General features: G+C 69.5%; 192 protein-coding genes, 1 tRNA gene, 1 pseudogene and 1 CRISPR repeat array (2 of these 195 cut by a window edge). Of the genes and pseudogenes, 79 read left to right on the top strand and 115 right to left on the bottom strand.

Annotated features, from left to right (window positions below; translation table 11 throughout):
* Positions 1-1,293, bottom strand: the 5' portion of a protein-coding gene (gene der, locus FBT69_04275) for a ribosome biogenesis GTPase Der (protein MDL1904017.1). Its footprint begins 441 nt before the window's first position; only the first 1,293 of its 1,734 coding nucleotides appear in the window; its start codon is at positions 1,291-1,293; its stop codon lies beyond the left edge, outside the window.
* A gap of 11 nt (positions 1,294-1,304) precedes the next feature.
* Between der and FBT69_04270 the strand changes: the two genes are divergently transcribed.
* From FBT69_04270 to topA, 3 genes are all read left to right on the top strand, one after another.
* Positions 1,305-2,633: an erythromycin esterase family protein gene (locus FBT69_04270; GenBank protein ID MDL1904016.1), complete on the top strand. Its 1,329-nt coding sequence runs from the start codon at positions 1,305-1,307 to the stop codon at positions 2,631-2,633.
* Positions 2,483-3,700 carry a tRNA (adenosine(37)-N6)-dimethylallyltransferase MiaA gene (miaA, locus tag FBT69_04265; GenBank protein MDL1904015.1) on the top strand — a complete coding sequence of 406 codons (1,218 nt, stop codon included), beginning with the start codon at positions 2,483-2,485 and terminating at the stop codon, positions 3,698-3,700. The genes FBT69_04270 and miaA overlap by 151 nt, the downstream gene beginning before the upstream one ends.
* A 201-nt stretch (positions 3,701-3,901) precedes the next feature.
* Positions 3,902-6,643, top strand: a complete 2,742-nt coding sequence (gene topA / locus FBT69_04260; protein ID MDL1904014.1) for a type I DNA topoisomerase — start codon at positions 3,902-3,904, stop codon at positions 6,641-6,643.
* 169 nt (positions 6,644-6,812) lie between these two features.
* Here topA and FBT69_04255 read toward each other — a convergent pair whose 3' ends face one another.
* A complete protein-coding gene (locus FBT69_04255; GenBank protein MDL1904013.1) occupies positions 6,813-7,010 on the bottom strand; it encodes a hypothetical protein in 198 nt (65 codons plus the stop codon).
* Between the two features lie 462 nt (positions 7,011-7,472).
* Here FBT69_04255 and FBT69_04250 point away from each other — a divergent pair, with 462 nt between their 5' ends.
* Both FBT69_04250 and FBT69_04245 read left to right on the top strand, forming a co-directional pair.
* The gene (locus FBT69_04250) at positions 7,473-8,867 is read left to right on the top strand and encodes a hypothetical protein (GenBank protein ID MDL1904012.1); all 1,395 of its coding nucleotides are present in this window, start codon (positions 7,473-7,475) and stop codon (positions 8,865-8,867) included.
* Between the two features lie 105 nt (positions 8,868-8,972).
* Positions 8,973-10,820 carry a hypothetical protein gene (locus FBT69_04245; GenBank protein MDL1904011.1) on the top strand — a complete coding sequence of 616 codons (1,848 nt, stop codon included), beginning with the start codon at positions 8,973-8,975 and terminating at the stop codon, positions 10,818-10,820.
* On the opposite strand, the gene FBT69_04240 is transcribed toward FBT69_04245, so the two are convergent.
* The gene (locus tag FBT69_04240; protein MDL1904010.1) at positions 10,813-11,358 is read right to left on the bottom strand and encodes a TIGR00730 family Rossman fold protein; all 546 of its coding nucleotides are present in this window, start codon (positions 11,356-11,358) and stop codon (positions 10,813-10,815) included. The genes FBT69_04245 and FBT69_04240 overlap by 8 nt on opposite strands.
* Positions 11,359-11,405: 47 nt before the next feature.
* Entirely contained in the window at positions 11,406-13,061 is a 1,656-nt protein-coding gene (locus tag FBT69_04235; GenBank protein MDL1904009.1) for an MmgE/PrpD family protein, read from the bottom strand.
* 97 nt (positions 13,062-13,158) lie between these two features.
* Here FBT69_04235 and FBT69_04230 point away from each other — a divergent pair, with 97 nt between their 5' ends.
* Positions 13,159-15,606: a hypothetical protein gene (locus FBT69_04230; GenBank protein MDL1904008.1), complete on the top strand. Its 2,448-nt coding sequence runs from the start codon at positions 13,159-13,161 to the stop codon at positions 15,604-15,606.
* Positions 15,607-15,839: 233 nt separating this feature from the next.
* Positions 15,840-16,466: direct repeats of the CRISPR family, unit length 36 nt; unit sequence GGTGCGCCTGATCCCAGAATCGCGGCTTCAGACACC.
* Between the two features lie 93 nt (positions 16,467-16,559).
* Here the strand turns inward: FBT69_04230 and FBT69_04225 are convergent.
* Positions 16,560-17,159, bottom strand: a complete 600-nt coding sequence (locus FBT69_04225; protein ID MDL1904007.1) for a CPBP family intramembrane metalloprotease — start codon at positions 17,157-17,159, stop codon at positions 16,560-16,562.
* Positions 17,160-17,359: 200 nt separating this feature from the next.
* Here FBT69_04225 and FBT69_04220 point away from each other — a divergent pair, with 200 nt between their 5' ends.
* Positions 17,360-18,550, top strand: coding sequence for a thiolase family protein (locus tag FBT69_04220; GenBank protein ID MDL1904006.1), 1,191 nt, complete (start codon positions 17,360-17,362; stop codon positions 18,548-18,550).
* A gap of 7 nt (positions 18,551-18,557) precedes the next feature.
* Here the strand turns inward: FBT69_04220 and FBT69_04215 are convergent, their stop codons facing one another.
* Positions 18,558-20,120 (bottom strand): dicarboxylate/amino acid:cation symporter, encoded by a 1,563-nt coding sequence (locus FBT69_04215; protein ID MDL1904005.1) that lies wholly within the window; start codon positions 20,118-20,120, stop codon positions 18,558-18,560.
* 186 nt (positions 20,121-20,306) lie between these two features.
* Between FBT69_04215 and FBT69_04210 the strand changes: the two genes are divergently transcribed.
* The 5 genes from FBT69_04210 to FBT69_04190 all read left to right on the top strand — a co-directional run bounded on the left by FBT69_04210 (position 20,307) and on the right by FBT69_04190 (position 27,175).
* Positions 20,307-22,292, top strand: coding sequence for an ABC transporter ATP-binding protein (locus tag FBT69_04210; protein ID MDL1904004.1), 1,986 nt, complete (start codon positions 20,307-20,309; stop codon positions 22,290-22,292).
* Positions 22,293-22,455: 163 nt separating this feature from the next.
* Positions 22,456-23,625 (top strand): hypothetical protein, encoded by a 1,170-nt coding sequence (locus FBT69_04205; GenBank protein MDL1904003.1) that lies wholly within the window; start codon positions 22,456-22,458, stop codon positions 23,623-23,625.
* Positions 23,626-23,640: 15 nt separating this feature from the next.
* Positions 23,641-24,261 carry a sigma-70 family RNA polymerase sigma factor gene (locus FBT69_04200; protein ID MDL1904002.1) on the top strand — a complete coding sequence of 207 codons (621 nt, stop codon included), beginning with the start codon at positions 23,641-23,643 and terminating at the stop codon, positions 24,259-24,261.
* A gap of 27 nt (positions 24,262-24,288) precedes the next feature.
* Positions 24,289-24,753 (top strand): cupin domain-containing protein, encoded by a 465-nt coding sequence (locus FBT69_04195; protein ID MDL1904001.1) that lies wholly within the window; start codon positions 24,289-24,291, stop codon positions 24,751-24,753.
* Between the two features lie 118 nt (positions 24,754-24,871).
* Entirely contained in the window at positions 24,872-27,175 is a 2,304-nt protein-coding gene (locus tag FBT69_04190) for a serine/threonine protein kinase (GenBank protein ID MDL1904000.1), read from the top strand.
* Between the two features lie 39 nt (positions 27,176-27,214).
* On the opposite strand, the gene FBT69_04185 is transcribed toward FBT69_04190, so the two are convergent.
* From FBT69_04185 to FBT69_04175, 3 genes are all read right to left on the bottom strand, one after another.
* On the bottom strand, positions 27,215-27,949 hold the full coding sequence (locus tag FBT69_04185) for a hypothetical protein (protein MDL1903999.1): 735 nt from the start codon (positions 27,947-27,949) through the stop codon (positions 27,215-27,217).
* A 255-nt stretch (positions 27,950-28,204) separates the two neighbouring features.
* A tRNA-Gln gene (locus FBT69_04180) sits at positions 28,205-28,275 on the bottom strand.
* Positions 28,276-28,335: 60 nt separating this feature from the next.
* Entirely contained in the window at positions 28,336-28,674 is a 339-nt protein-coding gene (locus FBT69_04175; protein ID MDL1903998.1) for a hypothetical protein, read from the bottom strand.
* A 195-nt stretch (positions 28,675-28,869) separates the two neighbouring features.
* Here FBT69_04175 and ugpC point away from each other — a divergent pair, with 195 nt between their 5' ends.
* The 6 genes from ugpC to argS all read left to right on the top strand — a co-directional run bounded on the left by ugpC (position 28,870) and on the right by argS (position 35,704).
* On the top strand, positions 28,870-29,991 hold the full coding sequence (ugpC, locus tag FBT69_04170; GenBank protein MDL1903997.1) for a sn-glycerol-3-phosphate ABC transporter ATP-binding protein UgpC: 1,122 nt from the start codon (positions 28,870-28,872) through the stop codon (positions 29,989-29,991).
* Positions 29,991-30,671 (top strand): hypothetical protein, encoded by a 681-nt coding sequence (locus FBT69_04165; GenBank protein MDL1903996.1) that lies wholly within the window; start codon positions 29,991-29,993, stop codon positions 30,669-30,671. The genes ugpC and FBT69_04165 overlap by 1 nt, the downstream gene beginning before the upstream one ends.
* 85 nt (positions 30,672-30,756) lie before the next feature.
* Positions 30,757-31,524, top strand: coding sequence for a glycosyltransferase family 2 protein (locus tag FBT69_04160; GenBank protein ID MDL1903995.1), 768 nt, complete (start codon positions 30,757-30,759; stop codon positions 31,522-31,524).
* On the top strand, positions 31,521-32,885 hold the full coding sequence (locus tag FBT69_04155) for a hypothetical protein (protein ID MDL1903994.1): 1,365 nt from the start codon (positions 31,521-31,523) through the stop codon (positions 32,883-32,885). The genes FBT69_04160 and FBT69_04155 overlap by 4 nt, the downstream gene beginning before the upstream one ends.
* Positions 32,886-32,894: 9 nt before the next feature.
* Positions 32,895-33,788 (top strand): hypothetical protein, encoded by an 894-nt coding sequence (locus FBT69_04150; protein ID MDL1903993.1) that lies wholly within the window; start codon positions 32,895-32,897, stop codon positions 33,786-33,788.
* A 35-nt stretch (positions 33,789-33,823) separates the two neighbouring features.
* Complete coding sequence (gene argS, locus FBT69_04145) at positions 33,824-35,704, top strand: arginine--tRNA ligase (protein ID MDL1903992.1); 1,881 nt, start codon at positions 33,824-33,826, stop codon at positions 35,702-35,704.
* A gap of 47 nt (positions 35,705-35,751) precedes the next feature.
* On the opposite strand, the gene FBT69_04140 is transcribed toward argS, so the two are convergent.
* Complete coding sequence (locus FBT69_04140) at positions 35,752-37,002, bottom strand: hypothetical protein (protein MDL1903991.1); 1,251 nt, start codon at positions 37,000-37,002, stop codon at positions 35,752-35,754.
* A 166-nt stretch (positions 37,003-37,168) separates the two neighbouring features.
* Positions 37,169-38,473, bottom strand: coding sequence for a hypothetical protein (locus tag FBT69_04135; protein ID MDL1903990.1), 1,305 nt, complete (start codon positions 38,471-38,473; stop codon positions 37,169-37,171).
* A 519-nt stretch (positions 38,474-38,992) separates the two neighbouring features.
* Here FBT69_04135 and FBT69_04130 point away from each other — a divergent pair.
* Together FBT69_04130 and FBT69_04125 are read left to right on the top strand one after the other, a co-directional pair.
* Positions 38,993-39,733, top strand: a complete 741-nt coding sequence (locus FBT69_04130; GenBank protein MDL1903989.1) for a response regulator — start codon at positions 38,993-38,995, stop codon at positions 39,731-39,733.
* 4 nt (positions 39,734-39,737) lie between these two features.
* A complete protein-coding gene (locus FBT69_04125) occupies positions 39,738-41,129 on the top strand; it encodes a hypothetical protein (GenBank protein MDL1903988.1) in 1,392 nt (463 codons plus the stop codon).
* Here the strand turns inward: FBT69_04125 and FBT69_04120 are convergent.
* Positions 41,095-41,442 carry a hypothetical protein gene (locus FBT69_04120; GenBank protein ID MDL1903987.1) on the bottom strand — a complete coding sequence of 116 codons (348 nt, stop codon included), beginning with the start codon at positions 41,440-41,442 and terminating at the stop codon, positions 41,095-41,097. The two genes, FBT69_04125 and FBT69_04120, sit on opposite strands and share 35 nt — an antisense overlap.
* Before the next feature lie 217 nt (positions 41,443-41,659).
* Between FBT69_04120 and FBT69_04115 the strand changes: the two genes are divergently transcribed.
* Complete coding sequence (locus FBT69_04115; GenBank protein ID MDL1903986.1) at positions 41,660-42,637, top strand: PhoH family protein; 978 nt, start codon at positions 41,660-41,662, stop codon at positions 42,635-42,637.
* Between the two features lie 18 nt (positions 42,638-42,655).
* Positions 42,656-44,998 carry an HDIG domain-containing protein gene (locus FBT69_04110; GenBank protein MDL1903985.1) on the top strand — a complete coding sequence of 781 codons (2,343 nt, stop codon included), beginning with the start codon at positions 42,656-42,658 and terminating at the stop codon, positions 44,996-44,998.
* A gap of 45 nt (positions 44,999-45,043) precedes the next feature.
* Here the strand turns inward: FBT69_04110 and FBT69_04105 are convergent, their stop codons facing one another.
* Together FBT69_04105 and FBT69_04100 are read right to left on the bottom strand one after the other, a co-directional pair.
* Positions 45,044-45,727 carry a hypothetical protein gene (locus FBT69_04105; GenBank protein MDL1903984.1) on the bottom strand — a complete coding sequence of 228 codons (684 nt, stop codon included), beginning with the start codon at positions 45,725-45,727 and terminating at the stop codon, positions 45,044-45,046.
* 66 nt (positions 45,728-45,793) lie between these two features.
* Positions 45,794-46,750 (bottom strand): ParB/RepB/Spo0J family partition protein, encoded by a 957-nt coding sequence (locus FBT69_04100; protein MDL1903983.1) that lies wholly within the window; start codon positions 46,748-46,750, stop codon positions 45,794-45,796.
* Between FBT69_04100 and FBT69_04095 the strand changes: the two genes are divergently transcribed.
* Positions 46,642-47,253 (top strand): NUDIX domain-containing protein, encoded by a 612-nt coding sequence (locus FBT69_04095; GenBank protein MDL1903982.1) that lies wholly within the window; start codon positions 46,642-46,644, stop codon positions 47,251-47,253. The two genes, FBT69_04100 and FBT69_04095, sit on opposite strands and share 109 nt — an antisense overlap.
* Before the next feature lie 70 nt (positions 47,254-47,323).
* Positions 47,324-48,136, top strand: a complete 813-nt coding sequence (locus tag FBT69_04090; GenBank protein ID MDL1903981.1) for a HAMP domain-containing histidine kinase — start codon at positions 47,324-47,326, stop codon at positions 48,134-48,136.
* Here FBT69_04090 and FBT69_04085 read toward each other — a convergent pair.
* From FBT69_04085 to FBT69_04075, 3 genes are all read right to left on the bottom strand, one after another.
* A complete protein-coding gene (locus tag FBT69_04085) occupies positions 48,133-48,708 on the bottom strand; it encodes a TetR/AcrR family transcriptional regulator (GenBank protein ID MDL1903980.1) in 576 nt (191 codons plus the stop codon). The genes FBT69_04090 and FBT69_04085 overlap by 4 nt on opposite strands.
* A 151-nt stretch (positions 48,709-48,859) precedes the next feature.
* Positions 48,860-49,942, bottom strand: coding sequence for a hypothetical protein (locus FBT69_04080; protein ID MDL1903979.1), 1,083 nt, complete (start codon positions 49,940-49,942; stop codon positions 48,860-48,862).
* A gap of 71 nt (positions 49,943-50,013) precedes the next feature.
* Positions 50,014-50,988 carry an Mrp/NBP35 family ATP-binding protein gene (locus tag FBT69_04075; protein ID MDL1903978.1) on the bottom strand — a complete coding sequence of 325 codons (975 nt, stop codon included), beginning with the start codon at positions 50,986-50,988 and terminating at the stop codon, positions 50,014-50,016.
* Here FBT69_04075 and FBT69_04070 point away from each other — a divergent pair.
* The 4 genes from FBT69_04070 to FBT69_04055 all read left to right on the top strand — a co-directional run bounded on the left by FBT69_04070 (position 50,987) and on the right by FBT69_04055 (position 55,348).
* Complete coding sequence (locus tag FBT69_04070; GenBank protein MDL1903977.1) at positions 50,987-52,111, top strand: hypothetical protein; 1,125 nt, start codon at positions 50,987-50,989, stop codon at positions 52,109-52,111. The genes FBT69_04075 and FBT69_04070 overlap by 2 nt on opposite strands.
* 373 nt (positions 52,112-52,484) lie before the next feature.
* Positions 52,485-53,462: an NAD-dependent epimerase/dehydratase family protein gene (locus FBT69_04065; GenBank protein MDL1903976.1), complete on the top strand. Its 978-nt coding sequence runs from the start codon at positions 52,485-52,487 to the stop codon at positions 53,460-53,462.
* Between the two features lie 79 nt (positions 53,463-53,541).
* On the top strand, positions 53,542-54,366 hold the full coding sequence (locus tag FBT69_04060) for a hypothetical protein (protein MDL1903975.1): 825 nt from the start codon (positions 53,542-53,544) through the stop codon (positions 54,364-54,366).
* Between the two features lie 493 nt (positions 54,367-54,859).
* Positions 54,860-55,348, top strand: a complete 489-nt coding sequence (locus FBT69_04055) for a hypothetical protein (protein MDL1903974.1) — start codon at positions 54,860-54,862, stop codon at positions 55,346-55,348.
* 36 nt (positions 55,349-55,384) lie between these two features.
* Here FBT69_04055 and FBT69_04050 read toward each other — a convergent pair whose 3' ends face one another.
* Positions 55,385-58,120: an AAA family ATPase gene (locus FBT69_04050; GenBank protein ID MDL1903973.1), complete on the bottom strand. Its 2,736-nt coding sequence runs from the start codon at positions 58,118-58,120 to the stop codon at positions 55,385-55,387.
* A 311-nt stretch (positions 58,121-58,431) separates the two neighbouring features.
* On the opposite strand from FBT69_04050, the gene FBT69_04045 reads away from it, so the two are divergent.
* Complete coding sequence (locus FBT69_04045; protein ID MDL1903972.1) at positions 58,432-58,713, top strand: hypothetical protein; 282 nt, start codon at positions 58,432-58,434, stop codon at positions 58,711-58,713.
* A gap of 116 nt (positions 58,714-58,829) precedes the next feature.
* Here the strand turns inward: FBT69_04045 and FBT69_04040 are convergent, their stop codons facing one another.
* Complete coding sequence (locus FBT69_04040; GenBank protein ID MDL1903971.1) at positions 58,830-59,336, bottom strand: hypothetical protein; 507 nt, start codon at positions 59,334-59,336, stop codon at positions 58,830-58,832.
* A 241-nt stretch (positions 59,337-59,577) separates the two neighbouring features.
* Positions 59,578-60,486: a hypothetical protein gene (locus FBT69_04035; protein MDL1903970.1), complete on the bottom strand. Its 909-nt coding sequence runs from the start codon at positions 60,484-60,486 to the stop codon at positions 59,578-59,580.
* Positions 60,487-60,717: 231 nt separating this feature from the next.
* Between FBT69_04035 and FBT69_04030 the strand changes: the two genes are divergently transcribed.
* Together FBT69_04030 and FBT69_04025 are read left to right on the top strand one after the other, a co-directional pair.
* Positions 60,718-61,563 (top strand): hypothetical protein, encoded by an 846-nt coding sequence (locus FBT69_04030; protein MDL1903969.1) that lies wholly within the window; start codon positions 60,718-60,720, stop codon positions 61,561-61,563.
* Complete coding sequence (locus tag FBT69_04025) at positions 61,564-61,782, top strand: hypothetical protein (protein MDL1903968.1); 219 nt, start codon at positions 61,564-61,566, stop codon at positions 61,780-61,782. It abuts the gene before it with no gap.
* A 15-nt stretch (positions 61,783-61,797) separates the two neighbouring features.
* On the opposite strand, the gene ggt is transcribed toward FBT69_04025, so the two are convergent.
* A complete protein-coding gene (gene ggt, locus FBT69_04020; protein ID MDL1903967.1) occupies positions 61,798-63,531 on the bottom strand; it encodes a gamma-glutamyltransferase in 1,734 nt (577 codons plus the stop codon).
* 69 nt (positions 63,532-63,600) lie between these two features.
* The gene (locus FBT69_04015; GenBank protein MDL1903966.1) at positions 63,601-64,536 is read right to left on the bottom strand and encodes an endonuclease/exonuclease/phosphatase family protein; all 936 of its coding nucleotides are present in this window, start codon (positions 64,534-64,536) and stop codon (positions 63,601-63,603) included.
* 33 nt (positions 64,537-64,569) lie between these two features.
* Between FBT69_04015 and FBT69_04010 the strand changes: the two genes are divergently transcribed.
* Both FBT69_04010 and FBT69_04005 read left to right on the top strand, forming a co-directional pair.
* Positions 64,570-66,372 (top strand): SLC13 family permease, encoded by a 1,803-nt coding sequence (locus tag FBT69_04010; protein MDL1903965.1) that lies wholly within the window; start codon positions 64,570-64,572, stop codon positions 66,370-66,372.
* A gap of 345 nt (positions 66,373-66,717) precedes the next feature.
* Entirely contained in the window at positions 66,718-67,743 is a 1,026-nt protein-coding gene (locus tag FBT69_04005; GenBank protein MDL1903964.1) for an NAD-dependent epimerase/dehydratase family protein, read from the top strand.
* Between the two features lie 6 nt (positions 67,744-67,749).
* Here the strand turns inward: FBT69_04005 and FBT69_04000 are convergent, their stop codons facing one another.
* Positions 67,750-68,586 carry a sulfotransferase domain-containing protein gene (locus FBT69_04000; protein MDL1903963.1) on the bottom strand — a complete coding sequence of 279 codons (837 nt, stop codon included), beginning with the start codon at positions 68,584-68,586 and terminating at the stop codon, positions 67,750-67,752.
* A 162-nt stretch (positions 68,587-68,748) separates the two neighbouring features.
* On the opposite strand from FBT69_04000, the gene FBT69_03995 reads away from it, so the two are divergent.
* Positions 68,749-69,840, top strand: coding sequence for an NAD(P)-dependent oxidoreductase (locus FBT69_03995; protein MDL1903962.1), 1,092 nt, complete (start codon positions 68,749-68,751; stop codon positions 69,838-69,840).
* Positions 69,841-70,144: 304 nt separating this feature from the next.
* Positions 70,145-71,698 carry a glycosyltransferase gene (locus tag FBT69_03990; GenBank protein MDL1903961.1) on the top strand — a complete coding sequence of 518 codons (1,554 nt, stop codon included), beginning with the start codon at positions 70,145-70,147 and terminating at the stop codon, positions 71,696-71,698.
* On the opposite strand, the gene FBT69_03985 is transcribed toward FBT69_03990, so the two are convergent.
* Entirely contained in the window at positions 71,647-73,755 is a 2,109-nt protein-coding gene (locus FBT69_03985) for a hypothetical protein (GenBank protein MDL1903960.1), read from the bottom strand. The genes FBT69_03990 and FBT69_03985 overlap by 52 nt on opposite strands.
* Before the next feature lie 89 nt (positions 73,756-73,844).
* Between FBT69_03985 and FBT69_03980 the strand changes: the two genes are divergently transcribed.
* Positions 73,845-74,582: a glycosyltransferase family 2 protein gene (locus tag FBT69_03980; GenBank protein ID MDL1903959.1), complete on the top strand. Its 738-nt coding sequence runs from the start codon at positions 73,845-73,847 to the stop codon at positions 74,580-74,582.
* A 65-nt stretch (positions 74,583-74,647) separates the two neighbouring features.
* On the opposite strand, the gene FBT69_03975 is transcribed toward FBT69_03980, so the two are convergent.
* Complete coding sequence (locus FBT69_03975) at positions 74,648-75,139, bottom strand: peptidyl-prolyl cis-trans isomerase (protein MDL1903958.1); 492 nt, start codon at positions 75,137-75,139, stop codon at positions 74,648-74,650.
* Positions 75,140-75,269: 130 nt separating this feature from the next.
* On the bottom strand, positions 75,270-77,066 hold the full coding sequence (gene aspS / locus FBT69_03970) for an aspartate--tRNA ligase (protein MDL1903957.1): 1,797 nt from the start codon (positions 77,064-77,066) through the stop codon (positions 75,270-75,272).
* 259 nt (positions 77,067-77,325) lie between these two features.
* Here aspS and FBT69_03965 point away from each other — a divergent pair, with 259 nt between their 5' ends.
* Positions 77,326-78,924 carry a hypothetical protein gene (locus tag FBT69_03965; GenBank protein MDL1903956.1) on the top strand — a complete coding sequence of 533 codons (1,599 nt, stop codon included), beginning with the start codon at positions 77,326-77,328 and terminating at the stop codon, positions 78,922-78,924.
* A 66-nt stretch (positions 78,925-78,990) separates the two neighbouring features.
* Here the strand turns inward: FBT69_03965 and FBT69_03960 are convergent, their stop codons facing one another.
* From FBT69_03960 to FBT69_03945, 4 genes are all read right to left on the bottom strand, one after another.
* The gene (locus tag FBT69_03960) at positions 78,991-80,706 is read right to left on the bottom strand and encodes a TolC family protein (protein ID MDL1903955.1); all 1,716 of its coding nucleotides are present in this window, start codon (positions 80,704-80,706) and stop codon (positions 78,991-78,993) included.
* A gap of 88 nt (positions 80,707-80,794) precedes the next feature.
* On the bottom strand, positions 80,795-82,036 hold the full coding sequence (locus FBT69_03955; GenBank protein MDL1903954.1) for an FtsX-like permease family protein: 1,242 nt from the start codon (positions 82,034-82,036) through the stop codon (positions 80,795-80,797).
* Complete coding sequence (locus FBT69_03950; protein ID MDL1903953.1) at positions 82,033-82,782, bottom strand: ABC transporter ATP-binding protein; 750 nt, start codon at positions 82,780-82,782, stop codon at positions 82,033-82,035. Before FBT69_03950 ends, FBT69_03955 begins: the two co-directional genes overlap by 4 nt.
* A gap of 79 nt (positions 82,783-82,861) precedes the next feature.
* The gene (locus FBT69_03945; GenBank protein MDL1903952.1) at positions 82,862-84,169 is read right to left on the bottom strand and encodes an efflux RND transporter periplasmic adaptor subunit; all 1,308 of its coding nucleotides are present in this window, start codon (positions 84,167-84,169) and stop codon (positions 82,862-82,864) included.
* A 242-nt stretch (positions 84,170-84,411) separates the two neighbouring features.
* Between FBT69_03945 and FBT69_03940 the strand changes: the two genes are divergently transcribed.
* The gene (locus FBT69_03940; GenBank protein ID MDL1903951.1) at positions 84,412-84,891 is read left to right on the top strand and encodes a CHRD domain-containing protein; all 480 of its coding nucleotides are present in this window, start codon (positions 84,412-84,414) and stop codon (positions 84,889-84,891) included.
* A 170-nt stretch (positions 84,892-85,061) separates the two neighbouring features.
* Positions 85,062-85,424, top strand: a complete 363-nt coding sequence (locus FBT69_03935) for a hypothetical protein (protein ID MDL1903950.1) — start codon at positions 85,062-85,064, stop codon at positions 85,422-85,424.
* Positions 85,425-85,484: 60 nt separating this feature from the next.
* Here FBT69_03935 and FBT69_03930 read toward each other — a convergent pair whose 3' ends face one another.
* The 5 genes from FBT69_03930 to FBT69_03910 all read right to left on the bottom strand — a co-directional run bounded on the left by FBT69_03930 (position 85,485) and on the right by FBT69_03910 (position 91,255).
* Positions 85,485-87,035, bottom strand: coding sequence for a glycine--tRNA ligase (locus FBT69_03930; protein ID MDL1903949.1), 1,551 nt, complete (start codon positions 87,033-87,035; stop codon positions 85,485-85,487).
* Between the two features lie 62 nt (positions 87,036-87,097).
* The gene (locus FBT69_03925) at positions 87,098-87,742 is read right to left on the bottom strand and encodes a hypothetical protein (GenBank protein ID MDL1903948.1); all 645 of its coding nucleotides are present in this window, start codon (positions 87,740-87,742) and stop codon (positions 87,098-87,100) included.
* Positions 87,743-87,810: 68 nt separating this feature from the next.
* Positions 87,811-89,172, bottom strand: a complete 1,362-nt coding sequence (locus tag FBT69_03920) for a beta-ketoacyl-[acyl-carrier-protein] synthase family protein (protein ID MDL1903947.1) — start codon at positions 89,170-89,172, stop codon at positions 87,811-87,813.
* Positions 89,173-89,268: 96 nt separating this feature from the next.
* On the bottom strand, positions 89,269-89,802 hold the full coding sequence (locus FBT69_03915) for a GxxExxY protein (GenBank protein MDL1903946.1): 534 nt from the start codon (positions 89,800-89,802) through the stop codon (positions 89,269-89,271).
* A 70-nt stretch (positions 89,803-89,872) separates the two neighbouring features.
* Entirely contained in the window at positions 89,873-91,255 is a 1,383-nt protein-coding gene (locus tag FBT69_03910) for a hypothetical protein (protein ID MDL1903945.1), read from the bottom strand.
* A 118-nt stretch (positions 91,256-91,373) separates the two neighbouring features.
* Here FBT69_03910 and FBT69_03905 point away from each other — a divergent pair, with 118 nt between their 5' ends.
* Genes FBT69_03905 through FBT69_03890 form a run of 4 tightly spaced genes read left to right on the top strand, consistent with a single transcriptional unit; the run spans position 91,374 to position 93,246 of the window.
* Positions 91,374-91,853: a hypothetical protein gene (locus tag FBT69_03905; GenBank protein MDL1903944.1), complete on the top strand. Its 480-nt coding sequence runs from the start codon at positions 91,374-91,376 to the stop codon at positions 91,851-91,853.
* A 21-nt stretch (positions 91,854-91,874) separates the two neighbouring features.
* On the top strand, positions 91,875-92,297 hold the full coding sequence (rnpA, locus tag FBT69_03900) for a ribonuclease P protein component (GenBank protein ID MDL1903943.1): 423 nt from the start codon (positions 91,875-91,877) through the stop codon (positions 92,295-92,297).
* Positions 92,297-92,626, top strand: a complete 330-nt coding sequence (yidD, locus tag FBT69_03895; protein ID MDL1903942.1) for a membrane protein insertion efficiency factor YidD — start codon at positions 92,297-92,299, stop codon at positions 92,624-92,626. The genes rnpA and yidD overlap by 1 nt, the downstream gene beginning before the upstream one ends.
* Positions 92,623-93,246, top strand: a complete 624-nt coding sequence (locus tag FBT69_03890) for a TetR/AcrR family transcriptional regulator (protein MDL1903941.1) — start codon at positions 92,623-92,625, stop codon at positions 93,244-93,246. The genes yidD and FBT69_03890 overlap by 4 nt, the downstream gene beginning before the upstream one ends.
* A gap of 153 nt (positions 93,247-93,399) precedes the next feature.
* Here the strand turns inward: FBT69_03890 and FBT69_03885 are convergent, their stop codons facing one another.
* The 3 genes from FBT69_03885 to FBT69_03875 all read right to left on the bottom strand — a co-directional run bounded on the left by FBT69_03885 (position 93,400) and on the right by FBT69_03875 (position 95,030).
* Positions 93,400-93,726 (bottom strand): hypothetical protein, encoded by a 327-nt coding sequence (locus FBT69_03885; protein ID MDL1903940.1) that lies wholly within the window; start codon positions 93,724-93,726, stop codon positions 93,400-93,402.
* Between the two features lie 234 nt (positions 93,727-93,960).
* Entirely contained in the window at positions 93,961-94,419 is a 459-nt protein-coding gene (locus FBT69_03880) for a hypothetical protein (protein MDL1903939.1), read from the bottom strand.
* 5 nt (positions 94,420-94,424) lie between these two features.
* Positions 94,425-95,030, bottom strand: a complete 606-nt coding sequence (locus FBT69_03875; protein MDL1903938.1) for an ArsR family transcriptional regulator — start codon at positions 95,028-95,030, stop codon at positions 94,425-94,427.
* 229 nt (positions 95,031-95,259) lie between these two features.
* Between FBT69_03875 and pyrE the strand changes: the two genes are divergently transcribed.
* The 6 genes from pyrE to FBT69_03845 are packed head-to-tail and all read left to right on the top strand — an operon-like array spanning position 95,260 to position 101,601.
* Positions 95,260-95,808 carry an orotate phosphoribosyltransferase gene (gene pyrE, locus FBT69_03870; protein MDL1903937.1) on the top strand — a complete coding sequence of 183 codons (549 nt, stop codon included), beginning with the start codon at positions 95,260-95,262 and terminating at the stop codon, positions 95,806-95,808.
* A gap of 32 nt (positions 95,809-95,840) precedes the next feature.
* Positions 95,841-98,468 carry a histidinol dehydrogenase gene (gene hisD, locus FBT69_03865; protein ID MDL1903936.1) on the top strand — a complete coding sequence of 876 codons (2,628 nt, stop codon included), beginning with the start codon at positions 95,841-95,843 and terminating at the stop codon, positions 98,466-98,468.
* Between the two features lie 53 nt (positions 98,469-98,521).
* Entirely contained in the window at positions 98,522-98,710 is a 189-nt protein-coding gene (locus FBT69_03860) for a hypothetical protein (GenBank protein MDL1903935.1), read from the top strand.
* A 27-nt stretch (positions 98,711-98,737) separates the two neighbouring features.
* Positions 98,738-99,397 carry a ferrous iron transport protein A gene (locus tag FBT69_03855; protein MDL1903934.1) on the top strand — a complete coding sequence of 220 codons (660 nt, stop codon included), beginning with the start codon at positions 98,738-98,740 and terminating at the stop codon, positions 99,395-99,397.
* A 24-nt stretch (positions 99,398-99,421) separates the two neighbouring features.
* Positions 99,422-101,410 (top strand): ferrous iron transporter B, encoded by a 1,989-nt coding sequence (locus FBT69_03850; protein ID MDL1903933.1) that lies wholly within the window; start codon positions 99,422-99,424, stop codon positions 101,408-101,410.
* Between the two features lie 8 nt (positions 101,411-101,418).
* A complete protein-coding gene (locus tag FBT69_03845; GenBank protein MDL1903932.1) occupies positions 101,419-101,601 on the top strand; it encodes a hypothetical protein in 183 nt (60 codons plus the stop codon).
* Positions 101,602-101,700: 99 nt separating this feature from the next.
* On the opposite strand, the gene FBT69_03840 is transcribed toward FBT69_03845, so the two are convergent.
* From FBT69_03840 to FBT69_03810, 7 genes are all read right to left on the bottom strand, one after another.
* Positions 101,701-102,141: a hypothetical protein gene (locus FBT69_03840; protein ID MDL1903931.1), complete on the bottom strand. Its 441-nt coding sequence runs from the start codon at positions 102,139-102,141 to the stop codon at positions 101,701-101,703.
* Positions 102,142-102,360: 219 nt separating this feature from the next.
* Complete coding sequence (locus FBT69_03835) at positions 102,361-103,920, bottom strand: hypothetical protein (GenBank protein ID MDL1903930.1); 1,560 nt, start codon at positions 103,918-103,920, stop codon at positions 102,361-102,363.
* A 53-nt stretch (positions 103,921-103,973) separates the two neighbouring features.
* Positions 103,974-104,414, bottom strand: a complete 441-nt coding sequence (gene mntR / locus FBT69_03830) for a manganese-binding transcriptional regulator MntR (GenBank protein MDL1903929.1) — start codon at positions 104,412-104,414, stop codon at positions 103,974-103,976.
* A gap of 108 nt (positions 104,415-104,522) precedes the next feature.
* Positions 104,523-104,819, bottom strand: a complete 297-nt coding sequence (locus FBT69_03825) for a DUF167 domain-containing protein (GenBank protein ID MDL1903928.1) — start codon at positions 104,817-104,819, stop codon at positions 104,523-104,525.
* The gene (locus FBT69_03820) at positions 104,816-105,751 is read right to left on the bottom strand and encodes a site-specific DNA-methyltransferase (GenBank protein MDL1903927.1); all 936 of its coding nucleotides are present in this window, start codon (positions 105,749-105,751) and stop codon (positions 104,816-104,818) included. Before FBT69_03820 ends, FBT69_03825 begins: the two co-directional genes overlap by 4 nt.
* Positions 105,752-105,806: 55 nt before the next feature.
* On the bottom strand, positions 105,807-106,628 hold the full coding sequence (locus tag FBT69_03815) for a hypothetical protein (GenBank protein ID MDL1903926.1): 822 nt from the start codon (positions 106,626-106,628) through the stop codon (positions 105,807-105,809).
* Between the two features lie 50 nt (positions 106,629-106,678).
* Positions 106,679-107,479 (bottom strand): hypothetical protein, encoded by an 801-nt coding sequence (locus tag FBT69_03810; GenBank protein ID MDL1903925.1) that lies wholly within the window; start codon positions 107,477-107,479, stop codon positions 106,679-106,681.
* An 83-nt stretch (positions 107,480-107,562) separates the two neighbouring features.
* Here FBT69_03810 and FBT69_03805 point away from each other — a divergent pair, with 83 nt between their 5' ends.
* Both FBT69_03805 and FBT69_03800 read left to right on the top strand, forming a co-directional pair.
* Positions 107,563-108,366, top strand: a complete 804-nt coding sequence (locus FBT69_03805; GenBank protein ID MDL1903924.1) for a glycosyltransferase family 2 protein — start codon at positions 107,563-107,565, stop codon at positions 108,364-108,366.
* A 29-nt stretch (positions 108,367-108,395) separates the two neighbouring features.
* Positions 108,396-110,180 carry a DEAD/DEAH box helicase gene (locus tag FBT69_03800; protein MDL1903923.1) on the top strand — a complete coding sequence of 595 codons (1,785 nt, stop codon included), beginning with the start codon at positions 108,396-108,398 and terminating at the stop codon, positions 110,178-110,180.
* A gap of 9 nt (positions 110,181-110,189) precedes the next feature.
* Here FBT69_03800 and lptD read toward each other — a convergent pair whose 3' ends face one another.
* From lptD to FBT69_03705, 19 genes are all read right to left on the bottom strand, one after another.
* The gene (gene lptD, locus FBT69_03795; protein ID MDL1903922.1) at positions 110,190-113,426 is read right to left on the bottom strand and encodes an LPS assembly protein LptD; all 3,237 of its coding nucleotides are present in this window, start codon (positions 113,424-113,426) and stop codon (positions 110,190-110,192) included.
* Between the two features lie 110 nt (positions 113,427-113,536).
* Positions 113,537-115,381 (bottom strand): type II/IV secretion system protein, encoded by a 1,845-nt coding sequence (locus FBT69_03790; protein ID MDL1903921.1) that lies wholly within the window; start codon positions 115,379-115,381, stop codon positions 113,537-113,539.
* 24 nt (positions 115,382-115,405) lie between these two features.
* Positions 115,406-116,140, bottom strand: a complete 735-nt coding sequence (locus FBT69_03785; protein MDL1903920.1) for a hypothetical protein — start codon at positions 116,138-116,140, stop codon at positions 115,406-115,408.
* Complete coding sequence (locus FBT69_03780) at positions 116,137-116,673, bottom strand: hypothetical protein (protein MDL1903919.1); 537 nt, start codon at positions 116,671-116,673, stop codon at positions 116,137-116,139. Before FBT69_03780 ends, FBT69_03785 begins: the two co-directional genes overlap by 4 nt.
* 3 nt (positions 116,674-116,676) lie before the next feature.
* Positions 116,677-117,483: a PilN domain-containing protein gene (locus tag FBT69_03775; protein MDL1903918.1), complete on the bottom strand. Its 807-nt coding sequence runs from the start codon at positions 117,481-117,483 to the stop codon at positions 116,677-116,679.
* An 11-nt stretch (positions 117,484-117,494) separates the two neighbouring features.
* Positions 117,495-118,727: a hypothetical protein gene (locus FBT69_03770; protein MDL1903917.1), complete on the bottom strand. Its 1,233-nt coding sequence runs from the start codon at positions 118,725-118,727 to the stop codon at positions 117,495-117,497.
* Between the two features lie 203 nt (positions 118,728-118,930).
* Positions 118,931-119,605 (bottom strand): MBL fold metallo-hydrolase, encoded by a 675-nt coding sequence (locus FBT69_03765; GenBank protein MDL1903916.1) that lies wholly within the window; start codon positions 119,603-119,605, stop codon positions 118,931-118,933.
* Positions 119,606-119,623: 18 nt separating this feature from the next.
* Positions 119,624-120,184 (bottom strand): pantetheine-phosphate adenylyltransferase, encoded by a 561-nt coding sequence (gene coaD / locus FBT69_03760; GenBank protein MDL1903915.1) that lies wholly within the window; start codon positions 120,182-120,184, stop codon positions 119,624-119,626.
* A gap of 266 nt (positions 120,185-120,450) precedes the next feature.
* Positions 120,451-121,017 (bottom strand): hypothetical protein, encoded by a 567-nt coding sequence (locus FBT69_03755; GenBank protein ID MDL1903914.1) that lies wholly within the window; start codon positions 121,015-121,017, stop codon positions 120,451-120,453.
* The gene (locus FBT69_03750; GenBank protein MDL1903913.1) at positions 121,014-121,337 is read right to left on the bottom strand and encodes a hypothetical protein; all 324 of its coding nucleotides are present in this window, start codon (positions 121,335-121,337) and stop codon (positions 121,014-121,016) included. Before FBT69_03750 ends, FBT69_03755 begins: the two co-directional genes overlap by 4 nt.
* A gap of 33 nt (positions 121,338-121,370) precedes the next feature.
* Positions 121,371-121,754, bottom strand: coding sequence for a hypothetical protein (locus FBT69_03745; protein ID MDL1903912.1), 384 nt, complete (start codon positions 121,752-121,754; stop codon positions 121,371-121,373).
* A gap of 129 nt (positions 121,755-121,883) precedes the next feature.
* Positions 121,884-122,369, bottom strand: coding sequence for a hypothetical protein (locus tag FBT69_03740; GenBank protein ID MDL1903911.1), 486 nt, complete (start codon positions 122,367-122,369; stop codon positions 121,884-121,886).
* Between the two features lie 14 nt (positions 122,370-122,383).
* A complete protein-coding gene (locus tag FBT69_03735) occupies positions 122,384-123,019 on the bottom strand; it encodes a hypothetical protein (GenBank protein ID MDL1903910.1) in 636 nt (211 codons plus the stop codon).
* A 100-nt stretch (positions 123,020-123,119) separates the two neighbouring features.
* The gene (locus FBT69_03730) at positions 123,120-124,298 is read right to left on the bottom strand and encodes a hypothetical protein (GenBank protein MDL1903909.1); all 1,179 of its coding nucleotides are present in this window, start codon (positions 124,296-124,298) and stop codon (positions 123,120-123,122) included.
* Between the two features lie 116 nt (positions 124,299-124,414).
* A complete protein-coding gene (locus FBT69_03725) occupies positions 124,415-124,894 on the bottom strand; it encodes a hypothetical protein (GenBank protein ID MDL1903908.1) in 480 nt (159 codons plus the stop codon).
* 19 nt (positions 124,895-124,913) lie between these two features.
* The gene (locus FBT69_03720) at positions 124,914-126,374 is read right to left on the bottom strand and encodes a phage portal protein (GenBank protein MDL1903907.1); all 1,461 of its coding nucleotides are present in this window, start codon (positions 126,372-126,374) and stop codon (positions 124,914-124,916) included.
* Positions 126,375-126,567: 193 nt separating this feature from the next.
* Positions 126,568-127,647, bottom strand: coding sequence for an aspartate-semialdehyde dehydrogenase (locus tag FBT69_03715; GenBank protein ID MDL1903906.1), 1,080 nt, complete (start codon positions 127,645-127,647; stop codon positions 126,568-126,570).
* Positions 127,629-128,444 (bottom strand): hypothetical protein, encoded by an 816-nt coding sequence (locus FBT69_03710; protein ID MDL1903905.1) that lies wholly within the window; start codon positions 128,442-128,444, stop codon positions 127,629-127,631. The genes FBT69_03715 and FBT69_03710 overlap by 19 nt, the downstream gene beginning before the upstream one ends.
* Positions 128,429-129,697, bottom strand: coding sequence for an aminotransferase class I/II-fold pyridoxal phosphate-dependent enzyme (locus tag FBT69_03705; protein ID MDL1903904.1), 1,269 nt, complete (start codon positions 129,695-129,697; stop codon positions 128,429-128,431). Before FBT69_03705 ends, FBT69_03710 begins: the two co-directional genes overlap by 16 nt.
* Positions 129,698-130,116: 419 nt before the next feature.
* Here FBT69_03705 and FBT69_03700 point away from each other — a divergent pair, with 419 nt between their 5' ends.
* Positions 130,117-131,688, top strand: a complete 1,572-nt coding sequence (locus FBT69_03700) for a hypothetical protein (protein ID MDL1903903.1) — start codon at positions 130,117-130,119, stop codon at positions 131,686-131,688.
* A 117-nt stretch (positions 131,689-131,805) separates the two neighbouring features.
* On the opposite strand, the gene FBT69_03695 is transcribed toward FBT69_03700, so the two are convergent.
* From FBT69_03695 to FBT69_03645, 11 genes are all read right to left on the bottom strand, one after another.
* Complete coding sequence (locus FBT69_03695) at positions 131,806-134,229, bottom strand: hypothetical protein (GenBank protein ID MDL1903902.1); 2,424 nt, start codon at positions 134,227-134,229, stop codon at positions 131,806-131,808.
* 175 nt (positions 134,230-134,404) lie between these two features.
* Positions 134,405-135,232: a hypothetical protein gene (locus tag FBT69_03690; protein MDL1903901.1), complete on the bottom strand. Its 828-nt coding sequence runs from the start codon at positions 135,230-135,232 to the stop codon at positions 134,405-134,407.
* Between the two features lie 32 nt (positions 135,233-135,264).
* A complete protein-coding gene (locus tag FBT69_03685) occupies positions 135,265-138,069 on the bottom strand; it encodes a hypothetical protein (protein ID MDL1903900.1) in 2,805 nt (934 codons plus the stop codon).
* Positions 138,070-138,228: 159 nt separating this feature from the next.
* Positions 138,229-140,409 (bottom strand): hypothetical protein, encoded by a 2,181-nt coding sequence (locus FBT69_03680; GenBank protein ID MDL1903899.1) that lies wholly within the window; start codon positions 140,407-140,409, stop codon positions 138,229-138,231.
* A 129-nt stretch (positions 140,410-140,538) separates the two neighbouring features.
* Positions 140,539-143,619 (bottom strand): hypothetical protein, encoded by a 3,081-nt coding sequence (locus FBT69_03675; GenBank protein ID MDL1903898.1) that lies wholly within the window; start codon positions 143,617-143,619, stop codon positions 140,539-140,541.
* 464 nt (positions 143,620-144,083) lie between these two features.
* Complete coding sequence (locus FBT69_03670; protein MDL1903897.1) at positions 144,084-145,379, bottom strand: hypothetical protein; 1,296 nt, start codon at positions 145,377-145,379, stop codon at positions 144,084-144,086.
* A 121-nt stretch (positions 145,380-145,500) separates the two neighbouring features.
* A complete protein-coding gene (locus FBT69_03665; protein MDL1903896.1) occupies positions 145,501-148,269 on the bottom strand; it encodes a hypothetical protein in 2,769 nt (922 codons plus the stop codon).
* 278 nt (positions 148,270-148,547) lie between these two features.
* Complete coding sequence (locus FBT69_03660; protein ID MDL1903895.1) at positions 148,548-151,043, bottom strand: hypothetical protein; 2,496 nt, start codon at positions 151,041-151,043, stop codon at positions 148,548-148,550.
* 186 nt (positions 151,044-151,229) lie between these two features.
* Positions 151,230-152,498 (bottom strand): hypothetical protein, encoded by a 1,269-nt coding sequence (locus tag FBT69_03655; GenBank protein ID MDL1903894.1) that lies wholly within the window; start codon positions 152,496-152,498, stop codon positions 151,230-151,232.
* A 103-nt stretch (positions 152,499-152,601) separates the two neighbouring features.
* Positions 152,602-154,839 (bottom strand): hypothetical protein, encoded by a 2,238-nt coding sequence (locus FBT69_03650; protein ID MDL1903893.1) that lies wholly within the window; start codon positions 154,837-154,839, stop codon positions 152,602-152,604.
* Entirely contained in the window at positions 154,836-155,672 is an 837-nt protein-coding gene (locus FBT69_03645) for a DUF4198 domain-containing protein (GenBank protein MDL1903892.1), read from the bottom strand. Before FBT69_03645 ends, FBT69_03650 begins: the two co-directional genes overlap by 4 nt.
* A gap of 98 nt (positions 155,673-155,770) precedes the next feature.
* On the opposite strand from FBT69_03645, the gene lpdA reads away from it, so the two are divergent.
* On the top strand, positions 155,771-157,390 hold the full coding sequence (lpdA, locus tag FBT69_03640) for a dihydrolipoyl dehydrogenase (protein ID MDL1903891.1): 1,620 nt from the start codon (positions 155,771-155,773) through the stop codon (positions 157,388-157,390).
* 37 nt (positions 157,391-157,427) lie between these two features.
* Here lpdA and FBT69_03635 read toward each other — a convergent pair whose 3' ends face one another.
* Complete coding sequence (locus tag FBT69_03635) at positions 157,428-158,336, bottom strand: FkbM family methyltransferase (protein ID MDL1903890.1); 909 nt, start codon at positions 158,334-158,336, stop codon at positions 157,428-157,430.
* Between the two features lie 38 nt (positions 158,337-158,374).
* Here FBT69_03635 and FBT69_03630 point away from each other — a divergent pair, with 38 nt between their 5' ends.
* On the top strand, positions 158,375-159,409 hold the full coding sequence (locus FBT69_03630) for a serine/threonine-protein phosphatase (GenBank protein ID MDL1903889.1): 1,035 nt from the start codon (positions 158,375-158,377) through the stop codon (positions 159,407-159,409).
* A gap of 516 nt (positions 159,410-159,925) precedes the next feature.
* Here the strand turns inward: FBT69_03630 and FBT69_03625 are convergent.
* A complete protein-coding gene (locus FBT69_03625) occupies positions 159,926-161,380 on the bottom strand; it encodes a hypothetical protein (GenBank protein MDL1903888.1) in 1,455 nt (484 codons plus the stop codon).
* A 68-nt stretch (positions 161,381-161,448) separates the two neighbouring features.
* On the opposite strand from FBT69_03625, the gene FBT69_03620 reads away from it, so the two are divergent.
* Complete coding sequence (locus FBT69_03620; protein ID MDL1903887.1) at positions 161,449-163,221, top strand: 2Fe-2S iron-sulfur cluster binding domain-containing protein; 1,773 nt, start codon at positions 161,449-161,451, stop codon at positions 163,219-163,221.
* An 11-nt stretch (positions 163,222-163,232) separates the two neighbouring features.
* Here the strand turns inward: FBT69_03620 and FBT69_03615 are convergent, their stop codons facing one another.
* On the bottom strand, positions 163,233-163,595 hold the full coding sequence (locus FBT69_03615) for a hypothetical protein (GenBank protein MDL1903886.1): 363 nt from the start codon (positions 163,593-163,595) through the stop codon (positions 163,233-163,235).
* A 114-nt stretch (positions 163,596-163,709) separates the two neighbouring features.
* Between FBT69_03615 and FBT69_03610 the strand changes: the two genes are divergently transcribed.
* The gene (locus tag FBT69_03610; GenBank protein ID MDL1903885.1) at positions 163,710-163,988 is read left to right on the top strand and encodes a hypothetical protein; all 279 of its coding nucleotides are present in this window, start codon (positions 163,710-163,712) and stop codon (positions 163,986-163,988) included.
* A 90-nt stretch (positions 163,989-164,078) separates the two neighbouring features.
* Entirely contained in the window at positions 164,079-165,911 is a 1,833-nt protein-coding gene (locus FBT69_03605) for a chloride channel protein (GenBank protein MDL1903884.1), read from the top strand.
* A 118-nt stretch (positions 165,912-166,029) separates the two neighbouring features.
* On the opposite strand, the gene FBT69_03600 is transcribed toward FBT69_03605, so the two are convergent.
* The 5 genes from FBT69_03600 to FBT69_03580 form a co-directional block, all read right to left on the bottom strand.
* Positions 166,030-167,073 carry a redoxin domain-containing protein gene (locus FBT69_03600; protein ID MDL1903883.1) on the bottom strand — a complete coding sequence of 348 codons (1,044 nt, stop codon included), beginning with the start codon at positions 167,071-167,073 and terminating at the stop codon, positions 166,030-166,032.
* A 229-nt stretch (positions 167,074-167,302) separates the two neighbouring features.
* Entirely contained in the window at positions 167,303-168,484 is a 1,182-nt protein-coding gene (gene sat / locus FBT69_03595) for a sulfate adenylyltransferase (protein ID MDL1903882.1), read from the bottom strand.
* Positions 168,485-168,595: 111 nt separating this feature from the next.
* Complete coding sequence (locus FBT69_03590; protein MDL1903881.1) at positions 168,596-169,171, bottom strand: methylated-DNA--[protein]-cysteine S-methyltransferase; 576 nt, start codon at positions 169,169-169,171, stop codon at positions 168,596-168,598.
* 29 nt (positions 169,172-169,200) lie between these two features.
* The gene (locus tag FBT69_03585; protein MDL1903880.1) at positions 169,201-170,094 is read right to left on the bottom strand and encodes a 4-hydroxybenzoate octaprenyltransferase; all 894 of its coding nucleotides are present in this window, start codon (positions 170,092-170,094) and stop codon (positions 169,201-169,203) included.
* Positions 170,095-170,265: 171 nt separating this feature from the next.
* Positions 170,266-172,548 carry a hypothetical protein gene (locus FBT69_03580; GenBank protein ID MDL1903879.1) on the bottom strand — a complete coding sequence of 761 codons (2,283 nt, stop codon included), beginning with the start codon at positions 172,546-172,548 and terminating at the stop codon, positions 170,266-170,268.
* Here FBT69_03580 and FBT69_03575 point away from each other — a divergent pair.
* Positions 172,485-174,413, top strand: coding sequence for an AAA family ATPase (locus tag FBT69_03575; GenBank protein MDL1903878.1), 1,929 nt, complete (start codon positions 172,485-172,487; stop codon positions 174,411-174,413). The genes FBT69_03580 and FBT69_03575 overlap by 64 nt on opposite strands.
* Before the next feature lie 57 nt (positions 174,414-174,470).
* Here FBT69_03575 and FBT69_03570 read toward each other — a convergent pair whose 3' ends face one another.
* The 3 genes from FBT69_03570 to FBT69_03560 form a co-directional block, all read right to left on the bottom strand.
* Positions 174,471-176,837, bottom strand: coding sequence for a DUF1028 domain-containing protein (locus tag FBT69_03570; GenBank protein ID MDL1903877.1), 2,367 nt, complete (start codon positions 176,835-176,837; stop codon positions 174,471-174,473).
* 130 nt (positions 176,838-176,967) lie between these two features.
* A complete protein-coding gene (locus FBT69_03565; protein MDL1903876.1) occupies positions 176,968-177,978 on the bottom strand; it encodes a hypothetical protein in 1,011 nt (336 codons plus the stop codon).
* A gap of 3 nt (positions 177,979-177,981) precedes the next feature.
* Positions 177,982-179,880 carry a S9 family peptidase gene (locus FBT69_03560; protein ID MDL1903875.1) on the bottom strand — a complete coding sequence of 633 codons (1,899 nt, stop codon included), beginning with the start codon at positions 179,878-179,880 and terminating at the stop codon, positions 177,982-177,984.
* Positions 179,881-179,954: 74 nt separating this feature from the next.
* Here FBT69_03560 and FBT69_03555 point away from each other — a divergent pair, with 74 nt between their 5' ends.
* From FBT69_03555 to FBT69_03545, 3 genes are all read left to right on the top strand, one after another.
* Positions 179,955-180,938 carry a GDP-L-fucose synthase gene (locus FBT69_03555; protein MDL1903874.1) on the top strand — a complete coding sequence of 328 codons (984 nt, stop codon included), beginning with the start codon at positions 179,955-179,957 and terminating at the stop codon, positions 180,936-180,938.
* A gap of 117 nt (positions 180,939-181,055) precedes the next feature.
* Positions 181,056-181,322, top strand: a complete 267-nt coding sequence (locus FBT69_03550; protein ID MDL1903873.1) for a hypothetical protein — start codon at positions 181,056-181,058, stop codon at positions 181,320-181,322.
* Positions 181,323-181,397: 75 nt separating this feature from the next.
* The gene (locus FBT69_03545; GenBank protein ID MDL1903872.1) at positions 181,398-182,066 is read left to right on the top strand and encodes a hypothetical protein; all 669 of its coding nucleotides are present in this window, start codon (positions 181,398-181,400) and stop codon (positions 182,064-182,066) included.
* 19 nt (positions 182,067-182,085) lie between these two features.
* On the opposite strand, the gene FBT69_03540 is transcribed toward FBT69_03545, so the two are convergent.
* The 9 genes from FBT69_03540 to FBT69_03500 form a co-directional block, all read right to left on the bottom strand.
* Positions 182,086-182,397 carry a hypothetical protein gene (locus FBT69_03540; protein MDL1903871.1) on the bottom strand — a complete coding sequence of 104 codons (312 nt, stop codon included), beginning with the start codon at positions 182,395-182,397 and terminating at the stop codon, positions 182,086-182,088.
* An 842-nt stretch (positions 182,398-183,239) separates the two neighbouring features.
* On the bottom strand, positions 183,240-183,566 hold the full coding sequence (locus FBT69_03535; GenBank protein ID MDL1903870.1) for a Na+/H+ antiporter subunit G: 327 nt from the start codon (positions 183,564-183,566) through the stop codon (positions 183,240-183,242).
* A 20-nt stretch (positions 183,567-183,586) separates the two neighbouring features.
* Positions 183,587-183,874, bottom strand: a complete 288-nt coding sequence (locus tag FBT69_03530) for a cation:proton antiporter (GenBank protein ID MDL1903869.1) — start codon at positions 183,872-183,874, stop codon at positions 183,587-183,589.
* Positions 183,871-184,356: a Na+/H+ antiporter subunit E gene (locus FBT69_03525; protein MDL1903868.1), complete on the bottom strand. Its 486-nt coding sequence runs from the start codon at positions 184,354-184,356 to the stop codon at positions 183,871-183,873. Before FBT69_03525 ends, FBT69_03530 begins: the two co-directional genes overlap by 4 nt.
* On the bottom strand, positions 184,353-185,897 hold the full coding sequence (locus FBT69_03520) for a Na+/H+ antiporter subunit D (protein MDL1903867.1): 1,545 nt from the start codon (positions 185,895-185,897) through the stop codon (positions 184,353-184,355). The genes FBT69_03525 and FBT69_03520 overlap by 4 nt, the downstream gene beginning before the upstream one ends.
* On the bottom strand, positions 185,894-186,241 hold the full coding sequence (locus tag FBT69_03515; GenBank protein MDL1903866.1) for a Na+/H+ antiporter subunit C: 348 nt from the start codon (positions 186,239-186,241) through the stop codon (positions 185,894-185,896). Before FBT69_03515 ends, FBT69_03520 begins: the two co-directional genes overlap by 4 nt.
* Entirely contained in the window at positions 186,238-186,657 is a 420-nt protein-coding gene (locus FBT69_03510; protein ID MDL1903865.1) for a Na+/H+ antiporter subunit B, read from the bottom strand. Before FBT69_03510 ends, FBT69_03515 begins: the two co-directional genes overlap by 4 nt.
* Positions 186,654-188,993, bottom strand: coding sequence for a putative monovalent cation/H+ antiporter subunit A (locus FBT69_03505; GenBank protein MDL1903864.1), 2,340 nt, complete (start codon positions 188,991-188,993; stop codon positions 186,654-186,656). Before FBT69_03505 ends, FBT69_03510 begins: the two co-directional genes overlap by 4 nt.
* A 110-nt stretch (positions 188,994-189,103) precedes the next feature.
* On the bottom strand, positions 189,104-189,928 hold the full coding sequence (locus FBT69_03500; protein ID MDL1903863.1) for a helix-turn-helix domain-containing protein: 825 nt from the start codon (positions 189,926-189,928) through the stop codon (positions 189,104-189,106).
* 179 nt (positions 189,929-190,107) lie between these two features.
* On the opposite strand from FBT69_03500, the gene FBT69_03495 reads away from it, so the two are divergent.
* From FBT69_03495 to FBT69_03475, 5 genes are all read left to right on the top strand, one after another.
* A complete protein-coding gene (locus FBT69_03495; protein MDL1903862.1) occupies positions 190,108-190,566 on the top strand; it encodes a hypothetical protein in 459 nt (152 codons plus the stop codon).
* Positions 190,557-191,261 carry a hypothetical protein gene (locus FBT69_03490; GenBank protein ID MDL1903861.1) on the top strand — a complete coding sequence of 235 codons (705 nt, stop codon included), beginning with the start codon at positions 190,557-190,559 and terminating at the stop codon, positions 191,259-191,261. The genes FBT69_03495 and FBT69_03490 overlap by 10 nt, the downstream gene beginning before the upstream one ends.
* Positions 191,258-191,968, top strand: a complete 711-nt coding sequence (locus FBT69_03485) for a GNAT family N-acetyltransferase (GenBank protein MDL1903860.1) — start codon at positions 191,258-191,260, stop codon at positions 191,966-191,968. Before FBT69_03490 ends, FBT69_03485 begins: the two co-directional genes overlap by 4 nt.
* A gap of 6 nt (positions 191,969-191,974) precedes the next feature.
* Positions 191,975-192,163 carry a hypothetical protein gene (locus FBT69_03480; protein ID MDL1903859.1) on the top strand — a complete coding sequence of 63 codons (189 nt, stop codon included), beginning with the start codon at positions 191,975-191,977 and terminating at the stop codon, positions 192,161-192,163.
* Between the two features lie 83 nt (positions 192,164-192,246).
* Positions 192,247-193,770: a hypothetical protein gene (locus tag FBT69_03475; protein ID MDL1903858.1), complete on the top strand. Its 1,524-nt coding sequence runs from the start codon at positions 192,247-192,249 to the stop codon at positions 193,768-193,770.
* Positions 193,771-193,916: 146 nt separating this feature from the next.
* Here FBT69_03475 and FBT69_03470 read toward each other — a convergent pair whose 3' ends face one another.
* From FBT69_03470 to FBT69_03460, 3 genes and pseudogenes are all read right to left on the bottom strand, one after another.
* Positions 193,917-194,186, bottom strand: a complete 270-nt coding sequence (locus tag FBT69_03470) for a hypothetical protein (GenBank protein ID MDL1903857.1) — start codon at positions 194,184-194,186, stop codon at positions 193,917-193,919.
* Complete coding sequence (locus FBT69_03465) at positions 194,183-194,677, bottom strand: hypothetical protein (GenBank protein MDL1903856.1); 495 nt, start codon at positions 194,675-194,677, stop codon at positions 194,183-194,185. The genes FBT69_03470 and FBT69_03465 overlap by 4 nt, the downstream gene beginning before the upstream one ends.
* Positions 194,678-194,993: 316 nt before the next feature.
* Positions 194,994-195,146: pseudogene (locus FBT69_03460) on the bottom strand (hydrolase).
* Positions 195,147-195,266: 120 nt separating this feature from the next.
* On the opposite strand from FBT69_03460, the gene FBT69_03455 reads away from it, so the two are divergent.
* A complete protein-coding gene (locus tag FBT69_03455) occupies positions 195,267-195,626 on the top strand; it encodes a hypothetical protein (GenBank protein ID MDL1903855.1) in 360 nt (119 codons plus the stop codon).
* Between the two features lie 76 nt (positions 195,627-195,702).
* On the opposite strand, the gene FBT69_03450 is transcribed toward FBT69_03455, so the two are convergent.
* The 5 genes from FBT69_03450 to FBT69_03430 all read right to left on the bottom strand — a co-directional run bounded on the left by FBT69_03450 (position 195,703) and on the right by FBT69_03430 (position 200,031).
* Positions 195,703-196,341, bottom strand: coding sequence for a hypothetical protein (locus tag FBT69_03450; GenBank protein MDL1903854.1), 639 nt, complete (start codon positions 196,339-196,341; stop codon positions 195,703-195,705).
* 95 nt (positions 196,342-196,436) lie between these two features.
* Positions 196,437-197,090 carry a guanylate kinase gene (locus FBT69_03445; GenBank protein ID MDL1903853.1) on the bottom strand — a complete coding sequence of 218 codons (654 nt, stop codon included), beginning with the start codon at positions 197,088-197,090 and terminating at the stop codon, positions 196,437-196,439.
* 114 nt (positions 197,091-197,204) lie between these two features.
* Entirely contained in the window at positions 197,205-197,843 is a 639-nt protein-coding gene (locus tag FBT69_03440; protein ID MDL1903852.1) for a hypothetical protein, read from the bottom strand.
* Positions 197,844-197,954: 111 nt separating this feature from the next.
* A complete protein-coding gene (locus FBT69_03435; GenBank protein ID MDL1903851.1) occupies positions 197,955-198,917 on the bottom strand; it encodes an aspartate carbamoyltransferase catalytic subunit in 963 nt (320 codons plus the stop codon).
* Between the two features lie 79 nt (positions 198,918-198,996).
* Complete coding sequence (locus FBT69_03430) at positions 198,997-200,031, bottom strand: hypothetical protein (protein MDL1903850.1); 1,035 nt, start codon at positions 200,029-200,031, stop codon at positions 198,997-198,999.
* On the opposite strand from FBT69_03430, the gene FBT69_03425 reads away from it, so the two are divergent.
* Positions 200,030-200,749: a UbiX family flavin prenyltransferase gene (locus tag FBT69_03425; GenBank protein MDL1903849.1), complete on the top strand. Its 720-nt coding sequence runs from the start codon at positions 200,030-200,032 to the stop codon at positions 200,747-200,749. The two genes, FBT69_03430 and FBT69_03425, sit on opposite strands and share 2 nt — an antisense overlap.
* An 80-nt stretch (positions 200,750-200,829) precedes the next feature.
* On the opposite strand, the gene dnaE is transcribed toward FBT69_03425, so the two are convergent.
* Complete coding sequence (gene dnaE / locus FBT69_03420) at positions 200,830-204,852, bottom strand: DNA polymerase III subunit alpha (GenBank protein ID MDL1903848.1); 4,023 nt, start codon at positions 204,850-204,852, stop codon at positions 200,830-200,832.
* A 362-nt stretch (positions 204,853-205,214) separates the two neighbouring features.
* On the opposite strand from dnaE, the gene FBT69_03415 reads away from it, so the two are divergent.
* Together FBT69_03415 and FBT69_03410 are read left to right on the top strand one after the other, a co-directional pair.
* On the top strand, positions 205,215-205,922 hold the full coding sequence (locus FBT69_03415; GenBank protein ID MDL1903847.1) for a hypothetical protein: 708 nt from the start codon (positions 205,215-205,217) through the stop codon (positions 205,920-205,922).
* 371 nt (positions 205,923-206,293) lie between these two features.
* Positions 206,294-206,560: a hypothetical protein gene (locus tag FBT69_03410; GenBank protein MDL1903846.1), complete on the top strand. Its 267-nt coding sequence runs from the start codon at positions 206,294-206,296 to the stop codon at positions 206,558-206,560.
* A gap of 51 nt (positions 206,561-206,611) precedes the next feature.
* Here the strand turns inward: FBT69_03410 and FBT69_03405 are convergent, their stop codons facing one another.
* Both FBT69_03405 and FBT69_03400 read right to left on the bottom strand, forming a co-directional pair.
* On the bottom strand, positions 206,612-207,958 hold the full coding sequence (locus tag FBT69_03405) for an insulinase family protein (GenBank protein MDL1903845.1): 1,347 nt from the start codon (positions 207,956-207,958) through the stop codon (positions 206,612-206,614).
* A 211-nt stretch (positions 207,959-208,169) separates the two neighbouring features.
* A complete protein-coding gene (locus tag FBT69_03400) occupies positions 208,170-209,945 on the bottom strand; it encodes a hypothetical protein (GenBank protein ID MDL1903844.1) in 1,776 nt (591 codons plus the stop codon).
* A 91-nt stretch (positions 209,946-210,036) separates the two neighbouring features.
* On the opposite strand from FBT69_03400, the gene FBT69_03395 reads away from it, so the two are divergent.
* The 5 genes from FBT69_03395 (at position 210,037) to FBT69_03375 (ending at position 218,302) form a co-directional block, all read left to right on the top strand.
* On the top strand, positions 210,037-210,750 hold the full coding sequence (locus tag FBT69_03395) for an RNA polymerase subunit sigma (GenBank protein MDL1903843.1): 714 nt from the start codon (positions 210,037-210,039) through the stop codon (positions 210,748-210,750).
* Positions 210,751-210,759: 9 nt separating this feature from the next.
* Positions 210,760-214,122: a hypothetical protein gene (locus tag FBT69_03390; GenBank protein MDL1903842.1), complete on the top strand. Its 3,363-nt coding sequence runs from the start codon at positions 210,760-210,762 to the stop codon at positions 214,120-214,122.
* 174 nt (positions 214,123-214,296) lie between these two features.
* The gene (locus FBT69_03385; protein MDL1903841.1) at positions 214,297-215,547 is read left to right on the top strand and encodes an HD domain-containing protein; all 1,251 of its coding nucleotides are present in this window, start codon (positions 214,297-214,299) and stop codon (positions 215,545-215,547) included.
* A gap of 264 nt (positions 215,548-215,811) precedes the next feature.
* The gene (locus FBT69_03380) at positions 215,812-216,768 is read left to right on the top strand and encodes a bifunctional methionine sulfoxide reductase B/A protein (GenBank protein MDL1903840.1); all 957 of its coding nucleotides are present in this window, start codon (positions 215,812-215,814) and stop codon (positions 216,766-216,768) included.
* A gap of 223 nt (positions 216,769-216,991) precedes the next feature.
* Entirely contained in the window at positions 216,992-218,302 is a 1,311-nt protein-coding gene (locus FBT69_03375; GenBank protein ID MDL1903839.1) for a DUF4102 domain-containing protein, read from the top strand.
* A 402-nt stretch (positions 218,303-218,704) separates the two neighbouring features.
* On the opposite strand, the gene FBT69_03370 is transcribed toward FBT69_03375, so the two are convergent.
* Together FBT69_03370 and FBT69_03365 are read right to left on the bottom strand one after the other, a co-directional pair.
* The gene (locus tag FBT69_03370) at positions 218,705-221,281 is read right to left on the bottom strand and encodes a hypothetical protein (GenBank protein ID MDL1903838.1); all 2,577 of its coding nucleotides are present in this window, start codon (positions 221,279-221,281) and stop codon (positions 218,705-218,707) included.
* Positions 221,281-222,609: a site-specific DNA-methyltransferase gene (locus FBT69_03365; protein MDL1903837.1), complete on the bottom strand. Its 1,329-nt coding sequence runs from the start codon at positions 222,607-222,609 to the stop codon at positions 221,281-221,283. The genes FBT69_03370 and FBT69_03365 overlap by 1 nt, the downstream gene beginning before the upstream one ends.
* Before the next feature lie 74 nt (positions 222,610-222,683).
* On the opposite strand from FBT69_03365, the gene FBT69_03360 reads away from it, so the two are divergent.
* The 4 genes from FBT69_03360 (at position 222,684) to FBT69_03345 (ending at position 224,813) form a co-directional block, all read left to right on the top strand.
* Complete coding sequence (locus tag FBT69_03360) at positions 222,684-223,121, top strand: hypothetical protein (GenBank protein MDL1903836.1); 438 nt, start codon at positions 222,684-222,686, stop codon at positions 223,119-223,121.
* 154 nt (positions 223,122-223,275) lie between these two features.
* The gene (locus FBT69_03355) at positions 223,276-223,683 is read left to right on the top strand and encodes a hypothetical protein (protein ID MDL1903835.1); all 408 of its coding nucleotides are present in this window, start codon (positions 223,276-223,278) and stop codon (positions 223,681-223,683) included.
* A gap of 150 nt (positions 223,684-223,833) precedes the next feature.
* Positions 223,834-224,115 (top strand): hypothetical protein, encoded by a 282-nt coding sequence (locus FBT69_03350; GenBank protein MDL1903834.1) that lies wholly within the window; start codon positions 223,834-223,836, stop codon positions 224,113-224,115.
* A gap of 467 nt (positions 224,116-224,582) precedes the next feature.
* On the top strand, positions 224,583-224,813 hold the full coding sequence (locus tag FBT69_03345; protein MDL1903833.1) for a hypothetical protein: 231 nt from the start codon (positions 224,583-224,585) through the stop codon (positions 224,811-224,813).
* On the opposite strand, the gene FBT69_03340 is transcribed toward FBT69_03345, so the two are convergent.
* The 7 genes from FBT69_03340 to FBT69_03310 all read right to left on the bottom strand — a co-directional run.
* On the bottom strand, positions 224,810-225,040 hold the full coding sequence (locus tag FBT69_03340) for a hypothetical protein (protein MDL1903832.1): 231 nt from the start codon (positions 225,038-225,040) through the stop codon (positions 224,810-224,812). The genes FBT69_03345 and FBT69_03340 overlap by 4 nt on opposite strands.
* Positions 225,041-225,210: 170 nt before the next feature.
* On the bottom strand, positions 225,211-225,624 hold the full coding sequence (locus FBT69_03335; protein MDL1903831.1) for a hypothetical protein: 414 nt from the start codon (positions 225,622-225,624) through the stop codon (positions 225,211-225,213).
* Positions 225,625-225,627: 3 nt separating this feature from the next.
* Complete coding sequence (locus tag FBT69_03330; protein ID MDL1903830.1) at positions 225,628-225,885, bottom strand: hypothetical protein; 258 nt, start codon at positions 225,883-225,885, stop codon at positions 225,628-225,630.
* A 4-nt stretch (positions 225,886-225,889) separates the two neighbouring features.
* Positions 225,890-226,705 (bottom strand): hypothetical protein, encoded by an 816-nt coding sequence (locus FBT69_03325; GenBank protein MDL1903829.1) that lies wholly within the window; start codon positions 226,703-226,705, stop codon positions 225,890-225,892.
* 154 nt (positions 226,706-226,859) lie between these two features.
* On the bottom strand, positions 226,860-227,081 hold the full coding sequence (locus FBT69_03320) for a hypothetical protein (GenBank protein ID MDL1903828.1): 222 nt from the start codon (positions 227,079-227,081) through the stop codon (positions 226,860-226,862).
* Positions 227,071-227,706 (bottom strand): hypothetical protein, encoded by a 636-nt coding sequence (locus tag FBT69_03315; GenBank protein MDL1903827.1) that lies wholly within the window; start codon positions 227,704-227,706, stop codon positions 227,071-227,073. The genes FBT69_03320 and FBT69_03315 overlap by 11 nt, the downstream gene beginning before the upstream one ends.
* 866 nt (positions 227,707-228,572) lie before the next feature.
* Positions 228,573-230,686 carry the 3' portion of a bifunctional DNA primase/polymerase gene (locus FBT69_03310; protein ID MDL1903826.1) on the bottom strand. Its footprint extends 397 nt past the window's final position, so 2,114 of the gene's 2,511 nt are visible here — the last part of the coding sequence; its start codon lies off the right edge, out of view; its stop codon occupies positions 228,573-228,575.

Below are 230,686 nucleotides of genomic sequence, written 5' to 3'. Positions count from 1 at the left end.
CAGCCCCTTCAGTTCTCGGCGCAGGTACTCCTCGTAGTCCTCGGTGGTGACGCGCCGCCCCTTCGTGCCTTGCTTCCCCTCGGCCAGATCCCACTTGTTCACCACGATCACCACGGGCTTGTACGCCTTCTGCGCCAGCATCGCCAGTTGCTGGTCCACCTGGCTCACCGGCTCCGTGGCATCGATCAGCAGCAGCACCACGTCCGCCCGCTCGACCGCGCGCTTCGCCCGGTCGAAGGCGTACCACTCCACCTGCCCCTGGAAACTCCGCTTGCGCCGCAGCCCGGCCGTGTCGATCGCGACGATCGCTCGGCCGTCCAGCTCGAACCGCACGTCCACCGCGTCGCGCGTCGTCCCCGCGATCTCGGACACGATCACACGCGGCTCGCCCGCCAGCGCATTGACCAGCGAACTCTTCCCCGCGTTCCGCTTTCCGATGATCGCCACCCGCAGGTCCGCCGGCGGGGGCGCTGCATCCGCCGTCGCCGGCGGCAGCAGCCCGTACAGCGTGTCCAGGAAGTCCCGACGGAAGTAGTTGCTCTTTGCGCTCACCATCAGCGGCTCGCCGAAGCCCAGCGACGCCAGCTCGTGCGCGTGCGTCTCCCAGCTCGGCCCGTCCACCTTCGTCGCCACCACGCGGACGCGGGGCGCAGTGACGGGGTGACGGAGCGACGGAGTGTCGGCATCACCCCCCCCCTCTCCTCCCCCGCTCGCCTCCGTGTCCCCGCGCCTTTGCGCGAGCTTCTTCTCGGTTCGACGTGAGACGAACCGCCCCTCGCGCAGCATCCGCCCGATTTCCTCGTCCTGCGGCGTGACGCCCGCCTGCACGTCCACCGCGAAGAGCACGAGGTCAGCGCTCGCCACCGCCTCGCCGATCTGCCGCTCGATCTCGGGCGTCAGCCGCGACAGGTCCGCCCCGATCTCGTCGTACCGCGCGCCCTCGGCCGCGTACACGCCGTAGCCGCCCGTGTCCACGAACTCGACCGCCCGCGCCGGCTCCGATCCGTCAGGCGAGGGCAGGTCCACCACCACGCTCACGCGGTCGCGCGTAACGCCCGGCGTCGGGTCCACGATCGAGACCTTCGCCCCCGCGATCATGTTCAGCAGGGAACTCTTCCCCACGTTCGGGCGACCCACGATGGCGATCCGCGGCACAGGCATGGCCAATCGTAGGTGCGGGCAGTCACCCCCACGTGCCGTTCCCGTCGGATTCCATCCCCTCCTGCGCCGCTCCCCTCTTCGCGACGGTGGCGCTCCCATCCGCAATTCCACGCCAACCACGATCCGTATCATTCTTCGAGCCGATGCGCCTCTACCATTTCATCCCGGTCGCCGCGGCGTGCATCGCTCTGGACTCGCTCACGGTCACTGCCCAGACCGACCTCCTCGCCGGCCAGGCGATCTCGATCCGCTCCATCGATCCGAGCGACGACGACTTCTCCGATCTCGAACCCCTGATCCCTCTCATCGGCGATGCGCGCGTCGTCCAACTCGGGGAGCAGACTCACGGCGACGGGGCGGCCTTCCTCGCCAAGATTCGCCTCGTCCGGTTCCTCCACCGGCGCATGGGCTTCGACGTGCTCGTCTGGGAGTCCGGCATGTTCGACTGCCGCGTCGTGGACGAGAAACTCCGCGAGGGTGTGCCCACGATGGAGGCACACGCCCACGGCGTCTTCCCCATCTGGCGCGAGAGTGCGCAGGTCCGCCCATTGCTCGACTACGTGGCCGAGTCCCACGCCGCCGATCGCCCGATCGCCACCGCGGGGATGGACACGCAGTTCACTTCCGACCACGGCACGGGCGAGTGGGCGCGCCGTGTTCGCGCGCACTTTGCCGAGGCCGGCGTGCCGCTCTCCCCCGACGCCGACGCCGCCCTTCGCTGCTTCGCTCCGTCGGGCGTCGAGGCCTTCGGCGCAGTGATCGCCGGTGAGATCGGCGAGGACACGAAGCGCGGACTTGAAGCCCTCGCCATGGACGCCGCCGCCTCGCGCACCGACCGCATCGCACGCCACGGCGAACCGGAGGCCGATTTCTTCGCCCGCGTCATCGACGATATGCGCGAGTGGATCCGCTTCGCCGAGGGGAACGTGCGCGGCGCGCCCCTGAACAACATCCGCGACGCCCGCATGGGCGACAACCTCGCCTGGCTTGCGGACGAGTATTACAAGGGGCGTCGTCTCATCGTCTGGGAGGCGACCATGCACGCCCTCCACCGCGCGAGCGAGATCGAGACCGGCCTGCCGTTCACCTACGACAACACGCTGACCGCCGGAGAACGCGCCCGCTCCATCCTCGGCGACGCGATCTTCACCGTCGGCTTCACCGCCGCCCGCGGCACGGCCGCCCGACTCAACATGGCGCCCTCGCGCATCGACCCGCCGCGCGAAGGCTCGCTCGAAGCCGCGGCCCTCGCCACCGGCCGCCGATTCCTCTGGATCGACTTCCGCTCCGCGCCCCCGGACCACCCGCTGCGCACCCGCCTCTGCGCCCGTCCCCTCGGCTACGCCCCCATGCACGCCGTCTGGCCCGACCAGATGGACGCGATGTTGTACACCGAAGAGATGTTCCCCAGCACCACCGGTCCCCTGCACCCCGCCGCCTATCGCCTGCTCGACGAGGGCTTCGGGAACTGAAGCTCGGAGCACGCCGGAGTGCCGCCGCCCGTGCCGCGGCCGTCGGTCTGGCGTCGTCTCTCTTCCTCTGTCCCCCGACGGTCGTGCCCAACGAGTCGTCAAGGGAGCGACACTGCTTCATACCCTCCCCCGTGCCCTCCTGCTTCCCCGTCATCGTCGGCCCCACCGCCTCCGGCAAGTCCGCGCTGGCCGTCGAGGTCGCGCTGGCGCTCGAAGGCCGGGGCATGGCCCGAGGCGAGGTCGTCTCGGCCGATGCCTTTCAGGTCTACCGCTGCATGGACGTTGGCACGGCCAAGCCCACCCCCGCCGAGCGGCGCGGCGTCGTGCACCACCTCATCGACATCGTCGAGCCGGACGACCCCGAGCCGTTCACGCTCCATCGCTGGCTCGCGCTCGCGAACTCGCGCATCGATGAGCTTCGTTCGCGCGGCATCACACCCATCGTCGTCGGGGGCACACACCTCTACATCAAGGCCCTGCTCGACGGCCTGTTTGAAGGTCCGGGGGAGGACGCCGCCCTCCGTGCTGAACTCCGTGCCATGGACCCGGCAGCGCGCCGGCGCGAACTGGAGCGAGTCGATCCCGCCGCGGCGGCTCGCATCCATCCGAACGACGAACGCCGCAGCATCCGCGCCCTGGAGGTCTTCCGTCTGACCGGGCGGCCGATCACCGAGCATCAGTCACAGTGGGACCGCGCGCCGCGCCCGGACGCCCTGTTGGTCGGCGTCGAGTGGCCCACGGAAGCCCTCAACAGGCGCATCAACGCGCGCGTGAAAGCGATGATGCAGCGAGGCCTGCTCGACGAGGTGCGTGCCCTTGCCCCCCGGCTCGGCCCTCAAGCCCGCGAAGCCCTTGGCTATAAACAACTTCTCGCGCATCTCGAAGGGCGTGCGACGCTCGACGAGGCCGTCGAGGCGATCAAGATCGAAACGCGACGCTTCGCAAAGAACCAGCGAACCTGGCTTCGTCGATTGCGGGAAATCCCTGGTTCCATACGGTTGACTGCCGACGAAGCGGTACCCCCGCTGCACGCGCAAACCATTGTCGATACTTTGCTTGCGCTGTAAATGGCATGCCTGGGCGGATTCCGGCGTTCCCCCCGACTTTGCAGGCCTTCTGCCCCAGCGTCCGAACAGGAATCTGCCCGGGTGGCATAGCCATCCCGCTTGACTCCGCCTGAGGGCGGCCATTCCCTCCCCCCCGAGCGGCCTGTCGATCCCTTGAGGGGAGGGTCTGGTCGGGTCGAGGGAAACCACGCGGAAAGCATGATGGCAAAGCGAGCGGGGAGTGCGGGTGGGCGGTCGGGTGCGCGGAGCGGCGCGGGTGCGTCCGGCCGTCGGCGTGGTTCGGGCCTGGGGTACAAGTCCGGCGATGCCAAGGGCCGCCATGTCGTCATCGTGGAAAGCCCGTCCAAGGCCAAGACCATCAATAAGTATCTCGGTCCGGACTACATCGTGCTGCCGAGCGTCGGGCATGTCCGCGACCTGCCGAGCAAGGCGGCCAAGGGTGACAAGAGCCCCGTTCCGGGCGTTGACCTGAAGAGGAAGTTCCGGCCGACCTACGAGGTGCTGTCTGGCAAGGAAGGCGTGATCCGCGACCTGAAAGCGGCCGCGAAGGACGCCCGGGCATCGGGGCACGACGTCTGGTTCGCCACCGACCTCGACCGCGAGGGCGAGGCGATCGCCTGGCACCTGGCCGAGGAACTGGGCATCGACCCGGCGCGGGCGAGGCGGGTGATGTTCGCGGCGATCACCAAAGCCGAGATCGACCGTGCGTTCCAGCACCCGCACCCGATCGACGTGGACAAGGTGAACGCGCAGCAGGCCCGTCGCATCCTCGACCGCATCGTGGGCTACCAGGTCTCGCCGCTTCTGTGGAAGAAGGTCGCGCGGGGGCTGAGCGCCGGGCGTGTGCAGAGCGTCGCGGTCCGGCTGATCGTGGAGCGTGAGCGCGAGATTCGAGCGTTCGTCCCGGATGAATACTGGCAGGTCGAGGGCGTGTTCGCCCTGAGCGAGGAGGACGCGCGTCGCCTCGGCCCCGCGTGGCGCGCCCTGCTCGACGAGCGCGACGAGAAGGGCAATGCGCCGACGATCAAGGCCCAGAACGCCTGGCTCGCGGAGAACCGGCTGATCCGGGCGGAACTGGTGGAGGTCGGGGGCGAGAAGTTCGAGGTGCGAACGGGCGAGGCGGGGACGGACCTGACGCCGCGCGTGCGAGCGATCATCGAGTCCGCGGGGCTGCGGCAGGTCGAGGTATCGAGCGAGGAGGACGCCGAGGGGCGCGGTCCGGCGCGCTGGCGTCGCACGGTGCGGGGCACGGCGGACCCGGCGACGCCGTACACCGTCGCCGGCATCGAGACGAAGCGCACGAGCGTGCGTCCGCCCGCGCCCTTCATCACGAGCACGCTGCAGCAGGCGGCCTCGAGCCGGCTGGGGTTCGCGGCCAGCCGCACCATGCGGGCCGCGCAGCAGTTGTACGAGGGCGTCGAGATTCCGGGCGAGGGGCCTGTGGGTCTCATCACCTACATGCGTACCGACTCGACGCACCTGGCGGCCGAGGCGGTCGCGGGCGTGCGAGACTATATCTCGCGCACGTTCGGCCCGAAGTATCTGCCCGGGAAGGCGAACGTCTACACCTCGTCGAACAAGGCGGCGCAGGAGGCGCACGAGGCGATCCGCCCGGCGTCGCTCGACTACCCGCCCGAGCGCGTCCGTCGCGCGCTCAAGCCCGACCAGTTCAGGCTCTACGAGTTGATCTGGAGCCGCTTCGTGGCCTGCCAGATGACGCCCGCGGAGTGGGACTCGACGAGCGTGAGCATCATCGGCGGCAAGGATGCGTCGAAGCGACTGACCTTCCGCGCGACGGGGCGCACGCTCGCGTTCGACGGGTTCTACCGCGTGGCGGGCGTGCCGACGGGGAGCGACGAGGCGACGCTGCCTCGCCTCGCCGAGGGGACCGCGCTGCGCCCGGCGTCCATCGACGCGCTGCAGCGCTTCACCAGCCCCCCCCCGAGGTACAGTGAGGCCTCGCTCATCAAGACGCTGGAGGCGGAAGGGATCGGCCGCCCCAGCACCTACGCGGACATCATCGCCAAGATCCAGGACCGCAAGTACGTCGAGCTGATCGGCAGGGCTTTCCACGCGACGGACCTGGGCGAGGTGGTGACCGACAAGCTCGTCGAGGCGTTCCCGAAGATCATGGACGTCGGCTACACCCGCGAGATGGAGGCGGAACTGGACAAGGTCGAGGAGGAGCACCTCGACTGGATCGAGATGCTCGAACGCTTCTACGGCCCGTTCAGCGAGAGCCTCGAACGCGCCCACGAGGAGCTCTCGCACGCCAAGGCCGAGGTGCAGCCCGCGCCACCGGAGTACCGCTGCGAGAAGTGCGGGGCGGGGCTTGTCTACCGCTTCGGGCGCAACGGGCGGTTCCTGAGTTGCTCGCGGTATCCGGAGTGCGAGTACGCCGCGCCGATCGACCGGCAGGGCCGCCCGCGCACGGCGGAGTACGTGAACGTGCGCTGCCCGAAGACGGGGCGCGCGATGGTGCGCAAGACCGGCCGGTTCGGGCCGTTCCTGGCGACGCCGCTGGAGAAGGGCGAGAGCCAGGACGCGGGGATGATCCTGAACATCGACAAGAAGGGGCACGTCACCGCGCCCGCGCCGCCGCCGCTGGTGACGGACCTGCTGTGCGAGAAGTGCGAGTCGCCGCTGAACCTGCGCGGCGGGATTCGCGGGCCGTGGCTGGGGTGTTCGCGGTTCCCGAAGTGCCGCGGGCGCGGGAAGTGGGCCGCGCTTCCGGAGGAGAAGCGTGCCGCGCTGGAGAAGGCGCTGGCGGTGCACGAGAAGGCGCACCCGATCCCGATCATCCGGACGCTTGACGGGCGCGCGCTGACGGACGAGAAGGGTCGGCCGCTGGCGGACGCCCCGACGGTGGACCAGCTGGTGCTCGAGGGCGGCGAGGACGAGGCCGAACGCCTGGCGGCGACGGGTCGGGCGGCGGTGGCATAGGGGATGTGTGATAGCCGCCGGAATCGCCGGTGCGTCGGCTCCTCGATATAGTTTGCTCATGCCCACGATGTATGTTGAGACGACAATCTCCGGTTGCCACGCGGAGACGCGCGATACGGCTATCGCCATCGCGTGGCGCGAGGCGACGCGGATGTGGTGGTCTGAAGCGTCACGCCGTCATCGTCGGGTGACGTCGTGCCCTGTTCTTGCAGAGTTGGGCGAGGTTCCTGAGCCGTAGCGTTTCGCCGGTCTCCGGCTTCTCGCGGGCATCGAACTCCTGGATGAGCCGGCGGAGTTGTCCGATGTCGGCGTGTTCGATATCGATCACACGCCGAGTCCCACCGATGCGGCGGGCGATGCCGTGCATCTTGCCCTCACCTCGCCTGCGCACACCGACGTTCTCGTCACGTGGGATCTCCAACACCTCGCGAACGCATGGATCGTGTGCGACGGGAAGGGGTTCGTGTTCGGTCGGACGTACGTCACCCGGCAGGCTAACGCCAGCGCCGCACGGAGCGGGCGTGGCCGCAGACGCCGATCGACAGCGATTCCTCGTCGGACGGGCGGCCTGTCGCACGATTCGCTCAACGATTTCCAGGCGATGAAGATTCTTCCGGTCCCGCACACGACCGTCGCAGGTCGGGACAACTTGCTCCGGCTTGGGTTTCTGCGCCTGATGAGTGGAGGATGCCCGCGAGGCTCCGCCCCGAGGCACGATCAGACGGTGGATTATGGCGATCCCGCCGATTCAGCGCTGAAACCTCAGCGGGGTTGAGGGGAACAATGTGAGCTGACGTGGATTGGACGCCGTCTCGGCGGGAGGTGTCATATGCGGGCGATGGCGGTTGCCGGGGGGGTGTGCCTGGTGGTCGGGGTCGGCGTGGTGTGGCTGATCGTCGCTCGCGGCGGGGGCGGCTCGGGGACGGGCGCTGCCGCCGAGGCTGCTACTGACGAACGCGCCCGCGCGGGCGGCGTGGACATCGCGTCCGCGGACGCGGCCGATCTGGCCGAGCGCGAGCGCGTGCTCGCGGAGTTGCGGGCCGAGTTGAGCAGGGCTGCGCCAGTCGCCGGGCGGACGGACGAGCAGCGGCTGGCGGACGCCTGGGCGTGGGTGCGAGCGAACCGACCGGCGGATCGGCCCTACAACGAACTCGAGGCCACGATGCTCGCGCTCATGGAGGCGGCGTTCGACGGCGAGGAGCGGTCGGCCGCGTGGCTGATGAACACGTCGCTGATCGAGATCGAGATGGCTCGCGCGCTCGACGCGGACGGCGACGGCACGGTCACCGACGAGGAGGTGCAGGCCTTCATCGAGAGCGGGCTGAGCATGATAAACCCCATGCAGCACCCGTACCTCGCCGCGCTCTTCGATCAGGACGGCGACGGCGTGCTCAGCCCCGGCGAGTTCGAGGCGGTCGGCGCGGCCCGCGTGATGGAGGGCGCGCTCGCCGGAGCCATGCAGCGGGCGCAGATCGACGGCTGGGACACCGACAACGACGGGATCGTGAGCGACGCGGAGCGCGAGGCGGGCCTGCGCGAGGCCGACAGCCGGATCCGCTTCCATCCGGATGGGCGCGTCGAGTTCGTTCTCGACGGATCGGCCGTCGACCCCGCCGAGCAGGCTGCGATTCGCGCCCAACTCGCCGAGCAGTTCGGGGAGGAGTACTCTCGGTCGGTGGAAGCCTACATCGACATGATGCGCGGGCAGGCGATGATGATGCCGCTGCTCAACGACATGCGCGTGGACGACTTCGACCGCGAGCAGTTGCAGGCGACGATGATGCGCGACATGCCCCAGATGCCGGACGCACGCGAGTTTTCCACCGACGGCAGCGGCAACCTCACGCAGGAGGATTTCGCCGTCTACCAGGCCGCGATCGAGGAGTACAACCATACCATTCAGGAGTGGAGCACAAGGCAGATGGCCCTCGCGCTGCGCGAGCAGTTCGAGCACGCGCGACGCGAGGGTGACCTCGACGGCGACGGGCGCATCTCGCCCGACGAGTGGGAGCGGCGCATCGACACGCTGCTCGACGCCCGGGCCGACCGGATGATGCTCCGCGTGCTGGACCTCGACGGCGACGGCTGGGTGGGCGCGCACGAACTGGCGAGATACCTCGACTGGTACCGCGCCGGCAGCCTGCGGGCCGACGCGAACTTCGACGGCGCTGTGGACGCCCGCGACCTGGAGTTGGTGACGAGGTACTTCCGGGCGGGGCGGTGAGCGAGGAGCGGACGCAATGGTTGAAGGAGGCCTGAAAGGCCCTGTTCCGGAGGATGGACAAGCGAGAAGAGAGAAGGCAAGACAAGCGAGAGGTACACTCCCGCCATGCCCGTCTTCGTCCGCTGGCTGCTGAGGCTCGGCCCCACGAACCCGATCGCGGTACGCCTCGTCCAGAACGGTTCGCGCCGAACGCGCCACCTCTACATCCGGTCCGCCTACCTCGCCGTTCTCATCGTCGTGCTGCTCTGGCTGCTGCTGGTCTCGGCGGGCGGCGGGAACCTCGACTACCGCGAGCTGGCCCGCGCCGGCGCGATGAGTTTCACCTCCATCGCCTACCTGCAGATCGGACTCATCTGCATCCTCGCGCCGGTCTTCATGGCCGGGGCGATCGCGCAGGAGTCCAACCCGCGCACATGGGAGGTCATGCTGACGACGCCGCTGAGCGCGACGCAGATCGTGCTCGGCAACCTGCTCGGGCGGCTCTTCTTCATCATCGCCCTGCTCATGGCGAGCCTGCCGCTCTTCGCCCTCGTGCAGTACTTCGGCGGCGTGCCGGGGCGCACGATCCTCGCCAGTTACCTGGTCGCTGCGTGCGCGGCCGTGCTCGTCGGCACAATCGCCATCGCCCTCTCCGTCAGCCGCCTCGTCGGGCGCAGGGCCGTCTTCGCGTTCTACGTCTCCGTCGTCTCCTACCTGGCCGTCACCGCCGCGATCGACTCCTGGGTCCGCCTCTCCGGCGGCGGCGCGAGCGGCGGCAGCGGCGTCACCTGGATGACGCCCATCAACCCCTTCCTCACCCTGCACGCGCTCCTGAACCCGACCGCCTATCCGCGCGCCGACGAGACCGGCCCTTGGGCGCTGCGTCACCCCGTGAACGCCTGGTGCTGGGGGAGCCTGCTCCTGAGTGTCGGACTCGCCCTCGCCAGCACGCTCACCGTGCGCACCGGCGGCCTGCAGATGATCGCCGGGCAGTCCGGCGGCGTGCCCTGGTACCGGCGCATGTTCGGCCTCGGCGCCAGCGGCGCTGAGCACCGCCCCCCCCGCCACGTCTGGACGAACCCGATCGCCTGGCGCGAGGCCGCGGCACGAAACAGCACGCTCGGGCGCATCGTCGCGCGATGGTTGTTCATCGCAGCGGGCGCGGTCTGGGGCGTGGGGCTTGTCTGGATGTTCCACACGGCGCGGTTCACCAACGCCGACTTCCGGCTCGCGCTGCTCTTCACGACCATCGGTGAACTGGCGGTCGTCGCGCTGGTGACGGTCAACATGTCCGCGACCTCCATCAGCCGCGAACGCGAGGACGGCACGCTGGACCTGCTGCTGACGACGCCCATCACCCCCGCGGAGTATCTCTCGGGCAAGCTGCGAGGGCTGATCGCCTACCTGCTGCCGCTGATGGCCGTGCCCCTGGGCACGCTCGCGTTGGCGGGCGTGTACGTGCTGGCGGGCGGGATGGGGCGCGCGGGCGGCGTGATGGAGACGGTGCAGCAGGGGGGCGGAGCGCCGGCGATCTCAGCGCCCGTCGTGCTCCCCGAGGCGGGGCTGGTCGCGTCGCTGGTCGTCGTGCCGTTCGTCGCGTTCTGCGCCATCGTCGGCATGCACTGGTCGCTCAAGAGCAAGGGCACGATATCGAGCGTCGTGGCGACGGTCGGCGTGGTCGGGGCGATCAGCGGCGTGATCGGACTGTGCGGATGGCGCGCGGGCGTCGACGCCAGTCTCATCGGCCCGATCCTCGCCGGTCTCAGCCCCGCTTCCGCGGTCTTCGCCCTCGTCGCGCCGCTCGAAGCGATGGACTCGACTGTGCGCGGCACGGGCGTGCAGGCCGCGCGGGTGACCCTGCTCATCGGCAGCGTGTGCGCCGCGGGGCTGTACGCCGCGATCGTCTACGGCGTGCACTCGTACACCGTCAAGAACTTCGATTTCATCGTGCGCCGGCTCGCCGGGATCAAGTGAGCAGCGAGCCGAGGAGCCGATCGGCATCGTCGTCGATGATCGGCAGGCCGGCGGACGACTCGCGGATGTAGCCGTCGTGGGTTGCCCGGGCGAGCCAGTCGCGCAGGTGGTCGTAGAACCCCGCGACGTTCAGGATGCCCGTCGGCTTCGATCGGCCGTGCAGCCGCAGTTGCGACCACGTCAGCATCTCGAACAACTCGTCCATCGTTCCCAGCCCGCCCGGCAGCACGAGAAAGGCGTCGGCGAGTTCCGCCATCATCGTCTTGCGTTCCAGCATGGTCTCGACCACGCGCATCTCGGCGACGCCGGTGTGCGCCGCCTCCTTCTCCATCATCCAGTGCGGGATGACCCCGACGACCCGGCCTCCCCCTGCGAGCGTGCCGTCGGCCAGTGCGCCCATCATCCCCTTGCCGCCCCCGCCGTACACGAGTGTCACGCCGCGCTTCGCCAGTGCACACCCCACGGCCCGCGCGGACTCGGCGTATTCGGGCCGTGCGCCCAGCCCCGACCCGCAGAACACCGCCACCGCACGCCCCATGCCCGCGCTCCCGCTCGCCCGTCTCCCTTCGGCCTCCGGGCTCGACCTCAGAACTCCTCGAACCCCCCCCTCGCCGCGTACTCGAAGTCGTTGATCGTTTGCACCTGGTTCGCGCTCTTGCCCGCGAGGCCATCGAAGCGAGCGATCAGCTGCGTGGGGTCGTCGGTGGCGAGCGCCGCCATCAGCCCGAACTTGTGTTCCAGCAGCCCGCGCAGGTCGGCGGTCGTGTTTCGCGCGTGCCCGGCCGGGTACATCACCAGCCCCGAGTCGTGTTGCGCGCCCTTGTCGTCCGTGATGATCACGCTCGTCGGGATGCCGTCGGGGTAGCGGCGGTCGTACTCCGGCCCGCCGTGCACGAAGTCGATCCTCGCCATCAACTCGCGCGTCCGCGGGTTGAACACCGCGTCCTTCGAGTAGTCCAGCGGGTTCAGCATCAGGCCCTTCCAGTCCGTCGGTCGACCCGCGGCACGGTTCTCCAGCGCCTTGCGCAGCAGCGTGGCGATGATGTACGCCATCGAGTGGTCCGCGCTCTGGCGGGTCTTCGGGTCTTTCTTGGCCGGGTCGCCGATGATGCCGAACGCCGGCTCGTACGCCACGATTCGGATGTGCCCGACGGCCGAGCCGTCCGCTCGTTCGATCAGCCCGGGGTGCCTGGCGATCAGGTCCACGATCGCCTGCACCGCGCCGGCGGACTGGTGCTCGTACAGCGCGAGCTTGAAGTGCATCCCCATCACCGCGAAGTCCCCGCCGGCACGCGCCAGCACGAGGTCGAACGGCGAGGCGTCGCGCTTCTCGGTGTTCGGCGCGGCGACCAGCGCGCCGCTCTTGTCCAACCTGCCGAACATCTGCCCAGGCCCCTCGAAGAGCCGGAAGACCGCCTCCGGGTTGCGGAAGATGTCCCGCGGCCCCCGGAACCCGGCCATGCTGCGCTTCAGGCTCAGGATCGCCGCCTCGGTGCTGATCGCCGCCGATGCGCCCTTGCTGTCCGAGAGCTGCTTGCCGGCGCGGATTGCGCGGAACGGCACGTAGTGCGCGACCACCATGCCGATCGCGCTCTCGATCTGCTCCGCCGTCGCCCCCACCATCGCCCCGAACACGCACGCCGACGCGATCGCCCCGTGCAGCACGTGATCGATCTTGCAGTCCTTCAGGCTGAAGACCTCGGCCAGCCGCCCGCGGATCTCGTCGTGCAGGACCATGCCGCGCAGCGAGGTCGCCCCGTCCGCCCCGAGCATCTGGGCCGCGGCCAGCGGGACGGCGTAGAAGTCGTTGTGCCCGAACTCGCCGGCCGTGTGCCCCCGCGCGGGGTTGTAGCCGAAGTTCGTCCCGTTCGCGTCCCACTCGCGCACCGCCGCGCAGTTGGCGACGATCGCCTTCTCGCTCTTCACCCGCGTCGCCGAGCCGAAGACCGTCGCCCCGTGCCGCGTGCACCGCCCGAGCGGCCTGCCCGCGTGCCCCTCCGGCACCGCGTACTCGAACGCCTCGCGCCGCAGCACGTTCGGCGCGTTGCACCCCATCGCCAGCGCGCTGATGCCGCACAGGCACGCGTCGGTGAAGAAGAGGTTGGTGCGCTCCAGCACCGCCGCGTCCGGCTCGCCGCGCGTGCCGGGTTCGCCCCACATGAAGGCGATGGCGTACTCGGCCAGGCCGCGGGCCTGATTCGTGTCGGCGGGAAGCGTCGCAAACTGCTGCTCGGCGGGCATGAGGACGGGTCTCCGTGGGGGGCGGTGCGAAAGGGCGGAAGGATAGGGCGGGCCGGCGAACGTCTTCTCAACCGGTGCCTGTCGTTAGAATGAAGGCATGGCGTCGCCACACATTGAAACTCCGACTCGCACTCGCTACAAGGAGTCCCGCACGCTGGTTCGCCGGCTCTGTCGGCTGTCGGGCGAAAGCCCCGAGGAGTACAGGCGCAAGGTGATGCTCCTCCGCGAGCACTTCGAGCGGTTCAATACCGACACCGCGGGAATCTGCCAGTGGATCATGGGCCTGCGCAAGCGCGCGGGCGACGAAGCGCACCCAGAATCCTTCGGCACGCTCGGCGACTTCCTGCTCGAACCGGCCCTGTCCGGTGTCGAGGCCGACGAGAAGGAGCGTGACGGCTGGCGTCTTTCCGTCTTCGACGACGTTGCGGGCTTCAGGCGGGCGGACTCGATCGCCGGGCGGTCGATCCCCGACGACCTGCGCCGGGCGATGGACGATGCCGCCGAGCGTGGGCCGCACCGCGATCCGGGCAACCGCGCGGCCGCGCGCCTCTTCGATCGGCTCCGAACCCTCGACCGCGCCCACCGCCTCGTGCTCCTCAAGTCCGCCGCCGAGTGGGTCGTCGCCCGCTACAAGCGCGGCGTCGAGAACTGGATCCGCCAGCGCGCGGCGTGGGAGCAGGAGCGCGACGAGTGGGAGCGCGATCACCCCGACCTCACGCCCGAAGTCCGCGAACGGTTCACGGGCGTCTTTCGCAATCTCCTGGACCCGGAGCGCGACGAGAGACAGGGCATCCGCGCCAAGGCCCCGCGCATCTGCCCGTGGGATCGCCTGCGCCAGAACGTGGACAACTGCTGCTACGGGCAGAAGGGCCACGGACCGCTCTGCTGGAAGTACGCCGAGTTCGTCAGAGCCAGGAAGCAGGCCAACACCGCCTTCAACGACAAGCGATTCTGGGAAGATGCGGAGAAGTTCGTTCGCTTCTGCCACGAGCAGCGGATATCCCAACCCACGAAGCAGTTCTCGAACCCGAACCTGCCGCGCGTCTTGTTCAACGATCTCCCCGAGCGGGAGCGCGGTCATGCGGTGACGAGATTGAAGAAGAACTGGATCGCGTATCTCAACGCGATGGGGATGAACGATACGACCGTCGTCCAGCACGGCCGCCTCCCCCACTGCCGCAGGATCGGTGGTCAGGTCTTCGAGAAATCGGAGTGCCTCTGGAACCCGCACACGGAACTGTGCGACCGCTACAGGCGAGCCGTCGCCCAACTCCCCGACGCCCTCCTCGCGCTCGAATCGGAGTATCGCGAGTGGCGACGCTTCTACCTCGCCGGCCCGCGCAAGCCCACCTTCGCCTACCCCTCCGCCCGCGACCTGCCCATGCCCAAGGTCTTCGGAGAGGGCTTCCACGAGATCGACCTCGACCGGCCCGTTGTCCGCCTCCGCCTCGAGGGCGCGCCGGGCGGCGAGTGGGTCGAGTTCGGTTTCATCCCCTGGCCGCGCGGCTACAAGCCCTCGAAACGCGAGGTGAACATCACCAGCGTCCACATCCACTTTGTCGGCGCTCGTCCGCGGGCCGGCTTTCGCTTCGGCGCGCCCCACAAGCCCTCCCGCTTCTCCTGCTCGCAGGACGAACTCCAACTCCTCCGCAGCCGCAAGTTCCCGCGCCGTGCCCAAGACCAGCAGTTCATCGACGCCGCCCGCCAACGCCTGCTCGAAACCTTCAACGGCGACCCGGAACGAGACATGCGCATTCTCGCCGTCGATCTGGGCGAGAAGGGCGCGCACGCCGCCGTCTACCGCGGGCGAACGCACGAGCGCGACGTCGCACTCAGGATCGTGAAGATCAACGTACTCTACGACGCCCCGCCCGCAACCCTCGTTCCCAACCCGAATGACCCCAAGCACAATCAGCGCCCTGCAACTCTCGAGTTCAGCGACAAGCAAGACCCCCGCGGCCTGCGCAAGGAGCACCTCGCCCGCCACCTCGCCCGCCTCGCCGAGCGCTCCGTCGAGATTGCAGAGCGTCGCCGGCGCGAGGGTGAGCCGGCCCCGAAACCCGCCGCTCACGACCAGCGCAGCCTGCAGCGTCACGTCGCCTGGATGATCCGCGACTGGGCCAGGCATAACGCCGCTCGGGTCATCGACGCCGCTGAGGAGCACAGGTGCGATCTCATCGTCTTCGAGAGCATGCGCGGCCAGCGACCCCCGGCCTACAACCAACTCGGCGACGAGGCAGAGCGCAAGAAGCGCTCCGCCGCCATGCACGCCTACGGTCGCGTCCGCGCCAAGGTCACCGAGAAGGCCGTCGAACGCGGCATGCGCGTTGTCACCGCCCCCTTTCACAACTCCTCGCGCGTCTGTTCAGCCTGCGGTGCGCGGCAGGAGAACATCGGCCTGTTCAACAAGAACAAGGCCAAGCGCACGTTCATCTGCGAGAAGTGCAAGCAGGAGATGAACAGCGACGCCAACGCCGCCCGAGTCCTCGCCCGCGTCTTCTGGGGCGCGATCACCCTCCCCGCCCCCGAGCCGGGCAGCCCCTGACCCCGGACCCACCCCGGACGAACGGGTTGACCGCCCGGTCGGATTTTGGTACACTGACCCTGCTTCGAGTCATATGCCCGGAACACGCCCGGCGGACCATTGGACCAACGGGACGGACCCAAGGCACGAAGCAAAAAGTCGTGATTCCGTGGTCATCCGCACACTCGTCAACCCGGTTTGGAACGGGCGTTTCGGACACAAGTTCTTGCGGGAACGTGGTTTACGAGAGGTCAGGTGCGCCTGATCCCAGAATCGCGGCTTCAGACACCCGTGGTGCGTCGCATGAGCCTGACCGCGATGGTGCGCCTGATCCCAGAATCGCGGCTTCAGACACCATCAGCTCGGACGGATGGCCTGCGAGACAGGTGCGCCTGATCCCAGAATCGCGGCTTCAGACACCTTGGTGGCCATTGGGGTTCCTTCTCTGGGCGGTGCGCCTGATCCCAGAATCGCGGCTTCAGACACCGCGTATGATGGCCGCTGTCGTCATGCGACTGGTGCGCCTGATCCCAGAATCGCGGCTTCAGACACCTGTACGAGCGCGCCGCCTCGTTGATGTCGAGGTGCGCCTGATCCCAGAATCGCGGCTTCAGACACCCCACGGGCGGGGGGACAGCCCGGTACACCGGTGCGCCTGATCCCAGAATCGCGGCTTCAGACACCTGAGAGTCCGTCTGCTCACTGATACAGAGCGGTGCGCCTGATCCCAGAATCGCGGCTTCAGACACCTAACACACGCACAAACCGCCGACCTGGTCAGGTGCGCCTGATCCCAGAATCGCGGCTTCAGACACCCACCGGTTTGACCTCGCCACATTTGAAACGGTGCGCCTGACCGCAAAGTCACGGCTACACCCTTGCCTCGTGTCGCCGCGGCATGGCTGACCGGCATGGACTGAGAGCCTTCACCCCGGCGCACGGGTCGCCCGTTGCCCACGGCGATGGTGCGAGCCTCACCCCGCCCGTCCGCTGTAGAAGTACTGCCCCAGCCCGATCGTGAAGACCAGGCACCCGTACAGCGCGTGTTCGACGGACACGGCGAAGGCCGATCGGGTGCGGGTGTAGGTCGCGGCGAAGAGCAGGCCGCCGATGAACGTCATGGCGACGGCGATCCAGTTGTGGAAGACGACGTGGGCGAGGCCGAACGCGGCCGCGCTGGCGACGACGACGACGCCCTGCCTGCCGAAGAGCGCGCCGTAGCGGTGGAAGAAGAAGACGCGGAAGATGACCTCCTGCGGGTAGACGCTCAGCAGCGGGTAGAGCAGCATGATCGCCGCCCACAGTTCGGGCCTGCGTCGCGGGAGCGAGAAGAGCGCGTCCTCGTCCAGCGCGGCGACCGCCAGGGCGATCCCCGCGCCGAGCGGCACGAAGACCGCGACGACACGGCCGCCGACCCGCAGCGCGTTCCGCGCGTTCCACAACTGCCGTCGGTCAAAGGTCGGATCGCGCAGCAGCAGCCACAGACACGCCGCCGCCCACGCCCACAGCGCGGGGAAGAGCCACCCCGGCCCGGGATCGGCGACGGCGTACGCGGCCGGGCCGGCGACGAACATCGCGGCGAGTTCCGCCCATCGGCGCACGGGCGCACGCGCCGCTGCCGGCGCGCCGCCGATCGCTCCCGCATCGCCCGCATCCGCCATCGGCGATCGTATCCTCGCCCGGTCGTTCGCCGGCCGGACGTCCCGCGCCGTCGCCTACAGTTGCACGGCGGCGGCGCACTCCCCCGCCGACCGCGTTAACGGAGGACCGAGCCATGCCCGCGCAGCCCGTGATCGTCGCCGCCCGCCGCACGCCCGTCGGCAAGTTCTTCGGCTCGCTCGCCAGGACCCCCTCGCCGCAACTCGGCGCGTTCGCCATTCGTGCCGTGCTCGACGACGCTCCGGCCGCGCGCGGCGCGATCGACGAGTGCATCTTCGGGTGCGTCCTCCAGGCGGGCCTGGGCCAGAACCCGGCGCGGCAGGCAGGGCTGAAGGCGGGGCTGCCCGCGACGCTCTCGGCCAAGACGATCAACAAGGTCTGCGGTTCGGGCCTCGAGGCCGTGATGCTCGCCGCGCAGGCCATCCGTGCCGGCGACGCGCAGTGCGTCATCGCGGGCGGGTTCGAGAACATGACCGCCGCCCCCCACTACGCCTTCATCCGCGACGGGGTGAAGTTCGGCGAGACGAAGTTCGAGGACCACATGCAGCACGACGGGTTGTGCTGCGCCTTCGAGTGCTGGGGAATGACGAACGCCGCCGACCACACCGCGCGCAAGCACGGCCTGGCCCGCGAAGACCTCGACCGCTTCAGCGCGCAATCGCACCAGCGGGCGGCGAAAGCGACGAAGGAAGGCTGGTTCAAGGCCGAGATCGCCGTCCTCACCGGCGAGCAGCTCGGCAACAAGAAGAACCCCGGCCCCGAGGGCGGGCTCTCGCAGGACGAGGGCATCCGCCCCGAGACCACGGCGGACGGGCTGGCGAAACTGCGCACCGTGCCGGGGCACGAGTTCATCACCGCCGGCAACGCGAGCCAGATTTCCGACGGGGCCGCCGCCGTGCTCGTGATGAGCGCGACGCGCGCCGAAGAACTCGGCCTCAAGCCCCTCGCCCGCATCGTCGCCTACCACACCCACGGCGTCGAGCCGCGCGAGATTTTTGACGCCCCCGTGGGCGGCATCCGCGGCGTGCTCACGAAGGCGGGCTGGTCCCTCGCCGACGTCGATCTCTTCGAGATCAACGAGGCCTTCGCCGCCCAGACCCTCGCCAACATCAAGGAACTCGGCATCCCCGAGGACAAGCTGAACATCTGCGGCGGCGGCATCGCCCTCGGGCACCCGATCGGCGCTTCCGGCGCGCGCGTGCTCACCACGCTCGTCCACCAGTTGCGGCGCACCCGCGCGCGGCGCGGCGTCGCCACGCTCTGTCTCGGCGGCGGGAACGCCGTCGCCATGGCGATCGAGGCGTAACGCCCCGCTACTCGTCCGCTTCTGCCGCGTCGGCGGCGCGGCGCCCTTCCACTTCTTCCGCGCTCGCCAGTTCGTTCTCGGTCGCGGCGACGAGCGTCGCCACCATGCAGTCGCCGGTGACGTTCACGGTCGTTCGGCACATGTCGAGGATGCGGTCCACGCCCAGGATGATGGCGATGCCCGTCGTCATCACCTCCGGCGGCATGCGCACCGCCTGGAGCACGATGACGAGCATGACGATGCCCACGCCCGGCACGCCCGCCGTGCCGATCGAGGCGAGGGTGGCCGTCAGCACGATCATGAGTTGCGCGCCGAGGTCGAGCGGGATGCCGAACATCTGGGCGATGAAAACGGTGGCGACGCCCTGGTAGAGGGCGGTGCCGTCCATGTTGATCGTCGCGCCGAGCGGGAGGACGAAACTGGTGACGTCCTCCGAGATGCCGAGGCGGTTGCGGGCGCAGTCCATCGTCACGGGCAGGGTGGCCGAACTGCTTGAGCTGGAGAACGCGAGGAGTTGTGCCGGGGCGATGCCTCGGAAGAAGCGGCGGTAGCCCATGCGGCCGCGCGCGAGGGTGAGGAGGATGGACGGGTAGATGACGAAGGCCATGAGGACGAGGCCGGCGATGACGACGCCGCTGTAGGCGAGCAGGGCGCGGAGCACGTCGAGGCCGAGGTCCGCCAGCACCCGCGCGATGAGGGCGAACACGGCGTAGGGAGCAACGAGCATGATCCAGTGCACGATGCGGATGATGACGTCGGTGAGGGCGTCGAAGGCGGCGATGACCGGCCCGGCCTTGTCGCGCGGGATGAACGTGAGGCCGATGCCGATCATCAGGGCGAAGAAGACCACCTGCAGCATCTCGCCCTTCGCCAACGCCTCGAACGGGTTGACGGGCACGATGTTGAGGAGCACCTGCCAGGCGCTGGGCGCGGCGGCTGCCTCGGCGACCTTCGCGGCGGCCTCCTCCCCCCCCGCGACCGCCAGCCGCTCGCGTGTCTCCGCCGGCACGAACCGCGCGCTCCCGGGCTGAACCACGTTCGCGACCGTCAGGCCGATCGTGATGGCGAGCGCGGTCGTGCAGAGGTAGATGATGAGGGTCTTGGCCCCGATGCGCCCGAGCTTCTTCAGGTCGTGCAGGCTGCTGACGCCGACGATGAGCGAGAAGAGCACGATCGGGACCGCGATAAAGCGGAGCAGGCGGATGAAGAGGTCGCCGACGAAGGTGTTGAGTGTGCGGACGAATCTCGCCGCACGCGCGCCGAACGACGGGCTTTGATTCGCCGGGCGTGTTTCCAGATTGAACCGTGCGATCTGCGCCTTGCTGAGCTGGTAGGGATACAGCCCCGCGAGCGAGGCATCGGCGGGGTCGAGGTCGGCGACGCGCGCGATGCCCGCCGGCAGCACGGGCACTTCCGCCGCCTTGCGCGCGACGTATGCTTTCGGGTGGTCCACGCCGAGCGATTCCCACGTTCGCGGCGTCCACGCGGCGTTCACGACGAGACCCACGACGAGGCCCAGCACAAGCCCGATCAGGATTTTCCAGTGAAGGGCGAGGCGTTTCCCTGCCATGCCGACACGGTACAGGGAACCATCGTGCCACGCAATCCGAGGCGCTGCTCCACGCCGAGCCGCGAGCGGTCGAACCGAGAACAAGGCGGAGAAACCCCTCCCCGACTGTCGCGGCCCGTTGCACGGTCGAGACTCGTTGGTTGGCGAGGGAACTTCGCCGGGGGATGTCACCGCTAGGATCGTTCGATGATCGGCACCGGGCGAAGCAGCCGCGCGTGGTTCGAGGAATATCGTCGCAAGCGCAAGAAGGCGGACGAGGGCGATCGCGTCATCGGCGCGGAGGACGGGCCGAAGCAGGGGCGGGCGCGCTCGCGGTCGTTCTGGTCGCTGCTGGCGGCGTTCTGGCGGCTGGCGGACGCGGCCCGACCGATCTTCACTTTCGCGCTCGCCACGCGCACGCTCGGCACGCTCATCGCGCTGCTGCCGCCCGTGCTGCTCAAGGCGCTCTTCGACAGCGTGCTGGGGACGGACCCGCTGCCGGCGTGGATGCCGCTCCCGCACGACCGCGTCGCGCTGCTCTGGTGCGTGGCGGTCGGCCTGGCGCTGCTGCCCTTCACCGCAACGATCGTCGGCCTGTGGGGCAGGTGGAAACTGACGAAAGCGACTCGCATCATGCACGCCGCGGTACGCCGGCGCGTCTTCGAGCACGCCTCGCGGCTGCCGCTCCACCGTGTGCAGCGGCTCAAGTCCGGCGGGGTGACCGCGCTGCTGCGCGAGGACGCGGGCACCGTCTCCGACCTCACCTTCAACCTCTTCTACAACCCGTGGGGCGCGATCGTGCAGCTGACCGGCACGCTCATCATCCTCGCGGTCGTGGACTGGCGGATGCTGGCGGGCGGGCTGCTGGTGCTGCCGATCGTGTGGGTGACGCACCGCGCGTGGATCGCGCGCATCCGGCCCGTGCAGCGAGACATCAAGGCCGTGAAGCAGACGACCGACGCCCACGCGACCGAGGCCTTCGCGGGCATGCGCGTGGTGCGGGCGTTCTCGCGCGAGACGGGCGAGGCCCTGCGCTTCACGCGCCGCAACCACTTCGCCGCCCGCCAGGAAATCCTCGCGTGGTGGTGGTCGCGCGGCATCGAGGCGGCGTGGGACTTCCTGATCCCGGTCGCCACGGCGTGCGTCGTGCTCTACGGGGGCTACGCCGTGCTCGGCGAGCGCCTGCGCACCGGCGACCTCGTGATGTTCGTGGCCTACGTGACCATGCTGCTCGGGCCGATCGCCATGCTCACGACGAGCGCAACCAGCGTCCAGACGCAGCTGGCCGCCCTCGACCGTGTGCTCGACCTCCTGGCCGAGAAGCCCGAGTTCGCCGACGAGCGGTCCGAGCGAACGGTCGATCGCTCGTCCGTTGCCGGGCGGATCACGGTGGAGCACGTCTGGTTCGCCTACCCGCGCGGGGCGGGTGCGAAGGGTGAGAGGGTGGAGGAACGCTGGGTGCTGGAGGACGTGTCGCTGGACGTGCCGCCCGGCAGCGTTGTCGCGCTCGTCGGTCCGAGCGGCGCGGGCAAGACCACGCTCTGCAACCTCATCGCTCGCTTCTACGACCCGCAGCGCGGGCGCGTGCTGCTGGACGGCATCGACCTGCGCACCATCGAGCCGGCGAGCTACCGGCGGCTGCTCGGCATCGTCGAGCAGGACGTCTTCCTCTTCGACGGCACGGTGGCGGAGAACATCGCGTACGCGCGGCGCGGCACGACGCGCGGGCAGATCGTCGAGGCCACCCGCCTCGCCCACGCCCACGAGTTCGTCGAGCGGCTCGAACGCGGATACGACACCGTCATCGGCGAGCGCGGCGTGCGCCTCAGCGGCGGGCAGAAGCAGCGCATCGCCATCGCCCGCGCCGTCCTCGCCGATCCCGTCGTGCTCATCCTCGACGAGGCGACGAGCAACCTCGACGCGGAGAGCGAGGCCCTCATCCGCGAGAGCCTTGCCACGCTCATGCGCGGCCGCACGACGTTCGTCATCGCCCACCGCCTCAGCACCGTGCGTGACGCCGATCGAATCGTCGTGATCGACGGCGGGCGAATCGTCGAGGAGGGCACGCACGACACGCTGCTCGCGCTCGGCGGGCGGTACGCCGGGTTCCTCGCACGCCAGCTGGAGCATGCCCCCGTTTCCCCCCCTGTGGCGGACGCGGGGGAGATCGGGGCAGCACGGGCTGACGGGTGAGGGGGGAAGTTGGGCGGTGTGGGGGAATCGGCGACGCTGCCCGCCGACCCGTTTCGGCGCGAATCGCGGTATTCGCGTGACCGACGGCGAAAAAAGATCGCCCTTGATTCAGCCGCGGGTTTCTGCGATGCTGTGCCGAGGAAACCCCCGATCGGAGACGGCTATGTGTGCGCGCTGGGCCGGAGTTGTGCTCGTCGTGGCCGGGCTTGGTGGCGCGGCGGCCGCGCAGCCGGTCTTCAGCGTCGGACGCGACGGTCCCTCCGCACTCCCCTCGGACCTCCTCTTCGAGTCCTTCGGCGGCTTCCCCGTGCCCGTGGGCGGCGGCCCGGGCATGGGGATGGGCCGACCCGGCGACGACCTCAACGGCGTCTCCATGAACGCCGCGGACCTCCGGGCCGCCAAGAAGTTCATCATCTGCTTCTCGGTCGATCCGCTCTCGGTGGGCGTGTCGCGGCTGCGCATCCCATCGTTCAACGTCTTCGACCAGGCGAACAAGAACCAGGCCGCCGGCGACGTCTTCCTCTCGACCGAGGCCTTCGAGCAGGGCGTCGGGATGCTCCCCCCCCCGACGAGCATGGGGCTGTTCAACAACGTCCTGCGCACCAACCAGTCGCCGGTCTATCCGACCGTCTTCGGCCTGCTGCCGGTCGCCTCGCCCACCGACCACCTCCCCCCAGGCGACCTCGACGACGTGAACGCCGCGATGACGGGCATCCCGATCCCCGGCGCTCCGACGTACTTCACGCTCGCACAGGGCAGCCCGTCGCTCATGTTCCTGCCGGGTACCGGGAGCGCGGCGGACGTCTACGTCGATTTCGACGTGAACATCCCCGGCACCGAGAACCTCTACGCCCAGTTCATCCAGCTCGGCCTCCAGTTCGCCGACGACATCGACGGCCTGATCGTCTTCGACGAGGACCGCGACGCCCGGTTCACTCCCGGCGACGAGGTCTACTTCACCCTCGCCCCCGGCTCGCCCACGCTCCTGCTCTTCGGGTTCTCCGCGGCGGACGTGCTGGTGTGCAACGTGCCCGGCGTCGTCGCCCTCTTCGCCCAGCACGGCGACCTCGGCCTCCTGCATACCGACAACATGGACTCGCTCAACGCGATGGCCCTCGAGGGCGACTCGGCCGAGGAGACCATCCGCTCGCTCGTGCCCCCGCTCTGCCCCGCGGACTTCAACGGCGACACGGTCGTAAACACGCTCGACGTGCTGGCCTTCCTCAACGCCTACGCCGCCAACGACCCCTCGGCCGACTTCAACGGCGATACCATCCTCAACACGCTCGACGTGCTGGCCTTCCTGAACGCCTACACGGCCGGCTGCGGCTGAGAACGGCGGCCCACCATGCCCGATGCGGACCCGACCCTCGTGCAGCGCGCGTGCGCGGGCGACGCCGACGCGCTCACCGAACTCCTGCGCCGCAACGGCCCGGAACTCCGCCGCCGCGTCGAGAGCCGCATCGGCAGGCAGTGGCAGGGTGCGATCGAGGCCGACGACGTCCTCCAGGTTACCTACATGGAGGCCTTCACGCGCATCGCCTGCTTCACGCCGGAGGGCGAGGGCGCGTTTCTCGCGTGGATGACGCGCATCGCCGAGAACAACGTCCGCGACGCCGTGCGAGGCCTCGAACGCGCCAAACGCCCCGATCCCAAGCGCCGTGTCCAGGGGCCGGTGAACGAGGATTCCTACGTCGGCCTCGTCGAGGTGCTCGGCATGACCACGACGACGCCGAGCCGTCAGGCCGCGCGGCGCGAGGCCGTCGAAATCCTCGACCGCACGCTCGCGAAACTCCCGACGGACTACGCGAAGGTCGTGCGGCTGTACGACCTCGAATGCCGACCGATCGCGGAGGTCGCGCGCGAACTCGGCCGAACCGAGGGCGCGGTCTACATGCTCCGTGCCCGCGCTCACGACTGGCTGCGCGAGACCATGGGTACCGAGTCGCGGTTCTTCAGCGTGTCCTGACGCCCACGATCGTGCGTACAGTCGTCCATGCCCACTGAATCCGTCAAGGGGACTCGCATCGTGCCCCCCGCCGCGGGCCGCGTCATTCGCGCCTTCGGTGACGAAGTCACCATCTACCTCGGCGCGGCCGAGACGGACGGGCGCTACGCGCTCTTCACCGTTGTCACCCCGCCCGGCGGTGGGCCGCCCCCCCACTTCCACGCCAACGAGGACGAGTGGTTCCTTGTCCTCGAAGGGCGCGTCGAGTTCCTCAAGGGCGGCACGTGGGTCGAGGCGCCGGTCGGCTCCGTCGTCTTCACCCCGCGCGGCGTCGTGCACGCCTACCGCAACCGCGGCGACGGGCCGCTCAGGATGCTCGTCCATACCTCTCCTGCCGGCTTCGAGACCTTCTTCTCCCGCTGCGCGGAGGTGTTCGCCCGCCCCGGCCCGCCCGACACGGCACGTCTGGTCGCCATCGCGGCCGAGCACGGCATCCACTTTGCTAACAGCTGATCATGCTCCGGCAGACGCCCCGTCTGAACCGCCTGGGAAGTGGTAGATTGGCGTGAGCCTCGCCCCGCGGCGTCGCTCTCCACCCGGCCGCCCGTTGCCGCGGCCCGGAGGCTGTGCCGTGCCTGACCGCCCCAACGAACCAGGGCCGAACGACGCCGCGCCGTCCCCCTCGGGCGGTTCAGGCTCGGACGACGCTCTCATCGCCGCGGCCCGGGCCGCCGCCGAGGCCCGCTCGGACGGCCTCCCCCCCGACCCCGACCTGCCCCCGCCGGATTTCTTCCCCGGCTACATCGTGGTCCGCGAGATTCACCGCGGCGGACAGGGCGTCGTCTACCAGGCCATTCACAAGGGGACGAAGCGGAAGGTGGCGATCAAGGTGCTGCTGGAGGGCGCGCTCGCCGGGCCGCGCGAGCGCACGCGCTTCGAGCGCGAGGTGGAGATTCTGGCGCAGCTCGACCATCCGAACATCGTGGCGGTGCACGACTCGGGCCTGGCGGAGGGCCGGTTCTACTACGTGATGGACTACGTCTCGGGCCAGACGCTGGACGTCTACCTCTCGCAGCACGACCCGAGCGTTTCCGAAGTGCTGGCCATGTTCGTGAAGATCTGCGACGCGGTGAACGCCGCGCACCTCAAGGGGGTGATCCACCGCGATCTCAAGCCGGCGAACGTGCGCGTGGACGCGAAGGGCGAGCCGCACGTCGTGGACTTCGGCCTGGCGAAAGTGGCGACGGGCGACATGAGCGACGAGGCCCAGCCGCGCCTGATGACGATGACGGGTCAGTTCATCGGCTCGCTGCCCTGGGCCAGCCCGGAGCAGGCGCAGGGCGTGCCGTCGATGATCGACGTGCGCACGGACGTCTACTCGCTCGGCGTCGTGCTCTATCAGGCGTTGACGGGCCGGTTCCCCTACCAAGTGATCGGGGCGATGCGCGACGTGCTGGACAACATCCTGCGTGCCGAGCCGGCCCGCCCCAGCACGATCCGCCGGCAGATCAACGACGAGGTCGAGACGATCGTCCTCAAGTGCCTGAGCAAGCAGCGCGAGCGCCGCTACCAGAACGCCGGTGAACTCGCCCGAGACATCGAGCGTTACCTGCGCGGCGAGCCGATCGAGGCCAAGCGCGACAGCGGGTGGTACGTGCTCTCGAAGATGGCGCGTCGGCACCGCGGGCCTGTGGCCTTCGGCGCGCTGCTGCTCGTGCTGCTCGTGGGCTTCTCGATCGGCATGACCGCGCTCTACCAGCGGGCGCGTGCCGCCGAACGGATGGCCGACGATCAGCTCAAGGAGGCGAAGGCGCAGTCCGAGACCCGGCGTCAGGTGGTCGATGCGCTCGAAGGGTGGCTCGCCGCCGCCGATCCGACTCGAGGCGAGAACCGCGAGATCACCGTCGCCGAGGTGCTCGATCACGCGGCCGCGACGATCGGCGCGGACCTGGCCGGCCAGCCGCGGGTCGAGGTCGCGCTGCGGAACATCCTCGGGCGCACGTTCTACGGGCTCGGGCACGTCGAGGCGGCTGAGGCGCAGTTCGAGGCCGCGCTCGCGCTCGCTCGGCGCACGCTGCCCGATGACGACGACGATCACCTCTTCGCGTTGGCGAACCTGCCGGTCGCGCTGTATGCGCTGGACGAGACGGAGCGTGCCGCCACGCTCTTCGACGAGGCGCTGGGCCGTCTTCGAGCGGCGCGGGGGCCTGCGCACGAAGAGACGCTCACGACCGCCCACAACCTGGCCAAGCTGTACTTCGAGGATGGTCGCGTCGAGGACGCCGAGCGGCTGTGGCGCGAGACCATCGCTGCGCTGGACTCGGCGGCCGCCCCCCCCGCGGGTCTCTCGGCCATCGTGCGCGCGACCTACGCGACGCTGCTCGAAGCCACCGGCCGCGCCGTGGAGGCCGAGCCGATGCTGCGCGGCGCGCTCGACGCGCTCGCGAGGGTGTCCGGACCGGACCACCCCGACACGGCCCGCGCCCGTGTTCGTCTCGGCTCGCTGCTGCGGCGTCTGGATCGTGCCGACGAAGCCGAGCGAGAGTTCGCCTCCGCCGCGGCGTCGATGCTCGTCTCCCTCGGTGCGTCGCACCCGGACACGCTGGCGACCCGGGCCCAAGTCGCCTCGCTCATGGAAGCGGCGGGCCGCGCTGCCGATGCCGAGCGAGAGTACGCCGCCATCCTCGCCGACGGCACTGCGACGCTTCCACCGTTGAGCCGGGCCTGGTTCAGTGCGCTGCACGGGCGCTCGCTCACTGCCCTCGGTCGCTACGACGAAGCGGAGGCCGCCCTGCTGGCCGGCCACGCGACGCTGGAGCAGACCCTCGGGCCCGCGCACGCCCGCACGCTGGACACGGTGCGCCTGCTGGTATCGCTCTACGGGGCGTGGGAACGTCCGGAGCAGGCGGCCGAGTGGTCGGCGAAACTCCCATGACACGGCGCACCGGCGTCGCGCCCGCGCCCGTGCGCCGCGCTACCGGCGGCGACGCGCCGATCCCACCATGCACGCGCCGAGCAGCACGCCGACCGTGCCCGGCGCGGGAACGAGCGTGAGTTCGAGCCGCGGGTAGGGCATGGGCGGGATGTCGGAGTAGGCGAACGCGAGTTCGAAGATGTCCGGCTCGCCGGGCGTGATGTCCGTCAGGCGTCCGCCGAGGACGATCTTCGGCCCGTGCGGGTCGCTGAAGGCGGCGTTGAGAGCGGCGACACCTTCGGCGGTGAGGTCGATGACGACGTCTTTGCCGCAGTCTTCGCCCGACAGCATGGCGAAGCCGTACGGGACGCCCTCGCCCAGTGTGCCGAACATGGCCTTGATGCCGTCCTTGGGCGCGTCCGGCGTCTCGAACGCGGCCACAAACATGGTCCACGGGAACGGGCTGCCGGAGAGTTTGTACATCTCGGTGGGATCAACGCTCGAATAGCCGCACGGCTCGCTCTTCAGTTCGTCGCCGGGCATGTAGAGTTTGAGTTTCGCGCTCACGATCGGCGCGCCGACCGAGCCGAGATCGAAGACGAAGTAGTTGCGTCGCTCGGGGGGCGAGGAGATCGGTGCATGACCGATGTAGTAGTTGAGGTGGCCGGGCGAGTGGTCACCGGTGGAATACAGCCCGCTGGCGATGAAGGCCTCGACCTCGATGGGCGTTGCCGTGGCGACGGACCCGATGGACGCAACCGCCGCGGTAGCGCACGCAATGACCCGCTGTCTCATGGATTGTCTCCTCCCGGAGGCCCGCCTTCTCAACAGACGGACTCGCTCTCGTCCGGGACCAAGGTAACCCTCCCGGGTGGCCTGGCCAAGCAAAACCTCTGGCTTTCCGTCGATCGCCGCGAACCAGAGTGGGTCGATCAGCGTTCAGGCCGTTGCGCGGCAATGGTTTGCGGACTTGACGAGGCTGGTCCCGCGGTCGGATCGGTGCATCCCCAGGACGCGCCGTGCAACGCAGACCCGCAAACGAGGGAGTAACTGGGGATGGAGGATTCGAACCTCCACTAACTGATCCAGAGTCAGTCGTGCTACCGTTACACCAATCCCCAATCGGCGTCGGACGCCGGGGCAATCGTACCCCTTGGGTCTGGGTGGGCAAGCGGGGCGGGTCAGGCCGTCCGGCGTGGTTGCTCGTGGTGGTCGTGAGCCTCGCCATTGAGAGGACGGAGGGGCTTGGCCTTGCCGTACTGGGCACGCCGGGGCGAGATCGGCTCCTCGACCGGCTGTCCACCGATGGGGCGGTCATTGCTCGGCGTGTGGCCGCTCGTTTGCCCGTTGCTGGTGCGGGTGTGGTGTTGGTCCGGAATGGGGGTGTTCGGCATTCGGGGGGGCTGGGGAGTGGTGGCATCGGCGGGGTCGCCGAGGCGGCGACGGCGTGCCTCGGTGATCGACTCGTCGAGACGACCGAGGATCGAGCGGACCTCGTCAAAGGCGTTCCTGCCGCGCATAGGCCGACCTCCCTGCTCCGGACACGGGTGCTATCGGCCCGGAGGGTGCGGCTCTTGGCCGTCACGACGGCCGCAGGCGACACCCGGCAGCAAGGCGTAAGGGTTGTGCCGGTTAGAGAAGCGCAGCGGTGGCAGGGACTGCCCGCGACCCGTAGCCTCCATACCGGGGCCGTGCCCCACGGAGCGTGCCAAGGCATGGCGAGCGTCTCGCTGGAGAGCGTCCGGAAGGTCTACGACGGAGGCGTCGAGGCGGTGCGCGACCTGACGCTCCACGTCCGCGATGGCGAGTTCGTCGCGCTCGTCGGGCCGTCCGGCTGCGGCAAGAGCACAACCCTCCGCATGATCGCCGGCCTGGAAGAGGCGGACGGCGGGACGATCCGCATCGGCGACCGGGTCGTGAACGCCGTCCACCCCAAGGACCGCGACGTGGCGATGGTCTTCCAGAACTACGCCCTGTACCCGCACATGACCGTGCGCGAGAACATGAGTTTCGCACTGCGGCTGCGCGGCACGCCCAGGGCCGAGGTCGAGCGGCGCGTGCGCGAGGCGGCCCGGATGCTGGACATCGAGGGGCTGCTGGACCGCCGGCCGCGCCAACTCTCGGGCGGGCAGCGCCAGCGCGTCGCCGTCGGTCGGGCGATCGTCCGCGAGCCGAAGGCGTTCCTCTTCGACGAACCGCTCTCGAACCTCGACGCACGGCTGCGCCTCTCGACCCGGGCCGAACTCAAGGCACTCCACCTGCGCCTGCGCACGACCACGGTCTACGTCACGCACGACCAGGAAGAGGCGATGACGCTCGGCGACCGCGTCGTCGTCATGCACGGGGGCGTGATCCGGCAGGCGGGCACGCCGTTCGAAGTCTACAACGAGCCGGCGGACCGATTCGTCGCGGGCTTCGTGGGCACGCCGGGGATGAACTTCCTCCACGGGCGGTTCGAGGCGGGAGAGGGGGGGGTGTGGTTCACGTCGCGCGGCGGGGCGCGCCTGCGCTGCGCCGACACCCACGCGGACCGCCTTGTGCGGAGCGCGCCGCGGGAGGGCGTCCTGGGCGTGCGGCCCCAGGCGATCTCCCTCGGGGCGGGCAGGCCCGGCGCGACGCTCGGCGCGCGCGTCCGCCTCGTCGAACTGCTCGGCGACGTGATGGACGTGGTCTGCGACCTCGATTCGGGCGAGGCCGTCGTTGCGCGCGTCGCCGCCCGGCAGGGGCTGGCGCCGGGTGATCGGGCTGACCTTTCGGTCGAGATGGAACGAGCGCACGCCTTCGAGCCGGGCGAACTCGGGCGCAGCCTGCTGCACGGCGGGAACGGAGCGGCGTGATGGCGAAGCGGAAGACGAAGCCGCCGGTGAAGAAGGCGGGCGCGAAGCGCAAGGCGATCGCCGCGCCCCGCGAGCCGGAAACTCCCGAGGCGCGCACGCTCGGTGAGGTGGCGCAGGCGCGGGAGCTCTTCTGGCAGAACGTGATGCGAGAGATGCTCACCTCGCTGGCGATGGCCTCGGCAATGCGGCCCCCGCCCGCTGCGAAGAACGGCGAAGACGAGAGCGACATGCTCGACGGACGCCTGGCCGTCATCACCGCGCAGGGGCAGCGCATCCCGATCGCGGCCGTCATCCCCCTGCTGGCGTGCAGCATCAGTTCAACGCAGCGCGACCGGCTGCTCTCGACCGACCTGCAGTGCAGCGTGTACCAGATCGCAACGCCCGCCGGTGAGGTCTACACGCTCCCCCTGCACGAGATCCGCGGCTTCCACGCCCTGAGCGAGGAACTGATGCAGCAGCTCGAACAGGCCGCCGTGGAGCAAAGCCCCGGCGAAAGCAAGGGATTGCCGTTCGGGTTCGAGGCCTTCACCTCGGTGGCGCGGTCTCGCCAGCGCGCCGAGGCGGAACAGCGGGCGCAGGTCTCCCCCGCTTCCTTCCCGACCAATGAGCCACGACCGTCAGGGAGTGGTTCGTCCGCGTTCATCGTGCGCAGCGCGCTCCCCAGCGGTCGCGGTTCGTAGCGAGCGGTCGCGGTTCATCGCGGCAGGTCGCGGCTGGCGGCGTGCATAAACTTCCAAGCCGGGCGGGAGGCCCGGGGGAGGACCGATGCGCACGCTGGTCGCCATCCCTGTGTACAACGAGGAACGGTACGTCTGCTCCGTCATCCGGCGCGTCGTCGAGCACGGGCACGACGTTCTCGTCATCGACGACGGCTCGACCGACAGCACGCCGCGTCGTCTCGAATGCATGCCGGTGCGGGTGATCCGCCACGCGACGAACCTCGGCTACGGCCGCTCGCTGCGCGACGCCTTCGACGACGCCATCGCCCGGCGCTACGACTGGATCATCACGATGGACTGCGACGAGCAGCACGAGCCGGACGCGATCCCGCTGTTCATCGAGGCGGCGCGCGAGGGCACGCACGACGTTATCAGCGGCTCGCGCTACCTCGTCCCGGCCCCCGAAGACGACGCTCCCCCCCGCGACCGCCGCGCCATCAACGCCGAGATCACCCGCGAGGTCAACCGTCGGCTCGGCCGCGTCTTCCGCGAGGCGGGGGGGGAGGAGATCACCGACTCGTTCTGCGGGTTCAAGGCCATGCGCGTCGGGTCGCTGCGCCGCCTGCACCTCACCGAGAGCGGCTACGCCTTCCCGATGCAGTTCTGGGTGCAGGCCGCCGCCGCGCGACTGCGCATCCGCGAGCTGGCGGTAAGGCTCATCTACAACGACCCGACGCGCACCTTCGGCGGGCAACTCGACGACTCTGCCGTGCGGCTCGCCCACTACCGCCAGGTGCTGCACTGCGAACTGGAACGCTGCGCAGACCGGCTCCCGCCCGCGGCGCTCTGCGGCGTCGAGGCGGGGTGCGCGTGAAGGCCGGCGCAGCGCAGCCGCCAGCCGCGCAGGTTCGCATCGAACCGGACGCTCGTGCGTGGGCCGCACTGGCGAGAGACCACGCCGAGCGAAGCGGACGCTCGCGATGCCCGGTCGTCATGTCCGGGCATCAGGCGGAGGTCTGGCACCCCGGCATCCTCGCCAAGTGGTTCGCCTGCGCCGCCGCGGCACGCGCCGTGAGCGGGGATGCCGCGTGGCTCGTCGTCGATCAGGACGAGGGCGAGCCGACGCGCCTGCGGTTCCCCGCCCGCGACGAGCGCGGCGAAACCGTGACCGGGGAGTTCGACCTGCGCGCGGCGGACGAGGATGCCCCAGGCGTGCCCACGGGGATGAGGCCCGCGGCAAAGATCGGCGTCGCGGCGTCGGCGGACACACGGGCGGCAACCTCGGCAGTCGGGGCGGGACTGCGCCGGGCCACCGAGGCGTTCGCTCGCCACGCCGATGCGCCATCCCTCGCCCGGCAGGCCGATGCCGCTGTGCGCGACCTGCTGGGCGGCGAGCCGGCCGTGCGTGCGATCTTCGCCACCGAACTTTCCGCAACAGTCGCTTTCAATGAAGCCCTGGGTGCGATGCGCGCCGATCCCGCGCTGTGCGTACGGGCCTACAACGAAGCCGCGGCTGCACACCAGGGCGCGGGCGTTCGTGCGCTGGATCGCGCCGACGATCGCGTCGAGTTGCCGCTGTGGCGTCTTGAGCCTGGGCGTCCGCGTAGACCCGTCTTCAGCGATGAACTGCCCGACGCCGACCCGCGCACGCTCGCGCCGCGCGGTCTGCTGATGACGGGCCTCGTCCGCCGTCGGCTGTGCGACCTCTTCGTCCACGGAACGGGGGGGGGCGCGACCGGCTCGGGCGGGGGCTACGACCGCGTGACCGAGGCGTGGTTCGCGTCGTGGCTCGGCGAGACCGCCCTCGCGCCTGCTGTGCTGGCGACGGCGACGCTGCGCCTGCCCCTCGGCGCGAGCGAGCGCCCGACCGAGGCCCAGGCCGCCGCCGCCCGCGCGCACGCCCACCGCGCCCGCCACGACCCGTCCATCGTCGGCGACGAGACGACGGCCCGCGCCAAGCAGGCCATCCTCGACCGCGTGCGCACGACCAAGGAAGCGGGCGGCGACCCCGCCCCCCACTTCGCCGACATGCAATCGCTTCTGGAGCGATACCGGGCCGAGCGGGCCGACGACCTGCGCCGGCTCGACGAGGAAGCCGAACGGCTGACGAGGCTGGCCGCGATGCCGGATGTCGCGGACGACCGCACCTGGCCGTTCGTGCTTTACGAAGCGGGCGCGATCGAGGCTCTCCGCCGCGAGATCGAGGCTCGCTTCGGCGCGTCCGTCGCCGGATAGGCTGTGGCGATGCGGCTCCTGCGTGCGATGCTCTCGCTCTTCTCGGCCGCGCTGGTCGCTGCGTGCTCGGAGCACGCGCAGCCCCCTTCGCCGCCGGGCGACGCGGCCGGCGCGCCGCGGATCGTCGCTCTCTCACCCGCTGTCGCCGTCACGCTCCGCGACCTCGGCCTCGAGGATCGCATCGTCGGTCGGCACGGGTGGGATCTCGTCCTCGACCGCTCGCTGCCGGTCTGCGGCGATCAGTCCGGCATCAACTACGAATCGCTGCTCGCCGCGCGGCCGACGCACGTCATCCTCGAATGGGGCACGCGCGACCTGCCCGCCCGGCTCGGCGAACTGGCCGATGCGAACGGGTGGAAGGTGCGTACGGTGCGCCTGCTCAGCCTCGGGGACATCCGCGCCTTCGCCGCCGATGCCGCCGCGGAGTTCGCGCCAAACAATCCACGGGCAGCGGCGGTCGTGGCGTCGCTGGACGGCATCGCGGACGGGGTCGATCGGAGCGGGGCGGGCCGTGTGCTGCTGCTGCTTTCCGCGACGCCGCCTGCCGCCCTCGGCCCAGGGTCGTACCACCAGGAGATTCTCGCGTTGCTCGGCGGCGTGCCCGCTCTCGAACAGGGTCAGCCCTACGTGACGCTGAACGCCGAGGACGTGCTTCGGCTCGCGCCGGACGGGATCGTGCTGATCGCGCCGCGCTCGCCCGGATCGGCGGCGTCGGACTCGCCGAGCTGGGATGAGATCGCACCGCGCCTGGGACGACTGGCGGCATTGCCTGTCCCGGCGGTCGAGCGGCGACGCGTCGCCGTCATCGACGATCCACTCGCGCTCATCCCGAGCACCGCGGCGGTGGGGTTCGCCGAACGTCTCCGCGGCGTTCTCGACGCATGGAACGAGCCGCGACCGTGAAGGCGCGGTCCTCGCCCGGACTACCATCCCACGCCATGACGGACGCTCGCCCGCACACTCCCGATACGTTCGACCCCGTTGAGGCATTGACCGATCGTTTCCGGGCCGCGATCGCGGCAGCCGTGCCGGACGCGCCCGCCGACGCGGACCCGATGATCGCGCCGAGCAAGCGAGCGGAACTCGGGGACTTCCAGTGCAACGCCGCGATGCCGCTGGCGAAGGCGGTGGGGCGGCCCCCACGCGAGATCGCGCTGGCGATCGTGCGGCACGCGGACCTGGGCGACCTCGCCGAGCCGCTCTCCGAGCGCGACGTGGCCGGGCCGGGGTTCATCAACGTCCGTCTGCGCCCCGCGGCCATCGCCTCGCTGCTCGCGCGGCTGGACACGCCGGAACTCGGCATCCCCCCCCCCGATGCGCCGCGCACCGTCGTCGTGGACCTGTGCGGCGTCAATCTCGCCAAGCAGATGCACGTCGGGCATCTGCGCTCGACCGTCATCGGCGATGCGCTCGCCCGCACCTTCGAGCGGCTGGGCGAGCGAGTCATCCGCCAGAACCACGTCGGCGACTGGGGCCTGCCCATCGCCATGGTGACCGACCGCCTGCGACGCGAGGCCGAGGCCGCCCGCATCGACCTCGACCGCGTGTCGCTCGACGACCTCGACCGGCTCTACCGCGAGGCACAGCGCGAGTGCGCCGGGCAGGACAAGGCGCTCGAGATCGTGGGGCGCTACCGCATGGGGCCGAAGGCGGAGGCGGAACTGCGCGCGGAGCACGAGGAGGCGGAGGAACGGCTTGCCTCGGCGAAGCGCACGCTCGTCGCGCTCCAGAGCCGCGACCCCGCCACCGTCGCCGTATGGCGGCGCATCTACGACGTGACGATGCGCGCCTGCCTCGAAACCTGCGAGCGGCTGCACACGCGCATCACCGCCGCTGACAGCGCTGGCGAGAGCAGTTACGCCGAGGAACTCGGGCCGCTGGTGGACGACCTCGTGAGCCGGGCCGTGGCGGTCGAGTCGGACGGCGCGCTCGTCGTGCGCCTCGAGCACGAGGGGATCGCCGAGCCTTGCATCGTCCGCAAGCGCGACGGCGGGTACCTCTACGCGACGACGGACCTCGCGGGCATCCGGCGCCGCGTGCACGGCATGGGGGCGGACCGCGTCGTCTACGCCGTCGACGCGCGCCAGTCGCTGCACTTCCGGCAGGTCTTCGCCGCGGCGCGCAAGGCGTCGTACGCGACGCGCCCGGGCGCGAGCGCGCCGGCGCGGCTCGAACACGCCCCCTTCGGCATGGTGCTCGGCGAGGACAACCGCCCCTTCAAGACCCGCACCGGCGAGAACGTGAAACTCAGCGACCTGCTCGACGAGGCCGAGGCCCGCGCCGAGCGCACCGTAGCCGAGAAGAACCCCGATCTGCCCGCCGACGAACGAGGGGCGATCGCGCACGCGGTCGCCGTCGCCGCGCTGAAGTACGCCGACCTCTCGGGCGAGCGGATCAAGGACTACGTCTTCTCGTTCGACCGGATGCTGGCGTTCGAGGGCAACACCGGCCCGTACCTGCTCTACGCCCTGGTGCGGATCCGGAGCATCTTCCGGAAGGCCGCGGAGCGAGGCATCGCGCTCGACCATCGTGCCGCGCCCTTCGTCGTCGAGCATCCGGCCGAGAAAGCCCTCGCTCTCGCGCTCCTGCGGTACCCGCGCACGGTGCGGAGCGTCGGTGATTCGCTGGAGCCGCACCGGCTCTGCGCGTACCTGTACGACCTCGCCGGCGCGTTCAGCGTCTTCTTCGACGCGTGCCCCGTGCTTGCGGCGGACGACGACGCGACGCGGCGCTCACGCCTCCGCCTGTGCGACCTGACCGCCCGCGTCCTCGCGGACGGCCTCGACGTGCTCGGCATCCCGGCGGTCGAACGGATGTAGTGTCAGCGGCGCGGCACAACCCTTCGCGCGCTTCGCACCCTTCCGGCTCAGAACAGCAGTTGCATCTGCACGCGCACCGCGATCTGGCCGTCCTCCGAGGACGGCAGCATGCCCAGGCCAGTCTGCGCGGAGACGACCGACGAACTCCCCGCCTGGTCGTCGAGATAGATCTGCACGTCGATGGTGAGCTTGGCCGCGTGGCTCGCCTCGATGAAGTAGTGGTTCAGCCCCGCGGTGATGGTGTGAAAGTTGTCGTGCGGGTCAGCGCGATCCTTGTCGGGGAACACCGCGTCCCACCGCGCGAACCCCTCGGTGCGCTCGGTGAAGAAGTACCCGCCCTGCACGACCGCGCCGAAGTCGTCCCACGCCTCCACACCCGCCGCGTCGGTCCACCGCCCGACGCACGCCGCGAAGAGATTCCAGCCCCCCCCCTCGACCGAGAGGTCCACGGTGTAGGAGATCATGTCGGACTCGGCGACGGTCGCGGGCGCGCCGCCCGAGAACGCCGCCGTGTCGCCCATGTGCTGCCAGTGGAACGCCCCCCCCACCATCCACCCCGAGGGCGAATCGCGGAAGGACGTCAGGTCGTCGTAGGACTTCCACGGCGCCTCGCCGACGCGACGCTCGACGCGGCCCGTGAGCGCGACGTCGGCCTCCTTCGGGCTGAAGAACGCCGTGTTCCGTGAGCCGAAACCGTCCGAGACCGCCGCGAGCAGACGCCACCACTCGGACTCGCGCGCGAACTCGACCGCCTCCGAGAAATCCTGGTTGAAGACCTCGTTCGCCACCGAGCGGTCGGCCGCGAGCTGCGCGGACGAGGAGACGTTCTCCTCGCGCAGGAACGGCAGCTTGAACTGCCCGGCGCGGACGGACCAGCCGTCGCCGAGCTTGTAACGAAGCCACGACTCTTCGAGTTTGAACGCGCCGTCGCCGGTGCGATCGAAAGCGGCGACGATACGGAACGAGAGGTCCTTCGAGAGCGTGGTGCCCGAGAAGTTGATCTTCGTGCGGCGCGTCTCGAATCCGCCGCCGAAGTCGCTGTCGTCGGTGGCGTCGTCGCTGTCACGGAAGTTGGCGATGTAGCGGAACTGCACCTGCCCGCCGACCCGCAGGCGGAACGCAGCGTCCTCGGCATCGACGATCTCGAACGGACCGGCCGCCGATGCCGCCGCGCCAGCGGAGAACGACGCGGGCGAACGGTCGAGGTCCGTCGAGCGTGCGGCGCTGTTCGACGCGGCGGCGGCCGATCCGACCAGAGCTACGACGATCGGAACGGTTGATCGGGCGGACATGTTCATACTCCATGAATGTTGCGCGAGGGCACACTATACATCAACATGCCACGGACAAATGCGTGTGGAAAAGTCGCGGTTGTGTTCTGGAATCAGTCAAAAGAAGAACCGGCCGCCCCTCGCGGGACGGCCGGTTGATCACTGAGTGTTGCCAGACCTTCAGAGCAGCGGATCAGAAGACCAGCTGCATCTGGAAACGGAGGGCCACCTGGCCGTCCTCGGTGTCGGGGAGGAGCCCGGTGTAGGCGTTGGGCGAGGTGGCGAGGACGGGGGCGTTCTCGGCGACCTCGTTGAGGAAGATCTGGATGTCCGCCGTGAACTTGGCGGCGTGGCTGCCCTCGACGAAGTAGTAGTTGGCGCCGAAGGTGAGGGTGTGGAAGTCCTCGTCAGAGCCGGGCCCGTAGGCATCCTCGTCGGGGAAGACGGCGTCCCAGCGGCCGAACAGCTCGAACTGCTCGGTCATGAACCAGCCGGCCTGGACGACGAAGCCGAAGTCGTCCCAGCTGTCGGCGGCATCGGGGTCGTTGTGCTGCCCGACGAAGGCCGCGAAGAAGTTCCAGCCGTCACCCTCGATGGAGAGATCGACGGTGTAGAGGATGAGGTCCATCTCATCGATGGCAACCGGGGCGCCGCCCGAGAAGGCGGCCGTGTCGCCGTAGTGCGACCAGTGGACGCCCGCGCCGAGCATGCCGGCGTAGTTCTCGGTGCTGCCGCGGAAGCTGGTGAAGTCGTCGAACTGCTCCCAGTCGCCGGCCCACTTGATCTCGAGGCGGCCGGTCAGGCCGATGTCGGACTCGGCGGGGCTGAAGAACGAGGTGCTCCCGGTGCTCGGGCCGTCGTTGGCCGAGACCACGATGCCCCACGACTCGTCGCGGTAATGAACAGCGACGCCCTGGGTGAAGCCGGGGCTGAAGACGGAGTGCGTGACGGAGCGATCGGCGGCCAGCTGGTAGGTATCGGAGACCATCCACTCGCGGAGGACGGGCACCTTGTACTGGCCCCACTTCAGCCCGACGCCGTTGTCGAACTGGTAGTTGCCCCACGCCTCCATCAGGTTGAAGGAGCCGCCCTCGTCGCCCGACTCACCGCCGCCGAAGTCGCCGCGGATATAGAAGGTGGTCTCGGGGTTGATGACGTTACCCGAGAAGACGAGGTTGGCGCGGACGAGGTCGAACCCGTTGGCGAAGTCCTCGTCGGACGCGCTGGCGGAGTCGTCGTCACGGAAGTTGAGGACGTAGCGGAACTGGGTGTACCCGCCGATGTTCAGGCGGTAGTTGCCCGTCCCATCGCCGATGTGGAACTGACCGTCGTGCCCGCCGCCGCCGTGCTGGAGGAGGCTGGTCCGGCTGCTCGCGTCGGCGAGCATCTCGGCCTGGTACGCCCGGTCCTGATCGGCGGTCTGAGCCGAAGCAACGCCGAACGCGTTCAGGCTCAGAGCCGCACCCGCGAGCAAAGCAAGCTTCCTGGACTGACTCATCTGAGACTCCTTGCTAGGGGTTTGGAACGCGTCGAATGCCTGCGTCCCGTAACCGAAAACTCTGTCCTTCGTTCTCACCGGCCCACGAGGCCGGATTCGTTATCCGTCGTTCGCCCACGCTCGGGCGATCGCGTCTTCTGCCAGAGTGAGTGCTTACTCCCACGACTCGCGAGAACCACTCAACCCATCCACCCGAAGTCCCGAAAGACTTCCCCGACCCTCGTGATGCCCCGAGCGAGCCTTTCCGCACGGGACGCTAGTATTCACTCGCAACGGCCGGAAGTCTACCCGGCCTGATTAGCGATTGCAAACTCTTCCCGCTCTTCGTCCACCCGACCCCCTCTCCAACACCTTTTTCCTTCCTCTCCCCTGCCTTTCAGGGGGGTGCCCAGCCACTTTCTTCGCGCAAACACAACCCACCCGGCCGGGTAGACAGCCCGGGACGATGCTACATTTCTCGGGCGGTACCGGCCGTCCGAGCCACGCGAGTACAACCGTAAGTCATTGTCAGACAGATACATGCAACCAAACAGGCACATCCTGATCGTCGAAGACGAGCGTGACCTGGCCGAGTTGCTGGCCTTCAACCTCCGCAAGGCGGGTTATGAGACCACGACCGCCCACGACGGGCGGCAGGCCCTCAAGGCCTTGGGCGAGCGCAAACCTGACCTGATCCTCCTCGACCTGATGCTCCCCGAGCTTTCCGGCACCGAGGTTGCCGGTCGCGTCCGCACCAACGCCGCCACGGCCTCCATCCCCATCGTCATGCTGACGGCCAAGGGGGAGGAAGTGGACCAGTTGGTCGGCCTGGCTGTGGGCGCGGACGACTACATCACCAAACCATTCTCGACGAAGGTGCTGCTGGCCCGCATCGAGGCCGTCCTGCGCCGGGCCTCCGGACAGGCGCCGGTTTCCAGCCTGCTCCGAGCCGGCCCTGTCGAGATCGACGCCGATGCCCACCGTGTTTCGTGCCGCGGTCAGCCGATCCGACTCACGGTGACGGAGTTCCGCCTGCTCAGCACGCTGGTGCAGTCCGAGGGTCGCGTTGTCTCGCGCGCGGGACTGATCCGTCGCGCGATCGGACCGGGAATCACCGTCACGCCGCGCACGATCGACGTGCACGTCACCGCCCTCCGCAAGAAGCTCGGGGAGGACGGCGCGATGATCGAGACGGTGCGCGGCGTCGGGTACCGTTTCTCAACCGAGCCCGAGGCGGCCGAGCCGTCCGCCGCAGGCTCGGGAGCGGAACGGACGGGCTGACCGCATGACCCCCGCACGCCCGGCGCGACAACCCGCTTGGGCATGGCTCGGCGTCGCGCTCGCGTCGCTCGCGGCGGCGTGGATCGCGGTGCCGATGGGCGCGTCGCCATCGCTCGTTGCGGCGCTCGCGTCGCCGGCTGCGCTCATCGCGATCTTCACAGCCGCGTTTTGTCTGCACACCTCGGCCGCGGACCGTGCCGCGAGGGAAGACCGTACACAGGCCGATGCGGCGCTGCTGCGCGACGCGAACGCTCGCGGCGACGTGCTGCGCTCGCTGGTCGACGCGCTGGAGGATCCGCTCCTCGGCGTGGACGGCGCGGGCGTGGTCGTGATCGCGAACCGCGCCGCCGTCGCCCTGCTGGCGACAGGCTCGCGTTCGCTCGAAGGCCGACCCGTGGAAGACCTGCTGCCGCAGCCGGAACTGGTCTCGCTGGTGGCCAACGCCTCATCGGGGCGAGCGGGGCGCGAGGCCGTTCCGATCGCGGACGGCGAGAGCGTGCGGGTCTTCGAGGCCTTTGCCGCACCCGCGGACCTCGGGCCGACACCCGGCGAGACGAGCGGCGCGGTCCTCGCCCTGCGCGACGTGACCCAGCAGGCCGCGACGGTCCAGCTGAAGACGGACTTCGTGGCCAACGCCTCGCACGAACTCCGCACGCCGTTGGCCTCGATGCGAACCGCCCTGGAAACCCTGCGCGAGTTCGGCGACGAAGACCCGTCGATCCGCGGGCGCATGCTGCACCTGGTGGAATCGAACGCTGCCCGGCTTGAGGAACTCGTCGCGGACCTGCTGGACCTGTCGCGGCTCGAATCGCCCCAAACACGAGCGGCGATCGAGCGGTGCGCCGCCTCGGAGATCGCCGCCGCGCTGCGAGCGGACTTCGAAGAGGCCTGCGCGAAGCGCAACCTGACGCTCGCGTTCGAGCTTGACACCTCGCTCGAATCGCTGGACACGGACCCGCGCCTGCTCACGCTCATCCTGCGGAACCTGATCGACAATGCCGTCAAGTTCGCCCACGAGGGTACGGCTGTCCGCGTCGTCGGCAGCGTCGCGCCGAACGGCGGGGCGAGACGCACCGCCCGATTCGAGGTCATCGACCGCGGCATCGGCATCCCGCTCGCCCAGCAGCAGCGCGTCTTTGAACGCTTCTACCAGGTGGACGCCGCCCGCTCAGGCCCGCGCGAACGGCGCGGCACCGGACTCGGCCTGGCGATCGTCAAGCACGCCGTACGCGCTCTCGGCGGCTCGGTCTCGCTGCGATCGGTCTGGGGACAGGGAACAACCGTTACCGTCGATCTCCCCGGCGCGGTCCCGCTCTCGGGATCGGCCACCCCCCCCCTGCCGTCAACGCGCGAGCAAGCCGTCACCACGCCCGCGGACGCGCCACCTCGCCCCTGAGCTGCTCGATGCGACGCGCAACGTCCCGTTCCAGCGCCCGCGCCCGGGCCGTTCCCGTCGCGGGGTCGAGGCGACAGGCGATCGTGATCTCGACCTGACCCTTGGCGGGATCCCCGATCCGCTCGACCCGCAGCGTGCCGCGCTCGTCGCGGATCCCATGCACGACGTAGACGAGCACCGGGTCGTCGAGTTTGCCATCGCGCCGGGCGAAGGTGAGCTCGTGTCGGCTCAGCGCGGCCCGCACGGCGGCCTCGACGTCGTCCCAGTCCCCCACCACGACCGCCGGCCCCTCGCCCGCGGCCGTCGGATTCACCGGCCGGCCCCCCGTGCCGCAGGCGGGCAGGAGGAGAAGAAAAAAGAAGAGGAGAAGGGCCTCCGGGCCGGCTCGCCGGTCTCGACTAGACTTCTCCGAACGGGGCGGGCTGTCCGCCCGTGCATCCAGGAGCATCACTCGATTGGACGCCACGGTTCGTGTCCCCGAAGGGGTTGAAAGGCTCGCCGTCGTCGGGTCTGGCGAGCGAAACCTCAAAATGATCCGCGAGGCTCTCGGCGTCAACGTCGCCGCCCGCAACGACCTCATCCGGGTCAGCGGCGAGCCGGGCGCGGTCGGTGTCGCGCGAAGCGTACTCGAACGACTCTGCGAGGGCGCGGCCCGCTCGGGCGGCGCGACTGTCCGATCCCGCCAGGACGTCCTGGGCCTCATCGCTGACGAGAGCGCACGCATGGCCTCCGACGGCGCGACCCGCGCCAACGGCCCCATCGCCGGCATCCGTGACTGGGATGGCAGGCTCGAGGTCTACGCCGCGGGCCGGCCCGTCCGACCCAAGACCGCGAACCAGCAGGCCTACATCGACTGCATCCGCGACCACGACCTCGTCATCGCCATCGGCCCCGCGGGCACGGGCAAGACCTACCTTGCCGTTGCCGCCGCCGTGCATCTGCTCAAGACCGGCCGGATCAGCAAAATCATCCTCGCGCGTCCGGCCGTCGAGGCGGGCGAGAAACTCGGCTTCCTCCCCGGCGGCCTCGAGGCGAAGGTCAACCCTTTTCTCCGCCCGCTCTTCGACGCCCTGCACGACATGATGGACTTCCCCACCATCCGCCGCTTCATGGACAACGACGTCATCGAGGTCGTGCCCCTCGCCTACATGCGCGGCCGCACCCTCAACAACGCCGTCATCATCTGCGACGAGGCCCAGAACACCACCCGCGGCCAGATGAAGATGTTCCTCACCCGCATGGGACACGGCTCGAAGATGATCGTGACCGGCGACGTCACCCAGATCGACCTCCCCGAGCCGACCGACAGCGGCCTGATCGACGCCGCCCGCAGGCTGCGCCGCGTCCAGGGCGTCGGCGTGGTCGGGCTGGACGGCTCCGACGTGGTGCGGCACACCCTCGTGCAACGGGTCATCGAGGCCTACGGCGAGGAAGACCACAGCGAGCGGCACCGCGCCATGCTGGAGCAGGCCCTCGGTCGGGACGATGTACCCTTGCAGGGCGGCTGACCCGGCCAGGCCCCCACCATGCCCAAGGACACCCCCAAGACGGGACCTCGCTCACCGGGCACGCGCCGGGGCGGTCGCGTCCGGTCCGGCTTGCGCCGCCGGGGAGAGGCAACCTTCCGCGAGCGTCTCGCCGACCTTTACCGCTCGCCGGTTGCGGGATGGGGCGTCATCATCGCGATCGTCGCCGCGACGGCAGCCGCGGGCATCGCCATCTGGACGCGCGAGCGGCCGCTGGTGAGCGTCGGGCGCGTGATGAACGAGACGCGCCTGGTCCGCGTGCCGTTCACGCTGGTGGACACGCTGGAGACGGAGAAGAAGCGCGAGAGCGTGCGACTGTCCGTGCCCGGCGTGTACGTGGCGGACCTGCCCGTGCTCGCGGAGTTGCGCTCTTCGCTGGAGAACCTGCCGCGGACGCTCGCGTCGGTCTCGTCGCTCGCCGACGTGGAAGCGGGCATCCGCGAGCGATTCAGGCTCACGGAGGAGGGGCTTGCGGCGGTGCAGGCCGAGGCGGTCGCGGGCGAGCCGTCGCCGGACTACCTCGACCGTGTGCACGCGTTCATGGCGATCCTGGAGCGCACGCCGCTGCTCGGGCGCGACGAGTGGCAGCGGTGGTCGCAGAGCATCACGCGGCGGATGGAGTTGCGCCTCGGGCCCGGCGGGCGCGTCGAGCACGAGGCCGACCGCGCCGTGAACATCGACGACGCGGAGATGCTGCGCGCCGCAATCGACGAAGCGGCCCGCCTCGCGGGGTTTGCGCGTCCGATGCGGCAGGTGATCGTCGGTCGCCTCTCGTCCTCGCCGCGGGCCACCTTCCGCTATGACGCCGCCGCGACCGAGGCCAAGCGCAACGCCGCCGCCGAGGCGGTCGAGCCGATCGTCAACGAATGGCCCGTCGGCGCGGTGATCTACAGCCGCGGGTACGCACTGACGCCGGCGCAGTACGAGGTGGCGCGGGCGGAACTGGAGCACTTCGCCGCCGACGCGCCGATCTGGCGGATCTCCCTGCGGCGGGCCAGCATCGCCGGCGCGGTCTTCGCCGTCGCCGCGGGCGTCGCGTTCTACGCCGCCCTCTTCAGCCCGCGCATGCGACGCAACGTCTCGCGGATCGCCTGGATCGCGTGCCTGCTGGTCGGCGCGCAGGCGGTGGCCTGCGTCGCCACGGTGGCCGAGCCGTGGATGATCTTCTTCACCGGCGTCGCCCCGACGGTCTTCGTCGCCGCGATCGTCGTCATCGCCTATGACCAGCGCGTCGCGCTCGCCATCGGTTGTCTGCACGGCATCCTGGTGTGCGTCGCGCTCGACCAGTCCATCGGCATGTTCGCTGTCATCGTCACGGGCGTGGCGATGGCCGTCTGGAGGCTGCGCGAAATCCGCCAGCGCAACGCCCTCGTGAAGATGGGCGCGTTCACGGCCGTCGGTCTCGCCGCCGCGACGCTGCTCGCGGGTCTGGCCGATCGGCCCATCGTCGCCGACTCGCTCCGCGAGGCCCTGGGCGATGCCGCGCTCGCCGGCATGGGCGGGCTGGTCGTCGGCGGCGTCGTGCTCTTCCTGCTCCCCGTGATCGAACGGGCCTTCGACATCACCACCGGCATGACGCTCATCGAGCTGCGCGATCCGAAGCAGCCGCTGTTGCGCGAGCTCCAGCAGCGCGCCCCGGGCACCTACAACCACTCGCTGAACGTCGCCAGCATCGCCGAGGCAGCGGCCGACGCCGTCGGCGCGGACCCCCTGCGCACCTACGTCGGCGCGCTCTACCACGACGTCGGCAAGATGAACAAGCCCGAGTACTTTGTCGAGAACCAGTCGGGAGGGATCAACAAGCACGACAAGCTCAGCCCCGCCATGAGCCTCCTCGTCATCGTCGGGCACGTTAAGGACGGCGTCGAACTCGCCCGCGAGTACGGCCTGCCCCGCTCGCTCTTCCCATTCATCGAGCAGCATCACGGCACCACCCTCGTCGAGTTCTTCTACCACCGCGCCCGCAAGCAGGCCGAGGAACAGGCCGGCGGCGCGGACGACAAGGACATGCCCAGCGAGATCGAATACCGATACCCGGGCCCCAAGCCCCAGTCCAAGGAAACAGCGATCCTCATGCTCGCCGACGCCGTCGAGAGCGCGACACGCACCCTCAGCGAACCGACCCCCAGTCGCATCGACGCCCTGGTGCGCTCACTCGCCAACAAGCGCCTCATGGACGGCCAGTTCGACGAGTGCGACCTCACCCTCCGCGAACTCTCCGCCATCGTCGAATCCATCTCCAAGACCGTTGCCGCGATCTATCACGGACGCATCGCCTACCCCGCCGGCGGCAAACCGCAGCCGAAGACCGCCGCGCCGCAGAGCGCAAGCCAGCCGGCGTGACTCAGTCAGGGTCGCGCCGACGAACCGCGGATGCCGTGCAAGCCGCTAGGTTGTGCGCTTCTCCAGGTCTCCGCAGTGATTGCAGTACACGCCCTCGGGCATAGCGACGCGACCGTAGACGAAGCCGCACCTCGGACAGCGGGAGCGTTCCGGCTCTCCCTCACGCCGGGGCACGGGCGGGTACTCGCGTGGTTCGTAGGTCGCGATGACCAGCAACTCATCGAAGTGTACCGCGTAGTAGTTCGTCGGCAACGCTCTGATGAAAAGGCCATCGCCGATGTATGTGCCGATCGGGCAGAACTTGCCGCGCCGTTTCGGCCAGACCAGCACCGGGTGGTTATGGAACTTGTCGCGTTCGTCATCCCACCGCTCCCACGCGCAGCGCGGCCCCTCATGCCTGAGCGTCTCCGCCATGTACGTTCCCATGTCCGCGCTGACCGAGCGGGCCAGCGGGCGGTCGGCGTAGACCTGCCGACCCTCGGGCGTCCTGAGCATCCTCATCGTCGCCAGGAACCACGGCCCGAACCTCTCAAACGACTCGCGCGAGCCGTCCGCGCGCCAGCCCTCGAAACCCGGCGTCGCTGCGATGAACGCTTCGAGCGCGGCGATCCGCACCGCGGCGCTCTCGACGAACCACGTCGTGAACAGGCCCGCCTCGGCGGCGGACAATCCGTAGAAGTCATCAGGCTCCCATGGCGTCTCGCCTTCTACGACCCACGGCTTGTACATGTGCCCCCCCCTCCCCACGCACACTCACCGGACGCCGCTTCCGCATTGGCTCACTTGACGTTTGTGCTACTTGCCTTGTACCAGGCCCATCCTCGTCATCAGCCCGTCGAAGTGGTCGAGGTCGTAGAACTCCACGACGATCCGCCCCCGCGTGCCCGTCGCGCCCGTGACGATCGTCACCTTCGTGCCCAGATGCTGCGTGAGCCGGCGCTCGAGGTCGGCGATGACGGCCTCGCGCGTCCCCCCCCCTTGCGCGGCCGTGCTCCCTCCCACCGCCGGCGCGCGCCGAGCCTCGCGCTCCAGCCGGCGCACCGTCCACGACTCGCGCACCGCCCGCTCGGCCAGCGCTGCCCTCCGCGCGGCGTCGGCGACCGCAAGCAGGGCCTTGCCGTGGCCGGCCGTGAGCGCGCCCGACGCGATCAGTTCCTGCACTCGGGCATCAAGGTCGATGAGACGGATGAGATTGGCGACGCTGGAGCGCTCGAGCCCCACGCGATCCGCGATCTCGCCGTGCGTCAGGCCGAACCGCTCGGCCAGGCCGCGCAGGGCACGCGCCCGCTCGATGGGGTTCAGGTCCTCGCGCTGCACGTTCTCGACCACGGCCCACTCGGCCGCCGACTCGTCGTCGAGGTCGCGCACCAGCGCGGGCACGGTCGCCAGCCCCGCCAGCCGGGCCGCTCGCCACCGCCGCTCGCCGGCCACGAGTTCGTACTTCCGCGCCCCCCCCCCGATGCTCCCGAGCGGACGGACGATGATCGGTTGCATGACGCCGGACCGGCGGATCGATTCGGCCAGGCCGGCCAGTCCCGCGTCGTCGAACCGCTCTCGCGGCTGGAACGGGCTGGGCGAGACGGCATCAACCGGCAGGGCGACAACGCCAGAACCGACCGTAACGTCTTGACTGACAGGCACTTGTGTTTCAATGCGGACCGGCGAGGGGGCTTCCAGCAGGCTGCTCAAACCCCGTCCCAACCGTCGCGGCTTCGTGCTCATGGCTGGCATTATGCCACGGCGGGGTCGCATTCGCACGCTCGGAATGCGAGCGATGCCTCTTTCGGTTACAAACTCACTCGGAGCGATCCGTGTCCAACACCCCCCACCGCATCGAGATCATCGCCCGAGGCCTGGCTCTGCGAGGACAGCATGTTCTTGTCTGCGCCAACCGCAAGCAAGGCTATCTCTATCTTCCGGGGGGGCACGTCGAGCTTGGCGAATCGTCTTCAGCTGCCTTGGTGCGGGAGTTCAAGGAGGAGACGGGCTTGACCGTCGTGGCCGGCAGACTGATGCTCGTGAGTGAGAACGCCTTCACCCAGCAAGAACGCCTGAGACACGAGATCAACCTGGTGTTCCACGTGGAACACCACCCCGCGTGGCCGGATGTCGTGCCGAGTCTCGAACCGGACATTGCGTTCCGCTGGCTCGACCTCGCCGCGGTCGTTGATGCCGATCTTCGCCCTGCCACCATCAAGGCATGGATCGTTGCCGGGTGTCAACCCGACGGCTGGATCTGGCATCGCGATCGTTGACTGTGCCCCAAGTTCCGACCGGATTGGACCGATAGCCCAATCGTGCCCGGGATGAGGCCGCGCGCTTGCCATGCCCGAAACCGAACCGATTTCGCCGACCGACCCGCAGGCCCATCTCGACAGGCTGCAAGCGGAGATCGACCGTCTTCGGGGTCAACTGGCCGAATCGCACCGGCTGTCCATGCTCGGCATCGCTGCTGGGATGATCGCCCACGAGGTCAACAACATCCTGACGCCCGTGCTGGGCTACGCCAAGGCTGCGCTCGCAAGGCCGGAAGATGCGGCGTTGGTTCGCAAGGCCCTGGAACGTTCCGCTTCCGCCGCCAAACGGGCAAGTGGCATCGCCGAGGCTGTGCTCGCAGTTGCGAAGGGTGGGGGAGTCCAGCCGGACGAGTGCGAGATCGCGGTGTGCATCACAACCGCCCTGCAGAACCTTGGCCGAGAGTTGAACCAGGACGGGATCACCGTGTCGATCGAGGTGCCTGCCGGCGGGCGCGTCGCCATCTCGGCCACTGCCCTCGAACAGATCCTGTTGAACCTGCTTCTTAATGCCCGGGAAGCGATGATGCCCGGCGGCGGGGAACTCACCGTCCGAGTGAGAGAGTGTTCCACGTGGAACACGCACGCCACGATCGAGATTAGCGACACGGGCAAGGGTATTCCCCTGCACCTGAGAGATCGTGTGTTCGAGCCGTTCGTTTCCAGTCGAGGGAGCGGACTCGGTCTCGCCCTCTGTCGAACACTCGTCGAGGCGGCAGGGGGGAGCATCCGGGTCGAGCCTCGCCAAGGGGGGGGGACGACGGTCGTGGTCGAACTTCAAACGGCCAAGGGGGCCAGCTGCCAAAGAGCCAGGTCGGAGCACGCGCGGGAGAAGGCGGCCTAGGCAGGCATCCCGGCAGCGAAGGCTGACCGCACAATCGCCTCGGCTGCTCGCCGGGCGGTGGTCGCAGCGTCCGCCTCTCCTGCGGCGTGGGCGCGGGCGATCGCGCCGTCCACCAGTAACGCAAGTTCGGCCGCGAGAGTGGGGGGATCTGGCGCGCCCGCGGCCCGAGCGAGCGAGCCGAGGTACTCGCGGAGCCAGGCTTTGTGTTCGGCGACAGCACGCCGGATGGGGCCGTCCGCCTCGGGGAACTCAGCCGCAGCGTTCAGGAAGATGCACCCGCGGAAATCGTCCCGCTCAAACCACCGGGACAGCACGTCGAACACGGCGAGCATCCTGGCCCGCGGCTCCGAAGCCCGCGCTTCGACCAGCGCGGCGAAGGTCTCGCGGAAGCGATGATCGCGCCGGCGCAGGGCCGCGAGCACAAGGCCGTCCTTGGACTTGAAGTGCTTGTAGAGCGACATCTTGGCGACGCCGGCCTCGGCGAGGAGGAGATCGATGCCGACGGCATTGAACCCCTTGGCCTCGAAGATGGTGGAAGCATGATTGAGAAGACGATCGGCAACCGTGGTCATGGACGGAATGATCGGTTCTTGACGGGTAGAACCTTCTGTTTCATCGAGTCAGCGGCACAAGGACCGATTCGCCCTGATGGGTCGAGAACATGAACAGACGGTTCTGTCTCTAGGATTGATCGGGGGAGATACTTTGCGACCGGCCGGGGTATCAGGCGATGTGTCGCAGTTTCGTCACTCGGCCGACCTCGACCCACTCGACAACGAAGATGTTGCCCTCGCGGTCGAAGATCGCGCTGTGGGGGGCGATGAATCGGCCGGGGATGAACTCGTCGCGGGGCCTGTCGCGCAGGGCGGTGTTGCCGCCATCGCCGAGGTGGACGATGACACGGTTCTCGCGGTCGAAGATGGTGACCCGGGCCTCGAGGTCCGGGATGAGCAGGTCCGTGCCTCGGGTGTGGAAGTGGCAGGGGAGCCGGAGTTCGTCGGTGACGAGGCCGAGAACGCGGCCTTCGAGGTCGAAGCGGTGGAGTCTGCGGTTGGAGCGGTCGGCGACGAGGAGTTCGGGCTGTGGGCCGCGCGTATCGACGATCAGGCCGTGCGGGCAGGAGAGTTGTCCGCGCTGGTTGCCGGGTCCGCCGAAGGAGCGGAGGTACTCGGCGTCGCGGCTGTAGTGGTGGATCCAGGACTTGCCGTAGCCGTCGGCGACGTAGAAGTCGCCGTTGGGGGCGGTGGCGACGTTGGTGGGGTGGTACTCATCGGGGCTGTTGTAGAGACCGGAGGCGTCGGGGACGCCGAGCCGCCAGACTTCCTCGCCCCTGAGGTCGGTCTTGACGACGACGCCGCGTGCGAAATCGCAGAGGTAGAGGAACTCTTCGCGTCCCTCGCGTGCGATGTGCAGGCCGTGGGCGCCGCCGCGGAACTCCGCGCCCCAACTCTCGATGAACCGGCCGTCGGGGTCGAAGACGCATACGGCGTCGGGCGAGGAACTCGAGGCGTGGACCGTGTGCTTGACGTAGATTCGGCCCTGCGCATCCTCGCAGACGCCGTGCGTGTTGCCGAGGGCGACGTGGTCGGGAATCTTCGCCCAGTCGTGGATGCACTCGTAGGCGTGCCGGCCCTCGCCGAGGATGACGGGCTGCAGGCCGGAGCGGTCGCGCGTCCGCACGAACGGGAACGCAAGCGTGGACGCGGCGGCGGGCAGAGCGAGGGAGCCGACGCCGGCGGCGGTCGCCGTTCGCAGGAAGGCGCGCCGGGTGCAGTCGGCGGGGCGAACGCGTGGGTTCATGGTCATTGGTTTGCTCCGTTCGGCGCGGGACGCCGACGGTCGCATCTTCCCACGGAACCTTGCGCGCCGCAAGGCGCTCAGCTCACCCGCAGTTCCGGGCCGCGCGTGCGCATCACGGCGAGGGCGACCTGGGCTTCGAGGTTGTGAGCCAGGGAGTTGAGCGCGTCCGGAAGCGGGCGGCCGCCGGCGGTGGGGGGGTCGAAGTTCTTCGGGGGCTCGCCGGTGTCGCTGTTGGCGCGCAGGGCCATGTTGATCGGCACCGCGCCGAGGAAGGGCAGCCCGAGCCGCTGGGCCATCATCTCAGCCCCCCCCCTCCCGAAGATGTCGTACTCCTTCCCGTCGTCGCCGATGAACCAGGACATGTTCTCCACCACGCCCAGCACCGGGATGCCCAGCTGCTGGAACATGCGCACGGCCCGCACCGCGTCGTCCTGCGCCACCTTCTGCGGCGTGCAGACGACGACCGCGCCGGTGAGGCGCAGCGTCTGGGCGAGCGTGAGGCTCACGTCGCCGGTGCCGGGCGGCAGGTCGATGACGAGGTAGTCGAGTTCGCCCCAATCGGTGCGCTCGACGAGTTGCTTGAACGCGCCGTGCGCCATCGGCCCGCGCCAGATGAGCGGCTTCTCCGTCTCGACGAGCTTGCCGATCGTGATGGCCTTGATGCCGTGTACGGCGTGCGGCGCGAGCTTGCCCGCCACGACGGCCTGCTCCAGAGCGTGCAGCCCCAGCATGGTCGGCAGCGACGGGCCGTAGATGTCGCCGTCGAGCAGGCCGACCGCGTGACCGCGCCGCGCGAGCGCAACGGCCAGGTTCACGGCGATCGTGGACTTGCCCACGCCGCCCTTGCCCGCCCCCACGGCGATCGCGTGACGCACGCCCGGCAGAGCGGGGGCAACGGACTGCGGAGCGGGGGGGGCTTCAGGTGGTTGGGTCATCTGGTCGTGCCTTGCAGCTCGGGCGGGGTGTGGCGGGGGAACCTCTCCGTAGAAACGATAGAGGATGCAGCGCGGGCAATCCGGGGATGCAAGGGGCGTTGTGCAGAGGCGTGACATGACCCTTGAAGGAGCATCGATGATGATCCGGCAGATTTTCGTGGCAGCGTGCGTGGCGGCGGTCGGCGGAATGGCGATGGGGCAGGGGGAACAGCCGGGTCGGCATGAGCCGCCGCTCCGGGGGCCGGGGGTCGTGGACCGAATGCCCCCCGGCTGGCAGTCGAGTTTCACAGGCCAGGAGGGCGAGCGTACCCGCATGGAGCAGGCCCGAGTGCCGCACGACCTCTTCATGCGGGCCGTCTTTTCGCTCGACGCGCCGGAGGCACCTCGGCATCTGCGGCTCACCGATGGCCAGCGGCTCAGGATTCAGGAGTTACAGGAGGCATTCCGGCGCGACGTGCGAGCGCACGTGGAAAAGCACGCCGACGAGTTGCGCGGCCAGGTGCGCCGGGATGGCGCGATCGATCGTCCGGTGCAACCCGGTGCGCGCCCGGGAGGCGCGCCTGGGGGTCAACCCGAGGCCAGACCGCTTCAGCGCAGGCCGGGCGAACCGGCGGTGGGTCCGGAACCGCGCTCCGAAGGCAGACCCGGAGCGCGACCCAATCCAGAGACAAGGCCCGCGCCGGATGCGAGGCCTGTCCCGCAGCGCGTGGAGCCGGACGTCGTTCGCCCGCCCACGATGGACGAGCGGGAGCGGCGCGCTCATGCACAGCGGCTTGCCGAGATTCGGCGCAGCGGACCGCGGATCGCGGACGTCGAGGCGAAGGTCTGGAACCTGCTGACGGAGGAGCAGCAGGTGCACGTCGGGGCGCGTCTGGAGGCGGCGAGGCGGGAGATCGACGCGCGCCGCGACGAGGCCTACCGCGAGATGATGACGGATCGACTGCGCGCCGAGCGTGAGGCGCGTGGCCTCGACGCCGGCCCGTCCGGCGGGGACGATCCGGCGCGCCGCAGGGCGATCCGCCAGGCCCTCGAACGCGGGGACATCCCGGCCGAGTTGCTCGAACGCCTGCCGGAACGGGCGCGCGAGCGACTCCGGGCGATGTCCCCGGAGGACCGTCGGCGGGCGATCGAGCGACTCATGGAACGCCGGTTCGGGGAGGGACGGCCCGAACAGCCCGCGCCGGGGCAACGGCGACCGCCGCCCCCGATGGACAGCGTGGACATTCCCGAGCCGCGCTAGGCCTTCCGCGACACCGCAGCGTGGTCTGAAGATGCCCTAGAGCCTGCCATCGGCGGGCTTTATGGCAGTGCGGGGGTCCGAAAATCGCGCAAACCCTGCCGCCACCCGGTGCGTATGACATCTGTGGACAACCTGTCGGCAACGGGCCGCGGGGCCGGAATGCCGGTACCCCTAGAGGTTGGGTTTGTCAAGCTCGGGACGTGAAAACTGGTGCGAAGTTTGATGGGATTTGGAACAGTTCACCCGATATCGCACTAGACTCCATTGATCTCTCTCTCCTCCAGCGGGGCGCTGTCTTACGATGGCGCCCTGCTTTCTGCGCCGACTCCGGCGGTCGCGGCTGAATGCGGCAGGCCCCCCCCGACGCCCCCCCATGACCACCTCGCCCACCACGTCCACCACCATCGCCGTGACTGGCGCCGCGGGTTTTATCGGCTCGCACCTCGCGGGTGCGCTCGTCTCGCGCGGGCGCCGCGTCGTCGGCATCGACAACTTCGACCCGTTCTACGATCGCTCGCTCAAGGAGGAGAACGTGCGCGGGCTGGCGGCAGGGGGGGGCTTCACGCTCGCGGAAGGCGACATCTGCGATTTCGACTGGCTCTCGCGCCTGTTCGAGCGCGAGCGGCCCGAGGGCGTCGTCCACCTCGCCGCGAAGGCCGGCGTGAGGCCGAGCGTCGAAGACCCCGTCGGCTACGCCCGCGCGAACGTGCTCGGCACCGCGAGCGTTCTCGAAGCGGCGCGCGAGGCGGGCGTGTCGCGGATGGTCGTCGCATCGTCGTCGTCGGTCTACGGGAACAACCCGAAGACACCGTTTGCGGAAGAGGATTCCGTCGATGGGCCGATCAGCCCTTACGCCGCGACCAAGCGGGCCTGCGAGCTCCAGTCTTTCACGCACCATCACCTCACGGGCATGCCCACGTGCTGCCTGCGGTTCTTCACGGTGTACGGACCGCGCCAGCGGCCTGACCTCGCCATCGGCTCCTTCATGCGCCGGCTCGCGGCGGGCGAGACGCTCTCCGTCTACGGCGACGGCTCCACCAGCCGCGACTACACCTACATCGACGACGTCGTCGCCGGCATCATCAGCGCGTACGAGCGTGTGCCTCGCTTCGGCTTCCGCGTCTGGAATCTCGGCAGCGATCGTCCGGTGCGCCTCGACGAACTCATCGCGGCGATCGGGCGCGTCGTCGGCGTCGAGCCGAGGGTCACGCACACTCCCCCCCTTGCCGGCGACGTGGAGCGTACCTGGGCCGACCTTTCCCGCGCCAGGGCCGAGCTGGGCTACGCCCCGAGGACGCCGCTCGAAGAGGGCCTGCGCCGGCAGTGGGCGTGGATCGCCGGCGAGGGCTGACCGGCGCCGCGCGAAATCGCGGGCCGACTCTTTGCCAACAACCCCCCGGTCGGTACGCTGACGGGGAAGGAGGCCGGCGATGCGGCTGGTGAGACTGACGGTGATGGTGATCGCGGCGGTGGGGGGGGCGTCGGTCGCGGCGGAACGCGCCTCGGCTCAGGATGCACCGCTCGCCGGGCCTGCGCTCGCCGGCGTGGAACGCGAGACTTCGCTCGTGCGTGTGGACTACGAGGGCCGCGTGCGCCGGTTGGAGGTGCCCCCCGAAGAAGCCGCGCTCGAGTTGCTCGGTCTGGACGCGGGCACGCTCGCCGCGGCGCGCCGTGTGATCTCGGAGCGGGCCGCGGTCATGGACCGCATCGTCCTCGACAATCTCGACCTCTTCCCTCAGTTCGCCGCGGCCGAGCAGGCGGGCGACAAACTCGGGCAACTGCGGCTCTTCCTCGAGTTCGTGCGCATCACCGAGCCGCTGCGCCAGCGCGGCACGCTGGGCGAGGAACTTCGCGCCGTGCTGCCCGAGGGCGTGCGCGCCCGCCTGGACCGGCTCGTCAGCGACTACTGGCGCGCCGTCGCCGCCGAGCGGGTCCAACGGGCGAAGGCCGAGGGCGCGACCGTCCGCGCCGGCGAGGCCATGCGTCAGGAGCGCTTCGAGGCCCTCGGACGCGAACTCGAGCGCTCCTACGCGCGCCTCTCGGCCAGCGAGTCGTTCTTCGTCGAGTACCTGCTCCGCGGCCTGGGCCTGAGCGAGCATCAGGAGAAGCGCATCCGCGCCATCATCGGCGAATACGATGCCCGCGCCATGCGCGGCGCGACCGAGGCGGAGCAGGCCGAAGCGTTCCTCGGCGTCATCGCCCTGCTCAACGAGAAGCAGCGCGAGGCGTTCCTGGAGCGGCTCAAGGGGTTCTGACGCCCTGCCACAGCCAGTAGCCCAAGAGCCAGATCGCCCACCGTCGTCGTTGTCCGCGTGCTGCCCAAGCACGATCGCGGCGATCGCGACGCCGCACTCGGGGCAGGTGCGTCCGTCCGTACCGCTCAGGTTGTAGCCGGACGCAGGGCACGGCTCGTCGCGCAGGTCGAGCCACCCGCACAGCACGGCGTCGGGATCGAAGCGAGACGCGGGGCGGAAGACAGCGAGGGAGCGGACCCCGAAATCGCGGCGGAATCCGAGCATGGCGGCGCGGAGCCGGGCGAGGATGTCTTCGATCGCCGCCATTCGGCTGGATTCAAACCGGCGGTGAAAGTGGGGGTGAGTCGTGGACGCGACTCCCTTCACGCTCGGTTCCGTGCCGTGCGTCGTCGGTACGCCGATTTGCCCGGCGACCTGCAACCCGCACCCCAACATCCCCAATAAGTTAGTGATCGCTAAACAAGCCTGCCCGCCCACTGAAAGGATGCCCGTCATGCACCGTCTCTTTCGAATCGTTCCGGTTGTTCTTGCCTGCTCTGTTCTCGCCCTTGCCGGGTCGGGGTGCCACAACGGGAGCGAGCCGGTCAACCGCCACGCCGGGGCGACCCTGATGCTTCGTCCGGAGAACGCCACAGGCGGCGTCGGGGTCGTGCGTCGGACGGACCTGCTGGTCGCCTTCCACAGGACGTCGGAGAAGGAAGCCGAACTGCGGGTGCTGATCAGGGCACGGGATGACGCCCGTGCCGCAGGGGACGAGCAGGCGGTTGCGGCCTACGAGGCCTACGGCGAGATGATGCAGGACATCGCTCACCGCCAACTGGCCGGGACCGAGCCGCTCTACACACTCATCCCCGGCATCGAGGACGAGCTGCGGCTGGTGATGGACCGCCACGCCTTGGCCCGCGTGGTCGAGGCCGGGCCGGGGATCGCGGGGCTGGATGTCACGGACGAACTGACCGCGCTGCTGCTGGAGCGGGAATGAGCGAGAAGTCGTTCGAGCGATCGATGCAGAGCGGGTTCAGCTGACGGTCGCACCGCTGCCGATCTTCTCGAACACCAGGCTCTTGCCGCGTGCGTCGGCGAGGATGCGGTCGCCCGCGGCGAACTCGCCGGCGAGGATTCGGCTGGCCAGGGCGTTCTCGATGCGCTGCTGGATGGTGCGCTTGAGCGGCCGCGCGCCGTAGGCCGGATCCCAGCCCTCGGCGGCCAGCAGGGTCTTGGCCTCGGCCGTCAGTTCGAGGTCCATCTCGCGTTCGCGCAGGCGTGCCCGCAGGCGTTCGAGTTGGATGTCCACGATGGCGGCGATCTGCTCGCGCTTGAGCTGGTGGAAGACGACGATCTCGTCGATGCGGTTGAGGAGTTCGGGGCGGAAGAACTGCTCGCGCATGCCGACGTCGAGGCGGGCGTCCATGCGCCCGCGCCGGGCGATCTCGTCGGGGCTGAGGCCTTCGGCGGAGAAGTCCGCGCCCGGGCCGCGCCGGATGAGGTCTCGCACGGCGGCCTCGACCTCCCAGTCCTCCGCGCCGCGCTCGGTCATCTCCTGGATTTTCTGGCTGCCGAGGTTGCTGGTCATCACGACGATGGTGTTTCGGAAGTCGACGGTGCGTCCTTGACCGTCGGTGAGCCGCCCGTCGTCGAGCATCTGGAGCAGCACGTTGAAGACGTCCGGGTGAGCCTTTTCGATCTCGTCCATCAGCACGACGCAGTAGGGTCGGCGCCGGACGGCCTCGGTGAGCGCGCCGCCCTCCTCGTAGCCGACGTAGCCGGGCGGCGCGCCGATCATGCGCGCGACCGCGTGCTTCTCCATGTACTCGCTCATGTCGATGCGGACGAGGGCCTCCTCGGTGTCGAAGAGGAACTCGGCGAGCGCCTTGCAGGTCTCGGTCTTGCCCACGCCGGTCGGGCCGAGGAAGAGGAAGCTGCCGATCGGGCGGGCCGGGTCGCCCAGGCCGGCACGCGAGCGGCGCACGGCGTCCGAGACCGCCCGCAGCGCGTCGTCCTGCCCGACGACGCGCCGGCGCAGGTGCTCTTCCATCCGCGCCAGTTTGTCGCGTTCGGACTCGACCAGGCGCGAGACCGGGATGCCCGTCCACCGAGCGACGACCTCCGCGACCTGCTCGGCGTCCACTTCCTCCTTCATCAGTGCGTCGCCGCGTGCCTGTCGCTCGTCGATCGCACGCTCGGCGGCCTCGAGGCGCGACGCCAGTTCGCGCAGTTCGCCGTACTGGATGCGGGCGGCGGTCTCGAGGTCGCCGCGGCGCTGGGCCTGTTCGAGTTCCGTGCGCTTGTGATCGATGCGCGACTTGAGCCTCTTGACCTCGTCGTACTGCTTCTTCTCGTCCTCCCACTGGGCGGTGAGGGCGTTGTTGCGTTCGCGAAGTTCGGCCAGTTCGCGCTCGACGCGCTCCAGCTCCTTCGTTCCGCCGGTGGGGCGGGCGTCCCGCCCGCCTTCCCCCTCCAGCCGCAGCGCCTCTCGCTCGATCTCGAGCTGCATGATGCGACGGCGCAGCTCGTCGAGTTCGGTCGGCACGCTGTCGATCTCGATGCGCAGCCGGCTGGCGGCCTCGTCGATCAGGTCGATCGCCTTGTCCGGCAGGAAGCGGTCGGCGATGTACCGATGGCTGAGCTGGGCCGCGGCCAGGATGGCCCCGTCCTGGATGCGCACGCCGTGGTGGGCCTCGTAGCGCTCTTTCAGCCCGCGCAGGATGGCGACGGTTTCCTCGACGCTGGGCTGGTCGACGTAGATCGGCTGGAAGCGTCGCTCGAAGGCCGGGTCTTTCTCGACGTGCTTGCGGTATTCGTCGAGCGTGGTGGCGCCGATGCAGCGCAGCTCGCCGCGCGCCAGCGCGGGCTTGAGCATGTTGCCCGCGCTGACCGCCCCCTCGGCCGCGCCCGCGCCGATGATCGTGTGCAGTTCGTCGATGAAGAGGATGACCTGCCCGTCGCTGGACGTGACCTCGCGCAGCACCGCCTTGAGTCGCTCCTCGAACTCGCCGCGGAACTTGGTGCCCGCCAGCAGCGCGCCCACGTCCAGGGCGATGATCCGCTTGTCGTGCATGCTCTCGGGGCAGTCGCCGTTGACGATGCGCAGGGCGAGGCCCTCGGCGATGGCGGTCTTGCCCACGCCCGGCTCGCCGATGAGCACCGGGTTGTTCTTGGTGCGGCGGCTCAGCACCTGCACGCAGCGGCGGATTTCCTCGTCGCGCCCGATGACGGGGTCGAGTTTACCCTGCTGAGCCTTCTCGGTCAGATCGATGCCGTACTTCTTGAGCGCTTCGAATCCGCTCTCCGCGTCCTGGTCGGTGATGGTCTCGACGCCGCTCGCCTTGCGGATCGCCTTGACCGCGTCGAGGAGACGCCGGCGGTCCAGCGCGAGCGCGCCCAGCGCGTCCTTCGCCTTCGTGTTCAGGTCGGCGATGGCGAGCAGCAGGTGCTCGCTCGACACGTACTGGTCGCCCAGCGACGTGCGCTCCTTCTCCGCACGCGCGAGCAGCTCCATCAGTTCGCGCCCGGGCGTGCCCGCGCCGCTGCTCGTCGTCGGCAGACGCGAGAGTTCGGCTTTCGCCAGTTGCGACAGGCGCGCCGCGTCCGCTCCCGCCCGCTGGATGATCGACGCCGCCGGCCCGTTGCGGTCCTCCGCCAGGGCCTGCAGCACGTGCAGGGCCGTGACCTCCGGGTGCGAGGCGGCGAGGGCGGCCGACTGGGCATCGGCCAGGGCCTGCTGGGCGGCATTCGTGAGTCTGTCCGGGCGCATCGAACCCTTCCTTCCTGACCAGTCTGTCCCTGAATCCATGCAACCCTCAGGCCCGGCAACCCGGCCCCGTCAGCCCGTCAAACCGGCCCAACACAGGCCGCCACGGCTTCCCAGGCCCGATACGCTGCCGTTCTGGCACTTTCCTGCCTCTGCTTCCGCTCGCTCATCGTCTGCTCCCTCGCCCGGGCCAAGCCCATCCTTCTTTCTGCATCCACCCTCGGCATCGGGCCGAATACGCCCTCGCGGCCGTGCCCGAATTTGACGCCCCGGGGCGGGGCCGGTAGAACACTGCCCGCCGGAAGGAGGCTCTCATGCGTCTGCGCCGTCTGTTCGCTGTTTCCGCCGCGGGCCTGTGCGCCGCGACCCTGATGGCCTGTTCTTCCGGGCCGTCCACGCCCTCGTCGCGGTATGCGGCCAAGATCAGGGCCAACCCCATGCCCGAGCTCGTCACTCTTTACCAGCGGCAGGTAGATGTGGACAACACGCTCGCGGTCATGGCCAACGAGAACGAACGGATGTTCATGCAGGACCTGGGGCGGGTCTTCTACACCGACCGTCCGAGCCGCCTGACCCGCGAGCCGATCCCGTGGTGATGCGGCGTCGCTTCGGGGCGCGGGCCTGACGGGGAGCGCCGAACCATACCGACGAACAGGCCCGGGGAACGATTCCCCGGGCCTTGTTGTTTTGCTGGTTGACTCGGGGTGCGCGGTCAGGCCGCGGTGTACTTGCCGCGTGCGAGCTTCTTGATCTTGTCGCTCCTGATGAGCGTCTGGTTGACGATGGTGCGGAAGTTGGGGGAAGTGGTCTTGTAGCCGGCGCGCTTGACGGCGTTGGCGACTTCGGTGACGCCCATGGTCTTGCCCTTGAGCACGCGGGCGAGGTAGGTTTCGAGGTTCGCGTCGTTGCGGGGGCGCTTTCGGCCCGTGCTGCCGCCCGCGGGCCAGCCCGGCCCGCGTCCGCCGCCGCGCCGGCGTCCCCGGGCCGGAGCCACGTCCAGCCCCGCGAGTTGGGAGCGGACGTCGTCGAGTTCCGCCATCAGTTCGGCCTCTCGGTCGCGCAGGGCCGGCGCCGCGTTCTGCCGGCGTGCGAGCTCGGCCGCGATGGCCTCCGTGCTCATCGACGCGAGCGCGCCCGTTCCGCGGGCAGCGGACCTGCGCGCACGCCGAACGGCCTTGCGCATCACTCTCCTGCGGCGGACCTTCCTCTTCTTCGCCATGTGCGTTCAACCTCTCTTGCCGGACGGCGCGCCCGTTGTCTGGCCCACGTGGCACAGAATGGAAGTCATGTGAGATGCCGGACGCGCTGCGCGGCGAGTTGCGTTCTTCAAACCATGCTAGCGAGCCGAACCGCGTTGATACAACCGATTGTGAACAAAGAAAGACCGGGGCGAACCAAACACGAACAGGCGAAAGAAGTTCGCGGATGCAACGCCATGCTCATCACACACGCAACGCGCTTCATGGCCTCGGTTCCGCCGCCATCGCGGCGCGCAATCGCGCGGTCAGCGGGCCGGGTTTCCCATCGGCGATGGTTTCCCGCTCTACCGCCACGATGGGCAGCACGTCCCAGCTCGAGTTCGTCAGGAAGATTTCGTCCGCCCCGAGCACGTCGTCGATCGTGATCATGCGCCGCTGTGCGTCGATGCCAAGCTCTGTCGCCAGGTCGAGCAAGGCGGCCCGCGTGACGCCGGGCAGGACCGGGCTGGGGAGGGTCGCGCCCTCGTCGCCTCGGGCGAACGGCGTGAGGAGCGTGCCGTCCTTCACGACGAAGGCGTTGGAGACGCACCCGCCCGCGAGGTGGTTGGTGATCTGGAAGACGAGGGCCTCGGCCGCGCCCTTCGCCGAGGCCCGGTGCAACTCACGCAGCCTCCACCAGTAGTTCAGCGTCTTGTGCCCCTCGGTGGGGTTGAACGGGTTGGCGCGGGCGTCGGCGATGGCGACCCGAACCCCCCGCTCGAACATCGCCTCGGGGTAGTCCGTCGCGGGCTGGGCGAGGATCATCACGGTCGGCGAGTGGGGGGGGGGCGGCGTCGTGCCCGGCGCGGGCCGGGGGGCCGCGCTCATGTCCCCCGCCGTGATGGTGAGACGGACGCGGGCACGCGGCAGCCCGCTTCGCTTCACCGTCAGCAGCACGGCGTCGATGAGCGCATCGCGCCGCAGGTCGTTGCTCAGGGCCAGTTCCTGCGCCGACGCGCAGAGCCGGTCCACGTGCTCGGGCAACCGGCGCCCCCACGCCTCGCCGGCGGCGTTGCCCGCGGCAAGCGTCTCGAACAGCCCGACGGCATGCTGCAGGCCCGCGTCGAACGCCGAGACCCGGGCCTCGCCCGGCTCGACGAACGCGCCGTTCAGGAAGACGGTGGTCGGCATGGGAGGAGGGTAGCAAATGGCCAGATCATCAAACGGACACAGCGAAACGCGGGTCCGCCGGATGGCGGCGAGCGTGCGGCGGCGTGCGGAAGACCCTTGATGGTGAGGGGGCAATCAGTAGACTGGAAGGTGCGCCGATCTGGCGCGGGGACGTCCCGAGGAGAGCGGCGTTCGCCGGTCTCGTGGGCTTTCAGGGCGGCGCCGAGTGGTCGAGTCTGAAGGAGCCCAGCTGTGCAACCGAAGTTCCAGTTCCGTACGGTGATCTGCGCAGCGGCAGCGGCCGGTGTGTCCGCATCAGCCACCGCCCAGGATGGTCGAACGCTGCACGTCTCTCCCGTGCCCGAGATGGTCGTCCCGGCACGCTACGCGCCCGTCGTTCTCTTGGACGGCCAGGCCCGCCTCGCAGGCGAGTGGCGCGACTACGACGCGCCCGACGCCGCCACCCGCGAAGGCACGCGCGGCTGCGAACGCCTGTGGGATGCGCTGCAGGTCCATCCATGCTCGGGCGAGCCGATCGGCGGCGGGGAGTGCGGAGTGCCGGACCGCAGCCGCTGGTACTTCGGAGCGCAGTACCTCAACCCTCTCGCCGCAAGTGAGATGAGCATGGACCCCGGCTATGAGGGTTCCTTCGCAACACGGGCGGGCTGGATGTGGTGGTGGGGCGCGACCGCCGTGTGCTATGTCGGCATCCTCACCGCCGAGGACTCGTTCCGACCGGCGTGCGATGAGCCGCCCGGCGCGGCGGGGTGGGTCTTCGAGTTCCCCGCACTCAAGTCGGGCATGTGGTTCACCAGCGTTGACCTCGGGACTGGCGGCACCGACGGCTGGACCATGCCGCAGGATGGCGCGGGCGCGAATCTCCACTTCCTCGCCGATCGAATCGAGAACGGCGACTTCTGCGTGGTGGACTCCTTCGGCGCGCACCTCGCCCTCTGGGGCACGGCCGACGCCGGCGGGATTCCCGGTCGCCCCGGCTCATCCACCGGATGGAGCCAGGACGTAGACGCCTTCATCTGCGGTGCGCCGGGCGACGCCTGGTGCTACTTCTTCACCGACCTCGGCGTCTGCCCGATCTGATTGACGCACGCCATCACCTTCTGGGGCGTCCCCGGCGATCCCCTCCCCTGCTTCGTCGATTGCAACAACGACCGCGTCCTCGACACACGCGACCTCTTCTGCTTCCTCAACCTCTACGCCGCCGGAGACGCCGCCGCCGACTGCAACGGCGATACCGCCATCAACTCCCTCGACGTCATGTGCTTCCTCGACCTCTTCAGGTACCCGCCGTGCCCGTGATGCGGCCTCGCGCCGTCAGTGCCCCGCCGGTCGCCCGCCGTGTCGCGGGTCGCACGCCGCGTGCCAGCCCTCGCTCGTGCGAACGATGAGTTGCGCCACGCCGATGCCCCCCGTCCGCTCGACATCGTGCCCGCGCGCCGCCAGCGCGCCGATCAGCGCGTTGTGCTCGCTGTCCGCCGCTCCGCTCGTCTCGTAGAGCAAACGGTCCGGCAGCCACTGGTGGTGCAGCCGGGGCGCGGCGACGGCGTGGCCCGCGTCCAGCCCGCGCACCAGCGCGTTCAGCAGGCACTGCGCCGTGGCCGTGATGATCCGCGGCCCGCCGGCCGCGCCCGCCACAGCCTCCACCCGCCCTTCCGCGTCGAGCACGATCGTCGGGCTCATGCTGCTCAGCGGTCGCTTGCCCGGCGCGGGCGCGTTGCGCGCCGACTGGCGCAGTCCGAAGGCGTTCGGCTCGCCCGGACGGGCCGTGAAGTCGTCCATCTCGTTGTTCAGGCAGATGCCCCACGCCTCGACCGTGATCCGCGAGCCGAACGACAGGTTGATCGTCTCCGTGCACGCCACCGCCCCGCCCCACTGGTCCACGGCGCACAGGTGACTCGTGCCCGCGTCGTCCGGCGGCGGCGCGGCCGGGGCGTCGTCTTTCGCCTCCCGCGTGCCGTAGGCGTGCGACGGGCGGGTGCGCTCGCGGTCGATCGTCGCGGCCCTGGCGTCGAGGTACTCGGGCGAGAGCAGACGCTGCACCGGCACGTCGACGAATGCCGGATCGCCCAGCCACTCGGCCCGGTCCGCGAAGGCGTGCTTCAACGACTCGACCAGCAGGTGTGCGAAGTCAGTGTCCGGAGGGCGCGGCCCGGTCATCGGCCCAGCGACTCGCTCCAGCATCAGCAGCGACTGGGCCATTGCCAGTCCGCCCGACGAGGGCGGCGGCATCGCCAGGAACGTGCGCCCCGCGAACTCGAACACCAGCGGAGACACCTCGACCGGCGCATAGCCGAGCATGTCATCGCGCGTGATGACGCCCCCTGCCGCCGCCGCGGCATCGGGGAGTTCCGGCGCGTCGTAGAACGCGGCCGCGCCGCGCTCCGCGATCGCCTCCAGCAGCCGCGCCTGCGGCTCGTTCACGATGCGGTCGCCAGGGCGGATCGCGCCCTCGCGCAGCAGCGTGCGCCAGAGGAGGGGACTGCGCCGTTTCTCCTCGTCGCTCATGTTCGGGGCGACCTCACGCGCCGCGGCGGCGTGCGCCCCGTCGGTGATGAACCCGTCCCGCGCCGCCGCGATCGCCGGCGCGAGCACAGCCGCACGCTCCATCGTTCCGTACCGCTCCAGCGCGTGCAGCAGCCCCGCCACCGTCCCCGGCACGGCGATCGCAAGCCCCGTGCGCGTGCTGGCGTGCTCGTGGCTCGCGCGCTGGAACATGTCCGGCGTCGCCGCGGCGGGCGCGGTCTCGCGGTAGTTGATCGCCGTCACGATGCGCCCGCGCAGGGGGTCGTTGGGGAGGTAAATGACCATGAACCCGCCGCCGCCCACGCCGCACGACTGCGGGCGCACAACCGAGAGCGCGAACGAGGCCGCCACCGCCGCGTCCACGGCGTTCCCGCCCGCGCGCAGCATGGCAGCGCCGGCCTCCGACGCGACCGGGTGCGCTGCCGCGACCGCTCCGTGCGTGTAGTGCGCGGCGTGCTGCTGAGCGCGGCAGTGGGAGGGAGCGAGAACCAGAACAACCGCGAGGAAGAAGCGGACAACTCGCATGAGTGGATGATACAGAGGCTCGCCCGGAGGCGCAGAGACGCGGGGTGTGAGAACCGATGCGAGCCGCGGCTAGGGAAGCCGGATTCGGGCGGACACCGGGAAGTGGTCCGAGGGCACGCGCCCGTCGCGCCGGGTGCGGATGATCGCCGCCTCGATCACTTCGGCTTCGGCGGGCACGAGAACGTAGTCGATCTTCGGACCGCGCGTAGCGTCGGAGCGGAAGGCGTTGAACGTACCAACCTCCACGGTGTCGGGATGGAGGAGGCGGAAGGAGTCCCGGAAGACGACGGCCGACCGATCGTCCGTGCCGCCGGTGAGAAAGAGCACGGCCGGGTTGTCCTCGCCCGCGTTCAGGTCGCCCATCAGCACGACCGGGTCCGCGTGCGTGTGCGCGGCGATGCGCTCCGCGATGAGCCGCACGCTCCTCTCGCGCGAGGGCTGTGATTCGTGGTCCAGGTGCGTGTTGTAGACGTACACGGCCCGGCCAGTCGCCTTTTCCACCAGACGCGCCCATGTGCAGACCCGCGTGATGCGGTTGCCCCAGTGCATCGAGCCGGGCATCTCCGGCGTGTCGGACAGCCAGAACGTGCCCGACTCCGCGACGGCGAAGCGGGCCGAGTCGTACAGGATGGTCGAGTGCTCGCCGCGCGTGCGACCGTCGTCTCGCCCCACGCCGATCTCGGCATATCGCGGCAGCGCGGCCGCAAGGTGGTCGAGTTGCCCGCGGAGCGCCTCCTGCAACCCGACCACGTCCGCGTCCGCTTCGCGGATCACCTCGGCCACGAAGTCCGCCCGGCGCTCCCAAGCGTTCGGCCCGTCCGCGGCCGTCGCGTAGCGGATGTTGAACGTCAGCAGCGAGAGTTCCAGCACGGGCTGGGCGCGGAGCGTCGAATGGACGAAGAACAAGGCAGCCAGCAGCAGCAGGGGGCGCAGCACGAACAAGCGTAGATCGAGCGAAGTAGTGGAGGGGGCGTGCGAGGTCCCCCCCCGAAGTTTCGGTAGGATGCGGCCTCGTGGGACGTGTGGAGGGTGTACGGGATGGGGTGGGAAGCCTGGCTGACCGGGGCGTTGCTGGTGGGGATGCTCGCCGCGCTCGTCGCCGGGCGCTGGGGGCCGGACATCATCCTCATGGGCGTGCTCGTCACGCTCCTGCTCGCGGGCGTCATTGACGCGGGCGAGGCCGTCCGGGGGTTCAGCAACGGCGGGGTCATCACCGTGGCGATGCTCTACGTCGTCGCAGCGGGCATGCGCGAAACCGGCGCGATCAACCTCATCGCGGGCCCGATGCTCAAGAAGGCCAAGTCTGTCGTTTCCGCCCAGGCGCGCATGGTGATCCCCGTCGTCGGCCTCTCCGCGTTCATCAACAACACCCCCATCGTCGCCATGCTCATGCCCGCCATCGACGGGTTTTCCAAGCGTTCCCGCATCCCCGCCAGCAAACTGATGCTGCCCCTCTCCGCCGCCTCCATCCTCGGCGGCGTTTGCACGCTCATCGGCACAAGCACGAACGTCGTCGTCGCGGGCATGATGAGCCATGCCGACGTGCGCAACTCGCTCGGCGATCCCGTGCGCTTCGGCATGTTCACCATCACCTGGGTCGGCGTGCCGGTCGCGATCGTCGGCGTCGCGTACATACTCCTCTTCGGCAAGTGGCTGCTGCCCGACCGCTCCAGCCCGGAGCAGGCGGGGAAGGAACAGAGCCGCAAGTACGTCGCGGCGATGCGCCTCACCGAAGGCTCGCCGCTCGCGGGCAGGACGGTGGAGGGCGCGGGCTTGCGTTCGCTGCCCGGGCTCTTCCTCAGCCGCATCGACCGCGCGGATTCGACCGTGATCGCCGTCGGACCGGAGGAGACGCTGCGCGCCGGAGACGTTCTCGTGTTCGTGGGGCGGCTGGACTCGCTGGTGGACTTGCAGCAGTTCAAGGGCCTCGAACCGATCGCGGACGAGGAAGGCGGCGGGGGCTACAGGCCGAACCTGCGCCTGGTCGAGGCCGTGGTCTCGCCGGCATCGCCGCTCGTGGGCAGCACGGTGCGCGGCGCAGGCATCCGTACGCGCTACGGCGCGGTTGTCGTCGCCGTGCATCGCCAGGGATACCGCTTGCGCGGCAAGATCGGCGACATCCGACTCCGCCCCGGCGATACGCTCCTCCTCGAGGCGCCGCAGGGCTTCGCCAAGCAGTACCGCGACTCGACCGACTTCATGCTCGTGAGCGAGGCCGCCCAGACCGCCGCCCTTCGCCACGAGCGTGCCTGGATCGCGATGGGCATCGTGCTCGCCGTCGTCGTCGCGATCTCGACCGGTTGGCTCGACCCGATGGTCGCGTCGATGGCGGGCGCCGGGCTGATGATCCTCACCCGATGCTGCACCGGCCCCCAGGCCAGACGCTCAGTGGACTTTCAGGTTCTCATCGTCATCGCCGCCGCCTTCGGCATCGAGCGGGCCATGAGCAAGACCGGCCTCGCCTCCTGGATCGCGCACGGCGTGGTGGACGCGACGGCCGACCTCGGCCCGTGGGCGCTTCTCGCCGTCACCTTCGCCGTGACGACCTTCTTCACCTGCGTCATCACCAACAACGCTGCCGCCGTCCTCATGTTCCCCATCGCCCTCGGCATCACGCAGGAGGCGGGCCTGAACTTCCTGCCGTTCGCGGTTGTGATCGCCGTCGCCGCCAGTTGCGAGTTCTCCACGCCCATCGGCTACCAGACCAACCTCATGGTGATGGGACCGGGCGGATACAAGTGGATCGACTACACGCGCTTCGGCGGGCCGCTCACCATTCTCTGCGGCATCGTCTGCGTCGCGCTCGCGCCGCTGGTCTACGGACCGCTCGTCGCTCCGTGAGCGACGGAGGGCAGCGAACAGCGGACATGAAGCAGGCCGAAAGGCAGAGGCCGCGGCCTCGACCTCAACGCCATATGCCTCAACCCCGCAGCCCCTCCGGCACTCCCTTCCTTCGCCTCGCTCAATCACGCCCCCGAGGCGGATGTCCACTGTCCATCGTCCGGTGTCGCACTCAATCCTGCTCCCCAGGGGGCCGATACTCCCCCGATGAACCGAGCCGCCGTAGAGTGCGTAGTGCGGTGGCCGGGACTTCACGGGGCTTTGTACGGGGCCTGACAGGCCCCGCCCCGCGAGCGCCCCCGAGGCGTCTTCAACAAGGTTCATCGAACGCGAGAGGAGCGAGCCGTGGCTGGGAAGAACGGGCTGATCGTGGTGACGGGCGGCGGCGGGTTCATCGGCGGCTGGCTCGTCCGGCACTTCCTCGAACAGGGCCACACCAACATCCGCTCCGTGGACATCAAGCCCCTCGACGAGTGGTACCAGGTCCATGACGGCGTGGACAACGTCGTCGCCGATCTCAAGGACCTCGGCAACTGCCGCCGTGCCTGTGCCGGCGCGGCCGACGTCTACCAGCTCGCCGCCGACATGGGCGGCATGGGCTTCATCGAGAACAACAAGGCCCTGTGCATGCTCAGCGTGCTCATCAACACCCATATGCTCCTCGCCGCCAAGGACGCGGGCGTGAAGCGGTTCTTCTACTCCTCCTCCGCCTGTGTCTACAACGCCGACAAGCAGAAGTCCGAGGACGTCGTCCCCCTCAAGGAAGAGGACGCCTACCCGGCGATGCCCGAGGACGGCTACGGCTGGGAGAAGCTCTTCAGCGAGCGCATGTGCCGACACTTCCGCGAGGACTTCGGCGTCTACACCCGCGTCGCCCGCTTCCACAATGTCTACGGCCCCTACGGCACCTGGGACGGCGGCCGGGAGAAGGCCCCCGCCGCCATCTGCCGCAAGGTCATCCACGCCAAGGCAACAGGCAAGCACGAGATCGAGATCTGGGGCGACGGCCACCAGACCCGCTCGTTCATGTACATCGACGACTGCATCAAGGGCATTCGCATGTTCATGGACGGCGACTGCGTCGAGCCGCTCAACCTCGGCTCGAACGAACTCGTCACCATCAACGGCCTCGTGGACATCGTCGAGAACATCGCGGGCGTCAAGCTCAAGCGCAAGTACAACCTGAACGCCCCAAAGGGCGTCAACGGACGCAACTCGGACAACACCCTCATCAAGAAGCACTTCGGCTGGGAGCCGGGCATCCGCCTCCGCGAGGGCATGCGCAAGACCTACGACTGGATCGTCGGCGAGTACAACCGACAGCACGGCACCAGCGTCCCCACCAGCGACGCCGCCCACGCCCGCGCCTGAACGCGCTCATATCCTCCACACGTCCAGGTTCACGCCCAGCAGCGCTTCGACGCGCTCCGTCTCGCCCTCGAAGAGCGTGCGTGCGTACGCACGGTCCTCGGGCGTGAGCCTCGGCTTCGGCCTGCCGCCGCGGCCGAGCAGACGCTTCACGCCCAGCCGGTTCACCGCGAACTCGTTGATCCAGTAGAGGTCGTGCCTGCGCATGAACGCGCCCACGCGCGAGGCGAGCTTGTAGGCCGCGCCCGAGCGGGGCGAGGTCGCCGTGTTCACCTTTGTCTCCCCCGTGCCCGCCGGGAATCGGCCCGCGTCCACTCCCAGGTGGTCCGCGATGCGCCGGAGCGCGGTCGGCACGTCCGCGAAGGCGTGCTCGCACACCAGCACCAGGACGGTTTCCCGCCGGAACAGGCCGAAACACCGGTCAAGGTGCTCGGAGTACCGGCCCCACTCCACAGCCTCGGGATAATCCGTCAGAAACGATCGGAAGCCCTTGCGGTAGTTGTCGTGCTGAATGCGCCACGTGAAGTGCGAGAACGCCCGCTCCACCGGGTCGCGAAGCGTGGTGATCAGCCGTGTGATCGACGGCGTCTCACGGATGCGCCGCATCGCCTCCTCGGAGAAGATGTAGTGCGGCGTGACCTCGCCCACGGCCTTGTACCGCCCCGCCTCGGCGTCCTGCGGGAAGAACGACTCGTACCACGACCATCCCCTGTCAAACGAGCGATCGAAGAAGTGGACCTCCTTGCGCTGCTGGGAGACGTACACGTCCGGGTGCGCGTCGAGAACTTCGTAGAGCCACGTCGAGCCGCCGCGGGGGACGCCGATGCCGAGGAAGGTCGGTCGCATGGTCGGTTGGCTCGGGCGGAGTTCGGTCGGTGCGGGGTCGGGTCCGGTATCGCGTGGGGAATCGGGGTCGCAACTTCCGGCGAACAGGCCCGGGCGTGCCGTGCATAGTACACTCACGCCTGCGGCGTTCCGGGCCGATGGAAGGCTCGGGCGGGGCCGGGGGTGGTGGTGGGGGCGGTCGTTGGCGTCAGCGGCGCGTGGCGCGGGAGCGGTGGCGTGAAGGTGCTCGTCACGGGGGGTTCCGGATTCATCGGGTCGTTCTTCATCGACCACTTCCGCCGAACCGGTACGCCCTATGTCATCATGGACCTCGTCGATCCGCCCTTCGACACCTCGGGCGGCTCGTTCATCAAGGGAGACATCCGCGACCCCGCTGCCGTCCGCCGCGCCATGGTCGGCTGCGACCGCGTCCTCCACCTCGCGGCCGCCCACCACGACTTCGGCATCGCCCGCGACACCTACTTCTCCGTCAACGAGATCGGCTCCAAGGTGATGTGCGAGGAACTCGACCGCGCCGGAGTCCGCGAGTGCTGCTTCTACTCCACCGTCGCGGTCTACGGCGACGCCCCGGAGCCGCACTTCGAGGACTCCGAGAAACGCCCCAACTCGCCTTACGGCGAGAGCAAACTCGCCGGCGAGCGGGTCTTCGAGGCCTGGACCGCGCGCGGCGAGGGCCGCCGATGCCTCGTCATCCGCCCGACAGTTACCTTCGGCCCGCGCAACTTCGCCAACATGTACTCGCTCATCCGCCAGGCCGCCTCGGGCCGCTATCTCGAGTTCGGCGCGGGCACGAACGTCAAGAGCCTCTCGTACATCGAGAACATCGTCGACGCCACGCTCTATCTGTGGGGGCGTGCCGCGGGCGCGCGTGCCCCCTTCGAGGTCTTCAACTACATCGACAAGCCGGACCTGACCAGCGCGGAGATCACGGCGGCCGTTTGCCACTCGCTCGGCCGCAAGCGACCCCCGCGCCTCCCGCTCTGGGTCGGCCTCGCCCTCGCCCTGCCCTTTGACGCGGTGATCGCCCTCACGGGCAGGAACCTGCCGATCTCGGGGGCGCGGGTGCGCAAACTTTTTTCCACGCAGACGAAGTTCGAGGCCGACAAGGTCATCGCCGCCGGCTTCAAGGCTCGCGTCCCTCTGCGAGAGGGCATCGACCGCATGGTCAAGTGGTACCTCGCCGAGGGCCGCGCCCAGCAGGCGGTCTGGCACGTCCCGCCCGCGGAGGTCGTCATCGGCACAGCCGAGGCGTGAGCGGCGCGCATACGCCGCGCCTCCATCCATCCGCCCATGCCCAACGAACCGCGAGCGTACGGCGCTCGCACTCGCGCGCCAACCCGACCGCTCGAACACGCTCGCGTCTCATCGTTCCGCTCACTCACGACCACCTCTGGCCGTGCTCGGGGCACGGAACCCCCGCTCCCCGCGCCCCGACTCCCGACCCATTCCCTGCACCCGCGCTCTCTCATCGGCCGATGAGGGTGGCAACCCGGAGGATGCCCATGAGATCGAGCGACGCTCGCCGCTTCCGCACGCTCCTCGCCCCGAGGGCCGATGCATGACGTGGGGCGCGCCGCTCCTCATCGCGCTCCCCGACGGCCTGAACGCCAGCGGCGTCACCACCTGGGCCGTGCGGCTCGCGTCCGCGCTCGCCGCCTCCGGGCGGGTGTGCGGCCTCGTCCTCCACCCCGAGCCGCCCGGTCAGCGACCCATCGACGTCGCCCTCCACCCCGGTGTGCGCATCTTCGACCTGCGCCGCCTGCCCCGCCTCGACGCCGAGGGAGGGGGCGCGTTCGCGCCGGCATACCTGGCCGCGGCGCGTTCGCTCGGGGCGCGCCCCGGCGGTCCGGTCGTGCTCAGCCCGAACCTGGTCGGCGAGTGCTACGCCGTCGCGGCCGAACTCACGCGCGCACACGCCGACGCCGTCCGCACGATCGCCGTCCACCACTCCGACCTTGCCTACAACGACGCCGTGTGCGCCCATTTCGAGCCGATCGTCCATGCCTTCGTCGGCGTGAGCGAGCGGATCACCGACCGATTGCGCCGCAACCTGCCCGCGCGGGCCGCCGACGTGCACCGCATTCCCTACGGTGTGGAGGCGTCGGGCGTCGCCGCGCCGCGCCCGCCGCTCGCCGGGCGTCCGGTTCGTCTGCTCTACGCGGGGCGCATCGAGCACGAGCAGAAGCGGGTGCGATCGCTCGTCGCCATGTCCGATGCGCTCGCCGCCCGCGGCGTCGCGCACGAACTCGCGTTGGTCGGCGACGGGCCTGCCTGCCCCGAGATCGACGCGGCCTGCGCGAGCCGCTCGTGGGTGCGCCGCCTCCCGCCGCGCTCGCCCGCGGGTATCGCCGCGTTGCTCGACGCCGCCGATCTCTTCGTTCTCGCATCGCGCTACGAGGGGCTGAGCGTCTCCGTGCTCGAAGCCATGGCGCGCGGTTGCACGCCGGTCATCACGCGCACCGCCTCCGGCGCGGGGGAGCAGATCACCGAGGGCGTGACCGGCTTCCTCGTCGACGCCGACGACGGGGACGACGCCGCGACGGGCGACGCGATGGCCGACGCTGTTCAGCGGGCGATCCGCGCCGGCCCGCACCGCGCCGGTGCGGCCGCGGCGAAGCGTGCTCGCGACTGCTTCAGCGTCGAGCGCATGGCCGGCGCGTACGCCGCGATCCTCGACGGCTGCGCCGCCGCGCCGGCGCGCCGCTGGGCGCAGGACCGTGCGGTCGCGTTTACGACCGTGCCCGCAGACGCGGCCGAACGGATGCGAGCGGTGCTGGACCGCCTCGCCGGTCGGCGCATCGTCGTCCACGGTGCGGGACGGCACACGACCGAACTCGCCGAAGTGCTCGCCGAGTCGCCCGCCTGCGTCGTCGCCTTCAGCGACGACGACCCCGCCCGCCAGGGAGGGGCGATCCGCGGCGTTCCCGTCGTCGCGCCCACCGATGCCGCGCTCACGGGCGCGACCGACGTGCTCATCAGCACGTTCCTGCACGAGAGTGCGGTCTGGGAACGCCGCGGGGTCTACGAGCGTCAGGGCTTGCGCGTTCACCGCGTCTACGGTCACTCCTCGGGCAGCGAAGCCAGCAGCGGCTTCGCGCGGTCGTTGACGTAGCGCAGCAGTTCCTCGGCTCGGCTCGGCTCGTTCGATGCCGCCGCGTGCACCGCTTCCTCCGCGTACCGGCAGACCGCCGCGAGCGCGCCGCGACGATCTGCGAGCCAGGAACCATCGCGCGGAGGTCCGATCGCGACCTCGTGGAACAGGTCGCGTCGAGCGCCGATCCCCCGTGCCGCCGCCAGCCGTTCGAGCCTGCCCGCCAGCAGGGCGGCCGGGGCTTCATCTCGCAGCGAGAGCGCGCGCGAGGGCGATTCCGCCCGCACGCGCGGCCCGAGCGCAGCCAGCCCGCGCGCCGAGAGCTCCCACCCCGGCCACGACTGCGCCGCACCGGGCATGGGTGACGACGACGCGACCAGCCGCAGGTAGGACGCCGCATCGCGCTGCGCCGCCAGCGTCGCCGCGAGCGTCCGCAGACGTTCCGTGTCTGCGCTGCGCCGGTCCGCGAGGCGATCCGACGAGGCCGACTCGACCCACGCCGCCCGCGCCGCCGCCGCGGCACGCACGATCTCGTCTCCACGCCCGCCCGTCGCCTCGCGCCACCCGCGTTCGTTCGGGTCGGCCGTCAGTTCTGCGAGTCCGGGCATGTCGAAGAGCAGCGGGGCAGTCTCGGCCAGCGTCCGCAACTCCGCGAGCGCGGCGTCGCGAGACGCGGGCCGGCCGAGTTCGACCCCAAGCGCGCGCACGCGCTCCGCCAGCGGCAGCATGGCGCGCACCGGCGTCGGCTCTCGCGTGCGCGGCTCGCTCTCCGGCGTCGGCGCCTCGCCGGGCGCGCCGGAACCGACCCACTCGCACAGGAGCCGGTTCAGCGCGAGCAGCATTCGCGCATCGTCCACCGCACGTTGCTGGGCGTTCAGGGCGGCCATGATCGCCGGGTCGGTCGCTGGGTCGGGCTGCTCAAGCATGCTCGCCAGCACCGCCAGCACGCGCGGCTCGCCGTCGCGTGTCGCGTCGGCCAGCGAGCGCAGCGCGGGCCGGACCTGCCGCGCCACCGTCGATTCGTCCGGCAGCGCGGCCCGCGATTCCACCAGCGAGAGCGCCCGGTCCATTGCCGCACCGATCCGCGCTGGCGCCGCGCCGACACGCCTCGGGTCGTTCGGGTCGGCCGCGACGAGGCGCAGCCAGGCTTCGCGCGCCTGCCTCGAGCCGGGACGTGCCGCGTCGATGGCGTCCATTCTCGCCGCGATCGAGGCCAGCGTGCGGAGCTCGCGCAGTGAAGCCATCGCCGACGGCGCGAGCGAGGCGTTCGTCAGCGCGATGAGCGCTCGGTCGAGGTCGTCTCGCAGCCGCCCGCGCCCCTCCCGTGTCACCCATGCCGGCAGCGATTCGATGGCTGCGTGGGTGTCCAGTGCAGCGCGTGCCGCCGCCGCCGCCGACCGCGCGTACGCAGGCCACCCCGCCGCGAGTCGTGTTCGTTCGCTCAGCGCGCCAACGGCCCGCGCCGCATCGTCCGAGAGCGACCCACCGGCCGACAGCCCGTCGAGCGCATCGGCGAGCCAGCCCAGTGATGCGCCGTCCGGCAGCCCACGCTCGCCCTCGACGAACCACCCGGTCGCTTCGTTCGGCCTGCCCGCCAGCGTCGTCAGCGGCGCGAGGGCATCGCGGATCGCCCGGTCCAGTTCGTTGTCATCCGGCGGTACCGCCGCGCCCAGCAGCAAGAGCTCATCCGCCGCCGCGTGCAGCATCGGCTCCGGCAGGGTGGTCGGGTTTGTCAGCAGCGAATCGAGGTCGGCCATTCTGCCCGCGAGCGTCCGTCCGGTCAGCACGCGCACGCTCCCCCGCTCGCCGGCCTCCTCCCCCGAGCGGATCAGCGCGGCCGCCAGACGCCGGGCCGCCACCCGCACCCGCGCCGGGGCCGTGGTGTCGCGGGCCTCGATGGTCCGCGCCTGATCCTCCATGAGAGCGGCGACCGCCAGCGCGGCCCGACCTTCACCCCGCTCCGGCACGCGCACGCCCCCGAGGTCCAGTCGCTGGGCCGACACAAGGGGGGGGCACGCCGCCGCGACGAAGGCAGCGAGCAGCAGCAAGGCGGGGGCAGGGCGTTGGCGCGCGGGCACGGCGTGAGTGTACGGGTCGCGCACGGCCGGGTTTCGGGCGGGGCCGGGGTGTCCGCGATACGCTCCTCTCCGTGCGCCTGGCCGTGGTCATGCCTGTGTTCAACGAGGAGGCGACGCTCGCCGAGGCGGTCGCTCGCCTCGACGCCGTGCCGGCGCCAGCCACCACAGGCGGCTCGCAACCCCTCGAACGCCGCCTGATCCTGGTTGACGACGGCTCGACCGACGACACGCCGCGCATCGTGCGCCTCCTCGGCGAGCGACCCGACGTGCTGACGGTGATCCACAAGCGCAACATGGGCAAGGGAGCGGCGTTGCGTTCCGGCTTCGCGGCGGCCCTCGCCGACGGCGCGGACGTCGTGCTCGTCCACGACGCGGATCTCGAGTACGACCCCGCCGACCACGCCGCGCTGCTGCGGCCGATCCTCGACGGGCGGGCGGATGCCGTCATCGGCACGCGCTTCCAGGGGCAGGCGCACCGCGTCCTCTACTACTGGCACTCGGTGGCGAACCGCGTGATTACCACGCTCAGCAACATGCTGACGAACCTCAACCTCTCCGACATCGAGTGCTGCTTCAAGGCCTTCAGGCGCGAGGCCCTGGAGCGCATCCGCATCGAGGAGAACCGCTTCGGCGTCGAGCCGGAACTGGTCGCCAAACTCGCCCGCCTCCGCCTGCAGCACGAGGACCGCGAGGGCGAGACACGCCCCGCCCGCATCTACGAGGTGCCGGTGAGTTACGCCGGACGAACCTACGCCGAGGGCAAGAAGATCACCTGGCGCGACGGCGTGGCCGCCGTCTGGTGCATCCTCAAGTACGGGCTGAACTGACGGAGCGCTGAAGCGGGTGAGCGGATCGAAAGTCCGCTGTCGGCTGTCCGTTGTCGCTCCCGCGTTCAGTCCCGCGACACGCTCTCGATCACGACCAGCTGGACCGGCACGTCGTCGTGCCCGCCCTTGCTGCCGGTGCGCACGCCCTTGATGCGGTCAACCACGTCCATCCCCTCGACCACCTTTCCGAACACCGCGTAGGCCGCGCCGTCGCTCTGCGGCTGGTCGAGGAAGGCATTGTCCTTGACGTTGATGAAGAACTGGGCGGTGGCCGAGTCCGGCTTGCCCCCGAGCCGCGCCATGGCGATCGTCCCCCGCCGGTTCTTCAGCCCGTTGCGCCATTCGTTGGCGATGCCCGGTCGCGTCCGCTTCTGCTTCATGTCCGGCGTGAACCCGCCGCCCTGGATCATGAACCCGTCGATCACGCGGTGGAAGATCGTGCCGTCGTAGTGCCCGTCGTCCACGTAGGCCAGGAAGTTCTCCGTGGTGACGGGCGCGTTCTCTGTGTCGAGTTCGAGCACGACGTCGCCCATCGAGGTCGTCATTCGGATGCGCATGGCGGCTCCTTCGGAAGGCACGGGGGAAGGGGTCGAGAAATCAAGGAAACAAGGGATCCAGGCTGAGAGGGAGCGAGGGAACCCAGTCGCCGTCTCACGCTCTCCGTCACTCCGTCACTTGCGGACTCTCTCACTCCCCCTCATACGTCCCCCGCACGTGCAGTTCGACGAGTTGTTCCGGCGAGACCGGCCCCGGCGCGCCGGTCATCAGGTCCGCCCCGATCTGCGTCTTCGGGAACGCGATGACGTCGCGGATGTTGTCCGTTCCCGCCAAGTGCATCACCAGCCGGTCCAGCCCGAACGCGATCCCGCCGTGCGGCGGCGCGCCGAAGCGCAGCGCGTCGAGCAGGAACGAGAACTTGATCTTCGCCTCCTCCGGCGAGATGCCCAGCAGCCCGAAGACCTTCTCCTGCACCTCGCGCCGGTGGATACGGATCGACCCCCCTCCGATCTCGGACCCGTTGAGCACCAGGTCGTACCCCGCCGAGACGATCCCCTCGATTGTGTCGCGGTCGTCGGCTCTCGCCGCGAGGAACGCCTCGACCTGGTCCGGGTTCGGGGCGGTGAACGGGTGGTGCATGGCGAAGAACCGCCCCTCCTTCTCGTCGAACTCGAACATCGGGAAGTCCACGACCCAGAGGAAGTTCCACCGGTCTTCCGGGATCATCCCGAGATCGCGCGCCACGCGCAGGCGCAGCTCGCCCATCGACTTCGTGCATACCGAGTACGAGTCCGCCCCGAAGAGCGCGGTGTCGCCCGGCAGCAGGCCGAGCCGCGCGATCAGTTCGTCCTTCACCGGTTCGAGGAACCGGGCGATGCCGGTCTCCAGGCCAGCGCCGGTCAGTTTCACGACCGGCACACCGCCCGCGCCGAACTGCTTGACGAACTCCGAGTACCCGTCCGTCAGTTTGCGGGTGAGTTTCTCCGCGCCGCCCGGCACGCGGATCGCCTTCACCACGCCCCTGCGCTTGGCGATGGCATCGTGGAAGACCTTGAAATCGGTGCGCCGCGCCAGGTCTGAGACGTCCACGAGTTCCAGCCCGAACCGCGTGTCGGGGCGGTCGATCCCGAAGCGGTCCATCGCCTCGCGGTACGTCATGCGCTGCATCGGCGGCACGTCGATCCCCGCGACCTCGCCCCACAGGCGGCGCGCGAACCCCTCCATCACCGCCATCACGTCCTCGCGCTCGACGAACGACATCTCGAGGTCGATCTGCGTGAACTCAGCCTGCCGGTCCGCGCGCGGGTCCTCGTCGCGGAAGCACCGGCACACCTGCAGGTACTTCTCGAACCCCGCCACCATCAGGATCTGCTTGAACAACTGCGGGCTTTGCGGCAGCGCGTACCACATGCCCGGCTGCAGCCTGCTCGGCACGATGAAGTCCCGCGCCCCCTCCGGCGTGCTCTTGCACAGGATCGGCGTCTCCACCTCCGTGAAGCCCTGCTCGTCGAAGTAGTCCCGCGTCACCTTTGCCACCCGGTGCCGCAGTCGAAGAGTCCGCTGCATCCGCGGCCGGCGCAGGTCCAGGTACCGATAACGCAGCCGCGTCTCCTCGGCGGGAAGGTTCTCCTCGTCGCTCGGCAGGAATGGCGGGTTGTCCGTCTTCGCCAGAACATCGAGTGCTTTGACCACCAGTTCAACCCGCCCGGTGGCCAGTTTCGGGTTCGGCCCACCCTTGCGCAGGCGCACCTCGCCCCGCACGGCGATCACGTCCTCGTTGCGGACCTTGTCCGCTGCCCGGACGACCTCAGCCGGTGCGTCCTCGGTTTCGAAGACCAGTTGGGTGATGCCGTCCCGGTCACGCAGGTCCACGAAGACCAGGCCCTGCCCGTGGGACCGGTACGAGTTCACCCATCCGGCGAGTGTGGCGGTCTGTCCGACGTGCTCCTCGCGGAGCTGGCCGCAGGAGTGGGTTCGCTTGAGCATGTCCGATCGGCTCCGGTACCCCCGCGGGGGCCGAGAGTATAGGGAAGGGGGTTCCCCTTGCCGGTGCTGTTCGTCGGCTCGGGCACGGCGAGTGGCGGAGAAGGAAAGTTGCGGTGTGTGGAAATAGGCGTTTCTTCGTCCGGGATGATCCGGTACAGTGGCGTCAGACGGGGCGGACGACTCACCCGGCGGGTTCCGGGGAGGACGCAATACCCGGCCATGGGTTCCGCTCCGGGCGACACGAAGACAGGAGCATGCCATGCGGAGGAAGAAGTCATTGCTGGGAGTGGTCGGGCTGTGCGCCGTGGTCGGCGCGCCCGCGCTGGTGAGCGGCCAGCAGCTGGAGCGGGTCGAGATCAACGGGCTGACGCCGGTCGTCATCGTGATGAAGGAGCAGGCGCCGCCCTTCGACGTGCAACTGCTCCGCAACCTCAACAACAAGGAACTGCGCCGCCAGATCGTGATCTCCACGCTCCAGCAGGTGGCGCAGGAGACTCAGGGCGGGGTGCTCGCCGAGCTCGAGGCGGCAGCGGCGAACGGCAAGGCCGACAACATCTGGTCGCTCTGGCTGACCAACGCCGTCGCGGCCCACGTGACGCCCGAACTCGAGGCCGCTCTCGCCGCGCGCGACGACGTCGCCTTCGTCCACCGCGAGGCGCTCGTCGGGCCTGAGGTCTTCCCTGTCATCAAGGGCGACGATCCCGTCACCGCCGCGATCGAGTGCGGCGTGAACGTCATGAAGGCCCCGCAGGTCTGGGCGCAGGGCAACACCGGCCAGGGCGTCATCGTCGGCGTCATTGACACCGGCACCTGCCTCACCCACCCCGACATCAAGAACCAACTCTGGACGAACCCCGGCGAGATCCCGGGCAACGGCATCGACGACGACGGCAACGGCTTCATCGACGACGTCTACGGCTGGAACTTCGAGAACAACAACAACAACGTCAACGACAACAACTTCCACGGCTCACACGTCGCGGGCACCGTCGCCGGCGACGGCACGCAGGGCACACAGTGCGGCATGGCGCCCGACGCCCAGATCATGACCCTCAAGTTCTGGAACAACCTCTCCGGCGAGGCCAGCGTCTGGAACTGCATGCAGTACGGCCTGGCCAACGGCGCGGACGTCCTCACCGCGAGCCTCGGCTGGCTCCACATCTGGAACCCGGCCCGCGCGACCTGGCGGCAGATCTGCGAGAACGCCTTCGCCACCGGCGTTGTCGTCGTCTTCGCCGCGGGGAACGAGGGCACCAGCTTCCCGCCCTTCGACAACGTGCGCACACCGGGCGACGTGCCCGACATGATCACCGTCGGCGCCACCGACTGCAACATGAACATCACCGGCTTCTCCAGCCGCGGACCGGTCACCTGGCAGAGCGTCGCGCCCTACAACGACTGGCCCTACCCCCCCGGCAAGCTCAAGCCCACCATCTCCGCACCGGGCGACAACACCGTCTCCCACAACTTCTGCAACGGCTACACCACCGCCAGCGGCACCTCCATGGCCACCCCGCACGTCTCCGGCGGCATCGCCCTCATGCTCAGGGCCAATCCCAACCTCGACCACTACGACGTGAAGCAGATCCTCAAGGACACCGCCATCGACCGCGGCACGGCCGGCCCCGACAACACCTACGGCGCGGGATTCGTGGACATCCTCGCCGCCGTCGAGAAGGCCAAGTCCATGGCCTGCACCGCCGACCTCAACGGCGATACCGTCGCCAACACGCTCGACATGCTCGAGTTCCTCAACCTCTACGGAGCCAAGGACAAGAAGGCCGACTGGAACAACGACGGCGTCATCAACACCCTCGACGTCCTCGCCTACCTCGCCTCCTGGAATCAGTGCCAGTAATCGCCATCGCGACGAACCCCTGACCACGCGCCCCGCCCCCCCGGCGGGGCGTTTTTTCGCGCGCTGTCACTCGCCCCAGCGTCGCTCGCGCCGCTCGACCCGCCCCAGCGGGTCCGTCGGCTCGAAACTCACGCGGTTCGCTCCGAGCAGCGTCCCCGTGGCGAACGCGAGGTCCACCTGCGCGATCTGGTAATCCACGATGGCGCGCAACTCCGCGCTCTGCGCGTCCGCCAGGCGAGCCGCCGCGTCCAGCACGTCGTTCGTCGTCGAGGCGCCGACGCCGAACTGTCGCTCCTCGGCCGCGAACGTCCGCGCCGCAAGGATCGCCGCCTGGCGCGACGCCAGCACGCGCTGCCACCCCGCCTCGATCGCGTCGATCGCGTCCAGTGTCTCGGATCGGATGGCCTGCTCGCGGGCATCGCGCGTCCCGAGCCGCTGCAGCCGCTGGATCATCGACCGGCGCACCCGCGACTCGCGTTCCTCGTTGCCCAGGGGCACCTCGGCACGCAGCCCCAGCTGCCAGTCCTCGAAGCGGTTGTCGCGCAGCGTCCGGAACGACGACCCCGCGTCCTCGCCCAAGCCGTTGATCCGGTAGGTGTAGTCCAGGACGATCAGCGGCAACGCCTGGTTGCGGTTGAACTCCACGTTCAGCGCGTCCATCGCCAGTTGCAGCTCCAGTTCCAGCATCTCCATGCGGTTCTCGACCGCCGCCTGCGTGAGCGCAACCGGATCGAACTCGTAGCGCACGGGGTCCGGTGGCGACGAGGGCAGAACCTGCGCCGACGACTCCGGCCCGAGGTCCGGCAGGTTCACCAGCCGCTTGAGTTCCCGCTGCTGGGCCAGTGCGGCGTTCTCGGCGATGATGATCGCCTCGAGCCGCTCCGCCACGCCCGCTTCCGCTCGGATCACCTCGATCTCGGGCGCGAGCCCCGCGCCGAAGCGACGCCGCGCCCGTTCGAGTTGTCGTACCGCCAGTTCGTACTGCTGCTGTCGCACGTCGAGTTCACCCCGCGCCCGGTACAGCCGCCAGTACGCGCGATCGACCGCGGCCAGTTGCCGGATGACCTCCGCCTTCGTGCGGGCCTCGGCCGTCTGCCGCCCGTACGACGCGATGCGGATGCCGTGCGTGTTCGCGCGTCGCCCGGCTCCGCGCAGCAGGTTGTGGCTGATCGAGAGTTCCAGGTCCGACGTGTACGCCGGATTCAGCGTGCTGAAGATGTTGTTGGTCTCGGTGCGCGTCATCGGCAGGCCGACCGTCGCCGTGCCGCCGGTGCGCAGGGGGATCGTCACGCCCGGTTCGAGCAGCCCGAACTCCCGCTGGGCCGAATCCAGGTCGGAAGCGGTGGGGGAGTCGGTGTCCGACCAGAGCGCCCGCGTGGTGAAGACCGCGTTGAACCGGCCCTCCTCTTCCGAGACGCTCTCGTTGGCGATCGCGGGTTCCAGCAGCGCGACCCGCAGGTTGAGGTTCCGCTCCAGTGCGGTGGCCCGGCACTGCTCCAGCGTCAGTTCGACGCGCTCCGCGCCCTCGAAGCGCGAGCGGGGCGAGGCCAGTTCCTTCGGATCCGGCTGCTGCGCGGCCCGGTGTTCCTCCAGGCGGAACGGCTCGGCCGTGCGAAGCCTCTCTCGCAATCCGCCCGGCGCATAGTCGCTGCCGTGCGGGAAGAGCGGGTTCGTCGCGCACCCGGCGAGCAGGAACGCGGAGGCCGCGGAGAACGAACGCAGAGAACGCCCGGTGGATACCGGGCATCTCGACGCGAGAGATCGTGGGAGTTGTCGGCTCAATGCTCGTCTCCGGCTCGGACCGCCTTCGGATCCATTCCTTCCCGCTCTGCGCCCCTGCGTTCACTCTCCGCGGCCTCTGCGTTCTGCTCTATTCGTGTCGCAGCGCGACGATCGGGTCCAGCCGTGCCGCCTTCAGCGCGGGGAACATCCCGAACACCACGCCCACACCCGCGGAGAACCCGACCGCCAGCATGATGGCCCAGGGCGGGACGGACGCCTGCTCCATGGGCGAGTCCGGGATCTGCCGCAGGGCGAGGATCAGCCCCTGCCCGATGAGGATGCCCAGCCCCCCCCCTGCGAGGCAGAGCGTCACCGCCTCGACGAGGAACTGCACGAGCACGACGGCGGGCCGCGCGCCCACCGCCTTGCGCAGCCCGATCTCCCGCGTTCGCTCGCTCACGGACACCAGCATGATGTTCATGATGCCGATCCCGCCGACGAGCAGGCTGATGCCGACGATCCCGCTCGCCCCCGCGGTGATGGCGGCCGCCATGGCGTTGAACTGGTCGATGAACTGCTGGATGACCTGCACCTCGAAGGTGTCCTCGTCGCTGGGCTTGAGTTCGCGCATCCTGCGGAGCACGCTTGCCACTTCCGCCCGCGCGTCGTCCACCTTGTCCGGGCTGGCCAGCTGCCCCCAGGCCTGGTTGATCCACCCGTTGGGGTTCATGATCTGCGCGGTGCCGAAGGGGATGAAGATCTCGGTGGAGCGGTCCCCCCCCCCGAACATGGCCGAGAACTGGATCGTCTCGACGACGCCCACGATCAGGAACCGCCGCCCCGCCAGCAGGACGTGCTGCCCCACCGGGTCGCGGTCCAGGCCCAGGTCGTCGATCGCCGCCTCGTTGACCAGGCAGACGAAGCGACGCTCCTCCTCGTCGATCGTGCTGAAGGGGCGGCCCATCAGCACCTGCCGCCCGACGATCCCGTGCCACGTCGGCCAGATGCCCACGACCGCCACGCTCTCGAGCAGCGAGTCGGCGTGCTCGGCCCGGTAGCCGCCCCACCACTCCGGCGTGATCGATTCGATCGACGGGCACAACTCCGCGATGGCCTCCACTTCCTCCAGTTTCAGCTGCACGTCGCGCCAGCTCATCCGGTTCCACATGCTGCGAGGCAGCGTCCCGTCGATGTACACGCGCTTCGTCCCGATCTTCTCGAACTGCGTCAGCACCGACTGGCGAAGGCCCTGCAGCGCGGCGATCACCGCGACCACCGACGCCACGCCGATGATCACCCCCAGCGTCGTCAGGATCGACCGGACCTTGTTCGCCCAGATCTGCCCGAGCGCCAGCCCGAGGGTCTGCACGATGATGCGGACGACGATCATGCCCCCACCCCCGCCTCGCGCGCCGCCGCCGCCATCGACTCGCGGTACTGCCGGTGCAGCGGGTCCGCCGCCGTCGGGTTGTCGCTCACGATCCGCCCGTCCCGCAGCCGGATGATCCGCGAGGCGTGCCCGGCGACCTCCTCCTCGTGCGTCACGATCACGATCGTCTGCCCCTCCGCGTGCAGAGCGCGGAAGAGCGCGATGATCTCCTCCGTCGTCGTCGAGTCCAGGTTCCCCGTCGGCTCGTCCGCGAGCAGCAGGCTCGGCCCGTTCACCAGCGCCCGCGCGATCGCCACGCGCTGCCGCTGCCCGCCGGAGAGTTGGTTCGGCCTGTGCCTCATGCGATCCGCCAGCCCGACGCGCGCCAGCGCCTCGACCGCGCGCCGCCGCGCCGAGCGCCAGTGCCGGCGCGAGTAGATCAGCGGCAGCATCACGTTCTTCAGCGCGGTCGCCCGAGGCAGCAGCTCGAAACTCTGAAAGATGAACCCGATCTCCTCGTTGCGCACCCGCGCCAGCGACGCCCCGCCCATCCTGTGCGTCGGCCTGCCGTTCAGCTCGTACGTTCCCCGCGTCGGCCTGTCGAGACACCCCAGCACGTTCATCAGCGTGCTCTTGCCCGAGCCGGACGCGCCCATGATCGCCACGAACTCGTTGCGGTCGATCGTCAGGTCCACGCCGCGCAGCGCATGCACCCGCTCGACGCCGAGCTTGTAGACCTTGTGCAGGTTCTTGATCCGGATCGTCACAGGCCTGCGCCCTCAATCCCTTCACGTGCGTGCAGGGCGGCCGCCTCTGCCGCCGCTTCTCGTGCTTTCGGCCCGCTCTTCATTCAGAGGAATCGGCGACCGGCTCCGCGCTCTCGGCCGCCTTTGTTGCTCCGGTCCCCGTGCCCTCCTCCTTCACCAAACCTTCGTGCTTCAGGTTGATCAGCGACTTGTACGGCCCGGTGATGACGCGGTCCGACTCGCGCAGCCCGCTCAGGATCACGGTGTCCGTCAGGTCGCTCGGACCGACCTGCACCGGCCGCGCGATCGCCTTGCCCTCCTCGAACACGAACACCACCCGTGCGAACGTCTTGCGCGGGTCGATCTGCGGGCTGCTCTCCACGAGCGCCTTGGGCAGTTCGTCCACGCGCCGGTCCAGCACCGCCTGGCTCGGCACCACCAGCACGCCCGTCAGTTCCTGCACCTCGATCTCGCATGTCGCGTTCATCCCCGAGAGCAGTTCGCGCCCCGCCGCGGCCGCGTCCACCACGATCTCCACAAGGAAGTAGTTCGTCCCGTCGCGCCAGGTCTGCCGCACCAGGTCCACGCGCTCCACCACGCCTCGGAACGGTGTCTCCCGGTAGGCGTTCACGTGGATCGCCGCCTCCTGCCCCGCCGAGACGTCCGCGATGTTCGACTCGTCCACCCGCGCGTGCAGCAGCATGTCGGACAGGTCCGCGATCTCCATGATCACCGAGCCGGGGTTGTTCAGGGTGCCGATGACGACCAGCTCGCCCACCTCGGCGTTCAGCTTCGTCACCACTCCGTCGATCGGTGACTCGATCACCGAGTTCTCCAGGTCCTTCTCCGCCTCGATGATCTGCGCCCGGGCCGTGTCGATCTCCGCACGCACCATCTCCGCCGCGCTCACGGCCTGCAGGTAGTCGTTCTCTGAGCGTTCCAGCTCGGACCGGCTCACGTCGCCGCTCTCGAAGAGCTCCTTGCGACGGTTGAACTCGGACCGCGCCACCGCCAGTGTCGCCTCCGCGCCGCGCAGGCGCGCCTCCTGCGCCGCCAGCCTCGCCTTGGCCGCCTCGAGCCTCGCCATCAGGTCGCGAGCGTCCAGCCGCACCACCACGTCGCCCTGCCGCACGCGCTGCCCGGCGCGGAACGGCAGCGCAACCACCCGCGACGACACCTGCGCGCTGATCTCCACCTTCGTCCGCGGCTCGATCGTTCCCGGCGCGCTCACCGTCCGCACCAGCCCACCCCGGGCCGCGTGGTGCAACCGCACCTCGACCGCCGGCGGCTCACGCTTGAACGCCTTGCGGATGCCTTCCCCGATCGGCGTCGCCGCGACCACGTACCCGCCCGCGCCGAGCACGCCGACAACGGCGAGCACACCCACGATGATCAGAGCCTTCCACACCGATCGGCCCCCTTACACCGCCCTCGAACCGGCGGAATCTTTCGCCACTTGCCCCGACCACCTCTCAGACACGGACTCCCGTCCGGTGCGGTCTTCGCCGGCACGCCCACCACCGGTACCCTGAGGGTCGCTGCCTCTTGTTTGGGCCGACGGCCCACGGGGTTTCAGCGCATTCCGGGACCGCTCGGGCCGCATCCGTTTTCGGGTGATCGCCCGTGCACGAGAGAATAGGAGAGATCACCATGCGTCGATCGGCTTGCGTCGCTGTTTCCGCCCTGCTCGCTGCCTCCGCTTCCGCGCAGATCAAGGTCTACGACATCGCCCTCTCGGGGCTTGAGGAAGTCCCGCCGAATGCTTCCCCCGCCACCGGGACCGCCCATGTCGAGGTCAATGTCGCCACGGGCTTCGTCGATGTCACGGGCACCTTCGATGGCCTGCTCGGCAGCGTCACCGGCGCGCACCTCCACGGCCTGGCCGACTACGGCCAGAACGCCGGCATCCTCATCGGCTTCACCACAACCGGCTCCACCTCGGGCACGTTCTTCGGCTCAGGAACGCTCAGCCCCACCAACCTCCAGGGCCTCCTCGACGGACTCACCTACATCAACGTCCACTCCTCCGTCTTCCCCGGCGGTGAAATCCGCGGCCAGGTCGTGCCTGCGCCCGCCTCGCTCGCGCTCCTCGGCCTCGGCTCGCTCGTCGCTGCACGCCGGCGCCGCTGACCCCGCCCCTCGCCGACCAATCCGCCGCTCTTCCACCGACTGTGCCACCACCTTCGGCTGCTCCGGGCCGAAGGTGGTGTCTTTCGGTCGCGCACGATCCGGGCGGTCGCTCAGCCTGTCGCTGCTACGCTCCTGCCGGGCGCCGGTCCGCGCTCATCCCGGAGGCCGCCGTGCAGCACTACCACATGTGGTTCAACCTCAAGGACTCGCACAAGGACGCCGAGTTCGCCCGCCATGCCGCCGCCTACCTCGACCACCTGAAGTCAAGGGGCCTCGTCGAGTCATGGTCCCTCACCCGTCGCAAACTGGGCTTCGGCCCGTCCGATCTGGGTGAGTTCTGCATCACCGTCGCCACGCGCGACCTCGCCCAGCTCGACGCCGCCTTCTCCCTCGTGGCCACCCGCGCCGGCGAGATCGAATCCCTGCACCGGCCCGTCTACTCGATGGTCACCGACTTCCGCTCCGCCCTCTACCGCGACTTCCCCGACCCGCAACGCGCACCCAATCCCGCGCCCGATGAGCCACGACCGTAAGGGAATGGTTCTTCCTGCCAGCGCTTCACATGCCGCTCCCCCACGGTCGGGGCTCGCCGTTCACGCACGCTGCGACCCGAGTCGCTGCGCCAGGTACTCCGCCGCGCGGTCGATCGCGATCCGCTCCTGCGCCCCGGTGTCGCGGTCGCGCACCGTGACCGTCTGGTCCTTCAGCGTGTCGCCGTCCACGGTGAAGCAGCACGGGCATCCTGCCTCGTCCATTCGCGCGTAGCGCTTGCCGATCGACTGCTTCGCGTCCATCTCGACGAAGCCGGTCCGGCCGAACCGCGCGAACAGCGCCTCGTGCAGCCGCTCGGCGACCTCGGGCATCCCGTCCTTGTTCACCAGCGGGAAGACGGCCGCCTTGATCGGCGCAACCCGCGGGTGGAAGCGCATGATCTCCGGGCTGGGTCGGCTCTCGTCGCGCGTGTACGCCTCGCACATGATCGCCAGCGCGCCCCGGTCCAGCCCCGCCGCGGGCTCGACCACGTGCGGCACGTAGCGCTCGCCCTTCCTCGACCCGTTCGGCAGCGTCTCGCCCCGCTCGGTGTCGAAGTAGTCCAGTTTCACGCCCGAGTGCTGCGCGTGCTGCGTCAGGTCGAAGCACCCGCGGTGCGCCACGCCCTCCAGTTCGCCGAAGTCAGGGGCGGTGAACGGGAAGCGGTACTCGATGTCGCACGTCGCCGTCGAGTAGTGGGAGAGTTCGTCCTTCTCGTGCTCGCGCAGTCGCAGGTTGTCGCTCCCCAGCCCCACCGACCGCCACCACTCGAGCCGGAAGTCGCGCCAGAAGGCGTACCAGCCGGCGGCCTCGTCAGGGTGGCAGAAGAACTCCAGTTCGGCCTGCTCGAACTCCCGCGACCGGAACGTGAAGTTGCGCGGCGTCACCTCGTTGCGGAAACTCCGCCCCGTGTTCCCGATCCCGAACGGCACCTTCACGCGCGTCGTGTCCACCACGTTCTTGAACTGCACGAAGATGCCCTGCGCCGTCTCCGGCCGCAGGTACGCCTTGTCATCCTCCGTCGCCGTGGCCCCGATGTACGTGCGGAACATCAGGTTGAACTGGCGCGGTTCCGTGAGCGTTCCCGGCTCCTTCGCGTGCGGCCCGACCACCCGCGCCAGTTCCTGCGCGTCCAGCCCCGCCAGCGACACGATCTCCGTGTCGTGCGTCCCGAGGTCGCGCTTCACGTACTTGCCCAGTTTCTTCAGCGCCTGCTCGAACGTCGCCTCGTCCCCCTCGACGAACGCGAACATCCGACCCTGCTCGCCCGACGCCTTCACCGCGCGCAGGTGGTCGGCCCGGTAGCGGATCTTCGACTCGCGGCAGTCGATCATCGGGTCGTTGAACCCCGCCACGTGCCCGCTCGCCCCCCACACCTTCGGGTGCTGGATGATGCACGTCTCCAGCGGCACGCACCGCACACGCTCCCCGTCCGGCCCGCGCCGCCCGCGGCACGGATGCATCACCATGTCCTCCCACCACGCGTCGCGCAGGTTCTTCTTCAACTGCGCGCCCAGCGGCCCGTAGTCCCAGAACCCGTTGATCCCGCCGTAGATATCGCTCGCCTGGTAGACGAACCCCCGACGCTTGCACAGCGCCATGATGTCGTCCATGGACTTCTTCACCGTCGTCATGCGCGGCCTCCGATGCGGGGCCAACTATAGGGCGGGACCGTTCACCGCCCGATCGCCGACGACAGCACCTCGCGCAGACCGATCGCCCGCGCCGCCGCGTCCGCCTCGCGCAGGGCCGGTTCGTAGTCGCGCACCGCCGGCGCGCTCGACAACTCCACCTCGTCCGCGTCGCCTGCGCGCACCAGCCCCAGCGACCCCCCCCCTGTCACGCTCACCACCCATCGCCCTTCGCCCAGGCTCCGGTAGACCGCCTTGCCCACCTCGCCGTCTCCCCACGCCACCTCGCCGAACGCGGGGTCGATCACCACCGCCCTGCTCGGCGGCGTCGAGGCATCGAACACGCGCCGGATCCACAGCCGCCCGTCGCGCACCACGTAGTCCACGTACACCTCGCCGCGCGGGTCGTAGGGCGTCGGCGTCTCCCGGATCGCCCCGTCCGCAGTCCGCACGCGCACGCTCAGCCGCCCGTCGCGCACGACCAGCTCCGTCACGGCCGTCCGCCGCACCGCTTCGTTGTACGTGGCGCGCAGGCCCTCGTACTCCTCGGCGAGCGTCGCCAGCCGGTCGCGGTAGACCGCCGCCTCCGCCTGCGAGCGCAGGAACCGATACCCCAGCACGCTCCCCAGCCCCGCCAGGGCGATCATCGCGCCAGCCGACACCACGCGCACAAACGCCGTCGCCGCCATCGCACAGCCCTCCCGACTGCTCATCGGCGGTCGCGACCCGGACGCATGACCAGGCCGCGGGATGCCGCTCAGGGCCGGTAACGCCGCACCACCAGCGTGTCGTTCTGCCCGCCGAAACCGAAACTGTTCGACAGGCATACCTCGACGCCGCCGGACGGGTTCAGGTCGCGAGCCCTGTTCGGGATGTAGTCGAGGTCGCACTGGGGGTCGGGCCGATGCAGGTTCATCGTGGGGGGCAGCCACCCCGTCCGGATCGCCTGCACGCAGGTCATCAGCTCCACCGCTCCCGCCGCCTGGATCAGGTGCCCCATCATCGACTTGATGGAACTCACCGCCAGCCGCGGTGCCTGCGGGCCGAAGACCTGCCGGATCGCGCGGGTCTCGATCGAGTCGTTCTCGCTCGTTCCCGTGCCGTGCGCGGAGACGTAGTCCACCGGCGCGCGTCCGCCCTCGCGCGGCTCGCGCGGATCGATCCCCGCCTGGCGCAACGCGCGCGACATCGCCGACGCAGGCCCCTTCCCCTCCGGGTGCATGTCCGTGATGCGGAAGGCGTCCGCGCTCGAGCCGTACCCCACCAGCTCCGCGAGCGGTTCGATCTCGCCCTTGCGCTTCTCGAAGTGTTCGAGTGTCTCCAGCACCAGCACGCCCGCCCCCTCGCCCATCACGAACCCATCGCGGGTCTGGTCGAACGGGCGTGCGGCCGATTCCGGCGTCTCGCGCCGCGTGCTCATCGCCGTCAGCCGGATGAACCCCGTCATCCCCAGCAGGTGGATCATGCTGTGCGACCCGCCCGCGAGCATGACGTCCGCGTCGCCGCGGCGCAGCATCTCGAACGCCTCGCCCACGGCCTGCGTGCTCGCCGCGCACGCCGTCATGCAGTTGAACGCCGGTCCGCGGCACCCGAACGCCGACGCCACGTGCGTCAGCGCGGCGTTCGGCTCCTGCTCCAGCTCACGCCGCATGTCCATCCGCGCCAGCGCGGCCTCCGCCCACCGGCGCGCGTCCACCGCCCGCGACCCCGCGTCCCACGACGCCAGGTTCGTCGCCACGAAGTTCGGGTAGTCCAGGCACCCCTCGCCCGCGCCCAGGTACACGCCCACGCGGCGCGGGTTCAACCCCGCGTACAGCGGTTCGCCGTTCCGCGTGCCCAGCCCGGACTGTTCCCACGCCATCGCCGCGGCCGCGAGCGCGTACTGCGCGTGCAGCCCCGCGTCGCGGCACGCCGCCAGCCGCGCGGGGTCCGTGATGAAATCCGAGAGCCGGAATCCCTTGACCTCCGCCGCGAAGTTCGTGGCGAACGTCGAGGCGTCGTACCGCGTCACCGGCCCGATGGCGTTGCGTCCTTCGAGCAGCGCGCGCCACGCCGGCTCCACGCCGCACCCCAGCGGCGTGATCCAGCCCATCCCGGTGATGACGACACGGCGTGACACGGAGAAGTCCTGAGTCTTGCGTCTTGAGGCCGGAGGCGGTGGCACAGGACACACCCGCGCCACCGCACTCCGTCACTTCGTCACTCCCACGCTTCTTCACTCTTCGTCATCGTCCTCGTATTCATCGTCATCGCCCTCGTGGTCATCCCCCCGCATCGCGTTGAGTTTGTCGGGGTTGAGCACGCGCACCAGCCCGTCCTTGAGCCGGCGCTCGCCGAAGTTGATGATGAGTCCCAGTTCCACGTCGGCCGCGCGCAGTTGCGCCCGCAGGGCGGCACGCTCAGCCCCGCCGATCTCGCCCGTGCGTGCCATCACCTCGACCACGAACCGGTCGCCCACCCACAGGTCCGCAGTCGTCCCGCCCACGACGCGGTCCTTGTAGCGCACGTCGAAGCGGTGCCCGGCCTTGTACGCCACGCCCAGCCCGTCCAGTTCCTGCTTCAGCGCGCCGGCGTACGCGCTCTCGTCGTAGCCCGGCCCCAGCGCGCGGTGCACCTCGATCGCCGCGCCGATCACCTTGCGGCTCATCTCCGTCAGGTTCGGGTCCAGGTCCGAGAGCGGCGTCCCGCGACGCTCGCGCTGTCCCTCGTGGCTGCCGTACCGCCGGCCTCTGTTTCGATCGTCGTACACGGTTGTTCTCCGTAAGAGGAAGAAACACGTAGCCGCACCGCCCACGCGGGCGTGTGCGCTGAACTCCGATTCACCCGTCCTCCGCGCGGCGCAGCACGACCGCGCCCACCTGCCCGAAGAGCGACGGCGTGCACACCAGCACGTGGCGAAGGTTCGCCCCTCGCGTCTGGGCCGGACCCGCCCGCAGCCCCTGCGCCGGCCTGCCCGCGTGCAGCCGCGCCGGGAGTCGCTGCTCGCGCACGCACGCAGCGCCGACCGCCGCCAGAAGCGCCCCCTCACCCGCCATGCTGTCGCCGATCGCGGGCTTCGTCGTCACCAGTTCGATCTCGCCCAGTCGATCGGCGAAGACCTCGCGCAGCGCGCCCGCCTCGCCGGCATCGACCCACGGCACGCCGAAGGCGCCGACCACGATCGCGTCGATCTCCTCCGGCCCGATCGCGGCGTCGTCCAGGGCATTGAGGATCGCGTCGCGCACGCCCTCGTCCGCGCCCTCGCCGACTGTGGCGGGCGGGCCGTCCATCCCGCTCCACCGCGCCGGCGAGTGCGAGGCTCCGAACCCCGCAACCTCGGCGTACGCCCGCGCCCCGCGACGCAGCGCCGCTCCGCGCTCCTCGAGGATCAGCACGCCCCCCCCCTCGCCGAGCAGCGTGCCCGTGCCCTCCGGGTCGAACGGGCGCACGAACGCGGCCCCGTCCTCGTCATCGCCCGTCTCGGCGAGCCGGCCCGCCAGCCCGATCCGAAGCACGCCCATCGGGTTCAGCTTGCTCTCCGCCCCCCCCGAGAAGCAAGCGTCCGCGTCGTCGCGCTCGATCACCCGCACGCTCTCCCCGATCGAGAGCAGCCCGCTCGACTCCGAGCAGGTGATCGTGTTGCTCGGCCCCTCCGCCCCGTGCAGGATCGTCACGTGGCACGCCAGCATGTTCGGCAGGTACTTGAGCATCCACAGCGGGGGCAGGTTCTCCATCCCTCCCCCTCCGTCCGCCTCCTTCACGGTTCCCCATGCCCGCAGGTCGAACCCGCCCCAGGCCGCGTCGCCCGCTCTGGTCACCGCCGTCGAGAACGCCGCCGCCAACTCACCCACCTCCGCCGCGATCAGCCCCGCGCCGATCTGGCACCCCAGCCGCTCGCCGGGGTACGTCGTCGGTGTGCCGTTCTCCGCCGTCACCCGCGTTACAAGCGCCGCGTCCGCGACCGCGCATCCCGCCGCGGCCACCGCCAACTCGGTGTCCCGGGCCATGACCTTCACCGCCTTGCGGTAGTGCTTGGGCACGTGGTCCCGCGCGCTGAACCCCGCGGCCTCCGCCCCCAGCCGCCACGGAAACCCCGACGCGTCGAACAGGCCGATCCGCCGGAGGGCCGACCTTCCCTCTACCAGCCCGGACCACAGCGCGGGCAGACCCACTCCAAAGCCGGAGACCGCCCCGACACCCGTGATGACCACCCGCCTGCGCATGCGAGCCGGATTCTACGCCCCGCTCTCCCTCTCTCCCCCGCGCCGTAGTGGTGCTGCGTTGCATCTTCCGGATTTGCCGATTTGGCCCTTTGCCCCGCGCCGCCCGATACTCTTCCCCGTGCTCCGCCCGACCCGCGACGCTCCCATCACCCGCTTCGACCCCGGCTGGCTCTTTCTGCTCGCCGGTGTCGCCATTCTCTCCGCCACCATACTCCTCCCGGCCAAGGCGGACCTCGACGAGGCCCGTTGGCAGCGCGACCGTGCCCTTGCCATCGAGAGCCAGCGCCGCGAGCGGCTTCTCCGCCACGAACGCTATCTCCGCGCCCTTGAAGCCCGCGAGCCTGGCGTGGTCCAGTCCCTCGCCGCGACGCAACTCCACCTGGTTCCGGAGGGCCGCGTGCCGATCCTCCCGGTCAACTTGAACGCGGACGCCTCGGTCTTTCCGACCCTCGAGCCCGCCCCGATCCGGCTCCCCGAGCAGCGAACCGTCGCCTCGACGCTCAGCCGTCTCGCCACCGGCCAGCGCTCCCGCCTCTGGTTGATCGCGGGCGGGGCGTTCTGCCTCATGGTCGGCCTCATGCCGCCCTCGCGCCGGTGACGCCGGCCCCTATCCTCCCTCATGACCACGGGCCGACCCCCGCGCCCGCGACTGACGCTCCCACCCAGCCGCCGTCTCTCACGCGACCGCGACTACCAGGCCGTCTTCGACTGCGGCCTCCGCAAGTCGCTCGGCCCGCTCACACTCTTCGCCCGTCCGAACGGCCTCGCACACCCGCGACTCGGCCTCTCGGTCTCGCGCCGCGTCGGCATCGCCGTCCGACGCAACGCCATCAAGCGCAGACTCCGCGAGGCCTTCCGTCACGTCCAGCACGACCTGCCCCGCGCCGCCGACGGCAACTCCTACGACCTCATCCTCAGCGTGCGTGCCCACGACCCGCTCCCCGCGCCTGAGTACCGCCGCGTGCTCCTCACGCTCGCCGAGCGCGCCCACCGCGAAGTGGAGCGTCGCGCCCGTCGCTCGGAGGACGGAGGCGGAGCGTGATCGCGCCCTCCGACTCTCGCCCCGGCCCGTTCGCCCGAGTTGCCTCTGCGCCCTTCATCGCCCTCATCCACCTCTACCGCTGGACCCTCTCCCCCATCGTCGGCGGCCAGTGCCGATACGAACCCACCTGCTCCCGGTACGCCCTCGAGGCCTACCGCCTCCACGGCCCCATCCGCGGCACGACGCTCACCATCCGCCGACTCCTCCGCTGCCACCCCTTCGTCCGCGGCGGATACGACCCCGTCCCCATCCCCGAAGCGCCCCCGCGTGCAGAGACCGGCCCGGCACCGTATAAAGAGCCTCCGCCCACTCAGGAAGGATCCAGATGAGCCGCCTGCCCGCCGCCAAGCGCAAGGAGCAGCTCCTCGACTGCGCCGCCGATCTCTTCGCCAAGCATGGCTACGCCCGCGCCACCACCTCCGAACTCGCCAAGGCCGCCGGCGTGACCGAGCCGATCATCTACCGCCACTTCAAGTCCAAGCGCGAACTCTTCATCGCCCTCATCGAGCGATCAGGCCGCGAGACCCTCCGCCAGTGGGAGCAGGATCTCAAGGACGCGGAAGACCCGGCCGAGCGTCTCCGCCGCCTCATCGGCGACAACCCGATGGTCTCCGAGCGAGGCCGCGCCGCCTACCGCGTCTTCCTCCAGGCCATCACCGAGGTCGACGACCCCGAAATCCACGAGGCGCTCGTCCACCACATCCGCTCGCTGCACGACTTCATCGCCGAGGAACTCGTCCGCGCGCAGGAGAAAGGCCGCGTTACCTCCCGCTTCACCGCCACCATCCTCGGCTGGCTGATGATCTACCTCGGCCTGGGCTACGGCGTGGTCTCCGCGATGCACGTCCAAGGCCACGGCCGCGACCAGACCGGCCTGCACGTCCAGGACGTCATCGCCCGCATCCTCGTTGGCAGGGGTGGGGGGGGGGAGAAGGAAACGCAGGGCTGACCACTTGCGATGGGGCCTCATGCAGACAGAAGGCTCCTCGCGGCGAGTCCGAGGCCGTTGCCAGGGTAACCCATCCTCATGTACGTGTCATGAACCGGAAGCACGGCAAGCATCCGCTCCGTACGCGGATGAGGACGAGTTCGGCCTGCAACGTCATCCAGTGCTCAACGCGAGCACCGCATGCACGAGACAGGCGAAGTCGCCCAGTTCCCGCCGATCCGGCGGCAGTCCGGTGTGCCACGCGGTATCCTCCCCAACCTTTTTTTGCTCTCTCGCGAGTACGCCGATGCGATCGATGAGCGCATTATGGCACCGAGTACGCGCTTCGTTCATCTCCCGGCGCTTGTCGGGGTCTGCAAGTGCCCAAGCGGCCCGATAGCCCGCATAGCGCACGCACGAATCGAGGACATCCGCCACGAGGTCCTGGAACTGCGAGCTCCGCCAAGAGCGCACGATTTCAGCCGAATCGTCCAGAGTCATGACCACGAGGATAAGCCAAGGTCCAGGATTCGCAAGCGTTGGAGAACGCGGTTCTGCTGATCCAAACTCCAACTTTGAATCAGCCGTTCTCTCCCCCTGCTATGCCCCATGATCCCCCGCGACCTCGCTTCCCTCCTCCGCAAGGCCGCTCGCCGGTTCCCGGGCGTCACGCTCACCTGAACGCGCCGACCGCGCCGAGGCGAACGCGAAGCGGCCACCAGCCCTCGACCACCGTCAGATGCGCTCAAGTTGGCGGCCCGCCGCCACCTCGACCTCCGCCCCCGCCAACTCGTGCCGTCCCCCGCCCGAGCCAACCCCCACAAGCACCGGTGTCCTGGCATAGAGCACCCGGACAGCCCCCCCCTCGTCGCGCTCGAATGAGCACGCCAGCAGCCCCGGCGCATCGACGTGCTCCAGCCCGGATTCCGCGTCCCGCACCCACGACACCCGCCCCGCCGCGCCGTACTCGACCTCGCGCCGCACCTCGCCCTCGGCCAGCGTGAACGCCAGCGACCCGCCCGGCTCGTGCGCCGTCGGCTCCTCGACGGCGCACTCGAGCGTCGCCTCGCCCCCCCCCGCGAGGGCGATCCGCCAGCGCAGCGTCAGCCTCCGCCGCGCGGCGTGGGCCGCGGCCGCGTGCCCGTTGCGCCCCGCCAGCACCACCACCTCCGCCATGTTCGCGCGACGCCCCATCGCTTTCACCCCGCGACCTTCGACGCCAGCAGCGTCGCCGCTGCCTGCAAGCCCCGCCCGGCCGGACTCACGAACCGGTGCCCCAGCCGCTCCACCGTGGTCAGGAACTCGAGCAACTGGTCCAGCCGCTCGTTGTGCGCTTCGACCCGCGCCCGCTCATCCGCCGCCAGTCCCGCCGCGCGCCGCGCCGGCTCGGTCAACTCGCGGATCTCGTGCATCGACGCCAGCAGCGGGTCCACCTCGCGCTTGATCCGCTCGCGCACGATCGCCCGGAACATCGTCCACACGTCCTGTTCCGCGACGAAGTACTCCTTCCGGTCGCCGCGCTTGTGCGTCCGCGACACCACGCCCCAGTCCAGCAACGCCCGCAGCGACGTCGAAGCGTTCCCACGCGAGATCTGCAGGCGGTCCATCACGTCGTCCGTGCACAGCGGCTCGCCCGTCACGTACAGCAGCGCGTGCACCTCCGCCATCGTCCGCGTGATCCCCCACGCTCCTCCCATCTGTCCCCAGACCGCGATGAACCGGTCCTGGGCTTCGCCCAGCGTGTCGGGCTGAAGGCTGCCGCTCATGTCCCCAGTATGCCTGCGGCCGACCCGAAGGTCCACCATTGATTTCAGAATATTCTGAAATCATCTTGTTTCCCTCAGCACCTGCTCCCTCATCCCTCCTCGAACGAAAAGAGGCGGCGAGGCACGGGTGCGCCTGCGCCGCCCTTCCGGGGGCATGGGATTGATAGAGGATATTACCATCCGTTTCGGCAGAATCAAGCCCACGGTTCGATTTCACACGCCGATTTCCGCGTCACCGGCCCGGCACGGCCCGCTCTACCCTCCCTCCATGCCCACCGCCCGCCACGAACTCGCCAGGGCCATCGCCGAGGTCGCCCTTCTTCGCGGCACTTTCACCCTCCGCTCCGGCCGCACCAGCCGCTACTACCTCGACAAGTACCTCTTCAGCACCCGGCCCGAGCTCCTCCGCGAACTAGGCGAGATGTTCGCCGAGCGCATCGCCCTCGTCACCGGCCGCACGCCCCCGGATCGACTCGCGGGCGCGGAACTCGGCGGCATTCCCCTGGTCACCGCCGCGAGCCTCGCCACCGGCATCCCGAGCGTCTTCGTCCGCAACGCGAAGAAGGATTACGGCACCGCGCGTCAACTCGAAGGCCGGCTCGAACCGGGCGAGCGCGTCGTGTTCGTCGAGGACGTCGCCACCACCGGCGGCCAGGCCCTCGAGGCCGTCCGTACGCTCCGCGGAGCGGGCGCGGAGGTTCTCGCCGTCATTTGCGTCATCGATCGCCAGGAGGGCGCGCGCGAGAACGTCGAGGCAGAGGGACTCCGATTCGAATCTCTCTTCACGAAGCACGACCTCGGCATCACCGACGAATAACGGAGCGCCACGCCGACGACAGAGCCGCCACCATGCTCATCCCCTCCATCGACATCCTCGGCGGCAGCGCCGTGCAACTCGTCGGCGGCGATCCGTCCATGGTCAAGATCGACGCGGGCGACCCGGTCGCCGTCGCCGAACGCTTTGCGATCCTGGGCGAGATCGCCGTCATCGACCTCGACGCCGCGCTCGGGCGCGGCACGAACGCCCCCGTCATCCGCGAGATCGCCCGCCGATTCCCGGTCCGCGTCGGCGGCGGCATCCGCTCCGTCGAATCCGCCCGCGAGTGGCTCGACGCGGGCGTGCAGCGCGTCATCCTCGGCACTGCCGCCACGCCCGAGGTCCTCTCGCAGCTCCCCCGCCATCGCGTCATCGCCGCCCTTGACGCGCGCCACGACGAGGTCGTCGTCGAAGGCTGGCAGCGCGGCACGGGGGCGCGCATCCTCGACCGCATCGCAGCGCTCCGTGCGCACGCCGGCGGTTTCCTCGTCACCTTCGTCGAGCGCGAGGGCCGCATGGAAGGCACCGATCTCGACCGCGCCGCAGCGATCGTGCAGGCCGCGGGCGACGCGCGCGTTACGATCGCTGGCGGCGTCAGCGCCGCCGACGAGATCGCCGCGCTCGACCGACTCGGCGCAGACGCCCAGGTCGGCATGGCCATCTATAGCGGCGCGCTCGACCCCGCCGACGCCTTCGCCGCCGTGCTGAGCACACCCGACGAACGCGGAGATCACAGAGAAGGAACGCGGGCTGCGCAGCGTGGAATCGGGGAGAAGCAACCAGGCTCCAAGTCCTCCGCCATCCGCCTCTGGCCCACTGTCGTCTGCGACGAAGCCGGACACGCCCTCGGCCTCACCTACTCCTCACCCGAGAGCCTCCGCGCCGCAGTTGCAGAACGGCGCGGCGTCTACTTCTCGCGCTCGCGCAGCGCCCTCTGGCGCAAGGGCGAATCCTCCGGCGACACCCAGGAACTCGTCCGCATCGACGTGGACTGCGACCGCGACGCGCTCCGCTTCACCGTCCGACAGCGCGGCCGCGGCTTCTGCCACACGGGCACGCGCACCTGCTTCGGCGATTCCCGCGGCCTGCACGCCCTCGCCCGCCGCCTCGCAGCCCCCCCCGGGTCTCGCGACCCCGCCTCCTACACCTCGCGCCTGCTCCGCGACCCTGCGCTCCTCGCGAGCAAACTCCGAGAGGAGGCCGGCGAACTCGCCGACGCGCGCACGCCCGACGAGGTCTCGCACGAAGCCGCCGACGTGCTCTACTTCACGCTCGCGCGACTCGCCGCCGCGGGCGTGCCGCTGGAGGCCGTCGAGCGAGAACTCGACCGCCGCGCCCTGAAGGTCTCGCGTCGTCCGGGCGATGCAAAGGCCGAGCGCTCCGCGCCATCGCCGACGAAACCCGATCGTCTTCTTCGCATCATCGACGCTGCCGCTGTCCCCTCGCTGCGCCGCGGCGCGGTGGACGCCGCGACGCTCGCCACCGCCTCCGAGATCGTGAACGACGTGCGCGTCCGCGGCGGATCGGCGGTCCGCGCCCACGCCGAGCGCCTGGGCGATCTTCGCCCCGGCGAGCCGCTGATCGTCGAGCCCGCCGCGATGCGCCGCGCTCTTGACTCGCTCGACCGTGACGACCGCGCCGCTCTCGAGCGCGCCGCGGATCGCATCCGAACCTTTGCGCAGGCCCAGCGCGACAGCCTGCACGAACTCGCGCTCGCGATCCCCGGCGGCCGGGCCGGCCACTGGATCGCTCCCGTCGAGCGCGCCGGCTGCTACGCCCCCGGCGGCCGATTCCCGCTCCCTTCCAGCGTGCTGATGACCGCCATCACCGCCCGTACCGCGGGCGTGCGGGAGGTCCTCGTCGCCTCGCCGCGCCCCGCGCCCGCCACCCTCGCGGCGGCGGCCATCGCTGGCGTGGACGCCCTGCTCGCGGTGGGCGGCGCGCAGGCCGTCGCCGCTCTGGCCTTCGGTTGCTCCCCCCTCGCACCCTGCGACGCAGTCGTCGGTCCCGGCAGCCGCTGGGTCACCGCCGCCAAGCAACTCGTCGCCGGGCAGGTCGCCATCGACACCCTCGCCGGCCCGAGCGAACTGCTCGTCATCGCCGACGACACTGCGGACGCGCGCGTCGTCGCCGCGGACCTGCTCGCCCAGGCCGAGCACGACACGGACGCCTGCGCCGTCCTCGTCACCACGCACCCCCCCCTTCTCGACGCTGTCGAGCGCGAACTCGCATCGCAACTCGCCACGCTCCCGACGGCCGCCACGGCCCGCGCCGCCCTCGCCAACGGCTTCGCCGTCGTCGCGCGCGGCCTGGCCGAGGCCGTCGCCCTCTCCGACCGCTATGCGCCCGAGCACCTTGAAGTGATGACGCGCGACGCCGAGGCCATCGCCCGCCGGTGCACGCACTTCGGCGCGGTCTTCATCGGCGCGGGCGCGGCGGAAGTCCTCGGCGACTACGGCGCCGGCCCGAACCACACGCTCCCCACCGGCGGCGCGGCCCGCTCCGCCGCGGGCCTGAGCGTTCTGCACTTCCTCCGCACGCGCACCTGGCTCCGCATCGACGACCCCGCCGCCGCGCGCCCCCTCACCCTCGACACCGCACGCCTCGCCCGCGTCGAGGGCCTCGAAGCCCACGCCCGCGCCGCCGAGGCCCGGCTCTGATCCCGGCCGGCCATCCGCTGGCCGCGGTTTTACCACTCCCGCACCGATGAACGATGGCCATTGCCTCGCGCGGCATCCCCGGCGACGCGCTCTTCATCCACCGCCTCCCCGCCCACCGAGGCGAGGAAGTCACCGACGAGGTTATCGACTCGCCCGCCTCCATCGTCTACGACCAGGCCGACAACCGCATTGGTCTTGACCCCGAAACCTGGTCCGGTCTGAGGGAGAGTTTTCTGGGATGATTCCGGCCTCTGTTGGGGAGGCCGAGGATGAAGCGGAAGCGGTTCAGTGTGGAGCAGATCGCGTTCGCGATCACGCAAGCGGAGAACGGGACGCCCGAGAAGTGCTCCCGTACGTTGATCGCTACGACGTCTGGTACAGTTGGCCGCTGTCCACCACGGAGTGGGGGATTGCGGGCCGAGACAGGCGATGCACGCGATGGGTTTCGCGTCGGCGGGCTTCGTCGCGGCCCGCGCTGTGCGAGCATCAACGCAGCACGGCGAGGCTGCCCACAATCTCCCGACCTGGCCCACGCCTCCGCCCCTTGCCCCCGTCCCCCCTATTCCATATACTCCCCTCCGAAATGCCCCTGCGACCGAGTCTCAGTCGCGGGGATATCATCCTTCGCCCGCCCACCTCGGCGGCTCCGGGAGGCCTCTGCCGTGCAGCCTGAATCGCCAGCCAGCGTGACGCTCGCCAGCCTCCAGCCGGGCCAGAGCGGCCTCGTCCGCGACACCGACGCTCTTTCTCCGGGCGACGCCGCCTATCTGCGTGCTCTGGGCATCCGGCCCCGCAGCCGCGTCCGGCTTTGTCGGCAGGGCGGGCCGTGCATCGTCGAGGTCGGGTGCGGGTGCGGCGGGCCGTGCTGCCGCGTCGCCCTGTCGCGCCACCTCGCCGTCCACATCATCGTCGAGCCGATGCCCGCCTGAGCGGGCGAACGGGGGAGCCTCGCCGTGTCCGACGCCCCCGCCCCGGCCGCCCCCCCCTCCGGGTCTGCACGCGCGACCCGCGCCGTCCGCGTCGCCATCCTCGGCAACCCGAACACCGGCAAGACCACGCTCTTCAACCGCCTCTGCGGCGTGCGGCACAAGACGAGCAACTTCCCCGGCACCACCCAGGAGGCCCGCATCGGGTTCCCGCGCGGCCTGCCCGAGGGCAGCGAACTCATCGACCTCCCGGGCGTCTACTCCCTCGAACTCGACCAGTCCGAGGCCGCCATCTGCCGCGACGTGCTCGCCGGGCAGCTCGCGCCGCGCGGCGAGTCGGTGGAGGCGCCGGACGTGGTGCTCGTCGTGACCGACGCGACGAACATGCCGCGGAACCTGATGCTCGTGGGCGAGGCGATCCGCCGCTGTTTGCCGACGGTCATCGCGATCAACATGGTGGACGCCTCGCGTCGCAAGGGCATCCACGCCGACGAGGGCGTGCTGATGAGCAGCCTGGGCGTCGAGGCCGTGCCGTGCAGCGCGCGCACCGGCGAGGGGCTGGACGCCCTGCTCGCCGCGCTGACGCGCGCCCGCATCCCGACGGAGTCCCCTCCCCCAAGCGAGGACGGCCTCGCCCTCTGGGCCGATGACCTCTACGCCCGGATGGCCGCCGGCTACGACCCGCCGCGCCCGGACACCTTCACCGACCGCCTGGACCGCGCCTTCACGCACCCGCTGCTGGGGCTGGGGGCGTTCGTCGCCGTGATGGCGGGGCTGTTCTTCGTCATCTTTTCCCTCGCCGCCTATCCGATGGGCTGGATCGAAAGCATCTTCGCGCACCTCGGCGCGCTCGTCGGTCGCGTGCTGCCCCCGGGTGCGATCCACGACCTCGTGGCCGACGGCGTGGTCGCCGGCATCGGCGCGACCGTCGTCTTTCTCCCGCAGATCTGCCTCCTCTTCTTCCTGATCTCGCTGCTCGAGGACACCGGCTACCTCGCCCGCGCCGCCTTCGTGATGGACCGCGTGCTCCGCCCCTTCGGCCTCAACGGCCACGCCTTCGTGCCGCTCCTCTCCAGCCACGCCTGCGCCCTGCCCGGCATCATCGCCGCCCGCGCCGTGCCCGACCGGCGCGACCGCCTCGCCACCATCCTCACCGCGCCGTTCATGAGTTGCACCGCGCGCATCCCCGTCTACGTCCTGCTCACGGTGCTCCTCTTCCGCGACAGCCCGCTCATGCAGGCGCTCGCCTTCACCGGCTGCTACGCGCTGGGCATTGCGGCGGGTCTGCTCAGCGCGCTCGTCGCGCGCCGCACCATCCTCCGCGGCCCGAGCCGACCGATGGCGCTCGAACTTCCCTCCTACCGCCTCCCCAGCCTGCGCACCGCGCTGCTCGCCGCGTGGGACCGCGGCCTGGTCTTTCTCCGGAAGGCCGGCACGATCATCCTCGCCATCTCGATCGTGCTCTGGTGGCTCGGCGCCTACCCCGGGACGCAGCCCCCCCCCGAGGCCGTCGAACTGCGCGAGCGTGCTGAGGCCGCCGGCGCGGACGCCGACGCCCTGCTCGAAGAGGCGAACGCGGTCGAGGCCCGCCACGCCACGCGCCGCTCCTTTCTCGGGCGCATGGGCGAGGCCGCCGAGCCGATCTTCCGCCCGCTCGGCTACGACCGCCAGCTGACCGTCGGCGTGCTGGCGAGTTTCGCGGCCCGCGAGGTCTTCGTCGCCACCATGGCGATCCAGATCGCGGGGCGCGACGACGTCGAGGAGTCCGGCGTCTTCGAGGCCGTCGCCACCGCCACACGCGATGACGGACGCACGCCCATCTTCACGCGCGCCACGTGCTGGTCGCTGCTCGTCTACTACGTGCTCGCCATGCAGTGCCTGCCGACGCTCGCCGTCACCGCCAAGGAATCGGGCCATTGGAAGTGGGCGCTGGTGCAACTCGGCTGGATGTGGGGCCTCGCCTACGCGAGCGCGCTCATCGTCCACCAGTCCCTCCGAGCCGCGGGCGTCGCCTAGCGTTCGCCGTGCCACTCGCCGACTGGCAGTTCTGGGCGGTTACGATCGTTGCGATCGGCGCGCTGGCGTTCCTGCTGCGGCGTGCGCTGCCGCGCCTCGCGTGGTGGCGAAGGCGCAGGCCGCAGGGTCGCCGCGCCACGCTGACCGTCGGCGGCCGCGCCGTCGATCGGTCGCACGGCAAGGGCGCCTGACCGCCGTTGGTGCGCGCGGGTGCGCCCGCCGGGCAAGCGGGGGCGTCGGGCGCAGGACACACGACAACCCCGACCCGGCCCCCGCTTGCGCGACGGGCGTCAGGCCGCCGGACGCGAGAACAGCCGCGTCAGCCGGCGCGTGCGCTGCCCGTCTCCCTCGCCGTGCAGCAGGCGCACCGCGTGCGCGCCCGTCTCCGCCAGCACGAACTTGCGCGCAAGCCCCGTCGAGCGGATCAGCCGGCAGGCGTCCATCGGAAGCCCCGCCACCACCAGCCGTCCGCCCGACGCCTCGCACGCCTCGCCCAGCCGCGCCAGCACGCTGAGGCAACTCACCGACAGGCGCACCCCCGGGCGAAAACTCACCACCATGCGCCACGCGCACCGCTCCGCGAGGCTTCCCAACTGACGCTCCATCCGCGTCGCGTGCATGTCGTGCATGTTCGGCTCGATCACCTCCGCGATCGCCCAACCCGGCCCCCGCGTCACGTCGAGCAGCCCCCCCGCGTCGGCCGTCGCTCCGTCCAGCGATCGCGTTGTCATGGTCGCGCTCCGCGTCAACCGCCCCTGCCAGGGTCGGCCGCACGGATGACGTGCCAAACGCACGCCCGCGACGCCACCATGTCGCCCCCCGAAAGCCCACTCCCCCCGCCGCCTTGGCGCATGTGCGACAATCACGCCGATTGGCGCGGCACATGCGACGCCCGGCGCGCAACTACCGGACGATGCCCGAGACGGCTCTCGCATGTCGCGCCGGCATCGTTATCGGAACGCCACGCACCGCCCGCCGATCGCCTCTTCCGACCAGGCGCGCAGGTCCGGTCGGTCGATCCCGTCGCGTGCCGCTTCCTCGATCCACGCGAGGTGCACGGGCCTCACCGCGTCCGCCGCCAGCGCGGTGATGGCGAGCGCGAGCCTCGGGTCCGCGTCTCCTTCGGCACGCGGAGCGCGCAGGTAGAGGTCCGCGAACCGCATCGCGGCCGGCTCGTCACCCCGCAGCAGCGCGGCCGCGTGGTGCCGGCAGGCCTCGTCGGCGATCAGCCGCCGGCGGAGCGCCTGCAACTCGTCCCACTGGTCCGCCGGAGCGTTCGCGGGCCGCCTCGCCCCGAGCAGCCCGACCTGCCGCGCCAGCCACGCGTGCGCGTTCGGCCGCTCCTCGTCCAGCCCGCTCCACCGCCCGCGCGAGGTGACGAGGTCGATCTCCGCCCGCTCAACGATCGAGAAAACCGACGCCTCAAGGTCCACGCCTTCGTCGTCCTGCAACATCAGGATCGAGAAGTACTCCAGCAGGTCGGCCTCCTTGTGGGCCGCCTCGGCCAGCAGGATCAGGTCGTGCATGTCCGAGCCGTCGTACCACGGCGCCAGCCGATCCTGCGCCCGATACATCGCTGCGAACCGCTCCATCGCAGGCCCGCCGCGCAGCGCGTGCGCGCGCATCTCGTCGATCGCCACGATCCTGATCGCGCTCGCGGCGTGCGGGTCGAGCGTGCGCCCGCGCTCCCAGAGCCAGGTGTACAGCCCGATCGCCTCCGCGGTTCCGCCCAGGGCGGCGCGCTCCCGCGCCTCGCGCCAGCGATCGAGCACCACCGACGGCGCCGCATCTGGCGCGTCCTCGACCGCGGCGATCCGCCCGGTCTCCATGTCGTGGAAGGTCTCGATCTCCGGGCGCTGCGGCGGCGGGTTCTTCATCGTGTGCAGCGTGTGCCACACCGGGTCCGTCGATTCCAGCGACGACATCGCGAGGTCCGCCACCAGCAGAATCTGCAGCGGCTTGATGTAGAACCGGCCCTGGTCGTAGTCGCCGACGATCGGCAGCCCGCCCTTATTGTTCCTGAACCGCTTGTCAGGCACGGTCCGGAACAGCCGGCCGTCCTTGAAGATCATCACCACCGGCTCCTGCCCGATGGGCCTGCCGGACACCGGATGGCGCGGCACCAGTTCCTGAAGCCTTGCCCAATCCTGCGGGTGCTCGACCTGATCGACCCGGATCGTGATCGCGTGCCACTCCAGCCATGCCCTCAGCGTCGGGCTGCGCCAGGTGTATTTGTCCATCTTGTCGAAGCCGCTCTCACCGGAGTTCGTGTTGATCGTCGTTCCCGGAGCGAGCGTCACACTGCCCGGCCGTGCCGGGACGTGCCCGCGCGGATACACCACCAGGAACCGGTGCCGCTGCTTGCTCAACTCGAGCGCGTCGTCCAGCGACAAGCCCGTGAACGGCCCGTCCCCCCCCTGCCCAGCAGCGGGCGCGGCCGCCGCCGCCACAGCGACCATCGTCGCGACAAGAAACCGCCCCCACACCCCGAGGCCCCGTGTTCGCTTCATGGCCGCCTCCCGTTTGCGGTTCGTGAGTCGTCGTGCGGCGGTTCCTGTTCTCCTCAGCCATCCCTCCGCAGCCGTGCCGTGTGCCGCTGCATGGCCCGGATGGTCGCGTCCGAGACGTGGTGCTCGATCCCCTCGGCGTCGATCTCGGCCTGGTCGGGCTTCACGCCCAGCGCGACCAGGAACTCCAGCACCACCACGTGCCGACGCTGGGCGGCCGCGGCCATGCGCCGCCCCTCCGCCGTCAGCGTCACCGGCTTGTACGGCGCGGTCTCCACCAGCCCGCATTCATGCAAACGACCGAGAATGCGCGACACCGTCACGTGGCTCACGCCCATCATCGCGGCCAGGTCGCGTACCCGTGCCTCGCCGCGCCGCTCGACCAGTTGCATGATCGCCTCGGTGTAGTCCTCGGCCGTCTCGTCCCGGTGCGCGGACCGCGTCGTCCGGAACCGCTCCGCGTCGCCGCGCTCCGGCCTGCTTCCCTTCGCCGACATCGCGCCCAGAATAGCAGCGCGGCAACCGGGGCGGGGCCTTTCACGCTCCGTCGCAGCAACCGGGGCGGGGCCTTTCACGCTTCGTCGCAGCAACCGGGGCGGGGCCTTTCAGGCCCCGTCGGCGCACCATTTCGCCTCGATGTTCTCGGCGCGCACCCCGCGCACCAGCAGCGTCTTTTCCGCGCTCGCGTGCCCCGAGACGACCTCGACCGCCGACGCCCGCACGCCGAGTTCGCGCGCGATCAGTTCGCACACCGCCCGGTTCGCCCGCCCCCCCTCCGGGGGCGCGGCCACGCGCACCTTCAGCCGGTCCCCCAGCCGTCCGACAATGCCGTCCCGCTTCGCCCCCGGCACGACCTTCACGGCCAGCAGCACCGCGTGAGGCTCGTTCGCCGGCGAGATCATTCGGACGCGCGCCGCGCGCGCTTCCCGTTCAGTCCCGGTCGCGGCGGGTGGATCGCCGTGCTGGTCGGCGACGACGCCGTGCCCTTGCGGATCATCCCCGCGCCGATGCGTTCGACCGCGCGCTCCGCGTTCGCCTTGCTGTACTCGACGCCGATGAACCGCCGCCCGTGCGCGCACGCCACCACGCCCGTCGTCCCGCTCCCCGTGAACGGGTCGAGCACCAGGTCGCCCTCCTCGCTGCACGCGAGGATCACGCGCTCGAGGTACACCTCCGGCAACTGGTTGTCGTGCCCGGCCCGGCGCTCCTTGTTGTTCCCCTGCACCCGCCCCCAGTACCGCCCGTACCACACGTCCATCGGCACGCGCAGCCCCGCCGGCATCCCGTCACGCTTGCTCTCGGTGCGCGGATCGCCGTAGATCGAACGCCGGTCCGAGACCTCCAGCACGCGCTCGGGGCGCCACACCCGGTTGAACGGATCGCGGCAGAAGTACAGCGCGTGCACCTTCGAGTTGATGAACCGCCGCGACGTGTTCTGCCCGAACCGGTAGTGCCAGATGCACCAGTTCACCATGTGCATCTCGCGCTGCTTCAGATGCACCACGATCTCCGCCGCCCAGTCGTCCGGGATGTTCACCCACATCGAGCCGTCGGGCGTCAGGGCATCCACGCACAGGTCGAGCCAGCGTCGAGTGAAGCCGAGGTACTCCTCGTCCGGCATCGCATCGTGCCACTCGTCGTACGCCCGGTTCCAGTTGAACGGCGGGTCCGCGAAGACAAGCCGGATCTGCTGCTCGCGCGCTTCCTCCAGCCGCGGCAGCACCTCGCGGCAGTCGCCGACCCACACCCGCGCATCGCCGCGCCCGCCCTTCGCCGGCACGGCGAGCGGCCTCGACAGCCTCGGTTTGGTCTGTGTTCGTGGCAGCGTCGTCATGGGCGGACGTAGCGTAGCGGCCCGCGCGCGCCCGCGCAACCGTGCCGCCTCGCCATCACCCGATCCGACGCATCAGCCCCATCCCGTAGTTCAGCGGCGACAGGTACAACTCCACCTGCTCGTACCGCCCCTGCCCGATCGCGCCCGCATGGTCCAGGATGTGCCGCGGCCCCATGTGCCCGCCGCACTGTTCCGGGAACGTGTCGTGCAGCAGCACGTACCCGCCCGTGTTCAGAACCGGTTCGACCGCGTGGAAGTCCGCCGTCGCCCCCGGCACCGAGTGGTCGCCGTCGATGAACGCGAAGTCCACGCCGCCGAGATGCGCCAGTTCGTCGCGCGCGGGCGGGAGCGTCTCCCAGCTCAGACCGGGATGGAACCGCACGAAGTCGATCAGCCCCGCCCGCTCCAGCCGCTCCTTCACGAAGTCCAGCCGCCCCTCGAGCATCTCGGCGTCGCGCCACGGCCCCTTGTGGATCGGTCCGAAATCGTCGAAGCAATGGATCTCCGCACCGCCCGGCCCGCCCGCGCCCGGCGTGCGCCCCGCTTCGAGCAGCGCGGCCGCCATCCAGTGCGTGCTCACCGAGCAGAACGACCCAACCTCCACGATCACCCGCGGCTGCAGGTTGCGGATCAGCCCGTGCAGCATCAGGCCCGCCTCCGGGCTGAGCGACGCCGGGAACGTGATCGGCATCGCGTACATCTCCTTCAACGCCTGCAGCCAGCGCACGCGCGGGTTGTCCAGCCACGCCGGGAACTCCCAGCGGGTCGGGTGCGGCCCGTCGTTGCGCGGGAAAAACCGCAACTGTTCGCGCGGCAGCGCAACCCTCACCGCGTCCGGTTCCGTCTCCGCGGACTTGCTGCGCTTCAGCGTGAACACCGTGCGATCCCTTCCGGTTCCCTTCCCCGGCCCATCCTAGCGACCGCCGCTCAGGCCAGCGGGTCGTGCAGCGGTGTCGGGTCGCCGTGCTCGGCAACGCGCTTGCCCACGAGCCGCACCACCACCCACGTCAAGCGACGGCGCAGGTCGTCGGACGCCAGAGGGAACGCGGACGCGACGGCCGACTCGAAGACCACCTGCACCGTCCGCATGGGGATGGGCGAGCCGACGCCCGCCGGTTCGATGAGCAGCGACGCGATCATCCGCGCCATCGGCCCCAGCCGCCGTCCCCGCGACCGCCGCACCGCCACGCAGTCCACGACCGCGACCGACGGCCGCGACCCGACCGCGCCCGTCACGATCAGGTTCGAGGGCTTGTGGTCGCGGTTGAACAGCCCGGAGCGCACGATCGCGCCCACCTGCTCGCCCACCGCGCCCGCCAGCGACTCGGCTTCGCGTTCGCTCATCGTTCCGTCGGTCAGGTGCGCCAGCAGCGTCTTGCCCTGCAACCGCTCCATCGCCAGCACGACGACGGGGCGACTGTCGATGCGCGCCGTCGCCAGCCACAGCGGGCGCGCCGTCGCCACGCCCGCCCGTGCCAGACGCTCCGCGCCCTGCCAGTGGCGGTGGCCGCGCGTCGTCGCGGTGAGCAGTTGCAGGCGTCGCCGTACGCCCTCGACCGGCCACGCCTTCACGATCACGCACGCGCCGACCGCGTCGGCCTCGAACACTCGGCTGCCCTCGTGCTCCTTCAGCACGCGCGCCGTGCGCGCCCACGCCCCCCCCGACAGCCGCTCGGCCCAACCGCCGGCACGGTCCTCCCGCAACGTCCTGCCCGGCACGAAGTCCATCGGCGGACACGGTAGCGTGGCACGGCATGGGACGGGCGGCGCCCCATTGACATCCGTCCCCCCGCGCCCGACCATGCGGACGGATGACTCTCTCCGTCGTCATTGTCTGCCGCGACAACGAGCCCACCATCGGCCGAACCCTTGCCAGCGTCGCCAGCCTCGCCACGGAGATCGTCGCCCTCGACTCCGGCTCTACCGACGGCACCATCCCGCTCCTCGAGCGCGAGGGCGCGCGAGTCGAGCGTGTCCAGTGGCGGGGCCACGTTGCCACCAAGCAGCTCGCCCTCCGCGCGGCCTCGTGCGATTGGATTCTCAGCATCGACAGCGACGAGTCCGTCGAGCCAGACCTGGCCGCATCGCTCCGGGCCTTCCTCGCCTCGCCCGAGCCTGGCACGGTCGCCGCCCGCGTGAACCGCAAGGTCTGGTTCGCCGGGCGGTTCCTCGAGCACGCCTGGCAGCCGGAGTGGCGGCTCCGGCTGGTGCGCCGCGACGACGTCAGGGCCGAGCGCGCCAAGTGGGGGGGGGTCAACCCCCACGACAAACTCGGCGTCGAGACCGGCCCGGGACGCCGCGTCATCGACCTTCCCGGCACGCTCCGCCACGACTCCTTCACCGACATGGCCGACCACCTCGCCAACCAGGTCCGGCACGCCCGCGTTTCCGCCGAGAGCCTGCACACCCTCGGCCGGCGCGGCAGCGTCTGGCGGCTTGCCACCTCCCCCCCCGCGGCCTTCCTCAAGCAGATCGTTCTGAAGGCCGCCTGGCGCGACGGCTGGCGCGGCTGGGCCGCCGCAGGCTCGACTGCCGCCTCCACGCTGATGAAGCACATCCTCCTCATCGAACGCTCCGGCAAGGCCTCCGAAGGTCCGCCCCCACCCCGCGCCTAGACTTCTCGTGACCCGAGGCCGGGCTGGCGATGCCGGAGTGGCGACGCACCGCGTCTCGGGCCGATGTTCAGAGGCACGCCGCGCTTCTGTCCGAACCGTCTGCGGCGGATGGCGAGCGTTCCCATCCCCCTTTCTTCGGGGCTGCCAACGCCTGTCATCCGCCGTGGGCCGGACGAATCCGTCGCGGCCACGGAGACCCCATGACCCAGATGATGATGCCGGACGCCGGCGCAGACCCGGACCACGCCCACGCCACGCCAAACGGCCAGCCCGCCGACGGCTCGCCCGAGGGCGACAAGCCCCGTCGCAAGCGACGCCGCAGACGCGGCGGAAAGGGACGCTCCGGCGCGCCCGCCGGCGCAGCCCCCGACACGCGCGAACGCCTCGACGGCGATGCCCCCCCCTCGCGCCCCGCGCCCGCGCGTCAGCGCGGCATCGGCGCGGATACCGCCAACCCCGAGGTCTTCGATCAGACCACCGCCTTCGATACCCTCGGCCTGGCTGAGCCTGTGCTGCGCGGGCTGCACGAGGCCGGCTTCCAGCGGCCCACGTACATCCAGGCGCGGCTCATCCCCGCCGTCCTCACCGGCCGCGACGTGCTCGGCCAGGCCAAGACCGGGACCGGCAAGACCGCCGCCTTCGGCCTTCCTCTCCTGCACATGGTGCGCAAGGGCGCGGCCTTCAGCGCGCTCGTCCTCGCACCCACCCGCGAACTCGCCATGCAGATCACCGAGGAGATCAACCACCTCGGACGGCACACCGGACTCACCGCCGTCACCGTCTACGGCGGGCAGCGCATCCAGACCCAGGTGGACAAGCTCAGCCGAGGCCCCGAGATCATCGTCGGCACCCCCGGCCGCATCCTCGACATGGTGGATCGCGGCCATCTCCACTTCAAGAACGTCCGCTTCGCCGTGCTCGACGAGGTGGACCGCATGCTCGACATCGGCTTCCGGGAGGACATCCGGCGCATCCTCTCCAGGTGCCCAGCCGAGCGGCAGACCGTCGTCGTCAGCGCGACCATCAGCCGCGACATCGAGGACCTCGCCCGCCGCTACATGCGCAACCCCGAGAAGATCGTCACCACCGCCGGCTCGCTCACCGCCAGCATGGTCGAGCAGCACTACCTCACCGTGAACCCGTGGGACAAGAAGAAACTCCTCCTCCACCTGCTCAAGCACGAGGAGCCGGCCCTTACCCTCGTCTTCTGCCGCCTCAAGCGCACCGTCGATGAACTCGCCCGCTACCTCAACGCCAAGGGCGTCGAAACCCACGCCATCCACGGCGACATGAGCCAGAGCCGGCGCACCGCGACCATGCGCAAGTTCAAGGAGGGCGAACTCGCCGTTCTCATCGCCAGCGACCTCGCCAGCCGAGGCATCGACGTCGACGGCATCAGTCACGTCGTCAACTACGACCTCCCCGAAGACCCCGACCTCTACGTCCACCGCATCGGCCGCACCGCTCGCGCCGGTCGCAAGGGCGTCGCCTGGGCCTTCGTGACGCCCGAGCAGGGCAAGCTGCTGACGCAGATCGAGCGCCTCGTCAACGCCGAAATCCCGCGCATGGACTACCCCGACTTCACCCCCACGCCCAAGCCCGAGACATGGCGGCCCGAGCCGACCGGAGGCCGACCGCCCGTCGAGATCGTGGGAGTCCCCGAGAAGCCCCGCAACCGGCTCGCCGCGCCGGAGGGGCCGCAACTTCCCGACGACCCCGCCAAACTCGCCGCCAAGTTCCCAGGCGGCATCGTGCCCGCGAAACTCCCGCCCAAGACCCTGCGCGGGCGCGTTCCGACGCGGCGGGGCGGCTGAGCCGCGCTCTCATCCTCCCAGCCGGGACGAGCCGCTCCGCGCCGTTCCCAAACCCGTTACCCCGACGGCCCCGCTCAGCCCACGCGGGCTGACGATCACGCCGATCCCCGCCTCGTCCGTGATCTTGTTGTAACTGAACGCCACGCCAAGCGTGAGGTTCGGGAAGTCCCGCGTCACCGTCGCGGAGATCCGCTCGAAGTCGCCCGCGTCCGTGTCGTAGTTCGCGCTCACCCCCGCGCGGTACTTCGACGTGAGCGTGTAGTTCGCCCCGAACGACACGATCGTCGAGTCCATCGCGTTCACGAAGTTCGTCGAGACGTACGTGCGGAAGTCCGGCGTGTGGTCAACCACCACGCCCGCCGACGAGTACGACGGCTGATTCCTCTCGAAGTCGTACACCATCCGCCCCGCGATCCCCACCGCGTCCGTCGCCTGCCACAACGCCTCGGCGTTGAGGAACTCGCCGGGGTTGGACAGTTCCGGCCTGTCCTCGAACCATCGACCGATCGGCGACTCGGGGTCCGTGTCCTCCGACGACCACACGTACTCCGTCCGCAGCGTCAGCACGTCCACCGTCCGCCAGCGGCCCGGCCCGCCGCGCTTCGTCTGCCACGCCTGGTCGATGCCCGCGCGGATCATGGTGCCCTCGGCGATCGATTCGACCGAGTCGTCGTACACCGGCAGGTTCACGCGATCGACGTTCGTGAACCCGTGCCACACCGTCACCCCCGGCTCGATGACATGGCGCACGCGGTGCAGATCGAGCAGCCGGCTGTCCACCGAGTCGTCCACCCGGTGGATCGTCGTCGAGAACCGCACGCCCGCCCCGCCCCAGAGCCTCGCGTTGTCGGTCTCCTCGGGCGAGTAGGCGCTGAAGTCCGTGTCCCACGCCGTGCCGCGTGCCACCACGAAGGGGTTGACGTTGATCGGGCCTGCCGCCAGCTGCATCGAGAACTCGTTGCGCGTATCCGCGCGTACGATCGGCGACTCGTGCAGCCCCTCGGATCGCAGGCGGTCCGCGATCGAGTCCACGGGGTCGATCCCGAAGGCGGCCTCCGCCGTCCGGCGCGTGCGGTACCCCGTCTCGCGTGCCTCCGGGTCGTGGAAGTTCAGCGCGAGCTGGCCGACGCGGTGCTCGCCGTGGTAGGTGAACAGCCCCGGATACCGGTCCGGCGAAAGGTCAAGCCCGACGACCGAGTACACCGCCTCGGGCAACTTGTCGACGCTGTAGCCCTGGCTCGACAGCAGGTAGTCGTTCGTGATGAAGTCGTCGAGGTTCGCCTTCGCCTCGATCTGCAGCAGGGTGTGGTCGTCGCGCCGCGCCAGGTGCCCCCGCGTCGTCACCTCCCGACGCCGCTCCGTGATCCCCTGGAACAGCGCGGGCGCCAGCCGCGGGTCCGAGATGTACGACCCCTCCAGCGTCAGCGTCCACAGGTCGTTCACGCGCCAGCGGTGGTCCGCCAGCACGATGCCTCGCGTCCCGCCTTCGCGCGACAGCCTCGGCCCGGGCTTCATCACGTCCGTCCCCGAGTCATCGAAGAGCATGTACGCGAACAGGTTCCCCTCGTGGTCTCGCCGACGGATCGAGGCCTCCGTCCCGACCGCGAACCCGCGCTCGTTGTAGTAGTCCGCCAGCAGTTCCGTGCTCACGCCGTCGGGGGGGCGCAGCCCCAGCAGGCTCCACGCGTCCCACGACGTCTTCCACGCCGGCCCGGTCCGGGACGACGACTCGAACGCCACGTTCCGCAGCGGGATCGCGTTCGGATCCCCCACGAACCGGGGCCAGTACAGGAACGGCACGCCGGCGCCGCGCAGCGTCAGGTCGCGCGCGTCCACCAGGTGCCCGCTCGTCCCGTCGCGGCGCGAGTACTGCGTCACCGACACCGAACCCGCCCCGATCGAGAAGTGAGGCCGCGAGAACCGCGTGTTTGCCAGCGTCGCGCGCTCCGCCACGAACTGCCGTTCCCCCTCCTGCCGGATCGACGACGCGCGCACGTAGAGCGGGATGCGCCGCCGCGCGTCGTACGACCACAGCACCGCGTCCGCCACCAGGCCCCGGTCCTCGCGCACGTCGTAATAGATGCGCGGCCCGCGGAGCGTGTACTTCCCGTCCGTCGCGTTCGCGTCGCCCTCCAGGTACACGCCCAGCACGTCCTCCGCCGAAAGCCGCGAGAGGTCCGCCGCGCCGCCCGGCGACAGGAAGATCACCGCACGCTCGCCCGTCAGCTGCATCGTCCGCTGCGATCGGGGCTGCCAGTACTGCACGCGCACCCCGCCCGTCAGCAGCACGGCCCGCTCGTCCTCGCCGGGCACCAGCACGATCTGCCCGGCCGAGAACGTGAACACGCCGTCGGAAGGGAAGATGCGCGTCGGCGGCGGCTCCGGCTCGACCACCCGCCCGCCCGGCACAGGGGGGGGGTGCGTCGCGGCTTCATCGACCGGCGCGGGCGCCTCGCGCGGCGGCGCGCCGCGCTCCTCGGGCACGCGCATGACCTCCACCGGCGGAGGTGGGGGGGGGGCAGGCTCACGCACGGGCGGCGGAACCGCACGCGCAGGCTCCTCGCGCGCCGGCGGGCGTTCGACGATGGGCCGATCCGGCCGCCACCGTCGTTCCGCGCGCACGGGCGGCGCGGGAGGCGCAACGATCGCCCGCAGGTGCTCCGCGAGTTCCGCCTCGGCCTCGTCGATGAGCGCGTCGCGCGGCCGCCCCTCCTCCGCCAGGTCCACGTGCATCCGCACCGGCTCCTCCGTCGCCACCACGCCCTGCACCGAAAGCCGGTCCGCGCTCACCGTGACCGCCGCGTCCGCCGCGCCGCCCCCGACCCGGTCGAAGTAGACGTACACCTGGTGCACCGACGCGCCCGGCGGGGCATCGTCGGCCTCGCGCGGTTCCAACCGGCGAATCCAAACCACCGCACGCTTCGCGTTGAACCTGTGCAGCCCGAGCGTGACGACGACGTCACCCTCCAGCAACATGCGTCGGACAGGCGGCGAAACGCTCCCGTCACCGCGCCGCACGCCCGGCTCCGCCCACACGCGCGCCCGGCGCGCCGCGAACTCGACCCTGCCCCTGACCGCACCGGCCGGCAGCCGCATCGTGCCGAAGTCCAGTGCCGTGATTTGCTCGGGCTGGTGGGCGGGCGCGCCCCCAGACACGCCCGCCGCGGGAGCACCGATCGCAATCGCGCCTCCGACGATCGGCAGGGCCAGCCAGCGGCGCGCGGGATGTCGAAACCGCCGGGGCATACGGCCGCTCGTGGGGTGCCACCGGACCCGGCCACCACGGCGCGGACCCGGAGAGAGCGGATGCTAACCGGGGTCCGCGATCGCCACAAGTCAGCCCGCGCTCGCGCCCGTCAGACCGCCGACTCGGTGACCCGCAGAACCTCCTGCACGGTCGTCAGCCCCTTGGCCACCTTCGCCATGCCGTCGTCCCGCAGCGAAACCATGCCTCGTTCGAGGCACATGCGCCGGAACTCCGAGACGTTCGGGTTCCGTGCGATCACGTCGCGCAACTGGTCGTCCACGACGAGCAGTTCGTAGACGCCCACGCGGCCCGAGTATCCCGTGCTCCGGCACCGGTCGCAGCCGGGCGCGGTCCAGACGGTCTCCGTGCGCATCCCCATCATGGCGAGGTACTCGGCCAACTCGCCGTCGGGCGCCTCCTGGGTCTTGCACGCCGTGCACAGGCGCCGCACCAGCCGCTGCGCCAGCACGGCGTTCACCGCCGCGCCCACCAGGAACGGCTCGATCCCGATGTTCACGAGTCGCGTGATCGAGCTTGGCGCGTCGTTCGTGTGCAGGGTCGAGAGCACGAGGTGTCCGGTCAGCGCGGCCTGCACCGCCACGTGCGCCGTCTCCTGGTCGCGGATCTCGCCCACCATGATCACGTCCGGATCCTGTCGCAGCAGGGCCCGCAGGGCGCGCGCGAACGACATCCCGATCCGGTCGTGCGTCTGCGTCTGCGTGATGCCGTCGAGGTGGTACTCGATGGGGTCTTCGACGGTGGAGATGTTGAGCTTGTTCTTGTCCAGTTGCCGCAGCGAGGAGTAGAGCGTCGTCGTCTTGCCCGACCCCGTCGGACCGGTGACGAGCACGATGCCGTGGGGGGCGTTGACCTGCCGCTTCCACAGTTCCAGCGTGTTCTCGGCGAAGCCGAGGTCTTCCAGCTGCACGTTGATCGATCGCGTGTCCAGCAGGCGCATCACCGTCTTCTCGCCCGCGGGCGTTGGGATGGTGGACATGCGCAGGTCGAGTTTCCGCCCCTGCACCGTGCACCGGATGCGCCCGTCCTGAGGCAGCCGGCGCTCGGAGATATCCAGGTTCGCCATGATCTTCAGGCGGCTCGTGATCGCCGCCGCCATCGACACCGGCGGGTTCATCATCTCGAACAGCACCCCGTCGATGCGGAACCGCACCTTCAGCTTCTTCTCCGACGGCTCGACGTGGATGTCGCTCGCGCCTTCCTTGACCGCCGTCTGGATGATGTAGTTCACGTAGCGGATCACAGGGCTTTCGCCCGCCTGCTGCTCGAGATCGACCTCGTTGGTCTGCTTGGCGGCGTCCACCTCGACGTCCGCCTCGTCCACGTCCTCCAGGATCGCCGACAGGTCCGGCTCGGGCTGGTCGGATTGCCCGATGATCTCCAGGGCGGCCCGCACCTCGAACGCCGTCACGATCACCAGTTTCACCGCGTGCGCGCCCAGCCGCGAGCGGATCTCGTCGAGCAGGAAGACGTCGTCGGGCCGCGTCGCGCCGATCACGACGCGGGTCCCTTCCGTCCGCAGCGGCACCACGAGGTGCTGCTTGCAGAACTCCCCCCCGAGCCGCTGCAGGAGCCGCCCGTCGAACCCGCCGTCCAGGCCGCGGTTCAGGTCGATCCGCTCGAACGGCACCCCCGCAAGTTCCGCGATCCCCCGCTGCACTTCCGCCTCGTCGACGCCCTGTTCGATCAGCACGTCCGCGAGCCGACGCCCCGGCGACTGCCGGATCACCTGCTCGGCCGAGGTCAGGCGCTCACGCTTCACCACGCCGCGCGCGATCAGCAGGTCGCCCAGACCGCGCGACTCGTCGAGCGTGGGATCGCTCTCCGGGGTGTAGAGGTCCGTCATCGCCGCGTCGTCGGCACGCTCCACCGGCGCGTGCCGCGGTGTCTCCGCGGCGAGTTCGTTCAGCAGGTCGTCCGCGCGGCGATTCGCCATCGGGGGCCTCCTCGCGTCGGGCGTTCAGTTCCGGCGCGGCGGTGTGCGCGGCGGGGTCCGAGGCTGCGACGACGGCGTGCCGAACTCCAGCACGAACTCGGTGTCCTCGGCGACCAGCACCACCCGCCGACCCTCGATCTGCGTTACCTTGAACCCGCCCTCGAGCATGTCCCCCACGCGCACCAGCTTCCCGCTGATCCGCGCGATCGGCATCGTCCCGCCCATGATTCCCTGCAACTCGAACCGTCCGAACGCCGTCTGCAACTCACGCTGGCGCCGCTCGCGCTCCAGGCGCTGCTCCTCCAGCAGTTTCGCCTGTCGCGCCGCTTCTGCACGGGCGATCGCCTCCGGGTCGTCGGTCATCAATGGCGTGCCGGCGTCGGTCCGCAGCCGGAACGGATCCTTGTCGATCACCTCCGCGGGCACCTGCACCGCGCGCTTGCTCCGCTCGAGGTCCGCCAGCAGCCGCGGCGAGACCTCCGTGCTCCCCGACGCGCCCGGCTTGAAGTCCAGCACCAGGCCCGCGAGGGCCGCGCCCGGACCCATCCCGATCGCGCGCATCGCGAAGATGCCCGCCGCAGCACCGACCAGCACCAGCCCCGCCACAACGATCCGTCGCGGCCCGCGCTTCGGCGTCGCGTCGAAGGGGTCCTCCTCGCCCGACGCGCCCTCCGAGAGCAGCGACACGCCCAGCGGCATCAGCGGCGCATCCTCCGGCGTCGCCTCCAGGGTCTCGTGCTCCGCCTCGCGCTGACTCACTTGCGATCCTCCTGGAAGAAGATGCTCAGCGTGAACGAGATCGTCACCTTCCCGTCGTCACGCGTCGAACGGCGCAGGTGGAAGTCCGAGATCCGCGTGATCCGCGGCAACCGCTCCAGCCGCTGCAGGAACTCGTAGTACCCCCGGAAGTCACCCCCGGTCTGCACCTCGATCGGCTGCTCCCAGTACGTCGCCGCCTCGATCGGCTTGCCCGATTTGAGCGCGGGCACGTCCAGCCCGGATTCGACCGCCAGGTCGGAGATCTGCCGGACGATGTGGTCCAGTTCCTTGTTCGTCGGCAGCCGCGCCTCGATCTCCTCGATCGACGCCGCGATCTGCGCGTTCGCGCGCTCCAGGTCCGAGTTGCGGGCCGTCTCCTGCTCCAGCTTGCGCAGCGTCTCCCGCTTCAGACCGATCTCCTGCACCGCCGACGCGATCTCGGCGTTCTGCGGCCTGAACACGAAGAACCACGCCGCCAGCGGGATCGCCAGCACGAGCGCGAGCAGCGCGAACTCTCGGATGCCGAATCGCATGGCTCACTCTCCTCCCGGCGACGACGCCGTCGCCGAAGCGTGCGGCACGCGCACCGGCGCGCTCAGGGCCTCCAGCTCCACCTCGCGAGCGTTGCCCACCTGGCGCGGGTCCGCGTCGTCCCGCAGGCGCGCCACGATCTCGAAACGCCGGAGGTCCAGCGTGTCCAGCGTCGTCTGCGCGATGTACAGCAACTCCACGCTCGTCAGCAGCGGCGACTGCTGCAGCAGCCGGAGGTAGTCCGCCACCTGGTTGTTGTCCGACGCCACGCCCACGATCGTCAGCGAGTACTCGAACCTCGGCGGCTCCACCTTCGGCGGCTCCGTCGGCTTCGTCGGCGCGGCCACGCCCGGCTTGCTCAGCGAACGCGACGCCGCAGGCTTCGCCTTCGGGTCCGGCGCGGCCGCCGCGGCAACGCGGATTCGCTTCGATTGCAGCTTCACCTCGAGCAGCGTCACCCCACGCGGCAACGCCGTCACCATCTCCGCCAGCAGCACCGACCGCGGCACCGGCTCCAGCAGCGCGGTCGTGATCCGCGCCTTGTCCAGCATCTGCGTCCGCTGCGCTTCGAGGCTCTTCAACTGCTCCAGCTTCAACGCCGCCTGCTCGTACTGCGCGTTGATCGCACGCTGGTCCGAACGCACCGACGACCAGCGCTGGTTCGTCACCAGGAACGCGCCCACCACCGCCAGCATCACCGTGAAGAACAACGCCAGCGTCAGCGCATAGAACCGGCTCTCCGTCTTTCGCTCCACGTAGTCCGTCGGCAGAAAGCCCTGGGATCCGGCATCGGGTCGCTTGAAGTCGTCCATCGGGGCCTCCCTCACAGATCCGTCGGGCTGAGGCACAGCCCCAGCGCGACCGCCCAGCCCGGCTGCGGCTGCGAAAGGTCAACGCCCACCACCCGCTCCTCACCCGTGCGCGCCAGACGCGCCAGCGGGTCGGCCACCTGCGCCGGCACGCGCAGCGCTCGCGCCACGTGCTGGCACAGCCCTCGGTGCCGCGCCTCCCCCCCCACGAACACCGCGTTGTCGATCCGCCGCCCGAACAGCGACTCGTGGTACCGCAGGCACAGCCCGACTTCGTCCGTCAGGATTTCGACCTGCTCCGCCAGCGACACGCCGCGCGGCGACGCCGGCGCGTCAGGCTGCTCGTCCAGGCTCGGCGTCAGGCCGGGCGCGATCGCCCGCTCGCGCCGATCCTCCTCGACCGCCACTCCCCCGTGCGACGCCGCTCCGACCGTCGCCCGTTCGGGCCGCGGTCGCACAGCCGGGGACACAAGGTCGTTCATCGACAGCCGCACCGCCCTCGCCCGCTCCAACTGGCACCCCATCTGCTCCGCGACCGACCGGTCCAGCAGCAGGCCGCCGGCGTTGATGACGCGCGTGAAGACCAGTTCCCGGCCGTGGGCGATCACCGCCCGTGTTCCGCCGCACCCCACGTCGAGGTACAGCGTCGCACGCGTCTTGTCCTCCGCGCGCCGCGTGACGTAGTCGAACGCCCGCAGCAGAGCGGTGAACTCGGCGTGCATCCCGACGGGTTCGAGTTTCGCATTCTTGAGCGCGTGCATGAGCCGGTTCACCACCTCGCGCCCCGTCGCCAGGCAGATGACCTCGCTCTTCCCGCCACCCACACGCTCCGCCCCCGGCACCTCGTAGCAGCGGTACACAAGCCGCGAAGGGTCGCGCCCCACCTGCTCCGCCAGCATCAGCTCCACCATCGACGCCAGCGGTGCATCGTCCGTCCGTGCGAACTGCGCGTGCTTGCAGAACGTGTGCGACGACGGGATCGCGCACACCGCCCGCTTCGCACGGATCCCCGCCGAACGGACCAGCCCGGGCAGCTGCTCCGCCTGGAACTCAAGTCGCTTGCGCGGATCGTCGAGCAGCGCCTCCGGCGTCGGCAGGCTCGCCGCGACAACCAGCTGCGGCGTCTCCCCTGGCGCGATCTGCAGCACCTTCAACGACGCCGTCCCGAAGTCCACCGCGACCGGCGGCCCGGGCTGCTTCACCAGCCCCAACGCCCCGACCTTGCTGCCCAGACCGCGAAACGCCATCGCCCGCTCACCTCCCGGCGCGCCCGAACCGCAACCCCCCGGCGCGCGCGGCACGCCGCCGAAGCCACCATCGGCCCAACCCGCGCTCCCCTTCACCCAACCTCAAAGACCCCCCGGAGTTCCGAGCCGCCCCCTTCCGCGCAGCCCGACCCGCCCGCGCACGCCGCGCAACCCTCACATCCCCACCCGGAGCCGCTTCACGCTCACACCGGACGGCGCGTCGGGTTCAGCACCACGTTGTCGCGCCCCAGCACCAGCACGTCCGCGATCTCCACCGCCTCCTGAAAGCTCTCGAGCGCCTGCTCGGGGTCGGCGCACCGCGTCGGCACACGCCCCTGCTCCAGGTGCTCAATCGTCGGGATCGCGTCGCCGCAGATCAGCGTCGTCTGCGCCCCGGCGATCAGCAGCCCGCACGTCCCCGGGGTCACGCCCGGCACCGGGAAGAGGTCAACCCCGCGCTCCAGCCGATCCGGCGCGGCCCGGCAACGCCGGAGCAACGCGACGCGGTACTCGAGTTCCGCCCGCGCGTCCTCCTCCGCGTCCGCCGCGTCGGCGAGCAGCCTCGCCAGCGGCACGCCCACCCCCTCGCGCTCCGCTTCCGAGATCAGCCACTCCGCCCCGTCGAACGCCTCGATCCCGCGGCAGGTGTCCGCCTGGAAACTCGTCAGGAACACGTGCGTCACGTCGTCGGGCGAAAGTCCCGCCCGCTCGTCCAGCCGCGCAGCCACCGCCGGACCCGGCAGGCCCGGATCGACGAGGATCACCGCCTCGCCCGCGCGCACGAGCGTTGTCGTCGCGTGCCCGGTGCGCACGCGACGCTGCTTGTCACGCAGCGGGTGCTCCGCCAGCGTGCCGATGCTGATGACGCGAACCTCCACGGCACGAGCCTCCGTTCCTCAGTGGTCCGCGTGATCGTTGCGCAGCCGCTCCAGCGCGGGGTGCTTCTCGCGCTTCTTGCGCGCCAGGGCGTCGATCACCGGCGCGGGCACCATGGTTCGAAGCCGTCCCATGTCGTCGCCCAGCGCGGCGATCTGCCTGATGAGGCTCGAACTCGTGTAGGCGAAACTCTCGCCCGCCACCACGAACGCCGTTTCCAGCCCCGCCACCTCGCGGTTCGTCACCGCCTGCTGCACCTCGTACTGCAGGTCCGAGAGGTTGCGGATGCCGCGCAGCAGCGCGGTCGCCCCGACCGACCGCGCGTAGTCCACCGTCAGTCCGCCGTAGGAATCGACGCGCACCGGCGCTTCGTCCGGCTCTTCGGCGGCGAGGTCCGCCACCAGCCGGCGCGCCATCTCCACCCGCTCCTCGACCGTGAACAGCTGGTCCTTGCCGGGGTGCCGGCCGACCGCCACGATCAACTCGTCGAACAGCCGCCGACCGCGTCGCACCACGTCGAGGTGCCCGAAACTCATGGGGTCGAACGATCCCGGGAAGACAGCCCTGTGGGTGCGCGGCATGGCCGAAGTCTACCGCCCAGCCCGCACAGACCGAACACGCGCCCGCTCTCGTGCCCCCTGCCGGTGGTCTCGCGCTCCGCCGTTTGGCACAGTCGTCTCGGTTCGTTGTGCGGGCCGTCCTCCGTGCCCGCCGAAGGTCAGGGGCCTTTCGACCTGCCGCGCCCGATCCGAGCGGAGCCTCACGGGCGACCGATCCCCTGCCACGCCCCGCGCCGGTCGCCTCATCGGTGCGGGGCATTTTCGCGCCGGCCCCGCGTTGCGGACGCTCACTGCTCGATCACGAACTCATCAAAGAGAGTCGATTCACGCCCCTGCGGATCGACCGTGCGGAAGACCGCCTTCAGCAGCAACCGCCTGCGCTGCCCGTGCGGCGTCTCGCCGCGCTCGACCGCCTCGCGCCGCGAGATCATGTCACGCACCCAGGGCGGCACGCGGCCCAGCCGCAGCCGGTACGTCCGCGTCGCCGGGTCGAACAGGGCCGAGTTCACGTCCGGCTGCATCATCTCCGGCACCGGCCACGTCGCCTCCTGGCGCAGCGTGCTCCCGTCCGTCGGGTACGAAAACAACTGCACCTCCAGCTCGCCGACAGCCTTCACGGCGTCGCCCCAGCGGTCCTTCAACTCGACGTGGCACATGATCACGTCGCCGTGCTCCGGGTCGCGCGTCAGGTGCGTCAGCGGATAGATGCGGATCGCCGTCGGCGCGAACGGATGGCGCATCACAGCCATCTCGGACGGCCCGGCGTCCGCCCCGGCGCGCGTCAACGAGCACCCCGGCACGAACGCCAGCGTCGCGGCGCACACCACCATCGAAGCGGCGACCGTGCGGCTCATCGCGGTCCAGTGTACCGCGCCGGCGACGGCCCCGTCGGCCGCCGCGCCCCCCGCGCCCCGGTGTCGCACGCCGACCGCAGCCGCTCGATCGCGCCGCTCAGGTCGCGTACCGCGCCCTCCACGCCCGCCATCGCGCGTGTGTTCGCGCCCACCGTCGAGAGCAGCGCGTCGAGCGAGGTCCGCTCGCGCGCCAGCGCGTCGTGAGCCTCGGCCAGCTGCCGCTCGCGCGATGCCGCCGCGCGACGCTCCGTGAGCCACATCCACCCGACCAGCCCTGCCGCCCCGAACTGTGCCACCGCGCCCGCCAGCCCCGCCTCCATCCGTCCCCTCCCGCCTTCGGCCTCATCACCACCTCACGACGTCCTCACCCGCCGAAACACCGCCACGTACGCCACCGACCGCACGCGACCGCGATCGGTGCGATCGCCCTCGCGCCAGTCGATGAACGTCATGTTCGACCATGACCGGCCGTGCAGGTCCACAAGCGTGCCCGGCGTCGGCGACTCCTGGAGTTGCGCCACGACCGCGTCGCGCAGCGTCCAGAGCGTGCTCTCGCTCGCCGCCACCAGCCGGCCCGCGACGATCACGTCCGGCTCGCGCAGCCCGATCGGGATCGTCCCCGGCGAGATGTCTCCGAAGTACAGCCGGGTCAGCATCAACTGCCCCTGCCGAGCCTGCGCGAACCGGTGCGGCCCGCTCCCGAACAGGTCAACGCCCTTGAACGAACTGGCCATCATGCCTCCTCAAGGCGCGAGAAGTTGCGCAGCGGCAGAGTGATGGAGTGACGAAGTGGCTGCTCGCATTTCCCATCCTTCTCTCGGCCCCTTCGTGATCTTCGCGTTCAACTCATTCCGCGTTCGTCCGCTTCAGCCGGCATCCTCGACGACCACAGGGTCCGCCGCGCCGTCCGGCGAAACGGCCACCAGTGTCACCGTCCGCGTTGCGCCGCCCTTGACCGAGAGTTCGTGCCGCACGTCCAGGACGACCGCCTGCGCCCGGACGCGACGCCGCGCCGCGTCGCTCCCGGCGGGCGAGGTGGCGAACGAGAGTTCGCCCGCGTCGCCGGGCTTCGGGCCGTCCGGCGCGTCGCGCGTGATCCCCTGCACCACGCGCACGGTGACCTCCTGTTCGGGCACGTCCGCGAGCGTGACGTGCGGCCCCAGGTCGGACCACTCGACGACCTTCCGCCGCGCCGAGCGGTCCACCACGACCGCCGACACGTCCTCCCAGGTCGCGTCACCGAACCGAACCACCCGAGGCGTCAGCAGCAGCATGTTCGTCTCCAGCACGATCGATCTGAACGCGAGGGGGCGGAGAGCGCGAAGGGAGCGGTGCAAGAAGTCGGGCTGCACGATCGGTCGCTCCGTCACTGTCTCTCCAAGAGCAGCACGCTCGGCCTCCGCACCGCATCCGCCTCGCCGTCGCCGTCGGTGTCGATGCGGGCGGCGACGCGCTGCCGCTCGGCCGCGAACCGCTCGCGGTACATCTCCGCCCTGTCACGCAGCGGCGACCCTGCCGGCGCGAGGGCGGACGCCGCCGCGTAGACCAGGTGCAGCGCACCCAGCGACACCAGCAGCCGCATCGCCCACGGATTCGTGACGCTCGCCTCGCCCGGCCCGTCCCCGCTTTCGGGGTCGATCCCGAGCATGCGCATCGTCTGGGCGTTCACCAGCGCGATCTGCGGGCGGAACGTCATCACTTCCACCGGCACACCGGACACCGGGCTGGCCGGCAGCAGCGGGTCGCTCTCCGCCGCCCGCAGCCGCGAGATCACCAGCGACGCCGGTGTCGTTCGTTCGATCACCTCGTACGCCGTGCCGTCCACGAGCACGATGTTCCCCGCCCCGATGCCCGCGGCGTCGAAGCCTGCGTCCTGGCTGGACATGGCGAGCGTGGTGCCGGCCGCGCCGCCCGTGCCGCGCACGAGGCGTTGTCCCGCCCAGCCGACGTCGCGCAGCAGGTTCGGTTCGAGCGTGAGCAGGTCGCGATCCCTGGCGAACATGGTTCCCCCTTCCGCGTCTCGGCGCGATCGGCCGTCTTCAAACCCGCGGCACGCCTTTCGACGGGCCGCGGGCACGCACGCGGAGTCCCCCTCCCCGCGATCAGTCGCCGGTCACGCTCAGGCCTCCGATCAGCCCGTGCGCGTTCTCGTTCTTGAACTCGAGCGTGTACTCGCCGACGAGTTGCCCTCGCACGGAGTCGCCGGTCGCCGCCAGCGGCGCGTAGTGGAACGACCGTCCGGCGAGCGGCATCACCTGGATGCGGCTGCTGTCGAGGAGCAGCACCTTGTCGGCGGGCGCCCACCGGCTGAGCACGACGCGGCAGACGCCGAAGTCGCTCTCATAGACGTTGACCAGGTTGCGGAACGAATCGTCGTCCGGCCCGAAGGAGCGCTGCGAGCCGAGGAACTCGTTGAGCATCCGCTTCTGCACGCCGTTCACCACGATCGTGTCGATCGGGCCGTTGGACTGCTCCCAGATGCGCTGGAGTGCGGAGTTGAGGAGTTCTTCGGTGAGGACCGTGCCGCTCGTGCCCCCGCCGTCGGGCAGGCCGCCCTGGCCCGGCGCGAAGCGGTTGGTGGCGATGGAGGGCACGACGCCGTTCATGGTGCGCCGCACGGTGGACGAGCCTTGCTGGTCGCTCGTGGGCGCAACGCCGTTGATGACGGTGTTCTCGAGGTCGCGGATCAGTTCGCGCAGGCGTTCCTGTTTCTGGTAGTCGGCCTCGTCCTCGACGCCGTGGGCTCGCGCCGCCTGCATCGACCCGCTGACCCAGACGCTCGCCGTGAAGATCTGGGTGTAGTTCCGCCTGCGGGCGCGGTTGGTGAAGCGGGCGGTGGGGGCCTCCGCGCCCTCGAGCGCGGCGTTGCCGATGATGATGAGGCGCAGGTTGTCCTCGAGCGTTGCGTTGGGCGTCCCGCCGTACCCGCGCACGACCGTCAGCACGTTCCCCACCACGTTCGCCACCAGCATCACCTCGTTCCACCCGTCCGGGCGCACGAGGTCGCCGATGCGGAAGCGCGACCCGTTGTCGACCGTCAGCGACGTCGCCGTCTCGGGGTTGGGCACGAAGACCGTCTGGTTGAGGTGGTCGAAGTTCGGCAGCAGTGCGTCTTCGATCCACTCGTGCACGGTTCCCATCGCCTCGCGTCGCGGGTCGCCCAGGTAGTCCAGGAGCGGCGTCTCGGACGGACTGACGATGCCGATCACGTCGGACACGTCCTCCGCCAGTTCAGGAAGCCCGGACCCCGCCGAATACGTCGCCTTTCCCGTGAAACTCATCGCTCCTCCTCCTTCAAGTCCGCCGGACACGGTTCACCCCCGCTCGCTCTGCGCCGGACGGTCGCGGACACGCGCCGCGCCGCGGCCGGCGAGCCTCTTCGCTCCTCGTTTCGCCGTCACGGCGCGGCGCGCCGCTGGCGCAGGTAGCGCAGCAGGAGGCGCCGGTCGCCGCTGGACCGCGCCGCCGCGGCCAGTTCGTCGATGGTCTCCGCTCCTCGCCGGGCCACGCTCGCGGCCGAGGCACGCACGCCCTCGCGCCGCGCGAAGAGCGCGGGCCTCCTCCGCCGCAACTCGGCCACAGCCGCCGCCGCGCCGCCGGGCGCGACCGTGCCGAGCGCCTCCCGCGCTGCCTCGATGTCGGCGGCGCCCGCCCGCAGCAGCTCGCGATCGATCTCGCGCTCGTGGCGCACGCGATCCAGTTCCGCGAGGGCATCGCTCGCGCGCCGCTCGGCCTCCGCCAGCCGCGCCGCCAGACCGCCGAGCGGCTCGCTCTCCGCTGTCCCCTCTCCGGGGCGGTGCCTTGCAGGCTCCACTTCCAGCCCTTCCGTTCCTTCCATCTCTCCCTCCGCAACCACCGCGCCCTCGTGCTCTTCCATTGCGTCCTCCTTCCGGTGTTCACACCACGCCGGCGTCGCTGGGCTGGTATCCCAGTTCGTCGAGCACGCGCTCGGCGGGCACGCCCAGTTCGACTTTCCGCTTCGCGGCCAGCGTCTCGTCGAGCACGTCGCTCGGCAGGGGGTCCGGCCATTCGAGCCGCACGCCCCGGTCGCGCTCGTCGATCTCGATCACGCCCGCGGCGTCGAGGGCGCCGAGCACGATCGCGCACGCCTCGACGATGCCGCGCCCGTAGGTGACGCGCTTGCGCTCCGTCTTGCCGAGCAGCCCGACGAGCGTGATCTTGAGCGCGTTCGCGCTGGAAAGGTTCCCCACGCGCCCCTGCACCACGCCCGTTGCCAGCGGGGGCACGCCCGAGGTCTTGTCGAGCGCGTCGCGCACTTCCTTCACGTGGGCTTCCTCGCTCGGGCTGCTCGCGTCGCCGCCGAACGCCTCGACACTCGCCTCGGGGTTGTCCGTGCTCCACACGCGTCCCGGTCCGACGGGCATCCGCTCGAATCCATCGATGCCCCTGGCCAGGTACATCTTGAAACTCTGGAGCGTGACGCGGCTCGCGCGGTCGCTCAGCCGCGTGTTGAGTTCGTCCTGGAGCGGGATGAGGGGCTCGACCTCGCTCAGCCCCGAGTAGCGGAACGGCTGCGAGACGTTCTGTACGTGCACGACCGGCACTCGGCCGGCCGTCAGGGTGATCGTCGATTCCTCGACGATTTCGCCGTCGTCGTACACTCGGCGCGTATCGCCCGTGATGACCTCGGTGACGACAGAACGCCGACGCCGCGCCGGCGTGCCGGGCCCGAAGACGCCTCCCCGCGTTCGCTCGACCTCGTTCAGTTCGCGTTCGAAGTGGACGGCGTAGGCGTCCAGTCGCCGGTAGTCGCTGGGGTTGAGCACGGGGACGCCGCGGGTCGGCTCGACCAGTTCGATGCGCGCGTGCTCGGCGATCTCGCCCGCGTCCGGCGGCGTGCCGCGTCTTCCGAGCAGCCTCAGCCCGGCTTCGTCGAGGCGGAGCACGAGGTCCGCATGGCCGTAGACGTGCCCGAGCAGCGCGAAGTCCTGGAGCAGCGCGACGCCGCCGGAGGCCTCCCACACCGCGTCGAGGATGCGTTCGACGCGCTCGCGAGTCGCGGCGTCGCGGGCGGCGCTGAGGATGCGCACCGGCTTGCCGAACATGAAGTCCACCATCGTGTGGATGCGCCAGGCGATGTCGTTCTCGATCACGACCTCGCGATCGCCGGCGCGGTCGTCGTCGTCCGGCGGGCGGCCGACAAGGCGCGGGGGCAGGCCGGCCCGTTGTGCGAGCCGTCGTCCCGCGCCCGACGTCCCCGCAGCGGCGTCCATCGGGTTGCGGTAGTAGCGCCAGAGCATTTCGAGGCGCGGCCTGACGAGCGACTCGTGCTCCTCGATCAGCGCGGCGATCGCCCCACCCTCGATCCCCGACACGTCGTCGATGCGAAAGCTCATGCACGCCTCCTGTCCGACGGGCTGGACACCGTGTCCCCTCACCCATCCCCCCGCGCGGACAGGACTGCGCGCACGGTGGCGGACGGTGCGCAAGCAGCAACCGTCGCGCAAACCCGTGAGCGGCAAGCGACTGCAAAAAAGTGCGGTGACTCCGAAGATTTCCGCCCGCACGGGACACCCCGTGCGCGCGCGTTCAGACGGTCGCGGGCACGGGCGACAGCCCTGCGATCTGCAGCGCGTTCAACGCCGCCCCCTTGCGCAACTGGTCTCCGCTCGCCAGCAGGCACCAGCGGCGACGCGCACGACCCTGCCCCGCAGCCTCGCCGGGGTCGGGGCGCACGCGGCCGACGAGCACTTCGTCGCGTCCCGCGGCCTTGCGCGGCGTCGGGAACGAGTTCGCGCCACGATCGTCCACGATCTCCAGCCCGCGCCCGCCCGCCAGCGCGTCGAGAACTTCGTTCTCACACGCCGGGCGACCCAGCGTGACCGTGATTGCCTGCGTGTGAGCGCGCAGGGCGGGCACGCGCACGCACGTCGGCGTCACGCGGATCGCGGCGTCTGCCCAGATGCGCCGCGTTTCGTCGATCATCTTCCGCTCCTCGCCGTTCACGCCCGTCGTGTCGTCCACCGCGGAGTCGTGGCTGAAGACGTTGAACGCGCACGGCTCGGCGAACACACCCCCCGCGCCGCCGCCCTGCAGCGTCCAGCCGATCGCCGACCCTTCGCGGTCCAGCGTGGCGATGCCCTCGCGTGTTTCGCGCAGGAGGGCTTCGATCCCGGCCAGCCCCGCGCCCGAGACGGCCTGGTAAGTCGCCACGTCGATCGCCACCACGCCGAACGCGCGCCGCAGCGGTTCGAGCGCGAGCAGCAGGATGGTCGTCGAGCAGTTCGGGTTGGCGACGAGCCGCGTCGAGTCTGTCACGGCGCCGCCGTTGATCTCAGGCACCACCAGCGGCACGGCCGGGTCGGCCCGGAACGCCGACGAGTTGTCCACGACGAACGCGCCGGCACCGAGCGCGGCAGGCACGATGCGGCGTGCGGTCTCCGCGTCCGCAGCGAAGACGGCCGTGCCCACGCCCTCGAACGACCGCTCGCCGAGCGTGCCGACGCCGACGTCCCCCACGCCGTAGCGGACGCGTAGCCCGTGCGACCGCTCGCTTGCCAGGGCGCGGACGCGCGATGCCGGCACGTTTCGTTCCGCCAGGATGGTCAGCGCCTCGCGCCCGACTGCCCCGGTCGCTCCGACGACCGCGATCAGCCCCTCACGCAGCATGCGCTCACCTCTCTCTCCGAACTCTCGGAGCGTGGTCTTGCGCGCCCCGTCTCCTCTTCTTCAAACCCCACACCCAGCGCACCGACTCTCGACGGGCTGCGTCCTCCGATGCACGACACCTCGAACGCCAGTCCGCGCTCCAGCGCCCAGCGCACGGCCTTGTGCTGCACGATCGTGCCGTCCAGCCGCAGCGCTTGCTCCCACGGGAGCGTGGCGTAGCGTCGCGGGCGTGGTCCGGGCGAGGCCGGGTCCCACTCGTAGAGGCCGTCCACATCCTTGACGAGTCGGCACGTCGCGCCGAGGCGATCGGCGAGAAAGAGCGCGGTCAGGTCCGACCCGCCGCGTCCGAGCAGGGTTGTTCGTCCCGTGGAATCGCGTCCGACGAACCCCGGCACGACGACGGCCCGCGAGCGAGCGAGCGTGCCGAGCACCGTCGGTTCGTCCAGCGAGATCGGCGATGCGTCGAGCGCGTCGTCCGTCGTGCGCAGTCCGATCGACGCCGCGTCGAGCGTCTCGACCGCAAGCCCGCGCTCGGCGAGCGCGAGGCCGAGGAGCGCGGCGGTGGTCAGCTCGCCCGTCGCGAGCAGGAGGGCGACGGAGTGGGCGTGCGGCTTGTCGCCGTAGCCGCGCGACTGCGCCAGCAGCCGATCCGTGGTTCCCTCGAGCGCTGAGACGACGGCGACGACGCGCCATCCGTCGGCGACGAACCTGGCCACCTCGCCAGCCGCGACGCGCACCGCCGCCTCGTCGCGTAGCACGGAACCGCCGAACTTCAGCACGATCACCGGATCACGCACGGCGCCACCCCTCTCTCTTCCTCTGCCTCGATCGCGCGCACTCCGGTGGTGTGGGCGCCCAGTGCACCCTGATGGGCCTCGGCGATCGCGCGCTCCAGGTCCGCGATCACGTCCTCCGGTTCTTCCAGCCCCACGCTGAGTCGGATCAGCCCGTCGGTGATGCCGACCGCCAGCCGCTGCTCGCGCGGCACGTCGGCGTGCGTCATCGTTACCGGGTGCGTGATGAGCGTTTCCACGCTGCCGAGGTGCTCGACGAGCGAGCACAGCCGCACGCCGTTGAGGACGCGCACCGCGGCCTGTGTCCCGCCGGCGACCTCGAAGCTCAGCAGCCCGCCGTGGAGGCCGCCGCGGTGCTGGCGTGCCGCCAGGTCGCGCTGCGGAAAGTCGTCCAGCCCCGGGTAGTTGACCGCGGTGACGTGCGGGTTGTTGCGCAGGGCGATGGCGACCTTCAGGGCGTTCTCGGAGTGCTGGCGCAGGCGGAGGGGCAGCGTCTTGACGCCCCGCACCGTCAGCCACGCCTGGAAGGCCGCCTGGATGCCGCCGGTGCATTTGCGGATGAACCGCACGCGCTCGAGCAGCGCCTCATCGCGCGAGACGACCGACCCGCCGATGGCCGTCGAGTGCCCCTCGATGTGCTTGGTCGTCGAGTACACGCAGACGTGCGCGCCGAGGTCCAGCGGGCGCTGGATGACGGGCGTGAGGAATGTGTTGTCCACGGCCAGCGGCACGCCCGCGCCGCGCGCGATCCGCGCCACCGCCGCGATGTCGGTCAGTTTCATGGTCGGATTGGCGGGGCTTTCGATGAAGACGAGCCGCGTGTTCGGGCGAAGGGCATGCCGCACGTTCTCGGGGTCGGACGAGTCGACGAAGGTGGACTCGACGCCCAGCCCGCTGAACACCTGCCGGAAGAGCCGCACCGTCCCGCCGTAGATCGCGTCGCCGAGCACGGCGTGGTCGCCCTGGCGCAGCAGGGCGAGGAAGAGAGCGGTTTCCGCGGCCAGCCCCGTGACGAAGCAGACGGCTGGGGGAGCGTCCTCGATCGCGCCCAGTTGCGCCTCCAGCGCGCTCACCGTCGGGTTCGAGACCCGCGAGTAGGCGTGCCCCTTGCTCACGCCCACGGCCTCGTTGACGTAGGTCGTGCTTTGGACGAGGGGGGTGACAAGAGCACCGGTCTGGGGATCGGGGGCCAGTCCGCCGTGGATGGCGGTCGTGCAGGGGCCTGGAGTCGGTTCGTCGAAGGTGGAATGACACATGCCGCGAACTCCTCACGGCATCAATCGGGCCTGCCTTGTGCGTGGGTGGACAGCGGACCGCGCTGCCCTTTTTGCCCGAGTCGTCCGAGGACGGTTCCGGCCGCATCGTTCCCCACGCGGGGGCTGGCCTCGGCACCGCGGCCGGCTGGACGCCGACTCGGTTGCCGCCCGGGCAGTTGGCTGACCCGGGACTCTTGATGCTGGAGGCGAGGATAACGAGTCGCAACGCGCAGTCAAGTGGGCATCCGCGGAATCGTCGATGGCGGCTCGCTTCTCCGGTTGCTTCGATTCACGCCCGAAAACCCGCCATCCTTCACGCGAGAAGGTTGGTCACGCCCCCGCGCCGTGGTATCTTGCCTCGGGGGCAGGGTGTGCGGCCGATCCCGGCCCCCGCCTGCCCTGCGTGCAGGAAGCCACCCATGACCCTCCGTCGCCGCATCGTTCGCTCCAGTCTCGCCCTCGCCGCGCTCGCGTTTGCCGTCCCAACGGCGTTCGGCCAGGTATACTCCGCGCCGACGCCTGCGGCAGGCCGCACCCCCATCCCGGCACGCCTCGACAACCTCTACCAACTGGGGGTCTCGACCGACGGCACGGTGTTCTGGAACACCCTCCCGCCGCCGAACGGCGACGGCGAAGGCGGCGGTTCGAACCGCACCTGCACCTTCGTGAGCACGCACACGGATGCCGATTTCGGCGGCGGTATGTTCACGGTGCAGGCCGGGTTCGCCGAGAAGGAGATCCTCGCCGCCTCCTACGTCATCTCCGCCTCGCAGTTCCCCATCCGCATCGACCTGATGGAGTGCATCTTCGCCACGGTCAACGCCGTCGTCCCGACCACCACGCACTGGTCGGTGCTGGTCTGGGACGGCCCGCCCAACACCGGCATCCTCGTGGCGGAGTACTCCTCCGATGGGCTGATCCTGCCCCACATCGAACTGCCCCCGGGCACGAACGGCGTGAACGTCGCCGTTCTGGTGGACCCCAACGACCCTGAGCAGATCATCGTCACGAACGCCAGCGGCACGAACCGCTTTTCGATCGGGTTCCGCATCGACAAGCACAACGACCAGACCCAGAACCCCTGCTTCACGCCCCCCCCCTCGAACCGCAACGCCTTCCCGACCACGGACGTCTCGGGCCTCGCGCAGCCCTCGCACAACTGGCTCTGGGGCGTGAACTGCGGCCCGCTCGGCTGCCCCGCCAACGGCGGGTGGTCCACCTTCGCCGCGCTCCCGTCGTACTGCCGACCCTCGGGCGACTGGGTGCTGCGTGCGACGTGGACCAGCCTCTCGTGCCAACCGGGCGTGGGCGCGTGCTGCAAGCCGGACGGCTCGTGCGTTCTCGCCACCGCGGCCGACTGCCAGAACCTCGGCGGCACCTACAAGGGCGACGGCTCGAACTGCCAGACCGCCGACTGCCCCCAGCCCAACATCCCGTGCTGCTTCGAGTCCACGGGCGGGTGCGTCATGCTCAAGGAGTCCGACTGCATCGCCGCCGGCGGTATCCCCGGGCCGGCTGGCCAGACGTGCAACACCTACGTCTGCTTCCCGATCGGCGCGGCGTGCCTGCCCGACGGCACCTGCATCGACGGCGTCTCGCCGGACGAAGCCGACGCTCTCGGGGGCGTCTTCCAGGGACACGGCACGACCTGCGCGACCGTCGATTGCCCCGAGCCTGTCGGCGCGGCCTGCTTCCCGAACGGCTTCTGTCTCGTGCTGACCGAGGCGGAGGCCAACGCCGCGGGCGCGACGTGGATGGGGCCGGGCACGACCTGCGCCGACAACAACGGCAACGGCAAGGCGGACGCCTGCGAGGCTCCCGCCTGCCCGGCCGACTTCAACGGCGACACCGTCGTGAACTCGCTCGACTTCATCGCCTTCCTGAACGCCTATTCGGCGAACGACCCCAGGGCCGATTTCAACGGCGACACCGTCATCAACTCGCTCGACTTCATCGCCTTCCTGAACGCGTACGTCAGCGGTTGCCCGTGATGATGGCCGCACGCCGGCGCCCCTGGGCAAGGGTCGCCGGCGTGCGGGCGGAACACACTCGGGCGTGACGACTGCCTCGGAGCGCGTGGCGCTCCGCACAATCGCCGAGGCTCGTGGTTACGGGTGCACCTCGGCGGTCTCGATCGGCTCCGGCATCGCGGCATGGTGGTAGATGCCCATCTCGCGCGGCTGGCCGAAGAGTTCCGGGTGGATGTACCGGCCGCGGACCTCGGCGGGCTTGTCGATCTCGACGGGCGCGCCGTAGGCACGGACGTACGCGTCGTTGCGGATCGCCTCGACGCGCCATGAGACCTCAAGCCCCGGTTGGCCGCCGGCGATCAGGAAGCGGTTGTTCTCGACCTTGAGCGCGATGAACACCGGCGCCCAGCCGCCGATGGTGGTCAGTTGGTACCGGAAGTCGCGGTTGATGGCCTCGAAGTAGTCGGGCAGATCGACCCACGCCTGGCCCGCCTCGTCGAGTACCGTGTTCCCGGAGTAGAAGTTGATGGGCTCGGGCGCCTCGGTGCTGTAGTGACGCAGGTACTTGTTGGCCGGGTCGAGCGGGTGGTCGATCTCGAAGGCCTTGGTCCCGCTCGCGCCCGTGTCGCCGACGGCGTACACGGCAACGGCAGGGGAGGTGGCTTGTCCCACAACACCGCGAGCGTTCACGTTGCTGCTGCTTGCCAGCCCGTAGACACCTCTGCCGCTCGTGCTGTTGGCCTCGCCATAGACGCCGAAGCTCGTACCGGTGCTGGATGTCGCGAAGCCTCGCACGCCGCGACCGGAGGTGCTTGCGGTCTGGCCGAGCACGCCGACTGTGGTTCCCGAGGCGGCCAGCACCTCACCAGCCACGCCGATCAGCCCACCTCTGCCATGCACGCCCGTGCCGAGTGCACTGCTGTGCGCCTCGCCGCGAACCCCGTAGGTCACACCACTCTCTGCGGTTGCCTCCCCGAAGACGCCGCGTCCGCTCGTGCTCAGGCTGTGGCCATAGACACCATAGTTCATGCCTGTCGAGTTGACGGCCCAACCGAAGACGCCGCGTCCCGTCGAACTGTCGGTTCGGCCCCGCACGCCGTAGGCGTTTCCCGAGAGTTGGGCGGCATACCCCTCCACACCGCTCCCATCGGGGCTCTGGCACGAGCCGAACACACCGGACGCGGCGCCGCTCGTGGCGCTCGACAGGCCACGCACCCCGTTCCCGGAACTGCTGTGGGACATGCCGTAGACACCGTACGCGTCCCCGCTCTGCGCGAGCGCCACGCCGAACACTCCGCGCCCCGAGGAGCCCCAGCTGTGACCCATCACGCCTATTCCGCCTCCGGTCGGTGCCGATGAGTATCCCCACACTCCCCGGCCGGAGGTGCTTCGTGTCTCCGCGTACACGCCGTAGTTGGTGCCGCTTGTGGCGGTGGCCAGGCCGTACACGCCGTACCCCGTCGTGCTGTCGCTGCGTCCGTAGAGACCTGCGTTGGCCCCACTCTTCGCCGTTGCGAACCCGAGCACGCCGCGTCCGGTCGTTGAGGCCGACTCGCCCCACACCCCGTAGGCGAAGCCGCTCGGCGACGTCGCCACCCCGAACACGCCGCGACCGGCCGTGCTGTCGCTGCGTCCAAACACGCCCGCTGCCTCCCCGGTCTTGGCCGTCGCGAACCCGAGCACGCCACGCCCGCGCGGCGACCTCGACTCACCCCACACGCCGTAGGCGAAGTCGTTGGTCGTCCGCGTATTGACACCAAAGATGGTGTGCTGGCCCGCGCTGACGACGTGCAGCGGGTAGAGCGGGTTCGTGGTGCCGACGCCCACGTTGCCGCAGAGGTAGTAGATGTTGTTGCCGCTGATGGTCCAGTCGCACGCGCGCCCGCCGCCGCCTTCGTCGCCGTCACCGCCCGCGCCGAACGAGCCGCTGCCGACGCGATCGAACGCGGCCCCACCGCGCACGCCGGGCGCTCCGTCACCCGCCAGTCTCCGGCCCGACGAGATCGGCGTCGAAGTTCGCGCCGGAACGTCGGTCGGCGCGCGCACGCCGTCCGGCCCGTCCTCCAGCGCAGCCCCGTCGTCGCTCAACGCCGCGCCATCGCCCCCGTCACGCGGCACGAACGACACCGACGCAAAGTCCAGGCGCTGACGGCCGTCGAGCGTCTCGTACTCGCCCAGCCCCGAGGGCCAGCGCACCGCAAGGTCCAGCCATGCGAACCCACGCCCCCGCTCCAACAGGGTCGGCTCCAGTTCCACCCGGAACCACCCATTCTCCACCAACACACCCGCGTACTCGGTCGGCCCGTCCAGCACCGCGCCGCCCATCGGACGGTCCCATGCTGTGATTACAAGGTCCACCTCGCCATCCACCGGCGTTCCGAGATAGACCAGCACGCCCTCGTACACCAGCACGCCCGCGCCGGCGACTTGTTCGGGCTGCTCCGCGTGCGCAGTGATGGCCTCGAACCTCTCGTTCGTCTGTGCCTGTGCCAAGCAGGGACAAGACCCGATCGCAACCGTCAACGTCGCGGCAAGCATGACAGAACGATCATTCCGGTGCATGGCGCTCCTCCTGGCTGTGGTCGCGCTGCCCGGCGCGCCCACCCCCAAGCGACATTCATCGCACCGGAATGACAAGAAACGCTCGCGATTCGCACGGATCGGAACGAACAAAGCCCGCACTCGGCAGGCCTTGGTCATCGTCACGTCGCCACGGTACGGAGCGAGTTCAGACCGTTCAGTCGCACCCGGCGACGAAGGCGTTCAGGTATGCCAGCACGTCCAGCGAGTTGACGGTGGTGTCGCCGTTGAAGTCCGCGGCGGGATCGCCGGCGGTGTAGGCGTTGAGGAACGCCAGGAAGTCCAAGGTGTTGACGATGGTGTCGCCGTTGAAGTCCGCCTTGCAGTCGGGCGGGGGCACGGGGCCGGTCGCGACGATCATCGCCGTGCCGTCGAGCGTCGTCTGCACACCCTCCACTTCGCCTTCGACCGCGAAGACCATCGTGCTGGTCAGCATCACCTGATCGCCGACCACCCAGACGACCCCGGTGAACTCGGTTTCCATCGTGCCGAAGTCGGCGAGTTCGAACTCGCCGGACCCGATCAGCGGCCCGATGATCGGCCCGCTGCCGACGTACGCGCCGTGGCCGGTCAGGAGCGTCTCGACCGCAGGGAACGTGAACTCGCCCGCGTCGTCCACGCCGACCGGCCCGGTGGGCGTGCCTGGGGTTGCGTATGACGACGCCACGTTCGTCAGCGTGATCTTGAGCGAACCGATGAACGGCCCCCAGCTGAAGTCGTACACCATCGTGTTCGTCAGGGCGAGGTGAAAGTCGTGCAGCAGGATTGCGGTCGGTGTGCCGTAGTGGTCGAGTTCCACGCTCACGCCGCCGGCGATCGGCGACGACTCGGTATCGCACCGTTGTCCGATGCCGGGGGGCGAGATGCAGATGCGAGCGGTGATCGACGACTGGACTTGGTCCACGGTCAGGTCCGCGATCTGGCCGGAAGCGGCGGACGCCGCGACGAAGGCGCACAGCAGCGCTGCGGCTTTTCCCGTACTCATAGCGTGGCTCCTCCGTGTGGGGCGTCGCGGGTTCAGTCGCGGCACGCCGTCCACAGGTTCAGGAAGATCAGGAAATCCAGCGTATCGACTTTCGTGTCGCCGTTGAGGTCCGCCGAGGGATCGCCCGCGGCGTACCGGTTCAGATAGACGAGGAAGTCGAGCGAGTCGGTCGTTCCGTCCTGGTTCAGGTCGGCATCGCAGAAGCACGATTCGGGGATGATCGAGGCGACCCAGGTGCGCCAGGAGTTGTTGACCGAGTACTCGTGGTGCGACCAGAAGGTGCGCCCGTCCGCGGGATCGACCTGCACCGCCGAGTAGTCGCCCCATCGACTCGTCGTGTATGGGGCGTTCGAGTCCGCCTGGCGCACGGGCGGTCGCATCGTGCCGAGCGGGTCGCAGGGCAGGCGGTAGACCGTCTCCATGGAGATGTACTCGGTCGGCGAGGAGCGAGCGTAGCACACCGCCGCTGCTCCCTCGTCCGACACCGTGATGGACGAGAAGTACGTCCGAACGGTCGGCCCGAGGTCCACGTTCCCGGATTGCACCAGCGTGGGGTTGTTGCCCGAGGTCGGCCACCCGTTCATCGAGATCTCGTACCACCGCGCCAGCACGCGGCTGCTGTTGATGTGGTGCGTGGCCCAGAGCGAGCCGTTGCGGTAGGCCACCGACCAGAACCGCGCGTCGAACGCGGTGGGGCGCACGCCGGTGCCCTGCTGGGGCGGGTTCTCCGGCGGGCCGTAGGTCGGCACCGTGAGCGAGAAGTCCGACACGACCGGCGTGGTCAGCAGGTTGCGGATCGCGATCAGCCGCACCGAGGTGTTGCTGTTCTGCTCCCGGTGCTCGATCAGGTAGAGCGCGGGCGGGTTGTCGAAACTCACCGGGGGAAGGCCCGCGGACTGGGTGCTCGTCGTCAGCGTGAAGGACTTGGTGATGGTCGGAGGGTTGCCCGCGAGCATCGACGCCTTGTCGAAGATGTACACGGGGTAGTTCGCGCCCATCCCGAACCCGTCGCCGGTCACGATCACCGCGTCGCTCGTGACGCCGATGTTGGGCGAGTCGAACAGGTTGCCCGCGAGGCCCGTGGTGTCCAGCCGGTACTTGTACCACGTCCCGTTTGGGTTGCTGTCGTCCGAGACGGCGATCAGCACGTACGAGCGGTTGCCCGGCGCGTACGCCTCCGCCGCCATGGCGAAGAACCGCCCCGACAACTCGTCATAGAGCACCTCGGGGTCGAACACGAAGCCCGTCGCGCCGACCGATCCCCAGAAACCGAACGAGTCTTCGATCTCGTCCTGGAAGGTCTTGGTGCCGTCCTTCAGGAAGAAGGCGATGGCGCCGTTCGTCATCACGACGACGTGGTTCGGTCCGACGGCCATGTGCGGGTCCGGGGGTGTCCAGCCCGTGTTCGTGATCGCGGTGAATCCCACGCCGCGCGGCGTGAAGACGAACTCACGCTCGGCGTGCTCGATGTCGCGCGGATCGAACGTCGGCGGCTCGTGCGGCCCCGGCCCCTGCGCGAGGACGATCCGCCCGTCCTCGTCGCGCGGCGGCAGCGCGGGCTTCATCGCGGGCGTCACGCCGCGCTCGCCTGCTGGCTCCGGGAGCGAAGAGGCCAGCATTGTCACGTGGGCCGCGGACGAATCGCCCAGCCCGCCATCGCCCGACCACGCGCACAGCAGCGTGCCATCGGGCGCAAACGCGAGGCGCGATGTGGCGGCGGCGACGCGCATCGCCTGCGGTCCTTCGCACCGCTCGGTCACTCGGAACTCGTCCGACAGGGCGTCCAGCGATGCCGAGTACAGCCGTCCGAACACGCCGGGCACGGCGTCCGCCAGCCCGTTGTAGGCCACCGCGATCGTGCCGTCTGGCGATACGGCCACGGCCGCGGCGGTCTGCGGTCCCGGCGATGCGCCGCTCACGACGACCGGCTCACCATCGGTCGGCACGCCGCGAGCGTCCAGCAGGCGAGCCAGCACGCCGTAGTCGTCGCCGTCGCTCTCGGCGTCGAGCCACACGATCACGAAGCCCTCGGCCGTCGCTGCCAGCGAAGGCTCGATCTGCGAAGCCGCGGGTGTCCGGGTGATCGCGCTCGGCCCGGCGAGGGCGATTCCTTCCGGGTCGAAGGTTCGCACTCGCACGCCTGCGGGCAGCATCGGCGTACCCTCGAACGCCGTCCAGGCGATTGCGAACGAGCCGTCGTTGCGGGCCGCGACCGCGGGCGTCGTCTGTGCGCCCTCGTGGATCTCCGCGACGTTGAACTCCGGCCCGAGCGGCTCGCCGTTCGATCCCAGCAGCCGAGCCATCACGCGGCGGTTCTTGCCCGGCTCGACGCTCTCCCACGCGACGATCGCTGATCCGTCCGTCCGGGCGGCGACCACCGGTGCGGACTGGTCGCCGCGCCACGTCTCGTTGACGAGGATTTCTTCGCCGTCGTCGAGACCGCGCGCGAACCGGCGCGCGATGATCGAGCCCGCGTGCCCGTCCTGCCCGTGCGATTGCCAGACGATCCACGCTCCTCCGTCGCGGGTCGCCGCAGCGTCAGGCGCGAACTGGTGCGAGCGCGTCCAGAGGTTGATCTGCGTTTCTTCGCCGATCGCCACGCCCGCGGCGTCGAACCGCTGCCCGTACACGCCGTACGACCCAGCCTGCTGGCGACGGCTCGTCCACACCACCAGCGATCCGCCGCCGTCCATCACGGCCAGCGCGGCGTCCGCCTGGGCGCTCGACGTGAAGGTACTTGCGCGCCAGTCGGCCCTCGCGAGCGGCGCGTTTCCGGTCGCGGGCACGGGGCCGGCGAGCGCAGCGCACGTGGAAACGAGCAGAGCAGCGTGCATCATGGTTTGACTCCTCCCCCTTTGTCGGGGTGGCATGCGACCGCCGTCGGCCGACCGGCAGGCCGACACCAACCTATGGCCAAGCGTTGCCCGATGCAACGACTTTCGCTCGAACTCGACCGCGCGTGCGGCAAATGACAGGGAGACCCCTGCCTGCGCGGGCTATGGGCATCCGGCGGCGTAGGCGTTCAGGAAAGCGAGGAAGTCGAGCGTCGAGACCATCCCGTCGTCGTTCAGGTCAGCCCTCGGGTTCTGCAACGACCACTCGGCCAGGAAGCCGATGAAGTCGATGCTGTTGACGACGCCGTCCCGGGTCCAGTCCGCGACGCAGTCGTCGTGCCTCCAGCGCGATGCCGGGATGGGCTGGCGCGGCATCCCCGGACCCTCGGCCCGCACGATCAGCCCGGCGCTCCCCGAGTTCTCGAAGAACTCGACGCGGAGCCGGTGCAGCCCCGCTTCCAGCGCGGCCGGGGCGGAACGCTCCTGCATCCCGTGCTGACCGTCGTTGTTCACGAGCAGTGCATCGCCGAGGTAGAGCATGGACCCGTCGTCGGACTCGACGGACAGGACGAACAGGCCGGTCTCCGGCGCCTTGAAGAACCCCTCGAACACCGCGCCGACGAAGTTCGACCGTCCGCTCGTGGCGAACTGCCCGCCCGTGGCGGGATAGTTCACGTTCGGCACCACGTCGTGCTTGTAGGGCGTCAAGGCCGAGTAGTCCGGCATCGAACTGCTCGGGGGGATCACGTAGTAGGCGACAGCCGAACCCGGCGCGGTCACGCTCGGCGAGTCCGCGGGCCGAGGCTCGATCACGCTGACCCGTACCGCTCCCAGACCGTACCCGGCCCCCTCACGGAAGATGAAATACTCGAAGCGGTCCGCGCCGGTGAAACCCTGCGGCGGCAGGTAGATCACCTCATCGCGTCCGCCCTCGCCGGTGCCGAACGAGATCGAGACGGTCCCGCCGGCGTCAGAGATGCCCTGAACGGTCGAGAGCACGATCCCGTCGCAGTTCAGCGGGATGTCGTTGCGCAGCACGTCGATCCGTGTCGGCGTGTCCTTCATCGCTGTCACGTCGTCGTCCACCCCGACGATGCGGTTCGTCAGGTTGCACGGGGCCTGGAACTGCAGGTAGAACAGGATGCGGTCGATCACGAGCGGCCCGAACCGCAGCACGATGTTCGTCATGCCGCCGGGGCAGCCGTGGCAGTACGACATGATCGTTCCGCCCCATGCCTGGGAACAGTCGCCGTTGCCGCAGTTGTCGATCGGCGGGTCGTAGCCGTCGTGCGTGTGGAGCGTGCCGAAGTTGTGGCCCAGTTCGTGCGCGACGACGAACGGGTCCCAGTTGCCGCTGTGGTGATCCTGGAGGGGGTACGGGAACCAACCGCCCAGGCCGGAGACCGCGTAGCCCCAGTCCTTCGAGCACATGACGCTGAGGTACGCCACCCCACCGCCGTAGTTGCCGGAGAACAGGTGCGCCAGGTCGCGCTGTACGTTTCCCTTCGTGGCGCGCCAGTGGCTGAGCAGTTCGCCGAGCCTGTCGCTCCCGCCGTAGGGGTCGTTGTCCTGCGTGAAGACGCGCAGGTACGGCACGACGAGCCGGACGTTGAGTTCGTAGGTGTAAATCTCGCTGACCGCAGCCATAAGCGTCAGCGCGTACGCCGCCGAGGCGTCGGCGTTGCCGGCGAACAGCCACGACGTGTACTCGAAGTCCGAGTCGATCGCCACGCGCACGATGCGGCAGGGGCCGTTGCGCACGCCGCCGTCGCCGCCGTTCGCGTTCGCCATCGCCAGCCCGAGCGGGTCGTGCTTCGCCGCGTCGACGTGGCACATCCAGTCCGGCTGCAACTCCTCCGGCAGGTCCGCCACGTCGTAGACGAGGTGCGGGCCTTGGACGCCCGCGGGCGGCGGGACAAGGGCGAAGCGCCGACCGTCCGTCTCGATCAGGCCGTGACTCCCCCAGGGGGACAGGCTGAGGAACACCCGCGACGCCGCGTCGCCTTCGACCGAGCCGCGAAGCGTGACGACCTCGGGCCGCGGCATCGGCGTCTCGCCCTGGGCCGTGACGACGACGATTTCCGCGTCCGGCGCCAGCACGTCGAACGCTTCGAGGCGAAGGTCGGCCGAGCCGCCTGGGAGCGGGAAGCCCGTCAGCGCCACCGTGCCGGCGCGGAATCGTTCGAGATCGCCGGTGTCGATCGACACGGCGACGAACGGCTCAAACCCCGCGCCAGCCTCGCCGCGCAGCGGAGCGACGGGCGAGACGCGTGTCTCCTGCGCGCCCAGCACGGACGCGAACGAGGCGAGAACGGCAAGAACGGTCAGGCAGGGTCGGCGCACGACGCTTCTCCATGGTGTGGTGGCGACGGGGGAGGGGTCGAAAGAGCGGCCCCTGGCTTCCCGGGGGACGCTCGTGGTTGCCGGTCGCGGGCGGAGGGCGCGCGGGTGGTCGCGCCCGCCCGGGGGTTCTCAGTCGCAGCCCGCCGTGTACGCGTTCAGGAACGCGAGCACGTCGAGGGTGTTGATGACGGTGTCGCCGTTGAAGTCCGCGCTCGGGTCGTTGGCGGTGTAGGCGTTGAGGAAGGCGAGGACGTCAAGGGTGTTGACGACGGTGTCGCCATTGAAGTCGGCAGGGCAGGACTCGTCCTCGCAGTCGAAGCCGAAGAGTTCGAAGTCATCGACAAGCGCCTCCACGAGCGAGTCGGGGGCGAGATCCTCCGCGATGAACCGGAGCCGGATCGTCCCGTTCGGCGTCGCCAGCCCGCGCGACGAGACCATCTGCTGGTACCACCCGCCGTCCGCGATCGGGCCGCCCGGCCCGATGATCTCGGCGCTGGCCCAGGAGGAGCCGTCGCTGGACATCTGGACCGTGAACACGTCCTGGTTCGGGTTGTTCCCGCGGGAGTTCGTGTACCACCGCCAGTATTTCGCCATCGCGTAGGGGTAGCCGGCGATGTTGAAGCTGGGGCTTTGCAGCGTGGTTCGGCCGCCGTCCACGTCGCGCGAGTTGGCGTTCGCGCCCGCCTGGCCATCCGTCACCCAGCAGGCGACCCCGCCGGGCGTGTGGTCCTCGCCGGGCTGCACCACGAACCCGTTGTTCACGGTCTGCTGCGGGGCCATGCGGTTCCAGAGGCCTGCGGTCGCCGTGTCGCCCGGCGCGCCGCTGGTCCAGCCGGTATCGAACTCGAAGAAGTCGTTCAAGAGAGCCACGACGGGGCCGACCGTCGCCTGCTGCGGCGCGTACCCGCCCAGTTCCGGCTCGGACACCAAGCCGGACTCGACGCTCTCCGCGGTGGCGTAGAACTCCGCGATCATGCCGCAGGGGAAGCCGGGGAGCGTCGCGCGGTAGGTGTCGCCCCCCTGGTGCACGAGCGGAACGCTCGTGAATGAACCGATCGCGCCCGCGCGGTAGTGCAGCGTGGGGCTGCCGACGATCAGGGTGTCGGTTCCCGGCGCGACGAGCACGTCGAGATCGAAGGGCGTGAGCGGGGTGAGCGAGGCCGGCGCGTTCAGGAACGCCACCTGGAGCGGGAGTTCCTGCGCGACCTGGCCGGTTACGACGAGCGCGTACCCCTGCTTGCCCTGCTGAACGCCCGCGCCGATCACGCGAGCCGTCCACACGCCGACCTGCGGTGAGTTCAGGTGGACCTGCTCGACGTTGTTGCGGTCGTCCTTGTTGCCGCCCGGGACGCTGACGCCCCCGCTGAACACGTTGCCCTTGTAGGTCGTGCCGCCTGGGGAGACGACCTCGAGGTCAAGGTCGTTCACCGCGGCGAAGGACGCGCCCGCGTTCGCGGCCGGGTCCGTCCAGACCACGGTCACGCGCAGCTGCTCGGCCGCGCCGGTCACGTTGAACTGCACCTGCTCATTCTGGCCTGTGCTCAGCCCCACGGCGTTGCGCACGTCGCGCACCAGCATGGTCCGCGCGTCGCCGGGGAAGTAGAGCGCCACGTCCGCCAGCAGGCGTCCCCAGCCTTCCTGGTTGCTGGGATAGCCCGCGACGCCCGTCATGTCCACCGCGCCGTTGATCAGGGTCGCCTTCACCAGCGCGCCGCTGGGCGTGAAGGCGTCCGAGGGCTTCGGCGCGCCGGTCGGGTAGTACCCGTCCACGTAGTACTGGCGCACCAGCGATCCCATGCCTGCGATCGCGGGGCTGGCCATCGATGTTCCCGTCGCCGACGTCGTGCCGCACGACGTGGTGTAGTTGCTCGAGTTCGTGCTGCACCCCGGCGCGTAGATTTCCGGCTTGCGGCGACCGTCGCTCGTCGGGCCGGTCCCGCCGGAGCAGTGCTGGCCCTGGTTCGGCGTGTCGCGCGACGCGCCGACGGCAAGCAGGTTCTTCGCGTTCTCGGGGTTCTTGAGCGTGCTGGTGTTCGTCACCGCCAGGTAGACCTGGCTGTCCTCGTAGGTGTGCTGGAACCGGTCGAACCCGCGGCACATCCCGTCGTAGGCGGTGGTGCCGTCGTTGCCCCAGCTGTTCGTGTGGTCGCGCCCGGTCTGGTTGTGGTGCGTTTCAAGACGAGCGAACACCGCGGATTCCGAGAAGGAAGGGATCGTGTTGTAGACGATCTTGGCCAAGTAGGCCATGCCGCGGTTGTCGTTGTTGCTGCCGGCGTCGCCCGCGGCCGTGCCAGCCACGTGCGTCCCGTGGAACTGCGAACCGAGTGTCGTGTTGTAGGCGAGGATCTTGCGGTGGTTCGGGCCGATCGGGTTCACGGTGTCCTGGAACGAGCAGTGGTTCACGTTGATCTTGTCGTCGAGGATCCCGATGACCTGCCCGACGCCCGACAGCCCGTTGTTGTACAGCTTCAGGTCGTTGGTGATGTTGGTCTGGAGGATCCAACGCGTCGTGTTGTTGCGCAGCGTGGTCTCGGGGAAGTCCTCGACGAACTGGACGCCGGCGACCTTCACGATCGCGCCGGCCGCCAGTGTCGGCGCCTCCACGTGCAGCGAGGCGTGCGTTCCGATCCAGTCCACCGCGGCCACCTTCACGCCAGGAATGGCGGCCACCGCCTGCACCGTCGCGTGCAACTCAGCGTCGATGAACAACTCGACGAGGAACTGCGACATCCCCTGTTCAGCCAGTGCCTGGCGCTCCAGCGTCGAGAATGCGCGCTTGCCGATCTCCGGCGCGAGTTTCCAGGCGTCGTCGAACGGCGACCACCAGCGCACGAAGCCGAGCGTGCCCAACGCGACAGGGTCCGCGCCCTCCAGGCGGACGATCCAAGCGTTCATCGGCAGGTAGTCGCCCAGCCACACCCCCGCGCCTTGCAGCGCATCGCGCCGCGCCGGCGTCATCGGGCCGTCCAGCTGGATTACCCACCGGCCCGGCTGGCCCGCGAGAGCGGCCACGCCCGGTCGCCCCGCTGTCGTGTCGATCGTCCCGGTCCGTAGGTAGAGCGCGGTCGGGCTGATGGGCGCCAGCCCAGCCAGCGCGGCGTCAAACGCCACGTCATCCGCCGCCGACCACGCCTGTCCCGCGCTCACCGCCAGTGCCACGCACAGCCACGCCGCCGACAGGCGACCCGATCCCGATTTCCTGCTGCCCATGTCTGTTCAACCTCCAGAACGCCCCGTGCCGCTGGCGGGGGCGGATGTTTGACTCCCAATTCGGCCCGACCCGCGTCGGGCTGGACGCTGTGCCCGAGCCGCCGCCCGTGCTCGCGCGTCCCGCGGCGTTCCACGCCGCACCGTCCGTCATGTCCCCGGTTCTCGGCCCCTCCTCGAACTGCTTGCACGCCGGCATGAACGCCCGCACGACGCGCGGCCGCGAATGTCCATACGAGCCTCGGGTGCGTCCGGACGAGCCGAATTCTCGCGCCCGACTGCCCTTGGTAGCAGAAACAGGCAGCCCCGATCAATCCGAAACCGCCAACTGAGACCAGATAAAGAACAACCCCGCGGTTGCCCGCGGGGTGTTCGAATGCTGTCAGGGTCGGCGAGCGACGATCAATCGCAGCCGGCCGTGTAGGCGTTGAGGAAGGCGAGCACGTCGAGCGCGACGCATTTCGCGGTCAGTCGCACCCCGCATTGTAGTAGTTGAGAAACGTCGCAAAATCTTGTGAACTCACGACTCCATCGTAGTTAATATCAGCTTTAATATTCTGCGACGTATAATCGCTGTAGAAATCGGAATAGTCCTGAGAATCGACGACGAAGTCCTCGTTATAGTCGGCGTAGCAAGGAACCAAGACAACTCCCACGCCCACCGGTTCATTCGGTGGTCCCCATGCGCCCCATGCTGCTATTAGTCCGGAACCGTTGATGTCGAATGCCGTCAGGATAACCAAGTTCTCGCTTGGATCCACCAAGTCGCTCAGGGAGCGCAGCCCATGACCGCGCCAAGGATCATATATCCCGAGGGATGATTCCATGTCAAACCCGTCAAATCCGACTGCTTGTCCTCTGTTGTTGACAGCGTACAGCAGCGATGCACCGTTCGTCGGATGGCCGCTCAGCACTCCGATGTTGATCAAAGCGTCTGTAGTTGAACTCCATACAAAGCCACGCCTGAATCCTGTCCCTTCAGGATCTTGTGAGCAGTAACCGGCAACAAACCCTTCATCACAGGTGCCGAACGCCCGCGACAGGAAGTCGAAATCCTCGACCATCGGAATCAGCGTGACGTCGTAGCCAAACAGCGTGGCTTTCGCCCAGTACGCTACTCCATCGCTCGGAAGCAGTCGCAGAGAATCCAACAGTCTGACCGTTCCAACAACATTCTCAGACGAATCACAATCAAACGCCCAGCTCTCTGAGTCCGGATGGAAGCCAAACTCATTGTGTAGGTTCAGAAAAGTGGTTTCACTCCACCACAACGCTCGGACTAATTCCGAGCGACTTTCTTCAGAGAACACACCGTAACCAACGATCGCCCCCCACGAGTTTACTCCTCTTGCGGTGGATCGGAGGAGATTGCGGCCAGTGCTCAGATCCTCTATGGTGTCGTCTACAATGCGAATGGCCTGAGTGACACCCAGTTCGATATCGGATTCCCCCGCGATCACGCCTTCGTCATTGATGCTGTACGCAGCCGAATTTGACCCACCGAGAATCCCCAGGTTCACCAAGGGACCGTTAGGGAACTCCCACCGCACGGCGCGTGTGCCATAATCGGTGCCGCCTCCATAATAGAAGGAACTGCCGACAGCATTCCCGGATTCATCGATACCGTATGCAACAGAGATGGGAGAGTTCTCATTGAGGAATCCGATGAAGTGCGGTCGGTAGGTCTGGGCAGAGGCCGTGTTGAGCCACAACCCGAAGAAGATGACTCCAAGAGCCGTCGCGACGTTTGTGATTGGCTTCATCGAACAACCCTCCTGTTCGAGCCTGCTTCCATCACGCTTGGCAGATTGACAGAATACCACCACCTCAAGGAGGTGGGCTTATCCGCGTGTGTTTGTGGTCTGCCTGGGTTGTGCGCTTAAATCACGGACATCCAGAGGTATACGCGTTGAGGAAACAGATGACGTCGAGCGAGTTGACGACAGTGTCGCCATTGCAGTCGGCGGCGGGGTCACTGGCACTGTAGAAGTTGAGGAAGCAGATAACGTCAAGCGAGTTGACGACAGTGTCGCCATTGCAGTCGGCGTAGCAATCGGAGGCGCATCCACCGAATGCGACACGGAAATCGTCCACGCAGGCCTCCACGATGGACCCGGAACCGTAGTCAGAGGCGACAAAGCGGAGCCTGACAGCGGCTGTCGGGCTGACGTAGTCGGCGACTCTGAACTGCTTGAAGTACCAGCCACCTTCGACCTGCGTGCCGGTCGGTCCGACCACCTCGACGTTGGACCAGCTCACACCACCGTCGTTGGAGATGTCGACCACAAAGATGTCAGCGTAGGGAGATGCGCCCGCGTGATTCGAGTACCAGCGCCAGTAGCTGATGGAGGGGTCTTCGCCTGAGGTCAGGTCGAGCACCGGCGTGAGGAGCGTGGTCTTCCCGTTGTCAACGTCGAACTCGCCGATCGATGAGCCGGCGCGCCCGTCGGTGACGTAACAGTTCTCGCCGAAGAACGCGGCGCCGGGCTGCGCGATGTTGCCGCCTGACGATGTCTGCTGCGGTTTCATGCGATTCCAGATGCCGGTGGTTGCATCATCGTCGGGCGCACCGACAAGCCAGCCGCGGTTTGTGTCCATGGTGTCCGCGAACAAGAGCGCGCCTGTGAAGTGTGTGGTTCCCGGCGCATCGGAGGGGTGCGTGTAGAAGCCGCTGTCGGTGCCCTGGACCTGGAGGAAGTAGTTGACGAGGGAGTCGCAGTCCACGCCTGGAATGGTTGCTGTGTAGCTGTCGCCGCCGAGGTGCGTAAGAAGAGAGCTCTGATAACTCCCGCCGTCAACCGAGTAGTAGATGCGCGCCGTGCTAGGGACCGGTTCCGTGAGTCCGGGCGCGATGTTCACGTTGAAGGTGGTTGCCTGGCCGTGGGGGAGTGCATCGAACTCGGAAGGACGGCCGTTTGGGTAGGTGAAGACGATCGGTGGCAGAGCGGGGCATGAGATGCTGTGCGCTGCGAAGGCGGCGCAGATGAGCGAGAAGTTGGGGGTTCCGTTGGAGATGTCGCCGTCGTTGTCGTCCACCGTGAGCCACTCGATGGCGGTGGCGGGGTGTGCGGAGTTGTTGCCGATACCGCCGATGGTGATGAGCGACCAGTCCACGTGCAGTTGCTGGACCATGGCGAGGCCAGGCGCGGAGCCGTAGGTCGCGCCGAAGTTCTCGCGGATGCGCCACGCGACGCCGCCGATGATCTGCCCGCAGTGGTGCACGCCGCCCGAGCACGGGTACTGCACGTTCGCGAGCACCGGATAGCGGACGTACCCGCCGCTGGTGGTGAAGTTGCGGCCGATGATCGGGTCGTCGTACTGCAGGAGCGAGCAGGTGTCGGCGTAGCCCTCGCCGAACGCGCCCTGGGAGAGTCCGAGCCGGGCCACGATGTAGTGTCCGTACTCGTGCGCCACGACGGAGGAGTACGCGGTGTTGTTGCACCCGCCGGCGGCCCGGTAGAAGTTGATGGACGAGCCGTCGAAGTACGCGTTGCAGCTCGAGTTGATGTTCACGTTCGCGGGGCACTTGAAGTCCATGCCCGTCCAGGTGGTGCGGTAGCGGATGTAGTCGTGCGTCTTGGCGGTGTGGATCGCGGCGTTCACCTGCGCCGTCGTGAACTGCGACGGGCTGGTGTTGTACTGGAGCGTCCCGGGAACCCCGGGCGTGAACGTCCCGCTGATCGACAGCACGCCCGTGCCCGACTGGTCGTTGACATCGACCCACAGGCCGTTGTCCAGGTTGCTGGTGACGGTCACGGGGTTCACGCCGCCGTGCGTGATGACGAAGTCGCCGTTGTCCTGCGAGTACGAGTTGTTCCCGCCCTGCACCACGACGCGCATGTCGGGCATCGGCATCATCACCGGGGGGTTGGAGCCGATGTCCGGGTTCGTGCCGGGAGAGCCCATCGCCTCCAGCTTCCCGATCACGTCGATGTTCAGCACCTCGTTGCGGACGTGCAGCAGCGCGCCGGAGTTCGCATCGACAAAGAACGTGTAGCGCTCGCGGGTCTCCAGGTTCGGCTCCTCGCCCACGAACTTCCACGCCAAGACCGGGTCACGCCGCGTGTCGTCCCCCTGGAAGATCACCATCTCCGCGTCGGTCCACACCGGCAGGTGCTCGAAGTTGATCATGTCGCGCACCGAGCCGACCGCCTGGTTGGCCTGCACGAAGGGCAGACCGAACCCGCCCTCAGGGCGCTTGGCGAACTTGCCCGCCACGTAAACCACACGATCCTGCTCGCCGGCGAACCCGTTGAGCACCATCAGGCGACCGATCCCGTACTCGACCGGCAGGCCGTCGATGTGCTGCTGGTACCCGAAGACGGTGAACTTGCCCATCCCCGTCTCGGCCACCCAGAGCTGCTCGAGATCCAGGTCGCCCGCGCCGAAGGCCGTGCCGTGGTCCGCCCACCACTTGGCGGCGGCCTCGTCGGGCGTGTCCGCGGCGGTCATGGGCTTGCCGTAGATCAGATTCACCCGGTCCTCGGCGACCCAGGCCTGCACGCCCGGGAACTGACGGGTCAGGTCGAGAAAGCCGGGAGGTGTCGTCGGAAGGGTCTCGATCCCCCCCATCGTGCCGTTGGACATGGCCGACACTGTGCCCGCAAGGCCGACCAGCGCGGCGATCGCGATCCGTCGAATCGAGTTGGACATCTGGGTTCCTCCGCCCGCTCTCAGGCGCAAAGCGCGAAAACGCCCGCCCCGACGCTCGGGACAAGGCAACCGACGGGGAGGCCCGCTCCAACAGCCCGACAGCGGACACGGAGTCCCCCTCTGACCACGCGGCCATTCGGCACGCCGCAGCCGTCGGTTCCTGCCCAGATTACAGTGTGCCACGTGCCGGCGAAACGGCCACGATCAATTCGGATTGAACCCCTTGCTCACCGCTTCGCCAAACCCCCTAGATTTCCCTCGATTCGACCCACCCACCCTCACTCGCACCCCGCCACGTACAGATTCAGGAAGCACAGCACGTCCAGGCTGTTGACGACCGTGTCCCCGCTGCAGTCCGACGCCGGGTCGCCGCTGACGTAGGCGTTGAGGAACGCGAGGAAGTCGAGCGAGTTGACCTGCGTGTCTCCGTTGAAGTCCGCGTAGCAGGCGCCCGGTGGGAGCGGGAAGTTCTCGTTGATCCACGCGATCGCCTCTTCCGTCAGTTCGCCTTCAGGAATCTCCGGTGCCGGCGCGCCCGGCCCGATCGCTGCGCTGGTCGCGAGGCGGATGTTCGCCCAGTCGTTATGGGCCTCGAGAAAGTCGCCCGGCGAGGGCTGGCTCGGGAGCATGACGTCCAGCGGCGGATCGACGGCGTAGTTGAGGTCCTGCTCGACGCCCAACTCGAACGCGCCGTCCTGGAACCCGGTCCCTTGCTGATCGCCGAAGTCCGTCGGCGAGCCGTTGAGCCGGACGTACTTTGCCGTGCGAACCGTCACGCCCCCGTCCAGCACGTTCACGCCGAAGGGCATCCAGTAGTCCCGGTAGAACCCATCGGGCTTGCCGACGCCGAGTGTCTCGTCGAGGAAGGACTCGTCGAGCAGCGCGAAGTGCTCCGGTCCCGCGCGGCAGTAGTCGAGGCGCCAGAACGCGTCGTTCCATTGCAAGGGGTACGAGAGGGCGTAGTTCATGATGCTCGGGTAGTTGGGCTTGCCGTTGATCGCGTCGCCGCCGCCGTGGTGCAGGCCGAGGTTGTGCCCCAGTTCGTGCATGATGACGGCGGCCTCGGACCACGGCTCGAATGCCACGGACCCGAAATAGACGACGAAGTTGTCGCCCGGCATGTGCCCGCACCCGCCGTACCGAGTCGGCGAGGCGCGATCCGCGATGATGCAGTAGCGGTACGCCTTCGCCTTCGCCTTGAGCAGTTCCTCCGCGTGCGGGTCGCCGCGCTCCCAGAACGTCCCGAAGTGCTGTTGGCGATAGGCGCCGAACGCCACGGGCCAGCAGCCGTTGGTCGGCCAGTCCGCGACGTGCGGCAGGTCGGTGTCGTCGCGAAGGATGCTCAGCGCGATCCCGGCGCTCCCGTCCGGGTTGCTCACCGGGGCGTTGGCGAACGCGGCGACGAGGTGCGCCACGGGCCAGTCGCCCAGTTCGAACCCCTCCATCGCGTCGATTTCGAGATAGAGGTTCTTGCGGAGCGGGTCCGCCCCGGGCAGCATGAACCGGTGTGTCTGCCCGCCGGATTCGTACGGGATGCCGTTGATCTCCCAGTCGTCGGGAAGCCCGTCGCCGTCGGTGTCGGCGCACACGCCGAAGAGGTAGGCCGAGCCGGCGTCGGTGAGGCCGCCGTGGTCGTCGAGGTACGCGCCGACGATCGTCGTGCCCCCGCTGATCGCGACCGCAGTCCCGAAGTAGTCGGTTGTTTCGAGGCCGGACCCGACCAGCGTGTGCATCAGCGCGCCGGTCTCGGTGTTGTAGACGAACGCCGCACCGAGGAACGGTCCCGCGCCGTCCCACCCGACGACCGCCGTGCTGCCGCTCACGTCGAGGCTCGTCGAGAAGAAACTCCCAGGCTGCTGCAGGAACCCGACGAAGGCGCCCGACGCGGCGTTGTACACGCTCGCGAACGCGGGCGCCACGCTCGACGCGCTGATGACCGCCGTCGTGCCGTCCAGCGCGACGCGCCGGCCGAAGACCGTGTTCTGGACGATCTCGGGAAGGCTGAGTTTGTGGAGCAGGTTGCCGGACTGCACGTCATAGACGTACACCGCGCCGACGTCCCGCACGAAGTTCGGGGCATCGTGGAACGGCGCACCGACGATGGCGATGTTCCCGCTGATGGCGACGGACGTGCCGAACTCGTCGGAGCCGTAGTTGTCCGCGGACATAAGGCGGTGCTTCTGCTGGCCCGTCGTGACGTCGAAGATGTACGCCTTCCCGTCGTTGGCCCCGAAGTTGTTCGCCAGGCGGGCGCCGACGATCGCGCGGTCGCCCGCGATCGCCACCGAGTAGCCGAACTCGTCCTGCGCCGCGCCGTCGGATGCCCGGAGTTTGAAGAGTTGCTGCCCCGTCGCCGCGTTGAAGACGTAGGCCGAGCCGGAGTTGCTCCCGAGGTCGTCGTCGCGTCGTGCGCCGATGACAGCGATCTCTCCGCTGATGGCGACCGCCCAGCCGAACTGGTCTCCCGCCTGCGCGTCGCTCGGGATCAGCCGATGAACCTGTTCGCCGGTTTTCACGTCGTAGACATACGCGATGCCCGATTGCGACGCGACCCCGTTCGCCGTCGGCGCGCCCACGATCGCCAGGTTCCCGCTCACCGCGACGGACAGCCCGAACCCCGCGCTCGTCTGCGGGTCCGAGGCGAGCAGTTTGTGCGTCTCTGCCGGGTCGCATTGCCCGGATGCCCCCGGGGTCGCCGCCGACAGGCAGACAATCACGCCCCGCGCGAACGCAGGGACGCTCCACGACCCGAGCCTGTGCGATCCTCGCCGCATGGTTCGGCTCCTTCCCCACAACGAGCCACCGGACGCGGCCGAATGAGGCCGGCGAGGAGCGTCTCGCGGTGCAACACGCAGTCTACCGGCTGCCCCGGAGCGGATGCTACAAGAACCCCGCCCTTTGGTTCGACGGATCAGCGGCCGGGCTCTTAGAACGTTTCCGGACTGTTCGATCGGGCAGGCTCAGGGGCACCCCGCGTTGTACGCGTTCAGGAAGCACAGCACGTCGAGCGAGTTCACCGCCGTGTCGCCGTTGCAGTCCGCTGCCGGATCGCCTGCCGCATAGAGGTTCAGGTAGCACAGCACGTCCAGCGTGTTGACGATCGTGTCCCCGTTGCAGTCGGCGTAGCAGGGCGGCAGGCCGCGCCAGACCGCCATCCCCCCCTCGGCCCGCACAGCCCCGGTGTCGTAGATCGGCGCGGTCAGCGAGAACGAGCCGTTCGCGTGGACCTTGAACACGTACAGCCCGGCGATCCCGTCCGTCGCGGTCGAATCGTCCGTCACGAACAGCAGGTCGTCCATGCTGTCCATGTTCCCGATGGTCCCTTGCAGCCCCACGTCGAACATGAACCCGGTCGAGGTGAGCGAGCCGTCCGGGTTGATCCTGAACGAGCGCACGGTCGCGTCCGTGCCGTGCCCCATGAACAGGTACGCCCCATCGTCGGTGATCGCCGGGTACGCGGGGGACGCCCCCGGCGACGTGTAGGGCGACCCCGGCAGCGGCATCAGCACGCCCTCCGCCACGTCGTACCCCAGGATCTTCTTCCCGTCGCCGCTGATGCCACCGCCGGCGTACAGCTTCGTCCCGTCGCGGCTGATCCTGATGTTCAGAGGGTAGTTCGGCGTGCCCACCGTCAGGTCGTTCGTGAGCGTCCAGTCCGGGTTGATGGTCCAGCGCCGGATGTTCAGGCCGGTGGAGTCCTGCGAGTACAGCTTGCCGTCCACGGGGTGCATCGCGAGCGCGGTGTTGAACGACCCCGACGCCTGCGACGAGAGTTTCGTCAGCGTCAATGCGTCCCGGTCGAACCGCCAGACGTGGATCTGCGACGCCCCGAACTCGGACCTCGTGATCGCGATCACTTCATTGCTCAGCCACGCCGCCGCGAGGGGAGAGTTGTCGATCCAGAACGACGCGAGTTTCGTCAGCGAGGCGTCCGGCGAGACCTCGAAGATGTGGAAGCGGTCCATCGTTGAGCTGCCGTCCTGCGAGCCTGCCGCGTCCGCCGCCGCCAGCAGCGATCCGTCCGGCGAGAGCGCGAGCGTGGAGGTCCACATCTCGGTCGGGTAGTTCCCCACCATCGTGAGGGAGTCGTCCGGGTTCACTCGGAACGAGGTCACGCTTGCTGTCGTGGTGTGGTAGTGCCCCACGAACACCGCCCGAGACGCCGACTGTCCCATCGCCCCGAAGCCCAGCGACATCGCCGCCAACGCGGCCGCCACGCGCGTACCCATACCCAACCTCCTTCGTATCATTCCATCCCAATCTAACCATGCGTCCCGGTTCGACCAACGGGAAACACGCTCGGTGTCGCCGATCCGGCGTTCACCCCGGGCCTCAGCCGCACCCCACCGCCCACCGGTTCAGGAAGGCCAGGAAGTCCAGCGTCGTCACCTCGCCGTCCCCGTCGAGGTCCGCGTCGGGGTCGCTGGCCACGAAGGCGTTCAGGTAGTGCAGGACGTCCACCGTGTCGGCGCCCCCGTCCATATTGAAGTCGCCCGGCTCGAAGACCGGCACGGCCCACGCCCCGCGTCCCTGCGTGCCCACCACGAGCCGGTTGCGCGGGCCGTCCAGGAGCAGGTCGATCACCGCCACGTTCGGCATGCCCTCCGCGTACCGCTGCCACGACGCGCCACCGTTCAGCGAGCGGTACACGCCCGCGTCCGTGCCCGCATAGAGCGGCCGCAGCCCGCACGACGAATCGACGACCACGACGTTCACCGGGAGGTCGGGGAGGTTGCCGTCCAGCACGTCCCACGTCGCGCCCGCGTCGCGCGAGCGCCTTACCTTCGGCCCGTCGAATGCGGCCGTCGCCAGGTAGACCTCGCGTGCATCGTCCGGGGCGACCGTCAGTTCCCGCGTCACGCGGGGCCAGCCCGGATGCCCGGTCATCACCAGGCCGAAGTTCGCCCCGCCGTTCTGCGAGACGAGCATGTTCCCGTCGTTCGTCGAGGCATAGACGAAGGCGGGGTCCGACGGCGCGATCGCCAGCGCACGGATCGCCCCCGCGCCGTTCGTGAGGTCTCCGCTCAGCACGCTCCAGCTCGTGCCGCCGTTGGTGCTCAGGTGGATGCGGTGTGTCGCGTAGAGCATCCTGTCCGGGTTGGCGGGGTCGATCAGGTAGGGTGGCAGGAAGCAGTTGCGTCCATTGATCGCGCCGCCGACGTGCGTGAACGAGTTGCCGCCATTGGTCGAGCGGAACAGGTTCCCGGTTCCCTGGTACTCGGCGAAGACGCGGTGGGGGCGCGTGACGTCGAGTTGCGTCCACCCGCCATCGCCGCCGAGCACCGTCGTCCACGAGACGCCGCTTTCGCTTCGCCGGTTGGTGCCGTTGTCCTGGGTTCCGCCCATGACCCAGCGATCGTTGGTCGGGTGGAGCGACAGCCCGGCGTAGAACTGCACGGTCGAAAGACCATCGTTCAGGTTCACGTAGGAGTCGCCGAGGTCCGCGCTCCGGTGGATGCCGCCGTCATCGCCGACGACCATCCGTCCCGCCGCGTCGAACTCGATCGCGTGGATGTCCACGTGCGGGGGCGTGACGTTCGCGCCGACGCCGTTGACATAGCGGCGCATGTTCAGCCCGCCGTAGAAGACGACGTTCGCGTCGTCGGGCTTGACGCCTACGACAGAGAGGTACCACCCATAGGTCGCCTGGTTCACCGAGCCGTGCGGCGTCCACGTCGCGCCGCCGTTGTCGGAGCGGAATCCGCCGATGTTCTCCGCCCCGCCGCCGGTCGCGTCCGCCGGCATCGTGAGCAGTGCGAACACGCGCGAGGGCTGGCTGGGCGCGACCGCGAGGCTGATGCGCCCGACCGGCCCCGGCAACCCTCCCCCTCCGCCGAGTTTCGTCCACGATGCTCCGGCGTCCGTTGACTTGTAGACCCCGTTCCCCGGGTCGCCGAAGATGTGCCCGATCGCCGCGTAGAGCGTCGCCGGGTCCGCCGGGTCCATCGCCAGGTCGGTCGCGTCCACTGCGGGCAGCCCGTTCGTCAGGTGCGTCCACGTCGCCCCGCCGTCCGCGGACTTGAACACGCCCACCGGCCCTGCCGCGCCCGGGTGCCCCTTCGCGGCCGCCAGGGTCGGGAATCCGCCCGCCCGCGCCACGCTCGCGTAGAGCACGTCCGTGTTCGTGGGGTCGATGCGGATGCGCGAGAAGCACCGCCCCGCGAACGTCTCGGCCGCGAGCACGCTCCATGTCTCTCCGCCGTCGGTGGACTTGTACAGCCCCAGTCCGTAGCGCGAGTGGTTGGCGAAGTTCGCCTCGCCGCTGCCCGCGTAGACGATCCGCTCGTCGTGCGGGTCGAGCGAGATCGCACCGATCGCCGTTGTCGGCAGGTGGTCCGTCAGCGGCGTCCACGACTGCCCGCCGTCGCGCGTGCGCCACACGCCCCCGTCCGCCGCGCCGACGAAGTAGAGGTCGGGGTCCACGCGGCTGCACGCCACCGCGCTGATCCTCCCCGCCGACCCGCCCGACACGCTCGCCGGGGCTGGACCGAGCGATTCCCACCCCTGCCCGAGCGCGGTCGCGGTCGCCACCGCAGCCGTGCACACCGACACCGCGAGCGGCCGCCTCATCGTGCCCCCCCCGCCGCAACGCCGGCCTCGAAGGTCAGCACGCACGAGTAGATAACCCAATCCGCCGTGTCATCGCGCGCCGGCGCGGCGTGATGGAACTCCAGTCGCCATGCGCCGGGCCTGTCGAGATGCACGGGCGCGATCCCCTTGTCGTCCGCTGTCGTCCGTCGCTCGACGCCGCTCGCAGTGTGGGTGGCGATCACCGTGGCGCCCGGCACGCCGCTCCCGTCGGCGTAGACGCGCACGGCCATGTCGCTCGGGAGGAGCAGCTGGGTCGGGTCCATCAGCGAGCGAATCTCCGTCGCCAGCCCGGACTTGCTCACGGCGATGTCCGTCGCCGAGCCGCCCACGCGCACCAGCACACACGCCGACTCCACCCGCGCCACGCGCACGTCCCGCTCGCGGGGCGGGGCTTTTCCAGGCCCCGTCTCCAACTCCTGCGGTTTCTTCCCCGTCCGCTCGACCAGCCGTTCGAACTCCCCAGCCCCCATCACCTCCACCCGGCGTGCAAGGTCAACGCCCACCATCGTCACGCCGGCGCGCGCGGGCGAGACCCGCACCGTCTTCCCATCCGCCTCGACGGGCGCGCTCGCGTGGTTCCGCTGCGAGCGGCTGTCGCGGACGAACATCCACTCGACCCCCGCCTCGCCCCACGCGATCTCTCGGGCGCCGTCCGCGCCAACCGTCGCCAGCCGCAGCGTCGCCGATTCGCCCGGCGCGAGGGTCGCCCGATCAGCGATCAGCGCGACCACCCGCTGCCCAAACGCCGACGCGCTGCACCACGCCAGCAAACCCGCCGCCAGCGCAGCCGCCCATGCCCGTTGTCTCGCCATACTCGCCCCCTGTCCGGCGAGCGCACGTGCCCCGCCGACCGCGCGAGTCTACAGGATCGCCCCGCTCCGACCAACCCCAATCGCCCGTGTCCGAAGCCATGCACGCCCCTCCCTATACTGCCAACCCACCGCGGGCACACCGCGGGAAACACCCCGAAAGAAAGGCTCTTCGCGTGGCTGAGAGACACTTCGACCTCATCGTCATCGGCGGCGGTCCAGGCGGCTACGTCGGCGCGATCCGCGCCGCGCAACTCGGCATGAAAGTCGCCTGCGTCGAACGGGCCAAGCTCGGCGGCGTCTGTCTCAACTGGGGCTGCATCCCCTCCAAGGCGCTCCTCTCCAACGCCGAACTCATGGAGAAACTCCACGAGCGCGACGTGTGGGGCCTCAAGCTCAAGGGGGAGGTGGACTTCGACTGGTCCAAGGTCATCGGACGCTCGCGCGACGTCGCCGCCAAGCTCAACAAGGGCATCGAGTTCCTCTTCCGCAAGAACAAGGTCGAGCACGTCGTCGGCAGCGCGAAGATCGTGAGCGGCGCCAAGGGCAACCAGCCCTGCCGCGTCGAGGTCTACGACTGCGAGGTCCAGGAGGAGCGCACCGACGCCCCGGCCAAGCCCGCCGCAAAGCCCCGCGAGACCCTCACCGCCACCAACGTTCTCGTCGCTACCGGCTCTGTCGCCCGCGACCTGCCCTTCGCGAAGTTCGACCACGACCGCATCTGGGGCGCGCGCGAGGCCATGTTCAACAAGGAGATGCCCAAGGCTCTTGTCGTCGTCGGCGCGGGCGCGATCGGCATGGAGTTCGGCTACTTCTACCACTCCTTCGGCACGAAGGTCACCATCGTCGAGATGCTCGACCGCCTCCTCCCCGTCGAGGACGAGGACGTCTCCAAGGCCATCGAGCGCCTGTACAAGAAGAAGGGCTTCGACATCCGCACCGGCCACCTCACCACCGCCGTCGAGAAGACCAAGGCCGGTGTCAAGGTCACCATCGCCCCCGTGAAGGACGGCAAGCCCGACGAGTCGAAGAAGGAGACCATCGAGGCGGACCGCGTCCTGCTCGCCATCGGCGTCAAGGGCCGATACGACGGCCTCTTCGACGACGCGCTGGGCCTCAAGACCGAGCGCGACCACATCGTGACCGACTTCAAGCCCGGCAAGACAGCCAACGAACCCATCGACTACAAGACCAGCGTCCCCGGCGTCTACGCCGTCGGCGACGTCATCGGCCCGCCTTGGCTCGCTCACGTCGCCAGCGACGAGGCCATCATCTGCGTCGAACGCATCGCCTGGCGCAACGACCCCAAGAAGCACCACGAACCCATCCCCATCGACTACTCCGTCATCCCCGGCTGCACCTACTGCCAGCCGCAGGTGGCCTCCGTCGGCTTCACCGAGCGAGCCCTCAAGGAACGCGGCCTCAAGAAGGGTGAGGACTACGAGGTCGGTTCGTACCCTCTCCAAGCCCACGGCAAGGCCATCGCCGCACTCCACACCGACGGCTTCGTCAAGATCATCCGCGGCCTGCCCCGCGGAGAGATCCTCGGAGCGCACATCTTCGGCGACCAGGCCACCGAACTCATCGCCGAACTCACCCTCGCTCGCCGGCTCGAAGCGACGACCGAGGAACTCATCGTGACCGTTCACGCCCACCCGACGATGCACGAGGCCGTCCGCGAAGCCGCCCTGGCCAGCGAGGGGAAGGCGATCCATATGTAGACCGACAGCCGGAACGACCCGGACGGCGCACCCGGCTTCACCCTGCCGTCTTTGCCGTCGCCGTGTGCTGCGCGATCCGCCGCGCGCGTTCCAGCAGCGCGCCCTCGTCGCGGCGCACCAGCACCCGGTTGTACGACAGCCAGCACACGTGCTCGTACCCCCGCGCCCCCAGATACTCCGCAAGCGTCGGGTCCGCCCCCAGCCCGTGGTCCTCGATCAGGATCACCCTCGGCCGGAACCTCGCCAGGTCGAACCCGTCCAGCAGCGCGATCTCGTGCCCCTCGACGTCGATCACCACCAGGTCGATCGCCCCCGAGTGCTCCGACAGCAGGTCGTCCATCGTCGTCAGCGGCACCTCGACCCGCTCCTCCGCCGTCCGCGGCGGGCGCTTCGTGAAGCCCCGCCCCGCCGGGTCGTCCAGGAACGACGAGGCGTCGTAGCCCCCCCCTCCGCCGCCGGGCGCGCGCGAGTCGATCAGGTGCGTGAACGAAGCCGTCCCCGACGACCCCCGGCGCGACAGGGCGGCGTTCACCACCCGCGACCCCGGCCGACGCGCCGCCGCCAGCGCGTGCAGCGACGGCACCGCCTCCACCAGCAGCCCCGTCCACCCCATCGCCTCGAACGCGTACGTCACCGCGTAGGTGTAGCCGTCGTACGCGCCGACCTCGACGAAAAACCCCTCCGCCTGCCCCGCGAACAACTCGTCCAGAAACAGGTCCTCGCCGAACTGCGAGCGGAACTCGACCGGCATTCGCGCCGCCCGCCCCGCGGCCCGCAGCCGCTCCTCGGCCCGGAACGCGTAGAGCGGCTTGACCGCGTGCAGCATTTCCATCTCGCGCCGGTCCAGCCGCGCGATGCGCCGTCGCAGCCGGCGGTGCCGGCGTTCCGCGCCCAGCGCGACCGCGCCGAGGGCGAACGCGAGAACCAGGATCAACGCGAACTGCATGGCACGCTCCCGGGGGCCGCAGGATACGACAACCGCCGATGTCGCGTGCCGCCGCAGGTCGGCGGCACGACGCCCGCTCGACACCCCGCCCGCCACGCTACGCTCTGGCCATGCCGGACGCGACCGCCCAAGGCCCGCGCACCATGCAGTGCCTCGAGGTGTGGGGCGGGAACCGGGCCGTCGATCACGCCGTCAACATGCCCGGCCTGGACGCCTGGGTCTTCAGCCGCCCCGTCGAGGGCGACGCCGAGGGCGGCGACATTCACTATCTCTCGTCCTGCGTCACCGGCCGCGTCATCCGCCTCCTCGTCGCGGACGTGAGCGGGCACGGCGCGGCCGTCGCGGACGCCGCCGAGCGCCTCCGCCAACTCCTCCGCCGCTACGTCAACTACGTCGATCAACGCCGATTCGTCGCGGACCTGAACCGCGAGTTCGTCGGCCTGGCCCGCATCGGCCAGTTCGCCACCGCCTCCGTCGCCACGGTCTGGACGCCCACGTCCGACCTCGCGATCACCTCCGCGGGCCACCCGCCCGCCGCGCTCTACCGCGCCGCGCGAGGGGCGTGGGAGTTCATCGCCCCGCCCCCCGACACAGCCGTCGCGGCGTCGGACATCCCGCTCGGCATCGAGGACGCCACCTTCGGGCAGGTGCGCGTGCACCTAGGCAGGCGCGACCTCACGCTCTTCTACACCGATGCCGTCACCGAGATGCCGACCGCCGACGGACGCCTCCTCGGCCAGGCCGGCCTGCTCGACCTCCTCGCCCGCCTCGACGCGTCACGCCCGGAAGCCCTTATCCCCGCCCTCCTCGGCGCGCTCGCCGACCGCGCCGGCGGCCGCGACGCGGTCGACGACATGACGCTCCTCCTCGTTCGACCCAACGAGCACCGCCCGAGAGCGTCCGTGCTGTCGGGTGTCGGCACGGTCGTGCGCATCGCACGCGACGTGGGGAGCGCGCTCGTCCGCCGCGACCGCCCGCTCTCGCTCCCCGAGATCAACACGACCAACGTGCTCGGCGCGTTCTTCGACCGCGCGAACCACACAGGACGGGACCGCGACGAACCGTCCGAGTGACGCTGATTCCACGAAGTTCGTGCGAATCGAGTACCCGCTCGCTCCGTGGCGCCTCTGTCTTGGGTACCCCGCCACTCCGTGGCGGCTTCGCCCCTACCCCTCCTTCCCACGCTCGTCCGCGCACTTGCCGCACGCAATCCATCGACAGCCATCCGAGCGCGCACGGGCGACCCGCTTGGTCTCTGACCCACGCCAAAGGCGTGAACCAGCCCGAGCCAGGGGCAACGCCCCTGGACCGAGACCCGCCACCGGACAAGCCCTGCAAGGGCGTGCCAACCCGTCGTGCGCGCCGCCCCCGTTCGCCCGACGCGATGCGGCTCGCAACGCACAATGCACCGCACCAAGGGCGTTGCCCCCGGCTCCGGCTATGGCACGCCTTCGGCGTTGCAGGCCGCACTCCGATCCGGAGACATCCTTGTGCCGCCTATGCCCCGCCTTTCCGTGCGGCTTCTCCTCTGCTTCCGGCAACAACGCACAACCGCATTCCGCGATCAGCACGAAGGCGCGCCGTGCGTTCTATCCGCCACGCACCCGCTCCGCGATGCGACGCCCCACATCGCCGATCGGCACGCGATCCGGCCACTGCTCGCCCGTGCGCAGGTCCTTCACCGTCGCATCGGCCCCGCTCTCGACGATCACCGCGAACCGCGCCCCCTGCTGCGCCGCCTCCTTCAGCAACTTCCCGACGTTCTTCGTCGCCTTGTACGAGTGGCGGACGTGGAGTGAGTCTTGCGTCCTGTGCCTTGAGTCCTGGGGCGAGGGTGAGCCGCGGCGGAGGGCGGCAACCAGCGGCCGCACCTGCCTCTCCGCCTCCTCCGTCCCGTTCCCCAGCACGAACACGTCCGGCGTCTGCCCCACCAGCCCCATCAACTCCGCATCGCTCGGCATCAGCCCCTTGTCCTGCAGCAGGTTCGCCAGCACCACATCGCCCATCGCGAACCCCACCGCCGGCGTCGGCGGCCCGCCGAACAACTCCACCAGGTTGTCGTACCGCCCCCCCCCTGCCACCGCCCGCTCTCCCTCGGCGATCACTTCGAACACGGTGCCCGTGTAGTACGCAAGGCCGCGGACGATGCCCGGGTCATATCGAAGCCAATCCGCGCAGTCGTTGAACGGAACGGCAGCAACGATATCGCCGACGAACCCGAGAACGTCCGAGTCACCCATGATGATCGATTCGCCCACAAGCGGTCTGCCGAAGAGCCGCGAAAACGCCCCCTCGTCCAAACCCAGGTCGCGCAGGCGCGCCGACAACTCTCCCGACTCCAGCTTTGAAGCCGCGTCGATCAACGCAAGCACGCGAGGTCGCTTGTCGTCAGGGATGCCGAGAGCGTTCATCTTGCGTTCAACGATCGAGCGGCTGTTGAACCTGATGATCACCTCTTGTGAGGACAGCCCGACATGTGAGAAGTAGTCGATCAGGAGGCAGAGGAGTTCCCCGTCCATCCTCGCTTTCGCCTCCGCGACCTCCGCTTCTGCCTCTGCGTCCTCCGCGTTCCGCTTCTCCACGGGCACGTCCAGCCCCAGCACATCGCAGTTCCACTGCAAGAACTCCCGCAGTCGCCCCCGCTGCGGCCGCTCCGCCCGGAAAAACGGCCCGATCTGGAACCACTTGCACGGCTTGGGCAGCCCCGCAGCCCGGGCCGCGTACATCCGCACCAGCGTCGGCGTGAACTCCGGACGCATCGCATAGGGCGCGCGCCCAGTCGCTTTCACCCGCTCGACCTCGTCGTGGCTCTTGCCCGAGTACGCCTGGAACAACTCGCCGAGGATGCCCTCGCCGCTCTTGACCGCGTACAGGTCGGATTCCTCGAAGGTCGGCCCGTCCACTTCCTCGAACCCGTGCCGCACCGCCACCTCGCGCCATCGCTCGGTGATCCACCGACGCCGCGCCGCCTCGGCCGGGTAGAGGTCGCGCGTCCCGCGCGGGCCCTGCATCGGCGTCCCCTGCTTCGACCCCGTGTCCGACATGCCCGCAAGGCTATCCGACGCGCGGCCCCTCGTGGCACGCGACCGCCTCTCCCCTACACTCCCGTCCCATGCCCACGGTCACCATCAACGGCGTCCAGTGCCCCTTCACCCCCGGCCAGACCATCCTTCAGGCCGCCAACGCCGCAGGCGTGGACATCCCCTTCTACTGCTACCACGACGGCCTCTCCATCGTCGCTTCCTGCCGCATCTGTCTCGGCGAGGTCTGGGCGCCCAATCCCCGCAACGAGAACCGCCTCGAACCCTTCATGGGCGGCAAGCTCCTCCCCACCTGCCAGACCCCCGCCTCCGACGGCATGGTCGTCCACACCGACTCGCCCAAGGCCGTCCAGAACCAGAAGGCGGTGATGGAATACCTGCTCATCAACCACCCGCTCGACTGCCCCGTCTGCGATCAGGCAGGCGAGTGCCTGTTGCAGGACTACTCCTTCAAGTACGGCCGGGGCGTCTCCCGCTTCCAAGAGCAGAAGGTCAAGAACCCCAAGAAGAACCTCGGCCCGCATGTCTACCTCTACGCCGACCGCTGCATCATGTGCACCCGCTGCGTCCGCTTCACGCGCGAGGTCTCGGGTACCGCCGAGCTGTACGTCGACGGCCGCGGCAACAAGGAAGAGATCGACGTCTTCCCCGGCATCGGCATCACCAACCCACTGAGCGCGAACGTCATCGACCTCTGCCCCGTCGGCGCGCTCCTCGACAAGGACTTCCTCTTCGCCCAGCGCGTCTGGTTCCTCCGCTCCACGCCCTCCATCGACGGCATCACCGCCAGCGGCGACAACATCTGGATCGAGCACAACGAGGGCCGCGTCTACCGCATCAAGCCGCGCGAGAACCCGGCCGTCAACAAGTGGTGGATCACCGACGAGGTCCGCTACGGCTGGAAGCACGTCCACAGCGACAGCCGACTCCGCTCCTGCCTGCGACGCCAGTACGGCACGCTCGTCGAGGACGACTCCGAGCGCTGCTACGCCGACGCCATCGACGGCCTGCGCCGCGCCGCCGAGGGCGGACGCCGCCTCGCCCTTCTCGTCAGCCCCATGCTCACCTGCGAGGACGCCTGGGCGCTTGCCACCCTCGCCCGCGAGATCGACCCACGCGCCATCCTCGGCGTCGGCCCCGTCCCCTGCCGCGGCGAAAACCAGACCTTCCCACCCGGCGTCGCCGACGACGACCCCCGCGCCTTCACGGTCTACGCCGAGAAGGCCCCCAACGCACGCGGTGTCCGTCGCGTCCTCGCGGCGGTGGGGGGGGAGACGCTCGAATACGACGACTTCGTCCGACGCATCGCCGGCGACGAGGTCGGTGCGGTCATCCTCACCGGCAACTACACCGAAGGCGACTGGGCGCCGCGGGCCTTGGCCGACGCCGCCGACCGCAGGCACGGCCGATTCGTCGTTCTCATCGACACGCTCGGCGGCCCGCTGATTGACGGCGCGGACGTGGTGCTGCCCGGCTGCACCTGGGCCGAGAAGGCCGGCACTTTCGAGAACGCCTGCGGCCTGCTCCAGGCCTTCGAGGCCGCCATCCCGCCCGTCGAGTTCGCCCGCTCGGAGGGCCAGACCGCCTTCGACCTCCTCGCCGTCCTGCACGGCGAGGCGCTGGCGTCGCCCCGCCGCGTGAAGGTCGTCGTCGTGGACGAGCAGCCCGGCATGGTCCCCCAGGCCACCGAGGTGGTGCTGCCTCGTTCGCGCCTCTTCAATGCGGCCGAGGTCCGGGCGGAGATGGCCCGGGCCACCCCCGCCCTGACCGCCTTCGCCTCCGAAGTCGCCCTCCCGGCCCCCGCCGCACGCCACGAGGCGGAGGTGGAGATGGTGGAGTTGTAATGTGTTCGGGATCAGCCAAACGTCAGCGTCAACTGCCGACTCTGTTTCGATCGGCCGGTGACGACGGCGAGGTCGTTCGATACGACGAGAGATGACCACGGATCAAGTTCGTCGTAGATGCGGAACACTTTCTCGATCGGTGTGAACTCAATCGTGTGTGATCGTCCGGCTCCAACGAACTCTGCAAAGTCGCAGCGGCTGTGGATCTGAATGTTGTCGAGACGTACCTCGGTTTCGAACACGACCCCGAGGTGTTGAGCACCGGAATCCGCGTCAGGATCCGCCGCCAACCCGATGAGCGAAACCCGATGCTTGTCGGGCAGTTCAACTCCTAGCTCTTCCGCGAGTTCCCGGCTCCCTCTTGATACGAACAATAACCAAACAAACGGCGCGCGTCAACGGCGACGCGCACGTTCTCGGCTAGCATGACCGGTCGCAACCACGAAGCCCACCGGCATCCTGTCTGCGCACCACCAACAGCCCCGCCCATGACCGAGATCATCGTTACCACCGTGGTCGTCGCCGTGCTGGGCGTGCCGTTCATCCTCTTGTGGTGGAAGATCGCCGACCAGTGGGCCGACGAGGAGCACAGGCGCTTCGGCCGCACGAAGCCCCCCGAAGGCCCCGCGCCGCGCGTGGTCCGCGGCTTCGATGCTCCCGCCGGGACGCCGACCGCTGTGTCCACGACCTCGGTTCCCACGGCGCCCACTCCAGCGTCCCCCGACCGTCCCGTTGCCGAGGCGATGGAGGACCGGCGCGCGCCCTGAACGCATCCGCCACGGAGCGCCCCCTCAACTCGCTCGCTTTTCAGACTTCGCCGCGCCCCGCCCATCCCGCCCGATACAGTGCGGGCGAGCATGGCCGCGCTCACCGCCTCCATCCGCCGCGCTCTCAAGCGACTCGGCTTCCGCGAGGAGTGGTATCTCATCATCATCGGCGCGCTCGTCGGCACGCTTACGGGGCTTGCGGCCATCGGCTTCGACTGGCTGCTGCACCGCGCCTTCGACTCCGCCCACACTCTCGAGGCCCGTCTCGGTCCCGTCGGCCTCGTCGTCCTTCCCACCGTCGGTCTGGCCGCCACGGGTGTCCTTGTCCACTACTTCGCCACCGAGGCCAAAGGCCACGGTGTCCCGCAGGTCATGCGCGCCCTCATCACCCGCGGAGGGTTCCTCCCCTGGCGCACCGGCATCGTCAAGGTGGCCACCTCCATCCTCACCGTCGGCTCCGGCGGGTCGGCCGGCACCGAAGGCCCCATCGTTCAGATCGGCGCCACCGCAGGCTCAGTCGTCGGCCAGCGCCTCGGCGTCTCGCGCGAGCAGATGTCCGTTCTCGTCGGCTGCGGCGCGGCCGCGGGCATCTCCTCCATCTTCAACGCACCCATCGCCGGCGTGATCTTCGTGCTCGAAGTCCTGCTCCGTGACTTCTCCCTCCGCGCATTCACGCCCATCGTTGTTGCCTCCGTGTTTTCCGCCGTCACGACACAGGCCGTCCTCGGCGACAACGAAGCCATCTTCACTGTCGAAGAGACCCTTCACGCTCTCGAGTTCACGCCGCAGGAACTCCCGTCGTATGTCTTCCTCGGCGGCATCTGCGGCCTGGTCGCTGTCGCCTTTCAACGCCTCCTTCACAAGGGTGAAGACCTGTACGACGCCTGGCGCATCCACCCTCTCCTGAAGCCGGTGACCGGCGGCCTCGCCCTCGGCGCGCTCGCCATCGCCTACGTCGCGCTCGAACACGCCCTCGGTACGGCCTCGCTCACCCGAGGCCCCGCGCCAGCCTTCTTCGCCAACGGCTACGAGCCGATCCACCGCCTGTTGGCCCCCGATACTTATTACCTCGGCTCGGATGGCACGGACGCGCGATTTGCCGTGCTCGCGCTCCTCCTGCTGCTCATACTCTTCAAGGCCGTCGCTACCACGTTCACGCTCGCCTCGGGCGGCTCAGGCGGCGTCTTCGCGCCGAGCCTGTTCCTCGGCGCGACCGCGGGCGGTGCGCTCGGCCTGACGCTGGAGCTCCTGCACCTCATCCCCGAAGGCTCGACGCCCGCCTCGTACGCCCTGGTCGGCATGGCCGCCGTTCTCGCCGCGTCGTCCCACGCGCCGTTGACCGCCATTCTCCTGCTCTTCGAACTCACGCGCAACATCTACGTCATGCTGCCGGTGATGCTCGCGGCGGTGCTCGCCACCGTCGTCGCGCAACTCCTCGACCGCGACTCGATCTACACCTTCCGACTGCGCCGCTCGGGCCTGCGCGTCGGCCGCTCGCGCGACCTCACGGTCCTGCGCCGCGTCCACGTCCGCGGCGTGAAGCAAACCGCGCTCCCGCCCGAGCCGGTCTATCCCTCCGACCCCGTCTCGAAGCTCGTCGCCATGCACGCGGTCTACGACACGCCGGACTTCCCCGTGGTGGACGAGCGCGGGCGGTACGTCGGGATGGTCACGGGGCTGGACGTGCGCACGGCGCTCATCGACCGCGAGGCGATCCCGCTGCTCTTGGTCGCCGAACTCATGCGCGACGATGTTCCCCCCTTGCTCCCCGACGAGACACTCGAAGCGGCCCTTGACCGCTTCGCCGCCTGCGACGCCGCCAGCCTCGTCGTCGTCAACGACAACGACGAGCGGCGACCTCTCGCCCTCGTTACCCGTGCCGACGTCATGCAACGCTACCGCGACGCCCTCGAAGAAGCCTGAAGCGACTCCGACCGCTCCTCCCCTTCGTCCTTCATCCTCCCCCTTCCGGCCTCGCGCACGAAAAACGCCGGGCGTTGCCGCCCGGCGCGTGCGTGTCTCACACCATGAGCCGCGACGATCAGCCGCCGCTCTTCATCTTCTTCATGCGCTCGAGCGCTTCCGCCAGCTGCTCCTTCATGTTCGCGGGGGCGAGGCTGACGGCCTTCTCCTGCACCTCCAGGGCGCGGTCGTGCTGACCCGCGAACCACAGCGCCCACGCGTAGGTGTCCAGGATCATCGCGTTCTCGTGCTTCGTCAGCTCGCTGGCGCGCTCGGCGATCTTCAGCCCCAGTTCCGCATCGCGCGGCTCGATCTTCGCGTCCGGGTCCACGATGAACCACGCCAGCGAGTTGAGCATCTGCGCGTTGTCCCACGTCGGACCGGCGATCAGTTCCTTCGCCGCGGCGTAGGCCTTGGCGGTGTCTCCGGCGCGGATCGCCGTCATGTACTCGCTGAACTTGACCTCGGTCTTCATCTCATCGACGTACTTCCGGGCCGCCGCGGCGATGTCCCACTCGCCCGCCACGATCTCCTTCAGCGGCTCGTCCATCGTCATCGGGTGCCCGATCCACGCGATGAACCCCTTCTGGTCCACGATGAACGCGCTCGGGATGCCCTGCTGCTTCGAGGCCTCCATCCACTCCTTTGCCATGCGGCCGGTGCGGCGGGCGTCGGTGTCCGGGATCTTCTCCTCGATCGCCACGGTGTAGTGCATCTTCTCGTCGCCGCCCTTGTCGGACATGAACGGCGCCACCTTCGTCGTGTCGTCCCAGATGTTCACGCCGATGATCCGCACGCCCTTGTCCTTGTACTCCTTCTGGAGCTCCGACAGGTGCGGCATCCCCGCGATGCACGGCCCGCACCACGTCGCCCAGAACTCTACGACGTACACCCGGCCCTTCTCGAAACTCGTCACCGGGTCGCCCTTCACCCACTCCGCGATCTTCAACTCCGGCGCCTTGTCCCCGACCTGAAGGTCCGCGATACGCTCGACCTTCACGCCCGGCGCGACCTCGCGCGCCTTCGCCGGCTGCGCCGGCTTCGCGCCGCCCTCCTGCGCCAACGCCGGCATCCCGGACGCCATCACCAACGCAGCCGCCATCGCGACCATTCCACGTTTCATGACTCGCTCCTTGCGCCGATGCCGATCTCGTCGGCCCGGCCCGGCTCCGCCGGATGCCTCGCGGGCGACACGCCCGCACGCCCCGGGAACCCCTGATACCGAAACGCTAGGCGCGGCGTTCCACCACCTCTGCCCCGCACCGAGACGGGCAGGGAATCTCCTTGCCGCAGGCCTTCGGGCCGCGTGAACGCGCTCCCATGCTCCCGCCTGTCCACTCCTGCCGCCTGCCTCACTCCACGAAGAGCGTTCCGGCCTTGGCGGCGGCGATCAGCACGTCGGCCACCTCCGGCCGGCTGAACTCGGCGGGCGGGCGCTCGCCTTTGAAGAGCAGCTCGCGGACGGCGGTGCCGGAGAGGTTGATGATGTCGCCCTCGATCTTCGGGTAGGTCTTGCCGGAGACCATCCCGCCGTAGGACTTGCTGTAGCCCGTGTGCTCGAACTTGAGCGGCGTGACGCCGAAGGCGGCCTGGTCGATCTCGTCGAAGATCTTCTGCGCGTCGTAGGTGCCGTAGTACGTCCCGACGCCAGCATGGTCGCGCCCCACGATGAAGTGCGAGCAGCCGTAGTTCTTCCGCATGATGGCATGGTGGATGGCCTCGCGCGGGCCGGCGTAGCGCATGGCTGCGGGCAGCACGCTGACGAGCGTGGTGGCGGGGTTGAAGTAGCGCTTGACGAGGGCGTCGATGGCCTGCATCCGCACGTCCGCGCGGATGTCGCCCTTCTTCGTTTCGCCGACGAGAGGGTGGATCAGCAGCCCGTCGCAGATCTCCTGCGCACACTTGCAGACGTACTCGTGCGCCCGGTGGATCGGGTTGCGCGTCTGGAACGCGACCACGGTCTGCCACTTCCGCTCCACGAACGCCGCTCGCGTCTGCGCCGGCGTCAGGCGCCGATCGAGGAACGCCTCAGGCCCCTTGGGGTCCACGCACAGCGTGAGCGCCTCGACGGGGCCGGAGAGGCACACATCGCCCTCGGCGAGCACCTGGGCCACGCCGGGGTGGGCCGCGTCTTCGGTGCGGAAGACGCTGGGGATTTCGAGCTTCTTGTCGTGGACGAACTCCTCCTTCACCGTCATCACGCCCTGGAGGACGCCGTTGAAGGCGATGAGCGCGACCCGGCTGCCGACGCTGGGAGCGTTCTCCTTCTTCACGCTCAGCAGGATCGGGATCGCCCAGGTCTCTCCCGTCGTGAGTTTCATGTGGCGGCAGACGCACTCGAAATCCGCCTCGCCCATGAAGCCCGTCAGCGGGCTGTACCCGCCGTTGGCGATCAGTTCGAGGTCGCAGGACTGCTTGGGAGTGAGCAGGATCTTGGGCAACCCTTCTGCCTGGGTGCGCAAGGCACCCGCGCGAACGTCATCGACCAGGCAGTTCACCAGCGTGCCGCCGTGCGGCTGGATCAGACCGTGCATCCTCAAACCTCCAGTTCTCGACCCGAATCCCGCGCCTCGCCAGACTGCAAGGCCCAGGAGCCACCGCCCCTGGGCCAGCGGCCGAAAGCATAGGAACCCATCCAACCGCGTTCAAAGACCCGTGCTCCGCGGCCCGGTTGCGTACACAACTTCAGCGTTCGAATGAGCGGCAGCGCCGGTCGCTGCAGGCAGCGGAAGCGCCAACCCTCCCCCCTCGTGCCCCAGCAGCCACTGCTTGCGCCACGTCCCGCCGCCGTAGCCGGTGAGCAGGCCGCCCGCGCCGACGACGCGGTGGCAGGGCACGACGATCGGCCACGGGTTGCGTGCGTTGGCCGCGCCGACGGCGCGTGACGCCCCAGCGCTGCCGATCCGCAGCGCGATCTCGCCGTAGGTGCATGTCCGGCCGTAGGAGATACCGCGAACCTCGTGGAGCACGCGGGCCTGGAAGGGCGTGCCCCACGGCGCGAGAGGGAGATCGAACTCTCGGAGTTCGCCGGCAAAGAACGCCCGCAACTGCGCGATGGCCTCGCACGCCTCTCGCGATTCGGCGCCGCCGAGGCGCGCCGAATCGCACGCGCGCACTCCCGCGACTGACCCGTCCACGAACCGCACGCTCACGATCGCGCCGTCTCGCGCGACAACCTCGATCGGGCCGATCGGAGTGTCGATGGATGCGGTGCAGGTCATGCGCGGTTCCGTGACGGGCGATGGCGAGTTCAGAGGAAGAGGTCCGCGATCGCCGCCGCCGCGAGGACGATGCTGATGACGCCGTTGAGCGTGAAGAAGGCGAGGTCCAGGCCCGCCAGCCCGCGGCGCACCAGCGCGACGTGTTCCGCGATGAGCAGGGCGGCGACGAGCGCGACGGCCGTACCGTAGATCGTCCCCAACCGCGGGTCGGCCAGCCCCGCCGCCACGAGGCACGCGAGCGCGACGGCGTGCGACCCGCGCGCCACCAACGCCGCCCGTCTTGCTCCCAGCGCGGCAGGGATCGAGCGCAGCCCGCGCTCGCGGTCGAACGCCTCGTCCTGGAGGGCGTAGATGACGTCGAAGCCGGCAACCCAGGCCAGCACCATGCCGGCGATCCACCAGAGCGCGGGCGTCTCGGCGAGCGAGGCCGGTTGCACGGCGATCGCGGCGGCGATCGGCGACGCGGCGAGCGCGCCCCCAAGGAAGAAGTGGCAAGCGGCGGTGAAGCGCTTGGTGAAGGAGTAGAAGGCGATCCACGCCAGCACGGGCACGGCCAGAGCGCCCGGCCAGGGGTTGTCGAACGCCAGGAATCCGAGCGCTAGACCCATGAACGCGCCGGCGGCGAGCGCGGCCGCGGCATACGCCGCCCGTGCGCTCAGCCTGCCCGATGGCAGCGCTCGCCCACGAGTCCGCTCGTTCAGGGCGTCGAGGCGCCGATCGGCGAGGCGGTTGACCAGCATGGCCCAGGTGCGCGCCGCCACCATGCACGCGACGACGAGCCCCAGTTTGAGCGCGAGCGTGCGCGGCGGCTCGTCGGGGTTGCGAGCGAGAAACACAGCCAGCACGGCGAACGGAAGCGCGAAGACCGAGTGCGCCAGCTTGATGTCGGCGGCGATCACGCGGATCGTGGCGGCAAGAGGCATCGGAGAGAGGGTAGGGAGAAATGGGGACCAGGGGGCCTGCAACGCCCCGTCCCCGAGCGCCCCCGCCCCGAGTGACCCGTCCCGGAACCGGTGAGTTCGAAAAGAAACGGCCCCCGGGCAGGGCGCCCAGGGGCCGCTGGTGGCGGGCGGGAGAAGAAGGCGGGTGGCCGATCAGTCGCAGCCGGCGTTGTAGGCGTTGAGGAAGGCGATGACGTCGAGGGAGTTGATGACGGTGTCGCCGTTGAAGTCGGACTTGGGGTCGTTCGCGTTGTAGGCGTTGAGGAAGGCGAGGACGTCGAGGGAGTTCACGATGGTGTCGCCGTTGAAATCGGCGGGGCAGTCTTCGTCGTCGGGCGGGGGGAGGGCCGGGCCGACGAAGAGGTTGTCGACGTACCAGGCGTCGGAGGCGTCCGCGCCGAGGGCGCGGAATCGGATGGAGAAGTTGTCGTGATAGGCGCCGAAGTAACTGAGCGGTGCCTGGAAGAAGGTGAACTTGCTCTGGTCCGTGCCGTTGGAGGTGAAGGTGGCAAGGGTGATCCAGTTCTGGAAGAGGTCGAGGTATTCGAGGACGAGTTGCTTGCCGTTCTCGACGCCGCGGTGCTGGACGTAGCAGGAGACGTGCGTGGTGGTGGGTGCGGTGGCGAGGAGCCAGTTGTGAGTTTCAGCGCTGCCTGCGCCGGTGATCTTCATGGAGTATGGGGGAGTAGGCGGGGCGACGCCGTCGGTGGAGGCGGAGGCGTTGGAGAGGGTCTTCCAGACGTAGTTGCGGAGGGATGCGTCGGGGAAGGGTTCGAGGAAGGGGGCTTCGAGGCCGCGGAAGTCGCCGATATAGAGGTCGTCCACGTACCAGTCATCGGTGCCATCCGCGCCTTGCGCGGAGACGCGGAGGCGGAACTTGTCATGCCAGCCGAGGACGGGGATGGGGGTGATGCTCCAGGAGTAGTAGTCGCGGTCCACGCCGTCGGAGGTGAAGGTGGCGAGGTCGGTCCAGTTCTGGAAGAAGTCCCTGAACTGTACCCGGAGCGTCTTGCCCGCTTCGACCCCGCGGTGCTGGGTGAAGAGGGTGAAGTAGGGCTGCTGGTCCACGCTCACCATGTTGATGTCCTTGGTCTCGACCGAATCGGTGGCGTCGAGGTTGAGCGAGTATGGAGCGGACGGCTCGTTTACGCCGTCGGAGTTCACGACCGCGCCGGTGACGGCGTCCCACAGGTTGGCGTCGAGGGTGGTGGACGGGAACTGTTCGAGGATGGGGGGCGCGGGCGTGGAGCCTTGCCCCTCGTCGAGGCAGGGGCGGCTCTGGGCGTAGGGAACGATCTTGTTGACCTCGGACGTCCCGAACTTCGGGGGGTTGCCCAGTCCGTTGCACCCGCCGAGGCCGGAGCACATGATGTGGCAGGGCGGGGTGGAGTCGCAGTGGGGCGCGCTGAAGTTGTGCCCGATCTCGTGGGCGGTGAGGCCGATGCGGCTGTTCATGTTGTTGGTGAACCGCGACTGCGAGAGGCCGTAGCCCGAGGTCTTGTTGCAGATGACGCTCAGGTACGCGATGCCGATGACGCTCCCGTCGAGGTTTCGGCCGGTGAAGAGGTGGGCCACGTCGCGGTGGACGTTCTGTGCGTTCTGGTTCCACCAGTTCTGGAACTGGGAGAGCAGGGAGGAGGGATTGTTGGTGGTGTAGGGGTTGGAGCCTGAGGTGGTGCGGATGATGTAGTGGGTGATCTGGTAGGTCACGCCGATGTAGATCTCGTACGACAGCGCCACGCCGGCCATGACGTTGTTGATGTCGTTGATGGTGTTCTGTTCGTTGCTGCCGTTCTGCTGGAAGAACTGGAAGTCACCGTCCACGGCGATCTCGCAGACCAGGAACTGTCGGGTGCCGCCGTTGCCGTCGGCGGGCACTTCGGCGACTTCGCCGTGGCCGACCGGGATCGCTCCGCCGCACTGGAATAGGCCGAGGTCGAGCACGTCCGCCGCGTCGTAGACGACGTGCAGGGCGCGATCCGCGCCGGGGACCACGTCGCGCAGGGGCTGGACGTGCCACGCGGAATCGGTGGCGAGGTCGATGACGGTGAGCGTCAGGCCGTTGTCGAGCAGCGAGCCGGCGGCGGCGAGGCTCGGACCGTTGACGTCGTAGCCGCGGTAGGTGCGCGACTCGGGGAGGTCGATGTCCTTGAGCGTACCCGAACCGTCGTCGATCTGCACGCGAGCGTTCGGCGCAGCGTAGGACCACGGGTCGAGGACCAGCGTGCGCTCCTGCCCGCCGAGCGTGAGCGTGACGGTGAACGAGTCCCCCGCCTCGGCGGGGATCACCAGCGACTGCACCGTGTAGTCGAGCAGGCCGAGGTCGTCGCCGATTGGCGGAAGGGGAGGTTGAGAGCACTGAATCTGGGCGAATGCGGGAGCGACGGCCAGCAACGCCGCCGCGGCCAGCAAACGAGTGCGGAATGCGAATCGCATGTCGACGACCTCCTTCTTCCTGCCGGTCGAGTCGCGGACCGGACGGGCCGGTGTTTGGCACGGGCGGCTCGGAAGTGCCCGTGATGTTCTCGGAACAACGACTCGGTGCGCGAGCGGCGGCGCGACGGAGTCCCCCTCATGTCTACACGCCGGGGGTCGCCGATGCCAGTCTCACGATCCCGAAAGCAGCCGACAGCAAGGCTCGGCAGCGTCTGCGGACCTTGGGGCGCGGAAACACCAAAGGCGTGTCGTGGTTCTGTACGGTCGGCGCGGCTGTGCGGGTCCGCTGCGCCGTTTTCGCTGCGGGAATCGGGGGAAGATGCTGGTTCGTGTTGTGTACGGGAAAGGGGATTCGGCTATGCTCGCCGTCGATGGGTGTCTCAGACTTGGACCGAATCGAGTGCCTGATCCGGGCACGCCACCCGTGCGTGACGATCGTGACGAACGAGGAGTCGGAGGCACTGCACCTGGTCGTCGCCGCGTCATTGACGCTGGACCGGCCGCTGTGGCGGTGGTCGGTGCTCGAGGGCTTGACGGACGGGCGAATGTCGGGCGGACAGGCGGAGCCGGAGACGGAGCACCCTGCGGCCGCGCTCTACCACCTGGCCCGGCAGCGCGGCCCGCTCACGGCGGTCACGCTCGACCTGGCGGACCACCTGGAGGACGCGCGCACGCTGCGGGCGTTGCGGGCGCTGCTTACCTGCATGGAGCGCGACGGCGGGACGCTGGTGATGATCGACCACCTCGACCGGCTGCCCGGGTCTGTCGCATCGTTCGCGACGCGGTTCGACCTCTCGCTGCCGGACGAGGCGGAACTGGAGCGGATCGTCCGCCGCGTCGTGCGCGAGGAGCATCGGGAGCGACCGATCGAGATCGACCTGAGCAAGCGGGCGTTGCGGGCGATCGTCCGCAACCTGCGCGGCCTCACCCGACGGCAGGCGGCGTTCGTGGTGCGCGACGTCGTCAACGAGGACCGCAGACTCGACGAGGAGGACCTGAACGGCGTCATCGCCCGCAAGCGGCAGCTCCTCTCCGCCGGCGGCGGACTCGAATACATCGAAGCGCCGACCGACCTGGACCAGATCGGCGGCCTGAACGCGCTCAAGCGATGGCTCTCGGAGCGGAGCGTCGCGTTCGAGGAGGAGGCGCCCTCGCACGGCATCTCGCCCCCCCGGGGCGTCCTGCTGCTGGGCGTGCAGGGCGCGGGCAAGAGCCTCTCGGCCAAGGCGATCGCGACCGCGTGGCGCCAGCCGCTCTTCCGCATGGACCCCAGCACGCTCTACGACAGGTACATCGGCGAGAGCGAACGCCGCCTGCGCGACGCGCTCCGGCAGGCCGAAGCGATGAGCCCGATGGTCCTCTGGATCGACGAGATCGAGAAGGGGTTCGCGGGCGCGGCATCGACCTCGACGGACGGGGGGCTGAGCCGGCGCATGTTCGGCTCACTCCTCACCTGGATGCAGGACCACCGGGCGCCCGTCTTCGTCGTCGCCACCGCCAACGACGTCGAGGCCCTGCCGCCCGAACTGCTTCGCAAGGGTCGCTTTGACGAGATCTTCTTCGTGGACCTGCCTGGGGCGCGGGCGCGACGGATGATCTTCGAGATTCACCTGAAGAAGCGAGGACGTGATCCGTCGGCGCTCGACCTCGACGCCATCGCCGCGGCGAGTGAGGGCTTCTCCGGCGCGGAGATCGAGCAGGCCGTCATCTCCGCGGTCACGAGCGCGCACGCACGGAAGAGAAGCCTCGACACGGATGCACTGCTCGCGGCGGTACGGTCCTCGCCTCCGCTGTCGGTGACAATGCGCGAGAAGGTCGATGGGCTTCGGCGCTGGGCGAAGGGGAGGTGCGTGGAGGCGGAGTGAGTTGAGCGGGGCCGGCAAGGCGCCGCCACCGATCGTTGGAGGACGGCCTGGAAGACTTCAGTTCCCGGCCCAGGCGTTGAGGAACAGGACGGCGTCGCGCGAGTCGATGGTGGTGTCGCCGTTGAGATCGGCCCTTGCGTCCATGGCGGCGAAGTCGGAGAGGAACGCGATGAGGTCGCGCGTGTCCACGACGCCGTCGCCGTTCCAGTCGGCGGTCGCGGAGACGATGCGCAGTTCGGGCCTGGGCATGAGGATCACGGGCCTTGTGCTCCGCCCGTCGTCGATCAGCACGAGATACCGATCGACGCCGCGGGAGCCGGGTGGCGCGTCCTCGGTGGAGAGTTCCACCGTGTAGGTGCCGTCACCGTTGTCGATCGCGGCGTTTGCCTTCGCGATCCCGGCCGAGTCCGGCGCGTGCTCGACGGCAACCGCCAGCCCTGGCCCGACTGGGGCGTCCATCCAGTCCCGGGCGTCGATGGTGAGCGTCGCGGTTGCGCCGAGGGGGAGCCGGTCGGTGCTGAAGTGCGGCGCGGAGCGCACGGCGTCCGGCCTGCCGATGAGGTCGGCCCGCCAGGCGTCGTAGAGGACCTGCAACTGGACGACGGGATCGGGGCTTTGCTGGGACTGGAAGGCGACGTTGAACTCCATGTAGTAGTCTGCGGTCGCGCAGCCCGCGCCGTCGGCGAAGAGTCCGGTGCCGTGCCGTGGGTCCGCACCGCTGACGACCGTCAGCGCATTGAGTCCGCTGGAGTTCGCGGCCAGGTCCATGCGGCCATCGCCGTTGAAGTCGTGGACGGCGATGCGGTTGGGATTGCGCATCTCGCGGTAGGTTCGATCCTTGACGGGGAAGCCGCCGTCGGTTCCGAGGAAGACGGTGAAGGTGAACGACTGCGAGTCGGTGACGACGAGGTCGTTGACGCCGTCGCCGTCGAGGTCCGCGATGGCGACGGCAGTGGGTCGCGTGGGGTTGGCGAGGTCCGTTCGCTCGAACCCCCCCGGCCTGTTGAAAAGGATCGTCGCCGTCCCGTCGTTGAAGTTCGCCGTCGCGATATCGGGTCTTCCGTCGTTGTCGAGGTCGCCCGCGGCGATGGCGAAGGGTCGATCGCCGACGGGCATGTCGTGTGCGATCGTGAACGCGCCGGCGCCGTTGTTGATGAGCACGACCACGCGATCGCCCGTCTCATCCGCGACGATGAGATCGGGATGCCCGTCGAGGTTGAAGTCGGCCGTGGCGATCGAGGTGGGCACGCCGCCGACGGGGATGGAAGTCGCCGCGCCGAGCGAGCCGCCGGAGTTCAACAGCACCTTCACGGATGAGTCGGTGGACGAGACGAGCGCGGCGTCGTCGCCGTGCACGCCGTCGAAGTCCGCGGCGACGATGTCCTGGGGCGAGCCGCCAACGGTAACGGGCGTACCGGGAACAAAGAACCCGTTGCCGAGGTTGAGCAGGGTGCTCACCCTGCCGAGGGAGGCGTCAGCGGTGACGATGTCGGGATGCGGATCGTTGTTGACGAGGGCAACGGCCGCGGCGCGTGCCCCGCCGCCGACGCTGTAGACGTGGGGCTGCGGGGCGAACATGGCGTATGGCGAGCCGTTGCTGATGTTGAAGTGAATGGAGACGCGGCCCTGCTGCGAGTTCGCCACCACCACGTCCGTTCGTCCGTCGCCGTCCATGTCGCCCAGCGAGACGGTGCGCGGCTGGCTGGAGGCGCGGTACATGCCGTTGCACCCGAAGCCGTCGCCGTCGCGGGCGACGAGCATGTAGGCGATGTGGGCGGACTTTCCGGTCTCCGGGTCCCACCCGTCCGGCGGCGAGCCGCAGCCGTCGGCGGGGTTGCCGCAGTTGCAGCGTCCGTCGCCGCCCCAGACGCGCGCCTCCTGCATGCCGATCATCATGGCTTCGGCGAGGTCGGCGCCGTTGAGCAGCGCGTTCTCGATGGCGACGACGCACTGCGAGACGACCGGCTCGCCTGCGAGCACGTTGCCCTGCACAGCGTACACCACGTCGCCCACGCGCCCCGTCTGCCCGCCCGCCCACGAACCCGCTCCCGAACCCGTGAAAGTCGTCGCGTTCCCGTGCACGTCGGCCAAGCCGTACTGGCGCGTGTGGTGCGTGGGATCGAAGCCCGCGAGCAGGGCAATGATCTCGTCGGTGGGCACGCCTTCGAGCAGGCGGTCGCGGATGAAGGTCCGATTGAACCCGCCCTGGTCCACGAACGACTGCGCTGTCGCTCCGCCCAGCCGAGGGATCAGCACGGGCGTGCCGGCCTGCAGGTCGAAGGTGGTGAGGCACGTCGCCGAGCCGAGCGCGATCTCGCCCGTCCGCGTGTCGATGAGGACGATCGACCATGTGGCGGAGGCGGCTCCGGCGGCGACCGAAAGGGCGAGTGCGGCAACAGGCGCGCGAACGATGGTCCCGTGCATGGTCTGGTCCCTCGTGTGCGGATGGGGTCGTCCAGATCATCGGACGCCCGGCGTTGAGCGTACAGGAAGAGGACTCCGCGGCGAAGAGAGACGGTGAAAATCGCGGGCGCTCGGCCTTACCCCGTGGCCTTCAGGGGCCTGCCGCCACGACGCCGACCACCACCGCCCGGTGCGAACCGACGCCCGGATCGACCGTCCGCAAGCCCGTGGGCATCAGGCGCGGCCCGATCAGGGCATGGTCGATCGGCCAGAGTGGCGCGCGCCGCGGCCAGGTACCGGCAGGCCCGAGACCGGCGACCGCGTGCGCGTCGCGCAGCCCCGGCGCGGTTTCCCGAGCGAACAGGCGCAACGAGTGCGAGCCGCGGGTGATGTTGAAGTCCCCCACCACGATGTCCGGCGCGGGGAACCTTGCCGCGGCGCGGATCGACTCGGCAGCCTGCCGCGCGTTCGCCACGCGGGAGCGTCGCGGGTCCGAGGGGAAATCGACCACCCACAGCGTCAGGTCGCCCGCCGGCGTGTGTTCGAGCACGAACGCCGCGGCCCGACCGGGGTCTTCGTCCGAGCGCGAGGCAGGATTCCCGTGTGGACGGAAGACCGTCGCGCCGAGACGCGCGACGGGCCAGCGCGACACGACGACGAACGGCCAGGTGTGCGCGACGAAGGGCGCGTCGTCAAAGTTCCTCGCGAGCGTGTCCAGGTTCGTCGCCGACGATGCGTTGGCGATGACGTAAACGTCGGCGACCGGGAGCGCGAGTTCGGAAGCATCCCCGATCCGCTCGGCCGCGAGATTCAGGAAGAGCAGCGTGGCCGACGACGAAACGCCCGTCTCCAAACGGGCCGCGGTCAGGAAGCGGTAGACCCGCCAGTCCGCGCCGAGCACGATCGCAAGCGCGCCGATCGCAACGACAACCGCGATCGGCCTGGTCCGGTGCCGGCGCCGATCGATCGCGAGCGAGAGCGCGACCAGTGTCATCGCCCCCAGCGGCCACGCCCATTGCGGCGCCCACCACACCCACTGCGTGACGACCGCCCGATCCGTGCATAGCCGCGCGAGCAGGAAGACCATGAGGCACGCCAGCGCACCGGCGGCCAACGCACGGGCGGCACGCCTGCGGCGCGGGCTGTGCCGTCGGCCTCGCATCGATCACTCGCCGCGAAGGTGGGCTTCGAGGAATGCGGCGATACGCTCCGCGGCCGTGATGCGGTTCTCCTTCTTCAGGAACCCGTGCCCCTCGTCGTCGAAGACGAGGTAGTCCACGGTCGCCCCGTTCTCGCGTGCGGCGGCGACGAGGTCGTCCGATTCCGCCTTCAGCACGCGCGGGTCGTTCGCGCCCTGGATGACCATGAGCGGGCGGACGATGTTCCCCGCATGGAAGAGCGGCGAGATGGCGTGCAGGCGTTCGCGGTCGGTCGCCGGGTCGCCCATCTCGGCGTAGAGCGAGTCGCGGAACGCCGCCCACCACGGCGGGATGGACTCCAGCGTCCGCACCCAGTTGGTCACGCCGAAGATGTTGACGCCCGCGTCGAAGGCCTCGGGGTGGAAGGTGAGCGCGGCGGCGACGATGAACCCGCCGTAGGAGCCGCCGATGATGGCGATACGGTCCGGGTCGATCCAGTCGAGCGATGCGAGGTACGTTCGCGCGTGGACGCAGTCCTTCAGGTCGCCCCCGCCGTGGTCGCGGTCGTCCATGTGGAAGAACGTCTTGCCGTAGCCGGACGAGCCACGGTTGTTGACGGCCAGCACCGCGTACCCCTGGTTCACGAGGAACTGGACGAGGGCGTTGTAGCCTGTGCGGCTCTGCCCGCCAGGCCCGCCATGCACCCACACGAGCGCGGGCGCCTTGTTCTGCGCCGACGCCCCGTGGGGACGGTAGAGCAGCGACGGGATCTCCACACCGTCGAATGACGGATAGCGCACGACCTCGCTCTCGACGAGGTGCTCCTGCTTCATGGCGGGGCTGAGCGATCGCGTGATCTGGTGGACCTGCCCCGAGCCGAGCTCGGCGGAGTAGATGTTCGCGGGGGAGGTGTCGCCGTTCACGACCAGCGCGACCCGCTTGCCGTCCCGAGAGAACGTGATGCCGGTCACGTCGCCGCGAGGGAACTCGGGCAGGGCGAGCGGGGTGCGCGAGGGCCACTCCTCCGCACGCAGGACGGTCCGCGCGTCCGCGTTCACGGCGACCACGCGGTACCGGCCGTCGCGCGAGAACGACGTGAACGCCACGTCCCAGTCGGCCCGGTCCAGCACGCGGTGGTTGCGTTCACCCTGGGGGACGCCCGCAAGGACGAAGGTGCGGGTGTGGACGAACTCCGAGTCTGCGTTCGAAGTGAAGATGAGTGTCGTGCTGTCCGGCGTGAACGCCGCGACGCCGTGGCTCACGGGCGGCTCGTGCGGCGTGACGAGCCTCGCCTCGCCCGTCGTCACGTCAGCCAGGTAGACGTCCGAGTCCGCGTTGGTGTGGGTCTTCGTGAGCGCAACCCACCGGCAGTCCCGACTGACCGCGCCGATCGACCAGCCCTCGGTGTTCTCGAAGTAGAGCGTGCGCGTGTAGTCGTCCGCGTCATAACGGTACAGGTCGAAGTGCCGCGGGTCGCGCTCGTTGGTCAGGACGTAGAAGGCTGTCTCGTCGCCGGACCACCCGAGGAACTGGGCCTTGAGGTTCTCCCCGGGCGTCAGGTCGTGCGTCGTGCCGTCGGGCAGCAGCACGAACAGGTGGTTCAGCTCGTTCCCGCCCTGGTCGGCGGTGAACAGGACGCGGTCGTCCTCGGGGAACGTCGAGACGGCGAAGTGCGCGTGGTCCCTGGAGAACGTGAGCTGCGTCGGCTCGCCACCCCCGAACGGCACCGAGTACACGTTGAACACCCCGGAGGCGTCCGAGTGATAGACGATCCTCGACCCGTCGTGCGTGAACGACGGCCCGCCCACCGCGACCGTGTCGTAGAACTGACGGGCGGTGTAGCGCGGCGCTGCCTGGGCCAGCGCGAGAGACGGCGCAGCGAGCAGCACGGCAACGATCGGCAGCAATGGGGGGGCTTGACGCACGGCGTACACTCCTTCGGCCTCGCGGCCACGGCGGCGTGGATGACGATACGCGGGCGGAGAGCGAGGAGCGTGCGATGCCGGGCGGGTTCGACTGGTCCGACAAGCGGGTCATCGTCACGGGGGGGGCGGGCTTCGTCGGACGCGAGGTCTGCCGCCTCCTCCGCGAGCGAGGCGTCTCCGACGATCGCCTCTTCGTCCCCCGACGACGCGACTATGACCTCACCGATGCGGCACAGGTCGGGCGGTTGTACCGCGAGGCGTTCCGGCACGGCAAGGCGGACCTCGTGCTCCACCTGGCCGCGGAGGTCGGCGGCATCGGGGCGAACCGACGCAGCCCGGGCCGCTTCTTCTTCGCCAACATGGCCATGGCGCTCAACCTCATCGAGGGCGCACGCCTCGACGGCCTGCCCGAGCGCGGCGGCAAGTTCGTCCAGGTCGGGTCCATCTGCTCATACCCGAAGTTCACGCCCGTCCCCTTCCGCGAAGAGGAACTCTGGAACGGCTACCCCGAGGAGACCAACGCCCCATACGGCATCGCCAAGAAGGCCGCGGGCGAGATGCTCGCCGCCTACGGCCGCCAGTACGCCATGCGCGGCGCCTACGTGCTGCCGGTGAACCTCTACGGCCCGTGGGACAACTTCGACCCCGAGTCCAGCCACGTCGTCCCCGCCCTCATCCGCAAGTGTGCCGAGGCGAAGCAGCGCGGCGACGCGAAGATCGTCTGCTGGGGGACGGGAACGGCGACGCGCGAGTTCCTCTACGTCGACGACGCCGCGGCCGGCATCGTCCGCGCCGCCGAGACCATGGACGAGCCGACCCCCATCAACCTCGGCGCGGGCAGCGAAATCTCCATCCGCGACCTCGTCGCCCTCATCGTCAAGGCCACCCGCTTCCAGGGCGCGATCGAATGGGACACCACCAAGCCCGACGGCCAGCCGCGCCGATCCCTCGACACCTCCCGCGCGGCGACGCTGCTGGGGTGGAAGGCGAAGGTCGGGCTTGAGGAAGGGCTGCGGCGGACGGTGGCGTGGTACGAGGAGCAGGGGCAGGGGAAGTAGCCGATTTGCTCAGGCGGCACACCGATGCCGCGCGATCGGCGCGCCCACCCGCACACGCAGCGTCCCCTTGTCTACGTGAGGCCGATCGTCGGCCGCACGTGTGCAGGAGGCGCATCCATGGATTCCGTGTTCTGGTCGGTGTGGACGTGGGGCTGGGCGTTCGTGCTGTTCGTGGCGCTGCCGATCACGGCGGTGTACGCGGCGGCGCGCTGGGGTTCGGAGCGTGCGGCCGGGGCGCTGTACGAGGCGCCCCGGCCGCTCGTGGTGTTCGGCTTGGTTCTCCTCGCCGTTCTGGTCCCCCTCGTCGTGGCCTACGAACCCTCCCTGCCCGGCTTCTCCCGGGCGAGGAGCGGCATCGCCGAGGGATGGCTTGCGGTGGCGTGAGGCACGGAAGGCAATCAGTTCGCGGCAGAGCCTGCTCCGCCGCGCGCGTGCGGCACTCTTGGAGATGCCGAGATCGTGAGAGACTTCCACGATCGTCTTGCCTTTGGCGAGGTCGAGCGCAAGACGCGCGTCCTGCTCGGGGAGTTGTCGAATGAACTCGGCGAGGAGTTCGAGTTCCTCGCGCCCCATCGCGGCGTGGATGCCGTGCGCTGCCGGATCGGCCGCCTCGTAGCCGTCGTGCATGGCGACGAATCGTGTCCGAGCGTTGCGCTTCGTCGTGTCGAGCGAGAAGGCGTCCGCTCCGTGCCGGCCGATCCGGTGCTGGAGGTTGTTCACGACGCGACACAGAAGCGCCAGCCGATCGCAATGGTCGCGCGGGTCGTGGCCGAGCCTCACCGGCCCGATGAGGCGGCGTCCGCAACGGTCGGCCCAGTCGTAGAGCTCGACCGCGAGCGGTGCGGACTCCTCTCCGCCGTCAACGCGCGAGCAGTACTCCTCGACAATCTCCCCGGCCGCGTCGTGGAGATCGTGCGCCTGCCGATCGAGCCGCTCGGCGATTCTCTGCAAGTCGATGTTGATGCTTTTCCAGTGCGCGTCCGATGCGTCGTCGTGTGGCATGTCCTTTCCCCGGACCCCCAGTTGGCGTTTGACACTCCCCTCGTCTACCTGGTTCCCCGCGCTTCACCCGGGCAAGAAAAAACGCCGGGCGGAATCGCCACGGCGAGGAGGTGGTTCGGTTTGTGAGTCCTGACAAACGGGGCGTTCAGTCGCCGGCGTTTCGTCGAACGCCGCTCGCACGCCCGCTTGGCCGGACGCCGCTTGGGTCTTCGCGGGGCCGGCTCGCGGCTTCTCGCTCCGCAAGAACGCGGGCTCCCGCGCGGAGTCGCATCCAGCATTCGACCGCGCGCTCGAACGCGCGGACTTCGCCCCGGGTTGTGCATCGTTCGAGCCATCGGTCCACAAAGCGGTCGTAGTCGTCGCGCGGGATGCGCTCGTGCCTGCACAACTCGACGAACTCGTCGTGCGCGTCGTCGAGCCACGGCGGCTGATTGACGGACGTCCGTGCCCGTCTCATGGCTTTCGTGTCCTGCGGCATAGGAACTGATGGTACCGGCCCCGCCGCCGGTGCGGCGGATGCCGATGTCCCTACGCCCGGCTCGCGATCGTGCGGGGAGCGACTTTCGCTCCCCGTGCCCACGGGCCACGCATCGGCCCGGTGGGTTCACGGTCTTGAGCCGCGAAGAGCGGCGTGTTCTGCGCAGTCATCGGGGGTTCTCCTCTGGCGCGGTGCGCCGGTGGTCGTTGCTCCGTGAAATCGACGCCTGCTCGCCCTTTCAGGCGGCCCAGGTCGCCACTGTCCACACGATGGGCGCGATGGCGATCGCGCCCGCGACGGCACTGGCCGCGATCCAGCCCCACGGCCAGCGACGGCTCCAACCCTCGCTCCCGTTCGTGTTGCGTTCGTTCATTCGACACCTCCTGTCAAGCAGCGCGGCCGCACGGCCGGATCACGCGATCCGAGGCCCTGCGGCCGGAAATCGACGCAGAAACAGACTGCGGACGAACAGCGCCGCGAGTGGCAACGCCATCGCCGTAGCCTCTGGCACCCCAGCCAGCCGCACCGTTCGCGCGACGTGCCGCGGGGTTCGGCCTGCTCTCGCGACTGCTTCCCCATCCGCTCATGACCAACCTCCCTGAGCACGCGCCGATGTGGGCGACTCATCAGGAAGGGGACGCCCAGGATGTCGGAGCGCACGCCGGACGGAAGAAAAGACGTCGATCAGGGGATACACCCTGTTCTTGACCTGAGCGACGCCCATCGTCCACGGGCGTCAGAGCGATGCCGAGCGGCGCTGCTCTCAGCAGTCGCGGCGATCATGCGGCACGGAGCGGAGTATTGCGGCAGAGACTCCTTCCTCAGTCCCTTTCTTCGCCCGGATTCCTGCCGCGTGCCTCCCGCAACTCATCGATCCCCGTCCGCTCCCAGAGGGGCGTGCGAACCGAGTACGCTGCGCGGCAGATGACGTGCGCCGCCACCGGCGCGGTCAGGAACAGGAACGCAACCACCAGCAGTGCGCGCACGGCTACCCCCATCTCGCCGAAGTGCACCGCGGCCGCCACCACCAGGAACAGCACCCCCAGCGTCCCGGCTTTCGTCGAGGCCTGCAGGCGCGTGAACAGGTCCGGCATCCGAACCACGCCCACCGCGCCCAGCAGCCCGAAGATCGCACCGACGACCAGCATCACGGCCACGATCGCGTTGTTCACTTGGGCGTCCCCTTCTGCAGGTAGTACGCGAACGCCACGGTCCCCACGAACATCAGCAGCGCGATCACCACCGACACCATCATGTAGATCGGCTCGTCCTCCAGGATGGCGTACACCGCCGTTCCGCCCACCGCGAGCGTCCCGATCAGGTCCAGCGCGACGACCCGGTCCGGCAGGCTCGGGCCGCGGAGCAGCCTGATCGAAGCGAGCACCACCGACAGCCCGACCACCGCCATGACGACGTGCAGCGTGTGCTCCAGGATTGTCGCGCTGATTTCGTTCATCGCAAAGCCTTCAGCACGCGCCGCTCGAACCCCGACTTGATGTCGTACCGGATCACCTCGGGATCCGTGTACGACATCACGTGCACGTACAGCGTTCGCCGGCCGGTCCGGTCGCACTCCTCGATGTCCACGCTCAGCGTGCCGGGCGTCAGCGTGATGAGGTTCGACAGCACCGTCAGCTCCGTCTCGTTCATCGGCTCCAGTGGCACCGCGATCACACCGGGGCGCATCCGGTTCAGGGGCATCACCGTGTAGTACGCCATCTTGAAGTTCGCCAGCACCAGTTCCACCACGAAGTACAGCGCCAGCCCGAGCAGCTCCCACGCGTCCCGGAAGTACTTGTTCTCCTGCAGCACCGACCGCATCAGCAGCAGCACCACGAACCCGATCGCGTAGCCCACGGCCAGGCTCGGCGCGGAGAAGTTCTCCATCGTCGCCGCCCAGAGCAGCGCCAGCACGACGTTCCAGACCAGCAGTCTCACGGCTCCACCCCCCGGGCCGGCGTCACGAACGCCTCGCCCAGCACCGCCCCCACGTACACCTCCGGGTTCAGCAGCTGCCCGGCCGCAAGCAAGGAAAACTCGAACACCGGCTGCGCCGCCAGCCCGATCGCCACCGTGATCGCCGCCAGCGAGGCGATCGGCGCCAGCATCCCCATCGGCGTGCGATCAGCCTTCACGGGCGGCTCACCCTCCTCTTCTTCTTCTGGCGATTTCCAGAACGCCTCCGCCCAGATCTTCGTCATCGAGAAGAGCGTCATGATGCCTACCAGCAGCGCCACCGCCACGTACAGGTACGCCCGTTCGTCCAGCGCAGCGCGGATCAGGATCAGTTTCGCCCAGAATCCCGAGAGCGGCGGCACGCCCGCCAGCGACATCGCCGGGATCATGAACAGCAGCGCCACGAACGGCGCGCTCGCATACACCCCCGCTCGCCCCGCTCGCCCGAGGTCCGAAGTCCCTCGGATCCGGTGCGCCACCCCGGCCACCAGGAACAGGTTCGCCTTCACCACGATGTGGTGCGTGATGTAGAAGACCGTTCCCGCCACCGCCAGCGGCGTGAGCAGCGCGACCCCGAGGATCATGTACCCGATCTGGCTGATGATGTGGAACGAGAGCACTCGCCGAAACTCGGTCTGCGCCGCCGCGCCAAGCACGCCCGAAACCATCGTCAACGCGGCCACCCACAGCAGGATCGTGTGCGTGTATCCCGTGTCGTGCACGAAGATCAGGGTGAACACGCGCACGATGGCGTACACGCCGACCTTCGTCAGCAGCCCCGCGAAGAGCGCTGACACCGCGAACGGCGGCGTGTGGTAGCTCGCCGGCAGCCAGAAGAACAGCGGGAAGACCGCCGCCTTGATCCCGAACGACACCATGAACAGCATCGCCACGATCGTCACGACGTGCCCTCGGCCTTCCGCCACCGCCTCCGCCGCGCGCACGGAGAGGTGCGCCATGTTCAGCGTCCCGAGCGTCCCGTAGAGCAGCCCCGATGCCGACAGGAAGATCGCCGAGGAGATCAGGTTCAGCGTCACGTACTTGATCGCCCCCTCCAGCTGCCCCCGTTCGCTCCCCAGCGAGAGCAGCACGAACGACGAGAGCAGCAGGATCTCGAAGCACACGTAGAGGTTGAAGATGTCTCCCGTCAGGAACGCCCCGCACACGCCGGCCAGCAGCACGTGCGTCAGCGGGTAGTACAGGAACCGCTTGCGGGGCAGGTCCACGCTCGCCACCGAGTACACCACCACCGCCAGACCCGTCACCGCGGCGAGCAGGACCATGATCGCCCCGAACGCGTCCGCCACGAAGGTGATGCCGAAGGGCGCGCGCCACCCGCCCGAGTCCATCGTCAGGATTTCACCCGTCGCCGTCCGCGCCAGCAGCGCGACCGCCACGAGCACCAGGGCGACCGCACCGGCGATGCTCACCGTCTGCTGGGCGCGCAGTGACCGGTGCCCGAGCATGCCCAGGCACGCCGTTCCGAGCGGGATCAGGACCGGCAGGATCGACAGCGCGTTCAATGGTCCGTCCCCGTGAACTCGTCCGTGTCGTCCGTGCCCACCGCCCGGTAGGCCCGGCTCACCAGCACCATCATGAATGCCACTACGCCGAACCCGATCACGATCGCCGTCAGGATCAACGCCTGCGGCACCGGGTCCGCGTGCGGCGTATCCGGCGTCAGAGCACCCGTTTCCACCAGCGGCGCCTGCGCCCGCACCAGCCCGCCGGACGCGAAGATCAGCAGGTTCGCCCCGTGGCTCAAGAGAATCAGCCCCATGATGAGTTTCACGATGCTCCGGCGCACGATCAGGTAGATCCCTGCCGCGAACAGCCCGCCCACCAGCAACGCCAGGAGGAGTTTCATGCGTTCTCCTCCAGCAGCGAGAGCACGATCGTCATCACCACCCCGATCACCACGAAGTAGACGCCGATGTCGAACACCAGCGGCGTGCCCACCTTCACCTCGCCGAACCCCGGGAACGGCACGCTCACCCACAACCCGGTCAGGAACGACTGCCCGGACGCGAGCGCCAGGCACCCCGCCACCAGCGCGAACGCCAGCCCCAGCGCCATCACCACCACCAGGTCCGCCCGCAGCGCGGTGCGCGTGGCCCGCGGACCGAACGCCATCCCGTGCAGCGCGAAGCCCGCCGCCCCGATCAGCCCGCCGATGAACCCCCCACCCGGCTTGTTGTGCCCCTGGAGCATGACCACGATCGAGAACACCAGCAGCAGCGGCAGCAGGTACCGCGTCGCGGTCTGGAGGATGGTCGAGTTCATCGCTCGCCCCCGTTCTGCCCGGCCTTCGTCGCTCCCTCGCGTGTCGTCGGGTCCAGTTTCATGAGGGCATAGACGCCCACCGCCGCCACCACCAGCACCACGATCTCGCCCATCGTGTCCAGCGCGCGGAAGTCAACCAGGATCACGTTCACCACGTTCCGCCCGTGCGCACGGGGGTAGCTGTTGGCCGCGTAGAAGTCCGACACCGTCATGTCCGGTCGGTGATCCGCGACCACGAGCACCAGCGCCGCCATCGCCGCCCCGCCCGCGAGCGCGACCAGCAGGTCCCTCAGTTTCTCGCGGCGCGTGGAGAAGTTGCGGAAATCCGGCAGCATGTAGAAGACCAGCACGAGCAGCACCACCGCCAGCGTCTCGATGCACACCTGCGTGAGCGCCAGGTCCGGCGCGCCGAACAGGACGAAGATGATCGCGATCCCGTACCCGACCAGCCCCAGCCCCGCGATCGCGGCCAGCCGGTTCCTCGCCACCGCCGTGAACCATGCCCCGATCAGGAGCAGCAGGACCAGCCCGATCTCGTACGGCCGCGCGTCGCCGACGTCCGGCAGCGCATCCAGCGGCGTGCGGAGCATGAAGGTCGCGCCGACCGCGAGCACCAGCACGCCGAAGGTCATGAACGCGTAGCGACGCAGCGAGCCTGATTGCAGCACCCGCGTCTGCGCGTCGGCGAACCCGAGTGTCGCGGCCAGCGCGTGCTCGTAGAGCCGCGACGGTCCGATCGCGTCGAGCGGCCGCGTCGCGGGCTCCGCCGTGCGCACGATCGCCCACTGCGACCGGAACAGCGCCACGCCCAGCACGAGCGCCGCTCCACTCAACGCGAGCGCGAGGTTCAGCCCGTGCCAGAGCGCCACGTGCGGGTGCGCCTGCGCGTTCAGCGCGGCCGCCGCAGCCGGCTCCACCAGCGGCGTCGCGAACATCCCCGGCGCCACCGCCGCCGCAAGCCCGAGCGACGCCAGCGCGCCGGGCCCCAGCAGCAGCGAGGGTGGGGGCTCGTGGGCCTCGCGCTTCGTCTCGCGCTGCGCCCCGAAGAACGGCGCGAACCCCACCCGCAGCGCCACCGCCACCCCCAGCGCGGCCGCCGCCACGAACATCACGGTCAGCGCGTATCCCTCGCGGCCCGAGTCCGCGTCCGGCAGGACCGCCTTGATCGCCAGTTCCTTCGCGATGAATCCGACCATCGGGGGTACGCCCGCCATCGACAGCGCTGCCAGCGCGCCCGCCGCAGCCAGCATCGGCATCGAGCGCCGAAGCCCGCCGAGCTTTGTCACGTCCTTTTCGCCGGTCTCGTGGTCGATCGCTCCCGCCATCATGAACAGCGCGCCCTTGTAGAAGGCGTGCGCCAGCAGGAACACCATCGCCGCCTCGACCGCGTAGGTCGTTCCCACACCCAGCGCCATCACGATCGTGCCCAGCGCGCTCACCGTCGAGTACGCCAAGATGAGCTTCATCGTCGTCTGCCGGAACGCGAGCCACGCCCCGATCAGCATCGTCGCCGCCCCGAACCACGTCAGCAGCCCGTTCCACAACTCGCTCTCGCCCAGCGATGGCGTCAGCCGCGCGAGCAGATAGATCCCCGCTTTCACCATCGTCGATGAGTGCAGGTACGCGCTCACCGGCGTCGGGGCGGCCATCGCCGACGGCAGCCAGAAGTGGAACGGGAACTGCGCCGACTTCGTGAACGCCCCGAACACCAGCAGCAGCACGATCGGCACGTACAGCCCGTGCTCCCGGATCGCCTCCCGGTGCAGTAGCAGGTGCGAGATGCGCATGTCCCCCGCCACCGACCCGAGCATCAGCGCGCCAGCCAGGATCGCCAGCCCGCCAAGCCCCGTCACCAGCAGCGCCTGCAGCGCGGACTTGCGCGCCTTCTCGTCCGCGTGGTCGAACCCGATCAGCAGGTACGAACTGACGCTCGTCAGTTCCCAGAACACGAACAGCACGATCAGGTTGTCCGCCAGCACCACCCCCAGCATCGACCCCATGAACATCAGCAGGTAGGCGTAGATGCGCCCGAGGTGCCGGTGCCCGGTGAGGTACCCCCCCGCGTACACGAAGATCGCCGCTCCGATCCCCGCGATCAACGTCACCATCAGCAGCGAGAGGCCGTCCATCCGCAGGTGCAGGTCCGCCCCGAGGCCCGGCGTCCAGGCGTGCGATTCGACCACCGCTCCCTCGCCCCGCGCCGCCAGCGAGAGAAACAACGCGGCCAGCGACGCCGGCAACACCGCGATCACCCACCCCGAGAATCTCCCCAGCGCACGGTGAATCGCCGGCGCGAAGGGCGCGAGGACAAACCCCGAAAGCACCGCGAGCAGCAGCGTCAATGCACGATTCCCCGCCCGGCAGGCGCACGATGCGCCGCCCCGGCCGCATCATACAAAGTGGTGGCGAGGGCGTCCCGCCCCGCCCGCCGCACCGTCCGCCGTGCTCAGGGAATCGCGCGCATCACCGAAACCGCCGGGTACAGCCCCGCCACGTGCTCGCGCGGCAGCACCCGCGGCGGATACGACGGATTCAGCGGCTGCAGCCGGATCAACTCCCGCCCCGCCGCGTCCGTCTCCAGGTACACGCGCTTGAACGTCGTCTCGTGGTCCGGCTCGATCCGGGCGAAGCAGTCCGCGCCCGATCGCACCGTCCGCGCCGGGCTGAACACCACCACGTCCCCCTCCCGGTAGTCCGGCAGCATCGAGTCGCCCACCACTCGCGCCGCGAATGCGTCCGGGTCCGCCAGGTCCGGGCAGCGTACGTACTCGTCCGCAACACGCGCCGGGTACCCGAGATCGGTGAACTCGCGCGGATACCCGGCGGCCACCCGGTTGATCAACGGCACCTCAAACGGCAGCGCGACCGGCTCGGGTGACGCCGGCGCAAGCCGCTCGATCAACCGGCGCAACTCGCCCGATCGGTAGGCATCGTCCAGCGAGCCTGCCAGCAACTCAGCGAGCCGCTGCGCCGCGGCCCGATCCTGGCGGAGTGTGCCAAGTTCACGCCTGATCGCGGGCGTTGCGGTCTCCCACCCCGCCGCTCGCATCAGCGTTTCCGGCTTCAGGAACAACGCCTCTTCCAGCCGGCGCAGCAGTGCCTCGCTCGGCGGCCCGCAGCGCGTGTTTTCCACCGCCGACAGGTAACTTTTCGAACACCCCACGCGCTCCGCCAACTGCTCCAGCGTCAGACGGCGCGCCCGCCGCGCATCGCGGACCAGGTCGCCAACCGAAACGCTCATGCCCGGTGTCGCTTGCTGCGCCATGTCCATCGCTCTGCCTCGTTTCGGTTGGACCCGGATCACATCGCCTGTTCCTGTGCGCTTGTTCCCTGTTATACCATACAGAGACCTTGCAAAATGTCCAGTGATCTGGGAATATTGGTCCAATGTTCAATGAACATCAAACTTTGACCACATGAAAACACTTGGTTTTGTGCAGGAGAGCAACCATGGCGATCATGCAACGTGGAGTCGCGCTGGCTCGATTGGACCACGCTGTCGATCTCCGCAGGCGCCGATCCCGTGAGGCCGCGGAAACCATGATCGATCGTGCGCGACTCCTCCCGCCGGACGACCGTGCCCTGATCGAGGCCGTCTTCCGCGATGGTCTGCCGGTCGCCCGCATCGCTGCTCTCGCCACGGGCGACTCGGAGCCTGCGGACCACTCCACCCGCGCGCGCACCCTGCGCCGGCGCATCCGCAGACTCACGACACGTCTCCTCTCACGCGAATACGCCTTCGTCGCCGAGCAACTGGCCGACTGGTCCCCGACTCGACGCCGCGTCGCCACCGCCTGCGTCCTGCACGGCCGCTCCATCCGCAACGCCGCCGACGAACTCCGCCTCTCGCTCCACACCGTCCGGTGCCACCGCGCCGCCATTGCAGAACTCGTGGAGGCATGGTCGTGACGGGCGCTCCGCTCGGCCTGCGCGTGATGCCCTGCTCGGTGCGCCCGAGCGAGCGCACGCTCCGTGCCTGCGCCGCCTTCGGCATCGCGCTCGATCGCGCCGTGCGTACGCGCGCCGCTCTGCCGGCGAACGGACCGCGCCTCGCACGCCTCGTCGTCCGTCGTCTGCGCCGCGGCGGCGTCGCCCTCCTCACAGGCCCGAGCGGGAGCGGCAAGTCCTCTCTCCTCCGCATCGCTCGCTCCGCTCTCCGCGCGCACGGTTTCGCCGTCGTGCTCGCCGGACCTGTTGTCCCCCGCGCCCACGCCCGCGCCATGATGGACGTCATTGGCGGGACGGTTGAGGACGCGATGCACGCGCTCGGCACGGCCGGACTCGCCGACGCCACGCTCTGGCCGCGCACGCCCGCCGAACTCTCCGAAGGCCAGCGCTGGCGCCTGGGCCTCGCGCTCGCCGCGCGGCGTGCGCGTCCGGGATCGTGCGTTATCGCCGACGAGTTCTGCTCGACGCTCGACCGCACCACCGCACGCTGTGTCGCCGCTGCCTTCCGTCGATGGATCGCGCGCACGCCCGGCCTGTGCACCCTCTGCGCCACGGCGCACGCCGACCTCGGCGACGCGCTCGCCCCACGCCTCACCATCGAACTCGGGCTGGACGGCCGAGTCCGGCTCCACCGCGGAAGGCGGGTGACGCCATGACGAACACCGGGAACCCCGTCATCGAACCGGGCACGATGCACGACTACGACGCGCTCTCCGTCTTCCACTACCGAGCCGGCCCGCCCGCGACGGCCGCCCGTGCCCGCAACGGCGCACCCGCCGTCCTGCGCGCCCGCGACGCCGATTCCGGATCGCTTGCCGGCGTTCTCGTCGTCTCCATGCCCACGCTGAACGGTTCTTGGCGAGATCTCGCCTGGCCGGGGCGCTACTCGACGGGCGACAAGCGCCGCGACGCCGCGCGCATCAACGCCGAGCTCCGTTGCATCTCGCGTGTCGTCGTCGATCCGCGCTGGCGAGGCCTTGGCGTGGCCCGCAGGCTCGTCCGCGCCTACCTCGACGCCCCGCTCACGCCCGCCACCGAGGCTCTTGCCGCGATGGGCAGCGTCTGCCCGTTCTTCGAGCGCGCAGGGATGACCGCCTATTGTCTCCCGCCCGCGCCGCAAGACGCTCGCCTGCTCGACGCCCTCTGGGAATGCGGCGTCGAGCCGTGGTCGCTCCTCGACGCCAGGCTCGCGCGGCGCACGCTCGACCGCCGACCGTGGCTCGAACGCGAGCTGCGCGCTTGGGCGCGCGGCTCGCCAGCCACGCGCCGCCACGCCGGCGCGGCAGCGCCCTCGCTCGCGCGCCTCGCCGCCGCCCGTGTTTCCGTCCGCATGACCGCCTACGCCGCGGTCGGGGAGGCATGAACAACGATGTTGACGACACGAACCGCCGTCCGGCCGCGCGTTCCGAACCCGAAGGAAGCCCCCGACGCCCGCGACCTGCCGCACGGGCTGACCATCTTCCTCAACGGCCGCGATCGGGCGCGGGTTCTTCGCGCTCTCCGCCGCCTCGACGGCAACCGGGCCGTCGCGCTCAAGCGCGCCCTCGGACTTGACTGAACCTGTCACGCGGAGTCGCTCGGACGCAGAGCGGGAAACTCGCAGGCTGTGCGCCATCCCCCAAGGCCGCACCAGGGGGGGGTATGGATCTCATCGAGCACGGCCCGCTGGACATCCCGCGCACGCCGGACGACCTGGAGCGCAGCCTCCGCGCACTTGCGGGCATCTCGGTGCCGCGCCGCGCGCTCACGCCGGGCCACAGCGCGCCTTTCGACTACCTCGCCCACGCGTTCTTCGAGGGCGCGCCCGTCCAGGGTGAAACTCCCGTTGAGCCGCCCGACGCCGTTGTCTGGGCGAACCGCGGCGGGGGCAAGACCTACCTCGGCGCGCTGGCCACCATGCTCGACCTCGTCCATAAGCCCGGCATCGAGGTCCGCATCCTCGGCGGCTCGCTGGAGCAGTCGCGCAGGATGCACGCCCATCTCCGCGCCCTGTTTGCCCGCGAGCCGCTCGCCGGTCTCGTCGAGGGTCGGATCACCGAACGCCGACTCGCGCTCACGAATGGTTCCGTCGTCGAACTCCTCGCCCAGTCCCAGACCTCCGTGCGGGGTACGCGTGTGCAGAAACTCCGCTGCGACGAGGTCGAACTCTTCGACCCGGAAGTCTGGGAGGCGGCCCAACTCGTCACTCGCTCCAAGGTCATCGGGCTTGCCAACGGCGAAACGCTGGTCGTGCGGGGCACCATCGATTGTCTCAGCACGATGCACCTGCCGCACGGCCTCATGCACGCCATCGTCGAGGAGTGCCGCGCGGGTCGGCGTCGGCTCTTCCGCTGGGGCATCGCCGACGTGCTCGCCCGCTGCGGCCCCGAGCACGCCTGCCGCGCCGACGACGCCGACTGCGCCCTGCTCCCCGAGTGCCGCGGCCGCGCCAAGGCGTGGGCCGACGGCGAGTGCGCCGGGCACGTCGAGATCACCGACGCGCTGGCCATGAAAGCCCGCGTCTCGGCGGCCGCGTGGGAGGCGGAGATGCTCTGCCTCCGTCCTTCGCGCACCCACGCTGTTCTTCCCGAGTTCGACCGTCGCCTGCACGTCATCCACGATGATCCGCCGGACTCGCCCGCCAACACCTGGATCGCCGGCATGGACTTCGGCTACCGCTCGCCCACCGTCGTGCTCTGGGGGTGCGTCGATTCCGCCGGCGTCCTCCGTGTCGTCGCGGAGCGTGTCGAGAGCGGTCTCATTCTCGGCGAGCACGTCCGCGCGATCCTCGAATCGCCGTGGCCGCCCGGCGGACACGCGCGGCTGGCGTGGATCGGCGCCGATTCAGCGGGACGACAGATGAACGACCAGACCGGCGTCAGCGCGGTCCAGGCCATGAGCCGCGCGAGCCTCCGCGTCCGCACGCGAGCGATGGGCGTGCAGGAAGGTCTCGCGCTGCTCCGTGCCCGGCTGCGCCCGGCCGCGGCCGGCGTTGCTCCGCGACTCTTCGTCCACGCCCGATGCGCACGCCTCGTTGAGAGTCTCGAACGCTACCACTACCGTCCCGACAAGCCCGAAAGCCTCGAACCCGTCAAGGACGGCCACGACCACGCCGTCGACGCCCTGCGATACATGGTTCAGAACCTCGACGCCGCGCGCGAGTGCGCATCCGCGAAGTACGTCTGATGCCGAATCTCACGCCGAGGCGCTGAGCACGCGGAGCGTGAGAACGAGGCCTTCGTGAACGGCGGCGCCTTGCGGGTGGGGCGCGGCCTTGCAGGCGCCGTCCCTCTCGCCTCCGTTCCTCCTCTGCGTCTCCGCGTGAGCCATGCCTAGTCCGGCATCGGCGCGAGAGCGGGCACCACCACCTGCACGAACAGGTACGACGCGATCCCGAGCAGGATCATCGACACCACGATCTGTGCCGTCAGCACGAGCACGCGCTTCCAATACCCATCGAGTGTCGGCATCCGCACCGCGCGGTAGACCACCGCGATCCCGAACGACATCGGGACGACCAGCAGGAACCACCAGCCGTGGGCGTCGATCGGGTCGAGGAACGGCCGCCACGCGAGCAGCAGCCCGAGCGAGGGGGGGGTCATGCCTTCTCCTCGCGCCTTCCCGGGAACGCCGCGTCGAGCGCCACGATCAGGTTCATCATCCCCGCGATGCACGCGAACAGTGTCCCCAGTTCGTTCATTTTTCCGAGGCTCTTGGACGCCGGCGGATGCTGTCCCCCGAGGGCCGGCACGAGCCTTCCCGATTCGTCCCTCGCCTCGTCCGGGTTCGCCGAACGCAGCGCGCCGGTCTGCGGGTCGATCCCCTTGATGCGATGCTGGTGCAGGTAGTCCGTGCCGAACGCCACCGGTCCGACCAGGGCCTGCCCCACGAACCACCACCGGTCTTCCTTGGAGTCGACCACGTCGATCCCGCCGATCAGCAACCCTGTCAAGAACAGGCCGAGCACGCCGGACGCGATCAGGATGGCTCTCTTCCGCTCGCCGAGGAACCAGTGCCCCGCGCCCGGAAAGGCGAGCGCCAGGATTGCGGCGAGTGGGTCGAATCGTGGCGTCGTATCGGCGGAGGTCGGCATGGGGGTGGCGGGGAGCGTGAGGAGGTGTGGCGGTGGAGTGGGTAGGAGGCTAGGTTTGGCGCGTCCCCGAGAAGCGGGGTGCAGGGTATTGACAGGCTGGGGACGGTCGGTAGTGTACCGCGTTTTCCGATCCGGGCTTCGCGGTAAGCCCCGGCGGGACGGCCCCGGGGTGGGGCCGAGCGGGCGTGGATGCCCGGGAATCGGGCCGGCAGCGGCCCCGAGAAATGGGAAGGTGAACCATGGCTGCGGATCAGCTTCTTCTGACGGAGTGCGGGACGGCCGGGCTGGAGGAACCCTGGTGGCAGGTCGTGTCCGGCCCCGTGTGCGGGGAGGATGACGACGACGACATCGACGAGGAGTTCGACGACGACTTTGACGATGATGACGATTACGAGGACGACGAACTCGCCGACGACGAGGACGAGTTTGAGGACGAGGAAGAGTTCGACGATGAGGAGGAGGAGGAAGACCTGTAGCGCGCGGTGACGGGGCCTGTCCCGCTCCGGCGCGGGAGGGCCTCGGCATGGCGGCAGAGCGTCGGAGAGAGCGCGAGGAACCGGCACCCAGGCGGGATCGGCGACAGACCGTGGTGGACCGTCGCCTGGACCCGCAGGCCGGCGGGTCGCAGGGTGTCGTGACGGGCTTGGAACGTCGCCGCGGCCCGGGCCGGCGCCTCAGCGACTTCCGGAAGGCCGCGGAAGAAGGCGAGATGAACAAGGAACAGTTCCTGTTCCTCATGGCCATCGACGCCTTCAAGCGCGCCAACAACACCTGGTATCCGAGCTGGACCGACGTCCTCGAAGTGGTGCGCCTGCTCGGCTACCGCAAGACGCTCCCCAGTGAGCTTCGCATCGAGTCCGCCGAGGACTGGCAGGAACCCCCCGACTCGCCCGCCAACGTCCGACCCGAACGCTGGGCGGAACGCTTCGAGTGCGGCGAAGCGGCCTGATCCTCGGCGAGCGCCGCGGCACGACGCAGCCCGAATCGGGCCTGCCCTTGTATCATGGCTTTGCTGCTTTGCGGATCTACCGCCGTCTCCGCAGCCCCACGAGCGCGCCCAACGCCAGCGCGGCCAGCGTCCCCGGCGCCGGGGCGTGTTCCGTCTGGATCACGATGTTGTCCATGAACGCGCTCTGGAAGAACGGGTTCGCTCCGGCACGGAAGAGGACCGACGAGAACACCTGTCCCGGGGCTGCCGTGAACTCCACGCGGGTGGGCGGGTCCGTCGAGATGTCCGAGTTGCCGAGGTACGCGTAGGCCGATCCCAGCAGGTCTCCCAGCCCTTCGATGTCAACGTAGGCGTGAATCTCGGCCGTGTCCTGGTCCTGCCCGAAGTCGCCGAACTCGATCGAGATCGCCGCTACAGGACGGCTGAACGACATCAGGAAGTAGTCATCTTTGAAGTAGTTGAACGTGGGTGAGAGGTGCCGGCTTCCCCACGACGCGGGCATGGTCTCCCCCGACGAGTTCCACACCGTGAACTTTTCGCCGCTCGTGCGTTCGATCAGCGCCGCGAACCCGTCATGCACCAGAAGCAGGGCGGTCTTGTCCCCGGCCGAGCGGTTCGGGTTCCCAGGAAGGTTCTCGAAGTCGAACACGATCGTGTCGCCTGGCGCGGAGGCAGCCGCGAGCGCGACACACACGACGGCCGGGAGCCGAGTCATGGCCTGGCCTCCCCGAAGCGAAGTTCCCACCCTGCGGCGTTCGCGCCCACCGCGCTCACGCCCGATCCGTCCATATTACCGATACGAACCTCGGCTCAGTGCTGGTTCCGGTTATCCGTCCGTCTTGTCCGTTCCTCCCGAACCGTCTCGACAGCCTCCCGGATCGCTCTCGCCAGGTCGTCGTTCACGAGAAAGTGATCGTAAACCCCGCTCCCACGGGCCTCTGCGATCTCGCGACGGGCCTCGGCGAACCGTCGCCGGATCGCCTCCTCGGGTTCGCGCTTGCGGGCACGAAGCCGCTCCAGCAGGGCCTCCTCTCCCGGCGGCAGCACGAACAGCCCGAACGCCTCGGGCATGGCCGCCTTTACTTGCCGTGCCCCCTGCACGTCGATCTCCAAGATCACCAGCCGACCCCTGGCCAGTTGCTCCTCCACCCACCGTCGCGGGGTGCCGTACTTCCGCCCGAAGACCTCGGCGGACTCCAGGAACTCTCCCGCAGCCCGCATCCGCTCGAACTCCGCGTCGGTCACGAAGTGGTAGTCCACACCCTCGACGTCCGCTTCCGTCTTCGGCCGCGTCGTCGCCGATACGGAGAAGACCGAGTCCGCGATCGACCGCTCCACGCCGCGCGTGATCGACGTCTTCCCGACGCCCGACGGCCCCGAGATGATCAGCAGCATCCCGTCCGGCGTGTCAGTCGGCAGACGCCGCCGCGTCGCCCCCGGATTATCCTGCTCGCCCGCGCCCATGAGCCGACAGCATACACCCCGCCCGCGCGCACGACGCGGGCCGACCATGTGCGAGCCTCTGGGATCAGCCCGCGCAATCCCGCACCGAAGAGCACCGCATCGACCGAGGGGCGCTCACCGCCGCAGGCGCGACGCCGCGAGCGCGGCGACCCCCAGCGCGGTCAGGCTGCCCGGCGCGGGCAGGCTGCGCACGTAGAAGTGCATCGGGTCGGAGTCCGCGTACATGCCGTTCGCGTCCCACGCGACCAGGGTCAGCTGGTACAGTCCGGGCTTGTTCACCATGAACTGCTGCCCGTGGGGGTGTCCGCCGACGCCGACGTGGAAGCTTCGTCCCTGGCGTGTGTCCGCGGAGAACTGGGCGACGTTCTCCAGCGAGGTTCCGTGCCGTTCCGCCCAGGCGATGTCCGCCTTGCGCGGCGTGCCGACGTGCTCGAAGCCAGCCAGTTCGTACCAGAAGTCCCCGCCGTCGAGCCGTCCGGTCGCGGCGTAGAAGTCGCTGGTGAGCGTGCACTCCGCGCCGACCTGCCATCCTGCGTACTTGCCTGACCCCCAGACGAAGAATGTCTCCCGCGTTACGCGCTCGTCGTCGTGCAGCAGCCAGCCGTCGCCGTCGATGGTGAAGTGCTCCTCGCCCGCGTAATACCCGACGGCGATGAGCGTCTTCCCGGCGAGCGTGTCGATCGTGGCGTGATTCTCGTGGGCGAGAGCCGAACCGGCGAGGCCAGCGACGGTGAGCAGGGCGAAGGTACGCATCGTTTTCTCCAGGTGAATGTGGCGAAGAAACAACGCCGCCAACCCTCCGGAACGGAGCGCGGCCGTGTCAGACCATGCCACAGGTTCCGACAGGTGCAAATCGAAACCACGTCAAGAATGAACCGGCAACCCGTCCAGACACCGCACGAGCGAGGCCATCCGGACCGGAACCCCGTTCGCCACCTGCTTCAGGATCAGGGACCGATCCGAGTCCGCGACCTCGCCGTCGAGTTCCAGCCCGCGGTTCACCGGCCCCGGGTGCATGACGACCGCACCCGGCTTCATCCGTTGCGCCCGCTCCGACGAAAGACCGCATGCGGCACGGAACTCCCGCAGCGACGCGAACGCCGGCGACGCCATCCGCATCGCGTCCCCGTGCCGCTCGAACTGCACGCGCAGCATCATCACCGTGTCGGCGTGCGGCAGCACGGCGTCGAAGTCGTGCTCCACCCGCACGCGCTGTGCCAGCGCGCCCAGCGAGGGCGGTGCCAGCGCGGGCGGCCCCACCAGCGTCACCGTCGCCCCCAGCGCGGTCAGCCCGAAGACATTCGAGCGCGCGACGCGCGAACTCACCACGTCGCCCACGATCGCCACGTGCAGCCCGGACAGGTCCAGCGTCTCCGCCCTGCCCATCGCGTCCGCGAGGGTCAGCGCGTCGAGCAGTCCCTGCGTCGGGTGTTCGTGCCGGCCATCGCCCGCGTTCAGGACGGCGCAGCCCACCCGCCGTGCGATCATCTCGACTGCGCCGCTCTGCGACGCTCGCACGACCAGCGCATCGACGCCGAGCGCCTCGACGGTGCGGGCGGTGTCGGTGAGCGTCTCGCCCTTGGCGTGGCTCGATCCCGCCACGGGCAGGTCGATCACTTCCGCCCCCAGCCGCAGCGCGGCGATCGAGAAACTGGTGCGTGTCCGCGTCGAGTTCTCGAAGAAGAGCGTGCCGACCGTTCGCCCGGCCAGCCGAGGCGCCAGCGAACCCGAAGCCGCCAACGCACGGAACGCGATGGCCTCGCGGAGGATCGCTCTGATCTCATCGGCGGGCAGGTTGTGCAGCGTCAGCAGGTGCGGCGAGGGCATGTGCCGGGGAGTGTAGGAGAAAGGAGACCGGGGCCTGCAAGGCCCCGGACCGGCGTTCCTGCGAGTTGATCGAACCCGGTCAGTCGCGTGCAGGTGAAGCGTCCGCCTGCCTGGCTGGGAACGGGTCCCGGATCGCCGCTCCCAGCGAGTCCCCCGCGCCCAGCGTGGTCCGTGAACGGGGCGCCGGTTCCGCCACGGGAGAGGCCGCGGCCTGCGCCCGGACTGTCCCCATGGTCCCCGGCCACACGATCCACCACGCGGGCGGCACGGCACACGCGCCCGCCGCCCCGCTCCCGTCGTCCACCGGCTCCATCGTCTCAACCTTCGGCGGTGGGGGGGGTGGCTCGCGCGAAGGCTCGACCGTGATGAGCACAGGCTCGCGGCGCATCACCTCGTCGTTGAACGGGTCACGCGCGGGCGGTAGCCAGACCGTCTCCCGCGGTTGTGCTGCCCGGGCCGTCTTCTCAACTTCCGTCATTGTTTCGGCGGGTGCATCGCTCGCCGGCTCGTTGACGGGCGCGGTGTCGGATTCCACCGGGCGGGGTGACGCCTCGCGCCGCGCACGCTGATGCCGCTGCGGCTCCGTCGGCAGGTAGTACGGCTCCGGCGTCGGGACCACGCCGATCGCCCACGGCTGCGTGTGCTCCACGCGCCACGAGGTCCACCCCGTCCGACGCAGCCAGACCGTGGTCGTCTGGTCGAGCGGCGATGACGTTACCCCGAGCGTGAACACCGGACGCGTCACGTCCACCTTGGCCCGATCGCTCCGAATCCAGATGCGACCGACGTGGTACGTCGGCAGGTGCGCTGTCTCGTCCGTCAGCGGCCGGGCGTTCGGCCCCGCCTCGCGGACGGTCGCCAAGTACCACTCTCGCTTCAATCCCTGCGGCAGGTTCAGTGCGTACTCGTCGGTCGGTGGCGGGTAGTGCTCCACGGCCCAGCGAGCCGCGGTGCTCATCAACGCCGCCAGCGTCGCCCCGTTCGGGTCTTCGTCCGGCGTCGCCGCAACCCCCAGCGACGACGGATAGCTCGTGTGGTGGACCGTGTTGCACGCCCCCGCGGCCAGGGCCAGCGAGAGCAGCGCAGCGTGCATCCGTGCGGTTCGTGTCTTCATGGTCCTTCGATCGGCGGGATGCCCCGCTTTCCTAGAGTTGGGCGTGATCCGCGAGCCGAGCAGCGCGACAGGCCGATTCGTCCTGGGCATCACCGGCGCGTCCGGCGCGGCCTACGCCCTTCGGCTTCTGGAGGTGCTCCTCCGGGGCGGGCACGAGGTTCACTTGGTGGTCAGCGACTATGGCCGACGCCTCCTCGCCGACGAGGCCGGCGTGCGCACGATTACCCTCGAAGGGCTGTTGCCCGACATCGCTTCATCGACCGGCGACGATCCACGCGGTCAGTGCGACCGGGGGCGCGACGTCGGCACCCTCTCCGGCCGCCTCGTCGTCCACCCCAACAGGGACGTCGGTGCGGTCATCGCCTCGGGCAGTTTCCTCCACCGGGGGATGGTGATCCTCCCCTGCTCGAGCGCCACCCTCGGTGCGATCGCCTCGGGCAGCGGCAGCAACCTCCTGACCCGCGCCGCCATGGTCTGCCTCAAGGAACGAAGACCCCTCATCCTCTGCCACCGCGAGACGCCGCTGAGCCTCATCGACATCGAGAACATGCGCACGCTCACCCTCGCGGGCGCCACCGTCTGCCCCACCAACCCCGGCTTCTACCTCCACCCCCGGCGCGTCGAAGACCTCGTCGACTTCATCGTCGGCAAGACCCTCGACCTCCTCGGCGTCGAGCACGGGCTGAAGACCCGGTGGGAGGGGACGTCGCTGGAGTAATCGAACGGCAGTGCAAGACTCACATTTGGAGTTTGCGGCTCTCAAACCCCAAGTTTCCGTCGTATCTTGGAGTTTGACGATCAGCCGCTGCGGTAGTTGGAGCGTCCCGGCCGATCGATCTCCACGCTCTGCCCACCCACCAGGTTCAGCGCCTCCCGGCCCAGCAGTTCCGCTAGGGTTACCAGCGTCTCCGGCGCGAGCGGGCACCGAAGCGGCGACCCCGGCTTGATTTCGCACAGGCAATCCCCCGTGTCGATCAGCAGCTCGACCGGCACCGAGGGCTGCCCCCCGTTCACCGCGCCAGGCCCCCCGTTCGCTGCTCCATTCTTTGGTGTCGTCCCCTGGCGTCCCAGGATCGCGGCCACCTGCCGCAGTGCCCGTTCCGACGACCCGTTCAGCTTCGGCTCGGAGACCGTGATCCGCAGGCGGCCCCCTTGCAGCGGCACGCCGTCGATCGGCACCAGTGAGTCCGCGATCACCTGCGGCTCGCCGCGTGAGCGGTCGATCCGGCCCAAGAGGAAGAACGGGGCGTCCGTCCCCAGCACGTGCCCGTAGCGCGCATAGGCATCCGCAAAGAGCACGGCGTCCGCCGCTCCGGTCAGGTCTTCGACCGTGATCATCGCCATCTTCTGCCCCGCACTGCGCCCGTTGCGGACCACGGTGGTTCGCACCGACTGCGCCAGCACGGCCAGCCGTACCCGCGTGTCCTCCGGCAGGTCGTGCAGGTCCTGCACCCGGTGGGACGCGAAGACGGCGATCCACGACGCCCACTGCTCCAGCGGGTGGCTGGACACGTAGAACCCGAGGGCGTCCTTCTCGTTGCGGAGCGTTTCACTCTCACTCCACGCCTGCGCCGGCGCGAGCGGAGTCGGTGCGCCTGGCATGCCCGCGGCCTGCTCCGGCTCGCTCCCGAATCCGAAGAGCTGCCCCTGCCCTGTCGCCCGGTCGTGGGCCGCCTTCTGCCCCGCGGCCACCGCCTGCTCGATCGTCGCGATCATCGCCGCGCGGCGTTCGCGCCCGTGCAGCGAGTCGAACGCCCCGCTCTTCACCAGCGCCTCGATCGTCGCCTTGTTCACCGCGTTCTGCGGCACGCGCTCGCAGAAATCGAACAGAGACGCGAAGGGCTTGTGGGAAACGTTGACCTGAAGAGGGGCATCGAGCGAGCGCGGCATCGAGGCGTCAAGCAGGGGCAGTTCGGATCTCTGGCCCCTCGATTTCTCGGTCTCTCCGTCCCGCTCCCGCATGATCGCCTCGATCGCCTTCGCGCCCGCGCCCTTGATCGCGCGCAATCCGAAGCGAACGTGCCCGTGGTGCGCGTCGCGCGGCTCGCCCTCGTCGAAGACGACGGAGAACTCCGCCTGCGACAGGTTGACGTCCGGCGGTCGGACCTCGACGCCGATCCGCAGCACGCGCCCGGTCGCCGGCTCGATGAACCGCGTCCGCTTGCAGTCTTCGAGGTACGGTGTCCAGTCGCTCGCCTTCTGGGCCTGGCTTTCATAGGTGAGGAAGGCGGCCATGTACTGGTTCGGGAAGTACGTTTTCAGGTATGCCGTCTGGTAGGCCACGATCGCGTAGCCGGTGGAATGCGACTTGTTGAACCCGTAGCCGGCGAACTTGAGGATCAACTCGAACAGTTCCTCTGCGGCCGCGAAGCTCAGCCCGTTCTTCTGCGCGCCATCGAGGAAGCGAGACCGTTCCGCTGCGATCGTTTTTTCCTTCTTCTTGCTGATCGCCTTGATGAGGCCGTACGCCGCGCGGAGGGGCACGCCGCCCAGTTCGTGCACGATCAGCATTACCTGTTCCTGGTACACCATCACGCCGTAGGTCTCGGCGGTGTGCCGATCGACGATGGGGTGCACCAGCGGAACGCGGTCCGCGCCGTGCTTGCGTCGGTTGTAGTCCGGGATCAGGTCCATCGGCCCCGGCCTGAAGAGCGCGTTCGCGGCGATCAGGTCTTCGAGCCGGTCCGGCTTCATCTCGGTGAGCAGCCTGCGCATCCCGCCGGATTCGAACTGGAACACGCCCGTCGTGTCCGCCCGCTGGAACATCGCGAACACCCGCGGGTCGTCGTAGGTCAGTCGCTCGAGGTCGAGCGGGTGCGGGCCGCCGTCGCCGGGCGTGCGGCCGACCGCGCCGTAGATCGCTTCTTCGGCCAGCCCCTCGCGGATCAGTCGCTTGGCGCGCTCGATGACGCTCAGGGTCCGCAGCCCGAGGAAGTCCATCTTGAGCAGGCCCATCTTCTCGCAGGTCGGGCCGTCCCATTGCGTGACGATCTCGTGCTCCGCCGCGTTCGTCTGCCGGTAGAGGGGGATGATCTCGTGCAGCGGTCGTGTCGCCACGATGACACCGGCGGCGTGCACGCCCGCGTGCCGCGCCTGCCCCTCGATGCGCCGCGCGGTGTCGATGACGCGCTTCGCCTCCGGGTCGGCGTCGTACATCGCCCGGAAGTCCGGCTCCGCCTCCAGCGCGCGGTCCAGCGTGATCCCCAACTGTTCCGGCACCTGCTTCGCGATCCGGTCGGCCTTCGCCAGCGGCACGCCGAGCACCCGCGCCACGTCGCGGATCGCGGCCCGCGCCTTGAGCGTTCCGAACGTGATGATCTGCGCCACGTGCCCGTACTTGCGGCGCACGTAGTCCAGCACCTCGGCCCGGCCGTCCTGGCACAGGTCGATGTCGATGTCCGGGTACTCCGCACGGTCGGGGTCGGTGAACCGCTCGAAGAGCAGCCCGTAGCGCACCGGGCAGGCGTTCGAGAGGCCGAGCACGTATCCGACCATCGTGCCGACGCCCGAGCCGCGTGCGATCGCGGGGATGCCGCGCTGCCGGCCCCAGTTCACGAAGTCCCAGACGATCAGGAAGTAGGGCGAGATCCCCTTATCCGCCAGGATGTTCAGTTCACGGTTCAGCCGTGCCCGCTCCGGCGACGCATCGCCGATCATGCCGTAGCGCCACGCCATGCCCGCTTCGGCAAGCATGCGCAGTGCGCGGTCACACTCCGCCTTCACCGCCGCGGGGTCCGTGCGGTCGTGTGTCGCGTCGTAGGGTTCGAGCGTGAACGCGGCGCAGTAGGCCCGGTGCCAAGCCGAGAGGTCGCCGCCGAACCGCGGGTCGTCGCGCCGGGGCAGGTCCGCGTCACCGGGGATGCGGACGCGCACGACCGGCGCGTGGTTGGCCCCGATCGGCAGTTCCACGTTGCACCGCTCCGCGATCCGCACCGTGTTCCCCAGCGCCTCTTCCGCCGCGTCGGGCAACTCGCGCCTGAACAGCTCCTCCATCTGCTCCGCGCTCTTGACGTACAACTCCGGCGTATACCGCATCCGGTTCGGGTCGTCCTTGGTTTTGCCCGTCGAGATGCAGATCAGCGAGTCGTGCGCGTCGTGGTCGTCCGCCAGCAGGAAGTGGGCGTCGTTGTCGCACACGAGCGGCAGGCTCAACTCGCGAGCCAGCCGGACGAGGTGCAGGTTGATCGCGTTCTGCTCCGGGACGTGGTGCTGCAACTCCACATAGAAGCGAGGCCCGGTGCCCTCGTCGGAGAACACGCGCGCGTGCCACCGCGCCGACTCGACCGCTGCCTCCCACGCCGTCCTGTCGTCGCGCTGCACGAACCGCAGCAGGTGCTCGCCGATCTCCGACCCGAGGTGCCCGTTGATCGCGATCAGGCCCGAGTGCCGCTCTTCCAGCAGCGCGCGGTCGATGCGCGGCTTAAAGTAGAACCCCGTGAGGTAGGCCTCCGAGCACATCGCCATCAGGTTGTGCCACCCGGTCTCGTTCTCGGCCAGCAGCACGAGGTGGTACCCGCCGTCGGCGACGCCGGTGTATGTCCGGTCGCGCCGATCCCCCGGCGCGACGTACGCCTCGACGCCCAGGATGGGCTTCACGCCGGCCTTGCGTGCCGCCTCGTAGAACGCCACCGCGCCGTGCAGGTTCCCGTGGTCCGTGAGCGCCACCGCCGGCATCCCCAGTTCCCGGACCCTCGCCACGAGGCGGTCGATCCGGTTCGCGCCGTCCAGCAGCGAGTACTCGGAGTGCAGGTGCAGGTGGACAAACCGCGCCGGGGCATCGGTTGCCCCGAGAAACCCCATGGATGGTGTTTCGGCGGGCATGGATCACTATCCCTTGAGACTCAATCGTCCGACTCGCAGTGTACCCGCCACTCCTCTCCCCACGCGCAATCGACAGCCATTCCACCCACCTCCCTCCACCCCGAACAGAGCACGAAGCACGTGCCAGCGGTGTCCCGTTGCTGCCGGGGGGAGACGCGCTCGCCCCATCACCGAACCGGGTGGCTTCCCGGTTTGCTCCTCTGCCATTCGCCGATGTGCCATCTCCCCCATCTCTCCCTACCCGCGCCAACGTCCCTCAATCTGAGCCTCCTGCTGGCGGCCTCCGATCCCGTTTGGCACATCGTGAGTGGCCGGCCTCGACGGGCGATCGTCGGCGCTCCCCGGCCGCAGGAGACCACGACATGATGAAGACCAGTTGTCTTGCCGGTGTGTTCGCGGCTGCCGGGTTCGCGTTCGCTGCGTCGGCTGACGTCGTCGAGATGAAGTTCACGGGAACTGGCCAGGGGCGGAACGTCAAGGTGACCATCGGCGACAAGTCCATGTCCGTCTTTGCCGGCCAGTTGAAGCACAGCATCCTGTCGGGCACCGGCCTGGGCGCGGACCTCGTCGGCGACCACCTCACCTACTGCACCGATCTCTACGAGTACGTCAAGTCCTCGCCCACCACCTACACGGTCGTCACGATCCCCGACATGCCCGACTCATCGCCGATGGGCTTCGCCCGCGCCGGCGGCGTGTACGACCTCTTCAACTGGGCCGGCGGGCAGCAGTTCGATACCGGCGTTTCCAAGGACTTCGCCGCTGCGTTCCAGATTGCCGTCTGGGAGGTCGTCACCGATTACGACCCCGCGATCGGGCGCGCGAGCCTCGACGTGACCGCGGGCGAGCTGAAGGTCAAGGACACCGGCGGCGGGCCGCTCTCCTCGGGCATCTCCGGCCACCTCGTCGCCATGTTCGATGCTGTTGGCTCCGACTCGGCGCGTCGGGGGCTGGTCGGCCTCCGCTCGTTCGGTGCGCAGGACCAGATCACGGTTATCCCCGCGCCCGGTCCGCTGACCCTCGCCGCCGGGGGCCTGCTGCTGGCCGTTCCCCGCCGTCGTAGCCGCTGACGCGGTGACGGAGTTGATCCTGACCGGGGCTGGAACGCTGTTCCGGCCCCGTTTCGATGCGCCTTGCAACCGGAATTCGCACGGATTCGGTGTACGGTTGGGTTGCAGCGAGAGAGCGGATCGGTTCTGATGCTGCGAGAGAGACAAGGAGGTCGGCGTCGTCGTTGCGGGCGGCGCTGATGGGATTCGGTGGGAAGCCGCCCGGAGGAGGGACGGCACGACCGCATGCTGATCGATCGATCCTGGATGCTGCGAGCGATGCGCAGCTGCTTGTGTACCGCGCGAACACGCGAAGCGTCACCCTCCGCACCCCGTGCGGTCAGGCGCAAGCCGGCCGCCGGGGTGCATTTCTTCACGCGCTACCATGACCCGTGGAGCAGTGGCGCATCACCACCACGCGTGCGCACGTCTCCGGTGTTTCCGGGGTCGTTCGCCCGCCCCTTGCGGCGCGTGTCGTCGCCCTGCTCATGCTCGTCGGCGCCGTCGGACTGGGCGTGCTGCTCCTGATACCCGCGTTCATCGTCGGCGCGCTGGTCGTCGGCTGCCTCGCCGGGGTCCTCGCGTTCAGGCGAGCGATCGCTCGCGTCTTCCAGCACGATGGCCGCAGAAACGTCCGCGTCGTTGCGCGCGATGAATGACCGCGCGCGATCGATCCGCCGCGCCTTGGCGGCACTTCTCCTCGCTCCGCGTTATTCACGCTCTTCCTCCTCCGCCCGCACGACGACCCGCACCGCGCCCTCCGCCGTGTGATGTCGCGCGAAGGCGTCGCGCACGCGCTCGGCTGTGATCGTCGAGTACCCTTCCGCGACACCTGCCACCTGGTCCGGTGTATGCCCCCGGTAGGTCATCTGCGCCAGGCGTGCCGACCACGCGGCCGGGTCTGCCGACTGCCGCTCGATGAGCCGCAGCAATCGAGCGCGCGCGGCTTCCAACTCCGTCGCCGCCGGCCCCGACCGAGCGAACGCGTCGAACTCCCGGTCGATCCGCTGCAGCACGCGCCCCTCCGATCCCGGTGCGCACGACGCGGCCACCCAGACCAGCCCGAACCCGGGATGCTCCACGCCCGGCGCGGCGCCCACGCGCACGCCCCCCTCATCCGCTCCCGCCTCCTTGAGGACGGCGGGCAGTCGCTCGGAGAGAGCCTCCGCGCTGAGGTGCAGGGCGCGCACGTCGTCGAGACTTTCGAGGTCCGCGCCGAAGAACCCGCGCATCACCAGCGAATCTTTCGTCCCTGAGGGCGCGCGGGCCTTTCCCTCGAGCGGGCCGCGCGGGCGCTCGATTCGACGCAGATCGTCGTGCGTGCCCCGCCCGATCCTCCCTCGCGCCGCCAGCCGCCCGACGGTCTCGACGATGCCGTCGAAAGCGGTCTCGCGTGCGACTTCGCCCGCGACCGCCAGTTCCACAGGGGAGTCGGCCAGCCTGGCTTCGAGCCATGCCCTGGTCTCGACCTCGTCGATCGCCCGCAGCCGTTCCGGGCCGGGCGGCAGCGTGCGCGGGTCGCGCTCGGGGTGCAGCGTCTCGCTCACCAGCCGCTGGAAGGCAGCCTGCGAGTCTCCCGCGCGTTCCTGATGCACGATCAGTTCGGCGGATCGCCACGAGGCGAGGGCGCCGGCGTCGATCCGCGGCTCGGTCAGCATCGCCCGGAGCGCGTCGAACGCCTCCGCTTCGCGACCCGAGGAACCCGTCAGCGTCAGCACGATCGCATCGCCCGTTGCCCGCGCCTCGACCATGACGCCTTGGCGTTCCGCCTTCGAGCGCGCTCCTCGGGCGTCGCTCCACGCTGCCGCCGCGGCGGCGCTCAGGCCGCGGGTCTGAGCGGTTTCGTGCAACTCTCCCCCAGCGAGGGTGACCGTGACGGCGAATCGCCCGCCCGCGCGGTGGGCGTAGTGAGCGCGGGCGCCGTTGTCGAGCCACGCCGACCAGACGCCGCTCGGCGCGTGCAGGCTGATCTCGGAGACTCGAGCCGGTTCCTGCGCCCACGCCGCGGAGACGCCGCAAACCAGGGCCATGAACACCCACCGCAAACGTTCACGCATCGGGTCGCCTCCTCGACCGTACCGGCGCGCGGGCGCGCCGTTGCAGGGCGGTTGTGCCGCGCGGGCCGGGACTGTACCACGGCTTGGGTGGGCTGCGCATTCCAGGCGTCCCTGTCCGCGTGAGCCGGGGAAGAGCGAACCCGGCCCACCCGCGGAGGTGCGGATGGGCCGGGTCGCGTCGGAACCGGTTGTGGTTCGAGGACGGTTGAGATCAGCAGCCGGCGTTGTAGGCGTTGAGGTACGCCAGCACGTCGAGCGTGTTGACCACGCCGTCGTCGTTGAAGTCAGCGGCGTTCTCCTGCGCGGTCCATGCGTTGAGGAACATCAGGAAGTCCAGCGTGTTGAGGACGCCGTCCTGGTTGAAGTCGGCGTAGCAGGTGTTCGGGACGATCTCGCCGACGCTCAGCACGTAGAACCCGCGCTCGCCGCCTGCGCCGCCGATGCGGATGGTGTACTCGACGCCCTTCTTGACCTGTGCGATGATCCTGGAGTTGAGTTCGAAGGGGCTGAAGTCGTCGTTGCAGGCGAGGGTGTTCTGCGAGGTGGTGGGGCATCCGTCGTGGATGCTGAGGACGGTGTTGAACGAGGAGCCGAAGGTGTCGAGTTCGAGCGAGCCGTCCTTGTCGGCGGTGATCTTGTGGTAGACGTCCGGGGAGGTGGAGAGGCCCTGGCAGTCGGCGCCGCCGTCGAGGACGGCGTAGGTGGTGCAGCCGGTGTAGTAGTCGCCCTGGGTGACGTGCATTGCGCCTTCACAGGAGTCGGACATCCCGAGGTTCAGGCGGAAGTGGTACGCCGCGCCGGCGTTGTTCAGGCCGGAGGGGTCGTTGCCGGGGTCCGCGATCAGCACCCGGTCGATGTCGACGACCGCGGTCTTCGCGAAGGTGTCCGTCCCGCTGTCGGGGTCCGTGTACCGCGCGATCTGGGGCCAGTTCGAGAACCCGACCTTCCGGAACACGTACGCGTACTCTTTCCCCGGCGAGGTCACCGAGACGAGGTCGCCCTTGATCGACACCGACGTTCCGAAGTTCGCATCCGAGTACACCGGGTAGGGCTTGATCGTCGCCGCGTGCGACCACGACGTGCCGTTGTAGTAGTAGATGTACGCGAGGCCCGCGTTCGCCTTGCCATCGACGGTGGCGTTCGGCGCGCCGATGACGGCCCAGTTGCCATCCATCGCCACGTCCGTCCCGAAGCGGTCGCCCGCCGTGCTGTCGGGGGCGAAGATGGTCTGGGTGCGCGCCCAGAGGTTGTTGACCTTTGCGCAGACGAGCACCCAGCCGGTGTCGGTTTTGTTGGCGTGGGTGTCGCCGCGGGGCGCCCCGGCCATGACCTGCGTGCCGTTGGTTGCGACGCTCCAGCCCATCCAGTCGGAGCCGTTGCGGTAGAAGCTCTCCTGGGCGAGGATGCCGGTGTAGTGCCAAGAGAAGTTGGCGTCGCGCTCGTAGATGTGGATGCGGCCCGCGCCGGCCTGGCCCTCGATGTTGGTGAAGGGAGCGCCGCAGACGGCCACCGATCCGTCCATCGCCACGTCCTTCCCGAACGCGTCGCTGCTCGATCCGAGCCACTCCTTGTGGAAGTTCCAGACGTTGCCGGTGCGCTGGTAGAAGAAGACGCGGGCCGCGCCCTCCGCCGAGATGATCGCCTCGGCGCCGTGCAACCCCACCGACGCGCCGAAGAATCCGTTCGGCAGCGAGTACGGCGGGGTGATCTTCGCGTACTCGTTCCACGTCTGGTTGCCGTTGCTGTTGCTGAAGGAGTAGACCGCACCGGCGTCCGTGCCCCGTGCGTTGTCGTCGAACGGGGCGCCCATGATGTACGACTTGACCCCGCCGTAACTCGTCGTGGCGAGGGAGTAGCCGAAGTTGTCGCCCGCCGCTTTGTCGGACGCCAGCAGGTGCTGGAAGCCGCATTGAGCGGAGGCATGGCCGGCGACGGCGAGAAGGGCGGCGGCGGCAAGAACGATCGGACGGGTCTTGAGAAGATTCATGTCATGTGCTCCTGTGAGGGGTGTGTGCCTGGTTCCACGGTCGCTGAGCAGTGCGACGCGGAACCGCCGGGAGGCTGGCGTCCGGGGAGAAATGTCCGAGGGTGTTGCTCGGGGGTGGGTAGCCGCGGAGAATGGCGGCAGCCGGGACCGTTCCCGGGGTTGCCGAGAGGAAGCCGTGGAGCGAGACCACAACCCACCGCCGCCCGCTGCGCCGACCCCGCCGGCCAGGTCCCCGCATGAGGTCACGCTGCTGCTGAACGCGGCAAGCGAGGGCGACCCGAGGGCATCGGCGGAGTTGCTGCCGCTGGTGTACGAGGAGTTGCGCCGGCTGGCTCGCGCGCGGCTTGGGGCCGAGGCGCCCGGGCAGACGCTTCAGCCCACCGCGCTGGTGCACGAGGCGTACCTCCGCCTCGTGGGCGACGCCGAACTCCAGTGGAACAGCCGCGGCCACTTCTTCGGCGCCGCGGCGCTCGCCATGAGGCGCATCCTCGTCGAGCGCGCACGCCACCGAAAACGGCTCAAGCACGGGGGCGGGCGCAAGCGGGTCGAGTTGACCGACCACGCGATGGTCGCCGAACCTCCGCCGGATGACCTGCTCGCGCTCGACGAGGCGCTCGAGCGTCTCGCGGCGATCGACAGCCGCAAGGCCCGCGTGGTGATGCTGCGCTACTTCGCGGGGTTGTCGATCGAGGAGACGGCGGCGGCGCTGGAGGTGGCCCCGGCGACCGTCAAGGCCGACTGGGCGTTTTCCCGCGCGTGGCTCCACCGAGCCTTGACGGAGTCGGCGCACGACGAGACGGAGTAGCGTTGGCGCATGAACCAGGATCGGCTGCGAGAGGTTGAATCGCTGTTCATCGCGGCCATGGAAGTGCCGGGCGATCGCCGCTCAGCCTTCCTTGCCGAACGGTGCGCCCACGACGACGAACTCCGGCGCGAGGTCGAGTCGCTCCTTGGCCATGCCTCCGGCTCCATCGGCATGTTGGACGTGCCCCCGGTCGCGGCGCCCATCGGGGCGACGTTCAACAACGAGCCTGTCCGTTTCGAGACCGCGCTCCCGGCGGACAAACGGATCGGTTCCTACAAGGTCGTCCGATTTCTCGGCGCGGGCGGCATGGGCGTGGTCTACCTCGCGGAGCAGGAACGGCCGCGACGAACCGTCGCCCTCAAGATCATCCGCGGCGCGGTCGCCTCGCCCTCCCTGCTCCGGCGGTTCGAGCACGAGGCCGAAATCCTCGGCAGGATGCACCACGCCGGGATCGCGCAGATCTACGAGGCGGGCATCGCCGAGACCGACGTCGGCTCGCAGCCGTTCATCGCCATGGAACTCGTCGAGGGGCCCCCGATCACAGACTTCGTCGAGGCCAGACGGCTCACCACCGCCGAACGTCTCGAACTGCTCGCCCGCGTCTGCGATGCCATCCACCACGCCCACCAGCGCGGCGTGATCCACCGAGACCTCAAGCCGTCGAACATCCTCGTCGATGCGCACGGGCAGCCCAAGATTCTCGACTTCGGCGTCGCCCGCGCCATGGACGCCGATCTTCAGGTGACGACGCTCCGCACGAGCGTCGGGCAGCTGATCGGCACCCTGCCGTACATGAGTCCGGAGCAGATTGCCGCCGATCCCTCGGAGATCGACAACCGGTCCGACGTGTACGCGCTCGGGGTGATCGCCTTTGAGCTCCTGGCGGGAAAACTCCCGTTCGACCTTCGCTCGCGGTCCATCCCCGAGGCCGCTCGCATCATCCGCGATGACCCGCCGACGCGGCTGAGCGCGATCGACCGCACGCTGCGCGGCGACGTCGAGACCATCGTCGCCAAGGCCATGGCGAAGGACAAAGCTCGCCGGTACCAGTCTGCTGCGGAACTGGCCGAGGACATCCGCCGTCACCTGGCGGGACAGCCCATCGCCGCGCGCGAGTCATCGGCCGCCGAACTCCTGCGTCGCTCCCTGCGACGATACCGCGGGGCGCTGGCGGCTGGCGTCATCATCGCGCTGGCCCTTGCCGTCTTCGCGGTGCACTCCTCGATCCAGTCGGCCAACAACCACGCGCTCGCGATCAGCGAGGCCGCCGCTCGCCGCGAGGAGGCGAACGCGCGTGCCGCCGCCGAGGAGCAACGCCGGCTCGCGCACCAGCTCAACGAGCGCCTTCGGGAACAACTCCATGCGGGTTTGATCGAGCGCGGACGGGCCGAAGGCGTGGCCCTCAACGGCCCAGGCGCGGAAAGCTTCCTCTGGCCGGAGTACCTCGCGGACCCGGATTCACGGCCCGCGCGCTGGGCGCTCTGGGAGCTCTACGCGCGGTTCCCGTGCCTGTGGACCACCCGCGTCGGAACGTCCGCGACCGCCGTTGCGGCGAGTCCGGACGCCACGCGCATTGTTGTGGCGTCTGGTCTTGGCGGGATTACGGTCCTTGACCCGCGTTCCGGCGCCACGCTAGCTGCGGTCTCGCTCGACGAGCCGTCGCGTGCCGCCGCTGTCGTCGCTGTCCGCTGGATGGACGATCACGCCGTCATCACGGCCCACGCCGACGGCACGGTGCGGCAGTGGGGCATCGATGCGGATGGTGCGATCGCGCGCGTTGCCGAGTGGCGTGCCCACGAACGGCCCGTCACGGCCGCAGCCGCCGACCCTGTCCGCGCCCGCCTCGCCGTCGCCTCGAACGACGGGTCGGTCGTGCTCCGATCAACGACCGATGGCGCGCAACTCGCCGCATGGAAATCGGGCGAAGCTGCCGTCGATGCTCTCGCCTTCGATCCCGCTTCCGGTGCCATTGCCTCCGGCGGACGCGACGGAGCGGTCATGCTCTGGACCGTGGACGGCGAGCAGCCGCAGGGCAGGCTCCTCGGCACCAGCGACGGCTCCATCCGTTCCCTCTGCTTCTCCGCCGACGGGGCTGTCCTCTACTCCGGCGCGAGCAATCGCGCCGCCATCCGCTGGGACATCACGGGCCGAACGCCCCCGCGCACCGCCTTCGGCACCACCGACGTCCGGTCCGTCGCGCTCCACGCGGACCAGCGGACGCTCCTGGCCGTCCGCTACCTCAACGCCACGGTCCAGGAGCTCGACGACGAGCGGCGCTCCATCCTCGCCTTTCCTGTCGGTTCCATCCATCGCGGCGACTGGGTCGGCGATCGGTTCGTCACCGTCGAGCTGGACGGCTGGATCCGTCTCTGGGAGTCGAGGCCATGGCCAGCGCGGCGGGACATCCACGCCCACCGGACCTGGGTCTTCGGCGTCGACTACAGCCAAGACGGTTCTCGGCTCGTCACCGGGGGCGGAGACCGCGCCGTGCGGCTCTGGAACCTCCGCGAAGGCGAACTCCTCTGGACTGCGGACCTCTCCCCGGCGTATCGCGCGCGAATCACTCGGTTCAGCCCCGACGGCTCTTCCATTGCCGTCGGATGCAGCGACGGCCGCGTGCTCCTGCTCGACGCCGAGTCCGGGGAACTCCGATCCACGCTCGGCCCGGCCCGCGGCGAGGTCTACGCCCTCGCCTTCAGCCCGGACGGGCGCCGCATCGCCGCTGTCAATGCCGACATGACCGTCGCCGTCTATGACATCGACACCGCAACCACGAGTGCGCTCGCTTCGGGACTCGCCGCGCTCCCGAGAGGCGTCGTCTACTCACCGGACGGCACGCGGCTCTTCACCTCCGGCGCGACCGACGGCATCATCGTCTGGGACGCCGACACGCTCGAACGCCTCGACGTGCTCCGAACCACGAGCACCCCATGGTCCGTCGCCATTACGCCCGACGGAAGAACCCTCGCCGCCGGAACCTTCGGCGCGACGGTCGAGTTCTTCGACCTCGCCGCGGGCGAACGGACCATCGGCGCGGCTCGACACCACCTCGTCGTCGCGGGACTCGCGTTCAGCCCCGACGGCCGGACCCTCGCCTCCGGTGGCGACGACGGCACCGTGAAGTTGTGGGACACCCGCTCCGCGCGCCTCCTCGCCAGCCTCGAATCCGACTCCGGGCCGATTCCCGGCGTCGCCTTCAGCCCCGACGGTCTCTCCCTCGCCTGCGCGACGAGCGCCGGTAACGCGGAACTCTGGAACCTCCGCTACCACGACGCACACCTTGCGGGGAATCTCGAGGCTGCGATCGTGCGCTTCGCCAGGGATGACACGCCCCCTGACCGCCTCGACCGCCTGCGCAGAGCCGCCGAGTGAGGTTCGCGAGCGGTCGGCCCGTCCTGCGGAGGTCCCAATAACCGCGTCGCGCGCGACCCCGGGCAAACGCTCCCGCTCGCGACCCCGCGAAGACCCGGATTCCCCTCACGGTCCCGGAATCCCGCTCGCCGTGCCCCGCCCGACAACCGATGCTCTGAACGGAGCGGCACGCGCATGCTGAGAGTCCCCATCGCACTCGCCAGGCCGGGTATGGAACTCGCCCTGCCCGTCTACCACCCCAAGCGCCAGGAGAGCGCGCTGCTGCGCGCGGGCGTCGTTCTCGAGTCGCACGTCATCGAGCGTCTGCGCGAGCTCCACCTCCGCGAGATCTGGATCACGTACCCGAACCTCGACTTCCTCGCCGAGCACGTCAGCCCCATGCTGATCCAAGCGGGGCACGAGGTGACGACAGCGGTCGCCCCCGTTTTCGAGGCCGCGCGCGAGCACAAGCACGCGCGGCTCGAATACCCCGCCTATCGGCGCGCGGTGCAGGCCCTGCTCGAGCGCCTGCTCGAAAGCCCGCGTGCGCGGCTCTTCATGCACGAACTCGGCTCTGCCGGCCCCCCTCCCATCCGCCACGCGGGGAACGTCTGTCTCCTCGCGCTGCTCATGGGCATCAAACTCGAGTCCTATCTCATGCGCGAGCGATCGCGCATCGACGCCGTTCTCGCCCGCGACGTCTCCAGCCTCGGGCTGGCCGGTCTTCTGCACGACATCGGCATGCTCAGGCTCGACGACGACACGCTCGACCGCTGGAACCGCACGCAGGACGAGTCCGACCCCGCCTGGCAGGAGCACGTCCATGTCGGCTTCCGTATGGTCCAGGGAGAGATAGAGCCGTCCGCCGCCGCCGCCGTTCTCCACCACCACCAGCGATTCGATGGTACGGGCTTCCCCGACCGGGCCACGTTCGACGGGCGCGAGACCCGCGTCGCCGGTCACGACATCCACGTCTTTGCGCGCATCCTCGCCGCCGCCGATCTCTTCGACCGCACGCGCAACCCGATGCACGCCCCGCGTGCGGAACTCAATCCAGTGCCGACGATCCCCATGGTGCGTGCGCTGAATCTGATGCTCGCGCCGCCGCGTTCCCGCTGGATCGACCCCGTCGTGCGCCAGGCCCTCATCGCGGTGGTGCCGCCGTATGCCCCGGGCACGCTCGTGACGCTCAACGACGGGACGCGTTGCGTCGTCGCCGAGTGGACCCACCTGGACCCGTGCCGGCCCGTCGTCCAGACCATCGGCGACCCCACCACGCACTTCGACGACGACGAGCCGGGCGAGCGCATCAACCTCCGCGATCGACCCGACCTCTACGTCGCCGTCGCCGAGGGCCAGGACGTCGCCGCGGACAACTTCTTCCCCGGCCACGCCACCGAGTTCGACCTTGACCTCGCCCTGCGTCGCCAGTACAACGCGGCCTGACGGGCGCGAGCCCCGCGCCGCCGCCTACGCTTTCCCGGGGCGGGGGTCTTCCGGGCCCCCTCTCCGAGCGCGTCGTACCCTTCCCGGGTCGGGGCGTTGCAGGCTCCCTCTCGCCCTTCCTTGTTCACTCAGGCAGGAGGCGACCACGTGCGAACACTCAACCTCGCATTCCTCCTGGCCGTTGTCGCTGCCGCGCCCGTGCTGCTCATCGTCGCCCGTCCCCCCGCGCCGCGGCACGACGAGCCGGACTTCAAGGCCATCCGCATGAACACCGATCGCACGCCGCGCTATTCAAAGAGCGCGCACGATATCACGCCGCTCACGCCGGATCGCATCAGGGAGCTTGCGGCGCGGCTCACGCCCGAAGAGGCGCGCATCATCCTCCGCAAGGGCACCGAGCCGGCCTTCTGCGGGAACCTCCTCGACAACAAGAAGGAAGGCGTGTATCTCTGCCGGCTCTGTTCGCTCCCGCTCTTCGCCTCCGATGCGAAGTTCAACAGCGGCACCGGCTGGCCGTCCTTCTTCAAGCCCGTCGATCCGGACCACGTCGCCACCGAGCGCGATGCCTCGCACGGCATGGTCCGCGTTGAGATTCTCTGCGCGCGCTGCGGAGGCCACCTCGGCCACGTCTTCGACGATGCCCCGCAGACACCCACGGGCCTGCGCTTCTGCCTCAACTCCGCGTCGCTCGAGTTCCACGAGAAGGGCGACGAACTCCCCCCCGCCGCGCGCCCCGTCCCCACCGAGACCGCCTACTTCGCCGGCGGTTGCTTCTGGGGGGTTGAGGACCGCTTCCAGCAGATTCCCGGCGTCATCGACGCGGTCAGCGGCTACCAAGGCGGCCACGTCGACAACCCCACCTACAAACAAGTCTGCACGGGCAACACCGGCCACGCCGAATCCGTCCGCGTCGTCTTCGATCCCGCCCGCGTCGCCTACCGCGACCTCCTCGGGTGGTTCTTCAAGTTCCACAACCCCACCACGCTCAACCGCCAAGGCCCCGACGTCGGCACGCAGTATCGCTCCGCGATCTTCGCGGCGGACGAGCGCCAGCTCGCCGAGGCCCGCGCCTTCGTCGAAGCCCTCCAGCGGACCGACAAGTACCGCGACCGCCGCATCGTCACGCAGATCGTGCCCGCCACGAAGTTCTGGGAGGCGGAGGACGACCACCAGGACTACCACCTCAAGCACGGCGGCTCCTGCGCGCTCCCCGAAGACTGAACCGCCGCACTGCCCGAGCGCATAAACTCTCCCCGTGCTCGGGTAGCTCAGCAGGATAGAGCAGTCGTTTCCTAAACGCACAGCACCGGCTTTCGGCGGACCCCGCGCCCTTTTACAGGGGCGGCAAACGCCGTGTTTTCCGGGGTTTGCGCTTTACGCCTGTAGCGACCTCTTTTACGGGCCGACCTTGTTACTGCCTTGTTAGAACAGGAGGTCGGTCGCCATGAAGGTCAAGCTCACCGGGAGCGCCATCGAGCGCAGCTGCCCGCCGCCCGCGGGCGAGGTCACGGCCAGCGGGAGGCCCGTCACGCAGCGCATCTACTGGGACACGGACCTGCCCGGCTTCGGGCTGGTCGTCGGTGCCCGCACCCGCACCTTCGTCGTGCAGAAGGACGTCGCCGGGCGGTCGGTGCGGGTCACGATCGGGCGCTACCCGACGTGGACCGCCGAGCAGGCGAGGAAGCGGGCGCGGGAGCTGGTCGTCGAGATGGACCGGGGCGTGGACCCCAACGCCCGGGAGCGGGAGCGGGCCGAGGAGCGCCGCCGCGAGGAGTGGCTGTCGTACACGCTGGCGCAGGCGGTGGAGGAGCACGTCGCCAACATGCGCGCGAAGGACTGCGCGGAACTGTCAATGGGCCAGATCCGCTCGGAGATCCGGCGGTACCTGGACGACTGGCTGCCGCGGCCGCTCGTCACCATCACCCGCAAGGACTGCGTGGAGCGCCACCGGAAGATCACGACCGACCACGGGCCAGTGTCGGCGAACCGCGCGCTGCGCATGATGCGGGCCTGCTGGAACAGCGCGAGGAAGCTCTACGCCGAGCTCCCGCCGCACCCAGTGGAGGGCGTCACGTTCAACAAGCAGCGGCGCAAGCGCTCGCCGATCCCGTGGGGCGAGCTGCCCGGGTGGTGGGAGAAGGTGCACGCGATCGAGAATCCGGTGCGCCGCGACCTGAACCTGTTCCTGCTGTTCACCGGGCTGCGCAGCGCCGACGCCCGCACCGTCCGCTGGGAGCACGTGGACTTCGACCGCGGGACCGTGCACCGGCCCAAGCCAAAGGGCGGCGAAGACCGCGCGTTCACGGTGCCGCTCTGCCGGTTCCTGCTGGCGATGCTCGCCCGGCGCAAGATGGACAACTCGGTGCGCTTCGGCGACGACGGCGGCTGGGTGTTCCCGACGCGCGACCGCGAGGGCAACGTCGTGCCGGTGGCCGAGGCCAAGGAGCAGCGATACGCGAAGGGGCCGGACGGGCGGGTGCTGCGGGTGGACGGGCGGCCCGTGAAGAAGGGGTACCTGCCCTCGCCGCACCGGCTGCGCGACACGTTCGTCACCGCCTGCCTGGAGGCGGGCGTCGGGATGTTCGAGCGCAAGATCCTCGTCAACCACACGCTGCCGAGCGACGACGTCACCGAGGGCTACCAGCGCCCGGGCGACGAGCACCTGCGGGGGTGCGTGGAGAAGGTGGCCAAGTTCCTGCGGGCCAAGGCAGGGGTGGACGAGCACGGCCGAGCGAGCCGGGCGTCGGGGGCGTAAACTCCCCTGACAAGAGCTCCGGTAGCTCAGCTGGATAGAGCATCGGTTTCCTAGGGAACTGGGACCCGGCCTCGGGAGGGGCCGGTGCAAACCGGGTGAACTCGGGGGAACCCGACCGCGGCACGGGCCGCGGGGGCAATCCCGAGCCGAGCCGTCGGCGGGGCGGAGGCGCGAGCCTCCTGCCGACGGAAGGTGTAGAGACCAGCGGGTGAGCCGCCCCGGCGATACCCCCGCACCGAGCCGTGCCCTTGGCGGCCCGGAAGCGCCCGGCACCCGACCCCCGACCCGCGCAGGCGGACGGGCAGGGTGGTGAGATGGTCCGGCCCGGCGGGGAGACCGCCGGAACGGCTGAAACCGAAGGTCGCGCGTTCGAATCGCGCCCGGAGCGTTTGCGTATGGGGCTTATACCCCGGTTTCTTCCCCGGTATTTGTGGCGAGGAACCCACCTCGTCCCCGCGGGGTCGGCATCATCGGCCCGAGTGCTCCTGTCAATCGATTGGCAAGTTCGTCGAGGGCGATGTTGACTACGACCGTCTCTCCGGTTCCCGTGAGGATTACGCCACCCTTGCTGGCACCTGACATTTGAAGGAGCGCGGTCCTCACATCCTCCGCGTTGACCTGTGCAAATCCCTCCTGGGCGGACACTTCCGTCGCGATCATTTCGACGGAGCGAGGTCGGTCCGGCAAACGATTCTGCAACCGCCGCAGAGCGGCCAGTATCTCAATGTGAAGAGATGACTGAGACCACGCGGGGTCAGACAAGAGTTTGTTAACCGCCGCTGTTACGTCGTCGGGCGCGAAGTGCTTGGACACGATGTCAAGCACTTGTCGCGCGTTGATGTGCCGAGTATCGGCGCACTCGACCAGTCGGGCGAGGGTGTCAATGGTCCAACACGAGATTCTCTGTGCCTTCGCATCATCGGCCGCCGCGGCGTCGACGCCTTTGGTTTCGCCAGGGAAGGATGGTGCCACGAGCAGACAACCCTTGCACTCGTGATCCCGCGCGTGCCGAGCGAGGCCCGCGAAGTCGATTGCGTTCAGGGTCGGCGTACCAGCCGACGACTTTGCTTCCAAGGTGATTCGGCTCTCGCCTTCAGGATGGCTGATCAGCCGGGCAACCCCATCTGGTTGTCCGGCTCCCGAAATGTGCTTGGCCACAAACCCCAGCGAACGGGCCGCCCGAACGAGCGCGATCTCTAGATCGTACTGGTTCGCGGCGGCATCACGCAGTGTAGCGGCGATCGCCGGAAACGAGAATAGATGATCCTGCGTCAGCCCCCGGAGCAGCAAGTCGCGCCGCTCAAGTACCTCGCCGACGAGCTCTGGATAGACTCCACTCTCTCGGAGATACACCTCCAGCAGCGTTTCCGCGGTGATGACATCGTGCAGCAGTCGCTGCGTCGCGGGCTCGTCTTTGTACGCCCGAACAAAATCGTGCTCCTCATTCAGGGTAAAAGTTGACGATCCCGGATCGAACTGCACCATGCGTCCGGTTCGCCCTGTTTTCTCGTACTTGTAGTGGTACTTCTCGCGTCCCTCAGCATACAACCGCTCAAGGACTTTCTTGAGATCAGTACTGCCATTCGTCTTGAGGTAGAACCAATGCTGGTCGGCATCGGCTCCGGCACCGCGGGTCGCGTCCGAGGCCAACACGTCCGCCAAGGGGCGCTCGACGAGTCGTGGAGCTACAAACTGACGCTCGTCCTCTTTCTTGGTTTTCTCCTTATCGAAGAGGCTGTTCTGCAAATCTTCGTGACGCTGTCGCGCCTCATTGAATAAGGACCGCAGAAGACTTTCGAGTACTGCCTTGGTTGGAGAGCTCTCGACTTCCTCTCGCGACGACAGCATAACGCTGTCAAGATCGTCGGCCGTCAAGTCTGCGCGAAACCGATTGAATGTCAAGAACGACAGAGGTTCTAACCCAAACAGTGGGTCGTCCTCATTGAGCAGTCGCCCGCGCACGCGGACGAAGAACCCGTGGCTGCGTCCAATGTCATCGCTCTTGCCTCCAAGGAGCGACCTGTCATAAACCACTGCCTTGCCTGTTACCCCGCCGGGGAGCCTGCTGCAGACCAGAGCGCCGTCCTTTACTTCCCACTGCTCGCCGGTTTCCTTTCGGAGGTTGTCGATCCGCTCCTTGGACAGGTCGACCACATCGAGCTCGACCACCTGCTTGAAATCCTGCTTGGAACTCGTGACCGCATCACCGTTCAGTGATAATGTGAATCCGGGCACGAGTGGCATCGCTGAACGCAAGACCCAGCCAAGACGTCCGATCCTGATTTCCTGCGCCTTCGGCTTGAGGTCTTCGAGGATTGCGAGCGTCCACGGCGTGCAGTCGAGTGCTGCCGCGTCCAGCTTGAGCGCCATGAGCACTTCGCCGAATCTCTCGGTCTGCCGGAACTTCTTCCAATCCGCTACTGACACAATCTGCACAGGCACTGGTTTGGTTTGCCCGGGGGCGGACGTTGCGAAGTCTTCGTAGTTGACGGTGACGCCGTGGACCTTCCCGCCGACGCTCGAAATGTATGTGACTCGGCGAGCGATGGCGTATGTGGCGAGCTTGCCGATCCCGAACTTGCCGATCTGCTTGCGGCTGAGATACTTCTGGTAATCAACGGTGCGCTTGTGACTTCCGCCGATGCACCAGAGGGATACCAGCCCGTCGGCGTCCATTCCCCGCCCGTTGTCCCAGACCGCAACGAAGGCAGCCTTCGCGTCGCGAGCTACCTCCTCCGGGGTTGGAACGGCGAGGCGGCACTGATTGGCGTCCGCGTCGTAGGAGTTGACGACAAGTTCTTCGATGGCCTTGATCGGTGTGCGATACAGCTGAGTCGAGAGTAGTCCTACGAGCTCATTCGAGAGCTCGACAGTTGACCTCCGAGCCTGCGCTTGCGCCTCCAGTCCGCGTACGTCGTCGGCGATGAGTGTCGCGGCCTTCGCTGCGGGCGTAGGGTGTCCTGCTGCTGCTTTCGCCATTACTTCCTCCGCCGGTAGACCAAGACGTGCTCCCGATTGATGTCTGCTCCGTTCCGCCGTTCATAGGACATGTATCGGTTCTTGATAGGGTACCATGAATGTTCGACCAGCTTGAACTGCCCATGGGCAAGTTCCGTGAACAGCTGGCTTGTGGGGATTTCCAAACCGTTCCAGGTGCTGCGGCCTACGACGAGCACTGCATCGCGGCCCTCTGGCAGCACTTTCGCTGCCCCATCGAAGAACTTCTGCATCGCAACCGTGTAGTGCCGGAAAGCGTCGGCTCGCTCCGGCTCGACTTTCCGCATCCGCTGCTCCCACGCCATGACCCGTTTGGTGGCAGGTGTGACCGACAGAAACGGATGCACCCGTGGGACACGCGCGCGGCCGATGTACTGCGGAAGGAGTGTGAGCCGGTCGTCTTGGCTTCGGGTCATGCCAAGCCAGTACATTTCCAGCATGTGTCGACGGTAGTAGTCCACGGCACCGTGGTAGGGTGGTGACGTAATCAGACAATCTACAGAGCGACGAACGCTGTAGCTGAGGTTGGTCGAGTCGCCGCGGCGGACTTCGTTCGTCACGCCTACCACCCGTGTCGTGGCAAACTCGGATGTGGCGCGAAGAGCCTTTGTAATCGCTCGCTCGAACAACTCGAAGGGATCAATGCGACGCCCCTCCGCATCCTTCTTTCGCATATGCGAAGTGACTTCTAACCCGGAGACTGGGACCGGGTCGGCGTTTGAAGCGGCTCTGATTATGGAGGCGAAGCACAACAAGAAGAAGTCCCGGTAACGCGGGGGTGTCGCGGGAGCGAGGATCGCCTTTCGAATCCTCGCGAGATCGATCAGCACATACCGCCTGAACCAATGGAACGGATCGGCAAGCGCTGGAACCCACAGATTGTCATTCGCGACAACCTCCGAATACCGGTTCTTCGGCACATCTTGGAACATACGCCGGTCGTACTCGTTGCTCGACCGTCGAAGCGGGGCGAGCCGCCGCAGCAGCCGGGCGGCCACTTGCTCAAGTGCGTCCGGGGGCCAGCAAGTCGTTTTGGCGCGAGACACGAATACCGCTAGCGGATCGACGTCGATACCAATGGAGTGCCTTCCCATCGCTGACGCTTCGACGAGCAACGTCCCGCTGCCACAGAAGGGGTCCAGCACAGTTTCCCCCTCGGTAGAGAACCGATCCAACAGCGCCCGAGCTACTGGCGGATGGAACTTCGCAGGATATCGGAACAGGTAGTGTGTGAGGTCGGCAAAGCCCTTCGACTCGAATGGGAGACGTCGAGGAGGGCCGAGCCGGGATTGGCGTTGGTGTGCGGGCATGTTCGGGTACGGGCCGGGAGCACGGGCCGTGATCTTAGCGGAACACGATGGGTCGGTTGGTCGATAGGCAACCGATGGATCTGGATGCCCTCCTCCGAGCCATTTCTAGGCCGGGCGCTCTCGACGCCATGCTGCACCGCGAGGGCCAGCCGGGCGGCGCGCTGCACCGGATGCACGTGGTGGACGGCTCCATCGAGGCGAGCCTGCGGCCGATCCCGGAGGGGCACGAGCGGACGCGGCCCATGTCCATCCCCGAGCTGGCCGACCTGATGGGGCAGAGCCCCCGCCGCGACAGGTTCGGGGCGGAGTTCATCTTCAACGGCCGACTCGCCTGCGAGCTCTACGACCGCACGCTGGGCGGGCCGGTGAGACCGGACCAGCCGGGGCGTCAGATCCGCCTTTTCCGGTTCGACGCCGACCAGCTCCTAGGCCGGTACGCCGACAACGGCAACGGCGGCAGGCCGTACATCGACCAGCAGGACGAGGCGAAGCTGTTCTGGCCGCGGCACTGAGCCCGAGAACCTGTCGACAATCGCCAAGACCTGACACCACATGCCATCGGTGCCGAGGCGGCGGCTGTCGCGGCTTCGGTGATGTACATCCATCGTGTCGCCCACGCGACTGCACCGAGCGGTGCGGCGGGGCGAGGCTCGATGGAGTTCATTCATGGAACAGCAATACAGGAAGATCGGAAAGTTCGGTTGGCACACTGTGGTCGAAAAGGCTACTGACGGCGCGGCGATTCTCTGCTGCATCAGTGACACCCAGTTCGGCGGCGTCAGCGTCACCAAGCCCTCACTGGCGGAGTTCGGGGCGCTGCCGCACCCGGCTAAGTTCGTGGCGCTCGTGAGCAAGAGCGCGGACTGGACAGCGTTCGTCCCGTTGACCGCTCTGCCACCGATGCTGGCGCGGGCGGGCAGCACCGATCCGACGACCGGCCGCCAGCGACCCAGCTTCCGCATTTACGACAGCACCGATGTCCCGGGCGACACCCCCGCCGATCCGGCGCTGATCGAGTTCCTCGACCGCCTTGAAGCAGCGCGGAAGAAGCCCGCCAACGCAACGCCGTTCTGACCAAGCCCGCTCCCGCGGGCGAAGGTTCGCGGGGAGCGATTCGGTTCTGAAACAACCGACCAGTGACCACGAGCGCGGCACGTTGCCGCGTGCGCGGTGTGCTGCGCACGCCCGGCTGAGCCGGAAGGCCATCAAATGAATCGTGATTCCGTGAAAGTGGGACGTATGGCCCTTGTGGACGCAGAGGCAATGGCGAAGATCCATCCCGCGACATTCAAGGTGCCAAGCAAGGAAGAGTTGAACAGGCTCGCGATCGGCTCAATCGTGAAGGTCAGCGACGGCCGTGAGCGCTTCTGGGTTCAGCTCACCGCGATCGACGAACCGCACCTCGTGGGACGGATCGACAACGAACTGCTCGGCCTCGCCGGTCACGGATTGACTCTCGACGACCAGATCTATCTGCGTCGTTGCAACATTTACAGCATCGCCTGAACCGTCTCTGCGCCCGCCGGTGAAAGCCGCCGGGCGCGTTTCCTTTCGTCACAGGTTGTCTGCACCGCCGACGTGCGCGATGGCTCTCTCGACGCCGCGGGGATTGGCCCGCGGCCGAGCGAAGGAGTCCGACGATGCCGCACGACCGCTCCCAGATCGTGAAGCTGCCCCTGTCGGGGCTGGCCGCTTTTTACAACAGCCTGTCCCCGGCCCGCCCGGTGCGGAAGTTCCCGGACCGCGAGACGGCCCTGCGGCGGGTCTTCGCGGCCCTGGAGGAGGCCGAGAGCCGCGAGCCCGCCCCGTGCCCCGCGCCCGGCCCAGGCAAGACCGTCCAAGCCCGAGAGGGCCGTCCTAGCCGGGCTCCTCGGGCCGCCCGGCGGACGTCCCACCAGCCCACTGGGGAGCTGCGCCCGCCGCGGCCGGGGTCCAAGAGGGGCCGCCTGCTCGCGCGGCTGATGGGCGGGGGCATGACGGCGGCCGAGATCGGGTCCGAGTTCCAGTGGACGCCGCGCGACGTGGCCGACGCCCTGCGCCTGCTGGCGCACGCGAACGGCTACGTCGTCTACATGGCCGACGGAGGCGAGACGTGGCACGCGGCGGGGCCCGACCGCGACGGCATGGTGGTCGTGGTCCCCGCGTCGGAGGCCGAGCCGGTCAGGGCGGCGGCGCAGCCCGGGCCGAAGCGCCGGGGTCGCTAGGCGGCCTTGCTCTGCACGTTCAGGCGGAAGTTGCAGTCGCCCAGTGGCGCGATGTCCCACCCGCGAGCGCGGAGCGCGTCGATCGCACCTCGCACCTGCTTGTCGCGGAGGCCGGTCGCGGAGCACAGGGCGGAGACCTCGGTCTCGCCGGTGAGCAGGGCCGCGAGCACGCGAGCCTGCACGGTGCCCGGCTGGGGCACGATGTTCCTTCTGAGAGCGTTGCGCATCGTCCGAGATCATCGGCGCGAAGCGCGTGCGTCTTGAGCGCCGCCCCCGGCCGACACGTTCTGTTGCGGCGGACGCGGGGGACGGCTTCGGCTATCGGAATGCGGCCCGCCCGGTACGACGCGGGCGGGCCGCTGCCCGGGCTACGAGCCCGGGCGTGGAAGTGGGCTGTCTAGTCCGCCGGGGCACGGGGGCCGCCGACGGGCACGTCGCGCGCGGGGTCGGTGGGCGTCGGCGGGACGTGCAGCGGGCGCGTGACCCTGCCGCCCAGCGCCCGCCAGAGGGCGAAGGCGCACGCGGCCTCGTCGTCTCCCGAGGGGACGACGCCCGCGCCGCCGCGCTCCCCGCCGACGTCGACCCAGCCCCGGCGCTCGCCGCGGAGGGGCAGGACGCCGAAGGCCGCGGCGACGACGGCGAGCCGCGAGCCGGGCGTGCGGCGCACGACCTCGGCGATGTGCCCGACGTCGATCCGCGCGAGGCCCAGCGTCCGGTCCATCCGGCAGCACTCCTCCATCGCGCGCAGGTTCCGCTCTCCGATGCACAGCGCGACGGCGGACTCGGCGAAGTCTGCGGCGGTGGTGCGCATCGGTCACGTCCCCCGGTACACGGTTCGTCCGTCGTCGCCCGGAAGGACGACGTTGCCCTGCACCCAGAGCACGGTGCTCTCCTCGGAGTCGGCGATGCGAGTGGCGACCCAGCCCGGGCGGACCTTGGTCTCGCCGTCGGGCGCGTTGGCCGCGGCGAGGTCTCGGGCCTCGCCCTCGCTGGGCGCGGTGACAATGACGGCGTTCCGCTCGCTGCTGTTGCGGTCGGAGGGGCTGACGGCGCGGATGAGGAAGGTCGGCATGGGTTCAGACTCCTTTGAACTTCGGCCCGGGGGCGGGCGTGGCTCGGGCGGCGGCCTTCTCGGCCGAGAGGGCGGAGAGCCCGGCGGCGATCTTGCCGGTGGGCGTCATGCGGCCGGTGGCCAGCTCGCGGTTCCTGTTGATGGCGCGCTGGAACGCGGCGTCCACGGCCTTGTGCGCCGCGTCGATGGCCGCGTGCTGCTGGCCCACGAGGGCGTCGGCGAGGTGGTGCGCCGAGAACGGCCGCTGCTCCTTGGGCAGCGTGTCCAGCCGGGCGAGCACCGCGGCCCCGAGCACCTTGTTGCCCGTGGCGACGGCGAGGCGGGCGAGGTTGGCCAGCTCGGCCGTGCCCGCGTGCCCGATCTGCTGGTGGTAGCGGCTCCGCTCCTCGGAGCCGAGCCCCTGCGCCGAGAGCATCGCCACCGGCGTGGGGTGCACGGCCAGGAGCGACGCGAGCTTGGCCCGGGCCGCGTCGAGCTGGCGCAGCTGGTCGAGCCGCGCGGCCTCGGTCTCGCGGACGAGCGAGTCGCGGTACTCTCGCACCTCCCGGTCCACGGCGTCGCGCACGTAGCCGACGATGCCCGCGACCTGCGAGCGCGGCTGGTCGCGCGGGATCAGCGCCTCGTGCCGCTGGCGGAACTTCTCCCGCGCGGCGTCGACGGCGGCGGACAGGTTGGCGACGCTGGCCTCGAAGGCCGCCGCGAGCTCGCCCGCCTTCCTCGCGATCTGCTCGACCTCGGCCTCGCTAGCTGGGATGCCGCCGGAGAACCCGGCGAGGGGGTTGGGCCTGTTGTCGGTGGTCTGGGGCGCGGTCTCGGGCATGGTGCTCGTTCCTCGTCTTCGGGCGAGCACGCGCCGGACCCCGCGCCTCTGCGGGGAGAGCCTGCGCCGTTGCGGGCTCGCCGAACAGAGAATCTCTTCGTCAGGGCGAGGGTGCCGACAAACGGGTCTGCAAGAAAGACTCTTCGTGAGAGAGTCAGCCGCGCGAGACGCGCGGGGCGCGGTCGCCCACCTCGTGCAGCGGCGAGAGGTCCGGCGACGCGGGGAGGTGCGCCCGCGGCCCGCCGTACTTCGCGAGCCAGGCGTCCAGCGGCAGAACGGGCGGGGCGAGCAGCCCGTTGCCCAGGATGCGCACGCCGCCGCCGGGGTCGCGGACGACGGAGATCAGTCGGCGGATGTCGCTGGCGTCAGTGCCCAAGGGTGGCCTCCGCGGGTGGGAGCACGCGCGCCGGGGGCAGCGACGCGAGGGCCGGGCGCTCGCCCGCGTCTCGCGCCTCGACTGCGTCGGCCAGCTCGCTGAGGATGTCCACGAGCGCGTCGCGGCGGTCGGCGGGCAGGAGCGCGATGTTCTCCGGGGTGAGCACGAAGGCGAAGGGGTGCGCCGCCGCGGCGTGCGTGTGGTCGATGCGCCCGGAGACCTCGTGGCTGCGCCGCTGCGCCCACTCGGGCTCGATGCGCTCGGCGAGCCGGAGCAGGAGGTTGTCGGAGGAGCGCCGGTCCTCGACCCACCCGACGACGCGCCCGTCGTCGAACACGGGGCGCTGCGGCGGGTTGAAGGCGCGGCGCTTGATCTCGCTCTCGATCGCGGCGAGGGCGACGGCCCGGGCGTCCTCGCAGGCCTGCGCGAACTCGGGGTCGGTCCGGCGCAGGCGCATGAACGCGGTGTAGCCCGGCTTGGTGGCGCTCGTGCCGTGGGGCGTGGCGCAGCGCGCGGCCTCGACGTGCGAGCCGGTCTCCGAGAGGACGCGGAGGTACGTCGCGCGGCGCTCCGCGTCGATGGGCGGCTTGGCCCGGGGGTGCTGCTCGTAGGTGCTGGTGGCCATTCTTGAAGAATGATTCGTCCGGCGCGTCCCGGCGGGTCGCGGAATCTGCGGGCGCGGGACGCGGGGCTCGGCAGAGACTTCGTGAGACCTCGCGGGTGCGCGAGGGGTATGTCTGCGGAGTCTTCGTGACAGCCGCCGGGCTGCGGTGTCGCTCTGCGCGGCTGCCGCGGGGCGGAGGGCACCCCCGGTCCGAAATGCATCAAAACTCAACTGATTCACCGCCTTCACTCGCTTCACCTGCTCCACCGGCTTCACCACATTCAGCGACTCGCGCACGTCCACCGCACCGCGCACCTCGCGCATCGCCGCTGTGCCGGACCCGGCGGGCGGGCCTCACCGCGGGAGCCGCCGATTGTGGAACGGCAGGGGCAACCGCCTCGGACCTGTGCTGCACGCTGCGAGGGCCGCTTTGCCGTGGCTTTCGGACAATGACGCCCGACCAGCAAGGCGGTAACAAGGCCGCGGGCGCGGCGTCGCGGTCGCGGGGGCGAGTGCCCAGGGGGCGACAGCGCCGAGACCTCCTCCGATGGGAGGGAGGGGAGGAGGAGCGGAGAGCGGAGAGGGGGTGTGGGGGCCCGTCCTCTGTTCTTGCCGCCGCTGCTCATGCACTGGTCCGTGCAGGTCCAAGACGTCCACTCTCTCCATCAGACTCACTTGATCGCGCGGGTCCACGAGAGCGTGTTTCGGACCCGTGAGGACGGGTCAACCCGGTGAGCACCACGTGGCTGCTTCGGGTTTGACGGGTTTGTCGGGTTTGCTCTAACTCGGCTGGGACAAAAATCACAACCCACTATTGTGTGGCGCTTTCTCCCCCTCCGAGCCGGGGCCTAGACAAACCCGCTAAACCCGTCAAACCCGAAGCGGGCTCAGGCCACCCCGCCGCCGCCCCCGGGCAGCAGTCCAGCCTGCCCGGCTCCCGCAGCCTTTTCGGACCGGGCATCGGCGACCCGCCAGTACGCCCCGCCTCTGGCGTCGTCGCCCTTCCGCAGCACCAGTCCGCCGACGACCCGGTCCTTGATCGTCAGGAGCTTCCGCCCCGCGCTCCGCGCGTTGAACAGGGGCCGGTTGGTCAGGTCGTTCAGGAGCGCGATCAGCGGGGCGTACTTCGCCTGGTCGCTCAGCCAGCGCTGGTGCAGGCTGTTCATCGTCACGGGCTCAGTTCCGACGGCCTCCCGCCACTCGCGGAGCAGCTCGGCGATGGTGTCGCGGACGGGGTCGCTCTCGAAGACGGACGCGCGGGTCTTCTCGGGGTCCGCGCACCCCAGCCACACCAGCGCCTCGCGCACGAGGTTGAAGTCCTCGAACGAGCCCATCTTGGGGAGCGGGCAGGGGCGACCCGCGGCGATGTACCCGCGCAGCACCGTCAGTCCGGCGACGACCAGCGCCGCCCGGTTCCGCCGGGCGAGGTCGAGCGGGTCGAAGCTGAACTGGCGCTGGTCGGGCCGCTCGACCTTCGCGTCGATGCGGCACACCACCGCGCGGCGCGAGACGTCGCCCGCGAGCTGGATGTTGTTGCCGGTGGCGACGATCAGCGTGTTGCTCGGGAGGACCATGCGCTCGGACTTTCCGAGGATGCGGGCCTGCACCATCTCCTGCGACAGCGCCGAGCAGAGGAAGTCGCCCTCGATGGGCCGGGTCTGGTTGTCGAAGACCACCAGCGCGTCGCCCGCCCGGAGCACGACGCTCAGCTGCTTGGCGAACTCCTCCTCGTTCTTGCCCATGTTGAACATCGCGGCCCGGTGGCCGGTGATGATGATGCTGGCGGCCTCGGCGATGAGCGACTTGCCCGTGCCCGGGGTCGGGGCGTCGATGGCGAACAGCGGCGCGGAGCGCATCGTCCGCCGCACCAGCCCGGTCAGCACCGCCGCGTAGACCACCGACCGAGCCTCCTCGGACACGTAGGGGAACTCCGCGAACGGCTCGCCCAGCATCCTGAGCGCCGCCGCGGCCTCCTCATGCGTCGGCGACTCCGGCACCGGGGGGAAGTCCGCCCCCGCCGGGTCGTAGATCAGCTGCGATGCCGCGTCGTACCCGGGCGTCTGCAGGATGCTGCCGTCGGCCCGCAGCGTCGGCGCGGTCACGACGCCGCGCAGCACCGGGAACCGCCAGCTTCCGGCCCGCGCCATAAGGTGCTGGGCGTAGTTCAGGTGCGGGTCGGCGGGCACCGGCCCCTTTAGGCTCATCGCGTACCACGGCGCGGCCTCGGCCATCGCCTGCACCAGCCAGTGCGGGCGGATAGGCAGCAGCACGACCGATCCCGCGTCGCGCCGCACCCCGCCGTCCACCTCGCTGCGGTCCAGCCGCGCGGGGCGCACCAGCTCCGGGCCGCGCTGGTAGATGGGCGTGCCTCGCTCCAGCAGCGTCTCCTCGGCCCGGTCGAGGATGCCGTTCAGTCGCCCGCCGACCATCAGGATTCCGCCCTCGGGGACGGCGTCGGGCTTCGCCGCGTCCTCGCCGTGCAGCCAGCGGCGCAGCGTGGCCTCGGCCCCGGCGATGCCCAGCATCTCGCAGAGCTTGGGCAGCCCGGTACACGGCTCGCCCGCCTCCTTCTTGGCGCGCGTGGCCGACGCCTTCCCTCCGCGTCTGGCGTGCTCCTCGTCGTCGGCCAGCTTGGCGACCAGCCGGACGAGCCGGTCTACGTCATCGTCGGCGATGCCAGCGTCGATCAGCGCGCCGGTCAGGGCCATGCACACGTCGTCCCGGCTCCCGCTCACGCGTGGGTAGGCGCGCAGGACCACGGCCAGCGCCGCCATCCGGCCCACCTCGCGGGCCAGCTCCGCCCACCGGCGGATCGGGAGCGCCCGCGTGCCGTCCTCCGCCCACACGACCTTCTGCCCGTCGTCGTGGACCGAGGGCGGAAAGACGGTGTAGTGGCCCGAGCCTCGCAGCTCGGCGACCATCGCGCGGTCGTCACCGGAGAGCCCGAGCGCCGCGGCGGCCTCCTTCTTTAGGCAGAACTTCTCGATTCGCCCGGCGTCGG

Source organism: Synechococcales cyanobacterium CNB (assembly GCA_030263455.1).
GTDB lineage: Bacteria > Planctomycetota > Phycisphaerae > Phycisphaerales > UBA1924 > CAADGN01.
Note: the sequence above shows the minus strand (reverse complement) of the source record. Positions and strands in the feature narration are given on the sequence as shown.

Excerpts from the sequence above, each read along its gene's own strand:
- FBT69_04270 (MDL1904016.1), top strand. The coding sequence starts at position 1,305 with ATGCGCCTCTACCATTTCATCCCGGTCGCCGCGGCGTGCATCGCTCTG.
- topA (MDL1904014.1), top strand. The coding sequence starts at position 3,902 with ATGGCAAAGCGAGCGGGGAGTGCGGGTGGGCGGTCGGGTGCGCGGAGC.
- FBT69_04255 (MDL1904013.1), bottom strand. The coding sequence starts at position 7,010 with ATGCACGGCATCGCCCGCCGCATCGGTGGGACTCGGCGTGTGATCGAT.
- FBT69_04250 (MDL1904012.1), top strand. The coding sequence starts at position 7,473 with ATGCGGGCGATGGCGGTTGCCGGGGGGGTGTGCCTGGTGGTCGGGGTC.
- FBT69_04245 (MDL1904011.1), top strand. The coding sequence starts at position 8,973 with ATGCCCGTCTTCGTCCGCTGGCTGCTGAGGCTCGGCCCCACGAACCCG.
- FBT69_04240 (MDL1904010.1), bottom strand. The coding sequence starts at position 11,358 with ATGGGGCGTGCGGTGGCGGTGTTCTGCGGGTCGGGGCTGGGCGCACGG.
- FBT69_04235 (MDL1904009.1), bottom strand. The coding sequence starts at position 13,061 with ATGCCCGCCGAGCAGCAGTTTGCGACGCTTCCCGCCGACACGAATCAG.
- FBT69_04230 (MDL1904008.1), top strand. The coding sequence starts at position 13,159 with ATGGCGTCGCCACACATTGAAACTCCGACTCGCACTCGCTACAAGGAG.
- FBT69_04225 (MDL1904007.1), bottom strand. The coding sequence starts at position 17,159 with ATGTTCGTCGCCGGCCCGGCCGCGTACGCCGTCGCCGATCCCGGGCCG.
- FBT69_04220 (MDL1904006.1), top strand. The coding sequence starts at position 17,360 with ATGCCCGCGCAGCCCGTGATCGTCGCCGCCCGCCGCACGCCCGTCGGC.
- FBT69_04215 (MDL1904005.1), bottom strand. The coding sequence starts at position 20,120 with ATGGCAGGGAAACGCCTCGCCCTTCACTGGAAAATCCTGATCGGGCTT.
- FBT69_04210 (MDL1904004.1), top strand. The coding sequence starts at position 20,307 with ATGATCGGCACCGGGCGAAGCAGCCGCGCGTGGTTCGAGGAATATCGT.
- FBT69_04205 (MDL1904003.1), top strand. The coding sequence starts at position 22,456 with ATGTGTGCGCGCTGGGCCGGAGTTGTGCTCGTCGTGGCCGGGCTTGGT.
- FBT69_04200 (MDL1904002.1), top strand. The coding sequence starts at position 23,641 with ATGCCCGATGCGGACCCGACCCTCGTGCAGCGCGCGTGCGCGGGCGAC.
- FBT69_04195 (MDL1904001.1), top strand. The coding sequence starts at position 24,289 with ATGCCCACTGAATCCGTCAAGGGGACTCGCATCGTGCCCCCCGCCGCG.
- FBT69_04185 (MDL1903999.1), bottom strand. The coding sequence starts at position 27,949 with ATGAGACAGCGGGTCATTGCGTGCGCTACCGCGGCGGTTGCGTCCATC.
- FBT69_04175 (MDL1903998.1), bottom strand. The coding sequence starts at position 28,674 with ATGCGCGGCAGGAACGCCTTTGACGAGGTCCGCTCGATCCTCGGTCGT.
- ugpC (MDL1903997.1), top strand. The coding sequence starts at position 28,870 with ATGGCGAGCGTCTCGCTGGAGAGCGTCCGGAAGGTCTACGACGGAGGC.
- FBT69_04165 (MDL1903996.1), top strand. The coding sequence starts at position 29,991 with ATGGCGAAGCGGAAGACGAAGCCGCCGGTGAAGAAGGCGGGCGCGAAG.
- FBT69_04160 (MDL1903995.1), top strand. The coding sequence starts at position 30,757 with ATGCGCACGCTGGTCGCCATCCCTGTGTACAACGAGGAACGGTACGTC.
- FBT69_04150 (MDL1903993.1), top strand. The coding sequence starts at position 32,895 with ATGCGGCTCCTGCGTGCGATGCTCTCGCTCTTCTCGGCCGCGCTGGTC.
- argS (MDL1903992.1), top strand. The coding sequence starts at position 33,824 with ATGACGGACGCTCGCCCGCACACTCCCGATACGTTCGACCCCGTTGAG.
- FBT69_04140 (MDL1903991.1), bottom strand. The coding sequence starts at position 37,002 with ATGAACATGTCCGCCCGATCAACCGTTCCGATCGTCGTAGCTCTGGTC.
- FBT69_04135 (MDL1903990.1), bottom strand. The coding sequence starts at position 38,473 with ATGAGTCAGTCCAGGAAGCTTGCTTTGCTCGCGGGTGCGGCTCTGAGC.
- FBT69_04130 (MDL1903989.1), top strand. The coding sequence starts at position 38,993 with ATGCAACCAAACAGGCACATCCTGATCGTCGAAGACGAGCGTGACCTG.
- FBT69_04125 (MDL1903988.1), top strand. The coding sequence starts at position 39,738 with ATGACCCCCGCACGCCCGGCGCGACAACCCGCTTGGGCATGGCTCGGC.
- FBT69_04115 (MDL1903986.1), top strand. The coding sequence starts at position 41,660 with ATGATCCGCGAGGCTCTCGGCGTCAACGTCGCCGCCCGCAACGACCTC.
- FBT69_04110 (MDL1903985.1), top strand. The coding sequence starts at position 42,656 with ATGCCCAAGGACACCCCCAAGACGGGACCTCGCTCACCGGGCACGCGC.
- FBT69_04105 (MDL1903984.1), bottom strand. The coding sequence starts at position 45,727 with ATGTACAAGCCGTGGGTCGTAGAAGGCGAGACGCCATGGGAGCCTGAT.
- FBT69_04100 (MDL1903983.1), bottom strand. The coding sequence starts at position 46,750 with ATGCGACCCCGCCGTGGCATAATGCCAGCCATGAGCACGAAGCCGCGA.
- FBT69_04090 (MDL1903981.1), top strand. The coding sequence starts at position 47,324 with ATGCCCGAAACCGAACCGATTTCGCCGACCGACCCGCAGGCCCATCTC.
- FBT69_04085 (MDL1903980.1), bottom strand. The coding sequence starts at position 48,708 with ATGACCACGGTTGCCGATCGTCTTCTCAATCATGCTTCCACCATCTTC.
- FBT69_04080 (MDL1903979.1), bottom strand. The coding sequence starts at position 49,942 with ATGACCATGAACCCACGCGTTCGCCCCGCCGACTGCACCCGGCGCGCC.
- FBT69_04070 (MDL1903977.1), top strand. The coding sequence starts at position 50,987 with ATGACCCTTGAAGGAGCATCGATGATGATCCGGCAGATTTTCGTGGCA.
- FBT69_04075 (MDL1903978.1), bottom strand. The coding sequence starts at position 50,988 with ATGTCACGCCTCTGCACAACGCCCCTTGCATCCCCGGATTGCCCGCGC.
- FBT69_04065 (MDL1903976.1), top strand. The coding sequence starts at position 52,485 with ATGACCACCTCGCCCACCACGTCCACCACCATCGCCGTGACTGGCGCC.
- FBT69_04060 (MDL1903975.1), top strand. The coding sequence starts at position 53,542 with ATGCGGCTGGTGAGACTGACGGTGATGGTGATCGCGGCGGTGGGGGGG.
- FBT69_04055 (MDL1903974.1), top strand. The coding sequence starts at position 54,860 with ATGCACCGTCTCTTTCGAATCGTTCCGGTTGTTCTTGCCTGCTCTGTT.
- FBT69_04050 (MDL1903973.1), bottom strand. The coding sequence starts at position 58,120 with ATGCGCCCGGACAGACTCACGAATGCCGCCCAGCAGGCCCTGGCCGAT.
- FBT69_04045 (MDL1903972.1), top strand. The coding sequence starts at position 58,432 with ATGCGTCTGCGCCGTCTGTTCGCTGTTTCCGCCGCGGGCCTGTGCGCC.
- FBT69_04040 (MDL1903971.1), bottom strand. The coding sequence starts at position 59,336 with ATGGCGAAGAAGAGGAAGGTCCGCCGCAGGAGAGTGATGCGCAAGGCC.
- FBT69_04035 (MDL1903970.1), bottom strand. The coding sequence starts at position 60,486 with ATGCCGACCACCGTCTTCCTGAACGGCGCGTTCGTCGAGCCGGGCGAG.
- ggt (MDL1903967.1), bottom strand. The coding sequence starts at position 63,531 with ATGCGAGTTGTCCGCTTCTTCCTCGCGGTTGTTCTGGTTCTCGCTCCC.
- FBT69_04010 (MDL1903965.1), top strand. The coding sequence starts at position 64,570 with ATGGGGTGGGAAGCCTGGCTGACCGGGGCGTTGCTGGTGGGGATGCTC.
- FBT69_04000 (MDL1903963.1), bottom strand. The coding sequence starts at position 68,586 with ATGCGACCGACCTTCCTCGGCATCGGCGTCCCCCGCGGCGGCTCGACG.
- FBT69_03990 (MDL1903961.1), top strand. The coding sequence starts at position 70,145 with ATGACGTGGGGCGCGCCGCTCCTCATCGCGCTCCCCGACGGCCTGAAC.
- FBT69_03980 (MDL1903959.1), top strand. The coding sequence starts at position 73,845 with ATGCCTGTGTTCAACGAGGAGGCGACGCTCGCCGAGGCGGTCGCTCGC.
- FBT69_03975 (MDL1903958.1), bottom strand. The coding sequence starts at position 75,139 with ATGCGCATCCGAATGACGACCTCGATGGGCGACGTCGTGCTCGAACTC.
- aspS (MDL1903957.1), bottom strand. The coding sequence starts at position 77,066 with ATGCTCAAGCGAACCCACTCCTGCGGCCAGCTCCGCGAGGAGCACGTC.
- FBT69_03965 (MDL1903956.1), top strand. The coding sequence starts at position 77,326 with ATGCGGAGGAAGAAGTCATTGCTGGGAGTGGTCGGGCTGTGCGCCGTG.
- FBT69_03955 (MDL1903954.1), bottom strand. The coding sequence starts at position 82,036 with ATGATCGTCGTCCGCATCATCGTGCAGACCCTCGGGCTGGCGCTCGGG.
- FBT69_03940 (MDL1903951.1), top strand. The coding sequence starts at position 84,412 with ATGCGTCGATCGGCTTGCGTCGCTGTTTCCGCCCTGCTCGCTGCCTCC.
- FBT69_03930 (MDL1903949.1), bottom strand. The coding sequence starts at position 87,035 with ATGGACGACATCATGGCGCTGTGCAAGCGTCGGGGGTTCGTCTACCAG.
- FBT69_03925 (MDL1903948.1), bottom strand. The coding sequence starts at position 87,742 with ATGGCGGCGACGGCGTTTGTGCGCGTGGTGTCGGCTGGCGCGATGATC.
- FBT69_03910 (MDL1903945.1), bottom strand. The coding sequence starts at position 91,255 with ATGCGCAGGCGGGTGGTCATCACGGGTGTCGGGGCGGTCTCCGGCTTT.
- rnpA (MDL1903943.1), top strand. The coding sequence starts at position 91,875 with ATGACCACGGGCCGACCCCCGCGCCCGCGACTGACGCTCCCACCCAGC.
- FBT69_03890 (MDL1903941.1), top strand. The coding sequence starts at position 92,623 with ATGAGCCGCCTGCCCGCCGCCAAGCGCAAGGAGCAGCTCCTCGACTGC.
- FBT69_03885 (MDL1903940.1), bottom strand. The coding sequence starts at position 93,726 with ATGACTCTGGACGATTCGGCTGAAATCGTGCGCTCTTGGCGGAGCTCG.
- FBT69_03880 (MDL1903939.1), bottom strand. The coding sequence starts at position 94,419 with ATGGGGCGTCGCGCGAACATGGCGGAGGTGGTGGTGCTGGCGGGGCGC.
- FBT69_03875 (MDL1903938.1), bottom strand. The coding sequence starts at position 95,030 with ATGGTGGACCTTCGGGTCGGCCGCAGGCATACTGGGGACATGAGCGGC.
- pyrE (MDL1903937.1), top strand. The coding sequence starts at position 95,260 with ATGCCCACCGCCCGCCACGAACTCGCCAGGGCCATCGCCGAGGTCGCC.
- hisD (MDL1903936.1), top strand. The coding sequence starts at position 95,841 with ATGCTCATCCCCTCCATCGACATCCTCGGCGGCAGCGCCGTGCAACTC.
- FBT69_03860 (MDL1903935.1), top strand. The coding sequence starts at position 98,522 with ATGGCCATTGCCTCGCGCGGCATCCCCGGCGACGCGCTCTTCATCCAC.
- FBT69_03855 (MDL1903934.1), top strand. The coding sequence starts at position 98,738 with ATGAAGCGGAAGCGGTTCAGTGTGGAGCAGATCGCGTTCGCGATCACG.
- FBT69_03840 (MDL1903931.1), bottom strand. The coding sequence starts at position 102,141 with ATGACAACGCGATCGCTGGACGGAGCGACGGCCGACGCGGGGGGGCTG.
- FBT69_03835 (MDL1903930.1), bottom strand. The coding sequence starts at position 103,920 with ATGAAGCGAACACGGGGCCTCGGGGTGTGGGGGCGGTTTCTTGTCGCG.
- mntR (MDL1903929.1), bottom strand. The coding sequence starts at position 104,414 with ATGTCGGCGAAGGGAAGCAGGCCGGAGCGCGGCGACGCGGAGCGGTTC.
- FBT69_03825 (MDL1903928.1), bottom strand. The coding sequence starts at position 104,819 with ATGATCTCGCCGGCGAACGAGCCTCACGCGGTGCTGCTGGCCGTGAAG.
- FBT69_03820 (MDL1903927.1), bottom strand. The coding sequence starts at position 105,751 with ATGACGACGCTGCCACGAACACAGACCAAACCGAGGCTGTCGAGGCCG.
- FBT69_03810 (MDL1903925.1), bottom strand. The coding sequence starts at position 107,479 with ATGGACTTCGTGCCGGGCAGGACGTTGCGGGAGGACCGTGCCGGCGGT.
- FBT69_03805 (MDL1903924.1), top strand. The coding sequence starts at position 107,563 with ATGACTCTCTCCGTCGTCATTGTCTGCCGCGACAACGAGCCCACCATC.
- FBT69_03800 (MDL1903923.1), top strand. The coding sequence starts at position 108,396 with ATGCCGGAGTGGCGACGCACCGCGTCTCGGGCCGATGTTCAGAGGCAC.
- lptD (MDL1903922.1), bottom strand. The coding sequence starts at position 113,426 with ATGCCCCGGCGGTTTCGACATCCCGCGCGCCGCTGGCTGGCCCTGCCG.
- FBT69_03790 (MDL1903921.1), bottom strand. The coding sequence starts at position 115,381 with ATGGCGAATCGCCGCGCGGACGACCTGCTGAACGAACTCGCCGCGGAG.
- FBT69_03780 (MDL1903919.1), bottom strand. The coding sequence starts at position 116,673 with ATGCGATTCGGCATCCGAGAGTTCGCGCTGCTCGCGCTCGTGCTGGCG.
- FBT69_03775 (MDL1903918.1), bottom strand. The coding sequence starts at position 117,483 with ATGGACGACTTCAAGCGACCCGATGCCGGATCCCAGGGCTTTCTGCCG.
- FBT69_03770 (MDL1903917.1), bottom strand. The coding sequence starts at position 118,727 with ATGGCGTTTCGCGGTCTGGGCAGCAAGGTCGGGGCGTTGGGGCTGGTG.
- coaD (MDL1903915.1), bottom strand. The coding sequence starts at position 120,184 with ATGCCGCGCACCCACAGGGCTGTCTTCCCGGGATCGTTCGACCCCATG.
- FBT69_03755 (MDL1903914.1), bottom strand. The coding sequence starts at position 121,017 with ATGAGCCGCACGGTCGCCGCTTCGATGGTGGTGTGCGCCGCGACGCTG.
- FBT69_03750 (MDL1903913.1), bottom strand. The coding sequence starts at position 121,337 with ATGGAGGCGGGGCTGGCGGGCGCGGTGGCACAGTTCGGGGCGGCAGGG.
- FBT69_03745 (MDL1903912.1), bottom strand. The coding sequence starts at position 121,754 with ATGATGGCCAGTTCGTTCAAGGGCGTTGACCTGTTCGGGAGCGGGCCG.
- FBT69_03735 (MDL1903910.1), bottom strand. The coding sequence starts at position 123,019 with ATGTTCGCCAGGGATCGCGACCTGCTCACGCTCGAACCGAACCTGCTG.
- FBT69_03730 (MDL1903909.1), bottom strand. The coding sequence starts at position 124,298 with ATGAGTTTCACGGGAAAGGCGACGTATTCGGCGGGGTCCGGGCTTCCT.
- FBT69_03725 (MDL1903908.1), bottom strand. The coding sequence starts at position 124,894 with ATGGAAGAGCACGAGGGCGCGGTGGTTGCGGAGGGAGAGATGGAAGGA.
- FBT69_03720 (MDL1903907.1), bottom strand. The coding sequence starts at position 126,374 with ATGAGCTTTCGCATCGACGACGTGTCGGGGATCGAGGGTGGGGCGATC.
- FBT69_03715 (MDL1903906.1), bottom strand. The coding sequence starts at position 127,647 with ATGCTGCGTGAGGGGCTGATCGCGGTCGTCGGAGCGACCGGGGCAGTC.
- FBT69_03705 (MDL1903904.1), bottom strand. The coding sequence starts at position 129,697 with ATGTGTCATTCCACCTTCGACGAACCGACTCCAGGCCCCTGCACGACC.
- FBT69_03700 (MDL1903903.1), top strand. The coding sequence starts at position 130,117 with ATGACCCTCCGTCGCCGCATCGTTCGCTCCAGTCTCGCCCTCGCCGCG.
- FBT69_03695 (MDL1903902.1), bottom strand. The coding sequence starts at position 134,229 with ATGCACCGGAATGATCGTTCTGTCATGCTTGCCGCGACGTTGACGGTT.
- FBT69_03690 (MDL1903901.1), bottom strand. The coding sequence starts at position 135,232 with ATGAGTACGGGAAAAGCCGCAGCGCTGCTGTGCGCCTTCGTCGCGGCG.
- FBT69_03685 (MDL1903900.1), bottom strand. The coding sequence starts at position 138,069 with ATGATGCACGCTGCTCTGCTCGTTTCCACGTGCGCTGCGCTCGCCGGC.
- FBT69_03675 (MDL1903898.1), bottom strand. The coding sequence starts at position 143,619 with ATGGGCAGCAGGAAATCGGGATCGGGTCGCCTGTCGGCGGCGTGGCTG.
- FBT69_03670 (MDL1903897.1), bottom strand. The coding sequence starts at position 145,379 with ATGAAGCCAATCACAAACGTCGCGACGGCTCTTGGAGTCATCTTCTTC.
- FBT69_03665 (MDL1903896.1), bottom strand. The coding sequence starts at position 148,269 with ATGTCCAACTCGATTCGACGGATCGCGATCGCCGCGCTGGTCGGCCTT.
- FBT69_03660 (MDL1903895.1), bottom strand. The coding sequence starts at position 151,043 with ATGCGGCGAGGATCGCACAGGCTCGGGTCGTGGAGCGTCCCTGCGTTC.
- FBT69_03655 (MDL1903894.1), bottom strand. The coding sequence starts at position 152,498 with ATGGGTACGCGCGTGGCGGCCGCGTTGGCGGCGATGTCGCTGGGCTTC.
- FBT69_03650 (MDL1903893.1), bottom strand. The coding sequence starts at position 154,839 with ATGAGGCGGCCGCTCGCGGTGTCGGTGTGCACGGCTGCGGTGGCGACC.
- FBT69_03645 (MDL1903892.1), bottom strand. The coding sequence starts at position 155,672 with ATGGCGAGACAACGGGCATGGGCGGCTGCGCTGGCGGCGGGTTTGCTG.
- lpdA (MDL1903891.1), top strand. The coding sequence starts at position 155,771 with ATGCACGCCCCTCCCTATACTGCCAACCCACCGCGGGCACACCGCGGG.
- FBT69_03635 (MDL1903890.1), bottom strand. The coding sequence starts at position 158,336 with ATGCAGTTCGCGTTGATCCTGGTTCTCGCGTTCGCCCTCGGCGCGGTC.
- FBT69_03630 (MDL1903889.1), top strand. The coding sequence starts at position 158,375 with ATGTCGCGTGCCGCCGCAGGTCGGCGGCACGACGCCCGCTCGACACCC.
- FBT69_03625 (MDL1903888.1), bottom strand. The coding sequence starts at position 161,380 with ATGTCGGACACGGGGTCGAAGCAGGGGACGCCGATGCAGGGCCCGCGC.
- FBT69_03620 (MDL1903887.1), top strand. The coding sequence starts at position 161,449 with ATGCCCACGGTCACCATCAACGGCGTCCAGTGCCCCTTCACCCCCGGC.
- FBT69_03610 (MDL1903885.1), top strand. The coding sequence starts at position 163,710 with ATGACCGAGATCATCGTTACCACCGTGGTCGTCGCCGTGCTGGGCGTG.
- FBT69_03605 (MDL1903884.1), top strand. The coding sequence starts at position 164,079 with ATGGCCGCGCTCACCGCCTCCATCCGCCGCGCTCTCAAGCGACTCGGC.
- FBT69_03600 (MDL1903883.1), bottom strand. The coding sequence starts at position 167,073 with ATGAAACGTGGAATGGTCGCGATGGCGGCTGCGTTGGTGATGGCGTCC.
- sat (MDL1903882.1), bottom strand. The coding sequence starts at position 168,484 with ATGCACGGTCTGATCCAGCCGCACGGCGGCACGCTGGTGAACTGCCTG.
- FBT69_03590 (MDL1903881.1), bottom strand. The coding sequence starts at position 169,171 with ATGACCTGCACCGCATCCATCGACACTCCGATCGGCCCGATCGAGGTT.
- FBT69_03585 (MDL1903880.1), bottom strand. The coding sequence starts at position 170,094 with ATGCCTCTTGCCGCCACGATCCGCGTGATCGCCGCCGACATCAAGCTG.
- FBT69_03575 (MDL1903878.1), top strand. The coding sequence starts at position 172,485 with ATGCGGGAGCGACGGCCAGCAACGCCGCCGCGGCCAGCAAACGAGTGC.
- FBT69_03580 (MDL1903879.1), bottom strand. The coding sequence starts at position 172,548 with ATGCGATTCGCATTCCGCACTCGTTTGCTGGCCGCGGCGGCGTTGCTG.
- FBT69_03570 (MDL1903877.1), bottom strand. The coding sequence starts at position 176,837 with ATGCACGGGACCATCGTTCGCGCGCCTGTTGCCGCACTCGCCCTTTCG.
- FBT69_03565 (MDL1903876.1), bottom strand. The coding sequence starts at position 177,978 with ATGCGAGGCCGACGGCACAGCCCGCGCCGCAGGCGTGCCGCCCGTGCG.
- FBT69_03555 (MDL1903874.1), top strand. The coding sequence starts at position 179,955 with ATGCCGGGCGGGTTCGACTGGTCCGACAAGCGGGTCATCGTCACGGGG.
- FBT69_03550 (MDL1903873.1), top strand. The coding sequence starts at position 181,056 with ATGGATTCCGTGTTCTGGTCGGTGTGGACGTGGGGCTGGGCGTTCGTG.
- FBT69_03540 (MDL1903871.1), bottom strand. The coding sequence starts at position 182,397 with ATGAGACGGGCACGGACGTCCGTCAATCAGCCGCCGTGGCTCGACGAC.
- FBT69_03535 (MDL1903870.1), bottom strand. The coding sequence starts at position 183,566 with ATGCTGGTCGTCGGTGCGATCTTCGGGCTGCTGGGCGCGGTGGGCGTG.
- FBT69_03530 (MDL1903869.1), bottom strand. The coding sequence starts at position 183,874 with ATGAACGAAATCAGCGCGACAATCCTGGAGCACACGCTGCACGTCGTC.
- FBT69_03515 (MDL1903866.1), bottom strand. The coding sequence starts at position 186,241 with ATGAAACTCCTCCTGGCGTTGCTGGTGGGCGGGCTGTTCGCGGCAGGG.
- FBT69_03510 (MDL1903865.1), bottom strand. The coding sequence starts at position 186,657 with ATGAACTCGACCATCCTCCAGACCGCGACGCGGTACCTGCTGCCGCTG.
- FBT69_03500 (MDL1903863.1), bottom strand. The coding sequence starts at position 189,928 with ATGGACATGGCGCAGCAAGCGACACCGGGCATGAGCGTTTCGGTTGGC.
- FBT69_03495 (MDL1903862.1), top strand. The coding sequence starts at position 190,108 with ATGGCGATCATGCAACGTGGAGTCGCGCTGGCTCGATTGGACCACGCT.
- FBT69_03490 (MDL1903861.1), top strand. The coding sequence starts at position 190,557 with ATGGTCGTGACGGGCGCTCCGCTCGGCCTGCGCGTGATGCCCTGCTCG.
- FBT69_03485 (MDL1903860.1), top strand. The coding sequence starts at position 191,258 with ATGACGAACACCGGGAACCCCGTCATCGAACCGGGCACGATGCACGAC.
- FBT69_03480 (MDL1903859.1), top strand. The coding sequence starts at position 191,975 with ATGTTGACGACACGAACCGCCGTCCGGCCGCGCGTTCCGAACCCGAAG.
- FBT69_03475 (MDL1903858.1), top strand. The coding sequence starts at position 192,247 with ATGGATCTCATCGAGCACGGCCCGCTGGACATCCCGCGCACGCCGGAC.
- FBT69_03470 (MDL1903857.1), bottom strand. The coding sequence starts at position 194,186 with ATGACCCCCCCCTCGCTCGGGCTGCTGCTCGCGTGGCGGCCGTTCCTC.
- FBT69_03465 (MDL1903856.1), bottom strand. The coding sequence starts at position 194,677 with ATGCCGACCTCCGCCGATACGACGCCACGATTCGACCCACTCGCCGCA.
- FBT69_03450 (MDL1903854.1), bottom strand. The coding sequence starts at position 196,341 with ATGACTCGGCTCCCGGCCGTCGTGTGTGTCGCGCTCGCGGCTGCCTCC.
- FBT69_03445 (MDL1903853.1), bottom strand. The coding sequence starts at position 197,090 with ATGGGCGCGGGCGAGCAGGATAATCCGGGGGCGACGCGGCGGCGTCTG.
- FBT69_03440 (MDL1903852.1), bottom strand. The coding sequence starts at position 197,843 with ATGCGTACCTTCGCCCTGCTCACCGTCGCTGGCCTCGCCGGTTCGGCT.
- FBT69_03435 (MDL1903851.1), bottom strand. The coding sequence starts at position 198,917 with ATGCCCTCGCCGCACCTGCTGACGCTGCACAACCTGCCCGCCGATGAG.
- FBT69_03425 (MDL1903849.1), top strand. The coding sequence starts at position 200,030 with ATGGTCCTTCGATCGGCGGGATGCCCCGCTTTCCTAGAGTTGGGCGTG.
- FBT69_03430 (MDL1903850.1), bottom strand. The coding sequence starts at position 200,031 with ATGAAGACACGAACCGCACGGATGCACGCTGCGCTGCTCTCGCTGGCC.
- dnaE (MDL1903848.1), bottom strand. The coding sequence starts at position 204,852 with ATGCCCGCCGAAACACCATCCATGGGGTTTCTCGGGGCAACCGATGCC.
- FBT69_03415 (MDL1903847.1), top strand. The coding sequence starts at position 205,215 with ATGATGAAGACCAGTTGTCTTGCCGGTGTGTTCGCGGCTGCCGGGTTC.
- FBT69_03405 (MDL1903845.1), bottom strand. The coding sequence starts at position 207,958 with ATGCGTGAACGTTTGCGGTGGGTGTTCATGGCCCTGGTTTGCGGCGTC.
- FBT69_03400 (MDL1903844.1), bottom strand. The coding sequence starts at position 209,945 with ATGAATCTTCTCAAGACCCGTCCGATCGTTCTTGCCGCCGCCGCCCTT.
- FBT69_03395 (MDL1903843.1), top strand. The coding sequence starts at position 210,037 with ATGTCCGAGGGTGTTGCTCGGGGGTGGGTAGCCGCGGAGAATGGCGGC.
- FBT69_03390 (MDL1903842.1), top strand. The coding sequence starts at position 210,760 with ATGAACCAGGATCGGCTGCGAGAGGTTGAATCGCTGTTCATCGCGGCC.
- FBT69_03385 (MDL1903841.1), top strand. The coding sequence starts at position 214,297 with ATGCTGAGAGTCCCCATCGCACTCGCCAGGCCGGGTATGGAACTCGCC.
- FBT69_03380 (MDL1903840.1), top strand. The coding sequence starts at position 215,812 with ATGAACACCGATCGCACGCCGCGCTATTCAAAGAGCGCGCACGATATC.
- FBT69_03375 (MDL1903839.1), top strand. The coding sequence starts at position 216,992 with ATGAAGGTCAAGCTCACCGGGAGCGCCATCGAGCGCAGCTGCCCGCCG.
- FBT69_03370 (MDL1903838.1), bottom strand. The coding sequence starts at position 221,281 with ATGGCGAAAGCAGCAGCAGGACACCCTACGCCCGCAGCGAAGGCCGCG.
- FBT69_03365 (MDL1903837.1), bottom strand. The coding sequence starts at position 222,609 with ATGCCCGCACACCAACGCCAATCCCGGCTCGGCCCTCCTCGACGTCTC.
- FBT69_03360 (MDL1903836.1), top strand. The coding sequence starts at position 222,684 with ATGGATCTGGATGCCCTCCTCCGAGCCATTTCTAGGCCGGGCGCTCTC.
- FBT69_03355 (MDL1903835.1), top strand. The coding sequence starts at position 223,276 with ATGGAACAGCAATACAGGAAGATCGGAAAGTTCGGTTGGCACACTGTG.
- FBT69_03345 (MDL1903833.1), top strand. The coding sequence starts at position 224,583 with ATGACGGCGGCCGAGATCGGGTCCGAGTTCCAGTGGACGCCGCGCGAC.
- FBT69_03340 (MDL1903832.1), bottom strand. The coding sequence starts at position 225,040 with ATGCGCAACGCTCTCAGAAGGAACATCGTGCCCCAGCCGGGCACCGTG.
- FBT69_03335 (MDL1903831.1), bottom strand. The coding sequence starts at position 225,624 with ATGCGCACCACCGCCGCAGACTTCGCCGAGTCCGCCGTCGCGCTGTGC.
- FBT69_03330 (MDL1903830.1), bottom strand. The coding sequence starts at position 225,885 with ATGCCGACCTTCCTCATCCGCGCCGTCAGCCCCTCCGACCGCAACAGC.
- FBT69_03325 (MDL1903829.1), bottom strand. The coding sequence starts at position 226,705 with ATGCCCGAGACCGCGCCCCAGACCACCGACAACAGGCCCAACCCCCTC.
- FBT69_03315 (MDL1903827.1), bottom strand. The coding sequence starts at position 227,706 with ATGGCCACCAGCACCTACGAGCAGCACCCCCGGGCCAAGCCGCCCATC.